At 35.6% G+C, this 230686-nt stretch carries 205 protein-coding genes, 6 tRNA genes, 2 pseudogenes and 1 riboswitch (2 of these 214 cut by a window edge); of the genes and pseudogenes, 61 read left to right on the top strand and 152 right to left on the bottom strand.

The genetic code is table 11. The features are described 5' to 3' along the window. Nucleotides 1-847, bottom strand: the 5' portion of a protein-coding gene (locus G6534_RS01630; RefSeq protein ID WP_182083069.1) for an FAD-dependent oxidoreductase. 506 nt of this gene lie to the left of the window's left edge; the window shows 847 of its 1353 coding nt (coding positions 1-847); its start codon is at nt 845-847; the stop codon falls past the left edge of the window. 205 nt (nt 848-1052) lie between these two features. Between G6534_RS01630 and G6534_RS01625 the strand changes: the two genes are divergently transcribed. Next, nucleotides 1053-1487, top strand: coding sequence for a GNAT family N-acetyltransferase (locus G6534_RS01625; RefSeq protein WP_059074138.1), 435 nt, complete (start codon nt 1053-1055; stop codon nt 1485-1487). Nucleotides 1488-1548: 61 nt separating this feature from the next. Further along, nucleotides 1549-2232: an EAL domain-containing protein gene (locus tag G6534_RS01620; protein WP_059074137.1), complete on the top strand. Its 684-nt coding sequence runs from the start codon at nt 1549-1551 to the stop codon at nt 2230-2232. Nucleotides 2233-2498: 266 nt separating this feature from the next. Here G6534_RS01620 and G6534_RS01615 read toward each other — a convergent pair whose 3' ends face one another. Continuing rightward, nucleotides 2499-3854 (bottom strand): FAD-dependent oxidoreductase, encoded by a 1356-nt coding sequence (locus tag G6534_RS01615; RefSeq protein ID WP_059074136.1) that lies wholly within the window; start codon nt 3852-3854, stop codon nt 2499-2501. Nucleotides 3855-4122: 268 nt separating this feature from the next. Here G6534_RS01615 and G6534_RS01610 point away from each other — a divergent pair, with 268 nt between their 5' ends. Continuing rightward, nucleotides 4123-5331, top strand: a complete 1209-nt coding sequence (locus G6534_RS01610; RefSeq protein ID WP_059074135.1) for a GGDEF domain-containing protein — start codon at nt 4123-4125, stop codon at nt 5329-5331. A 215-nt stretch (nt 5332-5546) separates the two neighbouring features. On the opposite strand, the gene G6534_RS01605 is transcribed toward G6534_RS01610, so the two are convergent. The 5 genes from G6534_RS01605 to G6534_RS01585 form a co-directional block, all read right to left on the bottom strand. Further along, entirely contained in the window at nt 5547-6194 is a 648-nt protein-coding gene (locus tag G6534_RS01605; protein ID WP_059074134.1) for a DUF6198 family protein, read from the bottom strand. A gap of 111 nt (nt 6195-6305) precedes the next feature. Further along, complete coding sequence (locus G6534_RS01600) at nt 6306-7769, bottom strand: multicopper oxidase family protein (RefSeq protein ID WP_182083068.1); 1464 nt, start codon at nt 7767-7769, stop codon at nt 6306-6308. 14 nt (nt 7770-7783) lie between these two features. Next, on the bottom strand, nt 7784-7954 hold the full coding sequence (locus G6534_RS01595; protein WP_162897941.1) for a nitroreductase family protein: 171 nt from the start codon (nt 7952-7954) through the stop codon (nt 7784-7786). Between the two features lie 79 nt (nt 7955-8033). Further along, nucleotides 8034-8663 carry a DUF421 domain-containing protein gene (locus tag G6534_RS01590; protein ID WP_059074132.1) on the bottom strand — a complete coding sequence of 210 codons (630 nt, stop codon included), beginning with the start codon at nt 8661-8663 and terminating at the stop codon, nt 8034-8036. An 8-nt stretch (nt 8664-8671) separates the two neighbouring features. Beyond that, nucleotides 8672-9121, bottom strand: coding sequence for a DUF3290 family protein (locus G6534_RS01585; RefSeq protein WP_059074131.1), 450 nt, complete (start codon nt 9119-9121; stop codon nt 8672-8674). Between the two features lie 171 nt (nt 9122-9292). Here G6534_RS01585 and G6534_RS01580 point away from each other — a divergent pair, with 171 nt between their 5' ends. From G6534_RS01580 to G6534_RS01565, 4 genes are all read left to right on the top strand, one after another. Next, nucleotides 9293-9679, top strand: a complete 387-nt coding sequence (locus G6534_RS01580) for a MarR family transcriptional regulator (RefSeq protein WP_182083067.1) — start codon at nt 9293-9295, stop codon at nt 9677-9679. Nucleotides 9680-9737: 58 nt separating this feature from the next. After that, on the top strand, nt 9738-10907 hold the full coding sequence (locus tag G6534_RS01575; protein WP_182083066.1) for an MFS transporter: 1170 nt from the start codon (nt 9738-9740) through the stop codon (nt 10905-10907). 122 nt (nt 10908-11029) lie between these two features. Continuing rightward, on the top strand, nt 11030-12862 hold the full coding sequence (locus G6534_RS12150; RefSeq protein ID WP_182083065.1) for an SLAP domain-containing protein: 1833 nt from the start codon (nt 11030-11032) through the stop codon (nt 12860-12862). Nucleotides 12863-13041: 179 nt separating this feature from the next. After that, complete coding sequence (locus G6534_RS01565) at nt 13042-14295, top strand: ISL3 family transposase (RefSeq protein ID WP_182083037.1); 1254 nt, start codon at nt 13042-13044, stop codon at nt 14293-14295. An 83-nt stretch (nt 14296-14378) separates the two neighbouring features. Here G6534_RS01565 and G6534_RS01560 read toward each other — a convergent pair whose 3' ends face one another. The 5 genes from G6534_RS01560 to G6534_RS01540 form a co-directional block, all read right to left on the bottom strand. Next, nucleotides 14379-15521 (bottom strand): glycosyltransferase family protein, encoded by a 1143-nt coding sequence (locus G6534_RS01560; RefSeq protein WP_059074126.1) that lies wholly within the window; start codon nt 15519-15521, stop codon nt 14379-14381. 81 nt (nt 15522-15602) lie between these two features. After that, nucleotides 15603-16106 carry an acyl-CoA thioesterase gene (locus tag G6534_RS01555; protein ID WP_059074125.1) on the bottom strand — a complete coding sequence of 168 codons (504 nt, stop codon included), beginning with the start codon at nt 16104-16106 and terminating at the stop codon, nt 15603-15605. Nucleotides 16107-16191: 85 nt separating this feature from the next. Next, nucleotides 16192-16265, bottom strand: a tRNA-Arg gene (locus tag G6534_RS01550). A gap of 46 nt (nt 16266-16311) precedes the next feature. Further along, a complete protein-coding gene (locus G6534_RS01545) occupies nt 16312-17544 on the bottom strand; it encodes a DEAD/DEAH box helicase (protein ID WP_059074124.1) in 1233 nt (410 codons plus the stop codon). Between the two features lies 1 nt (nt 17545). After that, a complete protein-coding gene (locus G6534_RS01540) occupies nt 17546-18541 on the bottom strand; it encodes a Gfo/Idh/MocA family protein (protein WP_182083064.1) in 996 nt (331 codons plus the stop codon). A 125-nt stretch (nt 18542-18666) separates the two neighbouring features. Between G6534_RS01540 and G6534_RS01535 the strand changes: the two genes are divergently transcribed. After that, nucleotides 18667-20004, top strand: coding sequence for an APC family permease (locus G6534_RS01535; RefSeq protein ID WP_059074123.1), 1338 nt, complete (start codon nt 18667-18669; stop codon nt 20002-20004). 47 nt (nt 20005-20051) lie between these two features. Here G6534_RS01535 and G6534_RS01530 read toward each other — a convergent pair whose 3' ends face one another. Beyond that, nucleotides 20052-21923, bottom strand: coding sequence for an SLAP domain-containing protein (locus G6534_RS01530; RefSeq protein WP_059074122.1), 1872 nt, complete (start codon nt 21921-21923; stop codon nt 20052-20054). 223 nt (nt 21924-22146) lie between these two features. On the opposite strand from G6534_RS01530, the gene G6534_RS01525 reads away from it, so the two are divergent. Beyond that, nucleotides 22147-23466 carry a PTS transporter subunit EIIC gene (locus tag G6534_RS01525; RefSeq protein WP_059074121.1) on the top strand — a complete coding sequence of 440 codons (1320 nt, stop codon included), beginning with the start codon at nt 22147-22149 and terminating at the stop codon, nt 23464-23466. Continuing rightward, nucleotides 23466-24335: an alpha/beta hydrolase gene (locus G6534_RS01520; RefSeq protein WP_182083063.1), complete on the top strand. Its 870-nt coding sequence runs from the start codon at nt 23466-23468 to the stop codon at nt 24333-24335. Before G6534_RS01525 ends, G6534_RS01520 begins: the two co-directional genes overlap by 1 nt. Here the strand turns inward: G6534_RS01520 and G6534_RS01515 are convergent, their stop codons facing one another. The 10 genes from G6534_RS01515 to G6534_RS01470 all read right to left on the bottom strand — a co-directional run bounded on the left by G6534_RS01515 (nt 24336) and on the right by G6534_RS01470 (nt 36979). Continuing rightward, entirely contained in the window at nt 24336-24524 is a 189-nt protein-coding gene (locus G6534_RS01515) for a hypothetical protein (RefSeq protein ID WP_059074120.1), read from the bottom strand. It lies immediately after the preceding gene. A 142-nt stretch (nt 24525-24666) separates the two neighbouring features. Next, a complete protein-coding gene (gene rlmD / locus G6534_RS01510) occupies nt 24667-26025 on the bottom strand; it encodes a 23S rRNA (uracil(1939)-C(5))-methyltransferase RlmD (RefSeq protein WP_182083062.1) in 1359 nt (452 codons plus the stop codon). Nucleotides 26026-26399: 374 nt separating this feature from the next. Then, complete coding sequence (locus tag G6534_RS01505) at nt 26400-27407, bottom strand: diacylglycerol kinase (protein ID WP_182083061.1); 1008 nt, start codon at nt 27405-27407, stop codon at nt 26400-26402. Between the two features lie 12 nt (nt 27408-27419). Then, entirely contained in the window at nt 27420-28850 is a 1431-nt protein-coding gene (gene gatB / locus G6534_RS01500; protein WP_059074117.1) for an Asp-tRNA(Asn)/Glu-tRNA(Gln) amidotransferase subunit GatB, read from the bottom strand. Then, nucleotides 28850-30307 carry an Asp-tRNA(Asn)/Glu-tRNA(Gln) amidotransferase subunit GatA gene (gene gatA / locus G6534_RS01495; RefSeq protein ID WP_059074116.1) on the bottom strand — a complete coding sequence of 486 codons (1458 nt, stop codon included), beginning with the start codon at nt 30305-30307 and terminating at the stop codon, nt 28850-28852. Before gatA ends, gatB begins: the two co-directional genes overlap by 1 nt. Beyond that, nucleotides 30307-30606 (bottom strand): Asp-tRNA(Asn)/Glu-tRNA(Gln) amidotransferase subunit GatC, encoded by a 300-nt coding sequence (gene gatC / locus G6534_RS01490; protein ID WP_057812970.1) that lies wholly within the window; start codon nt 30604-30606, stop codon nt 30307-30309. The genes gatA and gatC overlap by 1 nt, the downstream gene beginning before the upstream one ends. Before the next feature lie 14 nt (nt 30607-30620). Further along, nucleotides 30621-31754 (bottom strand): CamS family sex pheromone protein, encoded by a 1134-nt coding sequence (locus G6534_RS01485; protein ID WP_059074115.1) that lies wholly within the window; start codon nt 31752-31754, stop codon nt 30621-30623. Nucleotides 31755-31764: 10 nt separating this feature from the next. Beyond that, the gene (gene ligA / locus G6534_RS01480) at nt 31765-33780 is read right to left on the bottom strand and encodes an NAD-dependent DNA ligase LigA (protein WP_182083060.1); all 2016 of its coding nucleotides are present in this window, start codon (nt 33778-33780) and stop codon (nt 31765-31767) included. A gap of 11 nt (nt 33781-33791) precedes the next feature. Then, nucleotides 33792-36020 (bottom strand): DNA helicase PcrA, encoded by a 2229-nt coding sequence (gene pcrA / locus G6534_RS01475; protein WP_182083260.1) that lies wholly within the window; start codon nt 36018-36020, stop codon nt 33792-33794. 119 nt (nt 36021-36139) lie between these two features. After that, nucleotides 36140-36979 (bottom strand): MerR family transcriptional regulator, encoded by an 840-nt coding sequence (locus G6534_RS01470; RefSeq protein WP_059074114.1) that lies wholly within the window; start codon nt 36977-36979, stop codon nt 36140-36142. A 72-nt stretch (nt 36980-37051) separates the two neighbouring features. Between G6534_RS01470 and G6534_RS01465 the strand changes: the two genes are divergently transcribed. Beyond that, on the top strand, nt 37052-37900 hold the full coding sequence (locus G6534_RS01465) for an arginase family protein (RefSeq protein ID WP_182083059.1): 849 nt from the start codon (nt 37052-37054) through the stop codon (nt 37898-37900). Between the two features lie 54 nt (nt 37901-37954). Here the strand turns inward: G6534_RS01465 and purB are convergent, their stop codons facing one another. From purB to rbsD, 8 genes are all read right to left on the bottom strand, one after another. Continuing rightward, nucleotides 37955-39250 carry an adenylosuccinate lyase gene (purB, locus tag G6534_RS01460; protein WP_059074112.1) on the bottom strand — a complete coding sequence of 432 codons (1296 nt, stop codon included), beginning with the start codon at nt 39248-39250 and terminating at the stop codon, nt 37955-37957. 3 nt (nt 39251-39253) lie between these two features. Then, nucleotides 39254-40384 carry an ATP-grasp domain-containing protein gene (locus G6534_RS01455; protein WP_059074111.1) on the bottom strand — a complete coding sequence of 377 codons (1131 nt, stop codon included), beginning with the start codon at nt 40382-40384 and terminating at the stop codon, nt 39254-39256. An 18-nt stretch (nt 40385-40402) separates the two neighbouring features. After that, entirely contained in the window at nt 40403-40984 is a 582-nt protein-coding gene (locus tag G6534_RS01450) for a xanthine phosphoribosyltransferase (protein WP_059074110.1), read from the bottom strand. 51 nt (nt 40985-41035) lie between these two features. Continuing rightward, nucleotides 41036-41683, bottom strand: a complete 648-nt coding sequence (locus G6534_RS01445; protein WP_059074109.1) for a glycoside hydrolase family 73 protein — start codon at nt 41681-41683, stop codon at nt 41036-41038. 77 nt (nt 41684-41760) lie between these two features. After that, nucleotides 41761-42972 carry an MFS transporter gene (locus tag G6534_RS01440; RefSeq protein WP_182083058.1) on the bottom strand — a complete coding sequence of 404 codons (1212 nt, stop codon included), beginning with the start codon at nt 42970-42972 and terminating at the stop codon, nt 41761-41763. Nucleotides 42973-43117: 145 nt separating this feature from the next. After that, nucleotides 43118-43318 carry a cold-shock protein gene (locus G6534_RS01435; protein WP_057812991.1) on the bottom strand — a complete coding sequence of 67 codons (201 nt, stop codon included), beginning with the start codon at nt 43316-43318 and terminating at the stop codon, nt 43118-43120. Nucleotides 43319-43504: 186 nt separating this feature from the next. Beyond that, nucleotides 43505-44413 carry a ribokinase gene (gene rbsK / locus G6534_RS01430; RefSeq protein WP_059074108.1) on the bottom strand — a complete coding sequence of 303 codons (909 nt, stop codon included), beginning with the start codon at nt 44411-44413 and terminating at the stop codon, nt 43505-43507. A gap of 12 nt (nt 44414-44425) precedes the next feature. Then, entirely contained in the window at nt 44426-44821 is a 396-nt protein-coding gene (gene rbsD / locus G6534_RS01425; protein WP_059074107.1) for a D-ribose pyranase, read from the bottom strand. Between the two features lie 168 nt (nt 44822-44989). On the opposite strand from rbsD, the gene G6534_RS01420 reads away from it, so the two are divergent. Beyond that, on the top strand, nt 44990-46390 hold the full coding sequence (locus G6534_RS01420; RefSeq protein WP_182083057.1) for a cation-translocating P-type ATPase: 1401 nt from the start codon (nt 44990-44992) through the stop codon (nt 46388-46390). A gap of 47 nt (nt 46391-46437) precedes the next feature. On the opposite strand, the gene G6534_RS01415 is transcribed toward G6534_RS01420, so the two are convergent. The 15 genes from G6534_RS01415 to G6534_RS01345 form a co-directional block, all read right to left on the bottom strand. Then, nucleotides 46438-48987 carry a MucBP domain-containing protein gene (locus G6534_RS01415; protein WP_059074105.1) on the bottom strand — a complete coding sequence of 850 codons (2550 nt, stop codon included), beginning with the start codon at nt 48985-48987 and terminating at the stop codon, nt 46438-46440. A gap of 200 nt (nt 48988-49187) precedes the next feature. Further along, nucleotides 49188-51848, bottom strand: coding sequence for an SLAP domain-containing protein (locus G6534_RS01410; RefSeq protein ID WP_059074104.1), 2661 nt, complete (start codon nt 51846-51848; stop codon nt 49188-49190). 216 nt (nt 51849-52064) lie between these two features. After that, nucleotides 52065-54605, bottom strand: a complete 2541-nt coding sequence (locus G6534_RS01405) for a MucBP domain-containing protein (RefSeq protein WP_182083056.1) — start codon at nt 54603-54605, stop codon at nt 52065-52067. A 438-nt stretch (nt 54606-55043) separates the two neighbouring features. Further along, a complete protein-coding gene (locus G6534_RS01400; RefSeq protein ID WP_182083055.1) occupies nt 55044-55556 on the bottom strand; it encodes an SLAP domain-containing protein in 513 nt (170 codons plus the stop codon). A 355-nt stretch (nt 55557-55911) separates the two neighbouring features. Then, a complete protein-coding gene (locus G6534_RS01395) occupies nt 55912-56412 on the bottom strand; it encodes an SLAP domain-containing protein (RefSeq protein WP_059074101.1) in 501 nt (166 codons plus the stop codon). A 130-nt stretch (nt 56413-56542) separates the two neighbouring features. Further along, nucleotides 56543-57382 (bottom strand): helix-turn-helix domain-containing protein, encoded by an 840-nt coding sequence (locus G6534_RS01390; RefSeq protein WP_059074100.1) that lies wholly within the window; start codon nt 57380-57382, stop codon nt 56543-56545. A 219-nt stretch (nt 57383-57601) separates the two neighbouring features. Further along, a tRNA-Leu gene (locus G6534_RS01385) sits at nt 57602-57687 on the bottom strand. Nucleotides 57688-57723: 36 nt separating this feature from the next. Continuing rightward, a complete protein-coding gene (locus G6534_RS01380; protein WP_059074099.1) occupies nt 57724-58188 on the bottom strand; it encodes a SprT family protein in 465 nt (154 codons plus the stop codon). Between the two features lies 1 nt (nt 58189). Beyond that, nucleotides 58190-58624, bottom strand: a complete 435-nt coding sequence (locus G6534_RS01375) for a hypothetical protein (protein ID WP_059074098.1) — start codon at nt 58622-58624, stop codon at nt 58190-58192. 5 nt (nt 58625-58629) lie between these two features. Further along, nucleotides 58630-59610 (bottom strand): glycosyltransferase family 2 protein, encoded by a 981-nt coding sequence (locus tag G6534_RS01370; protein WP_182083054.1) that lies wholly within the window; start codon nt 59608-59610, stop codon nt 58630-58632. Next, nucleotides 59603-61054: a hypothetical protein gene (locus G6534_RS01365; RefSeq protein ID WP_059074097.1), complete on the bottom strand. Its 1452-nt coding sequence runs from the start codon at nt 61052-61054 to the stop codon at nt 59603-59605. Before G6534_RS01365 ends, G6534_RS01370 begins: the two co-directional genes overlap by 8 nt. Before the next feature lie 8 nt (nt 61055-61062). After that, the gene (locus G6534_RS01360; RefSeq protein WP_152999968.1) at nt 61063-62253 is read right to left on the bottom strand and encodes an aminotransferase class I/II-fold pyridoxal phosphate-dependent enzyme; all 1191 of its coding nucleotides are present in this window, start codon (nt 62251-62253) and stop codon (nt 61063-61065) included. A gap of 175 nt (nt 62254-62428) precedes the next feature. Further along, nucleotides 62429-63247 (bottom strand): ammonia-dependent NAD(+) synthetase, encoded by an 819-nt coding sequence (gene nadE, locus G6534_RS01355; protein WP_059074096.1) that lies wholly within the window; start codon nt 63245-63247, stop codon nt 62429-62431. A gap of 2 nt (nt 63248-63249) precedes the next feature. After that, entirely contained in the window at nt 63250-64725 is a 1476-nt protein-coding gene (locus G6534_RS01350; protein WP_029606580.1) for a nicotinate phosphoribosyltransferase, read from the bottom strand. Between the two features lie 39 nt (nt 64726-64764). Further along, nucleotides 64765-65841 (bottom strand): glycosyltransferase, encoded by a 1077-nt coding sequence (locus tag G6534_RS01345; RefSeq protein ID WP_059074095.1) that lies wholly within the window; start codon nt 65839-65841, stop codon nt 64765-64767. A 58-nt stretch (nt 65842-65899) separates the two neighbouring features. Between G6534_RS01345 and G6534_RS01340 the strand changes: the two genes are divergently transcribed. Then, nucleotides 65900-66628 carry a WecB/TagA/CpsF family glycosyltransferase gene (locus G6534_RS01340; protein WP_059074094.1) on the top strand — a complete coding sequence of 243 codons (729 nt, stop codon included), beginning with the start codon at nt 65900-65902 and terminating at the stop codon, nt 66626-66628. 468 nt (nt 66629-67096) lie between these two features. Here G6534_RS01340 and G6534_RS01335 read toward each other — a convergent pair whose 3' ends face one another. Continuing rightward, complete coding sequence (locus G6534_RS01335) at nt 67097-68491, bottom strand: O-antigen ligase family protein (RefSeq protein ID WP_059074093.1); 1395 nt, start codon at nt 68489-68491, stop codon at nt 67097-67099. A gap of 79 nt (nt 68492-68570) precedes the next feature. Then, a complete protein-coding gene (locus G6534_RS01330) occupies nt 68571-69272 on the bottom strand; it encodes a GntR family transcriptional regulator (protein WP_059074092.1) in 702 nt (233 codons plus the stop codon). Between the two features lie 222 nt (nt 69273-69494). On the opposite strand from G6534_RS01330, the gene pnuC reads away from it, so the two are divergent. Continuing rightward, nucleotides 69495-70286, top strand: a complete 792-nt coding sequence (pnuC, locus tag G6534_RS01325; RefSeq protein ID WP_059074091.1) for a nicotinamide riboside transporter PnuC — start codon at nt 69495-69497, stop codon at nt 70284-70286. A 147-nt stretch (nt 70287-70433) separates the two neighbouring features. Here the strand turns inward: pnuC and G6534_RS01320 are convergent. The 13 genes from G6534_RS01320 to G6534_RS01260 all read right to left on the bottom strand — a co-directional run bounded on the left by G6534_RS01320 (nt 70434) and on the right by G6534_RS01260 (nt 86921). Continuing rightward, a tRNA-Gln gene (locus G6534_RS01320) sits at nt 70434-70505 on the bottom strand. A gap of 5 nt (nt 70506-70510) precedes the next feature. Continuing rightward, nucleotides 70511-70593 (bottom strand) — tRNA-Tyr (locus tag G6534_RS01315). 111 nt (nt 70594-70704) lie between these two features. Continuing rightward, nucleotides 70705-72291, bottom strand: a complete 1587-nt coding sequence (locus G6534_RS01310) for an SLAP domain-containing protein (RefSeq protein ID WP_182083053.1) — start codon at nt 72289-72291, stop codon at nt 70705-70707. A gap of 79 nt (nt 72292-72370) precedes the next feature. Continuing rightward, nucleotides 72371-72517 carry a hypothetical protein gene (locus G6534_RS01305; RefSeq protein WP_182083052.1) on the bottom strand — a complete coding sequence of 49 codons (147 nt, stop codon included), beginning with the start codon at nt 72515-72517 and terminating at the stop codon, nt 72371-72373. A 129-nt stretch (nt 72518-72646) separates the two neighbouring features. Beyond that, nucleotides 72647-74122, bottom strand: coding sequence for a peptide MFS transporter (locus tag G6534_RS01300; RefSeq protein WP_059074087.1), 1476 nt, complete (start codon nt 74120-74122; stop codon nt 72647-72649). 143 nt (nt 74123-74265) lie between these two features. Continuing rightward, the gene (gene glpK / locus G6534_RS01295; RefSeq protein WP_182083051.1) at nt 74266-75771 is read right to left on the bottom strand and encodes a glycerol kinase GlpK; all 1506 of its coding nucleotides are present in this window, start codon (nt 75769-75771) and stop codon (nt 74266-74268) included. Between the two features lie 336 nt (nt 75772-76107). Further along, a complete protein-coding gene (gene glpK, locus G6534_RS01290) occupies nt 76108-77616 on the bottom strand; it encodes a glycerol kinase GlpK (protein WP_059075235.1) in 1509 nt (502 codons plus the stop codon). A gap of 110 nt (nt 77617-77726) precedes the next feature. Then, nucleotides 77727-80267 (bottom strand): YfhO family protein, encoded by a 2541-nt coding sequence (locus G6534_RS01285; protein WP_059075234.1) that lies wholly within the window; start codon nt 80265-80267, stop codon nt 77727-77729. Between the two features lie 413 nt (nt 80268-80680). After that, a complete protein-coding gene (locus G6534_RS01280; RefSeq protein ID WP_182083050.1) occupies nt 80681-81025 on the bottom strand; it encodes a hypothetical protein in 345 nt (114 codons plus the stop codon). 107 nt (nt 81026-81132) lie between these two features. Next, nucleotides 81133-82473 carry an FAD-dependent oxidoreductase gene (locus G6534_RS01275; protein ID WP_059075232.1) on the bottom strand — a complete coding sequence of 447 codons (1341 nt, stop codon included), beginning with the start codon at nt 82471-82473 and terminating at the stop codon, nt 81133-81135. Nucleotides 82474-84009: 1536 nt separating this feature from the next. Next, nucleotides 84010-85275 carry an NAD(P)H-dependent oxidoreductase gene (locus G6534_RS01270; RefSeq protein WP_059075219.1) on the bottom strand — a complete coding sequence of 422 codons (1266 nt, stop codon included), beginning with the start codon at nt 85273-85275 and terminating at the stop codon, nt 84010-84012. 10 nt (nt 85276-85285) lie between these two features. Further along, on the bottom strand, nt 85286-85894 hold the full coding sequence (locus G6534_RS01265; protein ID WP_059075224.1) for an NADPH-dependent FMN reductase: 609 nt from the start codon (nt 85892-85894) through the stop codon (nt 85286-85288). Between the two features lie 97 nt (nt 85895-85991). Next, a complete protein-coding gene (locus tag G6534_RS01260; protein WP_059075220.1) occupies nt 85992-86921 on the bottom strand; it encodes an FAD:protein FMN transferase in 930 nt (309 codons plus the stop codon). A gap of 153 nt (nt 86922-87074) precedes the next feature. On the opposite strand from G6534_RS01260, the gene G6534_RS01255 reads away from it, so the two are divergent. Next, nucleotides 87075-88892 (top strand): FAD-binding protein, encoded by a 1818-nt coding sequence (locus G6534_RS01255; protein ID WP_059075225.1) that lies wholly within the window; start codon nt 87075-87077, stop codon nt 88890-88892. Nucleotides 88893-88991: 99 nt separating this feature from the next. On the opposite strand, the gene G6534_RS01250 is transcribed toward G6534_RS01255, so the two are convergent. The 4 genes from G6534_RS01250 to G6534_RS01235 all read right to left on the bottom strand — a co-directional run bounded on the left by G6534_RS01250 (nt 88992) and on the right by G6534_RS01235 (nt 92385). Next, nucleotides 88992-89064 (bottom strand) — tRNA-Thr (locus tag G6534_RS01250). A gap of 77 nt (nt 89065-89141) precedes the next feature. Continuing rightward, nucleotides 89142-89214, bottom strand: a tRNA-Asn gene (locus G6534_RS01245). Nucleotides 89215-89278: 64 nt separating this feature from the next. Continuing rightward, nucleotides 89279-90568 (bottom strand): serine--tRNA ligase, encoded by a 1290-nt coding sequence (serS, locus tag G6534_RS01240; protein ID WP_182083049.1) that lies wholly within the window; start codon nt 90566-90568, stop codon nt 89279-89281. A gap of 368 nt (nt 90569-90936) precedes the next feature. Beyond that, nucleotides 90937-92385, bottom strand: a complete 1449-nt coding sequence (locus G6534_RS01235; RefSeq protein ID WP_059075222.1) for an amino acid permease — start codon at nt 92383-92385, stop codon at nt 90937-90939. A 176-nt stretch (nt 92386-92561) separates the two neighbouring features. Continuing rightward, nucleotides 92562-92737: riboswitch (Lysine riboswitch) on the bottom strand. Nucleotides 92738-92828: 91 nt separating this feature from the next. Here G6534_RS01235 and G6534_RS01230 point away from each other — a divergent pair. Continuing rightward, nucleotides 92829-94346: a helix-turn-helix domain-containing protein gene (locus G6534_RS01230; protein WP_182083048.1), complete on the top strand. Its 1518-nt coding sequence runs from the start codon at nt 92829-92831 to the stop codon at nt 94344-94346. Nucleotides 94347-94618: 272 nt separating this feature from the next. Here G6534_RS01230 and G6534_RS01225 read toward each other — a convergent pair whose 3' ends face one another. Then, nucleotides 94619-96877: a hypothetical protein gene (locus G6534_RS01225; RefSeq protein WP_182083047.1), complete on the bottom strand. Its 2259-nt coding sequence runs from the start codon at nt 96875-96877 to the stop codon at nt 94619-94621. Nucleotides 96878-97284: 407 nt separating this feature from the next. On the opposite strand from G6534_RS01225, the gene G6534_RS01220 reads away from it, so the two are divergent. After that, entirely contained in the window at nt 97285-98538 is a 1254-nt protein-coding gene (locus tag G6534_RS01220; RefSeq protein ID WP_182083037.1) for an ISL3 family transposase, read from the top strand. Nucleotides 98539-98654: 116 nt separating this feature from the next. On the opposite strand, the gene G6534_RS01215 is transcribed toward G6534_RS01220, so the two are convergent. The 4 genes from G6534_RS01215 to G6534_RS01200 form a co-directional block, all read right to left on the bottom strand. After that, nucleotides 98655-99770 carry a DUF916 domain-containing protein gene (locus G6534_RS01215; protein WP_059075074.1) on the bottom strand — a complete coding sequence of 372 codons (1116 nt, stop codon included), beginning with the start codon at nt 99768-99770 and terminating at the stop codon, nt 98655-98657. Nucleotides 99771-99774: 4 nt separating this feature from the next. After that, nucleotides 99775-100755 carry a WxL protein host-binding domain-containing protein gene (locus tag G6534_RS01210; RefSeq protein WP_182083046.1) on the bottom strand — a complete coding sequence of 327 codons (981 nt, stop codon included), beginning with the start codon at nt 100753-100755 and terminating at the stop codon, nt 99775-99777. 88 nt (nt 100756-100843) lie between these two features. Beyond that, nucleotides 100844-101869, bottom strand: coding sequence for a DUF3324 domain-containing protein (locus G6534_RS01205; protein ID WP_182083045.1), 1026 nt, complete (start codon nt 101867-101869; stop codon nt 100844-100846). 114 nt (nt 101870-101983) lie between these two features. Then, nucleotides 101984-102496 carry a GNAT family N-acetyltransferase gene (locus G6534_RS01200; protein ID WP_059075070.1) on the bottom strand — a complete coding sequence of 171 codons (513 nt, stop codon included), beginning with the start codon at nt 102494-102496 and terminating at the stop codon, nt 101984-101986. Nucleotides 102497-102589: 93 nt separating this feature from the next. Here G6534_RS01200 and tpx point away from each other — a divergent pair, with 93 nt between their 5' ends. Then, nucleotides 102590-103087: a thiol peroxidase gene (tpx, locus tag G6534_RS01195; RefSeq protein WP_059075069.1), complete on the top strand. Its 498-nt coding sequence runs from the start codon at nt 102590-102592 to the stop codon at nt 103085-103087. A 43-nt stretch (nt 103088-103130) separates the two neighbouring features. On the opposite strand, the gene G6534_RS01190 is transcribed toward tpx, so the two are convergent. Further along, a complete protein-coding gene (locus G6534_RS01190) occupies nt 103131-103892 on the bottom strand; it encodes an NAD(P)H-dependent oxidoreductase (protein ID WP_059075068.1) in 762 nt (253 codons plus the stop codon). 112 nt (nt 103893-104004) lie between these two features. Between G6534_RS01190 and G6534_RS01185 the strand changes: the two genes are divergently transcribed. Together G6534_RS01185 and G6534_RS01180 are read left to right on the top strand one after the other, a co-directional pair. Beyond that, entirely contained in the window at nt 104005-104646 is a 642-nt protein-coding gene (locus G6534_RS01185) for an SDR family oxidoreductase (RefSeq protein ID WP_059075067.1), read from the top strand. 181 nt (nt 104647-104827) lie between these two features. Beyond that, complete coding sequence (locus tag G6534_RS01180) at nt 104828-106165, top strand: NCS2 family permease (RefSeq protein ID WP_119318066.1); 1338 nt, start codon at nt 104828-104830, stop codon at nt 106163-106165. A gap of 46 nt (nt 106166-106211) precedes the next feature. On the opposite strand, the gene G6534_RS01175 is transcribed toward G6534_RS01180, so the two are convergent. Next, nucleotides 106212-106538 carry a type II toxin-antitoxin system RelE family toxin gene (locus G6534_RS01175; RefSeq protein WP_059075066.1) on the bottom strand — a complete coding sequence of 109 codons (327 nt, stop codon included), beginning with the start codon at nt 106536-106538 and terminating at the stop codon, nt 106212-106214. A gap of 9 nt (nt 106539-106547) precedes the next feature. Beyond that, entirely contained in the window at nt 106548-106922 is a 375-nt protein-coding gene (locus tag G6534_RS01170) for a type II toxin-antitoxin system Phd/YefM family antitoxin (protein ID WP_059075065.1), read from the bottom strand. A gap of 153 nt (nt 106923-107075) precedes the next feature. Between G6534_RS01170 and G6534_RS01165 the strand changes: the two genes are divergently transcribed. Beyond that, on the top strand, nt 107076-107234 hold the full coding sequence (locus G6534_RS01165; protein ID WP_161936670.1) for a hypothetical protein: 159 nt from the start codon (nt 107076-107078) through the stop codon (nt 107232-107234). A gap of 461 nt (nt 107235-107695) precedes the next feature. Here the strand turns inward: G6534_RS01165 and G6534_RS01160 are convergent, their stop codons facing one another. From G6534_RS01160 to G6534_RS01150, 3 genes are read right to left on the bottom strand one after another with little or no spacing between them, the layout of a single operon-like run. Further along, entirely contained in the window at nt 107696-108562 is an 867-nt protein-coding gene (locus G6534_RS01160) for a shikimate dehydrogenase (RefSeq protein ID WP_059075064.1), read from the bottom strand. A gap of 12 nt (nt 108563-108574) precedes the next feature. After that, complete coding sequence (locus tag G6534_RS01155) at nt 108575-109414, bottom strand: SDR family NAD(P)-dependent oxidoreductase (protein ID WP_059075063.1); 840 nt, start codon at nt 109412-109414, stop codon at nt 108575-108577. 15 nt (nt 109415-109429) lie between these two features. Continuing rightward, a complete protein-coding gene (locus tag G6534_RS01150) occupies nt 109430-110275 on the bottom strand; it encodes a sugar phosphate isomerase/epimerase family protein (protein ID WP_059075062.1) in 846 nt (281 codons plus the stop codon). Between the two features lie 134 nt (nt 110276-110409). Between G6534_RS01150 and G6534_RS12345 the strand changes: the two are divergent. The 3 genes and pseudogenes from G6534_RS12345 (at nt 110410) to G6534_RS01135 (ending at nt 112749) form a co-directional block, all read left to right on the top strand. Further along, nucleotides 110410-111315, top strand: a pseudogene (locus G6534_RS12345) (LysR family transcriptional regulator). Between the two features lie 358 nt (nt 111316-111673). After that, nucleotides 111674-112306: a helix-turn-helix domain-containing protein gene (locus G6534_RS01140; RefSeq protein WP_059075060.1), complete on the top strand. Its 633-nt coding sequence runs from the start codon at nt 111674-111676 to the stop codon at nt 112304-112306. A gap of 179 nt (nt 112307-112485) precedes the next feature. After that, entirely contained in the window at nt 112486-112749 is a 264-nt protein-coding gene (locus tag G6534_RS01135) for a bacteriocin immunity protein (protein ID WP_059075059.1), read from the top strand. Nucleotides 112750-112802: 53 nt separating this feature from the next. Here the strand turns inward: G6534_RS01135 and G6534_RS01130 are convergent, their stop codons facing one another. Further along, the gene (locus tag G6534_RS01130; protein WP_182083044.1) at nt 112803-114722 is read right to left on the bottom strand and encodes a heavy metal translocating P-type ATPase; all 1920 of its coding nucleotides are present in this window, start codon (nt 114720-114722) and stop codon (nt 112803-112805) included. Nucleotides 114723-114844: 122 nt separating this feature from the next. Here G6534_RS01130 and G6534_RS01125 point away from each other — a divergent pair, with 122 nt between their 5' ends. Beyond that, nucleotides 114845-115204, top strand: coding sequence for an ArsR/SmtB family transcription factor (locus G6534_RS01125; RefSeq protein ID WP_057814167.1), 360 nt, complete (start codon nt 114845-114847; stop codon nt 115202-115204). Between the two features lie 103 nt (nt 115205-115307). Here G6534_RS01125 and abc-f read toward each other — a convergent pair whose 3' ends face one another. From abc-f to G6534_RS01020, 21 genes are all read right to left on the bottom strand, one after another. After that, the gene (gene abc-f, locus G6534_RS01120; RefSeq protein WP_059075058.1) at nt 115308-116780 is read right to left on the bottom strand and encodes a ribosomal protection-like ABC-F family protein; all 1473 of its coding nucleotides are present in this window, start codon (nt 116778-116780) and stop codon (nt 115308-115310) included. 321 nt (nt 116781-117101) lie between these two features. Further along, nucleotides 117102-117479, bottom strand: coding sequence for a hypothetical protein (locus G6534_RS01115; RefSeq protein ID WP_182083043.1), 378 nt, complete (start codon nt 117477-117479; stop codon nt 117102-117104). Next, nucleotides 117472-117792, bottom strand: a complete 321-nt coding sequence (locus tag G6534_RS01110) for a hypothetical protein (protein ID WP_059075056.1) — start codon at nt 117790-117792, stop codon at nt 117472-117474. The genes G6534_RS01115 and G6534_RS01110 overlap by 8 nt, the downstream gene beginning before the upstream one ends. Continuing rightward, entirely contained in the window at nt 117785-119083 is a 1299-nt protein-coding gene (locus G6534_RS01105) for a Y-family DNA polymerase (RefSeq protein ID WP_059075055.1), read from the bottom strand. Before G6534_RS01105 ends, G6534_RS01110 begins: the two co-directional genes overlap by 8 nt. 95 nt (nt 119084-119178) lie before the next feature. Continuing rightward, the gene (locus G6534_RS01100; protein ID WP_059075054.1) at nt 119179-120279 is read right to left on the bottom strand and encodes an acyltransferase; all 1101 of its coding nucleotides are present in this window, start codon (nt 120277-120279) and stop codon (nt 119179-119181) included. Between the two features lie 86 nt (nt 120280-120365). Next, nucleotides 120366-121346: an LCP family protein gene (locus tag G6534_RS01095; protein ID WP_059075053.1), complete on the bottom strand. Its 981-nt coding sequence runs from the start codon at nt 121344-121346 to the stop codon at nt 120366-120368. A gap of 178 nt (nt 121347-121524) precedes the next feature. Next, nucleotides 121525-122415 (bottom strand): glycosyltransferase family 2 protein, encoded by an 891-nt coding sequence (locus tag G6534_RS01090; protein WP_182083042.1) that lies wholly within the window; start codon nt 122413-122415, stop codon nt 121525-121527. Between the two features lie 60 nt (nt 122416-122475). After that, the gene (locus tag G6534_RS01085) at nt 122476-123897 is read right to left on the bottom strand and encodes a flippase (protein ID WP_182083259.1); all 1422 of its coding nucleotides are present in this window, start codon (nt 123895-123897) and stop codon (nt 122476-122478) included. Next, nucleotides 123825-124817: a hypothetical protein gene (locus G6534_RS01080; RefSeq protein ID WP_182083041.1), complete on the bottom strand. Its 993-nt coding sequence runs from the start codon at nt 124815-124817 to the stop codon at nt 123825-123827. The genes G6534_RS01085 and G6534_RS01080 overlap by 73 nt, the downstream gene beginning before the upstream one ends. A 44-nt stretch (nt 124818-124861) precedes the next feature. Beyond that, nucleotides 124862-125344, bottom strand: a complete 483-nt coding sequence (gene pssE / locus G6534_RS01075; protein WP_182083040.1) for a PssE/Cps14G family polysaccharide biosynthesis glycosyltransferase — start codon at nt 125342-125344, stop codon at nt 124862-124864. Then, nucleotides 125344-125793, bottom strand: a complete 450-nt coding sequence (gene pssD / locus G6534_RS01070; protein WP_182083039.1) for a PssD/Cps14F family polysaccharide biosynthesis glycosyltransferase — start codon at nt 125791-125793, stop codon at nt 125344-125346. The genes pssE and pssD overlap by 1 nt, the downstream gene beginning before the upstream one ends. A gap of 11 nt (nt 125794-125804) precedes the next feature. Next, nucleotides 125805-126473, bottom strand: coding sequence for a sugar transferase (locus G6534_RS01065; RefSeq protein WP_059075181.1), 669 nt, complete (start codon nt 126471-126473; stop codon nt 125805-125807). A gap of 31 nt (nt 126474-126504) precedes the next feature. Beyond that, on the bottom strand, nt 126505-127290 hold the full coding sequence (locus G6534_RS01060) for a tyrosine-protein phosphatase (protein WP_059075182.1): 786 nt from the start codon (nt 127288-127290) through the stop codon (nt 126505-126507). Beyond that, nucleotides 127287-128036 (bottom strand): CpsD/CapB family tyrosine-protein kinase, encoded by a 750-nt coding sequence (locus G6534_RS01055; protein WP_059075189.1) that lies wholly within the window; start codon nt 128034-128036, stop codon nt 127287-127289. The genes G6534_RS01060 and G6534_RS01055 overlap by 4 nt, the downstream gene beginning before the upstream one ends. 6 nt (nt 128037-128042) lie before the next feature. Further along, nucleotides 128043-128819 (bottom strand): YveK family protein, encoded by a 777-nt coding sequence (locus G6534_RS01050; RefSeq protein ID WP_059075183.1) that lies wholly within the window; start codon nt 128817-128819, stop codon nt 128043-128045. Nucleotides 128820-129110: 291 nt separating this feature from the next. Beyond that, complete coding sequence (locus tag G6534_RS01045) at nt 129111-129620, bottom strand: PadR family transcriptional regulator (protein WP_059075184.1); 510 nt, start codon at nt 129618-129620, stop codon at nt 129111-129113. Nucleotides 129621-129671: 51 nt separating this feature from the next. Then, a complete protein-coding gene (locus G6534_RS01040) occupies nt 129672-130208 on the bottom strand; it encodes a phenolic acid decarboxylase (RefSeq protein WP_182083038.1) in 537 nt (178 codons plus the stop codon). 159 nt (nt 130209-130367) lie between these two features. After that, nucleotides 130368-131189, bottom strand: a complete 822-nt coding sequence (locus G6534_RS01035) for an SPFH domain-containing protein (RefSeq protein WP_057814322.1) — start codon at nt 131187-131189, stop codon at nt 130368-130370. 10 nt (nt 131190-131199) lie between these two features. Beyond that, entirely contained in the window at nt 131200-131532 is a 333-nt protein-coding gene (locus G6534_RS01030) for a HicB domain-containing protein (protein ID WP_010020902.1), read from the bottom strand. A gap of 73 nt (nt 131533-131605) precedes the next feature. Beyond that, nucleotides 131606-132415, bottom strand: coding sequence for a glycosyltransferase family 8 protein (locus G6534_RS01025; protein ID WP_059075186.1), 810 nt, complete (start codon nt 132413-132415; stop codon nt 131606-131608). A gap of 262 nt (nt 132416-132677) precedes the next feature. Continuing rightward, complete coding sequence (locus tag G6534_RS01020; RefSeq protein ID WP_059075187.1) at nt 132678-133652, bottom strand: DUF3644 domain-containing protein; 975 nt, start codon at nt 133650-133652, stop codon at nt 132678-132680. Between the two features lie 164 nt (nt 133653-133816). Between G6534_RS01020 and G6534_RS01015 the strand changes: the two genes are divergently transcribed. Beyond that, nucleotides 133817-134227, top strand: coding sequence for a peptide deformylase (locus tag G6534_RS01015; RefSeq protein WP_059075188.1), 411 nt, complete (start codon nt 133817-133819; stop codon nt 134225-134227). A gap of 117 nt (nt 134228-134344) precedes the next feature. Here the strand turns inward: G6534_RS01015 and G6534_RS01010 are convergent, their stop codons facing one another. Continuing rightward, on the bottom strand, nt 134345-135598 hold the full coding sequence (locus G6534_RS01010; RefSeq protein ID WP_182083037.1) for an ISL3 family transposase: 1254 nt from the start codon (nt 135596-135598) through the stop codon (nt 134345-134347). Nucleotides 135599-135764: 166 nt separating this feature from the next. On the opposite strand from G6534_RS01010, the gene G6534_RS01005 reads away from it, so the two are divergent. Both G6534_RS01005 and G6534_RS01000 read left to right on the top strand, forming a co-directional pair. Beyond that, a complete protein-coding gene (locus G6534_RS01005; protein ID WP_182083036.1) occupies nt 135765-136256 on the top strand; it encodes a helix-turn-helix domain-containing protein in 492 nt (163 codons plus the stop codon). Then, on the top strand, nt 136199-137122 hold the full coding sequence (locus G6534_RS01000) for an IS3 family transposase (protein ID WP_182083258.1): 924 nt from the start codon (nt 136199-136201) through the stop codon (nt 137120-137122). The genes G6534_RS01005 and G6534_RS01000 overlap by 58 nt, the downstream gene beginning before the upstream one ends. Nucleotides 137123-137172: 50 nt before the next feature. Here G6534_RS01000 and G6534_RS12145 read toward each other — a convergent pair whose 3' ends face one another. From G6534_RS12145 to G6534_RS00985, 3 genes are all read right to left on the bottom strand, one after another. Continuing rightward, nucleotides 137173-138654: an SLAP domain-containing protein gene (locus tag G6534_RS12145; protein ID WP_238788906.1), complete on the bottom strand. Its 1482-nt coding sequence runs from the start codon at nt 138652-138654 to the stop codon at nt 137173-137175. 191 nt (nt 138655-138845) lie between these two features. Next, complete coding sequence (locus G6534_RS00990) at nt 138846-140501, bottom strand: Nramp family divalent metal transporter (RefSeq protein WP_059075211.1); 1656 nt, start codon at nt 140499-140501, stop codon at nt 138846-138848. 38 nt (nt 140502-140539) lie between these two features. Continuing rightward, nucleotides 140540-140980 (bottom strand): universal stress protein, encoded by a 441-nt coding sequence (locus tag G6534_RS00985; RefSeq protein WP_059075212.1) that lies wholly within the window; start codon nt 140978-140980, stop codon nt 140540-140542. A gap of 414 nt (nt 140981-141394) precedes the next feature. On the opposite strand from G6534_RS00985, the gene G6534_RS00980 reads away from it, so the two are divergent. After that, complete coding sequence (locus G6534_RS00980) at nt 141395-141544, top strand: hypothetical protein (protein WP_161936678.1); 150 nt, start codon at nt 141395-141397, stop codon at nt 141542-141544. Between the two features lie 67 nt (nt 141545-141611). Further along, on the top strand, nt 141612-142283 hold the full coding sequence (locus G6534_RS00975; RefSeq protein ID WP_059075213.1) for a metal-dependent transcriptional regulator: 672 nt from the start codon (nt 141612-141614) through the stop codon (nt 142281-142283). A 268-nt stretch (nt 142284-142551) separates the two neighbouring features. Here the strand turns inward: G6534_RS00975 and G6534_RS00970 are convergent, their stop codons facing one another. After that, complete coding sequence (locus G6534_RS00970; protein WP_059075214.1) at nt 142552-142977, bottom strand: MarR family winged helix-turn-helix transcriptional regulator; 426 nt, start codon at nt 142975-142977, stop codon at nt 142552-142554. Between the two features lie 104 nt (nt 142978-143081). On the opposite strand from G6534_RS00970, the gene alsS reads away from it, so the two are divergent. Beyond that, a complete protein-coding gene (gene alsS / locus G6534_RS00965; protein WP_059075215.1) occupies nt 143082-144761 on the top strand; it encodes an acetolactate synthase AlsS in 1680 nt (559 codons plus the stop codon). A 17-nt stretch (nt 144762-144778) separates the two neighbouring features. Then, a complete protein-coding gene (budA, locus tag G6534_RS00960) occupies nt 144779-145486 on the top strand; it encodes an acetolactate decarboxylase (RefSeq protein ID WP_059075216.1) in 708 nt (235 codons plus the stop codon). Between the two features lie 445 nt (nt 145487-145931). Here budA and G6534_RS00955 read toward each other — a convergent pair whose 3' ends face one another. From G6534_RS00955 to G6534_RS00945, 3 genes are all read right to left on the bottom strand, one after another. After that, nucleotides 145932-146804: a DMT family transporter gene (locus G6534_RS00955; protein ID WP_182083035.1), complete on the bottom strand. Its 873-nt coding sequence runs from the start codon at nt 146802-146804 to the stop codon at nt 145932-145934. A 156-nt stretch (nt 146805-146960) separates the two neighbouring features. After that, nucleotides 146961-147734: a DNA-processing protein DprA gene (locus G6534_RS00950; protein WP_153000028.1), complete on the bottom strand. Its 774-nt coding sequence runs from the start codon at nt 147732-147734 to the stop codon at nt 146961-146963. A 91-nt stretch (nt 147735-147825) separates the two neighbouring features. Then, complete coding sequence (locus G6534_RS00945; protein WP_059074915.1) at nt 147826-148746, bottom strand: DMT family transporter; 921 nt, start codon at nt 148744-148746, stop codon at nt 147826-147828. Between the two features lie 247 nt (nt 148747-148993). Between G6534_RS00945 and G6534_RS00940 the strand changes: the two genes are divergently transcribed. After that, entirely contained in the window at nt 148994-149950 is a 957-nt protein-coding gene (locus G6534_RS00940; RefSeq protein ID WP_059074914.1) for a LacI family DNA-binding transcriptional regulator, read from the top strand. Nucleotides 149951-150030: 80 nt separating this feature from the next. Next, complete coding sequence (locus G6534_RS00935; RefSeq protein WP_182083034.1) at nt 150031-151431, top strand: 6-phospho-beta-glucosidase; 1401 nt, start codon at nt 150031-150033, stop codon at nt 151429-151431. A 173-nt stretch (nt 151432-151604) separates the two neighbouring features. Here G6534_RS00935 and G6534_RS00930 read toward each other — a convergent pair whose 3' ends face one another. Both G6534_RS00930 and G6534_RS00925 read right to left on the bottom strand, forming a co-directional pair. Next, nucleotides 151605-152429 (bottom strand): alpha/beta hydrolase, encoded by an 825-nt coding sequence (locus G6534_RS00930; RefSeq protein WP_182083033.1) that lies wholly within the window; start codon nt 152427-152429, stop codon nt 151605-151607. A gap of 18 nt (nt 152430-152447) precedes the next feature. Continuing rightward, nucleotides 152448-154412, bottom strand: a complete 1965-nt coding sequence (locus G6534_RS00925) for a PTS sugar transporter subunit IIABC (RefSeq protein WP_420826953.1) — start codon at nt 154410-154412, stop codon at nt 152448-152450. A 250-nt stretch (nt 154413-154662) separates the two neighbouring features. Between G6534_RS00925 and G6534_RS00920 the strand changes: the two genes are divergently transcribed. The 4 genes from G6534_RS00920 to G6534_RS00905 all read left to right on the top strand — a co-directional run bounded on the left by G6534_RS00920 (nt 154663) and on the right by G6534_RS00905 (nt 158073). Beyond that, on the top strand, nt 154663-155490 hold the full coding sequence (locus G6534_RS00920) for an EAL domain-containing protein (RefSeq protein ID WP_182083031.1): 828 nt from the start codon (nt 154663-154665) through the stop codon (nt 155488-155490). Further along, entirely contained in the window at nt 155477-155974 is a 498-nt protein-coding gene (locus G6534_RS00915; RefSeq protein WP_182083030.1) for a hypothetical protein, read from the top strand. Before G6534_RS00920 ends, G6534_RS00915 begins: the two co-directional genes overlap by 14 nt. A 9-nt stretch (nt 155975-155983) precedes the next feature. Further along, nucleotides 155984-157312: a glycosyltransferase family 2 protein gene (locus G6534_RS00910; protein WP_182083029.1), complete on the top strand. Its 1329-nt coding sequence runs from the start codon at nt 155984-155986 to the stop codon at nt 157310-157312. 71 nt (nt 157313-157383) lie between these two features. Beyond that, complete coding sequence (locus G6534_RS00905) at nt 157384-158073, top strand: M57 family metalloprotease (RefSeq protein ID WP_182083028.1); 690 nt, start codon at nt 157384-157386, stop codon at nt 158071-158073. 26 nt (nt 158074-158099) lie between these two features. On the opposite strand, the gene G6534_RS00900 is transcribed toward G6534_RS00905, so the two are convergent. Next, nucleotides 158100-158654, bottom strand: a complete 555-nt coding sequence (locus tag G6534_RS00900) for a TetR/AcrR family transcriptional regulator (RefSeq protein ID WP_182083027.1) — start codon at nt 158652-158654, stop codon at nt 158100-158102. Between the two features lie 149 nt (nt 158655-158803). Here G6534_RS00900 and G6534_RS00895 point away from each other — a divergent pair, with 149 nt between their 5' ends. After that, on the top strand, nt 158804-159544 hold the full coding sequence (locus G6534_RS00895) for a sulfite exporter TauE/SafE family protein (protein ID WP_182083026.1): 741 nt from the start codon (nt 158804-158806) through the stop codon (nt 159542-159544). 32 nt (nt 159545-159576) lie between these two features. Here G6534_RS00895 and G6534_RS00890 read toward each other — a convergent pair whose 3' ends face one another. The 3 genes from G6534_RS00890 to G6534_RS00880 all read right to left on the bottom strand — a co-directional run bounded on the left by G6534_RS00890 (nt 159577) and on the right by G6534_RS00880 (nt 163766). Next, nucleotides 159577-161322 (bottom strand): DUF262 domain-containing protein, encoded by a 1746-nt coding sequence (locus tag G6534_RS00890; RefSeq protein WP_182083025.1) that lies wholly within the window; start codon nt 161320-161322, stop codon nt 159577-159579. A 167-nt stretch (nt 161323-161489) separates the two neighbouring features. After that, a complete protein-coding gene (locus G6534_RS00885) occupies nt 161490-162971 on the bottom strand; it encodes an MFS transporter (RefSeq protein ID WP_182083024.1) in 1482 nt (493 codons plus the stop codon). 150 nt (nt 162972-163121) lie between these two features. Next, complete coding sequence (locus tag G6534_RS00880; RefSeq protein ID WP_059074904.1) at nt 163122-163766, bottom strand: CatA-like O-acetyltransferase; 645 nt, start codon at nt 163764-163766, stop codon at nt 163122-163124. A 255-nt stretch (nt 163767-164021) separates the two neighbouring features. Here G6534_RS00880 and G6534_RS00875 point away from each other — a divergent pair, with 255 nt between their 5' ends. Beyond that, on the top strand, nt 164022-166463 hold the full coding sequence (locus tag G6534_RS00875) for an L-type lectin family protein (RefSeq protein ID WP_182083023.1): 2442 nt from the start codon (nt 164022-164024) through the stop codon (nt 166461-166463). Between the two features lie 81 nt (nt 166464-166544). Beyond that, nucleotides 166545-167027 carry a GNAT family N-acetyltransferase gene (locus G6534_RS00870; RefSeq protein WP_182083022.1) on the top strand — a complete coding sequence of 161 codons (483 nt, stop codon included), beginning with the start codon at nt 166545-166547 and terminating at the stop codon, nt 167025-167027. Between the two features lie 13 nt (nt 167028-167040). Here the strand turns inward: G6534_RS00870 and G6534_RS00865 are convergent, their stop codons facing one another. Beyond that, nucleotides 167041-167985 carry a LysR family transcriptional regulator gene (locus tag G6534_RS00865; RefSeq protein ID WP_182083021.1) on the bottom strand — a complete coding sequence of 315 codons (945 nt, stop codon included), beginning with the start codon at nt 167983-167985 and terminating at the stop codon, nt 167041-167043. A gap of 139 nt (nt 167986-168124) precedes the next feature. Between G6534_RS00865 and metE the strand changes: the two genes are divergently transcribed. Together metE and metF are read left to right on the top strand one after the other, a co-directional pair. Next, nucleotides 168125-170386, top strand: a complete 2262-nt coding sequence (metE, locus tag G6534_RS00860) for a 5-methyltetrahydropteroyltriglutamate--homocysteine S-methyltransferase (RefSeq protein WP_182083020.1) — start codon at nt 168125-168127, stop codon at nt 170384-170386. Further along, the gene (gene metF, locus G6534_RS00855; RefSeq protein ID WP_182083019.1) at nt 170373-171239 is read left to right on the top strand and encodes a methylenetetrahydrofolate reductase [NAD(P)H]; all 867 of its coding nucleotides are present in this window, start codon (nt 170373-170375) and stop codon (nt 171237-171239) included. Before metE ends, metF begins: the two co-directional genes overlap by 14 nt. A gap of 189 nt (nt 171240-171428) precedes the next feature. Here the strand turns inward: metF and G6534_RS00850 are convergent, their stop codons facing one another. Further along, nucleotides 171429-171896, bottom strand: a complete 468-nt coding sequence (locus G6534_RS00850) for a glutathione peroxidase (protein WP_059074899.1) — start codon at nt 171894-171896, stop codon at nt 171429-171431. 134 nt (nt 171897-172030) lie between these two features. Here G6534_RS00850 and G6534_RS00845 point away from each other — a divergent pair, with 134 nt between their 5' ends. Then, nucleotides 172031-172168 (top strand): hypothetical protein, encoded by a 138-nt coding sequence (locus G6534_RS00845; RefSeq protein ID WP_161936667.1) that lies wholly within the window; start codon nt 172031-172033, stop codon nt 172166-172168. A gap of 246 nt (nt 172169-172414) precedes the next feature. Here the strand turns inward: G6534_RS00845 and G6534_RS00840 are convergent, their stop codons facing one another. The 7 genes from G6534_RS00840 to G6534_RS00810 all read right to left on the bottom strand — a co-directional run bounded on the left by G6534_RS00840 (nt 172415) and on the right by G6534_RS00810 (nt 181043). Continuing rightward, nucleotides 172415-172618, bottom strand: coding sequence for a type II toxin-antitoxin system HicA family toxin (locus G6534_RS00840; protein WP_010020946.1), 204 nt, complete (start codon nt 172616-172618; stop codon nt 172415-172417). A 62-nt stretch (nt 172619-172680) separates the two neighbouring features. Beyond that, nucleotides 172681-173538 (bottom strand): GGDEF domain-containing protein, encoded by an 858-nt coding sequence (locus G6534_RS00835; RefSeq protein ID WP_182083018.1) that lies wholly within the window; start codon nt 173536-173538, stop codon nt 172681-172683. Next, nucleotides 173525-175651 (bottom strand): cellulose biosynthesis cyclic di-GMP-binding regulatory protein BcsB, encoded by a 2127-nt coding sequence (locus tag G6534_RS00830; protein WP_420826952.1) that lies wholly within the window; start codon nt 175649-175651, stop codon nt 173525-173527. Before G6534_RS00830 ends, G6534_RS00835 begins: the two co-directional genes overlap by 14 nt. Continuing rightward, complete coding sequence (locus G6534_RS00825) at nt 175596-176825, bottom strand: glycosyltransferase family 2 protein (RefSeq protein ID WP_182083255.1); 1230 nt, start codon at nt 176823-176825, stop codon at nt 175596-175598. The genes G6534_RS00830 and G6534_RS00825 overlap by 56 nt, the downstream gene beginning before the upstream one ends. 44 nt (nt 176826-176869) lie before the next feature. Then, a complete protein-coding gene (locus G6534_RS00820; protein WP_182083017.1) occupies nt 176870-178429 on the bottom strand; it encodes a hypothetical protein in 1560 nt (519 codons plus the stop codon). After that, nucleotides 178422-179906, bottom strand: coding sequence for a glycan biosynthesis hexose transferase WsfD (gene wsfD / locus G6534_RS00815; RefSeq protein ID WP_182083016.1), 1485 nt, complete (start codon nt 179904-179906; stop codon nt 178422-178424). The genes G6534_RS00820 and wsfD overlap by 8 nt, the downstream gene beginning before the upstream one ends. An 18-nt stretch (nt 179907-179924) precedes the next feature. Next, nucleotides 179925-181043: a glycoside hydrolase family protein gene (locus G6534_RS00810; RefSeq protein WP_182083015.1), complete on the bottom strand. Its 1119-nt coding sequence runs from the start codon at nt 181041-181043 to the stop codon at nt 179925-179927. A 314-nt stretch (nt 181044-181357) separates the two neighbouring features. Between G6534_RS00810 and G6534_RS00805 the strand changes: the two genes are divergently transcribed. The 4 genes and pseudogenes from G6534_RS00805 to G6534_RS00790 all read left to right on the top strand — a co-directional run bounded on the left by G6534_RS00805 (nt 181358) and on the right by G6534_RS00790 (nt 184406). Beyond that, on the top strand, nt 181358-182089 hold the full coding sequence (locus tag G6534_RS00805; protein ID WP_182083014.1) for a Firmicu-CTERM sorting domain-containing protein: 732 nt from the start codon (nt 181358-181360) through the stop codon (nt 182087-182089). Then, on the top strand, nt 182086-182706 hold the full coding sequence (gene xrtG, locus G6534_RS00800) for an exosortase family protein XrtG (protein WP_182083013.1): 621 nt from the start codon (nt 182086-182088) through the stop codon (nt 182704-182706). Before G6534_RS00805 ends, xrtG begins: the two co-directional genes overlap by 4 nt. A 2-nt stretch (nt 182707-182708) precedes the next feature. After that, nucleotides 182709-184115 carry a TIGR03111 family XrtG-associated glycosyltransferase gene (locus G6534_RS00795; protein WP_182083012.1) on the top strand — a complete coding sequence of 469 codons (1407 nt, stop codon included), beginning with the start codon at nt 182709-182711 and terminating at the stop codon, nt 184113-184115. Then, nucleotides 184039-184406, top strand: a pseudogene (locus G6534_RS00790) (6-carboxytetrahydropterin synthase). The gene G6534_RS00795 and the pseudogene G6534_RS00790 overlap by 77 nt, the downstream one beginning before the upstream one ends. A gap of 138 nt (nt 184407-184544) precedes the next feature. On the opposite strand, the gene G6534_RS00785 reads toward G6534_RS00790, so the two are convergent. The 15 genes from G6534_RS00785 to G6534_RS00715 all read right to left on the bottom strand — a co-directional run bounded on the left by G6534_RS00785 (nt 184545) and on the right by G6534_RS00715 (nt 200401). After that, nucleotides 184545-184937: a type II toxin-antitoxin system HicB family antitoxin gene (locus tag G6534_RS00785; protein ID WP_182083011.1), complete on the bottom strand. Its 393-nt coding sequence runs from the start codon at nt 184935-184937 to the stop codon at nt 184545-184547. A gap of 23 nt (nt 184938-184960) precedes the next feature. Continuing rightward, a complete protein-coding gene (locus tag G6534_RS00780) occupies nt 184961-185149 on the bottom strand; it encodes a type II toxin-antitoxin system HicA family toxin (protein WP_182083010.1) in 189 nt (62 codons plus the stop codon). A 158-nt stretch (nt 185150-185307) separates the two neighbouring features. Next, entirely contained in the window at nt 185308-185997 is a 690-nt protein-coding gene (locus G6534_RS00775) for a 2,3-diphosphoglycerate-dependent phosphoglycerate mutase (protein WP_059074891.1), read from the bottom strand. 150 nt (nt 185998-186147) lie between these two features. Then, nucleotides 186148-187608 carry a hypothetical protein gene (locus G6534_RS00770; protein WP_182083009.1) on the bottom strand — a complete coding sequence of 487 codons (1461 nt, stop codon included), beginning with the start codon at nt 187606-187608 and terminating at the stop codon, nt 186148-186150. A gap of 73 nt (nt 187609-187681) precedes the next feature. Further along, entirely contained in the window at nt 187682-188731 is a 1050-nt protein-coding gene (locus G6534_RS00765) for an AI-2E family transporter (RefSeq protein ID WP_182083008.1), read from the bottom strand. A 10-nt stretch (nt 188732-188741) separates the two neighbouring features. Then, nucleotides 188742-189545 carry a YdcF family protein gene (locus G6534_RS00760; protein WP_182083007.1) on the bottom strand — a complete coding sequence of 268 codons (804 nt, stop codon included), beginning with the start codon at nt 189543-189545 and terminating at the stop codon, nt 188742-188744. 14 nt (nt 189546-189559) lie between these two features. Then, nucleotides 189560-190984: a hypothetical protein gene (locus G6534_RS00755; protein ID WP_182083006.1), complete on the bottom strand. Its 1425-nt coding sequence runs from the start codon at nt 190982-190984 to the stop codon at nt 189560-189562. 118 nt (nt 190985-191102) lie between these two features. After that, the gene (locus G6534_RS00750) at nt 191103-192062 is read right to left on the bottom strand and encodes a peptidoglycan recognition protein family protein (protein WP_182083005.1); all 960 of its coding nucleotides are present in this window, start codon (nt 192060-192062) and stop codon (nt 191103-191105) included. Between the two features lie 104 nt (nt 192063-192166). Further along, nucleotides 192167-192661 carry a sigma-70 family RNA polymerase sigma factor gene (locus G6534_RS00745; RefSeq protein WP_182083004.1) on the bottom strand — a complete coding sequence of 165 codons (495 nt, stop codon included), beginning with the start codon at nt 192659-192661 and terminating at the stop codon, nt 192167-192169. A gap of 272 nt (nt 192662-192933) precedes the next feature. Then, the gene (locus G6534_RS00740) at nt 192934-193701 is read right to left on the bottom strand and encodes a hypothetical protein (RefSeq protein ID WP_182083003.1); all 768 of its coding nucleotides are present in this window, start codon (nt 193699-193701) and stop codon (nt 192934-192936) included. Between the two features lie 122 nt (nt 193702-193823). Next, the gene (locus G6534_RS00735) at nt 193824-195380 is read right to left on the bottom strand and encodes a teichoic acid glycosyl transferase (protein ID WP_182083002.1); all 1557 of its coding nucleotides are present in this window, start codon (nt 195378-195380) and stop codon (nt 193824-193826) included. Nucleotides 195381-195485: 105 nt separating this feature from the next. After that, the gene (locus G6534_RS00730) at nt 195486-197213 is read right to left on the bottom strand and encodes a glycoside hydrolase family 73 protein (RefSeq protein WP_182083001.1); all 1728 of its coding nucleotides are present in this window, start codon (nt 197211-197213) and stop codon (nt 195486-195488) included. Between the two features lie 127 nt (nt 197214-197340). Further along, nucleotides 197341-197580 (bottom strand): hypothetical protein, encoded by a 240-nt coding sequence (locus G6534_RS00725; RefSeq protein ID WP_010020969.1) that lies wholly within the window; start codon nt 197578-197580, stop codon nt 197341-197343. A 303-nt stretch (nt 197581-197883) separates the two neighbouring features. Beyond that, nucleotides 197884-199215: a DUF6056 family protein gene (locus tag G6534_RS00720; protein WP_182083000.1), complete on the bottom strand. Its 1332-nt coding sequence runs from the start codon at nt 199213-199215 to the stop codon at nt 197884-197886. 166 nt (nt 199216-199381) lie between these two features. Further along, nucleotides 199382-200401, bottom strand: coding sequence for an acyltransferase (locus tag G6534_RS00715; RefSeq protein WP_182082999.1), 1020 nt, complete (start codon nt 200399-200401; stop codon nt 199382-199384). 116 nt (nt 200402-200517) lie between these two features. On the opposite strand from G6534_RS00715, the gene G6534_RS00710 reads away from it, so the two are divergent. The 3 genes from G6534_RS00710 to G6534_RS00700 are packed head-to-tail and all read left to right on the top strand — an operon-like array spanning nt 200518 to nt 203670. Beyond that, a complete protein-coding gene (locus G6534_RS00710) occupies nt 200518-202236 on the top strand; it encodes a glycosyltransferase family protein (RefSeq protein ID WP_182082998.1) in 1719 nt (572 codons plus the stop codon). Between the two features lie 55 nt (nt 202237-202291). After that, entirely contained in the window at nt 202292-202822 is a 531-nt protein-coding gene (locus G6534_RS00705; protein ID WP_182082699.1) for a helix-turn-helix domain-containing protein, read from the top strand. Beyond that, nucleotides 202819-203670, top strand: a complete 852-nt coding sequence (locus G6534_RS00700) for an IS3 family transposase (RefSeq protein ID WP_182083254.1) — start codon at nt 202819-202821, stop codon at nt 203668-203670. Before G6534_RS00705 ends, G6534_RS00700 begins: the two co-directional genes overlap by 4 nt. Before the next feature lie 57 nt (nt 203671-203727). Here the strand turns inward: G6534_RS00700 and G6534_RS00695 are convergent, their stop codons facing one another. The 5 genes from G6534_RS00695 to G6534_RS00675 form a co-directional block, all read right to left on the bottom strand. Beyond that, nucleotides 203728-205101, bottom strand: coding sequence for a DUF3329 domain-containing protein (locus G6534_RS00695; RefSeq protein ID WP_182082997.1), 1374 nt, complete (start codon nt 205099-205101; stop codon nt 203728-203730). Nucleotides 205102-205193: 92 nt separating this feature from the next. Then, entirely contained in the window at nt 205194-206153 is a 960-nt protein-coding gene (locus G6534_RS00690; RefSeq protein ID WP_182082996.1) for an ABC transporter substrate-binding protein, read from the bottom strand. 158 nt (nt 206154-206311) lie between these two features. After that, nucleotides 206312-207781, bottom strand: a complete 1470-nt coding sequence (locus G6534_RS00685; protein ID WP_182082995.1) for a hypothetical protein — start codon at nt 207779-207781, stop codon at nt 206312-206314. Nucleotides 207782-208149: 368 nt separating this feature from the next. Then, nucleotides 208150-208362: a DUF2922 domain-containing protein gene (locus G6534_RS00680; RefSeq protein WP_059074369.1), complete on the bottom strand. Its 213-nt coding sequence runs from the start codon at nt 208360-208362 to the stop codon at nt 208150-208152. A 31-nt stretch (nt 208363-208393) separates the two neighbouring features. Then, the gene (locus tag G6534_RS00675) at nt 208394-208600 is read right to left on the bottom strand and encodes a hypothetical protein (RefSeq protein ID WP_010020987.1); all 207 of its coding nucleotides are present in this window, start codon (nt 208598-208600) and stop codon (nt 208394-208396) included. A 159-nt stretch (nt 208601-208759) separates the two neighbouring features. Between G6534_RS00675 and G6534_RS00670 the strand changes: the two genes are divergently transcribed. The 5 genes from G6534_RS00670 (at nt 208760) to G6534_RS00650 (ending at nt 211960) form a co-directional block, all read left to right on the top strand. Beyond that, nucleotides 208760-209650, top strand: coding sequence for a hypothetical protein (locus G6534_RS00670; RefSeq protein WP_182082994.1), 891 nt, complete (start codon nt 208760-208762; stop codon nt 209648-209650). Between the two features lie 141 nt (nt 209651-209791). Next, nucleotides 209792-210244, top strand: a complete 453-nt coding sequence (locus tag G6534_RS00665) for a hypothetical protein (RefSeq protein WP_182082993.1) — start codon at nt 209792-209794, stop codon at nt 210242-210244. Between the two features lie 112 nt (nt 210245-210356). Further along, on the top strand, nt 210357-211166 hold the full coding sequence (locus G6534_RS00660; RefSeq protein WP_182082992.1) for an SLAP domain-containing protein: 810 nt from the start codon (nt 210357-210359) through the stop codon (nt 211164-211166). A 252-nt stretch (nt 211167-211418) separates the two neighbouring features. Continuing rightward, nucleotides 211419-211790 carry a hypothetical protein gene (locus G6534_RS00655; protein ID WP_059074365.1) on the top strand — a complete coding sequence of 124 codons (372 nt, stop codon included), beginning with the start codon at nt 211419-211421 and terminating at the stop codon, nt 211788-211790. Continuing rightward, nucleotides 211790-211960: a hypothetical protein gene (locus G6534_RS00650; protein WP_182082991.1), complete on the top strand. Its 171-nt coding sequence runs from the start codon at nt 211790-211792 to the stop codon at nt 211958-211960. The genes G6534_RS00655 and G6534_RS00650 overlap by 1 nt, the downstream gene beginning before the upstream one ends. A gap of 124 nt (nt 211961-212084) precedes the next feature. Here G6534_RS00650 and G6534_RS00645 read toward each other — a convergent pair whose 3' ends face one another. The 5 genes from G6534_RS00645 to G6534_RS00625 form a co-directional block, all read right to left on the bottom strand. Then, entirely contained in the window at nt 212085-212333 is a 249-nt protein-coding gene (locus G6534_RS00645) for a P8 family protein (RefSeq protein WP_119318724.1), read from the bottom strand. Between the two features lie 343 nt (nt 212334-212676). Beyond that, nucleotides 212677-213990 carry a hypothetical protein gene (locus G6534_RS00640; protein WP_182082990.1) on the bottom strand — a complete coding sequence of 438 codons (1314 nt, stop codon included), beginning with the start codon at nt 213988-213990 and terminating at the stop codon, nt 212677-212679. A 137-nt stretch (nt 213991-214127) separates the two neighbouring features. Next, nucleotides 214128-215180, bottom strand: coding sequence for a hypothetical protein (locus G6534_RS00635; RefSeq protein ID WP_182082989.1), 1053 nt, complete (start codon nt 215178-215180; stop codon nt 214128-214130). Between the two features lie 133 nt (nt 215181-215313). Further along, complete coding sequence (locus tag G6534_RS00630) at nt 215314-216765, bottom strand: APC family permease (protein ID WP_057813485.1); 1452 nt, start codon at nt 216763-216765, stop codon at nt 215314-215316. Between the two features lie 18 nt (nt 216766-216783). Next, a complete protein-coding gene (locus tag G6534_RS00625; protein WP_119318722.1) occupies nt 216784-218148 on the bottom strand; it encodes an aspartate aminotransferase family protein in 1365 nt (454 codons plus the stop codon). A gap of 226 nt (nt 218149-218374) precedes the next feature. Between G6534_RS00625 and G6534_RS00620 the strand changes: the two genes are divergently transcribed. Then, nucleotides 218375-218581 carry a hypothetical protein gene (locus tag G6534_RS00620; protein ID WP_137610119.1) on the top strand — a complete coding sequence of 69 codons (207 nt, stop codon included), beginning with the start codon at nt 218375-218377 and terminating at the stop codon, nt 218579-218581. 84 nt (nt 218582-218665) lie between these two features. Here G6534_RS00620 and G6534_RS00615 read toward each other — a convergent pair whose 3' ends face one another. Continuing rightward, complete coding sequence (locus G6534_RS00615) at nt 218666-219835, bottom strand: RNA-guided endonuclease TnpB family protein (protein WP_059074362.1); 1170 nt, start codon at nt 219833-219835, stop codon at nt 218666-218668. Between the two features lie 364 nt (nt 219836-220199). Here G6534_RS00615 and G6534_RS00610 point away from each other — a divergent pair, with 364 nt between their 5' ends. Then, complete coding sequence (locus G6534_RS00610; protein WP_182082988.1) at nt 220200-225614, top strand: SLAP domain-containing protein; 5415 nt, start codon at nt 220200-220202, stop codon at nt 225612-225614. Nucleotides 225615-226038: 424 nt separating this feature from the next. Next, nucleotides 226039-226464: a hypothetical protein gene (locus G6534_RS00605; protein WP_059074360.1), complete on the top strand. Its 426-nt coding sequence runs from the start codon at nt 226039-226041 to the stop codon at nt 226462-226464. A gap of 38 nt (nt 226465-226502) precedes the next feature. Here the strand turns inward: G6534_RS00605 and G6534_RS00600 are convergent, their stop codons facing one another. The 4 genes from G6534_RS00600 to G6534_RS00585 all read right to left on the bottom strand — a co-directional run bounded on the left by G6534_RS00600 (nt 226503) and on the right by G6534_RS00585 (nt 229238). After that, on the bottom strand, nt 226503-226616 hold the full coding sequence (locus G6534_RS00600) for an AbrB family transcriptional regulator (RefSeq protein ID WP_152999979.1): 114 nt from the start codon (nt 226614-226616) through the stop codon (nt 226503-226505). Between the two features lie 111 nt (nt 226617-226727). Beyond that, complete coding sequence (locus tag G6534_RS00595; protein ID WP_161936650.1) at nt 226728-227003, bottom strand: type II toxin-antitoxin system RelE/ParE family toxin; 276 nt, start codon at nt 227001-227003, stop codon at nt 226728-226730. A 34-nt stretch (nt 227004-227037) separates the two neighbouring features. Next, nucleotides 227038-227280, bottom strand: coding sequence for a type II toxin-antitoxin system prevent-host-death family antitoxin (locus G6534_RS00590; RefSeq protein WP_059074358.1), 243 nt, complete (start codon nt 227278-227280; stop codon nt 227038-227040). A gap of 233 nt (nt 227281-227513) precedes the next feature. Further along, a complete protein-coding gene (locus G6534_RS00585; RefSeq protein ID WP_059074357.1) occupies nt 227514-229238 on the bottom strand; it encodes a pyruvate oxidase in 1725 nt (574 codons plus the stop codon). Nucleotides 229239-229434: 196 nt separating this feature from the next. On the opposite strand from G6534_RS00585, the gene G6534_RS00580 reads away from it, so the two are divergent. After that, a complete protein-coding gene (locus G6534_RS00580) occupies nt 229435-229956 on the top strand; it encodes a DUF308 domain-containing protein (protein ID WP_059074356.1) in 522 nt (173 codons plus the stop codon). Here G6534_RS00580 and G6534_RS00575 read toward each other — a convergent pair. Further along, nucleotides 229953-230321 (bottom strand): hotdog family protein, encoded by a 369-nt coding sequence (locus tag G6534_RS00575; protein WP_059074355.1) that lies wholly within the window; start codon nt 230319-230321, stop codon nt 229953-229955. The two genes, G6534_RS00580 and G6534_RS00575, sit on opposite strands and share 4 nt — an antisense overlap. 108 nt (nt 230322-230429) lie before the next feature. Here G6534_RS00575 and G6534_RS00570 point away from each other — a divergent pair, with 108 nt between their 5' ends. Then, nucleotides 230430-230686, top strand: the 5' end (the start) of a protein-coding gene (locus G6534_RS00570; protein WP_059074354.1) for an AMP-binding protein. The gene runs 1201 nt beyond the window's last position; 257 of the gene's 1458 nt are visible here — the first part of the coding sequence; it begins with the start codon at nt 230430-230432; its stop codon lies off the right edge, out of view.

The following is a 230686-nucleotide window of genomic DNA, read 5'->3' as shown; positions in this document are numbered from 1 at the left end:
CTACACAGGAATCTCCACCCGCATAAATATCAGGATTTGATGTTTGCATGTAATCATTAATAATGATAGCACCGTAGCCATCCATTTGAACTTGTCCACGCAACAAATCAGTGTTGGCAAAGAATCCAGTACAAACAATTACTAAATCAGCTTTATAATCATGGCCAGCTTTAGTCTTAATAGTTAATTGTTCGCCATCTTCAATTTCAGATACCCTTTCACCAAGATGAACTTTCACATCATGTTCTTTTAATTTATCAATGATTTCTTGTGACAAACCATCATCTACGTAATTATTTAAAATCTGATCACGTGATTGAATCAAAGATACCTCGTGAACTGTGTTAGCATAACTTTCAGCTAATTCAACCCCAACATATCCAGCACCAACGATCGCAATGCTTGGATAATTTAATGCTGATTCATAAATTTTCTTAGCTTGAGCATAACTCTTACACAATAGAACTCTTTGATTATCCATTCCCTTGATTGGCGGTACACCAACTTCAGAACCAGTTGTCATGATCAACTTATCATAAGTATCTTCAAAAATTTCCTGAGTTTGTAAATCTTGAACAACAATTTTTTTATTTTTTGAATCAATTTTCAAGACGTTGTGCTTCATATGAACTTCAGCACCGTAACCTTCAAGTGTGGTAGGATCCGCATAAAACATATCCTCAAGACGGTTAACGATTCTTCCTAAATACAAAGCAATCCCACAAGATAGAAAGGCAATGTTATCATCGCGTTCATAGACCGTTACCTTAGTCTCCGGATGCTTTGTTAATATTTGTTCAACTGCAGCTGTTCCAGCATGTGTACATCCGACAACAATAACTTTCATTCGTCGGTTCCTCCTCTACTGTACATTTGTATACTCATTCCATTCTTTTAAGCATAACACAATATATATGTAAATTATATCAAGCATAAAATTATTCGCTTTTTTAAAAATTGTATTTTTTTATATCAAAAATAGAACAAAAATCGAGCAGTATTTGTAATATAATTATCTTGTGTTGACTTTTTTATTTAGGGAGCTGAATAAGATGCATCAAATAAAATATACAAATGATATAAACTCTGAAATTTATCATGATAGTTTAAAAATTAGAACAACGGTCTTTGTAAAAGAACAAAATGTTCCTGAAAATATCGAAATTGATAAATTGGAAGATCATTGTACTCATTTTGTTCTGTACGATGATCAAACCCCAATGGCAACTGCTAGATTTTTCGTAACCACAGACAACGGAATTCACATTCAACGTGTAGCGGTCTTAAAAGAATATCGCCAAAAGCATCTTGGTTCAGAATTGTTAAAATATATTTTCGATTTTGCTAAAAAGCATGATTATCAGTATGTTATTCTAGGTGCACAGGATCACGCCCAAATGTTTTATACTAAACTAGGTTTTAAAGTCGTTGGCGAACAATACAAAGAAGCCGGCATCTTGCATCATGACATGAAACTAGACTTGTAGTACCATTACCATAGATTTAACATGACTTTGGGAATTAGAAGATTGTCAAAAGGAGTTTGTTATGTACAGATTTTTTATTCAGCCTCAGCTTGACAAATTTAATAACTCTTTAATAGGTTATGAGTTATTGATGAAGAAAAAGACTGAGCAAGGATGGAGACCGCCCCATAACTTTTCGGATATCCCCTCACACACGATGGCCTCAGTCTTAATTGCAACAACTAAATTATTATCACTCAAAATTGGTTCTGTCTCGGTTAATATCAATCGTAATCAATTGATGGATCCAGAAGTTCGCACAGCTATTATAGAAGCGCAAAGGATTTTACGTCCCTTACGATTAGTCGTTGAACTGACTGAGGACGCCCCTGACCAAAATTGGCCCAATTCACAATTAATTCCCTTAATAAAAGACTTCATTGATTATGGTATGGATTTTTCTCTAGATGATTGTGGGACTGGTGTTAATCAACTAGAAAACATCAAAGAATTAGTTCCATTGGCTTCCGAGATCAAATTTGCCATTCAAAATTTTGGAGAAAAATTACGAGACCCTGATATTGAAAAAAAGGTCATCTTTTGGCGTGATTTTAGTAAAGAACACAATTTGCGTTTTATTCTAGAAGGTATTGAAGACGATCACGATGATCAATTAGCCGATTCTTTGGAAATTGACTTAAGACAAGGATATTATTATGGCAAACCTCGTTTGCTTAAACTAGAACCAAACGACGATAAATTTTAAACGAAAACAAATAAGCATCTATTCAGATAATGGCAGCCGTTGATCGACTATATCTGAATAGGTGCTATTTTTTAGCTTGAATCACTTGAAATAAACAATAAATGCCGTTTTCCAGTCGGGGGTGGCAGCTTTAAGACTGTTCCCGGTTCTGGAATTGGCTTAAAGTTGCGCCCAGTACGTTCCAGCGTCCACAAAGCAGAATGGACGACGACATCTAACAGTAACCTAACTTAAGAACCAAAACTATCTTGAAGAAATTCCCTTTTTTAGTTTGTTTTAGCTTCTCTTTCTTTAGCTACTGCTTCTTGTGCAACCAAATTTAAATAATTAAACGGATTATCATAATTTGGCTGGAACAACATGTCCATGTATGCTAAATCATCAATTGTGTTTTTATTTTGGATGCAGACCGACAAAGTATTAGCCGATTGAGCCACTTCGTGTTTGCTGAAGAACTGTGCACCTAAAATCAAATGGTTATCTTTGTTGTAAACTAATCTAACTGTCAACATCTCAGTCGTTGGCATGTATTTGGGACGATAGTAATCGTGATAAATTACCGTATCAGCATTAATATTACTATGTAAAGCATGCCGTAATGTCAAACCGGTTGAAGCAATCGTATAACCGAATAATTCCATAGCAGATGTAGCTTGAGTACCCATATATTTTTTAGTATTGCCAAAGACATTGGTTCCTGCCAAAGCACCCTGACGAATAGCATTAGTAGCTAGTGGCATATAAGCATGTTTACCAGTCGGATTAAAAATTACTGTACAAGCATCCCCAGCCGCATAAATATCAGGATCAGATGTTTGCGTATATTCGTTGATAATAATGGCCCCATGGCGATCCATATCGACTTGACCTCGTAACAATTCCGTATTGGCGACGAAACCTGTGCAGACGATTACAAGATCTGCTTTATGATCATCTTTGGTAGTTTCGATTACAACATTATCATCTTCATCTCTAGTAAAACCTGTTACTCGTTCGTTCAAATAAATATTTACTTCATGTTCTTTTAGCAAGTTAATAACATTTTGTGACATATCTTTGTCCAAATAATTATTTAAAACTTGATCACGTGATTGAATCAACGAAACATCATGATCAGTATTAGCATAACTTTCCGCTAGTTCTACACCGATATAGCCACCACCAACGATGGCAATGTGCTTATACTTTTTGGCAGTTTCATAAATTGCTTCTGCCTGTGCATAACTCTTACACATTAAAATTCTTGTATCAGAAATTCCCATGATTGGTGGCACCGCAACAGTTGATCCGGTGGTCATAATCAATTTATCATAAGTGTCGTTGATAATTTGATGGGTCTTCATATCTTCGCACATGATAGTTTTATTCTTTGAATCTATTTTTAAAACATCATGCTTCATATAAACTTTAGCCCCGAGTTTTTCCAAATCTTTAGGATCTGCGTAGAACATGTCTTCAAGATGCTTTACTTTATGCCCTAAATAAAGTGCAATCCCACAAGATAGAAATGAAATATTATCGTCTCTTTCGTAAACTGTAACTTTCGTTCCAGGGTGTTCTGCCAGAATTTGTTCCACAGCAGCAGTCCCCGCATGAGTACAACCTATAACTACTACTTTCATTGCTAATCCCTCATTTTATATAAAATATATATTCAATAATCTGAATTTAAAACATAATTTTGTAATTATCTATTTATATTATAATAACTCATTTTATCCATAAATGTTTAAATATCTTTTTTACTAATTAATTTTTTGGTAAAATAATAATTTAAATTTACCTTATACATCTCATGAATTATCTCGTATAATGTAGAGTATGTGATAAAAAAAACATGCTAAATATCAAAATTAGTCATGCTTAAAAATTTTAAATTGAGGGGTAATCGTGCCAAACATTATCTTAGAACGTATTATGAATAATTATCTGAATATCAATTCAGCAATTATCACGCTTGTTACGATTGGATTAATTACAATAATCACAATTGTGGCTTACTCACTCGAACGAAGAATCAGCAATTCTTCTCCACTTTATCAAAGATTAATTGCTCATTTAACTGAGGGATTCGTCTTAGCAATTAGCATGATACTTTTGCAACAAATTTTCCACATTTTGAACAGTGGTTCAATCAATAATGGTTGGTTATATGCCAATGCACAATTGACAATCTTGTTATATTGTATGTATTTGATCAGAAATCAAATCACTTTATGGATAAATATCTTAATGCCCTTTGTCTATTACAATTCAATGAATATTGAACGTTTGGAAAATAAAGACTTACCATTTTTTATCGCATCGTATATTTTCCTAGTAGCTATAGTCATTTTCATTTATCTACAAACGGAAAAGCTTCAAAATTCAGAATGGAAATACTTATTCTTACAGACACTCTTTGGTTTATCTTGGTGGGTCTTGTTATGGGTCGACCACAGCTTTCCAATTTATGAAATTGCCAATATGTTAATTGTCTTCTTGATCTACATGTCGATTATCCGATTTTGTGCTAAAAAGGTTCAAGAAACAATGCTAACCTACAACGATTTACAAGTACAAGTCAATTATGACGAACTGACAGGAATTAGAAATCGAGCCAATTTAGATAAAACTGCTCAAGAAATTTATCAAACTTATCATAGTGAAAAAGTTCCTTTAACAGTAACGATGTTCGATATCGACCATTCTAAAGAATTTAACGATCAATATGGACACTCTACAGGCGATGAAGTACTTAAGCACGTTGCTCATACGATGGAACGTGAAATGTTTTTGACAGACACTAAAGGCCAACTATTCCGCTTTGGTGGTGAGGAATTCATTATCATCTTCCGTGGCAAAACACCTGAGCAGTGCACCCCTATTGTTAAAGATTTACGTGATTCTTTAGTCAATACACCGCTATTTTTAAAAGGACAAAAGCTAAATGTCAGTATCTCATTTGGTATTTCACAATTAAAGAATACCGACTCAAGTTTTGATGATCTATTCAATCGTGTCGACAAATATTTGTACGAATCCAAAAATTCTGGTCGTAATCGTTTGACGGTTGAAGGTCAGACAATAGACTTCGATGAGAAAAAAATAGAACCATAAATAATTAAAAGGACCCGTCAAACTGTAATTTTGAATTACATTCGACGGGTCCTTTTTTATACAAATATTTTTATTAAATCCCCACTTAAGCCAAAAAAAATAGTGAGAAATTAATCTCACCGTCGGGAAGGAATCAGTTGTTTTTAAATCTGGTAGTCCCTATTAGTCATAGTAAACCATGTGAGCTACTATCGCAAGACAATTGAACAATTTTTCTAAAATGAATAGTGATGCTTTAATGAAGGAACGACAATTTTATCTGAAATACCAATGATGACACCTTGGAAAAACATTGCCAGAATAGTCCCGATTCCTACTGACAAAATATTGCCTGTCAAAACGAAACAAATAATCATAATCACAACTGGTGGCGTATAGCTTAGCAACTGGCCCCAACCAGCTGATCCATGTAAATATTTGAAACGTAATAAGTAAGCTAACTCATCATTTGGATGTTGAATCAAATTGCATCTTTGATAAATTGAAGTTCCGATTGAAACACCAATCAATCCTAAAATATTAATCAATAGTCTGATTATAAATGGAAGCTGACTCATATTTAAAGGATTTAAAACATTAGAAAAAATTCCCACTAAATAGCTAAAAGGAAATGAGAATAATAAATTGGAAATAAAAATATGACTGTCAAATTTTCTCAACAAAATTTGATTAGCAATCGTGACGATAACGGCATAAACAAACAAGGTCGTTCCATACGGCGAATGCAAAAATGACGAAATATTGACCGCTGAAGACATCCAAACGGCACTGCCCATATTGCTGTCAATCATTACCGCGTTCGAAAAAGCATCTAAAACAATCGCAAATATCAAATATCCTAAACGAACTTTAAATTTACCCACTTAACTGTCCTTCTTCTTAAAAGAGGCAATACCAACAAATGTTAGTATTGCCTCTTTTTATTGACAAACTTTACTAGTCGAGTTTAGAGCTAGTCAAAAAAATTGTCAATTTTACTTATTTTTTGGATGATTCATTTCATCCATACTAATTAAGTGATATTTGTGTTCATGATTTGGATCGTATGCTTCAATTTGAGCCATCATACCAGTATCTTCATGTTCTAGAATGTGGCAGTGATACATGTAAACACCGAATTTAGTGAATTGAACAGCAATTCTAACTGTTTCACCGGCATTGACACCAACAGTATCCTTCCAACCATGCTCATTAGGATAAGGTTCTTTACCATTACGGCTAAGAACTAAGAATTGGCAACCATGCATGTGGAATGGGTGAATCATACCGCCATCCATATCATTGGTATTAACAACATCCCAAAGGACAGTATCGCCAACTTTTTGTTTACGATCAATTCTTTGCATATCAAAGAGTTTTCCATCCAAACGAACTTGATCGTCCATCCCTGACATAACAGTTCTTGTTACAGGAAGTCCTGGTGTAACCTTTGGTGCATCGATAGTTGTTAAGTGTTCTGGTAACTTCGTATCATCTTTGGCAAATTCACCAATCTTAAATTTCATAATTGGCATATCATCTGTCATCAAAGTAACGACATCGTCTGGCTTTTTATCACCAAAATCAACGATAACTTCAGCACGTTCAGCACAAGTCAACATCAATTTAGTGAACTTAACTGGTTCAGGCAAAGTACCACCATCAGAAGCGATTTGAGTAAACTCATGGTTATCATCAAAATGCAATCTCCATTCACGACGATCAGAGCCATTTAACATTCTTAAACGAACTCTTTGAGTTGTGACATTGAAGACGCCATTGATAGTGCCGTTAACTAAGGCATATTTACCTAAAGTACCATCAACATCGTAATCAGCTTTGTAATCTAGTTGATTATCGTGATAACTTCTATCTTGCAAAATAACTGGAATATCATCGACACCATAATTTCTTGGGAATGGAAGTTTAGCTTCTTCATCATCTGTTACAACTACTGCTGCAGCCAATCCGTTCCAAACCTGACGAGCTGTATTTGGACATGGATGTGGATGGAGCCAATCTGTTTGAGCTGGTTGATCCAAAGTAAAGTCAATATCACGACTGCCATCTGGATAAACTGGAGCGTGTGGTCCACCATCAACAACTGGTCCAGTAACATTTAAACCATGCCAGTGGAAAGTAGTAACTTCTGACAATTTATTAACGAGGTGAATGTGATAGTGTACACCTTGTTTAAAGATAATTGTTTGACCAAGCAATGAAGCGTTGTAACCCCAAGTCTTAGTCTTCTTACCAGGAAGGATCTGTGTTTCTCCCTCTTGAGCTGTAATTGTGTAGTAGACGTCATTTCCATCTACCTTATCCGGCTTGATGACTGCAGGAATGTTCAATGGTTGATCTTTTACATCAGCCTTTTCTAGTGGAATATACCCACCGTCGTGCAAGTCAAAAATTGGTTCATCAAAAAAGTAATCATTGTAAACTTTTGAATCTGACATTTATAATCGCCACCCTATTTAGTCTTTGATCGAAACGTGCAAATACAATTTACTAAAGCCTCTACAAACATGCCGATTGCCATCATATACATCGCAATCATATTTTTATCAGCGAAAACAAAGTACAACAATATCGCATAAAAAATTAGCATGAACACAGAGAATGCCTTAGAACCACTTGCCATGTTATCACCACCAAAATTTATTACAGTTCTATTCTAATACAGTTATACGCTTAATAAAAATCGTTTCGGAGTACCTAACTTAATATTTATAAACTACTAATTGGCCATCAATATAATTAGCCATATAAATATCAGAGGGTTCCAAGTCACGCTTTTCTAATTCTTTTTCAATCCATTCGTTGTCTTTGCCAATAGCTTCCAATTCATCGTGATCAATTTGACCATCCAAAATCACCGGATATTTGAGATTATCTTCATTTTTCATAATGATCGTTAATTGACCATTACGTTCAAAGACAGCCCGTTTAACATTTCTAATATCCATAATCCCAGCTTGACGCAATTTAAAAGATAAATCATTAGCTGACAATCCATTTTTCAGAGCTAAATTGACATCAATCTTGCCATTTTTCACAATAACTTTAGGATCACCTTGAATGACCTTTCTAAACAAATTATTGTGATTAGTTAAGAATTTGGCCACGAAGACTACCAAAGTCCAAATCAACAAGACTAATGTAAATTGTAAAATCGTAATACTGGAATTGTAAATCATACCACCAACGATTCCACCTAAAACATAGTTTTGAAGTTGGTCGATTGCACTAGTTGGCGCAATATTACCACGACCAAATAAGTTGATCTGCAAAACCATGAATAGAAATCCAATAATAAATTTAAGAGTTAAATCACCATATTGTAAGACCATTGTTTCACCTATTTCTTAATCAGATTTATTTTTTGTGAGCTAATGATGCTAGTTTTCGTTAATGTGTAGCTACTCAAGTTATTGTCAAAACTGACCCGATAAATATTTTTGCCCGCTTTGATCAGCATGCCTTCAGTCAAACTAGAATTATTTGAATAAAGTTTCTTTTTAGAAACCTTCTTTTCTTTGGCAACTGATGTCATCAAATCTAATGTTTGACTAGTCTTGTTACTAATATCCAACTGTTGCTCGTAATTGTTGTAATTGATACCTATAAATAAGAAAATACCAAATGCAAAAATGATTAATAAATCACGATATTTATTATCAGAGCGGTTTCTAAAATACAAAAAAGCAGTTACAAAAATTGCTACAGCCAAGATAATAATTCCTATAATAAATAGGAAATTCGGTTCATTGTTGTGATCAACCAAATATTGATACGAATAAAAATTCATCTTTATCCCCTCGTCTACTTTTATACGATTAGTATAGCAAATTGCCCAATCATGGCGAATATTCTTTGCTTGCACAAGCAATAAAATTGTTGCATAATACTAAATCGTTAATATTTTTTATTGGAGGTGATTATTATCAATCAACCATCAAATGTTTGCACTTGGTTGAATATGAAACATTTTGAAAATGACATTCAGACCAAGCTTGAAAAAATCTTGATTAAGTATGATTTATCACCTGCAGAATTTAGTTTCTTACATTACCTTTACGATCAATATGACTCTAAAGCTAGCTTGTTAGAAATTAAAGACTCCTTACATCTCAGTTCAGCTGCCGTTTCCAGAATGGCCGTTAGACTGGAAAATAAGCCTTGTAAGCCTATCATTCGTTATCACAGTAATGAAAATCAAAAAGAAGTTTGCTTACAAATTACCCAATCAGGGATCAATCATTTTAAAGAAACTGCTAAAATCGTCGACGAAGCTCTACAAGAATCCTTTGCTAGTAAGGATTTTTCTGAACTACGCGATATGATTTTGGCTACTAACTTACATTAAGAATCCTTTGCGATTCTTTTTTCTTTGCCCAAATATAAATGAAAGTTCGGTTAACATTATGCATAATTACAAATTCCAAACTGCCATGCTCGTCTTATTATCATTCGTACTTGGCAACAACGAATTCTTAGTCATGGGAGTTCTCTCCAATATTTCTAAAACTTATCACGTATCCATCGCAAACGTTGGTTTACTAATTACCGCCTACGGATTGATTTACGCCATCAGTACACCAATCATAACGTCATTATTAGGTAATTTTAATCGCTACTACACACTTTTGGGGCTGACCGTTATTTTCATTACCGGTAATACTTTAAGTGGTTTTGCGACTACCTACACTGTTCTGATAATTTCTCGAGTTATCTCAGCTATGGTCGCTGGTGCCATCATTTCCCTTTCAATGACCTTTTCCAGCGTGATTGCACCACGTTCTAAACAAGGTAGTGTTGTATCCTGGATTTTCTCTGGCTTTAGTATTGCTTCAGTCTTCGGAGTGCCCTTTAGTACGGCCATCAGTGCTGTTTTTGACTGGCGAATGACCTTTTTTATTATCTCCATCGTCAGCGTTATAACGCTTATCTTGTTGATGTTATCTTTGCCAAAAGACTTGGAAAAAATCAACAGTCCGCTTAAGCGCCAATTAGATTTAATTAAAGATTCTAGAATTTACGTCGGATTCTTTCTACCATTCTTTGCCATTGCCGCTATTTACGTAATTTATACTTATTTACAACCATTGTACGGAACTTTAGGTTTCTCAGTTGGTAGTTTGAGTATCTTCTTAGCCGTTTACGGTTTTGCATCATTAGCTAGTAATCAATTATCCGGCCGAATTTCTGAACATGGCGGTTTGAAATTCATGCCTAAAGTTTATGGTGCCGAAATCTTTATCTTATTAGCTTTACCATTCTTGATACACTACAAATACTTTGGCTTGATTAACTTAATTGTGATTGGTGTCGTCATGTACTTAATCAACGCACCTATTCAGATTCATTTCTTAAATATTGCTGAGGAGTCTTATCCTCAAGCAGTTGCTTTAGCCTCATCGTTGAATCCAATTACTTCTAATTTAGGAATATCATTAGGCTCAGCTTTTGGGTCAATCATCGTTGGTAACGTTGGATTAAATAATGTCGGCTTCGGAGCAGTCTTATTTGCCATTGGCGCATTACTAGTAAACTTACAATTGAATCGAATTATCGAAAATTCAGCTATTAAATAATTAAGCAGGTATACTAAGCCTGTTTTTTTTAAACAAATTTTCCTCAATGTAACAAAACGACAAGAGATGTCGTCTTGATTTGATATATTTTTCTTGTAAACAACCACATGGAGGGATTAGATATGAAGAAACATTATGGACCAATTGTTTTAGGGATTATTGCACTAACACTCGCTGCACCAGTAAGTAACGCTACTACGGTTTTGGCTGATGAAACGGCTGAATCGGAAAATCAAAACCAAGATTCATTAACGAAAACGTTTGACGTAAAAACTTATGATATTGAATCAAAGGAAGTTGGAAGTATTTCTGTAACACACACTTTTAAGGAAACTGGCGTTGCTGAAGACGTAGAATTAACTCTTCCAGCAAATTATTTTATTGTTAATCCAAAAAACGATACTGAATCAACAAATGATTACCACGTATCATTCACGCTTAATGAAAATGGTACTGTAACAATAGATTCTACTAAGGTTAACGGCAAAGGACAATTACCAATAGTCGATACTACTGGCGATAAAAGTCCAGAAAATGTAAAAAATGCCCTTGACGAATTCATCCCTGATTATGATGAATTCAAAAGTTCAGTTCCAATTGATTCATTAAACGGTTCAACAACAACTACTAAAAACATTCAAAAATTCATCACTGAAACTAATGAAAAGCTTGATAACGCAGAAATTAAATCTATTAAAGAAATAAATGAATTAAAAACTCAAATGAATCAATTACAACAAGACTATCAAAATAAAATTTTACTAAATGATATTACAGTCTCAGTTAAATCATCCAACGATACAACTTCTACTACAACTATTACAGACGTACCTACCGAATCAGGCAGTTCTACTTCTGATATTGATATAAGTAAAGGTAGTCTTACTGGATTATCTGGTACCATCAATATATCCGCTGATGGTAAAGTGACCTCAAATAGTGATTTGACTATCGATAGTGAAAAAACAACAATCAAAGCAGCACAATCAGAAGTTGAAGCACTAAAATCTGATTTAACAATTGAAAAAAATAGTCATAAATTTTTTTTAGGTCCTAACAAGATTTTAGAAGATGCTTATGAAACTTATGCAGAAAAATTAGATGAACTAACAAATAAAGTGACTCTCGATAAAACTTCAGAAGAAATAAAAGCAATAAGAACCGATCTCAACAATTTAAAAAATGAATATACAACTAATATTAATATGATCAAAAATGATGGCACCGGATCTATTAGTACCTTCTCATTTTTGAAAATAAAAAATGGAAGTATCACTGAAATCAATCCGCCTAAAGGATTTATAACATTAAACTTTGATAAAAATAAAAAAATAGAAAAAGCTTTTATTTCTGACCGTGATGGTAATCAAATAAAAACAAACGATAAATTTACACTTTGGGCTGGCGATATTGAATATGGTGAAAATGGTCAAGTTATAATTCCAGAGGACGCTATAACTACAACAAACTCTAGTTCATCTTCTAACAATTCTGATACACAAAATCATAACAACAACAAACCAGAAACAGAAAAACCAACAACAAAACCAACTCACACCAAATCAATCTCTAACCACCAAACTACTTTCTACGCACTACCAAACACAATCGCAACTTTATTCGATGAAAATGGTAATGCATTAAAGAACCGTGCTCTAGGTGGAGATTCATCATGGCATGCCGATAAATTAATGAACCTCGATGGTGTAAATTACTTACGTGTGGCTACTAACGAATGGGCTAAATTAGCTGATGGACTAGAAGTTACACCACTCAACCAAAATGTCTTCACAAAGAATGATGCTAGATTATACCAAGCCAATGGTCAAAAAGTTACTAACCGTGCTTTAGCTAAGAACACAGCTTGGAGAACTGACAAATCAGCAACTATCAATGGTCAAACAATGTACCGTGTAGCTACTAACGAATGGGTCAGCGCTAACGATTTAATCTAATCTCTTATATCAAAAAGACCAGAAATCATATGACTTCTGGTCTTTTTATTGGTTCTAAACTTTCTGGTATTGATGAACAATCAATACCAGTTTTTTTATACTCTTTGAAATAAAAAAAGAACATCACTGTTCTCGTGTTAAGATTTAAGCGACCAAACCAAATCAAACAGGAGTGAACAATGATGTCCCAAGACAATTCTATACTATGTGCACTAGACATAAAAGACAATAATATAAAAAATGTTTCAGTAAAGGATGCCAAGATAAAAAAACGTGGCGTTATAAAACACATTAAAATAGTGAATGCTGAACTATCTTATTCTTTATATAGGTGCCCTCAATGTGGAATGAATACACTAGTTAAAAATGGTAAAAGAACCACTAATGCAAGATTAGCTAGCTTTAATGGTATCGAGTACCACCTAGTACTAAGAAAGCAACGATTCCTGTGTAGGAACTGTGGAAGCACCTGCGGTGCCCACAGTGATCTATTGATAAAAAATCATACTATGACCAAACAGATTAAGAATAGAATCTTTTCCATGGCTAAAGAATCATTTACTCTGTCATCAATAGCTAAAGTCATCGGTATTTCAGCCAATACTGTAAGTAGGATTTTATATAGTAATACCAAAATTCCTAATAGATGTGCGCATTTGCCAGAAAATCTTTGTTTTGATGAGTTTAGATCCGTAAAAAATATTTTTACATTTATCGCCATCGATGCGGATACGCATCGATTGGTCGAATTGATACATGACAGACTGTCTAAAACAATAACTGAACACTTTATAAATAATTACAGCTTATCGGAACGACAAGCTGTAAAAACCGTATCAATCGACTTAAATGCCAACTATCAATTAGTCGTTCATCGTATATTCCCCAATGCTCGCATTGTCGTAGATAGGTTTCATATAGTTCAACTTTGTAGTAGAGCCTTGGATCAAGTACGTATCAATTCTTTAAAAAAATTGCCTGATAAAAAATCTCGTATATATAAAGCAATGAAATCTGATTGGCGTCTATATCATCTTCCAGAGGAAGATGTAGACGATACTCATATAAAATTTATTGTCGGCATAAATGAATTTACGACTATTCAAAATGTCATCGATATAGCTACTGATGAAATACCAATTTTCAAGGAAGCTTATGGTACTTATCAGAGTATTCAAAGATCAATAAGATATCATGACATAAATCTACTTCAGGAAACTACTTCTGGATATAAAAGAAATGGAACTGCAATGGATACAGCCATTACAACGTTACGAAAAAACATAGATTATGTGAAAAATAGTTGCTTATTGCCATATTCCAATGGCCCTCTAGAGGGCACCATTGGAAAGATAAAGAAACTAAAAAGAAATTCTTATGGCTTTAGAAATCTTGAACACTTTATTAAAAGAATAAGACTGATTTGTGCATAGAAAAAGAGCATCCTTGATGAGGATGCTCAATGAGCTCAAAATCATTCATCAATACGATTTGACAAAGAGCCTTTTTATTTTACTTAAATATTTTCAATTATTTTTACAAAATCATTTAATGTGTGCGTCCATTGGATTGTCTGCAAGAACTGTTGAGTTTTATCATTATTTTCTTTCAAATAATTTACATGCTCCTTAACAGTCATAAACAAATCAACTAAAGCTTTTTCATCCATGGCAACACTGAAAGAAAATTCATTAGGAATAAAATACTTTCCGGTTCCTTCTTTGAAATCAATAAATGGCAAACCAGTACTCATCATTTCGAATGGTACTAATGAAAAGTTTGTCATTGAAGGCGCAATACCAAAATCGCATTTTCTATACAAATCGTTCATTTCAGCTTTACTTAATTTACCTAAGTTCTCACCATTAATAAACTTCTTATCTTTAGTCGAACCAAAATAATGGATTCTTAATCGAATACCATCTTTTTCTTCCAATAATCGTTCAGTATTTTTCAATACCATCTGTAAATTGATGGGAGCACGTCTAGGACTGTCCCACTTAGTATAAACAGCTAAATCAAACGTTTTCTTGCTCTCATATTTATCAAAATTTCGTTTTTTAAATGGATAATTGGCCAAATCAACTGGGAATGTTATTTGATCAATTTTACCGTGATTAGGACAATTTTCTTCAATCATCTTGGCACACCAAGGTCCTAAAGAAATCATGTGCAAGCCTAAATTATACGATTTTTTAGCCAATTGATAACGATCACCATAAGGATAAAAGTATGGTTCATAATCTTGAACAAAATACATTTTATAACCAGGCTTATTTTTAATTACGTAAGCAGATTCCCATAAAGTGGCAAACCATATATCTGATTGATGAGTATCCAAATGTTCATAACTCAAGCAAGTACCTTGATAGTTTTCATAATTAGCTTCAGCGTTACGCTCCATCTCTTCTTGTGATTGTGGAACGTAACTCAAGTAATAAACCTCATAACCCTTTTGACTCAACAAAGTACCTAAATGTAACATCGTCGTCTGTCCACCGTCAAATTCAATTATTCCGGTTGTTACAAACGTTATCGAATGGTAAACCGATTTTTTGTTTTGAATAGCTGGCTCATCATTAAAATACTTCAAAATTGAATCATAATTATGAATATCACCCTGACTGACATCTTGTAATTTAGATTTTTGTTGCTTCAACTAATCGCCTCTCCTTAATTTGTTATATATATAATTATATACCAAACTGGAATATTACAAGATTTCTAACTCAGGAAAAGCTTATTGCCAAGGAAATTTCAGACTGATATTTTGATTAAATTTCTCTTGTTCTAACAATTTCTTTAGACGCTGTGATTGACGTTCTTGATAGCCACTGCAAACGTATTCCGCCTCATCATTATCAGGTACGATATTTGGTAAAACGATATTCTTGTCCGTTACGACAAAAGTTGAAAAACAAGTCAATCCAAGAAATCTCTTCCCTGTCTTCAAATGTTCACCAATTATTTTAGTGAAAACTTCGATTGAGCGACTACCAACACCAGATACGTAAGATTCTGTACACATCGAATCTTGCAAACCGAATGGCAAAATAAAATTAACTTGATCAATTGATGCTGTAACGGTCTCGATTCTGGCAATTCGTGATGCCGCAATCGATGAGTTGTCGTCAATCGTCATCAAAGTCTTACCACCAAAGACAGTATTGTGTTCATTTAAATCAGATGAAAAGACACGATGATTGCTAATTGATAAAGTATCGCTACATTTTAAGTTTTGCATGGTTTCCTCCTTAATTTATAAAAATAGAGCCACAATGTTTACCCAACATTTATGACTCTATTTTTGTTCACTTATCACTTGATAATGATCCCTCCCGGGATCGAACCGGGGACCTACTGCTTAGGAGGCAGTTGCTCTATCCAACTGGGCCAAGGGACCATAAACACACTTTTTATTTTAACGCAAAAAGTGTGTAGATTCTAACTTAGTTTGATTCTTCATTTTTATGAAATTTACGTTTACCTTTATTCTTTTGATCACGCAAACGTTTCTTAGGTTTTGAAACATTTTTTGATTTATTTTTAGCGTTATAGCGCTTCTTTTTATCAAAAGTTGGCTGCTTAGTAAGCTTGCCCTCATGGTCAATGTAGACTTTTTTAAGCGTTACATCAACGATGTCTTGTAAGTTTCTCATATCATGACTGTTACCAAAAGTAATCACATTACCGCTCTTACCCATTCTTCCAGTACGACCAGCACGGTGAACATACTCACTATTATCACGAGGAATCATGTAGTTGACGATCGTATTAACATCATCAATATCCATTCCACGAGCGGCCACATCAGTCGTCAATAACAAGTTAACGCGCTTGTTAGAGAACAATTGGATAGCCGTCTTTCTTTGTTGTGAGGACATCTTGCTATCTAACGTTACGAAATTAGTCTTGTCATGATTCATATCACTGATAGCTTTGTGCAATGAACGAGAATTATTAAAGAAGACAATTCCTAAGAATTTCTTATCATGAGCTAATTCACGTAACATCGCATTTTTGATAAATTCACTGTTAGCATCAACAAAATAATGCTTGATTCCAGCTGTATAACTAGTGTCATTTCTTTGATCAATAACTAAGAAATCTTGACCAAACCACTTGTGCATGTCTTGGAAAATATCGTTGCCAGTAGCCGAGAAGAAAGTCATTTGTACATCAGCTGGCATTTGTGAAATAGTTTTTCTAACACTTTCTAGCTTGCTTTCGTTCAACATTTCATCAGCTTCATCGACGATAACTGTATTTAAATTACCGAGTTTAACTTTTCTGGTCTCAGTTAATTCATTCAAACGACCTAAAGTAGCGACGATAATTTCTGGTTTTTCCTTCAATTTCTTCAATTGACGAGTAGGATTGGCTCCACCAGTCAAAGCTTGGACTTTACAGTCAACTAATTTAGCTAATGGTTGGATGACATCTCTAACTTGCATAGCTAATTCTTGTGAAGGTTCCAAGATCAACACTTGCAAACCATCCTTTGGCACGAGTGTCTCAATCATTGGCATAACGAATCCTAATGTTTTACCAGATCCAGTTGGTGCCATGGCGACTAAATCCTTACCTTCTTTAAAAGGCATGTAGACTGCATCTTGAATCTTCGTCAAAGTTTCAAAATGATTTTGCTTAAAATAAGCTTGATATAATTTTGGTATTTCCAATTTAGTTTTCCTCATCTGCTTCAAAAACAAGTCCTGCGCTTGTTCTTGCTTGTTCTAGAACTCTGTTTACTATTCTAGCGTATCCTAACAGTTTATCATAAGTAGCCGTATCTTTTTCCAACATAATTCTAGCAAATTCTCTTGCTTCAGAATCCATAGGATTTTGACTCTTAACAGTTGGTATATCGGTAACGTTCTTATTGTCGTCAGCCCAGTCAAGATGATGGATATCTCCACCGTTATCTAAGACTAAGGTATCACGTCCAAAGTAAATTTCGGATGACATGTAAGAATTCTTCGTCTTACCGATAATAATATTGACGTCAAAGTTTGGATATTTCAAAGTCAAACTACCGCTGCCATCGATACCTGAACTGAGAAATTCAGCACTATATTCGACTTTTTCTGGTTGACCAAATAAGACAACCGCATCATAAATCGTGTAAACTCCTAAATCATATAAAGCGCCACCTGAGAATTTAGTTGTAAAAATATTAGGGTTCTTACCCGCTAAATAGGCGTCATAACGACTCGAATATTTCATATATGAAAATGTAGCTCCACTGAGTTCATCACGATGTTTATTGACGATTTCTTCAATCTTCTTAAAAATTGGTTCGTGAATGTGTCTAGCAGCTTCAAATATATAAACACCCTTTTCTTGAGCCAGCTTTTCCAAAACACTGAACTCTTGAATGTTAGAAGTACTTGGTTTTTCCACAATCACGTTCTTATTATTTTCGATAGCTAACTTGGCCTGACTGAAGTGCAAAGCATTTGGAGATGCAATGTAAACTGTATCAAAATCTTTCTTGAAAAAGTCATTCAAGTCAGTACTCATATCGATGTTTTGCTTTTTTAAATCAGCAACGAAACTCTGAGCCTTCTCAATTGTTCTTGAGTAAACGTGTGTTAACTCGAAAGTCTTCGTCTCATCCACTGCCTTAATAAATTGTTCTGTGATCCAATTTGTTCCTATTATTCCTAAACTAATCATAAAATCACCTCTAAGTTCAATTTTACTTATATGTAAGCGTAATTACCATAAAAAAAGTTTCGTAGTATTAACAATATGGTATATAATTTTATTTTAACCATTTGAGGGGAGTACATTTTTCACTTATGAACGACGAAACAGATAAATTTAGCCTCAAGAGGGATCTAGGTTTCTTTCCAGCATTATCTACCGTTATGGGTTTGGTTATCGGTGGTGGAGTTTTCTTCAAGATTTCTAGCGTTACAACGGCTACTGGCTCTTCTAGTTTGACGATATTAGTCTGGCTATTAGCTGGTTTCATTACGATCAACGCTGGTTTGACAGTTGCGGAACTTGCCTCCGCGTTACCCGTTGCTGGTGGTATTTATAAATATATTGAATATATCTATGGTAAAGTTCCAGCATTTCTTTTAGCTTGGGCTCAATCAGTTATTTACTATCCTGCAGGGATTTCCGCATTATCGATTATCTTTGCAACACAAGTTATGAATCTTTTGAATCTTCCTAGCAGTTGGCAAATTCCAATCGCTATTATATTGGCAATTTTCTTATACTTAGTTAATTTGTTAGGTGCCAAAGTTGGTGGAAGTATTCAATCAATTTCTTTAATTGCCAAATTAGTTCCAATTGCTTTGATTATCATTGTTGGTTTATTTACACCATCAACGCATGCAGTTTCACTTTTTCCAATCAATTCAGGAACGCACGCTAACTTCTGGTCATCATTAGGTGGTGGACTGTTAGCAACAATGTTTGCCTTTGACGGTTGGATGAACGTTGGTAACTTGGCCGGTGAAATGAAGCGTCCAGAAAAAGACTTATCCAGATCAATTATCGTTGGTTTATTCTTAATTACATTAATCTACGTTTCAATCAGCTTTGTCTTTATCAAATTCTTACCTTTCCATCTCATCCCTGGAAACCAAAATGCGGCTTCTGAAGCTGCTATTAGAATTTTCGGTGATATCGGTGGAAAAATCGTTACAATTGGTATTTTAATTTCTGTCTTTGGTTCTGTTAATGGCTACACTATGACAGGCCCACGTGTTAGTTATGTTTTGGGAACTGATGATGAAATCGTCTTTCCAAAGTTCTTTGGTAAATTGACTAAAAACTCTCGTGTACCAGCAAATGCAGGCTTGATTCAAACTATTATTGCTATTGCGATGATTTTCATGGGTAGTTTTGATTATTTGACCGATATGTTAGTTTTCGTGATGTGGATTTTCTCAATGATGATGTTCATTGGAGTATTCATTTTACGTCGCAACGAACCAGAATTGGAACGTCCTTACAAGATTAATTTCTATCCGATTCCGCCATTGATTGCCTTAGCTGGTGGAGCTTACATCATTATCTCTACTTTGATTAGACAACCAGGATTAGCCTTCATGGGAATTGGAATTACTTTGTTAGGTTTACCAGTCTATTACATTCACTATTTCAACAAGAAGCGAGCTTAATCCAAAAATACGCCAGTATTGTCAAATCGACAATGCTAGCGTATTTTTTAGTTACCAATATTTATATCATCTTTTCTAACAAATTCATTGGTCGAAACACGATAATAAGGAGTACTATCACGTTCTAAATAAGCAATACGATCAACCTTCCAACTACTATTAGCAGCTAAAGCTCGATTAGTTATATTATTAAATTCATTATTTTTCATATAAACCAAATTCTGTTTTGTTTTTACAACCGTATCTAAAGGTTGGTAAACATATACATTTTGGTCTTTAACCCACTTGTTTGTAGCTACTCGATAGTATTTTTCTCCATTTATCGTAACCATTTCATCACTTTGCCAATCAGAAAAAGCACTTAATGCTTGATCAGTTACCTTAGAAATATTGGTACCACTAATCTTATACAGTGATACATAGCCTTTACAAATTGCAGTTGATACTAGTTGATTCTTCTTAGTAATAGTTGGTTCAACTTTATGCACTGAAGAACTTGAATGAGATGGAATACTTGGTTCTGGTTTAGTTGGAGTTGATGATGAACCAGAATCATCAGTTCCCTTTACATAATCATATAAACTTTTTTCATCATTGACATTTCCATCAGGATCTTTCAAAGTTATCTTTCCAGATTCATCAATAGATGCTGTGACAGAACCCTTTTTATAACCATCAACAACTGGAACATCAACTTTAATATCTTTAGACGGAATATCTCCTTCAACACGAACTATTTTATCACCTAAGTTTGTATGCAATAGCACATCTTGTGAACTGGTTTTAGGATTATCTTTCCTTTGGTAATAATAATCTAATGTGACGTAACCATTAGAATACATTCCAAAGAGACGATTTTGACTATATATCTTTGTCAGAAACGTATCACTGTCAATATTCCCATAATCATAAATCTTATTATCTTTTAAAGAAAGACGATCAGCAACATCCTTTTCGGAAATAACACCACCCAATGTGAAGTCCTTAATATAGTATCCCGCATATGTATCATAGAGTTCAGCATCTTTAGGAATTTCATTTGAACTTTCATTGTATCCAGTAAAAGTCGTAGCATTTGATGGCACCGTATATTTTCTAGATGAATAAACAATATCATTCAAATAAATTGTCCGGTAAAAACCTACATTAGGTATTGAAAGATGGATATTCCGATAAAAAATATAATTATGTGGATTATTCTTATCATCACTCGTCGAAAGACTAAGATTACTCCCGTCTAAATTAATTGGACTGCCCTTATACAGGTTATAATCCCCACTATATGCATCATAATTTAAATTTGAAAATTTTTCTGGCTTCTCTGGAACATCAATCGTAAATTTATTATTTTCCAACGTCCCAGTTGCCGTAGCTGTTCCAATTAAATCATCATTATTACTGGCATAATAGTAAAAGCCCATAGATATTTTGGAAAATTGAACGGGCATTATGGATTCAGAGTTTCCCGTTTTACTAAACGAAAAAATTTCATTATCTTTATCAGTTAAATATAATTGCTTCTTTTCACTATCCCATTTTAAATAATATGAATTTGTAGGAAAAACTTCAGATCCATCTGAAAGTTTATAATGTCCATCGACAGGCTCATAAGATCCATTTGAATACAACTTATCCATTGACACTTCTTGACCATCAGCAAGATTATCTTTTTGATATGGTCTTAATTCACATTCTATTCGTTCATTTTGTATAACCTTGCCCTTATAAGATATATTTAAATATAACTTAGCTGGAATTTGTCCACTATCATCATTAGTTACTGTCCCAACCTCTGGTTCATCTGCGCTATTAATATCAGCAGATACTGTTCTTGTAGAACCTAAAACAAAAACTAAACTAACTGACAACAAAACTATCAACCAGATATAAAAAGACCTATGAAAAAATTTTTCTCTCATTTTCACCCCTCCAATATGAAAGCCTGTTATTCATGTCAATAGTAAGCTTAATTTTTTATTTTTTCTATATTTAAATAATTTAAATTATATATTTTCATTAAAAATAATATTAAACTTATTATTCAATATTCCAATTATTTAAATGTTCTTTATAATGGCAGCTTTTTTTGTTTGAGGTTATACTTTTCTTGGAACCACAAATGAAATAAATTGAGGCCTTTTCATGAAAGTTCAATTTAATAATAAATTCGAAGAAAAATTAATTCATTTAACTTTAAAGATTCAAAAATTACTGTTGTATCGAATAATTCAACGGACTTTATTATTGATTTTTCCGTTCGCCTTATTCGGTAGTTTTATCAAAATAATTCAAACCATTGTCTTGGGAAAAGAAGGCTTTTTAACTGATGTTTTTCCTACGATTGGCAATGATTTTATTTATCGACAATTGGAAAATATCGCATCCGGCTTATACAACATGTCACTCGGTTGGGTGTCGGTAATTGCAGTCTTTGGAGCCGCTAAATATAGTGCCAAATATTTCAATCGTGATGATCAATTGGCTGGTATTACTGGTGTCAGTTCCTTTCTGATCGTCGATTACTCATATTCAAAAATTCAACCAATCTCTTTTCATCCTCAAATCTTAGGAATGAAGGGACTACTCTTCGCAATCCTTTGGGGTATTTTTATTGGATGGTTATTCAAGAAATGCAGTAAGCAAATCCCTGATACTCAACCTAATAACAACGTCTTAGAAAGAACTTTTATTTCATTGAAACCAATCATTTTTTCACTATTGATTGCAATGCTGTTTAGTACTTTCATCAATATCACTTATTATTCAGAAGCTCCCGGCAACTTTATCAATTCACTTGCTTCTGAATATACTTCTAACAATGACTGGGCTCAATTGTTCAAAACATTGATCTTTTCAATCTACACTTTGATCATGTCTTTCTTCGGTTGGTCCGGAACTTATTCAGCTCTTGGCGTTGAGAAAATGGACGTCCTCTCAACTGTCAATTTGAACTATGCCCTAGAAAAACACACTGCTTGGAACGCTCCTAATCCTTTCACAAGTTCCACCCTTTATCATGCTTTTGCTACTTTTGGTGGAACCGGCTCAATTTTAGGCTTGATTATCGCTATCTTAATTGTTTCTAAAGACAAAGATTTTCAAACAGTTGCTCGTTGGGCTATGATCCCTAGCATCTTTAATATTGGCAGTGGCGTTATGACAGGAATCCCTGTCTTGTTCAATATTATCTTCTTGATTCCATTTATCTTGGCACCAATTGCTAACATGTTAATGGCAGCTATTGCCATAGCTCTGCATTTAATGCCACCTAGCGTCTATCCTGTGCCCATTGGAACTCCGGGACCACTAATTGCCTTCATTGGTACAAACGGCAGCTGGAGGGCTTTAATGTTCTCTATTTTAGCCGTAATTATTTCAACATGGATTTATATCCCCTTTGTCAAAATGGCTGCTAAGGTCAAAATATTGGATAATCTAGGTCTTGAAGAAGGTGTTAAATAATGCGCCGTGAATTCAGAAAAAATAGAAATATTAAATATCTTATCTTTTTGATCTTAATTTTTATCATGTTAGGTGTGCCCTCTTACATTTGGACGAGAAAAAATGTCACCACTTTGGCGGGACGGTACAATTCACCAATGTCACCAATCATTATGATTCCCGGCTCTAGTGCTACAGCCAATCGCTTCGATGATTTGGTCAAGACAATCAACAATCAATATGGCGAACATCATTCTCTTTTAAAGATGACCGTTCACACAGATGGCAAGATCACCTACACAGGCAAGGTTCGAGCAAATGATAATCAGCCATTCATCGTCGTTGGTTTTGAAAATAACAACGATGGCTATTCCAATATCAAGAAACAAGCTGCTTGGTTTAATATTGCTTTTAACAAGCTTAAACAGAGATACCGTTTCAATACCTTTAATGCCTTTGGACATTCTAACGGTGGCTTAATTTGGACTTATTTCTTTGAAGATTATTTCGATGATTCCTCAATCAGTGTCAACCATATGCTGACAGTCGGAACTCCTTATAACTTTGAAGAAAAGAACACTGCCAACCGGACTCAAATGCTCCACGAATTGATTAAAAATCGAGATAAAATTCCAACAGATCTAACTTATTATTCAATCGCTGGAACTCAATTGTACACTGACGATGGAATCGTTCCACTAGGCAGTGTCGATGCTGGTAAGTACATTTACGAAGGTCACATCAAGCGCTATACCTTAATTACCTTAACCGGTTCAAAAGCCCAACACTCCGATATGATCGATAGCGAACAATTCATCAATATCTTCCATCAGTACGTGGTCGGTAACGGTATGAATCAGACGCCAAATAAAAAAGTGCCCAAACCCTGATTAGAAACCAATCAAAGTTTTGACACCCCAAATCAACAATACGGCCGCAAAAATTAAACTAAATATCAAAGCAATCAAGGACAAAATAACTGGACTCGATTGCTTTTTTATATTGTCGAAATACTGTTTGGAAACAAAGATTTGCCATATTGCTATTAAAATTGCCCCAATCGCAAAAATTATTTTCATCACATTACCTTATTTCTTCATATTGTCTTTTGCATTTATTTTATCCAATTTACATTGAATATTCTTGTTTTTTGATTTATTAATAAATGGTATACAAAAAATTCCTTCAAAAAAATAAATTTTCGAAGGAATTTTTTAATAATTATTTCAATTTAAGTTGAGTAACACTTTCAATATGGTTCGTCATTGGGAACATATCAACTGGTGTCACATCGCCAATTTCATAAGTATCGCTTAACAATGACAAATCACGAGCCAAAGTGGCTGGGTTACAACTGATATAAACGATTTTTTCTGGTTTGATATTCTTCAATGAATCAATCAAAGAACTAGCCAAACCTTTACGTGGAGGATCGACCATCAAAACATCGACTGAGATATCATTCTTAGCCCATTCATCCAACACGTCTTCGGTCTTACCAACAACGAAGTCAGCGTTTGTAATGTTGTTAAGTTTAGCATTTTGGTCAGCATCTTTAACAGCATCTTCGATAACTTCAATACCAGTAACGTGTTTAGCCTTGTCAGCTAGTGACAAACCGATCGTACCGATACCAGAATAAGCATCGACAACATTTTCTTTACCTGTAAGTTCAGCCTTGTCGATAGCCATTTGATACAAGTTTTGAGTTTGAACAGGGTTAACTTGGTAGAAAGAACGTGGTGAGATTCGATAAGTGTGTCCTAAAATCTTGTCATCAATGTACTTCTTACCACCGAGTAAAGTCATCTTTTGACCAAAAATCACGTTAGTGTTTTTTGAATTAACATTTAAGAACAATGACTTAACTTCTGGATTATCCAAAATCTCTTTAGTGATGTCTTTGTAATGAGAAATATCTGGTGTACGAGAAACTAAGACAACCATCATTTCACCAGTAAAGTAAGCACGACGTACCATGATAGTTCTGATTTGACCCTTTTGGTTCTTTTCATCGTAGCCACGAACATTGTATTTACGCAAAATATCACGCACACGCAAGATTTCAGCATCAATCTTAGGGTCTTGAATCAAGAAGTTTTCCATTGGTACTAAATCATGTGAGCGACGACGATAAAAACCAGTTGTCAATTTACCATTAACTTGGCGTACGGGCACTTGGGCCTTGTTACGGTAATTGAATGGTGATTCCATTCCAACAGTTTTGTTAACGACGACATCCTTCAATCCAATCTTATCAAAGTCAGTTACGACTTGGTTGCGTTTAAATTCAAGTTGCTTGTCGTACTTCAAATGACTCAAAGGAGCAATTCCAGTTTGAGCATAAACGGCATCGATATCATGAACACGATCTGGAGATTCCTTCAAGACTTTCAAAGTTCTCGCAAAACCGAAGTTTTTATTCACACGAGTAATAACCGCTTTAACCGTTTCATTTGGCAAAGCATTATCAACAAAGAGTGTAAAGTCGTCAACCTTAGCAACACCTTTACCTTCGTATGACAAATCCTCAATATTCAATTCTATTTCTTGGTTCTTTTTTAAATTTGGTTTTTCCATTTTTCACCTATACATAGAAAAAAGAAGTGTCCAAAAATGAGATTCTTTCTTAACCTTAGTTAGTTGAAGTATTCCCGTCCTCCATAGCGAAGAAAATTTGGCTGGAACGATGTGGGCACGACTTGGAGCCTTTGCTAAGCCCAAATTCGGGCAAAGTCTTCAAGCTCGACCTTTCACTAGGCAATAAATTGCCAAGAGAAATTTCACATCTGAGCCAATTTTCTTCGCTATTCCGGACTAGATAGTTGTTCTATTCTTTATCTTCCAATTATTTGATATAAAAGAAACGAAACGTTATCTAGTCGGTGTGACAGCGATTTAAATACTAACCTAACTAAGAAAGAATCAATATGATCCACTTCTAAATTCTTTTTTTATTTATCTTCTTTTTCATCATCATCAAGATTTTTTTCTTCTTCGATGATTTTTTCACCAGCATCTTTTTCACTAAGAGTTGATGTATCAATTGCTTTGAGCGGAATAGAATCCACATCCGCATAAATTTTCAAATGATTATGCAAATTAGTGAACACCATTGGCGCATCCCCACCATATTCACCATCAAGATTAACCATCAGACGATTGCCATCATTGGCGTGAACTGAAATTTTCTTCGTCTTAGTATAAATAACCTTTGGATTGTAAACGTGGCGACCACCATTAAGAACTAACGCAATCAAATGAACTAGATCACGTAAATTAGTTTCTTTAACGATGATCAATGAGAACGTTCCGTCACCAATTACTGAGTCAGGGGCAATTTGTTCCATCCCACCGATTGAATTAGTCAATCCAATCAAAAACATCGTTGCTTTACCATCAAATACGCCATCATCGTATTCAATGTGCATATCAACTGGACTAACTCGTGGTAGTAATTCAGCACCTTTAACAAGATAAGCCAAGTATCCCAAAATTGATTTATAAGCTGAAGGAACCTCATAAGTCAATTCGGTCATCGACCCACCACCAGCAATATTGATAAAGTACTTTTCACCAGCTTGACCAATGTCGACTGGCAATTTTTGTCCTTTAAGAATAATTTTAGCTGCTTCAACTACATCATCACGGGGAATCTTCAAAGCTCTGGCGTAATCATTAGTTGTTCCGGCCGGAATAATTGCTAATTCTGGACGTTTGTCTAAATCAGCAATTCCGTTAACAACTTCATTGATCGTACCATCCCCACCAGCAGCAACTATTAACTCAAAACCCTCTTTAGCTACTCGTCTGGCTTCATTTTGAGCTGAGTTTTTTTTCGGTGTCGTTCGATAGGCACTAGCCTCATAACCAGCTTTTTCAATAATATTCAAAATGTCTCCAACATTACTGTTCATGGTCTCATGACCCGAAGTTGGATTATATATCAGTCTAGCACGCATATCTTTCCCTCACTAACGACTATTTAACTCTGCCATCAAAATCTTGTTAACGACTTTAGGGTTAGCTTGTCCGTGTGTTTGTTTCATGATTTGACCAACCAAGTAACCAACAGCACGATCTTTACCGTTCTTAAAGTCATCGATTGATTGTTGATTGTTATCCAAGACTTCCAAAATCATTGGTTTCAAGACAGCAGGATCAGATTCTTGAACAAGACCCTTAGACTTAACCCATTCTTCTGGTTCTGTTCCATTACTGATTGTTTCCTTGAAGACTTTCTTAGCAATCTTAGAAGAAATTGTTCCATCAGAAATCAAATTGATCATCTTAGCTAAGTGTTCTGGTGTCAACTTAGTATCTAACAAACCAACTTTCTTTTCATTCAAGTAACCATTAACTTCACCCATCAACCAGTTAGAAACTAGCTTTGGATTAGCTTTGTAAGAAACGGCTTCGTCAAAGAAGTCAGACATTTCCTTAGTATCCGTCAAAACGCCAGCATCATATTCAGGAATACCTAGTTCATTGATGTAACGAACACGTCTTTTGGCAGCTGATTCTGGCAAGTTAGCTTTGATTTCAGCAATCCAGTCAGGTGAAATATCGTAATCTGGCAAGTCAGGTTCTGGGAAGTAACGGTAATCATCAGCACCGGACTTAACACGCATTAGGAATGTTTCGCCAGTCTTTTCATCAAAACGTCTAGTTTCTTGACCGATGTGTCCACCTTGTTTCAAGATATTAGCTTGACGCTTTTCCTCATAAGCTAGACCCAACTTAACGTGGTTGAATGAGTTCAAGTTCTTCAATTCGACTTTTGTACCATAAGTATCTGAGCCGACTGGGCGAATTGAAATATTAGTATCAACACGCATTGAACCTTCTTCCATCTTAACATCAGATGCACCAGTAAACTGGATAATCTTACGAAGGTTTTCTAGATATTGATAAGCTTCTTCAGGAGAATGCATATCAGGCTTTGAAACAATTTCAATTAAAGGAGTACCCTGACGGTTCAAATCAACGTATGAGTAACCGTTGTTACCGTGGGTATTCTTACCAGCATCTTCTTCGACGTGAAGTTCTTCAACACCGATTTTCTTCTTTTGTCCATCAACTTCGATTTCAACATAACCATCATGACCCAATGGCTTGTCTTGTTGAGTAATTTGGTAAGCCTTTGGATTATCTGGGTAGAAGTAGTTCTTACGGTCAAAGTGTGTATGGCGTTCGATTTCAGCATTTAAAGCCAAAGCCACCATAATACCTAGACGATAACCATTTTTATTTACAGTTGGTAATGTTCCTGGAAAACCAAAGTCAATCACATTGGTATTAACGTTAGATTCAGCACCATAAGCAACTGGTGAAGGACTGTACATCTTGGACTTAGTCTTTAGTTCAACGTGAACTTCTAGTCCGATAGTTGTTTCAAAATTCATTAGTCTTCCCCCTTAAGTGCAGTTGGTATTTGTTCATAGAATTTATTTTCTTCTTGCAAAGCATAGGCTGCATTGAAGACATCTTGTTCAGCAAATGGCTTACCAATAATTTGTAGACCAACTGGCATACCGTCAGCTAAACCTGCAGGTACTGAAGCAGCAGGCAATCCAGCCAAGTTAGCAGGAATAGTCAAAATATCATTCATGTACATTGCCAATGGATCGTCAACTTTTTCACCAATCTTGAAAGCAGGTGTAGTTGTTGATGGTCCCATAATTAAATCGTAGTCTTTTAAGACATCTGTCATTTCATTGATAAAGATAGTTCTTACTTGTGCAGCTTTCTTGAAGTAAGCATCGTAAGCACCAGCAGATAAAGCAAAAGTACCAAGCATGATACGACGTTTTACTTCATCACCGAATCCTTCAGATCTTGAGTTTACAAACAAGTCTTTGATGTTCTTAACATCCTTAGCACGGTAACCATATCTAACACCATCATATCTTTGAAGGTTAGATGAAGCTTCACTGGAAGCTAGAATGTAATAAACTTCAACGGCATGCTTCAATGATGGCAAGCTAACTTCTTCAACAGTAGCTCCCATCTTCTTGTAAGCATCTAGTGCTTTATTAACATTGTCCAAGACATCTGGATGTGTTCCTTCATGATAGAACTCTTTAGGAACAGCAATCTTAACGCCTGTCATATCTTTGTTCAAGTTAGCGCGATAGTCGGGAACTTCTTTTTCTGAGCTAGTTGAATCATGATCATCATGACCAGCAATTACAGAAAGAACTTCAGCTGAATCTTCAACACGTTTTGACATTACACCAACTTGGTCAAGACTTGAAGCAAAGGCAATAACGCCCCAACGAGAAACACGACCGTATGTTGGTTTGATACCAAAGATTCCATTAAAGGCAGCAGGTTGTCTGATTGAACCACCAGTATCTGTACCCAAAGCGGCTACCACGTCACCACTTGCAACAGCAGCAGCAGAACCACCTGAAGAACCACCAGGAACACGACTAAAGTCCCAAGGATTCTTAGTTGTTCCAAAGTGTGATGTTTCAGTAGATGAACCCATAGCAAATTCATCAAGGTTAGTCTTACCAATATCAATTGCACCAGCATTTTCTAGTTTTTCTAGAACTGTAGCACTGTAAACTGGCATAAAGTTGTACAAGATCTTACTTGCAGCAGTAGTCTTGATGCCATTTGTGACGATATTATCCTTGATAGCGATTGGAATACCACTTAAACGTCCGTTGATTCCTTTTTCGTCAATCTTTTTAGCATCATCAACAGCCTTATCGTTAACGGTGATAAAGGCATTTAGTTTGTCTTCTTTAGCATTGATATCATCTAAAGTTTGTTGTGTTAAATCTTGGGCAGTCAACTCTTTGTCAGCAAGTTTTTGGTGCAATGAATTGATTGTTTCCTTCATGTAATCCACTATTCGTCGTCCTCCTTGTCAACAATTGTTGGTACCTTGATAAGGTTGTTATCAGTTTCAGGAACATTCTCAAGCATTTGTTCTCTAGTTTGAGTATGAATCCCCTTATCTTCACGGAAGACTGTACTTGTGTCACCCATATTGTATGTAGGTTCAATTCCAGTTGTATCAACGCTTGATAGTTTACTTTCCATGTTGACGATCTTATCTAATTGATCGACAAAACTATCAACTTCGTCAGGTTGGAATTTCAAATTAGCCAATGTGGCAACGTGTAAAATTTCATCTTTTGAAATCATAAGTTTCTCCTTTTTTAATCTGCATCATAAACATGTGAATAGAACTTACCATTAGTTCTAGTTACAACGGCTTGTTGCTCGTCAACTGTTTGAATATTAATATCCAAATCAGCTCCAGATGGTAAGTATTTAGTTGCACTCTGTTGAACGAATTGAGTAAAGCTAGTAATTTGAGCTAAACCATCAAATTGGGTATTGATCGTAACATCCAATGATTTGAGGTCTGTGCCATCGTAATGAGCCTGAGCTGTAACACCAGAAAGATTAGGGAAGTAATCTTGGATGTGTGTCTTAAAGTTAGAAAAGGCGTCAGAATCACTACTGCTAATTGCAGTATCACCATTAACAACTGGCAACATTTGGCTCTTGTATTCCAAATCTTTAAAGCTACCTAATTCGCCACTCTTACTGAAGGAATATTGGAAATAATTTCCTCCAACTAAAGTATCCTCAGGGGCTACTGAATATAATCCCACAACAATAGGAATATTACCCACTTTATCTTCTTTACGCAAGCGTTGAACTATTTCTTTGGCAATTCGTTGACCTTGTTCTTTTTGTTCTGCTTCCGTAATAGTGGTCTTGTAAGTAGCACCATATTGCTTCTTTTGGTAGTAATCGATCTTGTTCATCGCAACCCCGATTGAAATACCAGCCAATTTATATTTACCATCTTGCTTTTGAAGATAATCTTCTTCGAGCAATTGTTGTAAATACATTGGTGTTCGCTTAGTAGGAGCAGTTGAACCATTAGAAGCTGGATTCAATCCAGTTGGATTCTTCTTGCTTTTACGAGCTAACCATTTATTAACGGTACTGGCAGAAAGTACTTGACCTTCTTGGAAAACATATGAATTAGTTGAGAATTGCTTTTTGGACAATTTCATCAAACCACTTTCAAAGCTTCTACTGTTGAACTGATTACTATTATCAGCCGCTGTTAAGCCTGAAATTGGACTAGTTTTGTACTTTCCATTACTTAATAAAACATCGTAACTACTTGAATCAGACGAGGATGTTGTCTGAACTGTACTCTTCGAAGAATCACCGCCACCTGATGAAAGGGTGGAATCTTGTAGATTACCACAGGCAGCTAGAAAAATCGAACACATCAATAGTAACGTTGTAGTTTTTAAGAATTTTTTCAAATCTGTTCTCCTACTCTTCATCATCCAAATATTCAGATAATGTTGTTTCATCAATAATTTGCGTTCCCAATTGTTGAGCCTTAGTCAATTTACTACCGGCTTTTTCACCAGCAATCAAAATATCAGTTTTCTTAGTAACTGAGCTAGTGACCTTGGCGCCTAAATTTTCAAGCTTTTCAGACAATTGTGAACGTTTATAATTTTGCAAAGTTCCGGTTATAACAATTATTTTATCAGTAAAATGGCTATTTGTTTCATTAGAATTTGAACTACCGATAAAATTCATGTTAATACTTACTGATTTTAGTTCATTTATCAATTTTTTAACATCATCATTGGCAAAATAAGTCACAATACTGTCAGCAATAATTTCACCCATCGTATTAACTTCTAGAATTTCTTCCTTAGAAGCTGACATTAAATTGTCCAAACTACCAAAATTCTCAGCCAAAATTCGGCCGGCTTTGGCACCAACGTGTCTGATTCCGAGACCAAAGATCAATCGTTCTACAGAATTACTCTTGGAATTATCAATTGCCATCAACAAGTTGTTAATTGATTTCTCTTTGAAACCATCCAATGTGGCTAAATCATCAGCCGTCAATTTGTAAATATCAGCGACATCTTTGACTAATTCTTTTGTGTAGAGTTGTTCGATAATCTTAGGTCCTAAACCATCAATATTCATCGCATTTCGAGAAGCAAAGTGCGTCAATTGTTCTTTGACTTGAGCCGGACATTTAGGATTGATGCAGCGCAATGCTACTTCATCTTCCAAGTGGATCAATTCGGACCCACAATAAGGACAATTGGTTGGAATAACTGCTGGAACTGAATCAGCTGGACGTTTCTTCAAAACTACTTGTGAAACCTCAGGTATGATATCACCTGCTTTGTGCAAAAGTACAGTATCGCCGATGCGAACATCTTTTTGACGAATCATATCTTCATTATGCAAAGTTGCTCTTGAAACAGTTGTTCCTGCTAATTGCACCGGATCCATCACTGCTGTAGGTGTCAAAACCCCCGTTCGACCAATCGTCCAAGTAATATCACGGACAACTGTTTCCGATTGTTCTGGTGGAAATTTATAAGCAATTTCCCAACGTGGCACTTTGACGGTATTTCCAAGTTGTTGTTGTAAAGCTAAATCGTCAACTTTCAAAACAACCCCATCGATACCGTAATCTAAGTCGTCACGAACTTCACCATAATGTTCGATAAAGTTTTGCACACCTTTTAAACCGGTCGTTACTTGAGCAGTGGGATTAACGTTAAATCCTAATTCTTTTAATGTTTCCAAAGCCTGATGTTGCGTTGTAACGTTCATACCATCAAAAGTTACGATCGTATACATGAACGTATCGAGCTTTCTAGAAGCAGTGATCTTAGGATCTAATTGGCGCAAACTACCGGCGGCCGCATTTCTAGGGTTAGCAAAAACTTGTTGACCTTCATTTTCACGTTCTTGATTTAAACGCAAAAATTCTTTTTTCGACATGAAACATTCGCCACGAACTTCAATTGAAAGTGGACGACTGAGCTTTTGCGGGATATCTTTGATAGTTTTGACATTTTCTGTCACATTTTCGCCGATTGTTCCGTTACCACGGGTTGAACCTTGAACTAAGATACCATTTTCATAAATTAATGACAGTGATAAACCATCAATTTTTAATTCAACATTATAATCAACTTCATGTCCAACATTTTTTTCAATTCGGTCATTAAATTCCGCCAATTCTTCTTCAGAAAAGACATCTCCCATTGAAAGCATTGGAATATCATGAATTACTTTATTGAAATCGGGTAAAGTCACATCACCAACTTGTTGCGAAGGTGAATCTGGAGTTACTAATTCCGGATACATTTGTTCTATTTCTAATAAACGATTGTATAACTTATCGTAGACGTTATCTTCTACGACCGGCGCATCTTTAGTGTAATAAGCATCACGCCAACTATTGAGTTGGGGACGGATTTTGTCTAATTCTTGACTAGCTTGTTCTTTAGTTAAATCAGCCATGCTTTCACCTCTTAGTCAGTAACTTTTTTAATTGGAGCATATTCTGCTAATAGACGTTTAACGCCTTCACTCTTGAATGCCACATCCAATTCAGCATTATTGCCAGAACCATTGACTTTAACGACGGTTCCTTGGCCCCACTTCTTATGTTCAACTTTATCGCCAACATTCCAAGTGAGTTTTTCAGCACCTGAAGCTCCTTTAGATTTCAAAGTTGGTGATTGATAAGTTGGAGTTGTGGCCATACGACGACGGTTCTTGCTGAATGGATATTTCTCTTTCTTAGCACCAGCAAGATTGCCAGCAACTGGATTAACTGGTTCAATGGCATCTTCTTGAATTTCATTAACAAATCTTGAAGTTGGATTACTTTGAACACGACCATATAACATTCGACTAATAGCATTAGTGATGTATAAGCGTTTTTCAGCACGAGTAATTCCCACATAAGCTAAGCGACGTTCTTCTTCTAGATCGTCTTCTTTCAACAATGAACGTCCTAATGGGAAAATTCCTTCTTCCATACCAACCAAGAAGACGACTGGAAATTCCAACCCTTTAGCAGCATGCAAAGTCATCAAAGTTACTTCTTGTTGATCTTCTTCAACCTCATCTTGATCACTGACCAATGATAGTTCAGTTAAGAAAGTCGTCAAACGAGTCTCATCAACGTCAACATCTGGTTCATAACTTTGGTCAAATTGAGTTGTAACTGTCAAAAGTTCTTCGATATTTTCTACTCGAGCTTGAGATTCGAGATTGTTTTGTTTCTTCAATTCTTCAACGTAACCCGAATCTTCTAATAAATGATCCATCAAAACTGTCATTGATTGGTCTTCAGACAATTTAGTCAGGTTATCAATTACTTTGGCAAATTCACCAATTGTTTTACGAGGTTTAGCTGCTAGTGGCGACAATTCAATATTTTCAGCCGCTTCTAACAATGACCAATTGTGCTCATCAGCGAAAGTTTGCAATTTTTCAATCGTACCTGGTCCAATTCCACGTTTAGGACTGTTGATAACACGTTGAAAACTCATTGAATCATCGTGATTAGCAATCAAACGTAAATATGCCAAGATATCTTTGATTTCTTTACGGTCATAGAACTTATGTCCGCCAATAATCTTGTAAGGAATATTAGCCTTCATAAGCTTATCTTCAAAGTTACGTGATTGAGCATTAGTTCTGTACAAAACGGCAAAATCACCGTAATTATAGCCTTGTAACAATAAATCTTTGATCTGGTCAATTACGTACAAAGCTTCGTCAGTATCACTTTGACCACGATAAAATTTGATCTTGTCCCCTTCAGAGTTATCAGTCCACAATTCCTTAGGCTTACGATTGGAGTTATTGTTGATAACCTCGTTAGCGGCCTTCAAAATGACCTTAGTTGAACGATAATTTTGTTCCAATTTAATCGTTGTAGCTTCTGGATAGTCTTTTTCAAAGTTCATAATGTTTTGGATGTTAGCACCACGCCAACCGTAAATACTCTGGTCAGCATCACCAACTACACAAACATTACGATATTTTGCACCCAATTGTTTTACTAATTTGTATTGAGCCTCATTAGTATCCTGATATTCATCAACGTGAATGTATTGGAATTTTTCTTGATACTTCTCTAGTACATCAGGATTTTGGTCAAATAGTTCACTCGTTTGCATGATCAAATCGTCAAAATCAAGTGAGTTGTTGCGGTCCATTTCCTTAGCATAAGCATCATAAACTGTCGCAACTGTTTGTTCATAAGGAGTTGCAGCAACCTTAGCGTATTCAGCTGGGGTTTGTAATTCATTCTTAGCATTACTGATAGTTCCTAAAAGAGCTCTAGGATCATAACGCTTAGGATCAAGATTCATCTTCACCAAGATTTGTTTCATCAAAGTTCTTTGTTCACTAGGGTCAGCAATCGTAAATGTCTTAGGCTTCCCCATCTTGTCGATATCTCTTCTTAAAATTCTTACACAAAGAGAGTGGAAAGTTGAAACCCAAACGTCGCCTGCTGATTCATTGAGTAATTTACCAATTCTTTCCTTCATTTCCTTAGCGGCCTTGTTAGTAAAAGTAATAGCTAGGACGTGCCAAGGCATGACATTTTTTTCTTCAATCAAATAGGCCACACGATGAGTCAAAACACGTGTCTTACCTGAACCGGCACCCGCCATGATCAAAAGTGGTCCTTCTGTTGCCTTAACTGCTTTTTGTTGTTCTGGGTTAAGACCTGTTAGCATTGTATTGTCCAATTTATAACTCCCTCAAATCTTTGTGTAAAAAAATTAGTTGTACTTAAAAATAGCTGTTTATATTGTAGCAAATTTTTATCTTCAGAGCTAAAAACCATACTTAAACATTAATGATAGTTTTTAGGTATTTTAACCCTTAACTCTGTCAAAAAATTTTGTTCATTCTCATAGTGATACTCATCAACTATTGATACTTCATAAACTTCTGTTGGAATGGTACCAAATTTATGTAGGAACGCCGAGAACAATTTTTGATAATACGACAAATATTTAGTTCTATCCCAAAGAAAAGATATGCATAAATATTGTCCAGAAAGCATGTATGTCAATAATTCTTCAGCTTCGTCAATTCTTGATGAAAAAACTCTTGTAAAAATACTATCGTATTCAATTTCAGTTAAATCATTATACTCTTTTAATGGATATGAAAAACCATATTGTAAGTTAGCCATCGTCTTATTTTGTAATAATATATTTTCTAATCGACTCACTTCTGCATCGGGATGGCTGAGTGGGGTTATTTTAGTTATCGGCTTTATTTGAATTATTAATTCTTGCGGAATAGCTCTTTGATAAACAATTTCCTGAGAAAATTTTTGAATTTCGTTTAATTGTTGAAACTGTAATTGCTGACCTCGAATTAATTCTTTAGTTCTTTGTAAGTTTTGAATTTTATTTTCGATCTCTAACTCCTGTTGATTCCAAAATTCAACTAAACGCTCACTGTCTAAAGTTAAAACTTGCTTGATTTCTTTGAGCGATGATCCTGTATGTTGTAGATATTTAATGATATTAATTCTAAAAACTTGGTTAATATCATAATATCGATAGCCATTTTTTGTATCTCTTATAGCTGGTTTGATTAAATCTATTTTGTCATAGTATCTCAAAGTTTGAATACTAACATTACAAATATTCGCCATCTTACCAATTGATAATTTTTCCATTTTACACCTTGACCCTATTCTAACTATAGACTTTATCATAGATTGCATTAAAGAAAAAAGCGAGGTCATACAATGAACAAAACTATTAGACTAACTGTTCCTGATTGGCAAGCTGGTAATAATCCACTTTATTATTTAGGATCACAATTATTAACTGCCTTAGTACCAAATAATCCTAATCAAAAAATTTTTACAGTTCCAATCACAGCTCCTAATGAAGATAATACTAATTTAACAAGGGAAAACGGGGTTACTGCCCAATCAATTGTTAAGAAAAATTTGCAAGAAACTATGAAGATCTTAAATAACGAACAACCTGACAAAGTAATTACCTTAGGTGGTAATTGTTTAGTATCACAAGCTCCATTTGACTACTTACATAATAAATATCAAGGTCATGTCGGTATCCTTTGGATTGATGCTCACCCAGACATATCAACACCAAAGATTTTTCCTAATGAACATGCTATGGTCTTAGGAAATTTGATTCACCAAGGAGATAAAGAATTAGAAAAATTAGTTGAACACCCCTTCTCCCCTAAAGAAATCATGTACGTTGGCTTACAAAAACCCACCGCTGATGAAAACAAGATTTTACCTGATTTAGGAATCAACTATCAAACTCAAAATAAAATTGATTTTGATAAAATTCAAACTTGGATTAACGAAAATAATTTTACAAAGGTTTTAATTCATTTGGATCTAGATGCTTTAGATCCAAAATTATTCCATGAGCAATATTTTGATCAACCTGGCGTTACTAGTTATAACGTTTCACATGGGACACTGAATCCCAATGAAATAATGAAATTGTTAAATGATTTGTCTGATAAAACAGTCGGTTTAACAATTGCAGAGTATTTACCTTGGAGCGCCTTACAACTTAAAGAAATAATGCAAAGCAGTAAAATATTTGATTAATTAAAAAATAATAATCCACATTAACCAAAATAAGGTTAATGTGGATTATTATTTTTATTCTAAACCAACACGCTTAAAGATTTCATCAACATTTCTCAAATGCCAGTGATAATCAAAAGCATCATCAAGATCAGCATCAGAAAGTTTGTCAGTCACACGTGTATCATTTTCAAGCATCGTTCTGAAGTCTTTCTTTTCATCCCAAGCTTTGGCAGTCATTGGCTGAACAATGTCATAAGCTTGTTCACGAGAATAACCAGCTTCAACTAACTTCAACAAGACACGTTGTGAGTAAATCAAACCGTGAGTGATGTTCATATCTTCAATCATCTTATCTGGAAAGACTGTTAGATCTTTTGTGATCTTAGTAAATCTTCTCAAAATGTAATCTAACAATTCAGTTGTATCAGGAATGATGACACGTTCAGCTGAAGAATGTGAAATATCACGTTCATGCCACAATGGCACATCTTCTAGGGCTGTAAAGGCATGTCCTCTGATTACTCGAGCTAAACCTGTAACATTTTCTGAACCGATTGGGTTACGTTTGTGTGGCATAGCACTTGAACCTTTTTGTCCAGCAGCAAAGAATTCTTCAGCTTCCCTAACTTCAGTTCTTTGCAAATGACGAACTTCTAGAGCAAAACGTTCAATTGATGTGGCAATCAAAGCCATTGTTTGGATGTATTCAGCGTGAAGATCTCTTGGAAGAACTTGAGTTGAGATTTCTTGAGCACGAATACCCAATTTATCACAAACAAATTTTTCAACACTAGTTGGCACATTAGCGTAACTACCAACCGCACCACTGATTTTACCTGCTTCAACACCTTTAGCTGCATGGTCGAATCTTTCGATATCACGTTTGATTTCTGAGTACCAGTTAGCTAATACCAAACCAAAAGTAGTAGGTTCAGCGTGAACGCCGTGAGTACGACCAATCATTGGTGTATCTTTGTACTTCAAAGCTTTTTGTTTAACTACTTCGAGAAATTCATTCAAATCTTCACGAATAATATCATTAGCTTGTTTCATCAAGTAACCATAGGCTGTATCAACAACATCAGTTGAAGTTAAGCCGAAGTGGACCCATTTTCTTTCTGGTCCTAAGTAACGTGAAACATCTCTAGTAAAAGCAACTACGTCATGCTTAGTTTGCTTTTCGATTTCAGCAATTTCTGAAACATCAAACTTAGCATTTTGAGCAATCAACTTTGCATCTTCAGCAGGAATTTCTCCTAGTTTGCTCCAACCTTCTACAGCTGCGATTTCTACTTCGAGCCAAGCTTGAAATCTATTTTGGTCCGTCCAAATTGGTTTCATTTGTTTAGTTACATATCTATCAATCATGAATTATTCTACTCTCCAAATATTAGTTGTTAAGATATCATTCTTTAATTCTTCGACATCGTCAGAAAAAATTGAAATATAACCGACATCCCTATCGGCTTGATTCTTAGCTTTAAAACCTGTGTAATAGTTAAATTTCCATTGTGCTTTTTCCTGAAGTAGATCCAAACTCTGTGGCAAGTTACCTTCAATAATCTTTAAGGTAGCCGCATTGACCATTGGAAAAATTTCAGGAATGGGCCAATCACAAATCGCTCTGATATGTAATTCAAATTGAGAAATGCCCGTTGCTTCTTGATAAACATTAGCCGAATAATTGATTCCTGGGAAAATTCGTTTGACGTACAAAACCCCGGATTGAGATAGGATGAAACCTATGCCAAAGACTCCCACGTAATCAACATTTTCAGCCACCATTAAGGCAACTCTTTGCATTTCTGCTTCCACATCGGGATTATTCTTCTTGTAAATGAAAGAACTCATCAAATGCGTACCATCATATATTTCTCGAATCATCGGAAAAGTATGGATTTTTTTATCTTTACTCTTGCTTACCATAATTGAATACTCAGCTTTGGTATCGATCCAAGCTTCCAAAATGTAAGTCCCATCTTGGAGTAGTTTTTGTACTTGCTCAACATCTTCAGCGTTGTACAAAATATGGCGTTTTAAGATAGTTTGATTCTTTTGAATCGGTTTTAATGCACATGGAAAACCAATTTCCTCGACGGCTTTTTTTATATCATTGACCGTAACGATTGAAAAGAACGGTGGAACGTTAATATTCAAATCGTTTAAAAAGGTTCTTTCGATATACCGATCTTGGGCAATGCCTAACAAATCAGCTCCTTGAACCACATTGAAGTCTTCTGACAATTTTTTCAAAAGCGTACTGTCGAAATTCTCATCCATGTACAAAAGAAGGTCACTTCTACGGCCCAATTCACTTAGATTTTCAAGGTTCTCTAAAGTTCCAACCAAAAAACTGTCCGCAGCTTGTGTCGCAATATCTTTTTCCTCAGCCGTTAAAAGCATAGTCCTAAAGCCCATTCTCTTAGCTTCCAATTCAAATATATAAGTTTCACTGCCGCCGCCAATTATTCCTAAAGTCTTACCGGGCGCAATAAAAGTCATAATTCCACCTTCCTATTACTAATCCTCTTCGTCTTGGAAGACTACTTGACCATTTTCAAAAGCCTTGATACGTGCCAATGAATAAATTGGAATTCCTGATTTATCAATCATTTGTCTTCCCTTTTGGAAGGACTTTTCAATCACAATACCAATTCCAGCCAAAGTTGCGCCGGCATCTTCAATGATCGTATCCAATCCATTAACAGCTTGTCCATTAGCCAAAAAATCATCGATAATCAAAACAGTATCGTCCTTTGACAAATAACGTTTATCGATACTGATGTGATTAGAAGTCTTCTTAGTAAATGAATAAACTTCTGACGTATACAAGTCATCAGTTAAAGTAACTGATTTGTGCTTTCTAGCAAAAACAACTGGTACCTCAAACTTCAATCCAGTCATAACTGCGGGTGCGATACCTGAAGATTCCACTGTCAAAATCTTATTGATACCAGCATCTTTAAAATGGTTGTAAAATTCTTCACCCATTTTTTCCATTAACATTGGGTCAACTTGATGGTTTAAAAAACTATCAACTTTAAGCACATCTTTGCCTAAAACTCGACCATCTTTTCTGATTCTTTCTTCTAGTTCCTTCATTACGTTCTCCCCTATTTAATAGAATAATTAGAGTCTATCATACTTTGATTTTTACTTGATACCTTGATCGTATTTTTTTAGATTATATTTCTGTATAATCCGAATAATTTTACTTGTGTAACCAGGATCAGTCGCATATCCATCAGTTTGCAAAGCAACTGCCGCATCAATATAATTCTTCGATTGGATGACTTGCTTATATTGCTGCGAATTCCACGAGGTACCGTTCACTAATAATTTTGTATGATCTTTCATCGACTCACGAAAATCCGAATAAACTCGAAAACGTCCGTTGATAGTTATCCATTGACCGTTAGTATATTCTTTCGTCTGCAAAACCTTAGTATTATTAGGATCTTCACCCTTAATACCAAAATAATTATTGTACTGACTAGCTAACGTACTAGTACCCCAATCACTTTCCAAAATCGCCTGAGCAATTGTAATACTAGGTAAAACACCATATTCTTGACCTAATTCAACCGCATATGGAGCGACTTTTTTAACGAAAGAATTGTGTTCTTGTTGGACCATTTCAACCTTTGTTTCGTTTTGATGATGGACATATCCTCTGTATCCAAAAAAGCTGATTACAAAAACAGCGACGATGGCTAACAAAATAAAAGTTGTATTATTATTTTTTCTGCTTCGTTTGCGCCGATAACTCTTGTGCGCTGTATATCTTCTCTTTTGTGGCAATTGATCTATCCCTTTTAAGTTTATTAACTCTAATTATAGCCGATAACTTTGAACTTTTTATGATTTGAAAAAGAATTTTAAAAATGTCTTAGACTATCGAGTTTTAAGCCTTGCCATTTTGTATACACGATCCACAATATCAAAGCTACAACTTCTAAAATAGCGCAGAACAAGAAGATACTTTTATAACCTAATCCTGTGGCAATCACAGCCGCAAGCATTGGACCAAAAACATTCCCAAACGACTGTGCGGATTGATTATAACTGAAAATCCGTCCAAATATTTGTTTCGGTACATTTTGTACAGTTAGAACCTGAATCGATGGGATTAAAGCTGCATCAGAAATCCCCAAAATAAATCTCAAAGCAACTAATTCCCAAACATTTTGTACCCAACTAGTCAAAACTAAACTAACGATAGCTAAGAGCAAAAAAAGTATCATACTTTTTAAAGCCCCCATCTTATCAATCAGAGAACCGACAATTCCAGCCATTAAAATTGTTGCCAAACCTGGAGCAGCTGACACGATACCAGTGATGAGAACCAGATTAGAGCTGTTAGAATCAAGCTCTCGGACTAATAAACTAATCATCGGTATAATTGCATTAGTCGTCGCTTGAATGGCTAAGAGCGAGTAAAACAAGGCTAAAAAGAATGGCCAACCAATTTTCTTCATTAAAGGTAGAACCGGCTGTAACTTTTCTTTCGTAATTGGTACAAAATTTTCTTCAACACCGAATAACGTTGTTAAAAAAACCAATCCCATTAAAAAACTCGTTAAAAAGAACGCCCCTCGATAGCCAACTGCTGTTGCTAAAAAACTACCTAGCAAAGGACCTATCAAGGTTCCTGTGATACTGCCAGTTACCAATTTGCTCATTACTCGACCTTGCATGCCCTGTAGTGCAGAAACTGACATCAAAGCATTAGCATTATTGATATACCCTGAGAAAGCTCCTTGTAATGCTCGAAAGAATAATAAAAACCACACATTCGGCGACAAACCAATCATAAAAATCGTTATCGTCATTACCCCAGAGGCCCTGAGACACATCAATTTTCGACCTTTTAGATCAGCTAATCGCCCCCAGAGTGGTGAAACGAAAGCCTTCATTAAATAAGTCAGAGAAAAAGCCGCTGCTCCTAAAAAATTCAGTTGCGTTTGAGTAAAATCACCTAACGTATCAATAAATAAGACAACAAAAGGCAATGTCATCGCATTGCCCATATCAGTAATAAAACTACCAAACCATAAAATTTTAAAATTCTTTTGCCAAGCTTTTTGCATATCGACCCCCACAATGTTGAGTCTTAAGCATAAACTACTAATGTTTAGTTACTGTAAAGTTTATGTAAATTATCGTAGGAGGCAAAAAAAAGAGCATTAAAAAAAGCCAACTCATACGAGTTGACTTTTGCTCAAAGTTTATTAATTAGTCCTTAACAACGTTTGAAGCTTGTGGGCCACGATCTGAATCTTCGATATCGAAAGTTACAGATTGACCTTCTTCAAGTGTCTTGTAACCGTCACCTTGGATTGCTGAGAAGTGAACAAATACGTCACTACCATCTTCGCGTGTAATAAAACCATAGCCTTTTTCTGCGTTAAACCATTTAACTGTTCCGTGTTCCATCAGACTATTCCTCCTGATAACTAAATATTTTTTGTGCATTATTTCGTGGTACATCATGGAAGAAAGTCTAAAATACGAAACATTCAAACCATTCGAACCATTCACCATTCAAAAATACAACTATTATATTAACATGTTTGACCAATTATTACAATGAACTTAGAGTAAAGTTTCGTTTACAAATACTTAAATTTCAACATCTTTGACATAAGGAATTGAATTCTGAGCACCTTGAGTTTGAACTGTAATAGAAGATGCTTTACTAGCAAATTTCATCGCTTCCTCGATATTACTTAAATCTGGATCTAACTTAGAAGCTAGATATCCGATAAATGTATCACCGGCAGCTGTTGTATCAACAGTGTTAACTTTATAGGCATTAACGAAACCACTCTTTTCAGATTGTGAATAAAATGATCCATTAGCACCGACGGTTATTATAACATTCTTTACACCCATTGCGTGCATTTTTTTTGCAGCCTGAGCCATTGAAGGTTCATCAACAACTTCAATTCCTGTGATTGCCTGAGCTTCTGTTTCGTTAGGAACAATGATATCAGTGAGTTTCAACAACTCTTCGGGAATATTTTGTTTAGCTGGAGCAGGATTTAAAATAGTTAAAACATTATTTTCTTTAGCAATTTTAAAAGCTTCCGTTGATGCTTCAAGTGGTGTTTCAAACTCAGTAATCAAGCAATCAGCTGATTTGATTGTTTCAGAAGCATTTCTAATATCTTCGACTGTAATTGTCTGGTTAGCTCCACCGTAAATTAAAATACTATTTTGACCATTGTCATCTAATAAAATATAAGCTTTACCAGTACCTGCTACATTATCTTCAGTAACATTTTGGATATTTAAACCATCCGACTTAAAAGTATCAATCATAAAATCAGCCGCATGATCTTTTCCAATCTTAGCGATAAATGATGTCTCTGCCCCTGCACGAACGGCCGCAATCGCTTGATTAGCACCTTTTCCACCGCCAGCAATGGAACGACCGTGCATTGCCATTGTTTCACCAGGTAAAGGTAAACGAGCAATATTTAAAATAGTATCTATATTAATTGAACCTAATACAACAATTTTCTTCATATTAAAACCTCTCTAAAAGACAACTCCACTTTCAAGTAAGATATTTGAATATGGTGTTTCCTCTCCTGTTCGAATGAACGCTTTAGTGTCGCTCAAGTCTTTCTTCATTTCTTCATGAGGAATAAACTCAATTGGTGTATCGCCGATAGCTTTTTTCACAGCAGCCAATTGTTCTGGATTTTGAACTTTGATTTCTTCGGCCAAATAAACTTTTTGTACCTCTAATTCACTCAAGACATTTTCTAGGACTTGCATGAAACTAGGTAAGCCTGCTTCAACTGCCAAATCGATTTTTTCAGTATCTGCTGGAACTGGCATCCCGGCATCACCAATTCCAATCGTGTCAAAATGGCCCATTTGAGCGATGACACGTGAAATATTAGAGTTGATTACTCTTGTTTTTTTCATGAAATTTTCACCTTTTCTGTAATCGTTTGCAAAATTAATCTTAACATGCACAATTATCTACGTAAATATTTTATCAATATGACATATCTAGTAGCAAGTATAGATTTTTTGTTGCTAGAAAACCGAAATGAATATATCCTAGTAAAAGATACTTCGAGAGGACACACTATGACAAGAACAGCTAAACTAAGTTTTTATTTCATCATTTTCATTATCTTCGGTCTGATTGGCCTGTGGATGCCACTACTTGGCGATGACTTGCATTGGGGTACTTACTTCGGTAGCAACTATTTCCCTCAAGGCATCTTCCTAAAATACGATGGACGTTATTTAGGAGATTTACTAGTTATTTCTATTACTAAGATCAAGCCACTGTCATTTATCGCTTATGGAACTTTCATGACTTTGATCGTCTTTTTAGTTCAAAAAATCAGAGATCAGATCAAAACACCTAAATCTTTAGGATTAGTTTCTTCATCTTTAATGACAATTGCCATCTTAATAACTCCAAAAGTTATTTTTAAACAAATTCTAGGTTGGCACGCAGGATTTGCCAACTATGTACCATCAGTTGTTTTTCCATTATTCATGCTTTACTTAGTCTTAAAAAATTACGACAAAGAGATTCATTATTATCGAACCGTAGTTATTTTAATTTTTCTAGCTTCAATTATGGCTCAATTTTTTGCCGAACATGTAACGCTTTTAAACTGTTTTAATAGTGTTTTAGTTTGGATTTTCTTGAGAAAACACTTTGGAACTGAATTCAAAAAAATCCTCAATTGGATTCTTTTAGGAAATATTATCGGTGCCTTTTTCATGTTTATCAACGGTGCCTACTTAAAGATTTTATTTGGAAAAGATTCTTATCGTTCAGTTTCTGGTTCAGCCAATTCTGACACGATGTTCAACTATTTAAAAACGCAATTTACACCCAAAACTCTGATTACTGTTGGAATTCTACTATTATTATTCAGTATCATCGTTATCTTGTATTCTTACAAAATGAGAAACATCAAATTAAGAATCGCTAACCTTTTTCTACTAGTATCCGGGTTCGTTGTTATTGCACCATTTTTGGTCGTTTCACCTTTTGGTTCCAGATGTATGTTTGCAACTTATGCGCTCTTCTCTACTATAGTAGTAATCAATATTGATTTACTGACTGATGCTTATGAGAAGTACATTTTCCCAGTCTTTGCCTTGATTGCTTTAGTATTGGGTGCACGAATGGATTTAATTGCCAGAAATTATGGTAAAACCTTTGATATGCAAATTGAATATTCAGAATACCAAAATACTATTGATAGTAAGAATCAGTACTATTTGCAATATCAGGATACTCACTATATTTGGCTAACAACTCTGATTCAAGATGATCCTAATTTTGCCGAGCTATATGTCAAAAACAATAATAGAAATAAAATTCCTATCAACTATTACGATTGGGTCGATGTTCAAGATCAACTTCAGAATAAGCATTTTGCCAATCGCGACGATTATATGAAAGCTTTCAACAAAGGTATTTTAGAGAAAGTTAAATTAATTCAACAAAAACAACAAAAGTAATAACAAAAAAGCCTCTACATCAATTTGTAGAGGTTATTTTGTTGCCCTTATTTAACTTGAACCACATCTAAAGTATCGGCTGGAATCCATTCATCGGTGGCGACACGATACATTTTGACGTTATCGATTTTGGCATAACTATCAGTTCTCCAACTAGTTTTAGTTGGTAAACTTTTATCTAGGTCTGGACCTTGTGAATCGTAAAGTTCAGCAGGTTTTGTAAGGTTAACGTCCGTTTTGGCATTAATTGGAATATATGGAACACCGCTATCGACTGAGACAAATTCATTGGTTGCTACTTGATAAAAGTCGTTATCGTCGATTGAAACGATTCTGTTGAATTTCCAACCGGTATTTGGTCCCAATTCTCTAGTTAATAATTGGCCATCGCTATTAATCAAATTAGCAACTTCATTGTAGATTCTGACGTAACCTAATTTATCAGTTTCTACAATATCAAAATCATCAGCACAAACCCATTTGTTACCGATTTGGTAATATTCTTGACCATTGATCATCGCAGTGGCTGAAATCGTAATTTCACTACCATTTACTACAAGGTCTTTGCCAGTTTCAGCACCAGTTAAGTCATGCAATGAAACTGTCCCGACGACTTTTGGAATAATGGTAATTGGTGTAGCTAATGTATTTACCGTTGTAGGATTTACTTCATCATTACTTGCACTAACAGGTACCGGATTTTCCTTATAGCTTAATTTGATAACTTGTGGTGCTTGTTCATATTTACCTTGCAAACTAGTAGTTGGGCTCAATAAGGTATAACCGTTTAGACTAGCTTCTTTAGTTAAATCAAAACTATCGCCGATCAAATTGCCATTGACTGTTTTAGTTAGAGGAACACCATTTGACATGATTGGATTGCCATTTTGATCAACATATTCGATAGTAACGTTAGGATGATCTTGCCAAATTAATGGTTGAGAATGCATGGTTGCAGTAAGAAGTGGACTATAAAATCCTTGCGGTTTATTTTCATCAGGTGAAAGGAATGGATAGCCGTATATTAACATATTGAGACTTGTATCGGGATTATCAAGTTCATATGTGTTATTGCCCAAACTTTTAACTGGATAGAATGTTGGATCAGGAACATTGTAAGTCCTGAAGTCATTAGGGTTCTCGAACTCAAGTCCGTAATCATTATAGATAGGATCAGCTTTGAAAATAAGTGGTTGCCCCTTGACACCATATACTGGAGTTGGATCATATTTCATACCATTTGTTTCAAATGTTGCCACCGTATAATTATCAGTCAAAATATCTTTGAGGGGAGAATAATCATCAATCGTAGAATTCATAAAATAAATATCCCCCAAGAAACCTCTTACACCTTGAGGTGATTCTTTCTTTGAGTTTTGTTCAATCCATGGTGCAACTGTCTTTAGCTCATCGTTAGTCAATCCATTAAATGGCTCATCTCCACTCAGTGATAGTTGATTATCAATACTATTAGTAGGAGTTATAACTTCATTAAGCATATCGTGACATATTGCCATTGTTAGTTTTGGAATCTGACTAATATTTATTTCTTTCATAGTCCCGTCACTATAATTACCAAATAAATTCAATTCGGATAATTTCAAGCCATAAAGTGGGGCCAAACTTGGATTAGCTTTGGCATCCGAGGCTAAAGTTCCTGTAAAGCTAACAATATTATTAGGCAATAGCTGTAGATATTGCATCCCATCTAAGCTTTCAATTGGTGTAACATCTTTTGATGACATTTCACCTTTTCCAAGTCCGTTAGAAATCACTGTACCATCGATATTCAAAATTGCCCCTTTAAAATTCTTAATATCACCGACAGTAATATTATCAGTGGACTTTAAACCCAAGCCTTGTTTTACTAGGCCAGCCAAATATGAATCAGCAAACTTAACTACTGTTGTATCAGTTAAGTTATCAGGTAAAGCATATGAATTAGTATCATTAGTAATATTGGTTTGACCTACGACTGGTTTATCTGGTATGGCTAAATTAGAATATATATCAGTTTTGTCGTCCAAATATATTCCTTTCATTGAAGCATTCGAAAGATCAATACTAACGCCATTCATATCCTGGACAACAGTTTCATTCGAATCATTATCTGTTGCGGTTGAACTTGTATTTGTACTGCTATTGTCAGAATTTGTATTTGTTGCAGTTTGATCTGTCGTAGAACTCGCATTTACATCATTAGTTGAGGATTCTGAAGTTGAATTAGTGGCTACTGCAGTAGAACTCTGATTCAATGAATTACCTTTCAACGAACTATCAGATGAATCATTCGACGAATTATCGTTTGTACTAGTTGTAGCTGTCGAATCTCCCTGACTTTTGGCAGTACTATTTGAAGGATCATTTACTGATGATACAGCTGTTTGTCCCTTAGTTGTATCATCATCAGTGGCTACATTAGTTTTGGTAGCTGTTGGCACTACCTTTGTTGCTGGAGCTAACGTAGTTGTTTGATTGTTAGTTATTTGATTATTAGTCGTTGTATCAGCCTTAACTGTTTGTCCTGACAAAACCGTTAGTACTAATGCCGAAACGATTGTGGCACCCAAATATACACATTTTTTATTCGTTAACATATATCATTACTCTTTTCTTAATTCCCTTATTCATAATCGATATTAATGTGCATTTTTGAAGCGTTCCAATAAAAGGTCGTCATAATTTATTAAAAAAATTATCCTATATTTAAAACACATACTCTCTCTAGAGCCCATTCTTTTCCATACAATATGTAATAACAAAACAACCTCCACAATTTAATGTAGAGGTTATTTCTTTAAGCTAAAACATATTCATTTGTAGCAACCCGATAATATTCTCGACCATTGATAGTAGCAAGTTGATCGGTCTTCCAAGATGTTCCAGGTGCTAGAGTTTTACCAATCAATTTACCTGTATGATCATAGAGTGGAATTTCTCCTTTAGTTGTATAAGTAGAAGAGATTGGTTGATAAGTTGTCAATGAACTGGCTGGAATCCATTCATCAGTGGCGACACGATACATCTTTTCACCGTTGATTGTGGCATAGCTGTCAGTTCTCCAACTAGTATTAGCTGGCAAAGTTGTTCCGATGCTTTCGCCTTTAGAATTATAAATTGGTGTCGAACTAGTAATTCCAACTGAAGTAGTTTCTGGCACTGCTGTATATGGAATACCACTCTTTACAGGTACAAATTCATTTGTAGCTACTTGATAGTAATCATTACCGTCAATTTTTACTATCTTACTGTATTTCCAACCGGAACTTGGGGATACGACTCTACCGATTTCTTTACCAGAACTATCAACTAGGTCAACAGTATTGTTAAAGGTTCTGACTGTACCAGGTTTAGAAAATTCAGCGTCAGTAAATGAACTGGCTTCGACCCATTGACCATAACCTACTTGATAGAATTTTTGACCATTAATAGTTGTCGTTGCTTTGACTCCTAAGCTAGCTAAGAGTTCATTTTCTCCTGTTTGAGGGCCCGACAAAGAGTTAACTGTTATAGGAATTCTTGATTGTACTTCATCATCAGAAGTTGGCGGAGTTGTTGGTGCTGATGGAGTTGTCGTTGAACCAGAACCAGTTGTTCCAGTATAAGTTGACTTAGGAATGGCTTTGTATGTCAAAGTTATTGTTTGTGGATCTTGCGTATATTTACCTTGTAATGTTGGTGTTGGAGTCTCCAAAGTATATCCATCAACTGCAGTATCGCCACTCAAATCAAAACTGTCACCAATCGTTGTTCCAGTAACAGTTTTAGTTAATGGTTGTCCGTTGGCATTCAAAATTGGTGTCCCATCACTATTAGTATATTTGATCTCAACACTAGGACCAGTTTGCCATACGACTGGTTGAGCATGAATCATATTGTTAATCCATTGAGTAGTGCCATATTGTTTGACTAGTACCCCACCAAGATTGTAAGTAGGATTATATTTAGGATCAAACCCAGAATCACCGTAAACTAATTCATCATAAGAACTAGTTGGATTTTGAATTACATAAGTGTCATTTCCTTTAGCAGTCAAATCACCATAGGCTGGACTAGCAGTATTCATAGTGAAGCCATAGTTTGAAGAAACATCCTCGCCATCAAGTCCTTTGACTGGTGTTGAAGTAAATTGCATTGGTTGACCGACGACACCATAAACGGTAGTTGGATCGTAGACACCACCAGTAGTATTGATACTGAAGTGAGTATTTCTATTGATGCCACCTAATGGTGAAAAATCACTGATAGTGTTGCCATTCATAACTAAGCTACCACCAGTTGAATCGTTAGAAAATTGAATAACCCAAGGTGCCAAAGTCTTCAACTCATCATTAGTAATACCATTGAATCCATCATCCCCGGCAAAATAAGCACTGCCAATTGGTGTTTCCAATTTAGCGATTTGGCTGACATTGATTTCCTTCTTGGAGTTGTCGCTATAGTTACCAATCAATTCCAATTGGTTGAGTTTGATACCATACATAGGTTCCAAACTTGGATTGGCATTGGCATCTGAACCCAATCTACCAGTAAAACTAATTGTATCGTGTGGCAATAATTGCAAATATTGCATCCCATCCAAACTTTCAATAGGAACGTAATCAGCTTGAGCTACATAACTAGTACCAGTAGTCTTAGCTAAATATTGACCTTCATCCAATGTCAAAGTAACGGTCAATGGTTGATAATTCTTGATATCTCCGACTGTAATCGGATCAGTAGACTTCAATCCTAAGGCTTGTCTTACCATCCCAGCCAAAGTAGCATCTGAAAAATCAACTACTGTACTATCAGTCAAATTGGCTGGTAACTTATAACCGCCAGTATCAGCCGTAACGTTAGTTTGACCGCCAGGTAATGCTGTTGGAACGCTTACTGGCAAACTTGAAGCTGGTAAAGTTGCTCCTGCAGTACTACCAGAAGCACTAGAACTTGTCGTACTTGTACCTGTAGTAGTTGTTGAAGAAGTTCCAGTTGTTGAACTCGTTGTAGGATTTGTTGTCGAAGTTGTTGGTGTACTTGTAGTAGTTGTACTTGGTGTGGTAGTCGTGCCACTAGTTGTGCTAGTTGAAGCAGTCGTACCAGTCGTATTTGTTGTTGAAACAGACGATGTTGAAGTCGTTGGCGTTGTTGTTGGTGCGGTTGTGGCAGTAGACGTTGTTGCCGGAGTAGTAGTTGAACTAGATGTTGTTGGCGTTTCACTTGTCGTACCTGAAGTTGTTGAACCTGAAGTTGTTGAACCTGTCGTTGAACCCATTGTTGAAGTCGTCGGTGCAGTTGTCACACTAGTCGTTACTGTTGGCGATACCGTTTCTGTCGTAGCAGTCGTTGGCGTGGTCGTCGAACTAGTAGAAGTACTTGTTGTTGCAGCATCTACCGTTTGTCCTGATAAAGACGTTAATACTAACGCTGAAATAATAGTCGTTCCTAATTTCATACATTTCTTATTAGTTAACATATCAATCACTCTTTTCCTAATCCTCAAAATCGATATTAGAACGTTATTTTTATATATACCAATATAAAGTTGGTACAAAAGATTAAATTATTAATAGCTATTTGCAAAAGCCTTACAGCCATCTGAATTTTCTAATCAAAAATGTATACCATTCGTAAAAAAAGAACTCATAATCAATACTATTTCTAGCACTGACCATGAGCTCTTCTTTTTTATTTAAATAACATCACTAGCTGGAACCCATTCATCAGTAGCGACACGATACATCTTGACACCATTGATCATGGCATAGCCGTCTGTATACCAACTGGATCCACTTGATAATCCACGTCCTAAACTCTTACCTTGAGAATCATAAAGCGTTGCTCTAGTTTGAGTTTTTACCGTTGCTTTAGTTGAAACAAATTCAACCCCACTTTGAACGGGTAAGAATTCATCAGTAGCTACTTGATAATATTGGGCACCATTGATAGTTACGATCTTGCTATACTTCCATTCTGTATTAGGCATTAATTTCTCTGAGACTGGCTGACCATAAGAATTTACCAGATCAGTTGAACTATCAAAGGTTCTGACCACACCGCTAGTTGGTGAAGCAACATTATTGTAGTCACTAGCTAAAACCCATTGGTTATTTCCAACTAAATAGAACAATTGTCCATTAATATGAGTAGTTGCATGAACCCCCATATCAATCAATTGTTCATCGGTTGGAGAATCAGCCGACAAATCTTTAACTTGAATAGAAACTCTATCAGGTGATGTTGGCGTTGTGGTTGTAGTTGATGTAGTTGGTTGCGTTGTTGATGAAGTAGTTGATGAGCTTGAAGTACCAGATGCATAAGTTTGTGAACTGGCAGCTTGATAAGTCAAATCAATAGTTTGAGGATTTTGAGTATAATTCCCCTTCAACAAACTCGTTGGACTAGTCAAAGTGTATCCCGTTATTTGGCTATCGTTAGTCAAATCATATGGATCACCGATTAAATTCCCTTCAATAGTCTTAGTCATTGGAGTCCCATCAGCATTTAAAACTGGTTGTCCAGCGGGATCCATGTAATCAATTGTAACAGTGGGATGTGCTTGCCAAATTAATGGTTGATCTTCCATTGTTACGGTTTCAAAAAGTGTTGTCCCTTTAGTTTCATAAGTTAAAGAATCTGGCGTATAATCAGCAAAACCAATTTGACCATAATCTAATTCCTTTGCGTTTGGATCGGCATCAGTCAAAGTGTAACTGTCGTTTCCATTATTAGTCAGATTATCATCTTTCAAATCAGTTGTTGGCACTGAACTAGAATAATGATAACTATTTGCTATATCTTTTCCATCTAAGTCTAAAACCTTAGGTGCCGTGAATGTGATTGGTTGTCCTGTTACCGCATAAATTGGTGTTGAATCATTAATTGTATTTGATACCGCAATAACAGATACACTTTGACCAGATTCGACTCCTTGCAATGGCGTAAAGTCTGAAATACTTGAATAGCCTAATTCAATTGTGTGATAACTTTGACCATTATTAGCGAATTTAACAATAGTTGGAGCAACTTGAGCCAATTCTTGATTGTTCAAGCCACCAGTTGGTGATGTAGTTGAACCACCGCTCAATTCAAATAACGTTGCGTTGGCAAGATCAAGACCAGCGATTTGGCTGACATCAATCTCTTTAGCATCTGGATCACTAAAGTTACCATCAAGCGTGAGTTCACTAAAATTAATACCATCCAATGGTCTCAAATCGGTATTAGCATTAGCATCTGAAGCCAATTTAGCTTGAAAAATAACACTCGTTTTAGTTGGTAATAATTGCAAATATTGCATCCCATCAAGACTTTCAACAGGTGTATCTTGTTGATCAGTCATTGAAGCTCCAGGCGTTGGACCTGAACCATTAGCTGGATGATCCATCTCGTAGCCAGTCATCATAATTCCAAGTGTTGGATTGACGTATCCCTTAATATCGCCAACTGTAATCGGATCACTAGTAGGAATATTCAAAGCTGATTTAACAGCAGCACCTAACAAAGGGTCAGCAAAGTTTACTACCGTACTATCGGTAACATTGCTAGGAATTGCATATGGATCAGTCCCAGTAGCCGGTGTAGTAGTTGTTGTTGAAGTACCAGTTGTGCCCGTCCCCGTGGTTGTCGTAGTACTTGTTGGATTTGTCGTTGGTGTTGTAGTCCCTGTTGTGGTTGAACCAGTAGTTGAACTACTGCTTGGAATAGTTATTGTACTTGTTGTAATAGTGGATGTCGTTGGCGCCGTGGTAGTGGTGCTTGCAGAACTTGTACTTGGACTTGTAGTACTCGTTGATGTTGTTGGTGCTGTACTGCTGCTAGTCGTCGTGGTAGTTGGACTTGTCGTTGAAATTCCACTAGTTGTTGTAGATGGTGCCGTTGTTCCATTGGTCGTGGTAGTTGTAGTCGGACTTGTTGTCGTCGTTGATGTTGTTGGAGTAGTAGCTGCACTTGTGGTTGAACTACTGCTTGTCATCGTACTTGTAGAAGCAGTAGTTGTTGAATTGTTACCAGTCGACGAACTAGTTGATGAAGTTACTGGACTAGTGGCACTTGGACTTGATGAACTAGTCGCTGTAGTTGAACTAGTTGTCGTATCGCTTGTAGTAGCAGCCTTAGCCGTTTGCGATGTCGTGACTCCTCCTAAAATCAATGCTGAAAATAATGTAACTCCTAAATATACACATTTCTTATTCAATAACACATCAATCACGCTTCTTTCTTCAGCGCTCATACTAAATAATTCGAACTAATTTTCCAGAATAATAATTTTGCTTATTTTTTTATAATTTCAAGAATCCTACTATCCCAAGCATTTTGAGCTTTTAGCTGTATACTATTCGTAAAAAGTGAATATTTACAAAAAAAGCCATGATATTTATATTATCTTGTTCATTTGTCGGGAAAAATTCATTAAGTGAATTGATAATATTACTTTAATAAAGTTTTATTCCACTTTTGGAAAAAACCTCTTACAAAAATTGAATCAAAATTAGGAGCAAGTGATAGTACTATATTATTTGTAATAAGGAAAGACCTCATATATATCGTTAAGACAATTCAAGTACATTTGGCAGTGTACACGAAATTGATATGTATACAAAAAAAGGATGTCCATGGTCGGCATACCACGAACATCCAAATTAATAATTCACACACAGTTATAAAAAAATTAAATAGTAGCCTTGAAAGTTTGTTCAACTACATCGTACATGGCAACGTATTGATCAGGAGCAACACGTAAGAAAGGCATACCGTTAGACGTATTGATAACAGTATCTGTAGCCCATTTGGTTCCAGATGCTAAAGATACGTCGCTTTTTTGTACTAAATTATGATCGTAAACATTAACAGCTTTATCTTTGCCGTCGAGTGATTGAACTTTGATAACCATTCGACGGTTTTTGTATGCAAAACTATCTTTTGAGCTTAAAAATTGGTTAGGTGCAACTTGGAAATAGTCAGTTCCGTTAATATTTTGAGTCTTAGCAACTTGCCAAGTACTATCCTTTTGAAGAGCAACATCAGTAGCATTTCCATTTTGATCATAAACAGGTGCTTCTTCGCTACTTACTTGAGCAAAGTTTCCCTTACTTACTGATTGGGCATTAACATCAGTAGTTGTTGCTAGAGAACCCCCAACACCTAAAAGTGCACACACTAAAAATAATAAAGATTTTTTCATTTTCCTTGACCTCACTATAATTCAAATAATTTAACCCTCTGTGCACTTATTTTTTTGGCAGAAAAAAAGCGCACACAAAATTGGTTTTATGTAATACAATAAAAAAATTAATATTTCACACAGTCAGCTATATAACATTGGCATAATTATAAGCAACTTTATAGTACAAGGTTTGGATGACTATTACAAGAAATATCGTTCAAAAATCCTTATTTTTTTTATCAAATTTTCAATATATCGTATATCATAAAAATAAGAAAACGTTATAATCGTTGATAATATTGACTTCTGTAGACCTATATGTCATGAAAATAAAAAAAGACTATCTTAATCAAGATAATCTTTTTTTGGTTATTTATAGTTTTGCTGAAAATTCTTGTTGCATGACATACCACATGCCCACATATTCGTCTGTCGCTACTCGTACAAATGGCATTCCATCAGGTGTGAAAATCACTCTATCCGAATACCAAGAAGTACCTGGTGCTAATGCTACATCCGATAATTGAACAAAGTTGTGATCATACAAAGGTACATCTCCATCAGTTGATGAAACCTTGATAACCTCCGGTCTATTGCTATAAGTATAGCTATCTTTGGAGCTTAAATACTCATCAGTAGCTATTTGGTAATAGTCCGTATTTTTAATACTGATTGTTTTCCCAAGATACCATGTACTATTCTTTGGAACTTTTCTCCCAAGATTATCTCCATTGGAATTGTATAGATCTGCTGAAGATGAATCTACATCTACAAAATTTCCGCTATTAACGGATTCAGCCTTGACACTAGTCGGTGAAAATGAAAAACCTAAGCCAAGTAAAATTGTTAAAAACATTACTACGAGCTTTTTCATTTTTTATACTTCCTTAGTCTCCTTAGACTAACTAAACTGTAATATGTTTAAACAAATATTACAATAATTGAGCTTACACATATATTTATAAAAAAAATCACCAGACTAAATAATCTGATGATTTTTAAATTTATTTATGATCTATCTTTTTCAACAAATCGTTATTTTCATTAACCTTAGCTAAATAATAAGCCAAGTTATTGAAAGTTTCATAATCTGCTTTTTTGTTCTTATCATTTTTAATTGATAAGGCAGCAAAGTAATTTAATTCATCCAAGAAATATGAAACATGTTTTTCATTTGCAAATTTTAAACCACGTTGACTGAAGTCAAATGATGTTTGATAAGATTGCATTTTGGCAAAAGAACCAGCTAATGTCTTGCAAATAAAGAGGATTTCCAATTCATTGGCATTTTTGAGTTCGACATCCTCATCACAAGCATTAGAAATCATTTGGAAATAGTATTGTGCGCGGTCATCATGTCCTTGGCCTAAATAATCTAGTCCTTTGAACAAATAAGCTAACAAAGTATAAATATCATCATTAGCTGATTTAGTATACTGTAAAACTTTATCAAGAGTGAACAATGAGGCATCAAAGTTACCCTTCCAATAATCCAACACACCAGTAATCAATTCGTATTGCTTCATGTCGTTATCGCTCAATTTTCCCTCGAGTGAAGACAACTTTTCCGCTACATCTGAAGTATCTCTCAATAATGTATCTTTCTCTAATACATCCAAGGCACTATCCTCTTTGGCAGAAGCTTTACTTGAAAAATCACTAAAAACATCGTTTAATGTTAAATCTAATTTCAAGCAAATCTTAATAAGGATATTGACCGTGGGTGCGATATTATGTTTCTCAATTTTGCTAATTGTATTCTGAGTACAAATATCATCAGCTAACTCAATTTGAGTTAAGTTCATTTCTCGTCTTTTATTGTAAATAATTGATCCAAGAAACAATGGCAACACACTCCTATCTATCGTTATGACATTTATCAATAATACTATACCACCGGATAAAAAAATATATATAGTTATCATAAATAAATAATCCATTATTAATATATATTTTTATGAATATTTGCATATGCACAAAAAAACTTGTGCTCAATTTCCAGTATTATCAACCATTGTAAAAAAAAAGCAGTCGAACAAATTAATGTCCAACTACTCTAGTGATGCGGGTAAGAAGATTCGAACTTCCACGGAGATAATTCTCCACAAGATCCTTAGTCTTGCGCGTCTGCCAATTCCGCCATACCCGCATGCACGTTCTACTATACACATAAATAAAAAAATTATCAAGACGAAATAGTAATATCTTTGATATATTTTAGTTTTCCATGACATTTTCCGCAGACATATTTTCGAGCATTTATCTTTTTTACACGACGATAAATATGATGACAATTATTACATTCATAAATGTGATAGTTTTTTCTATGAACGGTGCTCTTAATTGGAGAAAAACGACTACCGCCAACTTGTTGCAAAAGAATTTTAAAAGTTCGATCCTTATGCTGTGCTGGCAATCCATCATTGTACAAATGATAGTGGCATAATTCATGTTTTATGACACCGATTAATTCTGCCCGACCAAAATCCCGATATATTTTAGGATTAATATCAATATTTTTATCTCGTAAATGAAAACGACCACCAGTGGTTTTTAACCGACTATTGAAATACGCTTGATGAATAAAAGGTTTCCCAAAATATTCTTGGGAAACCTTTTTTACTAATGCAGTTAATTCTAAATCATTCATCTTAAGCTAAGTTAGTCAACTTTTGAATCAATTTAGAAAATTTATCCATGTACTCATCTTGCTTCTTTTCTGCTTCATCAAACTTGTGACGGTCGATTTTTTTATTGTCACCGATACTTTCAGTCATATCAGCACAGCCAGCAACATAATTCTTGAAAGCTGAAACCAAATTAATGTGTGTTCCCATCAATCTAGCTGGTGCCTTACCCTTTTCCAATTTTGCTAAAGTTGTTTGATAATTCTTTGTACCAGTAGCGAAATCTTTTTGAATCTTTGTATATTCTACATCGTCTAATTTATCAACTTTGCTACGGTCTAATGCATCACGTAATTTTTCAAATTCTGGATTAAGTTTGTCTTGTTCATCTTGAATTGATTGAACAGTACTGTTAATTAAATTGCCATATTGCATAGCTTTCTTTTGTGCGGCATTCATAGTAATTACCTCTTGTTTTCTTTTTGTGTTTTTTCGGTATAAATATCTTTTTCAATAGTAAATCTAGGACGTTGTTTAACTTCACTAAAAATTTTTCCAACGTATTCACCGATTACACTAATACTAATTAATTGTACACCACCAAGTGCCCAAATAGATATCATTAGTGAAGACCAGCCATCAACAACATTACCATTGATTTTTTGAATAAAACTATAAATCAATAAAATCAAACTGATTAAAACGATAAAAAATCCTAAGCCCATAATCATCTTTATAGGAACAATTGAAAACGAAGTGATTCCGTCCATCGCAAATTTAATCATCTTGCGTAATGGATACTTAGATTCACCAGCAAATCTTTCTTTACGAGCATAGTAAACTTTGGCAGATTTGAAACCTACTAAAGGTACGATCCCACGTAAAAACAAATTTCTTTCACGATAACTCAACAAAACTTGGCACGCTCTTTGGCTCATCAAACGATAATCCGCAGAATCAGGAACTAAATGAACTCCCAAAAAGCCCATGAATTTGTAGAACATCTCAGCTGTATTACGCTTAAAAGCCGTATCAGTATCACGATTATTTCTAACGCCATAAACTACTTCTGCACCATCGAGATATTCATCGACCATTTTAGGAATCGCATTAACATCATCTTGTAAATCAGCATCTATCGTTATAACGGCATCTGAATCTTTAGAGGCACGAGTTACTCCGGCCAACAAAGCTCCCTGATGACCAAAATTACGGCTCAATTTAACACCAGAAACTAATTTAGATTCTTTAGAGAAATTATCAATCATACTCCAAGTCTTATCTTTACTACCATCGTCGACGTAAACAATTTTACTGTTGGCAGAAATCTTACGTGACTCAATCAAGCCATTAACAATTGCTGATAATTCTTTTGTCGTTTCTGGCAAAACTTCTTCTTCGTTGTAGCAAGGGACTACAATACTTAATTTGAATAAATCAGACATTCATTTTCCCCCATTTTAATTTAAACCAATCGTAAATCCAATATAGGCCAATCCCGCCTAAGATTGCGATAACAGGTAGAAACTCTAGTCGATACCTACCTTGTACTTCAATTAATAATTGTACAACGGCGTACGCCATTAGTGGTAACAATAATATAAATATCTCTTTGTGAGTGTTTTTCAATAATTTGATTGAACCAAACCATGACAAGATTATCAAGACTAGTGAGCCTAAATAGCCCAATAATTTGATAAAGTTACTTGTCTTCAATGAATGTCTAGTTTCAATACCGGTAAAGTCAATGGTGATTGCACGTTCTGCCCACAATTTAGAATTTTTATTCCATAATAGTTTAAGCCAACCATGAGTAGAGTTGAGATTATCAATATTTTCACGAATAACTTGATGTTCTTTGGCACTCATTTTAGCCCGGCTATCTTTGAGGTTGAAACGGTCAACCATTTTTTGATCATAAGCACCGTTAGAGTTAGCATCCAAACCGACTACAAATTTCCACTCAGAATCTCGATTAGTTAATCCATAAGAATTGAGCCCCGAATTTCTAATTGCTAAACTAGCTCCAGAAAAAATCACTTGATAAATTAACAAAGTTATTACTACTTTGACAATTTTTGACCAATTGAGTCGATCATTATCGATCAATAAATAAATCAAGGCATAAACAACGATACCCGCTATAACGACTGGACCAATCGGCCGAATGATACTACCAACGCCGAGAGTCAAACCAGCCAGTGCATAAGACCAATAACTGCCTTTTAGAATCAAGTAAAACGTCACTAAGAATAATAACATCCCTAGATACTGATTATCAGCTTGACTATTTAAAGCAAACCAGTCCAAGTCAATCATCAAAATAAAGACGGATAGACGGGCTAACTTAACTTTTTTTGTAATTTTAATGGCTAACAAGTAGACCATAAAAAGAATCAAAATTTGGTACAAAACATTTAACAATTGAATTGCTATTACGTGATGTCCAAAGATTTTGACCACCGTCATAACGTAGACTAAAAAGCCCGTTTGGTAGGCCCATTTAGCAAAATAATCGTTATCGTAACTAAAAATCTTCTCACCATTTAAAGCTTTCGGAGCTGTTCGCCAAAAAGCCTTAAAGTCACTGACCTGTGTCTGCGGAACCAGCTTCAACCAAATTAAAGCAACAATTGCGAAGACTAGTAAAAGACTAATTAAGATCAAACGATTGAGATTTTTATCATCATCCCGAATTCGATAGAGCAAATAACCCACTCCACCGACAAAAATAATTGCACAAAGAAAAACCAGTATCGCTAATACTGGTTCTATTTTTAAATAATTTAATGTATAAAATTGCCCAGCTTGAATCAAAACGACTGACGTAAAGATCACTAAGCAGACAATAACTAATTTGCTAATAATATTTTGAAATTTATTCAGCATGATACCCCTTATGCTTGATGAATTAATTTACTGTGTTTCTTCACAAAATCACCAAGTTTATCTAAACAAGCATTGATACTGTCCATACTTGCAGCGTAGCTCAAACGTAAATGGCCTTCACCACCGATACCAAAGAAACTACCTGGTAAAATTGCCAAATGTTCTTCCTCTAGTAATTCGTTGGCAAATTTGACATCGTCTTGCTCAAGACCTTCTGGAATCTTAATGAATAAGTAGAAAGCACCATCGGGATCAGGACAATCAAAGCCTAATTCTTTTAGACCCTTATGCAAAATATCACGGCGAGCTTGGTATTCTTTACGCATTGGAATTGGGTCGTCATAACCATTCTTATAAGCCTCTAAGGCAGCGTATTGTGTGATAGAAGTTATCGAAGTTGTAGCCAATTCGTGAATCTTATTGATTTGAGCAATCACTTCAGCAGGTCCGCAAACGACACCAAAACGCCAACCAGTCATGGCATGCGATTTAGATAAACCATTCAACAAAATTGTTTGTTCTGGCAAAATTGTTCCGAATGATACATGCTTAAAATTATAAGTCAATTCACTATAAATTTCGTCACTAACGACAAAAACATCATGCTTTTTTAAAACTTCGGCCAAAGCTTCCAACTCAGCTTTTGTATAACTAACACCAGTTGGATTGCTTGGGTAATTCAATAATAAAATTTTAATTCTAGGATTAGTTCTTAAAACCTCAGCTAACATTTCTGGAGTCATCTTGAAACCAGTCTTTGAAGTATCTAAATAGACTGGAGACGCCCCATTAAAATTAGCATCTGGACCATAGATTGTAAATGAAGGCGATGGAAGCAAAACTTCATCCCCAGTTTGCAAAATAGCATTAAAAACTGAGAAAACACCTTCTGTAACACCAGCGGTAGCCAAAATTTGGCTCTCTGGATCATAATTCAAATCGTACTTGTCATGTAGATAAGTAGCTACTGCATGTAAAAGCTCATGGTCTCCTTCGGGAACTGTGTAATGAGTTTTATTCTCATCGATTGCTGCAATAGCAGCTTTTTTAATATGATCAGGAGTTGGAAAGTTAGGTTCACCAACGGTCATATTAACAGCTCCGGGTATACTCTTAGCTTTGGCATTAAACTTAAAGATATCTTGTTGTTTAATTGCCACAACTGACGGTTTCATAAGGGAGATTAAATCACTTTTCACTGTTAAACACCTCTTCTTAAAGATTACCCTTTAATTCTAACATATGATTTTCATTAGACAGAACTGATTGAGACATTAGTTTGCCATTGTCTATCAATGAGTTAAGCGCATTCATTTAAATAACCAATTCGATAAAAAAGCCCAACCAATTTCAAAAATTGGCTGGACTAATTAATTACACATCAAAAACTGTATAAGGTAGACGACGTTTGTGAGCTGTCTTCTTATACCAATTTTCAATAATTTCAGCGTGCTTAGGATCAATATCTTTACCTTCAAGATAATCATCAATATCTTTATAAGAAACTCCTAAAGCTTTTTCATCAGGAAGACTTGGACGGTCTTCTTCCAAATCAGCAGTTGGAATTTTTTCGTAAAGGTTCTTTGGAGCATCCAATTTCTCCAACATTGCTTTACCTTGGCGTTTGTCAAGGCGGAATAACGGCGTTACATCGGCAGCACCATCACCATATTTAGTATAAAAACCAGTGATATTTTCAGCCGCATGATCAGTTCCAACAACGACACCCTTGTTATCCCCAGCAATTGCATATTGAGCAATCATTCTCGTTCTAGCTTTGATATTACCCTTGTTAAAGTCAGAAATAGTTAAACCATTATCTTCAACGGCTTTTACCATTGCATCAACACTGTCTTTGATATTTACACGGACAACCTTGTCAGCCTGCATCCATTCGATAGCTTGCATGGCATCTGATTCATCAGCTTGTTCTCCGTAAGGCAAACGAACGGCAATGAATTGATAATCGTTATCGCCTGTTTCTTGACGAAGTTCTGTCATAGCAATTTCTGATAATTTACCAGCTAATGTGGAATCTTGTCCACCAGAAATACCCAACACTAAAGTTTTCAAAAAACTGTGTTGTTTTAAGTAAGTCTTCAAAAAATCAACTGAACGTCTAATTTCGGCTTCAGGATCAATTTCTGGTTTAGCATGTTCAAATTCAATAATTTCTTTTTGCAATGGTCTCATTTTTAGTCACCTAATCTAATATTGTTTACATCATTTCTAATCTTCTCAATATACTTCATCTTATGACTGTATAGTTTTGAAGATAAGTCGACTGGATAGACTTGTGGGTTCAAGATACGTTTGTATTCATCCCAAAGTGAATCTAAGTTGGCTGCACAGTAGTCTTTGATTTCTTTAACGGTTGGCAAGTCATAGACTAATTTTCCATTAACGAAAATATCATGTAGCAATGGCTTAGCTTGGAAATCTTCAACTGTTTTATTGATATATGTGTATTGTGGATGGAACATATAAAGTGAATTGTGCTCACGAGGATCTTCATTCCAGAAAGTTACGTAATCCCCTTCTGATTTGTCGTTCTTCTCGTTATTAGTAATGCGCCAAACTTGTTTCTTACCTGGTGTAGAAATCTTAGCCGCATTGCTAGAAAGTTTCAAAGTATCCATCATGTTACCTTTGGCATCTTCAATACTTACTAACTTGTAGACAGCACCTAAAGCTGGTTGGTCAAAGGCTGTAATAACCTTAGTACCGATACCCCAGACGTCAATTTTGGCATCTTGCATCTTCAAGTTCAAAACAGTCTTTTCATCCAAATCGTTAGAAGCATAAATCTTAGCATTAGGAAAACCAGCTTCATCAAGTTGTTTTCTAACACGTTTGGAAATATAAGCCATATCACCGGAATCGATTCGAACGCCTAAGAAATTGATCTTGTCACCCATTTCACGAGCAACTTTGATAGCACTAGGCACACCACTCTTCAAAGTATCGTAAGTATCAACTAAGAAAACACAATTCTTGTGAGTTGTAGCATAAGCTTTGAAAGCATCATATTCGTTACGGTAAGTTTGTACCAAAGCATGGGCATGTGTTCCAGAAATTGGAATACCAAATAATTTACCAGCTAAAACGTTACTTGTAGCATCAAAACCAGCAATGTATGCAGCACGTGTTCCCCAAATAGCAGCATCGACTTCTTGCGCGCGACGAGAACCGAATTCCATAACGGGATCATCACCACAGACAGTCTTGATACGAGCGGCTTTAGTAGCAATAAGCGTTTGGAAATTAACCATATTCAAAACGGCAGTTTCAATCAATTGACATTGTGCTAGTGGTCCTTCAACTTGAAAAATTGGTTCTTCATTGAAAACCAAGTCCCCTTCCAAAGCTGAACGCACTGTACAACTAAATTGCATATCTTTTAACCAGCGTAAAAATTCTTCATCATATTCCCCATATTCACGCAAGTAATCGATATCTGAATCTGAAAAACTTAAGTTCTTAAGATAATTAACCACATGTTCTAGACCTGCAAAGACAGCAAAGCCATTATCGAAAGGCAATTTACGGAAATAAACTTCGAAAACAGCCCGACGATTGTGCAGCCCCTTCTTCCAGTACGTATACATCATATTGAGTTCATAATAATCAGTATGCAAAGTTAAATCTTCATTTTGAAATTGAGTCATCATATCTCCCTTAATAATTTGATTATCAAAATTTATTTTACATTAATTGGCATCCAAAGTCGCTTGATAGCCGTCATTTACTTTTTGAGCTAATTTTTCAATAGAATAATTGTCACGAACTTCTTGATAAAGAGCTAAACCTTTTTGATCCAAGTTGCCATCTTTCCAAAAAGCATGTGCATCATTTAAAGCACTGATCAATTCTTGCTCATTGTCAGATTCAACTAACCAACCAGTCTCATCATTGATAACCTTGTCAGTTGCCCCAACGTTTGTTGCAATAACAGGCTTTCCATAGGCAGCCGATTCTAGATAAACTGTTGGCAAACTTTCTGATTTTGAAGTCAAAACAGATACATCGCATTCTTGATAGTAATCGCCAGTATTTTCTCTAAAACCAACGAATTCGACTTTATCTTTGATTCCTAGTTTCTTAACTAGTTCCCGTAAGTCATCCATCAGTGGACCATCACCAACTAAAGTTAAACGATAGTTAAATTTGACCTTGCTCAAGGCTTCTAATAACAAGCGATGATTCTTGACATCAACTAAACGTGCCACTTCCAGAAGACTAAAAGTTGCTTGACGATTGAATCGAGGATTGATTCCAGAAAAATCAATAGCATTGAAAACTTCAAAAGTTCTTTCATCAGGAATTTTCAATGATTCAAAATAATCTACTAGATCAGGATTCATATAGAAAAGTGAATCTGCGCGTTTTAAAGCGTGGAGATTTAATTTGAGCATAACTGACCCTTTGAGTCCTGAAAAGTCGATACGGGGGTCAGAATGGACTGTAATGACCCATTTAGCATTGATTCTCTTTCGGATTAAGGAAACAATGTAATTTGCTCGTGGACCATGGGTATGCACGATATCGAAATTATTATTATTGATATATTTAATTAATGGTTTCAAAATAGACAAGTCAAAACGTTGCTTTTGCTCAATCACAGACACGCTCAAACCATTTTCCTTGGCCATTTTTGAAACGGGACCTCTTTGAAAGGTCAATAAAGTACTTTCAACACCAATTTGTTTTTGGCCTTTCATTAAGTTGATAATATAAGTTCTTGCTCCACCGTCTTCATTACCGGCATTAATATGTAAAACGCGCATTTTGACACCTCTCAAATTAATCTTTCTCGTGTATAATAATACATTAAAGGAGAACGCCATGCACAAAAATAGAGTAAATATTTTAGGTACAGAATTTGACAACTTTACCGCTAAACAATTCCACAAATATTTGGATGACGATTTAGACCTTAAAGCTAACAGATTCATCGTAACACCTAATCCTGAAATTGTTTTATCAGCCAGAAAAGATAGCAATTTTTCAAAAATCATCAACAACGCTGATTATGTCATCCCTGACGGTATCGGAATCATTAAGGGGGCTAAGAGTCTAGGCACTCCTCTCCATGAAAGAATCACTGGTTTTGATACTTTAGAATACTTAATTTCAGCTGTTAATCGCAAACAATTAAAACTTTATATGGTAGGCGCTAAACCAGAAGTTATTGAAGCCAGCGCCAAAAAAATTAAAAAACAATATCCTCAAGTTAACTTAGTTGGCTATCACGACGGATATTTCAAAGACGACGCACCAATCGTTGAAGAAATCGCTGCTAAGAAACCCAACGTTGTTCTAGTAGCTTTAGGATCACCAAAACAAGAATTCTTCATCAACAAGTACCGTGATCAAGCAGATGCTGTCTGGATCGGTGTCGGTGGTAGTTTCGATGTTTTCTCAGAAACTAAGAAGCGTGCCCCTAAAGTTTTCCAAAAGCTTAATCTTGAATGGTTCTACCGCTTGATAACTGAACCAACTAGAATTGGCCGTATGATGGCAATTCCTAAGTATATGAATATGATTAATAAAGAGAAGAAAAACAAGAAATAACGAAATTTTTTTCAATTAGTATTAAATTGCCGTCGTCCGTTCGGCACTGGAAAACGCTGGGACGCTGCCGACTAGATAGTGATTTCTATCTTTATATAAATAACTTCAGAAAATTAATAGAAGATATTATTGGAATTGCAGTATATTGCTGCATTTCTGGTAATATCTTCTTTTTTTGGTATAAAGAAATATGGATGTTACTCAAAAAGTATGTGTCTAATTCTTTTCAAATAGATATTGAAATCTAGTCGGGAGCAAAATCCCTGTGATGGCTCAGCCGCCAGATTCTTGTTAGTGCTTTAGCACTTACAAGAAGGCCTAGTTTTGAGATTTTGCGTCTTTGGGGCCATGCAAAAGCTCAAAATAGTGCCGGCAGCGTTCCAGCCAATCACAGGGCTTTTGCGGACGACGGCATACTTCACACAAAAAAATCCCGTTAGAAAATCTAATTTCTAACAGGATTTTTTATTATTCTTCTACATCAATTGTATAAGGATCTTCACCAGATCTTAAAAAGATTCGTGCATTCAACATTGCATAACTCAAAATGGTAACGAAATAAATACTTACTGAAGGTGCTTCAATAACATGTCCCGTCATCAAAGCCATTCCGAATCCTAAAGCAACACTGGAAACTAGCATTGCCCACTTAAATGACCACATGTACTTGAATTTTCTAAGGAAAACTCCAATTAGGTAAATCAAGCAATAAGCTAGTGGTGCTAAGTAAACGATAGTTCCGATAAAACCAAATTGGAAGAAGATATCGACGTAATCCATTTCAACCAACTTAGCTTTCTTTTCACTCTTGAAGTTAGTAGCGTAACCCATTCCAAAAGCCTTTTGTGCAGGCGTTGCTTTGGAGAAGTTATCAGCCGCATTTTCAAAGTAAACTGTCCGACCACTGAATAAGTAAGAAACGGTCTTATTAGTTTCAACGTACTTCTTTTGATCTTTAGTGATACCTTTTTTTGTCTTAGCTTGTTTCTTCTTGTACTTAATCATATCACTGTGCAATTCAGCTGTTCTAGAAACGGCCATTGCTGGATAGGCGGCAAAAATTCCACCTAGCGTTATAACTAGCATAACGATGATTCCAGCCATGTATTTGCGACGACCGCTGTCTTGGAAGAATTGAATCACTGCTGCCAAGATAGCCATGCAAATACCAAACACGATAGCTAATAAAGAACCCTTTGTTCCAATTAACAGTGCTGAGTAAATTGCGATAACAATCGTTAGCCAATAGTAAATTTTTGACCAAGTATTAATTTTCTTAAGTGCATACCAAACCATAATTGGGAAAGAGATTGAAACGATTGCACTCAATTCGTTGGCTGCGAAGAACCAACCGCTCTCTCCTAATTTGTAGTATGAGTATGAACTGAAACTAGTATTAGTGAAGTGAGCCACAATCATGATGATACTGATAATGTTGACCGCAATAAAGACTACCTTTGGGAAAAAGCGATTGATGATTCGATCCTCAGCTAATTCTTCAAAAGCGTAAAAATATCCGAGCAACATAATTGGATAATACAAACTCTTTGCTAAAGTCGTAATTTCCAAAGATGGAATAAATAGAGTTTTAGTTTTGTAATTGATTGCCAAACTAATAGCTGACACTACTGCTAATAATACGAAGTAACCAATTATTCGAAACCCGTGTTTATTATCTCGATTCAAAATCAAGAACAATAATATGTAGAATACCGTTATCGCCATGACGACCATTCTGATCAATACCCCGAAGGTAATATTGATGTTAAAACGCATCATCGTACCAGTAACGGCATCTAATACTGGTTGAAAGATAATGTACAGCATCAAAAAGATACTATACTTTTTTATAAAGCTTTGCATAAGTGACTCCCAGTTTAAAAATTTAAAACATGTGTAGGTTATATCTTACCTTAAATCTAATTCTAAAGAAATTGATTATCTATCTTTCTAGATAAAATTCAAAACGATCTCCAGCGTATTGTGAACGAACGTATTCAAATGGTCTACCATCATCCAAAGTTGTTACTTGGCGAACACGTAAGATTGCTGAACCACGCTTAACGTTCAAGAAATTAGCGATTTTTTCTGAAGCTAAAATAGCAGAAACAGTTTGCGTAGCGTTACCTAATTTTAACCCAGCTTTGTCCTCAAGTGCTTTATAAAGTGAAGACGTTATGTCTTTTTTATTCAAACTGTTGACGATATTTATCGGTATAGTCGCAACTTCAAAACAAATTGGTTGTTGATCGGCGTAACGAATTCTTTCCATTCGTAAAATTTGGTCGCCATCTTTTAATTTTAATTTTTCTAATTCACTGATTGATGGATCAGCCACATGATAAGAAACAGTCTTACTTGAAGGCTTCTTTCCTTGGCTTTCAGTGATTTCGGTAAAACTAGTCGTTCCTGACATCTTTTCTTGAACCTTGCTACTAGCAACATAAGTTCCTGATCCAACTTGTCGTTGCAAAATTCCCTCATCGACTAAAGTTTGGATTGCTTGGCGAAGTGTCATCCGACTGACATCAAAGTCTTGTGAAAGCTGTCTTTCTGACGGGATACGTTCCCCAACAGCCCACTTGCCAGATTCGATTTCTTTTCTAATTTCATTGTGAATTTGTATATATACTGGTACCTTCATTTATTTGGCACTCCCTTTAAGCATTACTTCTGTTAATTATACAGTATTTTTGTAAAAAATTAAGAATTGGTCTAAAAACAATTATAACAAATACAATAATAGGTCTATATCAATTGACATAAAAAACTAATCAGTATATTCTAAAACGCAAGTGACTACACGATCTAACAGCGTTGCTTCCGATACGGCTGTCTAAAAACAAACAAGGAGATTTTTTATCACATGGATAATTATTCCAATAATTCAAATAGTAGTTTCACTGAACGTTTTTCTGCTGCTTTAAGAGATTTGCCAAATGCACTTGGACAGGTGTTCAACTTGCAACGAAATGTGCATGAATTAAGAACCCTCAAGAAAACGACTAAGATCATGATGGCTATTATGCTTTTAGCAACTTGGGCTTCATTTATCTTGGGAAAAGATTTTGGATTTTCAGGTTGGATCGGTGTCATCACTGGTACTTCCGTTGTCTTGAATCTAATCTTAGTTGACCAAGGTCGTTTGACTAATTATAGTTGGGGCGTCTTAGGTTGTGTCGTTTGGCTAATCATTGCCATTAACAACCGTTTAATTGGCGATATCGCTTCGCAGTCGTTTTATTTAATTATGCAATTCGTAGGTCTTTCAGTTTGGCATCGTGAGATCACCCAAGCTGACCAAGAAGAAGTAAATTCTCGCAAATTAACTTGGCGTGAAGGAATCTTCTGGTTCTTGGCGACCTTTATTATTTATTTCATTGTTTTATTCTTCAGTAAACATTTGAATGGCGTCCAAGTTTACTTAGATGCTACTCTTTTGCCATTAGGAATTGTTGGACAAGTTCTAATGACTTATGGTTATCGTTCCCAGTGGATTGCCTGGATCACTCTTGATGTCATTAATGTTGTCATCTGGTTCAACCAATTGCAAGTAGTTAGCCCTGCTTCCACTTCGATGTTCGTTCTACAAATAATTATGTTGGCTAATGCCATTTATGGCGCCTATCTTTGGTTTAAACCTAGAGACCAACAATAATATTTGAAACATTTAATATAACCGTCAAAAAGCAATTATCCATCGTGTAGTCACTTAAGCATCGACAATCGTCGGTGTTTTTTCTTTGTGGAATAAAAAAAGCCGTCAAACAAGTTTATTCTTGTTGACGACTAACTGGTAAATAAATTGGGTTAGCTGGATTCGAACCAGCGCATGACGGGATCAAAACCCGTTGCCTTACCGCTTGGCTATAACCCAATGAATGGAGGGGAGTGGATTCGAACCACCGAACCCGAAGGAGCGGATTTACAGTCCGCCGCGTTTAGCCAGACTTCGCTACCCCTCCATGTGTTTACCACATGTCTTTATCCGACTTAATTATATTACCGAAAATAACAGACCATTTCAAGAGTTTTTTGCAAAAAAAGATGAATCATTTTCAGATTCATCTTTTTAACTACCTTATAACGTCGACATTATCGGCTTTTACGAACTCATTTGTCGCTACACGATAATAATCTTCATTATTAATTTTAATTACTTTATCAATTTTCCAATCAGTTTTGACAGCTAAAGCACGATTGGTTACTGTATCGCCGTGAGAATTATCTAGCGAGATATAGTCAGCTCCATCGTGAGTTCTAACTACTGAATCTTTATCCTTGTATAGGTAAATATCAGAAGCTTTGACGAATTCATTAGTTGCTACACGGTAGTACTTCTCGCCTTTAATAGTCATGTACTCGTCGGTTTGCCAATTTGAGTTTGGTGAAAGAGCAACAGTTTTACTTAGGTTACCATCTTCATCATAAATGTCGGCAGAATCTTGATCTGGGTATGTGGTTAAGGTTTGAAGTTTGTGTGTGAATTTGGAAGTTACTGTTGGTGCGGACGGATTTTTAGTGTAGTAAATTGTGTAATTATTTTCCATTCTATTCCCATTTTGAATAACCGCAAAAGATTTTTCACTTTTTGACACGTCTAACACATATGCACCAATCTTATTAGGATCCCCATTAAATGTCTTTAATTTTATTTTGACCGTATTAGGATTTGCCGTATATCCGGAAATACTTGGAGCCTGAATTGTTATGGTTTGCCCTACATAAGAAAAAACACTCTTTTTAATTGTTAATGCTCCCATAAAAAGCTTTTCTCCCGAAAAATCAGAAGCAAGCATAGAACTATAATCTCCTGAAGGTTCAGAATCCTCTAAGTCATCACTATTTAACGTAACACTTTTATTAGAATACAATCCGAAAGTAAAAAAGGTCTCACTCATATTTTTTTCACTTACTTTCAAATTCCAAGTACTAACATCTGTTCCACCCTGTGGATATTCTGCTTGATTTTCTTTTTCATCATTTGGGTTTATCCATGAATCCACATCAAGACCTGAATCCTTGGAAAAATCCAAACCAGAAATCTTAATTTGATACAATCGATTAGTTTTATAAAATATATTTTTTATATTGTCATTCGAATTCGTAAATTTGCTTATATCTACCTCATGCAAACGAAAATCATCATTAAACATCTTTGAAAGATTTAACTCTTTTTCCTGATTAGGCTCAAAACTACTTAAGTCTATATTAAGAAGAAAATTATCTTCTGCAAACATCCCTTCAAAACTATCAACTTTAGACACATCCAACTTATTAAGCCCACCAATTTCAGTTACATTCGTCATATTTGCAAATAAATAACTAGAATTACTTGGAAGTAGTAATTTACTATTATTATCAGAATTAATTACAACCTTTTTAATTTGTTCATAATATTGAGACCACGGAACTGTGAGATCTCCCTTTTCATTATCAGATATTTCAGTACCATTTAAATAAAGCACATCATCTTTAATCGACCAAGAGGCATTATCTCCCCATTTTTGTTCATCGACATTAAGAGATTCACTCTGTTCACCTGTCGTGGTACCAGTAGAATTTTGATCAGAATCGTCAGCCAAAACATTCAACTGCCCCATACCGAAAATTCCAATAAAAACAGCTAAACTATAAATTAAAGTTTTAACTAATTTCTTCATAAAATCACCCCTTCTATGATTGTTAGCCTTTTCATTTGGATTATTATAGCCCCAAATAGAAGTATTTTTATATCAAAAATCAAAAAGTTGCTACCCGACTTACGCTCAAGGTAACAACTTTTTGATCATTATTAATCTGTACAGCTTTGGTAGTTTGGGCAATTCCCAAGACTATTGCTAGTGCTGCGATGAAACTAAGAATCAACAGCTCGATTTTCTTCCTCATGAACACTCGCTCCTCTACAAATGTTTATATCAATATTGTAAACGATTTCATAAAGAATTTTAAATATTTTTTCGTCAGAAAACAAAAAAGCCATAACCGAAGTTATGACTTAGTTTAATATACGATTTTTTAGTTAACACCGGCCATCAATTTCTTGATCTTAGGTACAAACATAATCAAGATAACTGCGGCAACTAATGTAACGATACCAGTTACACCGAAGAACATCATTTCATTTTGTGGGTTTCCTGGTTCGAATAACTTAACTAATTGAGCATTGGCAGCTTGTCCAGCTGAATCAGCTAGGAACCACATACTCATCATTTGACCTCTGAAGGCCTTAGGAGCAAGTTTTGTTGTGGCTGACAAACCAACTGGAGAAATCAACATTTCACCAATTTCAATGATACCCCAACTTAGAACTAGCCATAGTGGACTAACTTTGCCACCGGGAGCTAAGCCAATCAAAGGAATAATCAAAACAAAGTATGAAATGGCTGTAGCAACTAACCCCATCCAGAACTTAGATGGTGATGATGGTTGACGTTTAGCCAATTTAATCCATAACCATGCAAAGAATGGTGTATAGATAATGATGAAGAATGGGTTAAGCATTTGGAATTGTGGAGCTGACAAATGCAAACCAGCAAAGTTTAATTGAGTTTGTTCAGCAGCGAAAAGTGCCAAAACAACAGAGCCTTGTTCTTCAATTGCCCAGAAAATTGCAGCAGCGATGAACAATGGAATATAAGCAAATACACGTGATCTTTCGATCTTTGTAACCTTTTTACTTGTTAGCATCATTACGAAGTAACCAACAGGCAAAGCGATACCCAAGATACTCAAGATAGTAATAAAGTTGTCAACTGTGAAAGCATTCATAATCATCATAATTACAACAATAACAACAAGTGCAATTACACCAATGATGACACGTTTGTAGAATTTACTACGTTCAGCATCAGTAATTGGATCTGGTGCTTGTAAACTTTCTTTAGGAAGGTACTTACGACCATCCCACCAGTAAACTACTAATCCTAAGAACATACCAATAGCAGCTAATGAGAAACCAGCATGGAAATTAAAGTGATTCCACATCGTTGTAACGGCTTGTGGAGCAACAAGTGAACCCAAGTTGATACCCATAACGTAAATACTGAAACCAGAATCACGTCTTGGATCTCCTTCGGTATACAATCCACCAACCATTTCAGATACGTTTGGCTTCAATAAACCAGTACCAATAACAATAAGTCCAATTGATACAAACAAACCAGTTTCGCCCATTGGGAGTGACAATACGATATGACCAAACATGATCAAGACACCACCCCAGAAGACAGTTCTTCTAGGTCCCAAAAGTCTATCACTGATAAATCCACCAAGCACACTAGACATATAAACTAGTGAACCGTAGATAGACATGACAGATGCTGCAGTGGTACGGTCCATACCAAGTCCGCCCTTTGTTACAGCATAGTACATGTAGAATAGCAAAATGGCACGCATACCATAGTAACTGAATCTTTCCCAAAATTCAGTTAGGAATAATGTACGTAACCCTATCGGTTGACCGAAAAATCCTCGGTCTTTCTTTTCGTCCATTAAAAAATTCTCCTCACATTACACAAATAATACATTAATATTAAACTTACAAATCAAAAGTGTCAAAGCATTTTTTAATAAACAGTTCTCAAAGCCTTATATATAGGCAAAAAAAAATAAGAGCCTTTTAATATAGGTTCTTATTATTTAGCGTTATGTTTGAAGGCCATTGTTGCTTTAACAGCCTCTTTCCAGCCATCATAAAGATCATTTCTAAGAGATTCTTTCATTTTTGGTTGATACATCTTACCAGTTTGATAGTTCTTCTTAATATCGTCGATATCTTTCCAGAAACCAATTCCTAAACCAGCCATAAAAGCAACTCCTAATGAAGTGGTTTCCAATTCTGATGAACGCTGGAGAGAAATCCCTAAAATATCAGCTTGAAATTGCATCAAGTAATCATTGGCAGATGCTGCTCCGTCGACTTTTAAGACTTCAATTGGCATCTTAGCATCAGAACTCATCGTTTCAATGATATCTTTCGTTTGATATGCAATCGCCTGCAACGTCGCTTTGACCAAGTCCTTATCAGTTGTGCCACGAGTAATTCCAAACATCGTACCGTGTGCTTGGTTATCCCAATAAGGTGCACCCAAACCGGCAAAAGCTGGAACGACATAAACTTCATCATGATCGGTTGAATCTTTTGCATAATCTGAAGTTTGCGGAGTATTGTTGATCAAACGCATATCATCACGCAACCACTGTAACGCCGCTCCAGCCACGAATACACTACCTTCTAAGGCATACTTGATTTCACCGTTGATACCGTAAGCAATCGTCGTTAACAAATTATTATCGGATAAAGCTGGTTTGTCACCGGTATTCATGACCGCAAAAGCACCAGTTCCGTAAGTATTTTTGACCATTCCCTTTTCAAAGGCCATTTGACCAAAGAGTGAGGCTTGTTGAGAACCAGTCATCCCAGAAATTGGAATTTCCGAACCATAAAATTGATAATTTTTAGTTATTCCAAATACTTCTGAATTCGATTTAACTTCTGGCAACATAGCTTTAGGAATATTAAAGAGCTTTAATAAATCTTCATCCCATTGCAAAGTATTGATATTGAACAACATCGTCCGACTAGCATTGGCATAATCGGTCATAAAGCTGGCCCCATCAGTCAACTTCCATAACAACCACGTATTAATAGTTCCAAAGAGCAATTCACCTTTTTCAGCACGCTCCTGAGCACCTTCAACGTGATTGAGAATCCAACGAATTTTAGTAGCTGAGAAATAAGGGCTGATAATCAAACCAGTCTTTTTATGAATTTCATCTTTGAAACCAGCCTTGATCATGTCATTAGCCAAGTGAACAGTTTGTCGACTTTGCCAAACGATGGCATTATAAATTGGCAAACCAGTCTCTTTATCCCAAACAACAGTTGTCTCTCTTTGACTAGCAATCCCAATTGCTTTGATCTGATCGGGTTTAATACCTGAATCAATCAGAGCAGTAGCGATAGTAGTTTGTACAGCATTCCAAATCAGATTGGGATCATGTTCGACCCAACCAGGATTCGGTAAAATTTGTTGAATTGGGTGTCTGGCAACAGCTACCTTTTTACCACTGTGGTCAAAAATAATAGCCCGAGCCGTCGTTGTCCCTTCATCAATTGCTAAAATGTATTCTTTTTCCATTGTTAACTCCTAAATACGAAAAAAGGCGTCTCCGCCTTTATGATTCTTAAATAAACTAAGGTTAACATTAATCTTTCGTCACTACCGACTAAATCATATTTCTTACTCCTTATTTCAAGAAATAAAAAATAGAATTACTATCTAGTCCGGAATAGCAAAGAAAATTGGCTCAGTAGTGAAATTATTCTAAGCAACTTGTTGCTTAGAATAAGGCCGAGTTTTGAGATTTTGCGCACTTGGTTTATGCAAAAGCTCAAAATCGTGCCCACTACGTTCCAGCCAAATTTTCTTTGCTATGGAGGACGGAATACTACATTAACTAAAGTTCAGAATTTTTTACTTTGTCGCCTTATGTTTGAACTTTCTTGTTGCACTAACTGCTTCTTTCCAACCTTCATAAAGATAATCAGTACGTTTAACATCCATTTCTGGTTCAAAAGTAGCACCTGTTGCATATTGTTTCTTAATATCTTCTAGACTATCCCAATACCCTACTGCTAGTCCAGCTAAAAATGCAGCTCCCAAAGCAGTAGTTTCCAAATCTTTGGCACGTTGAACGGGCGTTTGTAAAATATCAGCTTGGAACTGCATCAAATAACGATTATTTGCAGCACCACCGTCAACTTTAAGGGTTGGAATATCGATACCGGTATCACGTTTCATCGTTTCAATAACATCACGACTTTGGTAAGCCAACGATTGCAAAGTGGCTTTGATGAAATCATTTTTTGTCGTTCCTCTAGTCAAACCGAACACTGCACCACGAGCATCAGCATCCCAATAAGGTGCACCCAAGCCAGTGAAAGCTGGTACGACGTAAACTTCATCATCATCTTGAGAATTCAAAGCGGCTTCTTCTGATTCTGGGGCTGAATCAACCAAATGCATTGCATCACGCAACCATTGAATGGCTGAACCAGCTACGAAAATACTACCCTCTAGCGCATAATAAACTTTACCATTAATACCATAACCAATCGTTGTTAACAAATTATTATCTGATAACTGAGGCTTCTCACCGGTATTCATCACGATAAAGGCACCAGTTCCATAAGTATTCTTGACCATCCCTGGTTCAAAGGCCATTTGGCCAAACAATGCTGACTGTTGATCACCAATCATTCCAGCAATTGGAACTTCTGAACCATAGAAATGATAACCTTTTGTCTTAGCGTAAACTTCTGAATTGGGGCGAACTTCTGGCAACATGGCCTTAGGAATATTCAATACTTTTAGAATATCATCGTCCCACTTGAGGTCGTGAATATTGTATAACATCGTCCGACTGGCATTCGAGTAGTCTGTTACATGGGCAGCTCCACCAGACAATTTCCAAAGAATCCATGTGTCGATTGTTCCAAAGAGCAATTCACCTTTTTCAGCACGTTCTTGAGCTCCGTCAACATGATCTAGAATCCAACGAATCTTTGTAGCTGAGAAATATGGGTCAATCAACAACCCAGTTTTTTCATGAATCATATCCTCATAGCCATCTTTTTCCAACTTAGCGGCAATATCTGAAGTTTGTCGACTTTGCCAAACAATAGCGTTGTAAATTGGCAAACCTGTTTTCTTATCCCAAATAATGGTAGTTTCACGTTGATTGGTAATTCCAATACCTTTGATTTGTCTAGGCTTGATGCCAGATTCAATAAAAACATTGGCAATTGTCGATTGAACGGCATTCCAAATTTCATTAGCATCGTGCTCGACCCAGCCAGGTTGTGGAAAATGTTGCGTAAATTCACGTTGGGCATCGGCAATTTTCGTCCCAGCTTTATCAAAAATTATTGCCCGAGTACTAGTGGTTCCTTCATCGATTGCCATAACATATTCACTTGACATTATTTCACCTCATTTATTAATGTAAACGCTTCATACCAAAATATTATAACATCTCCAGAATAATGCAAATAATTCTAGCTATTTTTCTAATATTTTGTTTTACAAGTCATTTAATTATATTTTTTAGTTCTATAATTTAATAATTCAAAACTGATAAACAAAATAACTGACACAACTGAAACTATCCAACCAATTTTAAGCCCTGGTACTTGATAGTTCAATTCAACTTTATGTTGTCCCTTGTCTAAATCAATCGCCATTAAGTTATCGACCACTTGATGAAGTTTGACTTTCTGACCATCGACTGTGGCACTCCAACCATCATCGTAAGGAATACTGAACAACATTGGCCCTGCTTTTTCGACATTGATGGTTCCACGAACAGTATCGTGATTCAGGTCAGAACTGATTTTCAAGGAATTATCTTGGAATTTATACAAGGACTTTAAGAATTTCGGTTGATCCAATGATTGGAAGTATTCAGGATTCAAATCAAATATCTTCTTCGTCAAAATCTTTACTTGAACTTTTTGATTCTTCTTAAAATGCCCCAAACGCAATGTAGCTGCCTTATAAACATTCATATTACTAGTTTTGACACGCTTGCCATCAACATAAATCTTAGTTTTGTCGTAATTTAACGGCGTTTTATAAAAGTACAATGGACCACTAGCACGAGTAGTCATTTGATACGTATAGAGCGTTTTACCTTCAGTCGTCGTCTGTTGCATGCTATTGAGTGTAGCATTTTTTAAATATTCGGTACTATTGCCATTCAAAGCCTGCCATAAACGATCCTGGTTATCCAAAGCGTGACCATTTTTCATCTTGTATCCATAGACATCTTTATTGACCATGAAACCTAATGATGGTGCATTATAATTTTCTTCGACGTAATAATGATTATCCCACTGACGGACTCGATAATAAACGCCCAGCAAGGCATTGGTCAAATTTGTCCCACCAAAATAACTGATACGGCGAACATTGATACTGTAGTAGCCCAAGTTATTCATCATTTCCAGAGTCTTTTGATTCAAAGTGGAGCTATACAGACTTAACCCGTTGATGTTGAACAAAATCGGATCATTATAATTGTTGTATTTTTCCGGAAAGGCCTTATTCAAACCAGATTTGGAGACAATTATTCGATGTCCCAAATGACTTCTTGCCTTCACATCAGCTAGGATATTATTTTCTTTCTTAAATTCCTCTCGATAAACTAATTGATTACCTAATCCCGCAGTACTGATAACCGAATTAAAATTAGCCACAATTTCAAACATCATTATCAGCATCAACAAGCCGAAGAACTTTTTATTACTATTAAGAACTAGCAAAATCACACCGGAGATAATGATACAAATAATACTTAGCCAGAAGAAATAACCATTGTAATTATTATCTGGAATTGCAAAACCAAGTCGCTCAATAATCTTTGGCAACAGCCATTCCGTCGAATAGCCAATGCAGAGTAAAATCCCTGCTACACAAGTGGATTTAATAATTGTCGACTTATCTTTGAAAACACCAGCCTCAAAAGCTTTATAGGCAATAAAAATACATACGAATGAAAAAATAAAGCTATTTCTAAATGGGAAACCAGCTGGATTTTGAAACATATGCCAAACAGTATTGAATGTTGTCACAAACATGCTGATCAGCAAAATCCCTAACAAGAATGTAGAATTTTGTTTATCTTTATTATTAACTCGAGGACTAAAGAAGTATGCCAACAACAAAATTAGAATTGTCGAGGTCATAAAAACTGACGGGCCGTGTTCTAATCGCTGTTCAAAAGTATTCCCACCGATTCCTAATTCCGTCAAAGCTTCCAAACCAAAGCGAGCCGATGGCAAATAATTCATAACATTAAAGGAAGTCTTACCCGTTTTCATCATGCCGACCAAGGTTGGTAATAAGACGACTGCTGAACTCAAACCAGCCAAAACTGAAGTGATCAAATAATTTCTAATAATCTTCCACTTATTATTTTGACGGAAGAGATTATTCTCAAATCCTGTATAAATAAAGAAACATAATGAAAAAATACAAAGCATATATCCTAAGTAATAGTTGAAGATAATGGCCAATAAAATTGAACAATAATATAGAAGATATTTTTGCTCTTTTATGACCCGCATAACGCCTATCGCTACCAAAGGTAACATTATTAAGGCATCCAGCCACATCAAATCATAAAAGTATGACGCTACGAATCCACAAAAACTATAAGCTAGAGTAAAAATATAATTGGTAAATTTAATCTTTTGTGAGTATTCTTTCAAGAAGTAAGCCATTGCCACGCCCATTGAAGAAATCTTCAGCATGATAATAATATTTGCCGCTGCCGGAATCCCCATTGGACTAAAAAAGACCAATAACAAATTAAAGGGTGACAATAAATAATAGCTCATAACAGGAAAGAAATTATCCCCTAGTGACTGACTGAACAAGTAAAAATGCAGATTACCAGATGTTAACTGACGCCGCAATTCAGTTAAAAAAGTCAGATATTGCGTTCCCAAGTCACTACTCAAGAAATTGTTACTACCAAAAGGCACTAATTTAAAATACGCAAAAATAACCGAAATAATAACGAAATTAAGAAAAAACGCTCCAAGATAATACCGGACATGACGTTTAAGCATATTTGTATCTCCTTACTAACTATCCAAATAATATGGGATAAACCGAATAATTGCAAAAAAGATGCCAAACAAAAAAGGCTTGCTTGCGCAAGCCTGTCATCATATTATTTTTCATAATGTCTACCTCTTGATTTAACGTAATTTAAGTTTTGTTTTGAATGTGTGTGAATGGTTTTTAATTCTTGTATTTTTGTATTTTTGAGTAATGTGATTCTAGTTTAAAAATTTCTTACCATTGTAATTTCTGATCATCTTAGTACAAACAGTTGCTAAGACGGAAACACCAGTAAGCACGAGCAAAGGATGTTTTTTCATAAAATTCACCTCGTTTTTGTATAGCCATATTTGACTATGTATACATAGTACCGAGATATTATGAAAAAGTTTGTACTAAAATTTGAATTATTTGTGAATTAATTAATAGATGGTCGGTGCTTCTCTATATTGATGCGAAACTCTTCTATTACATCTTGGCTGATTTCTGGTATGTCACTTAATTTTCCCAACAGCCACTGTCCCAAGATAAAATATTGTCCTTCTTCTAAAGTAAATTTCTGGGCATAAACGTACTGAATTGCCTGTTCATACTTTTGATGCATCAACAATTCAGTTATATCACGATGGATTTTGTCACTTTGACCTTGTTGCTGCTCAAACACTACTTCAGTTTTTTCGCCGTCTTTTTTTCCGACCATATAACCAAAGCCTTCCGCAAACGACTTAATTTGACGCATGATGAAATCACTATCTTCAGCCATAACATTCCCTCCACTTTACCCACAGTATAGGAAGAAATAATTTTTTTAGCCACAAAAATACCCGAATAACACATTTAATTTGTGATATTCGGGTATTCATAAATTAATTATTTATCAGCTTTTTCTACAGCAGCTCCAGCTAAGGCACTGACGTAGTTAACTGGTTTGTCGAAGTTAGGTTGGAACAAGAAGTCAACCATGGACAACTCATCGATCGTAACTTTCTTTTGAATTGCTAATGACAAGAGGTTAGCTGATTGCGATACATCATACATGCTTGTCAAAGCACCACCGAGAATTTCTCTTGTTTCTGGATCCCATACGAGGTTCATCAAAACAGGAGTAGTTGTCAACATGAACTCTGGACGATAGTTGTCTTCTAGAGATACACTATCAACTTTCTTACCTAGAACTTCAGCGTGTTCTTTAGTCAAACCACTGGCAGCATAAGTTCTGCCGAATAGTTCAACCGCTGAACTAGCTTGTGTTCCCATATAAGCTTCAGTATCTTTTTCGATATTCTTACCAACCAAGATACCTTGACGAACTGAATTAGTTGCCAAAGGAATATATTGGTTGTCGCCTGTTGGATTGTAGTGAACAGATGCTGCATCACCAGCTGAGAAGACGTCTTCTTTACTTGTGTGCATGTATTTATCCACAATCAAAGCACCGTTTGGCAAAGTTTCAAATTCGTCAGCGAACATCTTTGTATTAGGACGGAAGCCAACACACATAACAGCAATATCAGCTTCATAAGTATTTTTATCAGTTTTTACAATTACACTATGATCTGTTTCTTCAAATGACTGAACTTTTTCGCCCATGCCAAGTTTTACACCATTGTCGAGATAATCTTTTTCGGCAACAGCAGACATGTTAGGGTCAAGGTTCTTACCTAAAACGTGTGGTAAAGCATCAATCAAAGTAGTTTCTTTACCAAGAGTTGCATAACCTTCAGCTAGTTCAGCACCGATGTAACCAGCACCAATAACGATAGCACTCTTGATGTCTTTAGCATTTTCTTTCAATTCATTGGCATTAGTCCAATTCTTGCAAAGCATTACGCGGCTTGAATCAATACCTGGAATTGGAGGGATAACTGGAGCTGAGCCAGTAGTAATGACCAACTTATCATAATCTTGCTCGAAAGTTTCCCCACTAACTAGATTTTTAACGGCTAATTTCTTATTATCGAAGTCAATATTTGTAACATCATGTTGCATGTGCATGTGTGCACCAAGTTCTGTCAAAGCTTCGGGACTAGCATAAAACATCTTGTTAGGATCTGAAACACGGTCACTTACCCAAAGTGCGATTCCACATGATAGGAAAGAAAGATTATCATTTCTTTCAAAAACGGAAACTTCCCAATCTGGATGTTCCTTCAAAATATTCATTGCTGAAAAAGTTCCTGCATGTGTACAACCTACGATACTTACCTTCATAATAATTACCACCTTTTACGATTTAATATCATTATAGTTAATATTTTAACATGATTAAAGCGTTTACATACTATATTAAAAAATATATATAGAATATAAATAAATCTAATTAAAAGTATAAACCACCTCACTTACGCCCCATAAAACGTCAAAGTGTCGTTTAAATCCTCTCAAAACGAAAAAATAAACTTAACATTATAATCACATAAATTGAAGTATTTGTGAAACTAAAAACAAATAATTATTTTTTTCTAAAATGAATTTAATTGTTTAAACATATGTGTTATATTATAACCGTGAAAGAGATAGAGATATGATCAATGCAATTCCTTCCTTTTTTAACTCTAAAGGTTGCGATACATCCTCATATCGTAACCGAATAGCTTACTCGCATTCAGGATAAAGTTGCCCCCCTCAATCAACTTTATCCTCCCCTCAAATGCGTTATCCCATTACAATAATTTACTTTGAATGCTTTCATTAATTAATTACAAATCCCTCTCTATTTGACAAATATGGAAACCTCATAAGCATTCATACCTTTATCTCTGACACTACTGGTAATGCCGTTACACATTAGGTGTAACAAAAAAACAAGCCCGTCCCCCCAGATGAGCTGTTTTTTTTTGCTCTTTTTTTCTAATAGATCATACAAGAATTTTTATGGGTAATTCATTATATCAAAAAAATGGTCTATACATCGTGAAAAAATCCACAATGAATTAAATATAATAACATGTTATTTACATATTTATTTATCCAAAATCAAAAAATTATTTTTTCTAAAAATGAATGTACATGTTTAAACATATATGCTATATTATTAACTGTGAAAGGGGCAAAGATATGAAATGCAATTCTTCTTTTTTAACCAAAGAAGGTTGCGATACATCCTCATATCGTAGCCATAAAACTCATTCGCATTCAGAACAAGTTGCCCCCCTCAATCAACTTGTTCTCCCCCTCAAATGCGTTTCCCATTACAATAATTTACTTTGAATGCTTTCATTAATTAATTACAAATCCCTCTCTATTTGACAAATATGGAACCCTCACAAGCATTCATAACTTTGTCCCTGACACTACTGGTAATGCAGAAAAAACAAGCCCGTCCCCCCAAGACGAGCTGTTTTTTTTGCGTTTTTTATTCGAATGACAATTCTTGATTTATTCTATTAGATTTTGTTTAAACATTACGAAGACGGATATATTGAACATATGTGGTTAAACATATTAGGTCTGTTTTGTGATAAACTGCCGTCGTCCGCAAAAGCCCTGTGATTGGCTGGAACGCTGCCGACACAACTTGGAGCCTTTGCTAAGCCCAAGTTCGGGCAAAGTCTTCAAGATTGGTCTTATTCTAAGCAACAAGTTGCTTAGAATAATTTGGCGGCTGAGCCATCACAGGGCTTTTGCTACCGACTAGATTCCATATACTTAATTTTATCGTAATTATTTCATGCGCCAATACAAAAATCCCGTTAGATTGTAAACAAATTACATTCTAACGGGATTTTTATTAACAATATTCAATATCTAATTTTTAGAAGCACTAGATGTAGCGTCTACTTCTACTTCAGGTTTAACAGCAGGTTCTTCAGCTGATTCTGAAGCGCCAGAGTTTGCATCAACTGCTGATTTACTTTCATCTTTCGAAGCACCAGATGTAGCATCCAACTTAGCGTTTGGATCTGGGACTAGTTTTTGACCAGTTTGTTGTAAGTATTGGTCAACGATTGGTTTGATATCAACAGCCCATTCGTTAACACCTTTGTAATTGTCATTTTCATCATGCATTGCTTTGTAATAGTGCATTACGTGATGATTTTCGTCACCACCAGGTACTGGCATTGAAACTAAATCAGTCTTACCACTTCTCAAGTCATAGATAACTTGTTTAACGTGTTTCATAACGCGTTCGATATTAGGGTGAACCTTATCTAAAGCATCTCCGACTTGAGCAGGAACACGTTTAGCTAACATATCTTCAGCTTTGCCAACTTTGTTGTAATAAATAAATTGATTATTTTCATCAACGTAAGTCAATTCAACTGGCATAGTCTTTAAGAAGTAGTTCAATTGATCAACTGTCAACAAACCACTGTCTAATTTGACATAAGTGCCACCTTCAACGGCATTGACTTTCTTAGCAGCTTTGTCCAACCAGTCATCGTCGTTCATGTCGATACCTTGAATAGTTGTGTCAGTTCCTTTTTTAGCAGAAAGGTCTTCGTCTTGATAGCCGTTTGATTGACTAATCAAGTTGATAACTTTGGCAAATTTGATAAAGTTTTGCAAAGTAGTTTGTAAGAAATCAACTGTTCTTTGATCCTTCAAGTCACCATTTTCGTCAAAAGCAGTTTTAACGTCACCTAGCAAAAATTCATTACCAGGCAAGACAACCGCATTAACACCAGGTGCTTCAAGAATTTGTCTCAAATGTAATTGGGCACGTGATGACCCTTGAGTATGGTATGAAGCTCCGACAATCATAACGGGTTTGCCGTCGAAAGGATGTACTTCATAAGATAGCCATTCGATAACGTTCTTCAAGGCTGCAGGAACAGTGTGATTGTGTTCAGGAGTAGCAATGATAACACCATCAGCAGCTGAAATTTTCTTGCAAAGATTTTGAATAACGGGGCTATTTGTTTGGTCATCATCTTGGTTGAACATTGGTACTTCATTGATATCCAAGACATCGACGTCGATTAGTCCTGTAAAATGTTTGGCGATAAAGTTTAATAATGTACGATTATATGATTGATCAGCGATTGATCCAGCAATTCCAACTAATTTCATACTATCCCTCCTAGTCTTTGTCCCATGAGAATGTAGCAGCTTTTTGCTTTGTAGCGTCTTCTGCATTATTCAATTGTTTTGAAATATTAACGAATTGAAGAAAGTCTTGGAAGAGACCGTCTAATTCTTTAACAACATCTTTATCCTTCAAATTGCCCTCATCATCAAAGGCTTGTAATGAATGTGCCAAAAGGAACTCTGAACTAGGCATAATTCTAGCTTTTAATTCTGGCGAATCAAGGATTTGACGTAATTGAGCTTGGGCACGTGATGACCCAAGAGATCCATAAGAAGCACCGGTAATCATAACGGGCTTGTCGACAAATGGATGGATTCCATATGATAGCCAAGCTAAGGCACTCGACAAAACAGCCGTTACAGAGTGATCGTATTCAGGAGTAGCAATAATGACACCGTCAGCATCCTCAATTTTCTTAGCGATGTCTTTGGCCAATTGTGGCACATACTTATCTGCACTCTTCTTAAAGATTGGCAAATCCTTGATTTCAACTAATTCAATTTCAGCGTAATCTTGGAAATGTCTCTTCATATACTTCAATAATTCACGGTTGGTTGATTTTTGGGAATTTGATCCCACAATAGCGATAAATTTATTCATCATTAATCATCCCACTTCTATTTTATTGTCATGTTAATTGTAAAATGTTTCACTAGGTAAAGCAATATAATTATGTGATTGTTTTCATATAGTATAGTTATATTTTCTTAAAAATATCTTTCAATCCGCTAGTAACAAAGGTCTCTAAGTCCTTCGTAATAAAGACAGCTTCAATTCCCTTTTGTGCTTCAATCAAAGCCATACCACGTTTTATACCTTGATAAAAGCCAATCGTTGACCAAATTTCACCGTCAATCGACTTGTCACTAATAATTGTCACACTAGCAAGGTTATTTTTGATTGGATAGCCAGTTTTTGAATCAAACATGTGGTGATATTCATGACCATCAATTACTAACTTGCGTTCATAAATACCAGACGTACCAATTGATTTTTCAGGAATATGCACGACACCTAAGGAGACATCTCGCGGCTTAATGGGATTTTGAATACCGATATTCCATAACTTGTCCTCATGCAAACTGTCGCCGACTAACAAAACATTACCACCCAAATCAATAATTCCCGTCTGAACACCACGTTTTTGCCAAAGCTTTTTGATCTCGTCAGCAATATAACCTTTGGCAATACCACCAAGGTCGATCTCCATACCTTTTTCTTGCAAAAATACGCTCATATTGGCGTCGTCGAGGATTATTTTTTCAGGGTCGATAATTTGTAAGCGTTGCTTGATATCTTTGTCACAAGGCTTGTTGGCACCCTTAAAACCAATTTTCCACAATTTGACTAAAGGTCCGATTGCTACATTAAAGCCTAGATGTTTGCGACTGACTAAAACAGCTCGTTTGATTAAATCATACGTATCTTCTGGCACCTGAACTGGCTTGATACCGGCATTGTGATTGATCGACATGACTTCTGACTCGTTACGATTGACGGTCAACTTATCTTCAAAGTTTTGAATCAACTTGTAACCAGCCTCTAAATCAGCCACACCACTAGGTTCTGCCACTGACAAGTTGATCACTGTTCCCAATGCATAATAGCTCTTGTTAATTAGCCCCATTGAACTTTCCTCAATTCATAAAAAAATAATTTACGATAGTGAACACCCTCTATCATAGTCTTTTGTGTCGTTTACGACAAAGGTAAGTTATTCACAATATCCATAAATAGAGTTATATTAATCCTAACATTTAGAGGAATTGGAGTGAATGAAATGTTTGAGGATTCAAAATTAAATTGGAACGCAACTTATGACGTTATCGTTTTAGGATTCGGTGGTGCTGGTGCCAGTGCTGCTAGATTTGCGGCTGACAACAACGCCAAAGTTTTGATTACTGACTCAGCTCCAGAGGGTCATGAGGGTGGCAATACTCGCTATGCTGGTCAAGTTATTTCATCAGGTGACAATTTAGATGATTTACGTAAATATTACGAAGATTTAGCTTTCCCATTGTCATATGACAAGGATTTGATGGAAACTTTCGTCAAAGGACTCTATGACATCCCTAATTACCTAGAAAATTATCTCGGTGTTAAACCATTTATCATGGGCAAACACCCAGAATCACCAGTATCTAAGGCTTTGCACTTTATGGCTCACGAATACCCAGAATTCCGTGGTCAAGCTACTCACGAATTAGTCGCTGTCCATGAAGGTGTCGCTGACTCTGCTCTTTGGAAAAATCTCCGTCAACAAGTTTTAGACCGTGCTGACAAAATTGATGTCTTGTATCAAACACCCGCTAAACACTTGATTCAAGATCCAGCAACAAAGGCTATCGTTGGTGTTCAAATCGAACGTAATGGCAAACTTTTGAATGTCAAAGCCAACAATGGTGTCGTCATGGCTACCGGTGGTTTTGAAAACAATCCTGAAATGGTCGAAAATTACCTCGGCGAAACTAGTCTAAATCCTATCGGTTCCCTTTATAACAAAGGTATCGGTGTCACAATGGCTAGTGAAGTCGGTGCTAAACTTTATAACATGAACAATTATGAATCTTATGGCATTTTCCATGGACTAACTCCTAAGCCAGCTAAAGGTCAACGTTCACAATTCTTGCCATTCGACTGGCCTGCATTCCACCAAGGCAGTTTGATTGTTGTCGGTGATGATGGAACTCGTTACTTCGATGAAAATGAAATCCACCGTCACGGACACATCCAAGATCACGGCAATTGGAGAGTTCCTTTAGCTCAACGTCATCCTTATGTTGTCTTTGATCAAAAGAAGTACGACGAATTAAAGAATGATAAAAACGCTCCTTATCCAGAATTCTTAGAGTCAGTCGTTAAAGCTGATGATTTGAACAGTTTAGCTGAAGTAATGAACGTTGATGCTGACAAGTTGGCAAGCACTATCAAAGACTTCAACCACTTTGCAGAAATCAAACGTGACTATGCCTTTGACCGTGATGCTGATACTTTGACAGCCTTCGATGATGGTCCTTACTACTGTTTAGCTATGGTTCAAGGATTATTGAATACTCAAGGTGGTCCCGTTCACAATTCCAACGCAGAAGTTGTTGATGTAAACGATGAAATCATCCCTCACCTATACGCTTGTGGTGAATTAGGAAGTTTGATGGGACGTCAATACAACGGTGGTAGTAACCTTGCTGAAAACTTGATTTTTGGTAAGATTGCCGGTGAAAATGCTGCTAAAGAAAAAGACGTTGAGTCAGTTAAAGTCGACGCTAATACCTCAGCTAGTGTTCACGAAGAGGGCTTAGGATCTGATGTTGGCGAAGAACACTATGAAACTAACGACAACCAATACATCGGTAAATCAACTGCCGGTATGGGAAATGAAATCGTCGTTCGTGTCACTGCCAATAGCAAAGACGACATTCAAGATATCGAAGTTTTGAAACAAAGTGAATCTGACGATTACGGTCTCAAAGCTGTTAAGGAATTGCCAAAAGAAATCGTAGAAAAGAATTCGGTCGATGTTGATACAATTTCTGGTGCTTCTGCTTCAAGTAAAGCTATTAAAGAAGCCGTTTCTGATGCTTTGAAACAAATTAAATAAAACTCTTTTAGGAGTGCAATTGCACTCCTATTTTTTTGCACTAAAAAAGGACACCGCTAAACGATGCCCTTCATGGGAGGTATTTCCTAAAATTATCAATGCCGTCTGCAGGATTTGAACCTGTGACCGCCGGTTTACGATACCGATGCTCTACCAACTGAGCTAAGACGGCTTAAAAAAAATACACCTAATTCCAATGAACTAGATGTAATATATTGAGACACCTAGGTATTTCCTAAGTATTTATAACTCCGGATGTCAGACTCGAACTGACGACACCCTGATTAACAGTCAGATGCTCTACCAACTGAGCTAATCCGGAATAATTCAATAGCTCTTTAACAGAACTATTAAATCTTATCAATTTATAAGCCTCAGGTCAATAACTATTTGGCATTTTCTTTAGTAATTTTTGTAACTCCACCCATATATGGCACTAAAACGTCTGGAATTGTTACAGAACCGTCTTCATTTTGGTAGTTTTCCAAAATAGCGGCAACTGTACGACCAGCAGCAAGTCCTGAACCATTCAATGTGTGAGCTAGTTTTGTCTTACCATTTTCGTCACGATATCTGATGTGAGCACGACGAGCTTGGAAGTCTAGACAGTTTGAACAACTTGAAACTTCACGGTACTTGTCTTGAGCAGGCATCCAAACTTCAAGATCATAAGTCTTAGCAGAACTGAAACTTGCATCCCCACTTGAAAGAACGATTACGTGGTATGGAAGTCCTAATTGTTTTAGGATATTTTCAGCATTAGCAGTCAATTTTTCTAGTTCGTTGTATGATTCTTCAGGTTTTGTAACCTTAACCATTTCAACCTTGTTAAATTGGTGCATACGGATCAATCCACGAGTATCACGACCGGCAGAACCTGCTTCAGAACGGAAACAAGGTGTCAAAGCTGTAACATATTTTGGCAAATCTTTTTCGTCCAAAATCTTGTCAGCAAAGTAGTTTGTCAAAGGAACTTCGGCTGTAGGAATCAAAGTCAATGGGTTTTCATCAACCATAACTGTGTAGACATCTTCGGTAAACTTAGGGAATTGACTAGTACCAAACATGGCGTTGTTGTTAACCAAGTATGGAGGGATTACTTCTGTATAGCCTTCTTTTTGGTGTTGATCCAACATGAAGTTGTAAACAGCACGTTCAAGTCTAGCACCCATACCAATGTAGTAAACAAAACGTGAACCTGAAACTTTAGTAGCTTGTTCGAAGTCTAAAATTCCCAGTTCTTCACCGATATCCCAGTGGTGTCTTGGTTTGAAGTTTTCTTTAGGAACGGCACCGACTTTTCTGATTTCAACGTTAGTACTTTCATCAGGACCAACGGGAACAGAATCATCAGGGATGTTGGGTAGACGAACTAAGATGTAGTTCATCTTGTTTTGTGTTTCTTCAAGGTCAGCATCGATCTTCTTGATATCGCCACCGACTTTTTTCATAGCAGCGATTTCGTCACTAGCGTCTTCTTTGTTGCGTTTCTTGTTAGCAATTCCTTGAGAAACCTTGTTTCTTTCTTCCTTCAAAGTTTCTGTCTTAACTAACAACTCACGACGTTTTTCATCGTATGAAAGTAATTCGTCGATTTCTTCACTTGTAACGCCACGTGAAGCTAATTTGTTTTTGATCCATTCAGGATCTTTTCTGATTAGCTTAATGTCTAACATAAATTCATCCTCCATTATTTGTGAACTTGCACGATTAGCCTAGGTAACTGTTTCCTGCAATATAGCGGAAACGAGCTACACAAGGGCTAATCGTCCTTGTTCCGCTCTCTAATATAAAAAAAGGTCGAAACATCCCAATAAAGGGACGAATCGACCATTCGCGGTACCACCCAGTTTCAGAGTATAACAATACCCTGCACTTTCAGATTTTATCGGATCAACCCGAACGGAATTACCCGTTGCCAGAATGCTGGAATAAAACCTTGACGATTTTCACCGACCATCGTCTCTCTGAAAGGTTTGTGAGTAGGCACTCTCTTAGCTTTATATTCATTGTTAATCATAATTTAAAATGTTATAAATATCAACTAGTAATGACCACCATTTTTAGTAGCTTCGACATCGATATCTTCTAGCTTCAAGAACTTCGTCTTATGCTTGATCTTGTAGTAAGCCCAACACATGAACAAAATAATCAAACCACTATAACTGATCAAGAGACGACCAATATTGAAATCAACCATCGAACGCACATCTTGTCCAATAATAATAATGATACCTAGGATGATAGCTAGAATTGGTCCAAATGGGAACCACTTAGCCTTATACTTCAAGTCATCTAGACTGTAGCCCTTGAATAAGTATGCTTTTCTGAAACGATAATGAGAAAAGGCAATCCCAATCCAAGCGATAAATCCGGTCAAACCACTGGCTGCAACCAAGAGTTCATAGAAGGAATCTCCATACAAACTAGTGAATAAGGCTGCCCCACCAACTAAAGCAGTTAGTAGAAGTGAGAAGACTGGTACACCACGACCATTAGTTTTTTCAAAGACCTTTGGTGCCATATTATTTTTACTCATTGACCAGAGCATTCGACTGGCAGCGTATAGTCCAGAATTAGCAGCGGAAATTACTGAAGTTAAAATAACAGCGTTCATAACTCCGGCAGCTAGTGGAATACCAACTTTCTTGAAGACAATCGTAAAGGGACTGATAGCAATATCGCCAGCGTCTGATCCCAAAAGATTTGGACTAGTATAAGGAATCAAAGCACCAATAATGGCGATAGACAAAATGTAAAACAATAAAATTCTCCAAAAGACTTGTTTGATAGCCTTTGGGATACTCTTTTCAGGAGTTGCTGATTCACCAGCTGTGATACCGATCAACTCAGTACCTTGGAAGGAGAACCCGGCAACAACGAATACACTTAGAATCGCCGGAACGCCTCCAACGAAAGGTGCTTTTTTATATGTATAATTTGTCAACCCAACAAAGTTTTCATTTCCTAAAATTCCTAATATACTTAAGACACCAACAATCAAGAAAATGATAACAGCAGTAACCTTGACTGATGATAACCAGTATTCAGTTTCACCAAACGAACTTACCGAAATAAAGTTAATTACCAAGAGCACGATCATGAAAGTTAAACTGATCTTCCACGAGGTCCAACTTGGGAACCAATATTTTACAACTATAGAGATTGTGGATAAATCGACCGCCAAAGTAATCGCCCAGTTGAACCAATAATTCCAACCTAACGCAAAACCAAAAGCAGGATCGATAAATTTTGTAGCATATGTCGCAAATGAGCCGGAAACTGGCATGTAAGTTGCCATTTCTCCCAAACTAGTCATTAAGAAGTAAACCATAATACCAATAGCCACATAAGCTATCAAGGCACCTCCAGGACCAGCTGTTGAAATTGAGGAACCGCTTGCCACAAACAAACCAGTTCCAATTGACCCACCAAGTGCGATCATCGACAAATGACGGGTCTTCAACGACCTATTCACATCATTATTTTCCATCTTTCATTCCCCTTTTTGGATATAAAAAAAATCCTTATTATCAGAGGAACTACCGACAATAAGGATTATAATTATCCCATTAATCAATAGCTCAACGAATTAGAGAGTGTCTCCGTTTGCCGGCAATATTGCGGAAACGAGTTACAAACGGCAGGCTGCTGTGCTTTTGCCCAGAACCTAAACGCCGTTCTCCACTCTCTTAATCGACAGTCCACCACCTATTAAGCAGTAGCCCAATCAAATTACCAAGTAGGGATAATTGATTTCGGCAAACTTTCCTTTCATATCTTTTCAAAGTACCCTATCCATACTCCAAAATACTAATAATAAAGATTGCACCTCTATCTGATTACAAAACATTATAAATAAATGTTAAGATAGTAGCAAGTAGTGTTTCATTTATTATTAAATTATTTTAATTAAACGTTACCGGGGGAAGACAAATGTTGGAGCAAATTTTCTTAGTTAAGCAAGACGTAGAAAAATACAAAATGCTAACTGTTATAAAATCTTTACCTCCTCGTGAAGTAAACCTAAGCAACATTAGTAATCGACTACAATTCACCTACCAAAAAACATATAATATTTTTCAAGCATTACTGGAAGATTTAGCTGACGTCGCTCCCGACATTGACCCTAGCGATACGAAAATCGAGTCAATCGACTTCAGAAAAGTTTCCATTGATACTTACCGACTATTTTTGGTAAAAAACTCAGTCGTTTTCCAAGCCTTCAATTATGGTTTGACTAATGCCAATCCGTCATTTGAGAGTTTCAGTGACGAACACTTTACGAGTAAGTCCACTTTAAATCGTCGAATGTCTAAATTCAGAGCTTTTCTCAAAAACTTCGGTCTCAAGATTTCCAACTCGACACTTGAGATCAAAGGTAATGAGAAAAATATCCGTTGGATGGCATACTATGTTTATTGGTACACATATCACGGGCAAGAATGGCCATTTAGTTTGATTCAAGAAAATTCTATCGATCAAATTATCGGTCGGACTGATATTACCTTCGATAATCCAATCGTTCATTTCCAATTAAAATATTTTCTAGCAATTTCTAGAATTCGTTTGATCAAACGTCACTATATCGACGAACTACCATATTATAGCGATGTTTTTGGCACTCAAAGTCTAGGCGAAGATATTTTGACACAAGAAGATTATCCTATCGTGCCAGTAGTTGCTTTAGATAATGAAAACAAATTGATCAATCTCTTCAGAAGAACCGCCTTCCAACCTAGCGATACTTCATTTGAGCAACCAATCAATGCCAACGCTAGAATCAATCCGAAGTTCTATGCACTCGTTTATCACTTTATAGATTTCTTAAAGGAACATTACCACGATGATATGTCGGTCTACCATAACCAAAAGACTTTGAAACACATCATGACTTACGTAACACGTGACATCGTTTTCTACTACATTATGGCACCTTATTCCTTAATGCATTTGGATTCGATGTATCCTAATGAAGATAGTGAGAAGAACTTTACTGACTTGTATAAAGATGTCTACACCTTCTTCTCTAACGTCGACCAAAATGAATTCCCTGGAATCTACAACGCTGCAGAATTGATTTCTAAAGACTTATATCAAGTTTTGCCTAGTTATATCTCCACTATCCGTGCTGAAGATATTATCAAAGTCAAAGTCTTGATTGATCCTGGTAACCAAACCGCCGAAGTTGTTTTGAGAAATATCCGGACTTTGGACTTCGTTGAGATCGTTCCTAGCAATGTTTTCGATGATGTCGATGTGTTGATCACTTCAATGGATGTGTTGCCTTTGGATATCGAACGCAAGAAGTATCCTGAGAATTTGAAAGTTATTCCTTGGGATATTTCTTCAACGCGTCCTGATTATATTTGGTTGTTGATTCAATTGAATCAGGTTTACGTTAAGAAAATCAAGAATAAACAAGATGAAGAAAAGAAGAAAAAGGCATTGTAGTATTGGTGTTATATTGCCGTCGTCCGCAAAAGCCCTGTGATTGGCTGGAACGCTGCCGACACAACTTGGAGCCTTTGCTAAGCCCAAGTTCGGGCAAAGTCTTCAAGATTGGTCTTATTCTAAGCAACAAGTTGCTAAGAATAATTTGGCGGCTGAGCCATCACAGGGCTTTTGCTACCGACTAGATAGTTGTTTTATTTCTTAATTACGATAAAAAATCAAAATAGCTCTATAAGGATGCAATTTACATTCTTATAGAGCTATTATTTTGCCTAATTTGCAATTGAATTGACTAAGGTCCAATTTAGAGTTCCTTGATATTTGCCTGCTGGTGATACTTGGTCTTGGTTTGGTTCTAGTAACAAGCCAGTATTTTTCGTCCAACCAGCTGATAGATCACTAATAGTCTTATCTTGGTATGAGGTCAAGTCTTGAGCTATCAATTCATCAGAACTAGTCAATGGTTCAGTGGTTGCTTGATTCTTTTTATAAACCAAATCACCGTTAAACTTTTTACCATCCATTGATAATCCGGTTGATGAAACATCTAGCTTCCAAGGAGATCTGAGACTTGTGACGGTCAAATCGAAATCATTTTTTCTGGCAATGTATTTCTTAGTTGTCTGATAATTAATATCTTGAAAATCTAGATTTTTTGAAACAGTCAATTTCAAAATTTTATCAGGGACTTTGTTGCCTTCAATTTTGAATTGCGGAGTACTTGTTGTTTCAATCGCATTATCACCTTTGAACGTAGCTGGTGCTGGTGAAACCGTAATTTCTTGACCAGTTGAATTAGTGGCAGTGCCGTTTAAAACGATGTCAGCACTCGTGTAGCCAGTACTTGCATCGATTGTTCCGAGGTCTTTTGTCAAAGTGTAACTCAAAGTACTATTGGTCATCCCTTTAGCATCAGAAATTGTGATTGGTGCACTACTATTGCCATTGGCGTCTTTATAAGTGATCGTAGCTGAACGATATGTAACGTCAGTTGGCAAATTCAAATCAGAGACGATATTTTGCCAATTTTCACGTGAAGTATCATCCCATTTCAAGTTGTAATCAAAGCTCAAATTATCACCATTATTGACGGTATTGTCGGTTGAATCGTCAGTGATAGTTTTGTTCAAATCGTTATCAGTCAATGAAGATGTTACTTTGGCGGTGGCTAAAGCAGGAATTGATTCAAAGACTGCCAACTTGCTGTAATTGGCTTTTTCATTATTGGCACCGGTCAAGCCCCAATAAACGTGTCCATCGGTTGGATTACCAAGTTCACTAGGATCAACCGGAATAGTTTCCTTAACTTCGTCATAATATTCACTCTGACCTGTATTAGCAGTTCCGTCAGGATATTTGTCATTGTAGTCATAACTAATCGTAGCCGGATTGCCATTTTCAGCTGGATTCCAAGTAAAGGTCAAATGATGCCAATAAATTGGATTACCATTTTCATCGTCACCGTCAATCAAGTGAGTCTGAGTTGGTGCTGCTTGATAAGTTGACAAAGCCTTACCTTTATTGGAAACACCTGTGATATAAGCCCACAAGCTACCATTTCCAATCGTTGAAAGGCTGGCCTTTAGTTGATCATCGTTACGAATATTGTTTAAATCCAATGACTTGTATGAAACTGAATTGCCAGGATAAGTCAAATTGATCAAACCATAAGAACTACCCGTATTACCTAATTTTAATGAAGGAATATAATTGTCAAAATCAACATTCAACAAATCATTATAGGCTGGAAAAGTAGCAGGTGGAGTGTCTGTACCTTTAGGTGTATCAAAACTATTCAATGTGTAGTACAAATATTTCTTTCCACCGGTATGTATGACATTATCGTAATCTATTGAAGATTCACCAATTTGAATAGGCTGTTGAAGCTTACTCCCCATCAAATTGTTATCTTCTGTTTTGAAGTTCAAAGCAATACTGTTACCAACTGCAGTCTGAGCGGCCTGTTCCGGGGTATTAGTAGTAGCGCCAGAACTAGAGTCCTTACTCCAACTCCAATTACCCAAAAGATTAGTCCCAATATCTTTCAATTTAGCTGTATCGGCTCCCATCGAACCTAGAGATTGCATCCCAGCTCCCATGGCAGAGGTTCCACGCGAATCATTTTGCAAAACTAACGACATCCCTTCGCCATTGCTCAAAGGATCGGTATCTTCTCCAGAACCAAAATAAAGCCAAACTGAAACGGTTTGTTTCTTATTTATATCAATATAATTGTCGCTACCACTACCGATTTTTGACCAAGCAGCACCTACACTTTTTTCGTCACCACTCTTAGCCATATCCAAAACACGACCATTATGCTTATCAGATGAATCGCTAGAATTATTGTAAATGGTGGCCGAATTAGTTTGATACGAATAATTGTCATCTTCAGTAGATGTCTTCTCAAAATTGCCAACATCAAAATACTTCGAAATATCCAAACCAACCGGCGCATTGTTAATAGCATCGCTGTCGGTGTCCGCAAAAACCACTTGAGCAGTAAACGGCATGAGAACAATAAATGTCAATAATAAAGCCGATAGAACAGCCAATCCATTTTTGTTATTGAACGTAACACGTCACTCCTTCAATTATCTCTATTATTATGATAGTTCATAATTAAAGTGTTGAACGTTAATAAATAATAAAATTATTTTTGATTATTGAATTATTTTGTTAAAACTTATCTAAAATTTCATGCATGGAAATAGTCTCTTGATTATCAAGTCTCCTCTTTTATATGGACATTGTGGTATGTAAGTCGTGAATGTTCAGCTCTTATGTATTAAATATTACGCAAAAAAATGGTTCTAAACTTTCTGGTATTGATGAACAATCAATACCAGTTTTTTTATACTCTTTGAAATAAAAAAAGAACATCACTGTTCTCGTGTTAAGATTTAAGCGACCAAACCAAATCAAACAGGAGTGAACAATGATGTCCCAAGACAATTCTATACTATGTGCACTAGACATAAAAGACAATAATATAAAAAATGTTTCAGTAAAGGATGCCAAGATAAAAAAACGTGGCGTTATAAAACACATTAAAATAGTGAATGCTGAACTATCTTATTCTTTATATAGGTGCCCTCAATGTGGAATGAATACACTAGTTAAAAATGGTAAAAGAACCACTAATGCAAGATTAGCTAGCTTTAATGGTATCGAGTACCACCTAGTACTAAGAAAGCAACGATTCCTGTGTAGGAACTGTGGAAGCACCTGCGGTGCCCACAGTGATCTATTGATAAAAAATCATACTATGACCAAACAGATTAAGAATAGAATCTTTTCCATGGCTAAAGAATCATTTACTCTGTCATCAATAGCTAAAGTCATCGGTATTTCAGCCAATACTGTAAGTAGGATTTTATATAGTAATACCAAAATTCCTAATAGATGTGCGCATTTGCCAGAAAATCTTTGTTTTGATGAGTTTAGATCCGTAAAAAATATTTTTACATTTATCGCCATCGATGCGGATACGCATCGATTGGTCGAATTGATACATGACAGACTGTCTAAAACAATAACTGAACACTTTATAAATAATTACAGCTTATCGGAACGACAAGCTGTAAAAACCGTATCAATCGACTTAAATGCCAACTATCAATTAGTCGTTCATCGTATATTCCCCAATGCTCGCATTGTCGTAGATAGGTTTCATATAGTTCAACTTTGTAGTAGAGCCTTGGATCAAGTACGTATCAATTCTTTAAAAAAATTGCCTGATAAAAAATCTCGTATATATAAAGCAATGAAATCTGATTGGCGTCTATATCATCTTCCAGAGGAAGATGTAGACGATACTCATATAAAATTTATTGTCGGCATAAATGAATTTACGACTATTCAAAATGTCATCGATATAGCTACTGATGAAATACCAATTTTCAAGGAAGCTTATGGTACTTATCAGAGTATTCAAAGATCAATAAGATATCATGACATAAATCTACTTCAGGAAACTACTTCTGGATATAAAAGAAATGGAACTGCAATGGATACAGCCATTACAACGTTACGAAAAAACATAGATTATGTGAAAAATAGTTGCTTATTGCCATATTCCAATGGCCCTCTAGAGGGCACCATTGGAAAGATAAAGAAACTAAAAAGAAATTCTTATGGCTTTAGAAATCTTGAACACTTTATTAAAAGAATAAGACTGATTTGTGCATAGAAAAAGAGCATCCTTGATGAGGATGCTCAATGAGCTCAAAATCATTCATCAATACGATTTGACAAAGAGCCAAAAAAATCGTCTTACCAATCAAAATTAGTAAGACGATTTTATCTTTATTTCTTATGACGTTCTGAGCGAGTACTACCTGATCTTGAATCTTTTGACTTGTCAGGTTTCTTAGTACTTCTCATATTGAGTTTGCCACGACCTTTAGTTGGACCATTGCCCTTATTACGTTGTGAGTAGTAGAGATACATCCAAACTACGACGGCAATCAAGACAATAATTCCAATGATGATACCAATCCATTGTTTGTTGTTGGATTCTTGTTTTGGTGAAGCAGCATCATTGACGTTATCAACTTGACGTTGTTTGACAGTGATATTGTAATCAAACGACTTTTCAAAACCAGAATCGTTCTTTAATGTGATGTGTGCTTTGTAAGTTCCCGCGTCCAATTTCTTCACTGGAATAAAGTAGTTGAATTGCGAATTAGGAGCGATTTGCAGGTTATCTGCACTATAGTTGGTCTTCTTACTACCATTAGTAATTTCTGCCTTCAGGGACACTTTATTGATGTTTATCGGTGCTGTATTGTCCAAGGTGTAGGCAATTCCTGTCGATCCGGCTACAGCTTTTGGTGCAGCGGAAGTCAAATGCATATCAGGCATGACACCATCATCTTTGGAGCGCAAAACTACCCCTTTGACGTAGCGAACTTGATTCTTAATATTGATGTTTTTAGACTTCGTTGGACTAACAGAAGCTGTCGTCGTAACACCACCCAAAATAATCCCAGAATATTCAGAATCGGGTGACTTTACTTTGAACTCGACCGTCTTATTTTCACCAGTAGCCAAGTGGACAGTTTGTTTACGTTTGCCTTCGACTAGGGATGTCAAAGATGGCAATTTTGACTTGTACAATTGAGCGTTGTACTTATCATAGCCAATCACACCAGAGTCCGCCGTATAAGCATTATTGACTTCAGCCGTGACTGTGATTGATTTACTACCAGTATTAGCAATCAAAACTTTCAAAGTCTGATCTTTTTTAGGTTCAACTTTGAGATCAAAGAAAGACTCATCTTTGTTAGTTTGATTGTCTGGCAAAATCGCCTGAATCGCATAGGACTTATCAGGCGCAGCTTTGACTGTTGTCGCGAAAGGTAAAAATGTCGCAATTAATAGTAATAATGTGGAAAAAAAGACAATTATTCGTTTCTTCATACTTTTAACTCCTACCTGAATGCCATATTGCCCAGAAAATTAGGAAAATCAACGATACTAAGACGCAGACGATTAAGATGTAAGTCGTTGTCTTATTGTAAATCAGACCCTTACAACGCTTGTTAATGTCGTTAGCCTGATCTTGGGTGATGGTATAAGTTTTGTGGAACGTCCAAGTAGCCTTCCCACTTCGAGCCGCACCTTTGACGACGTACTTCCCCGCTTGAATTGGAGTCGTATTTTGGTCAAAGTCAACTGGAATACGAGAATTTGGGGCTACTTTAGGATATGTGAGATCCGCTGACATAGTTTTTGGACCTAGGTTGAATCTATCAAGCCAACTCTTGCGTTTGACTGTTACGTGGACGATGACTTTTTTCATCATCCCTGGTTCTTTATTTTGGAGGTTTACTATTATATGAGGTTTCTTATTAATTACATCTAAAGATAGATTATGTAATGATAATATTCCCCCAACAGGTTTATTATCATCAGTTATCCATACGGGTACATCCGCAGTTCCTGACACAGCACTATCTAATGAACGGATACTAAAACCTCCAAGAACCAAGCCATTAATTTTTTTTGAAGGTAACTTAACTTTAAATTTTAAATCTTTTGTTTTATTCGGAGCTAATGTTACCTTCTGAGATTTAGTCATATCTGAAAAAGCATACTTTAATCCATACTGACCCGCTTTTACATCATCAGTATAAACTATTTTTCCATCCATTGAAGTCGTGGCATTAGTAGGCACAACTTTCAAATGCAATCTTCTAATGCCAAAATTCGACAGTGAAATTTCCAAAGTTCTTTCTGAATTTGAATCACCAATAATTTGGAAACGATCAGTAACATCCGAATCTCCAATTAAAGGAGTAACGGTTAAGCCATCAATATCAGCTTTTACATAATTATCAAACGAAAAGAAGGACACTAGTGAAAGAAATATTCCAAAAACTAAACATACTACTTTTTTATTCATAATAACCTCTAATTAAAAGCTCTGTATGCTTCTATGATACTAAAAAAGCCGTTCCAATTGTTGGAACAGCTTAATATTTATTTATTAATTAACGACGACGTCTTCTAGTTGTATTTCCAGAATTATTGTTGTTATCTTTATTATTATTTCTCTTACCTAAATAGACTCCTAAGCCCAAAATAATTGCTAGAGCTAGAACACCTAGCAAGATCCATAGCCATAGATAATTAGGTTTAATTCCTGCTAATTTGTTGTATTTAGCAGCATCGTTGTTTGTGATTGTGAAGTCTTTATTGATTACCCAACTCTTGATTCCACCTGCTGTTTTATACGTTAATTTCAAGTGATAATTACCAGCCTGGAGTCTCTTTTTTCCCCAAGAAATTGAATAATTATAAGTAGATGTAGGAGCTAAATTTTGATTATTCTTAACTTCAGTAATTTTGAATTTCTTATCACTTTTACTTGTTACAACTGCCTTTGAACTTAATTGACCAGCATACGCATTATTTGCATTGTGAACTTTTGCAGTCACACCAGCATTTGGTCCCTTTGCAGAACTAACTGTATTTGGTCTGACCGACATAACTGAATATTTAGGTTCTTGATTTTCCTTACCATTTTGATGTATTTGAATAGGTATAGAATAACTAAACTTATTCTTTAATAAAGTACCATTTGATGAAACAGTTTCTTTTGCTTTTTCTTTATAAGGACTGACATTAAATCCTCCCATTATATACCCATTAAAAGATTTCTTAGGTATAACAATGTTTGCAGTTAATGTAGCAGTCTTGCCAGCTGGAACACTTGCATATGATAAAACAAAAGTTTCGGATCCGGTGCTATCTCCGGTATTATCACTATTCAAAACAACGTTGGCATTAGTACCGCCGCCACCTAGAAGTCCAGAAGTGTCATCTGACTTACTGGCGACAACCGCTACCGGTGCTGACCTGTCAGCGCCACCTCCTGTCGTGCTGTTAGATTCGGCAATTACATGTGTAAGACCAAATCCTCCAATCACACCCAACAATATAACGGCAATTGCGAAGAAACCGACTACTCGCTTTTTGACATTGAGACTTTTTCTAGTTCTCATTCTTTTTTTCATATAAAAAACCTCTTCATCAAAAGTCTGTCTGTTTTCTCCTTACGCTTTGTATAGTACCATCTGTCTACCTCATAACTAGTCCGAAATTATTAAGAATTTCTTACAAGAAATGAATCATTTCTTCAAAAGGTAGTATTTAACCAGATTCGACTGCATTGCATATGGAAGCGCTTGATTGACTTCATAAATGTATTTAAATCCCAATAATTCCAATAATTTTTGTGGTGCTTGATTATCTTTTTCACTTGATGCCCAAATCTCAGTCAAATTCAACTCGTTAAATCCATAATCGATTAACAGCTGAACTGACTCTTTGGCGAAACCTTGATTGCGAAACTTCCTATTAATTACGAATCCTATTTCTCGTGTTAGTAGCAAATCGTTACTTGCGCCACGTTTGTTCATTTCGATTATTCCGACCATCTGATCAGTATCTTTTTGAGCAATGACGAAAGCGCCATCCCTTCTTTGATACATCTCCAACAAATTGTGGGCAAAATTTTCATCAGCTGTATATTCCAATCCAGCTAAATCATGATTAGTTTTGTCCTGTACCAATTTAAAGAATTCAGGAAAATCTTCTTTTTGAAAATCTCGAATAATTATTTTCTTTCCTATTAAGTTCATCGCTATATTCCTTGTCTTCTCAGTCTAATTTCTAGGTTTTTGATTCATGGTCATTTATAATAAATTTAGTTCGAATAGAAAGGTGTGATTTGTATGGATTTAGATTTTAAGGGAGAAACGATTACTACTTATGGTGATCCTTTGACTGTAGGTGAAAAGTTCCCTGATTTTACTGTTCTAAATAAAGATAACAATGAGGTCAAGTTGAGCAGTTTCTTAGACAAGCCTCTACTTATCAGTGTTGTTCCAAATATCAATACTAGTGTCTGCAGCGTGCAAACTAAGCATTTCAATGAAGAAATTGATGGACATTCAGAAATCAACTTTGTGACTATTTCAACTAACACTCCGGAAGAACAATCTCACTGGTGTGCTGCTGAAGGGGTTAAGAACATGGTCATGCTATCTGATATCGACCATGACTTCGGTAAGAAATCAAAGATTTGGATCAGAGATCGTAATATTTTAGCTCGTTCCGTTTGGGTCGTTGATAAGAATGGTGAAATTATCTATTCCGAAATCGTACCTGTTCAAACTGATGAACCTAGTTATGATAAGGTCCTCGGTCAACTAAATGAATTAGTAAAGTAAAAAATTAAGGTAGCCGTTTGACTGCCTTTTTTTAATGCCTAAATTAACGCCGACGATGCTTTACAAAAGTTACAAAATGCAAGATACAAGCCAACAAGACGAAGAAAATCACTGTAAAACTGACGTAGTTCAACCAGAAGTTACTGCCGATCCAGCTCTTTAGTGGCACTTGAATCCCCATTGTAATTAATGCCATTACCGCAATCATGAAGAATAATTGAATATATCTTTTCACAGTTGAATCATCCTTTCTCTTTTTGACAGATATCTTTTTCGCATATTTGTGACACAATTCTTTCTTATTATTAGGAATTTCTTTCATCCCAAAAGTATTTGGCAAAACTATCTCGCCGACTTTGATCACGCCAGCAGCTGACATCACTCGATCAATCGTCTTGAAACTTTCGTCAGTGACACCGGTTAAAAAGTTTTCCAAAGTCGAGACGTAACAAGAACTGATACTCAAATAATGCTTATTCTTGAATTGTCCCGGGATCGTATCACCATTTTCCTTGAAATAAACTAGTTTTGGTCGCATACAATCGAAGAAATTCTTCAAGACACCGGATAATTCACGAAAATAAGTTGGTGCCGCAAAGACCCAGACATCGCTATCCATCAATTTTTGCGATAATTCATCCAAAACAGCATTTTTTTCATGATATTTATGCGGAGTTATTTCGTAATTTTCTAAATAGATGGTTTCAGTTTCGACACCAGGATCAACATTATCCAAGACTTCAGCTAGCATTTTAGCATTGAGTCCATGTTCCTGGTGCGAGGCTAATATTCCTAATATCTTCATATATACCCTCCCCTTTTTATTAATTTTAGTATAGACACATATAAGATACAAAAGACTAGCATTATCAAAAAATTGTTGCTACAGTATGGTTAACTAAGGAGGTTTTGAATTTATGAAAGTTCTTATCATTGGTGCTCACGGAAAAGTCGGACACCTATTAATTGGAGAATTACAATCAAGAAACATCGATTTTGTTGCTGGATTGCGTAGTCAAGAACAGATCAAGGCCTACAATGAAAACAACATTGAAACACAATACATTGATTTGACTGCATCTTTAGACGAAATCAGCACATCTATTGAAGAAAGTGGTGCCGATGTCATCGTCTTCTCTGCCGGTGCTGGTGGTGCAAGTGATGCATTAACTATGGAAATCGATCTTGACGGTGCTATTAAAACAATGATGGTTGCCGAAGCAAGTGATATCAAGCGTTATATCATGGTCAGCTCAATGTTCAGTGACAACCGCGAGAAGTGGGACGCTACTGGCATTAGACCTTACATGACCGCTAAACATTACGCTGATGACCATTTGCGTGGTACAAGTCTAGATTACACGATCATCCATCCTGGTGCTTTAACTGATGATGACGGTACGGGCAAGATTCAATTGTTAGGTCCAAATGAATCCGGTTCGATTCCTCGTGCTGACGTTGCTAAAGCTCTAGCTTTGATTATTGAAAATCCCGCTACAATCAAGAAAGAATATACTTTTGCTAGTGGTGACACACCAGCTGAGGAAGTTTTTAGATAGTTTGTCTTTTAGAGAGGTATTTTACAATTTTGTTTGTGAGATACTTTTTTATTGGCTTGAATAAATATAAATCCGAACAATATTTGATATAATTTTATTATTAATCGTCTTTTAGTTGTAATTTCTCATAATATCTGTAATACTTATGAAGTAAACTATAAAACCTTAGGGGGTTAATATCATGGAATCAGATCCAAGTCTCAGTTTCATGGAAAAACTATTTCACCTTAAAGAGGCTAATACAACTGTTCGTCGTGAAGTGTTAGCTGGATTAACAACGTTCGTTTCAATGGCTTATATTTTATTCGTCAACCCACAAGTTTTAGGGACAGCGGGTATGGATAAAGGTGCCGTCTTCACTGCTACTGCTCTTTCCGCAATCTTAGGTTCCGTCTTGATGGCTCTACTTGCCAACTATCCAATCGCCATCGCTCCAGGTTTGGGTGACAATGCCTTCTTTACTTATTCAGTAGTTCTCGCTATGGGTATTCCTTGGCAAACAGCTATGGCCGGAGTATTCATGTCGAGTATTTTATTCTTATTGATCTCTGTATTAAAATTACGTGAATTAGTCATCGATTCTATTCCGCATGACTTAAAATTAGCTATGGCTGCTGGTATCGGTTTGTTCATCGCCTTCGTTGGTCTACAAGGTGGTGGCTTAGTCACAGCAAGTAAATCTACTTTGGTAGAAATGGGTTCTTTGACTGTTCCTACAACTTGGTTAACTATCTTCGGACTAGTCGCAACTGGTTTGTTGATGGCCAAAAAAGTTCCTGGTTCAATTTTCATCGGTATGGTTTTAACAACTATCGTCGGTTTAATTACAAAATTAATTCCACTTCCAAAACAAATCATCTCAACTATTCCTAGTATGAAACCAACCTTTGGTGTCGGGGTTGCTCACATGCCAGATCTAGCTAACCCACAACTTTGGGCGGTCGTCTTAGTCTTCTTATTGGTAGCATTCTTCGATACTGCCGGTACTTTGATTGGTTTGGCTGAACAAGCTGGCTTCATGAAAGACAACAAAATGCCTCGTATTGGTAAAGCTTTGATGGCTGACTCTATTTCAATGCTTGGTGGTGCTGTCATGGGTACTACTCCAACTGCCGCCTTCGTTGAATCTTCTGCTGGTATCGCCGTTGGTGGTCGTACTGGTCTAACTGCTCTAGTTGTCAGCGTGATGTTTGCTATCTCAATGTTCTTCTCGCCACTCTTGTCCATCGTAACTACTAACGTTACTGCACCAGTTTTGATCATCGTTGGTATTTTGATGGCTCAATCAATGAAACAAATCGATTGGACTAAATTTGAAATTGCCATGCCAGCCTTTCTAACAATCGTTGGTATGCCTTTGACTTATAACATCTCTTACGGTTTCGCCTTTGGTATCTTGTTCTACCCTCTAACAATGTGGGCTGCTGGCCGCCGTAAGGAAGTTACACCTATTATGTATATCTTGTTCTTTGTCTTTATCTTGTTGCTTTATATTATTAATATTTTGCCTGGGAAGTAAAAAAATGGCCTTGCTAGAATGTACGTTTATTCTAACAAGGCTATTTTTATTTCTGAAACCTATGTATATTAATACGTTTACCCGCATTAATATATACTTTACTATCTTCTCTATACCCAATTGCTACTATTTCAATGACATTTATTCTATTATCTTCTTGCATAAAGATAATTCGTAATCCCGTTTTTTTATTTTTTAGTTTTCTACAATTATGAAGGTTTCCATGAAGAGGTTGACCAGCTAACATTCCTTCTTTTTGAATTCTCTTTAAACCTTTCAATACAAAGATTCTTTGATCACCATCTAATTTTTTGAATTCCTTAGCGGCTTTAGGATAAAATACCAATTCATACAAATCTGTAGAATCATTCATGTTAAGTGGCTACTCCCATCCATCTTCATCATCTATTTTAATGTTCTTTAACCCATCTCCTAATACCTCATCTTCACTAATCATTTTTGTATGATTGTTTAAATGATCTTTTATTCTTTTTTCAGATTCGATATTCATTTTCTCATCTAGTAATTTTTCATATGCTTTATCAAGTTTTTCTCGTAATATTCTATTTTCTTTTATTAAATCATCGTAGTGCTTTAAAGAAAGTAGAACTCCTTCTGGCTTATTTCTATTAAATACAAATATGCCTTCATTAGTATTATTAGACTGATCAAAAAGTTTTTGGGGAGATTTTTTTAAATCGGAAATGCTAGTAATTGACTTTCCTAAAAAATCTGTTGTTGTTTTAGAAACTACCATTCAAGTCACTCCTTTTCGCGTCTATTATATATCGTTTAAAAGCTATTTAAAAGTCTTTTAACAGTCTTCTTACTTTTTTAGTCTAAAACTTTCTTTCACTCCGGAAACGTGTTATTTTTAATGTACTAACTTGGTGCGAAAGGTAGTGTAATCATGTCAGTCAAAGTTAAAGCAATCAATGGCGAGCAAGTAATAACCATTCCTAGTACCATCCATCCAATGGCAACAGAATATGATATGTATCAAGGTTACGACGGAACAATCGTCTGCCTTCCTAAAAATAATGACAACAAAAAATCCGAAGCTGAATAATTTTGGCTTCGGATCTTTATTTGATTGATAAAATTAATTCTTTTGGATATAATACCTTTGTAAACGAAAAGAAGCCATGGGAGTTGCGGTCCCATGACTTCAAACATCAGATGGAATAGATTTTTGTGGTAGCTAACCTTCTCGGTTAGCTTTTTTGATTGTCGCGATACCGTTTGCAAAATGCTCGAAAGCAATTGCAAAGATATACGCTACAAAAGCGGTTTGCACCACACACACTCCAAACTTTTCCGATTGACATAGCAGATACCTCCATCTTCTGGAATAAACGAGGGGTACTGCTCTACTCAACATTCTGACTAAGCCAACTTGGGAGCTACCCAAGAGTGCATGACTATACAGTTAGTATATTTAATTTCTGATAGATTTCCTAATTTATATATTTATACAAAAAACTGACTCCATAATATTTGTGGAATCAGTTTTTTTCAATTACTTTTGAGCTAATTTTTTTCATAAGCTTGATACTCCGCAGTTGGCATATCTTTACCCGTGAATAATTTATAAGCAGCAGCTCCTTGCCACAACAACATCCCTTTACCTGGTGCTGTGGTACAACCGATACTTTCTGCGTCAGTAATCAGTTTAGTCTTCAAAGGATTGTAAACTGTATCCGCTACGACTAAATCGGGACGTAAGAACGACTTATCGACTAGGGATTTTCCGTCTAAGGGTTTCATCCCAACTATTGTCGCATTGACTAAAATATCAGCTCGAGCAATTTCTGCTTTCAATTTGTTTTGATCAGCTAAATCGCAAACTTGAACTTTGACCTCAGGTTTAGCTTGTTGAATCTTTTGCTTAGTTTGCTCAGCACGTTGGTAAAATTCATCTTTTTTATTGAAGATAGTAATTTCTGCTGCTCCATCTAAAGCTGATTGAACTTCAATGGCTGTAGCTGCTCCACCAGAACCGAGGACGACTAATTTCTTATTGGCAATGTCGACACCATGCTCTTTCAAATTACGCACAAAACCGATTCCATCAGTAATGTGGCCGGTTAATTTGCCATTATCATTCACAATAACGTTAACAGCTCCGATAATTTTAGCAGCTGGCGATAACTCATCGACTAAACTAGCAGCAACAGTTTTGCAAGGCATGGTAACGTTACTGCCACGAACTTTGAATAACTTCAACGCATCAATAGCTCTAGGCATGTCCTCTTTTTTCACGTCAAAAGCCAAATAGGCATAATCCAAGCCTTGTTTCTTAAAACTGTAATTAAACATAGCTGGAGAACCTGAATGACCAACTGGCGAACCTAACAAAGTGAATAAACCAGTAGTTCCTGAAATATGTCTTTCCATAATGATATCCCCCTATTTCTTAGCAGGTTGATGATGATCGATAGCGTATTGACGACGACCACCTGGCTTTGGAATTTGATCTGACATCATGATTCCGATACCACCATCGACAGTTACTTCACCACCGTTAGTGTAATCAGAACGGTCACTACTCATAAATAGAACGGTATTGGCAATATCATCTAGGGTTCCGATACGACGACTAGCAACTAACTTCTTACGACCATCTTCGACTTTAGGATCACTGTAGAAGTTGGCTGACAAAGGAGTTTTAACCAAACATGGGAGAACACAATTACTACGAACACCGAATTGACCCCATTCAGCAGCCATTTGTTTGGACATCATATCAACGGCAGCTTTAGTTGTACTGTAAGCACCACTGTAAGTTTCTGGTGAATGTGATGCGACAGTTGAAATGTGAACTAAAGTACCATGCTTTTGTTTGATCATGACTTTTCCAAAACGCTGTGACATCAAGAAGTAACCGGTGATATTGACGTTTAGAGCTGTCTTCCATTCATCCAGACGCAAGTCCTCAAGTGGTGAAAATCTCAAAATAGCAGCTGTATTAACTAACACATCAACACGACCAAATTTATCAACGACGGCTTTTACGGCTGCATCGACTTGTTCTTCATTAGTTGTGTCACAAGTTACTGGCAAAGTTTCGACATGATACTTGTCAGTTAATTCTTGTGCATACTTCTCAATCTTATCTTTAAGCAAATCGACTAAAACAATTTTTGAACCTTGCTTAGCAAATTCCTCACAAAATTTCGTACCCATGCCACCAACGGCACCAGTAATAACAACAACTTTATCGTTTAAACCTAACCAACTATCACTCATTTTTCTGCCCCCAAATCACTTATTCTCTTGCAAAATTTCTGGCCAAGCTGCTTGCAAAACCTTCACGGTATTCTTGTAAGTATAATCAGCCACGAAGTCGATTCCTTTAGCCATATAATTATCAGAAATGACTTCCACACCGATAACTTTAGGATCAACACCAGCATTCTTGATCATTTTGACAAAGCCGACAGTATCCAATTCACCAGTTCCCGGAGCCAAACGATCATGCATTGATTCATCACGTAAAACCGATTTAACGTAAGGTCTAGCGTAGGCATCATCTAATTGAATCGAAATAACTTTCTTAGCTTGTTCCTTCGTCAACATATCATAAGATTGATTACTTCTGACCCAGTGCCACATATCCAATAGCATATAAACGTTGTCGCAGTTAGCTTTTTGGATAATCTTCCAAGTTTTATCAAAATTAGTTAAACCACTGTATGGCATTGGTTCCAAAGCGATGATCAAATCACCCGCACGACTGGCCAATGCTTGTAATTTTTTGGCCGTGTAATCAACTGAATAATTTTCCAACAAGCCAGTGTTGATATGCTTAACGCCAAACAATTTGCACATATGGAAACACATTTGTTCTTTATATTTTTGTTCATATGACCGTGGCTCTTCACACCATTGGACGATGTATTCAACCTCGGTGCATCTGAGATGATATTTCGCCAACATGTCCAAAATATCTTGATCAGATAAACCTTCATTTAAGGCATCGACATAAGTTTCAGCTCGCAAACCAATCCCATCATAACCGGCTTGACTGGCAGCTTTACAACGATCCTCGAAGCTACATTTATCACCCAAAGTCCAAGAACTGATGGTAATTGGATGTTCCTTCGTCATAAAAATTCCCCCTTATTGCTCTATAACTTCAATGTAATCGTTTCATTTGGAGGCGTCCAATAGCTTTTATACTTGATGATTCATAGCTAAAAGTTATCGGTTTTGGTATATTGACTATAGAGAGAAGGGGTTAGATGAACTTAGATCATTTAAGATATTTCGTAGCCTTATCAAGAACGCAAAATTACACCCAGACTGCTAAAACTTTGCATATTACCTAACCGAGTTTGACCAAAGCCATCCATTCATTGGAAAAAGAACTCAATTTAGAACTCTTTAGTCATCAAGGACGTAATGTAACTTTAACCCCAGCTGGTCGTGTTTTTGCCAATAGCGTTGAATCGACATTGAATTCACTGGATAAAAGCATCGCTACTGCTAAGAGTTTCAACAAGCAGAAAACAATTATCCGCCTAGCTTCATTACGAACGCTCAGTATCAAGTGGGTTCCCGATATGGCGCAGAATTTTTTGCATAGCAGCGACAACCAAACTATCGATTTCCAATTCAACACCGACACCGGTTTATCCCCGGATATCTTGAATGGTTTGCGTGATAAAAAATACGACGTGGCCTTCTGTTCCAAAATGGACAATTATCCCGATTTGGATTTCTTCCCAGTCGCCGAACAGACAATGGTTTGCATTACCCCAGTCAATCATCCCTTAGCTAATCATTCCAGCATTGATTTGGCTGAAACTTTGAATTATCCGCAAGTTACTTTTGCTAAAAATAGTGGTCTGTATCCAATTATCAAGAAATTATTTGATGACTGCGGTGGTCAACCAATCAGCGCTTACGCAGTTGAAGAAGATCAGGCCATTGCTGGACTAGTAGCGAATAATTTTGGTATTGCTATCGTTCCTAATATGTCGATTTTGCAGACTTTGCCAGTTAAGATTATTCCTATTTCTTATCCTAATTGGCAACGTATACTCTATATGGCAACTTTAAAACAAGTTGAGAATCAACCGGCTATTAAGAGTTTTACTGATTTTGTTAAATCACGTAGTAAACAGCTTTCTGTTAATAATATTTAAGTATTTGGATTGATTGATAAGTCTAAAAAAAATTGTATATAATACCTTTGCAAACAAAAAGAAGCCATGGGAATTGCGGTCCCATGACTTCAACATCAGATGGAATAGATTTTTGTGGTAGCTAACCTTTGTGGTTAGCTTTTTTGATTGTCGTGATACCGTTCGCAAAATGCTCGAAAGCAATTACAAAGATATACACTTTTATTAAAAGATGATAGAAACTCTATGATTTCGGTCATAGGATGGATAATCGTCTTTTTTATTTTTTGCATTTTTTTATTGCTGAAACAACTTATCTTTCATATGCTTACTCTGTGTATTACTCTTTTGTAATTCAATGTAAGGAGAAACCTTTACTATGAAATTATCAGAAAAAATTAAGCGATGCCGAAAGAATCAAAAAATGACTCAGCAACAATTTGGTGATCGGCTACATGTTTCACGAAAAACTGTTTCGGGTTGGGAAAACGACCGGAGCTTTCCAGATATTTCAACACTGATTGAGATAAGTGATTTGTTTGATATTTCTTTGGATTACCTTTTAAAAGATAGTAATACTACTATTGATTATTATCAGACAAGTATCGCAAAGAGCAATCTTCAAAAGTGGAAGGATTTATTTATCTATATTTTTTTAATGGTCTTCACTGTACTTGGCTATTTTCAATTTTTAGGATTATTCAAACTCCCATATCACATAACATCTTTGGGATTAATTACTTGTTTGTTATATTACCTGTTTGATTATCCCTATTGGAGAAAGAGAAATTCATCCAAAACAAAGGCACTCTTGGTAATTATGCTTGTTAGCTTGGTAATTTTAAACGAATTTATGTTTATTCTCATGGTTCACATTAATAGTAAATTTAGTATTTATCGAATATCGGGTTTCTTCTTTGGTTCTACTATTTTAAATTTTCTTTTATGTATTTCTGTTTATTTAATATTTTTTCGAGTAATTGATACGATTAACAAAAGAATGAACAGATAATCGTTATAACGACTGTCTGTTCATTCTTTTCACTGTGCTATATATTCATGTCCTATCTACTAAGACATTCTTTGCTTAGATGAATAGCTTGTCCCTCTTATTGTGTGACCCTATATTGAAATCGTTAGGTGGATTTTGAACGGCCTAATAATACGCATAAAATGTTGGGAGAGCTACTAATGACTAAGGGACATTTGATAGAAGAAATAAAAAATACTGAACAAAATATTGTGATTTCTGGAAATATCATTTTAAAGGAAACACTTGATCATTCAATAGATCAATTAAATAAAGGAGTCTCTGACGATCTAGTTGTGACAAACTTAAATTCATTTATTTGTAACTATATTTTGAAGAACAAGTTTCAAGCACCAATGCCTTTGTTACAGCTATCCGAGTTTTTAGATAAGTACTATACATCAGACTATCCAACAATTTTTTAGAATTTAAAGAAATAAAAACTGATTCCGCAATGAAGTGGAATCAATTTTTTATCTTACTTATCGAAATTTATTAATTGTAGACGAATGGCATTCAATACGGCAATCAAAGTAACACCAACGTCGGCAAAAACAGCTTGCCACATGTCCACCATACCCAAAGCTCCCATTAATAAGAAGAGAACCTTAATTATTAATGCAAAGGAGATATTTTGGATGACGATTTGACGGGTGCGTTTGGCAATTTTCATTGCTCTAGCGACTTTGGATGGTTCATCGCCCATGATGACAATATCTGCAGCTTCAACGGCCGCATCTGATCCTAATCCGCCCATGGCAAAACCGATGTCGGCTGTTGCTAGGACTGGCGTATCATTGATCCCATCACCAACGAAAGCTACTTTATGATTTGTTTGGTGGGACTTCTTCAACAGTTTATTAACGATTGAAACCTTATTTTCTGGTAATAAATTAGTATAAACTCCACTCATCTTGAGCTTCTTAGCAATCGAGTGGCCGACTTTTTCATTATCCCCTGTCAACATGACCGTTTGCTTGATACCACGGTTGTGCAACAATTGAATGGCTTTTTGAGCATCAGTCTTGAGTTCGTCCGCAATCACGATGTGACCCCAGAACTTTTTACCGACTGCCACATAGACGATTGTTCCAATATCAGTTGATTCAACAAAATTGATACCAGATTCACGCATTGATTTGGCATTACCGACAATAACTTTTTGATCATCAACAACCGCAGTCAAACCATGTCCTGCAGATTCAGTGGCGTTTTCGATTGGTAAAACCTTACCTGTATAAGCGCTTTGAATCGAACTAGCGATAGGATGAGTTGAATTCTTCTCAACACTGGCAGCCATTTGTAACAATTGATCTTTAGTGATATCAGTAACTGGAGCAACTTTAACTACGGCAAATTTTCCACGAGTTAAAGTTCCAGTTTTGTCAAAAGCGACGGTATCAACTTTGTTCAAGGCTTCTAGGTAATTACTGCCTTTGACCAAGATTCCTTGCTTAGATGCGGCACCGATTCCGCCGAAGAAGCTCAATGGCACTGAGATAACCAAGGCACATGGACAAGAAATTACTAGGAAAATCAACGAACGGTAAATCCAAGTATTCCAAGCTCCCTGCATAACTAGTGGTGGAATCACAGCCAACATGACAGCCAAAGCCACAACGATTGGTGTGTAGACCTTGGCAAATTTAGTAATGAATTTCTCGGCACCGGCCTTTTTACTGCTGGCGTTTTGTACTAAATCCAAAATCTTAGCAACGGTCGAGTCACTGTAAAATTTAGTAACTTTAATTTGTAGCGTTCCATTCTGGTTGATTGATCCACTCAAGGCCGTGTCACCAACTTGAATATTTTGAGGCATCGATTCCCCGGTTAAAGCTGACGTATCAACTGATGAGCTACCCAAAACGACTGTTCCATCCAAAGGGATTTTTTCTCCAGGACGAACGACAATAATTTGTCCGATTTGAACCGTCTTAGGGTCGACTTTTTTCATTTTATTATCGATTTTTAACATCGCAAAATTAGGTTTAACTTCTAATAGTGCAGAAATTGACTTTTTGGAACGATTGACAGCAATATCTTCGAAAACATTTCCCAATTCGTAAAACAACATGACGGCAATCGCTTCGGGATACTCTCCCAAAATGATGGCACCGATCGTGGCGATACTCATCAGGAAGTTTTCGTCAAAAATTTCACCGTGGAAAATATTGCGAATGGCTTTATAAACAATCCGACTACCGATGACTAAGTACGCGGCGACCAATAAAATAGCATTAATCGGACTCGTTACGAGCGAACTTGAGCCTAATAGTAGTAAGATAAAAGATATTAACAAACGAATAATGGTAAACTTAGTTTCTTTGCTAAACTCATTTTTTATTCGTTTGGCTTTATTTTTTGCTTTGTAATCAGCTTGGACATCGTATGATTTCATCGAGTTATCCTCCTTGAAAAGGTTTACATGTTCATTTGAATATATGAGCAATCATTCATATATAAATTATAATATAATAGGTTCTAATGAATTTCAACCTATTGCAATCAAGAGGACAACTTATGCCAGAACAAAATTTTGAAGTAGAGCACCAAAATGCGCTCCATAATTTAAAACAAAATATCCCTAATGACGACGATCTCGAAGCGATGGTCAACATTTTCAAAGCCTTCGGTGACATGACGAGAGTAAAAATAATTCTTGCCTTGGCTGAAACACCATTAAGCGTTGGTGAGATTGCGGATACCCTTGATATGAGCCAATCTTCCATCTCACATCAATTGAGTATTTTAAAGCAGCTCAATCTTGTTTCTAACGCAAGACGTGGACGTAACATCCATTATCGTTTGAGTGATCAGCATATTATTACTATTTTTAAACAGACTAAAGAACATATTATTGAGGATGAAAACGATTTTTAAGCCACTATTTTTTAGTGGCTTTTTTCTTTGGGCAAAAATTGGCAGTTTTTTATAAAAAAGCGAGATGATAATCCAAATTTTGGAATATATCATCTCGTTTTCTTTAGTCCCTATTATTTTTTAATTTCAATTTTTGATTCTCGATTTCGTAAATTTTTGTTGCCGTAGATTCAACAAAATAACGATCATGGGAAGTAAAAATTACTAATCCTGGATAATCTTTTATCAATTTTTGCAAGGCCGTAATAGTTGGCAAATCTATAAAACTTGTCGGCTCGTCAAGAATTAAAACATTGGCAGGACGTAAGAATACTAATGCCAAAGCAACCTTGGTAGCCTCGCCACCACTTAAATTATTTACAGATTCCGTAATTTGCTCAGGCTTAAAGCCCAAATTGTGCAAAACGCTGCGAATAATTTTTTCTGAAAAATCACTTTTCTTCTCAATAAATTTTAATAGATTACTCGTATCATCTAAATTATAATCATGCTGAGAATATTTTGAGAATTGCACTTTGGGCGATAATACGATGCCCTCTCCTTGAGAAAATATATGATTCAACAAAGTTGTCTTCCCAATTCCATTATCACCAACAATTGCAATTTTTTCTTCGTTTTTAAATTGAAAGTTAGCATTCTTTAATAAAGAATTTTGACCAGCTTTCAAATCTAGGTCAACTCCCATAATTGGAAATTGGTTGTGCAATTCTAAGCTTTTTGGTAGAGAAAAATGGATGGTCTTAGCTTCGATTGGAGAGTGCACTTCTTTTAATCGAGATAACTTGCCTTCAATGACCTTAGCCGTTTTTTGGACATTCTTCTGAATCGTATCTTTTTGTTTGGAAGAAGATAGTCGATCAGGTCGTATATTTCTTTTTTTGCGCTCTGCTGAAACCTTGGACATTCTTGTTGCTTGTCTCTTCTTTTTTATTAAAGACTGTTCTAACTTTTGTTTCTCTCGTTGATAATTTTCAGATTCATGCTTTTTTCGGACAATATCAGCTTTTTTCAAAGCTAAATAATCAGTATAGTTTCCAACATATTCAGTGACCATTCCATCTGCCACTTCCCAGATTTTAGTAGCAAGCTTGTCCAAAAAATAACGATCATGCGAAACAAATATCAAAGTTCCATAGTAGTATTTTAATTCTTCAATCAACAAATCTATACTTTTTTCATCTAAATGTGTCGTTGGCTCATCCAGTATCAATCCTGATTGATAATTAGATAGTGCTTGAGTTAAACGATATTTGGAAGCTTCCCCACCACTCCACTCATTCTCATTACTTTTAGGAATATGAAAACGAGAAAGCAATTCTCCATCTAAAGTGTCAGTAATCTGCTTACTTTCTTCGAATTGCTTATAATATGTGAAATCTATTTCTCTTTGAATATTTCCTTTCTCAGCATTAAGTTCTCCACTTATTAATTTGAGTAACGAAGTTTTTCCAACCCCATTTTTACCAATAATACCGATTCGTTCATTTTCATAAACACTTAATTTGGGAATAGTAAGAATATCTTGTCCACCCAAAGTTAATTCAAGATTTAAAATATTTATTACTAATGTATCCATAAATTAATCCACTCCTTTTGGAGCTGATGAACACAAAAAAAGAACAGCCCATGACTGTCCTTGATAATTCTAATTAGTTTATAAAAGAGTATAGACTACACCCCTGGAAATTATCATAGTTCATCAGACTTTTTAAATATTTATTCAATTATTGATTTAAAAAGTTTAGACGTAATTTCATGGATGCTGTCATAATATACCCTCTCTTTGTATTTTTTATGAATATATCACATATTTTTCAAATCTACAAGTGGTGTCTTCAGGCAAAGCTCGAAACTTATTACTTGAATCAAAACAATTCTACTAAAATCAAAATTATAGTTACGCTACCATGGCGACATTTCTTACTTCACTTAGATGGAACTTCTTGCCATTGTCTAGATAGAACAGGTCTTCATCGTAACCCTGTATTTCTCCAGTTAAATCATCTTTGATATTGTCATTTAGGTCAAAGACATTTAACTGTACTTTAACAATTTGATTGTAGGTATACGACTGCATTAAGAACTTAGTTATTTCTGTGAGTTCTTGTTGTGGTCGTAATTTATTTTGGTGGGACGATTTCTTGGCTTGTTTTTTCAAAGCGGCAGTATGATCTGATAAATAAAAACCTTGCCACTTGATTTTGCCACGGTCGTGGTAGTAATTATCGAAAAAAGTTTGGACCATTTCAGGGTCTGCTTGGTATTTACTATTCATCGTAATGTTTCCTTTTCTGAATTAATTCTTGTTTTATGGGCCACTTCTGACCGGTGAAACCATCATACATAAAGGATAAATGGATATTTTTTTGAATTTCATTAATAATTTTTTCTAAATATGATAAATTATATTGTTCTATCGTATGAAGTGGGATAGAACGGACTCTTTGGCCCTTTGGTTGGATGTTGATGAAGAAATTATACGTTTTGTCATATTGATCATTGACCACTTGCAGCCAATATCTTGTTTGGTAGCAACGAGTAAAATATTGTTCGATTCGTTCTAAGATTAGTCTTAAATCATCATTCATAGGCATTGCCGCCATTGTGGCCGCCAACTAGACTGGAGCGATTGATGGCCGTACCACCTTTTAATAAACTGTTGGCGTAAACGATAGACTTGAAACCGTAACGAGCTCTGATTTGGTCGATGACGGCTAACTTATCTTCATTGGCACATTGAGTTTGAATTGGAGTGAAGAAGTCTAATTGTTGTGCTACTTTGGTGACTAGTTTGGACGAATAAACTGCCAAGTTCCTGACCGGTTGTCCTTGCCAATAATTCTCGAACATGTAAATCAGAGCCTGGTTGATTTCCCAATCCTTATCAGTCACATCAATATTTCGAGCTACACTGAAGCCACCACGTTCACTGTCATCCCCAGAATATGAATAAGTCACGGTCAAAGAAATACATCCGGCTTGTTTGTGATGATGGCGCAATCGAGAAGCAACTTGTTGACCCATTTCCTTGATAACCGTCTCTATCTCCGCTTGGTTAAAGTAATCTCTAGGCAAAACTTGTGAATTGCCAATACTATGATTCTTAGGTCTGAGATTATCAGACAAATTTGTTCGATCAATCCCCCAACTAATCGCAAATAACTGCTCGCCAATCAGCCCTAATTCCTGCTTTAAGTAAAAAGGATTTGTGTTGGCTAATTCATACATGTTGTGGATTCCAAGGCGATTAAGGCGCTTTTTAGTCCGTTTAGCGATACTCCAGACATCGGTTAATTCACTGATTGTCCAGATTTTCTCCGGAACGGTTTGATAATGGATTTCAGCGATTAACTCAGGATTGTGCTTGGCATAAATATCCAGAGCAATTTTGGCTTGCAAAGGATTATCACCAATTCCAACTGTAGTGTACAATCCTAGTTCCTTTCTAACCTTGATTTGAATCAAACGAGCCACCTGCTTAGGAGAGTCGCCGAACAGCTTCCAAGAATGTGTCATATCAATAATCGATTCATCAATCGAATAAGGCCAAACATCTTTTTCTGCTGCAAATTCACGAAAAATATTGTTAATTTGAAGATTGCGTTTAATGTAGAGATTCATTCGAGGTGGAACAACGATCAAACGTGGATCCTGGGGCAAATCACGTTGACGGGAAACATTAGCTTTCAGATGAAAAATCTTCTTTGCCATTGGAGAAGTCGCCAAAATCAAGCCACTACCTGCATTATCAGCCTCACTCATCACCACCAACAACTCCTTGAGCGGATTCAAACCACGTAAAGTCGCCTCAACACTAGCGTAAAAAGATTTGTTATCAATCAGAAAGTAAACTCCGTGGGGTTCCTTGCGATAATCCATTGTCCACACCTCTTTTTGTTTATATTTTTATTATACGAACATATGTTCTTTTTTGCAAATAAAAATAGACTTCTGATTTAGAAGTCCATTTACATTCATAGTATAGAATCAAACCAATTCCATATTTTTAAATTAGAAATACGATTTATAATCTTTTTATTTAATTTTCCAAATATACCTCTTAGAATCATAGATATTAAGAAACAAACAGCAAAAATACCTATGGAAGATATTACACCATATATCAAAACTATAGGTGAATTTTCAAACCTATATCCACGAACAATATCATTATAAATCCAACCGCTAATTAGAAGATTAGCATGAAGTAAATAAGTCGCAAAAGCAGTAGAAGATACAAGATTTATTTTTTTGCTATAGAAATATGGCATTTTTATAAATAAAATGAATACACATATCGAGGAAAACAATTGTAAGGGACTAAAACCTTTAATAAAAAAGTCGTACACATTATTTTTATTTGCCAGTAAAGAAACATTTTGTTTGAGATAATCAAGCATAAATACTGACGCCATAGATATAGCCAATGAGGTTATAAGAGACAGACAAATAGTTTTATTTGTAATTTTAAGAAAATCATTTCTATATTTTCCAATATAAGCTCCACAACAATAGACAACTAACAACCAAACCACATCATCCCCATTATTTGATCCACTTAAAGATGGATTATGAAATAATGTATTAAATATAGAGAAGAACAATATCAGTATTGCCAACAATCTTCTAAATTCTTTTTTATTCAAATTTAGTAATAATTTATTTACGAATGGTGATAATAAGTACATCAAAAGATATGCTGTTACAAACCAGCTAAGATATCCCGATGAAGATAAAAATATTGTTTTAATTATATCCTTATATGTTATTGATCCAATATTCATAAAAATCGCAAATATTAAAACCAACACCATATAAAAATAAGACGTATACCAAACATTAAAAAAAGATTTTCTTCTAAATTTAGAAGAAATCAGAAAATACCCACTGATCAATACAAATAAATTTACACCTAATTTACCGCCTATCCAAAAGGAATGAATAAAAGATATTAATATTAAATTACTTTTATCAGAAAAATTCCAACTTGTAGAAACAGCAAAATGGCCTAGAATAATCAAAAACATACTTAATATTCTCACTAGCTCTATAGCCGAATTTCTTTTCGTATCCAAAAATGCTTTCCCCCCATTAATAACTAATATTTATAATAGTCATAAAAAAAGGGCAATCCCATCATAGGAATCAGCCCTAAAAAATATTAGTAATTAGCATTTGATGTAACGACGTATTCGATGTTACCTGTTGTAGCTTTTTCCAAGCCTAGGTTATCACGAATTGAGTCTGTAACACGTTGCAATTCTGAGTTCTTAACAGTTTCCATGCTTTGACCATTAACTTCAGCAGCTGTTCCCTTTAGAGAATCATCTGTTGTTGTCTTACCAACGGAACTGTAGTTCTTAGCCAATGTTGTCATTTGGTCAAATGTCAAATCAGTTTGAACTTGATCAGTAACAGAGTCAATCAAATCTTGGTTGAACAATGTTGAAATTGACTTACTTTGGCTAACTAAGCTAGTAAGAACTTGTCTTTGACGACCTTGACGAGTTGTGTCGTCGTTGGCATGTGAACGAACGTAAGCCATAGCTTTGTTTCCATTCATGTGTGTCTTTACACCCTTAGTGAATGTGTAGCCACCGAATGAGAAACTAGTTTCTGGTGTTACGTCAACACCTCCAACTTCGTTAATAGCTTTGCTCATACCACCCATATTTACAAGTGCGTAGAAGTCAACAGGAACGTTCAATAGTTTTTCAACTGTTGTAATAGCTGTTCTTGTACCATTAACTGAGTAAGCTGAACTGATTGTTGCAGCTTTATCATTGTTTGAACCATTGATCTTCTTAACAGCGATATCACGTGGAATACTTGTGATAGTTGATTTTTGAGTATCAGGGTTCAAAGTTAGTATCATCATACTATTTGTATTACCCTGGTAATTCTTAACTGAACTATCAGTATCAATACCCATTAATAAAATTGAAATAGGTTTCTTATTCTTTAGTTCAGAATTAACATCACGTTGCTTGATAATACCTGAAGGTGCAAACGAACTGTTAACAGCACTTTTCACACTACGATAGCGAGTTACCCCAAATGCTGCCCCACCTAAGATAAATAGCAAGACGAACCACATACTAAGAATTCTCAAAGTATGCTTTTTTCTTCTATTGTTATGCATATATTTCCCCTCCTATAAGATTTGGTCAATTTTTTTACAATCGACTATACCTTATATTTTAACTCTATTTTTGTTAATTTGAATGGCAATTCCTAAATTACTGAAATTAAATATTATCCCACACTTCATTTCAATTAATAAATATTTTTCATTTAATTAATGAAATATCGTAATGTAATTACTTAGAAATATATTGTATTTTAGGATTAAAGAAAAAACCTTTTGAAATACCTTTAATAACCGCACTGATTCTAAGAATTTTGTGATCCTTACCATGAACAATAATTGAAAAAATTAACGCAAATTCACTAAGAAATCTTCGAAAAACTCTTTTTTTAGATGCATACTTTTTATCAATATAAATCAAATTTCTAAACATATAAGTATATCTTGGTATTCTGTCTAAAGAATCATTTAATATAGTTATATTACTTAAATTCTTTGCTGTATAATGTAAAACTTTACTCTTTACAACAAAGTAACAAGGATATTTTGAAGATATTCTTGTTGTATATTCAGTATCATCCCCCCATATAAATAATTCCGCAGTAGGAATACCCAGACCATTAATAACATTACGAGGCAAAAGTACAGATACAAAAGTTGCAGTATTAACCCGTATAAGATTATTTTCCACTTCCTCACCCCAATCTTTCGCTATTTGAGGACGATTGGTAATGGATCCATCTTTCCATCTTACATTACTACATAGGAAACCAAAATCTTTCTTTAATATTCTAGAACTCTTAAGTAGTTCGTCTAGAGCATCCTTATCTGGAAAAGTATCATCATCCATTATCCATATAAAATCATCATTAGTGTATTTAAATGCAATTTCAACACCCTTACTAAATCCTTTGGCGCCACCGTAATTTTTTTCCATATTTTTTATAATCAATTTCTCATTATCTAACCCATTCAAATAATCGCTAGTACCATCTGTACTCTTGTTATTTATAATGACGATATGACTTATTTCTACATTCTGATTTAAAACACTATCCAAACATATCTTTAAAAGTTTCAATCTATTGTAAGTTACAATAACCGCACAAACACTATTTTCCAATAAATAATACCCCAATCTAATTTGCTTAATTGTTATTTCATTTAATTTAAATAAAATTAATTATTTTTTCATGAAATTCCTCAATTTATTTAAAATATCAGCTTTAAATATAATCAATAAAAAAATATATATAAAAATTCCTAACAACACTTCTATAACTAAATCTAACCAATTCATTTTTAAAATCCTATCTAGAGAATAAATCACAACATACATCACTAGTCCAGATATAACATATTTCGAGGTATCTTTGAACAACATTTTATATTTAACTTGATTACGAATAACAACCAATTGATATAATGTTACTGTCAATTCTGACAGTACTGTTGCATAGGAAGCTCCCATTGCCCCCCATAAAAAAATAAGAGGTACATTTATAACTAAATTTACTAAGGCTCCAATGATAACTGAAATAGTATATTGCTTTGTTTGATTTGTTGGTAATAAATACTGTGTTCCAATAACATTACTCCATGCAATTAATATTATTACAATGGACTCAATTACCATTATAGGAATAACTTCACTAAATTTAGCCGTAAAAAATAAGGGGACAAATTTAGAAGACACTGCCATTAAGCCAAACATCATCGGTATAGCAATAGTACTAACAAAGGAAAAGCTATTATACAAATATTCCTTGGTCTTTGCATGATTCCCCTTAGCAAAAGCATTGGCCACATGAGGTAACATAACAGTTCCAGTTGCGGTAACAATTGCCAGTACCATTTTAATTATTTTGTCAGATTGATCAAAATATCCTGATGACTGAACAGAAATCATCGCACCCAACATTGTTTTATTCAAAACAAGATATACTTGTGTAGCAATTTGAGGAACGAACAAAACCAAAGATGGAATTAAATGTCTCCAAATATTTAATGAAGTAATTTTGGGCATTTTCACATACTTATGAAGACTGGGAAATAAAGTCAAATTTCCTATTAACAATGATAACGATAAAATAAGAATATAAGCTGTTAAATCATCATATGATTTAACAAATATAAAGATACTGATTAATGTAATAATTTTAACAATTAAATTTCTTATGACAGTTACGGCAAAGTTTTCAATGCCCATAAAAAACCAAGAAATATCAAATGCAGCTGCAATAATTGAAACCGACTGTGCCAAATAGTAAGTTTTATACTCGTTGACTATTAACAAAAATACTTGAAAAGCCAAAAGGGATATGCATACAGTGATGATTCTCATAAAAAAAACTTCATAAAAAGTCTTACTTAATTCCTTAGAATCATCTCTTACAAATGCAATTTGTCTATTGCCATATAAATTAACTCCAATACTTCCAAAAAGTATAAAATATTGAATAACAGAATTTGTATATGAATTAATCCCTACTCCTGTAGGACCCAAGACACGAGCTAAATATGGAGTAGTTATTAATGGAACGAGTAATATAAAAATTTGATACGATGCATTATAAAGGTAATTTTTAATAACCTTGTAGAAAATATTTTTTTAAAAAACCTATGTAATAGCGGTGCAAAAATTGATAAAAGTAAAATCAAGAAAGATCCTTTTCCAAATGATAAAAGTATTGCAATTAGTAATAAAACCTTTGATATATTTTTAACCAATATATCACTAGTCCAGTCAAATAATGTCACAAACAAATACATTCCAACCAATAAATATCCCAAGCTAACAGGTTCATAGTACAATGACCCCATTCTATTAACTGAAAATCCAATTATATCTGAATAAAATCTATCATCCAACGATACTGCCGACAATACATCAAGTGAAGCACTTTTGGCGGCATAGACCTCATTTACACCAATCATTTTGTATAGAGGAAAACCACCAATCAATAAAATTATTCCAATTACCAATATAAATATACTTAAAATGACAATTTTGGACACAAAATAGTGTATTGAAAATTCCTTCAGCATTATTTTTTTTGATACATAGTATACAATATAAAAAAACACAAGATTTCTAAGATTAGCAAAAATAGAATTAAAAGTTCCTCGACCTATAAAAAGTGAAAATGCAATAAATATAAGCAATAAAATAAAGTAAAGCATACTTCGTTCATACTCAATATTTTTGAGTCCACTTCCTAAAAAAATACCAACAACAAAAAAAAGTGGGACTTGTGTCAAATAACTTAACCCTGTTGCGTTAGAGGCAAGATGGGCTCCCACACCAATAATAAAATTTTGAAAAACAAGGATTAATATTATCGAATATAAAATCAATTCCCTCCTAATTCTTAAAGTACTAATATAATAACCTGACACTATCGCAAAAAATAATGCTATCCAAAACAAGCCTGACATAGCTGAATAAAAAAAACTAACAAATAACATTAAAAGGCTAATTATATACTTAATAGGAATTCCCGAATTCCATCGACTACTTATCAATAATAGAGGCCTCCATCAAATCAAATATTTCTTAAAAATATAACTTACATTAAACTCCGGATTTGCTTTTTGAATTCTAGAATAAATTTGTCATTATTAGACTTGAAAGCAATATTATCAGAATCAGTTTTACTTAGTACTTTCTCTAAATCATCAATATCATCAATAAGTACTATATTATATCCCTTGTTTTTAACTTCATTTGCAAAAAATAATTGATGATCATTCACATGCTCATCATATTTTTTTTGTCTTGGAACTACTATTGTTCTTTTACCCAATGAAAGAGACTTCATGAAAGTAGATGGGCCACCATGACATATAACAGTAGATGAATTATCCATATAATAATTCATCTCTTCAAATGACAAAAACTTACTCCATTTACAGTATTTAGGTTCATATGTCGAATAACCAGTTTGAATAAATACATCATCTTGTATTAGATTATCCTTAACCATTTCATCCACTTTTTTTACCAGACGATTAAATGGTTGCTCATGTGTTCCCACAGTAACAAAGATCATCAGAATATCCCTCCCAAATTAATAGCTTTAGGATAGACCTTCTTCATTTCTTCCCATTGAACCACAAACAAATCAGTTATAGGATAAACTAATTTCCCTGTTAAAGTTGGCTTATCCATTCGATCAAATACCTCAATATAAACTGTCTTTGCTCCAAATAGTTTCCCCACGTAAAAAAATGGAACGGCAACAGCTGCACCGGATGAAATAATCAAATCAGGCTTCTCTTTTTTTAAAACCTTAAAAGCAAGAAAAGTATTTTTTACTAAGTTTTTGATATTTCTATTGGTTGGGTAATAACAATTGTATTTCTTTTCACCTTTCAAAAGACTATTAGCATCTTTTTTATCGAAAGTAACCCAAAACCTATCTTCATTAATCCAAAATTTCTTTAATAAATATAAATGGGTCAAGTGTCCACCACTAGACCCAACTAAACAAACTTTCATATTGTCTCCTCTTAATATGCTGCATTAGGATGTACAAATACACCAACCGTCTTAAACAACACGTACATATCAAACCAAAACCCACGATGATCAATATACTTCAAATCCAACTCAACCATTTCATGGAATCCCACATCATTACGACCACTGATTTGCCATAATCCTGTACAACCAGGTTTCACAGCTAATCTCAACTTATCATATTCCGTATATTCCTTAACTTCACGTGGCAAAGGTGGTCTTGGTCCAACTAAACTCATATTGCCTAGCAAAACATTAACCAGTTGCGGAAGTTCATCGATACTATATTTACGAATGAACTCGCCTACTTTAGTAACACGTGGATCTTCTTTCATCTTAAACATGGCGCCCTCAATTTCATTTTCATCAAGCAATTCTTTCAAATGCTTATCGGCGTCAACGACCATCGATCGAAATTTATACATCTTGAATGGTTCTTGTTTTTTGCCCAAACGAATCTGTGAATAAAACACCGGCCCTTTTGGATCCTCAATTTTAATAGCAATGGCAACTATCAAGAACAATGGTGATAAAAGCACTAGACCTATAAAGCTTGCAACAAAGTCAAAAATACGTTTTATCCCTTTATAAAGATAGCGTCTTTCTTGATATTCAAAGTTTATGGCAACATTTTTACCTTCATCATTGAAATATTCCAATGCTTCTCCCCCTCAACATATATTATTTATCCTAAAATAACCAAAATCTCTTTTTCTTCTTAAACATTTCAGAAATCTTCTGACTGTCCATATCTGCCACATCATCCCCATTGATGATATTCTTGGCATTCTCATTGAACAGTTCAGCTTTCTCCTGTCCTTCTTCTTTTGCCAACTTATCAAAGGCTTCTTTCATCAAGAACCTTCTCCCCTTAAAGTTATGAGCATCAGAAGCAAAGGTATAACCGAGATTGGCTTTGACCATTTTTTCTGTTAAACGTTGGACCTTTGAACCAAAGACACCAACGTAGCTGCTGGCTGTCAATTGAGTCAAGCAGCCCATTTTTACAAATTCATATAATTTATCTGGATCTTTTTGAAATCCCGCGTTTCGTTCTGGATGGGCCAATACTGGCGTGATACCGCGAGTGATTACGTCAAACAGCATGTCAGTCGTATACTCTGGCACACTATCATGAGGTAACTCTAGCAATAGGTAACGACGTGTTTCATCCATAAATAATACGTCACCGATTGCGATTGCTCTGGTTAAATCTCCATTCAGATGTACTTCTTGCCCCGGAAAGACTTTTAGAGGTATGTGATTTATTTCCAAAGCGTTTTGAAAATAAGCCGTTTGACTAACAACATCTTGACTGTGATTGGTATAAGTTCCATCCATATGATGCGGTGTTAATAAAATATGACTGATTCCTTGACTCACAGCTACTTTCGCCAAATCTAGCGACATTTGTAAGTCTTTAGATCCATCATCAACTCCTGGCAAAATATGGCAATGCAAATCAATTAGTTTCATTTTTTATCAGCTCCGTAATAGCCGCCATAGTGACCACCATAATAGCCACCGTAGTAGCCGGTACTCTCTCTTATGACACGATTCATCACAAATCCTAAGATATTAGCGTGAACAGTTTCTAGTGCTTGTTGTGCATGAGCAACACCGGATTTTTCAGCGATTCCTTGAGGAACTACCAAAACAACCCCGTCGACCTTTGTAGCAAGTACTTGAGCATCAGTAACCGAGTTAGCTGGTGGTGCATCAAGTATCAACAAGTCGAATTTGTCAGCTAAACGAACTAGTAAATCCTTTGTTCGCATACTACCGAGTAGTTCTGACGGATTAGGTGGAATTGGTCCACTAGTAATAACGTACAAGTTATCGACCATCGTCTTTTGAACGACATCTTCTAATTCAGCGTTACCCAATAGGTAGTTTGACAAACCAAACTTATTGCTGAGGTTAAAAGTCTTGTGCATGGTTGGACGACGTAAATCGGCATCGATCAAGATGACTTTGTCACCTTGTTTTGCCCAAGTAACCGCCACATTGTTACTAACTGTTGATTTACCTTCTGATGGTGCTGAAGAAGTGAACAAAATCGACTTCAATTTCTTATCAACTGATGAGAATTGAATGTTTGTTCTAATCGTCTTGAATTGTTCTGACACGGTACTTGTAGGGTCATCATAACTAATCAAGCCAACACCGTGTTTCAAACTGTAATTGTCTAGTTTTTTTCTCTTACTCTTAAATAATTTCATCTTCACCTAGACCCTTCTGTGACTTTCTGAATTATTGCCACGAGTAGTTTTTGCACGATTTCTTCTAGTTTCAGCAGTCTTTTCAATATCTTTTTGGTCAATTTCATTAACTATCCCTAAACTAGTTAATCCTAAATCACCAGTCAAAAAGTCTTCTGTTGTAACTGTCTTATCCGTAATTTCACGAATAAAGGCTAAGGCAATTCCCAGTAGTAGTCCTAAGACGATTCCTGCTAAGAGGTTCAAAGTCTTTTTTGGACTGACAGGCTTATGATTGACAGCCGCATCAGATACGATTGAGACGTTATTGATACTCATGATCTTAACGACTTTCTTCTTGAAAACCCTAGCTGTATAGTTAGCAATCGCTGCCGCTGTTCCTGGATCTTCTGACTTAGCTGTCACTGAGAATACTTGTGAGTTTTGAGAATTGCTGATAGATAAGGAATCTTTCAAAGCACTGATTGAACCAGGATAGCCTGGATATTGCTTAATTTCCTTATTAACGCTCTTCAAAACAGTTGGACTAGTAATGATGTCCTTATAAGTACTGATCATCTGCACATCAGCTTGAACTTGTTGGAATTGTGCCCCTTGCATGTCCGCTGAAAGTTTACGATTGACCAAAATCTCAGTCGTTGCACTGTACTTAGGCGTCATAACGAAGAAAGTTACGAATACCGAAGCCATGAAAACAACGATAGTAGTTCCTAAAATTGCACGAAAATGTTTACGCAATATGCCCCAAATTTGTAGCATACTAATAGTTTGTTCTGATCCCACTATATCCTCCGAAAAATGTAAAAAAATCCTTCACACCATATATATCAAGATATATATTTTAAATTTTGTACCTATTTTCTGTTATATAAAAAGTATAGTCTTCTTGGCAATTCCTAACAATGGTAGTTTGGAATTTTATTTTATAAAGGAAAATATTAGAAATCATAAAAATATTAACAACTGCAATAGGCAACATACTAATTATTCCATACATTCCTTATTTAAACATAAATTCCTGTACTAAACAGCAAAATTTTATAAAAAAAGCCCATCAATCATTTGATGAACTCTTTATAATCTATTTTTTAACCATTCGATATGATTTTTCTCACGTTCGATAGCACGCGTCAAAATCAAATAATGACCAAAATTTGCTTTAATTTTTTCTTTATCAGTGAAAACCTTACTCAAACGGCCCTGCAAGTACTCATACTTATCTTGTTTGAGTTTTAATTCTTGTTCCAGCAATTTTTTTAACAACGGATCAGTTGAATCATTTATAAAATATAGTTTTAATGAAAACATTTCTTCATTGCCATCGAGTGGTTCTTGCATCCAATTACGCAATACTTCATGACCTGTCGTTGTCAACATATAATAGGTAGCTTTACCCTCTTCTTCATCCTTGACCCAATTGTCTTCTTTCATCCTAGCAAGTTCTGGATAAATCTGACTGTGCGAGGCATGCCAAAAATCGCCAACTTCATGTTTGAACTCTTGGCTGATTTGGTATCCCGATAATTTCTTCTTATTGTTAATCAATCCTAATAATACGTATGGTAAAATTCGTTTCTTCGGCATAATTTTCTCCACAAAAAAATGATATACAGCTTTGTATATCATTTTAACACGCTATTTGTTGATACGACGGTAGTTTTCGTCAAAGTATTTACCATTTCTAATGTCATCTGGCAAACCTTTGTAAGGTGCTTCACTGATAACATCTTCGTTATTTTGTCCAGCATCGCCCATGTATGTGATGTTAGCAAATTCGGGAACGACCATCTTAGGATATGTTTCGTACTTTTCACGTGATTCTTCCATTAAGTCGATGTGTTCATTTTGGTAAGTAACTGTAATTTCTGGATGTTCTTGAACCCACTTAGGGAAGAAAATTGTTCCGTGAAGTTTCTTTTCGTTAGGCATGAAGTCCAAAGCAACGTCTGTACCAGTAGGTTCTGTCCAAGAAATCTTGTAGATACCTTCTGTAAGCATTACGATGTCAGCTTCTTGATCAGTTACCCAACGGCCGCCAACCATACCGCCATGGATACGGTAGTCAACAGTGTGGTCGTTTTTAGCGTACCATTCGTATTCCCAACCGTTATCGTAAGTATAAATGAAATGTGTTCCTAAAAAGTCTTCTAAAGTTTTAAATGTTTTTGTCATGTTTAAAGTTCTCCTTGTTTCTCGTATGTCGTTATCGACAGTTAATAGTATATGTCGTTATTGACATATAGTCAAGGATTTGTTTTGAATATGATTGCAAAAAAATAGCCTAGGGCTCGTGAGCTACCTAGACTTGATTCTATGCTTATATAATAATTATTACTTATCATTAGCCATCTGATTCATAACTTGTGCTGTCACAGGAATATCAGAATACTTTCCAATCTCATCTTTACTCATCACAACAGTATTAGTTGGTGATTTAGCCAATTCGGAAAAGGCTTGAATTTGTTGCGCTGTGAAGTATTTATTATCAACTGAAGCCAACATATCATTCAATTTCTTAATCTCATAGGCTTTGGCATCGGCTCTAGCAATCGTGGCAGCAGCTTCAGCTTTAGCAGTCGAAACCGTGGCGTCATTTTTAGCTTTAGTTTCAATCTCTATACTTCTAGCTTCACCATTAGCCTTGGCAATTGCGGCGGTCTTTTCACGGTCAGCTCTGATTTGTTTCTCCATTGATTCGGTGATGGATGCGGAAGGCTTCAACTCATCAATATTGACACGATCGACTTTGATTCCATAAGTATTGGTCAAATCTCCAATCGCATTAGCCAAGTCGGCGTTGATTTTTGAAGTGGAACCTAGAGCTTCATTTAAGTCGATCTTACCAATGATATCACGCAAGTGACCACGGACTAATTGGATCATCGACTCAACTGAATTGCTATTCTCATATTCGAACTTTCTAGCATCAGTCACGTGATAATTCAAAGTTACGTTAGTCTGCACTTCAGCATTATCTTTAGTAATAACTGAATAACCTTGCAAAGCCAACGGAATCATTGCCAAATCGACGATTCTGACTTTTTGAAAGATAGGAATGTAAAAATTCAACCCCGCTCTAACTTCTCGACTGTACTTCCCTAATGTTTCCACCAAACCAACATGATTTTGACGGACTACTTTTAACCCAAACATATATTTTCGCCTACTTTTCTGATTTTAATTCTTGAATTGTTAAAATATTGCCATTTGCTTTGATAACTTGATAACTCTTTTTACTATTAACGGAATCATTTGCCAACAAATCATAGCGATAGTAAATACCTTTGACCTCGATCAAGTCGTTTGCCATATTGATCTTGTCGCCCCCAACGACCGATCCTACTATTTGGCGCTGCTCGAGGTTGTTAGTTGGTACTGCTTCACTAAGTTTGGTGACAATATAGTTATTCACACTGCGATTTTCACGGTTAGCATCTTCCGTGATCCGTTCGTATAAATCTTTATCTAATCGCAATGCAATCATTTTATCTGCCATATTTTTATTATATATCATCTTAATATCAATGTGATATCACAATGATATTGACATAGTGTAAAAAAAGCCGAACCTAAATCGATTCAGCTTTGTGTTGATAATGCTTATATAATCCTGAATAACGCTCTTTGTAATCTGGTTTCCAAGGTTTATCCCGACCGCAGAAATGCAAGATTACCGTATGATCGATTACCCAGTCGATATCCCACTCACCATTACTCTTGGCAAAATACAGTGGATTCATTCTGGCATCGTAATTGTAAATCTCGTCCGGTATCATCATAATATTTTGTCCGTACAAGCCATTAAGAATATCTTGATCAGGTAAAAGTAACGTCCGTCCCATTTTATTAATGTAATCAAAAATATCTTGAGCTTTGACATTTTTGCGAATAGCTTCTAAATCCATCAACATGATCCCTGAATTGTAGTAGCTTTCTGTTTCATAATTTCCTAGTCTTAATTTGTTCAAGTTATCGGTCACATCTAAAGAAACGTGGCTAGCAGCCGCATACCAGTAATCTTTCAAATCTAAGTTATACAGTGGCTTCAAATCATTGATCACCAAAATATCAACATCCAAATAAAGGATTCTTTTGATATTTTTAGGCAAATACTTGTAAGCCAACAACCGATAATAAATCGTCTTCGGATAGCGGTCAGTCGTCGGTGCTTGGTCGAATTGGTCGTCTTTGATAATGACTGGATGATAGTGCATCCCTAGCTTTTGGCAAAATTGCTTGATCCTGTCAGTTGCTTGTAGTTTCTTATCTTGAATCACGTAAACCGAATACTTATCAATAGTAGAATTTTGTTTGATTGAGTACAAAGTCGTCATTAATTGTTGCGTCACGTTGTCATCAATCGCAAATAATAAATTCATACTTCCCCTCCTGTGCAATCCTAGTTATTTCCATTATACTAATAACTAAAGTTTGAAAGTACAAAAATGGGCCTTATTGCTTGAGACCTATAACATACAATCCATCATATTTTCTTGACAAAAATCACAATGCGTGCGTTATTTACAAATAACGAAAATATTGTTATATTTTATGTACTTAAGATAACTTGTGAAGGAATAACGCTGGGTCCCATAATGGGGTAGGTACTTAAAGGTACTGAGAATTCCTATGTGCCTGAGGTTATCTTTTTTTATTTGGCTTTTTTAAACTTTCAACAAAATTCTTAGGATCTTTTTTTATTTCATCCATAATAAAATCTATAAATTGTTGAGAGTATGTAAAATTATGCTGTTTGCCAATGATATGTTCATATGAATATTGGGGCATTCTTTTAATATCATAAAAATCTATGATTAGGCTAAGTACATACTGGTTAAATCCAGGAGTGTAGTTTAGTTTTAAATTTTGTTTATTTAGACGCTCGTTAACGGCAGTAATTACACTATTGTATGAATATTTATGAGTATCGGATGGATCTTTTAGTTCTTTGATGAAAGCAACTTTATTGTCGGAAGTTTTGTCAACCTTAACTGTGAAATCGGCATCTGATTTTTTCTTAGTTATAAATAATTGTTGTTTAATATTTATAGAAAATTTATCAGAGTTATACTCCTTACTCAAAACGTCTATCTCATTGGCTTGTTTAATTAATCTTTCGGCAATTTCCGCAGGATATTTAAGCTTTATTTCTTCATTTGATAGTGGTTCATATCTTGCTGAGATTGTAAGAAAATTTTGTGGTATATGTTTAGTTATATCAACGTCGTGAAATTTTTGAATTTCATTTACAAAATTAATAGTGCAAGCTTGAAATAACGGTGCATATTTCACTTCATAGTCTTCAGTTATAAAGTGTGTACTCGTATTTCTTAATTCAATTATTTTTTCCAGATTTAATCTAATACGAGTGTTCTTATCTGAATATATTTTTTTAATAACTTCACCTAGGCTTAACGTTCTATTAGGCATATCTTTAAAATAAATGCTTTCATCTCTATTTAATAGTTCTGCTTTTAACATTAACTCCCAGGCATTACAAATAAAAAAGCTGAATCCTTCTATTCTATACTTAATAGTTGGCTTATTATAAATTTCTATCCCCATGATAAAGGCCTCAACGCTCTTATCAACTAATCTCTTTTTAGTATTTTCCATTGGTTAATCACTCCATATCTATGTTGTATGTGTTGGATAACTCAGTAACTAGTACTAGTATAGTATAGAAATTTACACGTTACTTCAATAACATTGGGGTGAAGTCTATTTTCATACTTTCAATCTTTAACCTAATAATTATCAAACGAGATAGAGGCACACAAATGATAAAACCAATTAACCACGATACGACTTTTTTAGCTCAAAAAGCTGAACTAGCGACCAAGGCTGATCAAAACGTCGTGACTGACTTACTAGATACCCTAAAAGCTAACTCCAAAGATTGTGTCGGCATGGCAGCTAACATGATTGGTGTCAACAAGCGTATCATCGTCTTTTCCATGGGTATGATGAATGTTCCGATGATCAATCCAACTATTATTAGTAAATCCGGCAAATATGAGACTGAGGAAGGTTGCCTTTCATTAGTTGGGCAACGTAAGACTAGCCGTTATAATAGGATAAAAGTTAAATATTTGGATAGCAACTTCCAAACTCATACCCAGGAATTCAGTGATTTTGTAGCTCAGATTATTCAACATGAAATTGATCATTGTGATGGGATTTTGATATAACAAAAAGGCGACTTCATTCAAAAGTTGAACTGAACCCCATAAGTTGGGCTCTTTGTCAAATCGTATTGATGAATGATTTTGAGCTCATTGAGCATCCTCATCAAGGATGCTCTTTTTCTATGCACAAATCAGTCTTATTCTTTTAATAAAGTGTTCAAGATTTCTAAAGCCATAAGAATTTCTTTTTAGTTTCTTTATCTTTCCAATGGTGCCCTCTAGAGGGCCATTGGAATATGGCAATAAGCAACTATTTTTCACATAATCTATGTTTTTTCGTAACGTTGTAATGGCTGTATCCATTGCAGTTCCATTTCTTTTATATCCAGAAGTAGTTTCCTGAAGTAGATTTATGTCATGATATCTTATTGATCTTTGAATACTCTGATAAGTACCATAAGCTTCCTTGAAAATTGGTATTTCATCAGTAGCTATATCGATGACATTTTGAATAGTCGTAAATTCATTTATGCCGACAATAAATTTTATATGAGTATCGTCTACATCTTCCTCTGGAAGATGATATAGACGCCAATCAGATTTCATTGCTTTATATATACGAGATTTTTTATCAGGCAATTTTTTTAAAGAATTGATACGTACTTGATCCAAGGCTCTACTACAAAGTTGAACTATATGAAACCTATCTACGACAATGCGAGCATTGGGGAATATACGATGAACGACTAATTGATAGTTGGCATTTAAGTCGATTGATACGGTTTTTACAGCTTGTCGTTCCGATAAGCTGTAATTATTTATAAAGTGTTCAGTTATTGTTTTAGACAGTCTGTCATGTATCAATTCGACCAATCGATGCGTATCCGCATCGATGGCGATAAATGTAAAAATATTTTTTACGGATCTAAACTCATCAAAACAAAGATTTTCTGGCAAATGCGCACATCTATTAGGAATTTTGGTATTACTATATAAAATCCTACTTACAGTATTGGCTGAAATACCGATGACTTTAGCTATTGATGACAGAGTAAATGATTCTTTAGCCATGGAAAAGATTCTATTCTTAATCTGTTTGGTCATAGTATGATTTTTTATCAATAGATCACTGTGGGCACCGCAGGTGCTTCCACAGTTCCTACACAGGAATCGTTGCTTTCTTAGTACTAGGTGGTACTCGATACCATTAAAGCTAGCTAATCTTGCATTAGTGGTTCTTTTACCATTTTTAACTAGTGTATTCATTCCACATTGAGGGCACCTATATAAAGAATAAGATAGTTCAGCATTCACTATTTTAATGTGTTTTATAACGCCACGTTTTTTTATCTTGGCATCCTTTACTGAAACATTTTTTATATTATTGTCTTTTATGTCTAGTGCACATAGTATAGAATTGTCTTGGGACATCATTGTTCACTCCTGTTTGATTTGGTTTGGTCGCTTAAATCTTAACACGAGAACAGTGATGTTCTTTTTTTATTTCAAAGAGTATAAAAAAACTGGTATTGATTGTTCATCAATACCAGAAAGTTTAGAACCATAAGTTGGAGTAATCCAAACTTATGAGGTTCTTTTTATGTTTTCAAAAGAAATTAAAATTAAGGTAGTTCTTGATTATCTTTCAGGTAAAAGCTACACGTCTATCACTAGAAAGTACGGTATCAAAGGCTCCGCAACTATTTATCATTGGGTACGTTTGTTCAAAGAATTTGGAGTTGAAGGGCTCACCAACAATTACTCAAAGACTTTCTATGATTATTCGTTTAAAATCAAAGTAATAACTTGGCGAGTCGATCATAGAGCATCATATCCAGTAACTGCTAAAAGATATAAGATCCGTAATCCTACGACAATCTGGCAATGGGAACGAGATCTTGAATCGGGTCGCCTAAAACCAAATGATAGGCGGTCTGGGAAAATGACTGATAAAAAACCACGTACGGCAGAAGAACTTAAACATTTAGAAGAAGAGAATCGTCGGCTTAAGATACGGGTAGCTTACTTGGAAAAATTGCATGCCTTAACTCAGAAGAAGAAAAACTCTCAAATCAAGAAAAAGCACAAATAATAAATGAGTTAAGGCAAGAATTCAACGAACCCTTGGCAATCATATTAGAAGTCGTAAACATGTCCAGTAGTAGTTACCATTATTCACAGAGCCATTCTTACAAGTCATATCCAGAAGAGCTAGTGTCTGAAATCAAATCAATTCGTACAGAGTATAAAGACTATGGATATCGCAGTGTAACAATGGAACTTCATAACCGTGGGATCAAGGCCAATCATAAATTAGTTCTTAAAATAATGAACAAACACGGACTCCTTTGTCATGCCTTTGATAGAAAAACTAGAAAATATAATTCTTATAAAGGAAATGTTGGCAAAAGAGCCAAGAACAAACTAAACAGAAGGTTTATTACCGATAGACCCTTTCAGAAGATCACTACCGATGTTACTGAACTTCGCTGGGGTAATGGGACCACATCAGAAAGAGCATATTTTACGGCATTCATGGATATGTACAGTGATGAGGTCATCAGTTGGAATATAAGTCTTCATCCTAACGTCGAATTCGTTACAGATACATTGGATGCGTTGATTGAGAGATTACCAGAACTGCCTTACCGAATGACGATACATTCTGATCAAGGATTTCAGTATCAAAACTATGAATATGTATCTAGACTAAAGAAAAATCGCATCATCCAAAGCATGAGTCGCAAAGCGACATGCCTGGATAATGCGATAATGGAAAGTTTCTTTCACATTTTAAAAGTAGGTACTGTACATAACAATGAATATAGCTCCTATGAACATTTGAAAGAAGAGATATCCAAATATATCTACTACTACAACAATAAACGAATAAAAGCAAAATTGGCCGGAAAGACCCCGATAGAATATCGAAATCTTTCCGACCAACTTATTGCTTAAAATAAACTCCAATTAATGGGGTTCACTTCAAGTCGTCTTTTTGTTTGAAATTATTTGATATCGTTAGCTGCTACCCATTCGTTAGTAGAAACACGATACATCTTTTGTCCATTGATTGTTGCTACTCGATCAGTGTACCAAGCAGTATTTTTAGCTAAAGCACGGTTCTTAACGATTTCTCCAGTAGCTGTATATAGTTGTGCTTGATTCTTAGTCTTAACTGTTTCATTAATACTTGTGACTTCTAGACCATCGTCTAGTTTAGCCCATTCATTTGTAGCTACACGAATATAACGAACACCATTCAATGTCATTAGCTTGTCGCCAACCCATGATGAATCTTTACCTAAGGCACGGTTCTTAATCAAGTTTCCACCATCAGTATACAATTGAACATTTTTTGTAGTAGAAGTTACAAAAACAGTACGGTGTTCAACGACAGTCTTTTCGTCAGCAGGTTTTTCTTCTGGCTTAGTTGTGTTGTCTTTATCAGTATTTGTATTGTTGTTATTACTACTATTGTGGTGGTTATTGTTTGTATTAGTAGATGGCTTTGAAGGTTTATCAGGATTTGATGGAGTATCAGTTCCTGGGTTGTCTTTGCCTGAATCAGTCTCTGGTGTGTATGTTGTACCATCTGGATTAGGGAAAACTTCTGGAGAATCTGGCAAAAGAATAACTTTATCTATGTAGTTTTTAACTGCATTCTCTTTCTTTGCTGCTATTTCACTTACCGTTGCATCATCAGCATCTGTTTGCATCCATTTTAAATCTGCTGGTATACTTTGTACTGCTTTTTGTACATCAGGATTAGACTGATCTTTTCGATCAAGAGAATCACGTTGGAATGCTAAGTATCCGTACATTTCTGCTTGTACATATTTACTATTTGGAGTAGTACTAATTGCATCCGCAGAAACTTCTGTTGTTTCTCCATTACTATTAGTTAATTCCGCTTTAGAAATTTCATCAGCTTCATCAAATGAAATAGAAAGCTTACTTCCATCGCTCATAAGAATATTTTGGACACCCGACTTAAATTCAAAATATTCTGGCATATCACCACGTCCACCCGTATTTCCCATTTGATATGGAACGTTTTTAGCCGTCAAATCTCCACCTTTTGTTTTTACGGTTAAGTCATTGCCGGTAATATCGTCTAAATACATATTCAAAACGTTTATATTTGCTTTTCCTTTACTTAAAGATTCTCCATCAGTAATCTCAGTACCTTCAACCTTTTTAACTAACTCTTTAAAATGTTCAGATACTTCTGATGTACCATTAAGTGAATCAGCTTCTGCCTTCAACATTGCTAAATCTGCTTTATAATTATTAAAAGCTTCATCAAAAGTACCATATGTTGACTTAGCAGTCTCTTTTTCAGTATCAGTATCTTTTGTTTCATCAGTCTTACCGGCAACTTCTGTCTTATCCTCAGTAGCCAAAACTGTTGTTGCATCCCCGACTTGTGTACCAACAGCTAATGCTGCGAGTCCAAGTACAATTGGGCCATAGTAAAATTTCTTCATAATAATCCCCTTATAAAAATATTTTCCGAACACTAATAATTTTATCATTTTAAAGGATTTAATAAATATTTTTATTATTCAATAATTTTTTCAACATTTTGAACTTCGACAATTCCTGATCAGATGATATTAAGATAAAAATCCAAACAAAAAAGACGACTGATTAAAGTCGTCTTTTTGTTTACAAATTTTTATCTTTGTTCTGAATTTCTTTCAGCAGTAGCTTCTTTATCGAATTCTTCTTCAGAACCGGCTGCAGCTGATAATTTGGCTAGATGTTCATAAGTTGATGTAACATCTTCTTTTGCCAAAACGTTCTTAAGTCTTTCGTTACCTTTGTGCATGTCGACAATTGTCCAAACTAACAATGCTAGAACAGCAGCGATTAATACATAAGCAATGATATTAGCTTGCATTGTTTGTGCACCAGTTAATTTATCACCATAGAAGGCTTGGATTTGACCTGGTAAACCGTAAAGGTTCAAGAATGTCAAAGCAATAACTGATAACCAACCGAATCCTTTGATCCAAGTTGAGTTCTTGAATTTGTTACCCATTTCTGTAGCACTATCTGTCATTAATAGTAGTGGCAACATTGAGAATGGAAGTGCGAAAGCCAAGAAGACTTGTGAGTTATTCATCAATGTATTCAAAGCTTCGTGCTCATCAATTGCACTCTTACCACTTGTTAACATAACACAGATAAGAACAGGGATAACTGAGATCAAACGTGTAACCAAACGACGTAACCATAGAGGCATTCTCATGTGAACGAAACCTTCCATGATAACTTGTCCAGTTAAAGTACCAGTAATAGTTGAGTTTTGACCTGAAGCAAGCAAAGCAACAGCGAACAATGTTGAAAGTACACCTGACTTAGCAACGGCAATCAAAACACCATTACTCAAAGTTGATGTATCTGATAGAGCTTGGTACAAACCGAAGAATGATGGATCTTTAACAGCACCACTCTTGAATACGGCAACACCCATGATAAGTAGTAAAGCATTAACGAAGAAAGCAGCTGTTAATTGAATATTTGAATCCCAAGCTGAGAAACGAACATTTTGAGCAACTGACTTTTCATCAGCGTGGTTAACTTTTCTAGTTTGTGAAATAGCTGAGTGTAGGTACAAATTGTGAGGCATAACAGTAGCACCAATGATACCTAAAGCACCTGTTAATGGTGTTTGGCCACCGATTGATGGACTTGGTGAGAATGTCTTACCTGTTGGGATCAAACCGGCAAATACGCCACCCCAATCAGGATTTGATAAAGCAACTTGATAAACGAAAACGAATAAAATAACAAGAATTAAACATACAACGATAGCTTCGATTTTTCTGAAACCAATCTTTGTTAATAATAGCAATACCAAAACATCACCAACAGTGATAAATACGGCAATTACTAATGGAATATTAAATAGTAAGTACAAAGCGATGGCACCACCGATAACTTCGGCAATATCAGTCGCCATAATAGCTAACTCGGTTAGAATCCATAAAACGATTCCCAGTGATCTACTAGTTCTAGCACGAATGGCTTGCGCTAGATCCATCTTACTCACAATTCCTAGTTTAGCAGCCATATATTGCAGTAACATGGCAATTAAACTAGACATTAGAATAACTGACATTAATAGGTATTGGAAATTTTGACCACCGGTAATTGATGTTGACCAGTTACCTGGATCCATGTATCCAACAGCAACTAGTGCCCCTGGACCTGAGTATGCGAACAAAGTTTTGAAAAAGCCCTTGTCTCTTGGTACATCGACGGTTCCGTTAATCTCTTGTAGAGATGGACCGTTTGCGTATTCGATTAATTTATGCTTTTCAGCCATGATTAATCTCCCCTTATTATGATTTCTTTATAAATGTACTAGCGAATGATCATCACAGAAATTGGTGAATATTTCGCCATATATGCAGCTTGAGAACCGAAATACTTTCTGATTCCCTTTTTGGAAAGTGACCCTATAACTAAAAGATCTGCATCACACGAAGGAATAACATCCTTAACGATTGTTTCACCAGGATCTCCTTCAGCTACCATGAGTTCAACATTCTTAACTCCAGCATCCAAAGCAACCTTGCGATATTCCTGCATGTGCTCTTCTAACTCTTTACGCTCACCGTGAACGTAGTCTTTCGTGAGTGCTTGGTAAACATTCATATCACTATCTTCCAAAATAGAAGTAATGATCAACGTTGAGCCGTCCTTGATGCAACGGTGCATCGCATATCTAAATGCTAATTGGGCATCGGGTGAATCATCGACACCAACCAAAACACGTTCAAAAGTGTTGTTTTGATTCGACATTGGTTTGTCCTCCAATACATTTTCTAAAAACAAGCAGTCCTGCTCGTCTTTCCAAAATCCATTCTACCCCAATTTAATTCGTTGTAAACTATTTTTTAAGGTTACCTAATAAAAAATATCTAAAATGTAATATTTTCAAAATATTTCAGAAAACGGTTACCGCCAACTGTAGCAAGGGATTAAAAGACTATTATGAGGTATATCAAGAAAATTTTACCCCCTACTTAACTATTTTGTTCAAAACAATTATGTTATATTAAAGTCGTTCGGGATAGGATTTATAGTAATTTTATATTGTTTTAATAAAAAATCTATATACATATAGTATAGTTAGGACTTTTTTTCGAAATTTGTAATAATATTATTAGGTCAAGCTAACTATTTGTTATGGTAAATATTTTATAGGGGGTTAATATGAAATATCCAACTCAAATCCAAGATCAAACAAATATCAACTACCAGAAGTATCAAGCACATAGTTGGATTACTTCTGAATTGTTGATTGGTATGTACTCAAGGGTTTTTACCAATTTATTATTAGCTGACAATCAAATATTTAAATAAAGTTATATCGTTATTTTTTTCCGAATTATTTGTAACATCCCAAATTAAAAAAAGTGGTGAACGAATTGTGAATGATTTAAATTTTTTACGATTAATATTCGAATTAGGTGGAAGCTTTCAAAATGTTAATAATATCGATCTCGCTGTTAAAGCCAATGTCAGCAAGGCTTCTATTTCCGATCGTACGCAGCATTTATCAAAGTTAGGTTTAGTTAAATATACTAAATACTATGGAACTAAGTTGACGAAAAAGGGTTTGAACACCGTTATCCCTTTAATTCAACAACACAGCCTCTTAGAAATCTGGTTGTTAGACAAGCTGAACATTCCTTTAGGCCAAGTTTATGAGAAAGCCAGTCAATTGTGTGAAAATCCTGATCCTTTAGTGATCGATCGACTAAATATTTATCTGGACTATCCAAAAACTTGCCCACATGGGAATATTATTCCTATTAACTGTCCTATTCCGGAATTTTCTGATTCTTCCTTATTATCTAAACAAGTTACTTCTGATAGATATTGGAAAATTATTAATTTTGCGGAAGACAATTACCTCTTCCAAATTCTTAGTAACATCGACATCCAACTAGGCGACCAGATTCAAATCTTAAATATCAATGACTACGATCATTCAATGGTAGTTTTGAATTTACGCAATAATATCAAGCAAATTTTACCCAAGAATATCACTAAGATGATTCGGGTCGACAAAGTTACCGCAATGGAAAAGAGCGTTTGAAGACACATGATTTTTACAATCACGCGTTGTCAAACGCTCTTTTTTTAGTTTTATAATTTTTTTAAATAAATGAGATAGTTCTAGAAATCACTATCTAGTCGGGAGTGAGAGCCCTGAAAAATGCTCAGCCGCCAGATTTACGTTAGCGATTTATCGCTTACGTAAAGACCAAGCTTGGAAACAACACGCCTTTGGTCCATGTGTTGGTTTCAAGTTGTGTCGGCAGCGTTCCAGCATTTTTCAGGGCCGAACGGACGACGGTATACTACTACTCTATTGGGTCAATAATAGTAGAAACTACAGCTTCAATGGAAGAAACTAGTGGACTGTCGGGAGTGATTCCTGATTTAGCAAAACGATCTTCCCACCATTGACTACGAATGTGTTGAACTGTATCAACTACCTTGTTGCCAGTTTCGGTCAAATTCAAAATCTTTGTCTTACCTGCTCCATTCGACTTAGTTAAATAGTTGAGTTTTTCCATCTTATTGATTTCTCTAGTGGCTAAACCTTTGTCGATAACTAAAGATCTGGCAACTTGATTTTGACTAATATTTTCATAGTCGCTAACGGCTAACAAAATACAAGCGGCAGTTGGATTCAAGTTGATTTGATTGAATTTTTCCCTCGTATCCTTGTAATATTGTCTGTGTAAGATAGAAATATCTTGTGCTAAATATCCAATGTTTTTCATTTGCTTTCACTCCACTGAAAAGTTTTCTGTGTTGACAAATCAACACGAATGTTTTAATTTTTATCTATAATGATAATAGAAATTAGAAAAAGAGGCTAGATATAATGACAAAACAACCTAATGGTGCTCAAGCTTTGATTCAAAGTATGATCAACCAAAACGTTAAATATATTTTTGGATTGCCTGGGGCCAAGATTGACCAACTATTCGAGAATCTCGAACATAACGATAATCCCCAAACTCCTAAACTAATCATCACCCGTCACGAACAAAATGCGGCTTTCATGGCTGCTGGTATCGGACGTTTGACTGGTAAACCTGGTGTTGTCGCTACTACTTCTGGACCTGGTGTTTCTAACTTGGCTACGGGATTGATCACGGCAACTGCTGAAGGAGATCCTGTCGTTGCCTTAGGTGGTCAAGTTCCACGAAACGATATTGCTAGATTAACGCACCAAAGTATCTCAAGTAAAGAGCTTTTGTCCGCAGCTACTAAGGATAGTGTCGAAGTCCAAGATGCCAACAATCTTTCGGAGTCTTTTGCAAACGCTTACCAAACAGCTGCTGCACCTAAAGCTGGGGCTACTTTCATGTCCATCCCTCAAGATGTCTTGAATGATGAAGTTACTCGCAATACTATCAAGAGTCTTTCCCCCGTTGAACAAGGTGGAGCTGACCAAGATACTGTTAATGAAATTATTGAAAAAATCAAAAATGCTAAATTGCCAGTAATCTTAGCCGGTATGCGTTCTTCTACTAATGAAGTAACTCATAAGATCCACAAATTTTTACACAAATTCTCAATTCCCGTCGTTGAAACTTTCCAAGGGGCTGGAGTTATCTCACGTGACCTAGAAAAGAACTACTACGGACGTGTTGGCTTGTTCAGAAACCAAATCGGTGACACTATTTTGAAGGAAAGCGACTTGATTATCGCTGTCGGCTACGATCCTATTGAATATGAAGCTCGTAATTGGAACGTTGGTCGCACAGGCGAAATCATTAATCTCGACAGTATCGCACCTGAAATTACTAATGATTACCAACCAGATCTAGTTGTCCAAGCTGATATTGCTAAAACTTTGGACGAAATCAGTGAACAATTACCTGATGATATTGATTTAGGTGAAAAAATGCATCAACATCTGGCCGATCAACAAGAGAAATTTACTAAAAAGGATGCTATCCCTGAAAATCATTCCGATAAAAATGGTATTCACCCTCTTGCTATCATTCATGCTTTACAAAACCAAGTTAATGATGACACGACCGTAACAGTTGATGTTGGTAGCTTGTACATTTGGATGGCCCGTCATTTCAGAAGTTACAAGCCAAGACACTTGCTATTCAGTAATGGTATGCAAACACTTGGAGTTGCTCTTCCTTGGGCGATTGCCGCAGCTTTGGAACGTCCTGAACAACCTATCGTATCCGTTGCTGGTGATGGTGGCTTCCTTTTCTCAGGACAAGAATTAGAAACAGCCGTCCGTTTAAATCTCAACATCGTGCAACTAGTTTGGGACGACGGATATTACGATATGGTTCGTTTCCAAGAAATTGCCAAATACGGTCACGATTCTGGAGTCAAATTAGGATCAGTTGATTTCGTCAAATACGCTGAAAGCTTCGGTGCTACTGGTATGCGTGTCGAGAGAACCGAAGATCTTGAACCAATGTTAGCCAAAGCTTTCGCTACAAAGGGACCAGTCGTTTTGCACATCCCTGTAGACTACTCTGACAACATCAAACTAGCTTCCAAGTTGGTTGACGACGTCTTGAATTAAAAATACGAGGTACTATTATGTCAAAAACACATACACTTTATCAACATGGTACATTAGCTTTATTAGTTCCTGGCTTATTAGATGGTACGATTACGATGAAAGAACTACTTGAACACGGCGATACTGGTATCGGTACTGGTGAAGGACTTGATGGCGAATTGATTATTTTGGACGGCGTTCCTTATCAGGTTGACCATAACGGCAATGTTAATGTTGTCGAAGATGACTTTACCCTACCATTCGCTAACAGCCATTTCGCTGAATACAAACGTTTGACTGATGTCGAAGAATTATCACAAGCTGAATTGGACAAAAAAATCGGTGCTATGACGAGTGCAAACACCTTTTATTCTATTAAAGTCCACGGTACTTTCACTAATATCAAAACTCGTGCCGTTAAGAAATCCCACAAGCCTTACGCTACTTTGGGAAAAACAGCTGAAGATCAAAGTATTTTCCTACGTGAATCAGTTGAAGGAACACTGTTGAGCTACTACTCCCCTCAAATCTTTGATGGTGCAGCAGTTGGCGGTTTCCATCACCATTTCTTATCCGATGCTCATGACTTTGGTGGTCACGTTCTAGGATTTGGTGGTGCTACTGGTAATGTTGAAATTCAGCAATTTGATACGTTGGAACAACACTTGCCAATTCATAATAAAGATTTTATGAACTATGATTTCTCTGATTGGGATATCTTAGGAGAAATTCATAACGCTGAATGATATTAAAAGAGTTTGGGACAAAAGTCCTAAATATCAAAAAAACGAGATGACAAATTCCGATAATTGGAATTATCATCTCGTTTTTATTTTTGAATTAGAAATTATGCCTTGTTCTCAGCACTATTATCAAGTGAGAGATATTGAACTTAGATTTAAATCATCCCTATGTATATAGGGAACACAATAGTTCTCGAACTAAAGAAGCTGTTCATCTAGAATCACCCCTATGTATATAGGGAACACACTAAGAAAAGATTGATATATCAACATTTCAAAATTAGAATATCACTTATTTTTATCAACTTAAAGAAAAAACTCTCTTTTTATTCTAAGCAACTGTAATTTTAAAATTATAATAATCAACAAGATTTTCATTAAAAAAATCAGTTTATTAGTTTGACCTTATTCATTTCAATATTGGATAGTAATTTTGGACAATCATCAATCACTCTGCAAATCTAATCGACACAAAGACACTGCCCAAAATTAAAACCGATCCAACAACAAAACCAATCGTAATGCCTTCACCTAATAACAACCAGCCTAACAAAGTTCCAACAATTGGCTGCAATAAATAAAACAATCCCGAAACACTAGTGCTGACCATCGTTAAGCCTTTGTTCCACATCACAAAAGCTGCTGCCGTTGAGATAGCTCCCACGTAAAACAGACAGAGCATGACTTTAGGATTGAAGAAATTGATTGAAGTGAAGTCAGCCACATCGTTAATAACGAACGGTGTCAAACACAATAAGGCTATTGTTGCTGAAATAATTGTAATTTGAAGTGCTGAATAATTAGGGAATTTCTGAATCATAACCGACATCAACGACCAAGTCAAAGCGGACACAATCAAGAAAAATACTCCGGTCAAGATGTGTTTGCCACTTAAATGGATGCCAACAATCATAATTACGCCTAAAGTTGCCATAATCAACGACATGATTTTGACTTTAGTTAACTTCTCCTTTAATAGTAACCAAGCAAAAATCACCATAAATGTCGGAGTTGAAGAAGTCACGACTGCACCCGTTTGAGCGCTAGAAAACCAAGTTCCAGTCTCCTGTGCCACTAGAGAAACTGCATAGCCAGTCAGTCCGATGGGAATGAACCACTTCAAGTCCTTTACATGAAAATTCCGCTTTTCTTTTTTGATGATTGAAAAACCAACCAAAAAGACTATCGCCACAGCATAGCGTAACCAAACTAATTGCAACGGATGAACTTGACTAACGATGACCTTGACTGCTACGAAAGTTCCACCCCAGATACAGGCTGCTACACTTAGTAGAATTGAACCAACTAACTTATTATTCATAATGCTACTTTCCTTTTTTCACTGGATTTCTCTCACGAATCTCAGTGGGAATTTCTTAAAATATCCTCAAGGAAACCTTTACTAAAATCAGATTATAGCATTTTATTTTGGCAATAGTTCATTTTCAATATTACAGTTATAAGACATTTTGTAAGTTTAATTATTTATTTGATTTTTAAGTATTATTACTTCCCTTTTTTGCTTTCGAGCATACTTAATAGTGATGTTTGTCCCACTGTTTTCATTGGTTTCTAAGACAATGACTTTATCACTCAAGCCACTCTGCCACTGATCTCTTTCAGCTAATCGAAACGGAGCCACTTTAGTCATCGGTGGATAAGTTGTTAATAACAATCCGCCACTTTCGATGATTTCTTGAGCCAATTCGATATTTTCTGACGGGTAAATTTTTTGAGCTAAACCGTGTGCCAGAACAGCAATCGTTTGACCATTATTTTGTAAACAAGTTTTGTGAGCAACTGTATCACATCCCAATGCTAAACCAGCCACGATGACATGATCTCTTGATACTAAATATTTAGTCAGTCTCTGCCCTTGCTTGATAGTGGTCGCTTGTGGTTCCCTAGTCCCAATAACAGCAGTCAATTTAGGGCGATTTAACAAGCTCTGATCACCTTTGGCATAAATTATAGGTGGGAAATTATCCAAATTTAATAAGCGTTGTGGATATGTTGCATCTTGATAATTAATAATAGTTACTCCTAATTCTTGAGCTAAATCCCACTGCTCTTGAGCCTTTTTCTCGTATTCATCCCACAATTGTTTAGAGATTCGTTTTGGAAAAGTTTTCCCGTTGTTACTAAGTACTGTCACTGGATCAACTCCGGTTGCTAAAAAATTCAGCACTGTAATCGGTCCAACGTAGGATATTTGCAATAAAATTAAGATCAACCTTGTTAATGGTGGCATAAATTTATCCTTTCTTGATACTTCTAAAAATAAATTACGCACTAAAAAAGGCAAATCCAAAAGGATTTGCCTAATATTTGATATTCAATTATTAAATGCTGTTCCCGGCACTGGCAAGTTGTGTTTCCTCGTCAGAAGAACCATCGTATTTAACCGATATCCAGACACTGGCTAAAATCAATGCTGAACCGATAACGAAGCCGACTGAAATTTGTTCGCCAAGCAATAACCAACCTAAGAATGAACCAACGATTGGTTGAATCAAGTAGAACAAACCAGATGAACCGGCACTAACGATTTGTAATCCGCGATTCCACATTACATATGCCACGGCTGTCGAAACTGCACCGATGTAAAGTAAACTCCAAATTACCTTTGGATCTAAGAAATTAATACTTGTAAGTGATGACATATCACTCAAAATAAATGGTGTCAGAGCAACTACCGCTACTACAGTTGACATAATAGTAATTTGTAAAGAACTGTACGTCTTTACTTTCTTGACCAAGACAGACATCAAGGCCCAAGCGATTGAGTCGAGAACTAGGAGCAAGACTCCTAAGATAACATTTGTTCCAGACATCTTTAATCCGACAATCATAACTACCCCTAAGATAGCGATGATAACGGAGAAAATCTTAACTTTGTCTAATTTTTCTTTCAGTATCAACCAACCGAAGATGATCATAAATGCTGGAATAGTTGATGTGATGACTGAACCAGTTTGGGCATTAGACAACCCGGTACCCATTTCCTGGGCAACTAGAGAAATCGTATTTCCGATTATCCCAATCCAAAAAATTAATTTTAAATCAGGCCAATTGATATGCCATTTCTCTCTCTTCATGATTGAATAACCAATCAAGAATACTAAGGCGATTAAGTACTCCAACCAAACTAGTTGAATTGGATGTACCTCATCGACAATAATTTTTACAACTACGAACATTGCTCCCCAAATAATTGAAGCAATAGTTAAAAAGACGGATCCGAGAATCCTTTTGGACTTCATGAGTAATATTTCCCTTCGCTTTGATTTCATTTGAATTCATTGCTACGCTATTCTCTCGAATAACCGAAATATTACTGCTGTCAATTAACGATAAATATTCACCTTCCTTATGGTTAACGACATCAGTATAACAATGAGAAATAATAAAACAACCACTCTGACGGAGTAAACGTTTTCAATGTATGATTTACTCAAAAAGTCCATTATTATTTAAGTAATAACAAAAATATTAGAAAGGAGTTATCAAATGACAACTATTTATGATTTGGCTAAAAAAACCGGTATTTCAAAATCGACTATCTCACGCGTTGTCAGCGGCAATGGATATGTCAGCGAAGAAAAAAGAAAGATTATTTTGAACGCCATGCATGAACTAAATTACATCCCTAATCAGGTTGCCAAAAACTTACGACAAAAACACACTAAGACAATTGGCTTTTTAGTCAGTGACTACTTCCCTCTAGTAGGAGATTTTATTAATTCATTTACCAAAATTGCTGCCAAGTATGGTTATAACGTCAACGTTTATTTCACTCAAAATGCTAAAAATGAATTGAAAACTTTGAGTCTCTTAACTACACGAGCCTTAGATGCTGTCTTTATTTTGACTAGGATCAATTCTTGGGACACTATCAGTTCATACGCTGACTTCGGTCCTATTTCAACTTGGCAACGAGTTGAACACGAGCACATTTATTCTAATTACATCGATCACTACCCTATCTATACTGATGTTTTAAAACATCTAGATAATCTAGGATATAAAAATGTGGGGCATGTTTTATCCAGTTTACGTAACGCCAATACGCGGGCTCGAGTTAAAGCTATCGATGACTTTAAATTAAAACATCCCGACAGCAATCAAGATTATCAGATTTTTTATCACGGACAACACGGTGCTGGTATCGATGCTGCTAACAAGTGGTTGCACGCCAAAAAGCGTCCTGAAGCCATGGTCTTCTTCGCCGATTTTGTAGCAGCCGAATTCATAACGACGCTACGAAAACACCACATTAAAGTTCCCGAAGATTGTTTAGTAGTTGGTAGTGATAATAGTGAAATTGCCAAATTAATGAACATGCCAACGATTGATTTGTGTTTTAGAAACCAAGCTCACAATGCATTTATTTACCTTTACAATGAATTAAATGATCAACAACTCCCTTTTGAAAAGCAAACTCCAAAATTGGTCGATGCTGACTAAAAAAAGTGCTTGCTATGGGATTAATCCCACAATGTATGCTCTAATTGTAGAAAAATTCATATCAATTGGAGGAAGAAAACATGTCACGTAACGCACTCAAAATGGTCACTATTGGTGGAGGTTCCAGCTACACTCCCGAGTTAATCGAAGGTTATATCAAACGTCAAGATCAATTACCTATCAAAGAAATTTGGCTAGTTGATATTCCTGAAGGTGAAAAAAAACTCAACATCGTCGGCAACATGGCTAAAAGAATGGTCAAAGCTGCCGGTCTCGATTGGGAAGTTCATCTAACCTTGGATCGTCGTGAAGCCTTAAAAGATGCTGATTTTGTTTCGACCCAATTTAGAGTGGGACTATTAGAAGCCCGTGTCAAAGACGAAAGAATCCCTGGTAGCTACGGCTTACTAGGTCAAGAGACTAACGGTGCCGGAGGAATCTTCAAAGCCTTTCGTACTGTTCCAGTAATTCTAGATATCGTTAAGGATATGAAAGATCTTTGTCCAAATGCTTGGTTGATCAACTTCACTAACCCTAGTGGAATGATCACCGAAGCCATTCAACAATATGGTAAATGGGACAAAGTCATCGGTCTTTGTAACGTTCCCGTAATGGCTATGATGAATGAACCAGCTACAATTGGTAAGGAATTAAAAGACTTAACTTACAAATTTGCCGGAATCGATCACTTCCACTGGCACAGAGTCTGGGATAACTCTGGTAAAGAAGTAACGATGGATATTATCAACAAAATGTATGACGGTTCAGAAACTGGTCTACCTAAGAATATCTTCGATGTGAAGTTCTTCCGCGAGCAACTCAACCAAATGAAGATGATTCCTTGTGGTTACCACCGCTATTACTATCGTCAAACAGAAATGCTCAACCACAGTCTCGAAGAATTCAATCAAAATAAGACTCGTGCTCAAGAAGTTATGCGTATCGAACATGAATTGTTCACTCTTTATCAAGATTCAAATCTCGACCATAAGCCAAAACAATTAGCTGAACGTGGTGGTGCTCATTATTCTGATGCCGCCTGTGAAGCTATTGCCTCAATTTATGGTGACAAAAAAACTCATATGGTTGTTTCTACTTTGAACCATGGTGCCTTACCAGATTTACCATCTGATCATACAGTAGAAGTTTCTTCAATCATCACTGCTTCTGGCGCTTTGCCATTGACATTTGGTCACTTTCAACCTGCCGAAAGTGGCTGGATTCAATTGATGAAGAATATGGAACTAGTTATCGACCAAGCCGCTGTAACTGGTGATTATGGTCTAGCTCTACAAGCCTTTATTATGAATCCATTGATTCCAAGCGGCCAAGCAGCCAAAGATTTATTAGATGAAATGCTCGTTGCTAACAAGAAATATTTGCCACAATTTGCTGACAAAATCAAAGAACTTGAAGACCAAGGCGTAACCGTCCACGACCAAGTTGCCGCCACAATTGACGAACACATCGGACAAATTTAGAAAAAGTCTTGACCTGGGACCCATCCCACATCTTATTATATAGTCGTACCGAAGAAGAACCACTGAACCTTAGTCAAAAGACGGGCTATCGTGGTTATAAGAAGATACCTCATTTATTTGTTTGTTACTAAGCAAAAATCCCAACTCTCATCAATTTGAGAATTGGGATTTTTTTATCCGAGTAATTTCATCATTTGAAGCCAATTTAAAGCTAATTCGATCCATTTAGAAGTCCAGGCATTTAAGTACTTATCTTTACCCGGTTTTTGTGTGACATATGTACCAAAGACTAGCCCGTGAATGCCTGAGCCAAACATGTGATATTCGGCTTCCAAACCTAGTTGAGTCATTCTTTCAACATAAGTCAATGAGTTGATGACATTAACTAATTCATCCGTTCTCGTCTGCCAAACAAAAGCTGGTTTAGAATTTTCGTTTAACAAATCCTGAGCCTTCCAAAAAGTTGGATCAGTACTTATCTCGTGTAAAACCTTGTCATCATCAGGAAAACTTCCTTTAATGGTCAAATCAATTGCTGGATAACCTAAGATCACTCCAGCATGTTCGCCAGTTAAATGATCAATTTGATATTTTTGACGAAGTTTTGGATCAGTTCCAATTCCGTTATAACTCGCCACTAGGTTTCCACCAGCTGAAAAGCCAACTAAAATAATACGTTTCTTATCAATATGTCGTGAAGTCGGTTGTTTGTTGATCCAATCAATCGTTTTCGCCAATTCTTGTAACGCTGTTGGATAAACCGTTTCTTGATCAATCAACTTGTACTCTAAGACTACAGCGTGCATTCCAAAAGAATTGAAACGTAACGCTACTGGTTCTTCTTCACGAGCCGAATGAAAGGTGAATCCTCCACCCGGACAAATTACTACGATTGGATAATCGACTGTTTGATTGAAATCTTCTACTTGGTCAAGCCAATAACTCTTAACGGTAAAATCATGATTGGAGACTTCAAGATTATATTTCTTTGCTTCCATATCTTATAATCTCCCTTGCTATGCCACTTCGACGTTTTCTACGTTCATTGGGTCATTTCTTTTTGCTAGCATTTTATCAGTATAGCCAAATAGATAGACAAGTACAACGGAAATTAGCAATGTTGCGTAGTGTGATATTAAATAACCATAGAAATTGCTGCCAATACCGACTCCTGGCGTGATAAAAGCTGGGAATCCAATCAAAGCTCCTGACAAAGCATAATTGTCAACTTTCAAGAATCCTGTCAAAGCTCCACCAATAGCACTGGCGATACTTGCAACAACAAAAACTCGTTTATATTTTAAGTTAACACCATAAAGTGCTGGTTCCGTAACGCCACAAAAGGCTGAAATAGCTGCTGCTAAAGACATTTCCTTTAATTTCTTATTCTTAGTCTTCAAGAAAACTGCTAGAACGGCACCACCTTGAGCAACCATCGTTATGGAAAGAATCGAATTGATATAACTGTGACCATTAGTGGCAATATCGTTGATAACAATTGGAATCAGACCCCAGTGAAGTCCAAAGATGACCATTGTTTGATAAAGTCCACCTAAAATAAAACCAGATAACGCTGGACTGAAGTTGTAAATTGAAACTAAACCGGCAGATAAACCTTTACTAATTACGGTAACGATTGGTCCCACTCCAATAAAGATAATCAAACTCAAAATCAAAGCTTCCAAAATTGGTACGAAGACACTTCTTAAATAAGTTGGAATTATTTTTTTCAAGAACTTTTCAACGTATTTGCCCAACCAAGCTGCCACAATAATTGGAAAAACTGAAGAAACATACGATACTAATGTTGTCGGTATGCCTAAAAAGTTAGTGCTGGCCGTACTGGCTTTACCAGCTAGAGTAACAATTTGCGGATAGATCAAAATTCCACCGACAATTCCTAATACGATTGGATCAGAACCTAATTTCTTAGCTGCCGTAAATCCTAAAACAACTGGTAAGAAATAAAATGTTGCATCCCCAACCGCATTTAAAATTACATAAGTACCACTAGTTGTTGATAAAATCTTAAAACCTGTTAGAGCTGCTAAAATCCCTTTCAAAATACCTGAACCTGCTAGAATACCAATAATTGGAATCATTGAAGCAGTCAAAACACCAATAAAATTACTTATTCCAAGTTTAATATTAGGCCAAATTCCATGGACTTTTTTAGCATCTTTCGTTGTTTGGGCCACAGCTTCAGCAGTAGCAGCATCGTTAGTAAAACCTGGACCAATCTGCTTAATAACAGCATCATAAACATCAACCACAGCTTGACCAATGACGACTTGATATTGTCCGCCCGCTTTAGTTACTGTGATGACACCATCAAGGTTTTCAATAACTGCTGTATTAGCTTTTGTATCATCCTTCAAATAAAAACGCAATCTAGTAATACAGTGAATTAAGCTATCGATGTTCTCTACCCCACCAACATTTTTGATAATTTCTGTGGCTAATTGATCATATTTATTACCTGATTTAATGGTAGTTGGCTCTTCAGTTTCTTTAACATTAATTACCGCGATGATTTGACCACCCTTTACATTGGATGTTCCCGTAATCATTAAATTATTTAAAATATCATTACTATTAGTTATTGCTAAAATCACCGTGGTATTTTTTCCAGCATCTTGAATCATCTTTAGATTCATTTTCACAACTGGTTGGCCACTAGTTACGGTATCACCTTGTTTAATTGAAACTTCAAAAGGTGCTCCCTTCAATTCCACAGTGTCGATACCCAAATGTACTAAGACATCTACTCCATCATTTGTCTTGATACCAAAGGCATGCTTAGTATTCGAAACCAAAGTTACAGTTCCTGATACTGGTGCGACGATATCTGAAGAATCAGGCTCAATTGCAAATCCTTGTCCCATTAGTCCTTGTGAAAAGACTGGATCAGGTACCTTTGACAGCGTTAAAAGTTTCCCACTGGCTGGTGCTGTGATAGAAATCAGTGCTTGCTTATCCATAACGTTCATCCCTTTTTTGAAATAACTGCTTTGTTTACGCTTACATTATATGTTCAAACATGTTGCCAGTCAATATTTATTCGAACAAATTTTCATTTAAACGTTTTTCCTGATAATGGCCATTAAATAATTACCATTAAATATTAGTTTCAATTAAAATATCAAGTATTTTTTTACAATAAATGAATGCAATATTTACTATCATCATGGTTTATAATTAGATTTATAAAACTACATGTAGGTGTATATAATGAGCTTTTTACAATTTGAATTAACCTTACTATGGCTAGTTATCGCGACAATTTTTGTCTTCGGTATAACAATAGCCATTTTTTATTGGCGGTCTCGAAAAACCAACAATAATTATCTAGAAAATAAAAATTTTCATTTGCGCTACTTTATTCAACGACAAGTTGACTATCATGACAAAACCGTTGGTTATGAATGCCTCTTACGTCAACAACAACCAGACAACTCTTGGACTTTGCCCAAAAAGTTGGATTCTTTACCATTACAACGAGTAGTTTTTTTATTAGAGGACACCTTCAAGGCTTTACCAACTGAACCTTACGTTTTATCGATCAATCTAGAATACAATCAAATCATCAGTCGTGACTTTCAATACTTTGTTCGTTGGGCTATCTCAAAAATCGAACCGATGAAGTTATCAATTGAGTTCTCACCGGGAAACATCAAAAAGTTTCACAAGAAACATCTCTTCGAGAAGCGTATTCGTGAAGCTAGAAATTACAATATGCAATTCAGTATCGACAACGTTGGCTCAGAAATGGCCAATTTAAAAGCAATTGAGTGGATGCTACCTTTTGTCGATAATATCAAATGTTCAATGCGGAGTTTCCGTAAAGATGACCCAAGTGTTTGGCTTGATCTCAATCTACAATCTTGGAATCGTATTTCCAAAGAACATGATATTAATTTGATTTTGATGGGAATTGAAAACGAAAAAGACGAAGCTTTGGCTGAACAACTAAACATTCCCACTCGTCAAGGTTATCTCTTTGGTCATCCCGTAAATCCTATCAAATCTAAACAGGAAGAGGAAAATGAAAAAAGATAAGCAACAACTTTATACTGATAAATTTTTTGAATCAGGTCATTGGCTATTAAAGATTCGCCAAGTGCTGATTGCCATTATTGGTTGGTTAGCAGTTATCATTCCAATCGTTATAACGGTACTAGCTTTTTGGGCTAGCTTTGATCCACGAGTACCACATTTATGGTCTTACCACGAAGGAATTTATGAAATCAAGTTTATTGGCGTTATTTTGATTTTTGCTTGGGTCATGACTCTAATCTTTTCTATCAGTATGACTATCATTCAAAATCGCAAGCGTGATCGAATTGTTGAACAGTGGCCAACTTTTAATCCTATCAATCAAAAGGAACGTAAGAAAACCATCGATGATTTTATTGATAAACGTTTTGGACCTAAAGAATTTCGTGAACATGTCAAAAACTATACCGTCAAACCAGAACAAAATTTAGAGACTCATCAAATCCAAGAACTTTATGCCAAAAAAGATCTCGATGACGTCGATTAAGGGGATTTTATGAAAAATATATTTATCGACCATATTGCCGGTTCTACTACACTGGGTACAGTCATCAATATTTGCTTGTTGATTCTTTGCTTATATCCCATTATTGGTTCATTTTTCTGGTTCAGTGGTGCGCTATGCTATCGCTTCTTGAAGAAAAACAAATACGATGATAACTGGGAAGAAATCCCACCTAATAAGCAACCGATGATCACCATTATGATACCAGCTCACAACGAAGAAGTGGTCATAGAAGAAACCATTACTTACCTATTTAATAACTTAAATTACCAAAACTTCGAAGTCTTAGTTACTAACGACGGCTCAACTGACAAAACTCAAGAAATTCTCGAACGATTGCAACTGACTTACCCTCGATTGAGAGTCATCAATATTGTAAAAAATAAGGGTAAAGCACATGCCTTCAATATCGGTATGCATTTTGCTAAAGGCGAATACATTTTAAGCAACGACGCTGATACGATTCCCGAACCAGATGCATTGATGAAATACATGAACTTCTTTATTCACAATCGTGATATGAACACTTCTGCTGTCACTGCTAATATGGATGTACAAAATCGCAGTACGATGCTTGGTAAATCACAAACGGTCGAATTTTCTAGTATTGTTGGTACCATCAAACGTAGTCAAACTTCTATCAATGACTCAATGTATGCCTACAGTGGTGCTAATACTTTATATAAAAAAGATTTTTTGATTGACGTTGGTGGCTTTCGACAAGATAGAGCGACTGAAGATATTAGCATTGCTTGGGATCACCAAACGATTGGTGCGGTACCAAGATTTGCTCCTAATATCGTCTTTCACATGAATGTACCAGAATCCATTCCCCAACTATACAAGCAGCGTAAACGTTGGGCTCAAGGTGGTACTGAAGTTTGGTTAACTAATTTGAAGAAATTTCTTTTTCATCCCATCAAACGTCGCTATCAAATGTCGATGTTTATTGACTCAACGCTTTCAATTATTTGGTCGTTTTTCTTCGTCATTACCTCCGTTATATTCATCATAACGATGCTTTGGCTTCTACTTCATGGAGATTTTGAACGAGTCTTCCACGCTTTTGTAATTTCATTTATCTTTGTTACTTTTGAATTAATTGCTGGTTGTTTCCAATTATTTACCGCTCTGTTGCTCGATCACCACGGTGTCAAACTTAAATATGCCTTCTTTGCTCCTTTATACATGTTATTTTATTGGATAATTAATCCAATTACCGTTGTGATGACTTTCATCCCCGCTGTTAAAACAATTCTAGGATTTGGTTCGGGTACTTGGACTAGTCCCAAACGTAGTTCTTTACAGGACAATAAGTAAGCTAATAGTGGACTTTTGATAGTTAAAAAACTATTATAAGAAGACACAGAACCAATTTTTAAGGAGAAACAATGAGTAAAAATTCATGGATTGCTTGGTTGATTGTTTTAGCTGGTATATTTGCTGTCGTTCAAATCAAGCCCCAGATTGTTCCACAAGTCAAAAGTGAGCTGCAATCGGCGAACAATCAAATTCAACCATACGTTTATTTAATTAAAGCTAACATTGAAAAAAAGCTATCTGGTCAAAGGGAAACTACTACTGAAAAGCAAGTTGGCAAAGCTACCACTCCTACTGAAGAACCACTTCAGGGTATGACAACTTCTAAGACTTACTATTATCACTTCAAAGACAACGTTCCTCAATCAGCACGCCAAGTATTTGAGTACGCTGTTGAGCAATATAACAAAACTGGTATCGTCAACTTGATTCCTGGTAAAGCTGATTCTGATCAAAATAGTGTGACTTTCTTCATTTATCACAAGAAGATTGAAAACGTCATGTCTAGCTCAGTTGAATTAGGAAACGGTGGTCCTTCTGCCTTACAATTAAATGACTACGCCATCAATACTAGTCGGGCCGGATTGAATTTGACTTACCCAACTCTATCAGTCAAAAAATCCGTTGCTATGCATGAATTAGGTCACGCTTTGGGCTTAGCTCATAGTTCTTATACTAATTCAGTTATGTATCCAGTTGATCAAGGTGTTTATCAATTATCCGAGGCCGATTTAAATGGACTAAAAAGTATTTATAAATAGCAAAACCACCCATTTGGGTGGTTTTTTTAGTAGTTTTCTAAAACGATATTCAACATTTGATCAAAACTATCTCGATGAGAAATCAACTTATTGTTGAAACGACCATTACCAACATGAATGATTTCACCGTCAATTAAATTACGTAACATTCTGGCTAATACTAACTGCTTCTTTTCATCTGATTCAATAGGATCCAACAATTTCAACATAATTCCATGAACCATCAAAGAATTTTTATCTAATTCTTCATCATTAATTTTTCCTGAAGGAATACTTAAAATTTGTTGAGTAACTGGATATTTACTCAAAGCATATTGCACGCTGACATTACAGAAGGCTTTTACAGCTTGTTTACCGGACAATCCTAGTAAATCCACTTGCAACCTTGTAGCTAAATCCTGATAAAATGCTATGGCGACTGCAACCTTTACGGCTAATACATCAGGATAATAGTTGTAAATTGCTTGTGATCTAGTCCCTAATCTTTTACTTAAATTAGTAAAGGTTAAATTCTCCTGATCATTGATCAAATCGATTGCTGTAACAATTATTTTTTCTTTAGACAGAGTTCTTGATGTCAAAAATTGACCCTCCCACTTGAAATTTACACTTTGTAATTATATATTACTAATTGTAATGCTATTTTACATATTGATTACTTAAATATAAGTTTAACTACAAATACATTTACAAACAAGTAATAGATTATTCAAAAGGAGGATTCTACTATATGTCTTTTATTCTTCTAGTTATTTTAGGTATCGTCATTGGGACTATCGTTATAGCGCTGGGTGGTGGTGGAGCTGCCTTTTATCTAGGTGTCTTAACTGCTTTCTTTAATTTAGCCCCCGCCTCTGCAGCCGCCACATCTATCGTCACTGCCTTACCATCGCTAGTAATTGGAACTATCATTTATATCAAACAAGGACGAGTTAATTTCCATTATGGAAACCAGATGTTAATATCTGCCCTTCCTGCAGTTATTGTCGGGGCTTTGGTTGCGCCATTTATTCCTCAATTAATCTATACTTGGCTGATTGCTATTATTTTAACTGCATTAGGAATTCAAATAATTATTAAACAAAGAAGTACATCTACCAAAAACAAGACCCACGGAAAATTTGCAGCAGCAATGTACGGTGTTCTCAGTGGTTTAATGGTTGGAATCGCTGGCTTAAGTGGTGGCGGCCCAATTCTAGCTGGGTTACTAATTCTAGGATTAGACACTTTCAATGCCACTGCTACTTCTTCATACGTTTTAGTGGGAATGAGTTTCTTAGGTTCCATCATGCATATGACTAATGGAAGTATTTATTGGCAAGCCGGCATTCCTCTAATAATCGGTGCTATCGTTGGAGCTTTCATTGCACCACTGTTAGTCAATAAATTAGCTAAAAGTAAACGAGCTTATTTGGTCCAATACTTTATTGCTATTTTACTGATCTTCATGGGGATTAAAACTCTCTTCTAAAAAAGCCTGTAGATTTCTCTACAGACCATGAATTACCAAATTACTGTTGCATCATCAGCAAAGTTCTTTTGGCGTTTAACAATATTTTCTTTTGACCACTTGCCTGAGTTCAATACTTGAGCAAGTTTTTTATTTCCTAGAAGTTTTGATTTAGCCAATTTATCAGCTAATTCGGCCTCATTTTTGAAATCATTTTTACTCAAACCTTTTTCAATCAAGACCCAATTACCAACGAATTCTCGATGATCACCGAGTTCTGGATCTAAACTAATTTGAACTAGACGATAGTCATCATCATTGAAGACGCTGCTATAATAACCGTCTTCGAAGTCCCCATATTCGGTTCCATATAGTTCTGACAAGAGGTAGACCAACGTCCACTTTTTTGCGCCACGTTGACCACCAGACTTTTTCAATACTGTAAAACTAGCCTTGGTAGCTTCTGAAGATGGCAAAAGCTTCTTATTGAGCTCTAGATTGATATCTTCAATATTCTTCAATTCCAAATTCCAAATCTTGCGGGCAATATCCGAAAAACCAGTCTCTAATTTATTTGTACCATCATTAATAATAGTACGATGACGAATGAATACAGAAGTTATCTTCGTAATTACTTTCAACATTCCGTCTTCACTGTAATTGTTGTAATACATCGCCATAACGATTGGATAATACAATTTAACGTTCAAACGATTTAGAATATCGATACCTTGAATCACTTGTTTGTTTTCAAAAAAATCATAATGAGCTTTAGGACTAGTTGGTGATTCCAAAACAGTGTACAAATCAACTAATTTATCCAAATCATCCAAGAAAGTCCGTGCTTCATTGAGGTTATTGACCTCCGCACTAACTTCTCGATAAAGCTTTGATTCAGGTACGATACGTTTCTTCGAAGCCCAATAAGTTCTGATAAAACGAGTGATACGATTGCTGTTATTGTCTAATTTTTCAGTTAACTTATTCCATTTTTCATTACCTTCTTGAATATCCTCACCCATCAAAGACATCAAATGATTTTTAATAATATCGGACGCCATCAAATCTTTACCACGACTATTCAAAGTCTCAAAAATAGTGAAAGCATCCTTTCTACTTGGAGCAGAAATCATAACAATATAAAAATTGCTGAAAAATGAATCAAAAATCAATTGTAACTTGGAAATTCTTTCATTTAATTGCTTATACTGTTTCAAATAAGAATTGATCCACTGAGTAATGTCCTTATAAGCGTGTTGCATATTCTTTTTAGGTTCAGAATTAGTCTTTTCATCACGAACTTTGATATCAGAATGTGTCAAAGCAAAGAAAAATGTTTGGACATTTTGTTCTTTATTTTTAGAGTTTTGTTGGACCATTAAGGATGATTCCTCACCATTCATACCACGAATAGTCTTGTTTACCTCACGCTTGATATCACGTAAAGAATCACCAAGTTCCAAGTTTGATTCATCTTGAGAACCTTTAAAGTTATCAGCATACATTTTTTGAGCAATATCACGAATGGCTGCCATAAAAATAGTACTAGTCGTCAAACGTTGTTGTCCGTCGATTATTTCTTGACTACCAGATTCATTTTTATATGTTACGATTTGACCAAAAAAGTGACTATTTCTTTTATCTTCTACTAGGTCTAATAAATCTTCCCAAAAATCAACAATTTCACTATTTTGCCAAGCATAGTTTCTTTGATAAAGCGGCACCATAAAATTGTTATTTTGAAACAATTCCCCAATTCTAAATCTTGATGGTATTGGTATATCAACTAATGTACTCATAATAATTACTTTCCCCTTAGATATTTGATTTATAAAAAGCTACATATATTTACTATAACGATAAACAAATTACCGATCAATATTATTATTGAATAAAGGATTATTTCTGTGATTTATGATACCGAACCTACAAAAAAAGCAATCTCACCTCAACAGTGAGATTGCTTTTAATTTACTTTAACTTGATGTTTCTTAATAGCTTCTCTTCTAAATAAGTAGCCTAAAATGATAATAACTAAAATAATCAAAATAAGTGCTGTCAGCATAATATTATGAATTCCGTGGAAGAAAATATTTTTCATTTCAGGAATATAAGCTTTAGGCAATTCTTTAGCAACCGCAGCGTTACTCAACTTATTCATCATAGCCATCGTTATGTGACCGCTACTCTCTTTGACACCCTTAATTAGAGCAAGGTTCAAGATAACACCATAAATCGATGACATGAAGGTTTGACTCAAAATTCTAACTAAGTAAGCAAATGAAGTTGAAATAGGAACATCTCGACTTTCGACATCAAATTGTACGGCAATCAACAAGGCATTGAAACAAATTCCGACACCAAAACCTTCGAACACACCCATGATCAATAAGAATGTATAACTAGCGGTTTGACTAGCCCAGTACAATCCAGCAAAGGAAATGAAGAATAAAGCTGTCCCAATAGCTATAATTGCATAACGACTCATTTTTCTTTGAATCAATGGCTCTAATTCTGATCCGATAAAATTAGCAATTGCCCCAGGAATCTGTGTCATTCCTCCAATTAAGGCGCTCAAGCCCATAATTCCTTGAGCCCACATTGGAATGTAGATATTAAAAGCCACAAATGATCCCCACAGTAGAGCAAACAAAATCAAATCAATTACTAGCTTTTCATTTTTGAATAAACGATTAGGAACAATTGGATCCTCGACTTTATTTTCAACGCGTGACATCCAATAAATCAATAACGCTCCGATAACGATGAATGCTAATACGGCATAAATAGAAGAAACTCCTAGCAATTGAATTCCTATCAAAAATGATGTTAAACCTAATACCATTAAAATAGCACCACGGTAATCGACTTTGGCTTGATTCAATTGCTCTTTGATCTTGAAGAAGATAGATACGATTGTGATTGATAACAAAGCTAAAGGCAAATTAATGTAGAAGACCCAGTGCCAACTAAATGTATCAACAATCCAACCACCAATCAAAGGCCCAACAATCGAGGTTCCACTGAATCCGGCTGAAGCAATTCCGATAACTTGGGAACGACGTTTGATGTTTTTAAATATCTGCGAATAAATGATGAAAGGAATCGTGTTCATTCCTCCAGCGCCAATCCCCATGACACATCTAGCGGTAATAAACCAAATAATATTGGGAGCTAATCCTTGAAACAAAGCTCCAATCATGAAAACTATTGTTGCAGTAATATAGGCGACTTTATTACCCTTCTTTTCGCCAAATTTACTCCATAACGGTGTTGAAACGGCCATCCCTAATAGGAAAATAGCAACGATCCAACCCATATATTGAATCCCATGCAAATCACTGATAATGGCTGGCAAAGCGGTATTAATAATCGTTGCATCTAGTCCCGCCATCATATTGGATAAAACTAATGCAAAAGTAACTAATATTTTGCGATTCCTACTCATACCCCTACTTCTTTCCTATAATAATTTCAAAAAATAAAAAATAAGACCCACACAATGTGCAATGTCTTACTCTTTAGTAACTTTCATTTACTGAAAAAGCTTCTCTGCTTTTCAATTATAGGCTTATCACCTTAATCAGACAAACATCAATTACAATTCATCAACATTATTCAAAATATCTTGTAATTTAATAAAGAATTGTGAAGCATGATAGCCATCACAAACAGCATGATGAATTTGGAAAGTGACTGGCAACTTGATTTCATCGCCAGTTCTTTCGAATCTCCCTGCTGTTACAGTTGGTAGTAAATAATTATCCTTATTACTGCTATTAAGATTAAATCCAGTGTAATTAACCCAGGGAATCATCGAAATATTGACTACATTTTTTGGAACAGGTTGTTTAGGGAACAATTTACCAGTACCACGGTACTTCTTAACATCACTCAAATAGTCACGATCAAATTCCGCAAATGTATAAGCATCTGGTGTGTCGATATGAGAGGACAATTCTGTTCGACTATCAAAAATCGAATAAAATGGCACACTACTGTCGTAATAACCTAATTCGCCTTGTTCATTGAAATCCATGCGATAAAGATAGTTTGAATTAATTACTCTGACAATTGAATAAATAAATAATGGATAAAAGTCATAGTTATTATCTTTAGCAAATTTAACCGCCTTAGTGATGGAAACGTTGCTAGTCATGTTATAAGTAGTTTTTTGTTCAATAAAATGGTTGAACACTTCTTTGCGAGTCCAAGTATCTAAATCAATTTTCGTGAATTCCATAAATTTTTCCTCCAAACATATTCTTACCTTTATGATACAACTTTTAGGTATTTTTATTGGATTGGTATAATTGGATTTTTATTTCTGAAAATGAAAAACTATCAATTTATAACTCAATAATTCCTTGATTTCTTATAATTATTTCCTAATTACCAAATATCGATAGAAAAACATATATTTTTTGAAAATATTTTGATATATAACCCGATATAATATTACTTATAGAGCAAATATTTGAGGGAGGAGTTTTTTATTATGAAACTAAATCAAATTTTCAAAAGTCTAATCATTGCTACGGCCCTTTTTACAATCTTACCAGCAACGAATATTAATGCAGCTTTGACTAATGATACTGATTTATCAGTTTTAAACAACGCTCCCAACGGTATTGGTATCAGTAATTACATGTCGAATGCTAAACCTAATGTCTACGACTCAAAAGATATTTACGATACTAACTCTGCTCAAATCGTTGATCACTCAGGTAATAACTCCGCTAGTGGAAATGTTATTGCTCTAGCAAGTGGTAAAAACACTTACGGTTCGATGTGGTCGACCGATAAATCTTTTGATATCAAAAAAGAACAAACCATTTCTGCTTGGCTTTACTTTGGTAGTGGTGACGGATCTTCTGATGTTAATAGTGAAGGAATCACCTTCGTCCTTCAAAATGATTCTAATGGAATCTCCGCTTTGGGTGCGGGTCTAGAAGGTATCGGTGTTTACGGTTATGATGCTTCCAGAGTTGAGCTTATTGGTGGTACAGGTGCTAAACAAGATTACATTAAAAATACGGCTATTCAAAACAGTGTTGCTTTGGAATTCGATACTGATAAAAATAATTTCTATAATTCTAGTAATAAGCCACTTAATAATAATGGCGTAAGTTTTCCATCTGCCTATCGCTATTTCACTTTAAATGGTTTTGATACCCAATTTGGTACTTCAACTTCTAATCTAACGGCACTTGGCTTTCCAGATACTGCTCGTTATGGTTCTGGTGGTACATATGGTCACATTGCTTTAACTTATCCTGGATTGGCTGATAGTTATCAATCAGGTGATATTTCCGGTTATAGCAATTTTCTTCCTTTCAAAACAGGTTTTGGATTAGTTCATATCAGTCCTCAAGCTAATTATTTGATTGATGCTTACGATGAGGATAATAATCCTGTCTATTGGCATCATGTAACGATCAAATGGACACCTGCTGCAGAAGGCAGTAACGATGCGACATTGACTTATTATTTCAATGATAAGAATTTAGATTATTCTGACAATACTGCAACCAAAGGTGATTACAAACCTACTACTGACACTATTAAAGTCGATACTTCTAAGTTAAATACGACCGATGGCAAAGTCCGCTGGGGCTTTACTGCTGCTAACGGACCATCAGACTCAGTTGCCAGTAAATTAGTAGCTCTTGATTCAATCCCTGATTTACTTTACGCTGATGCCGATGCCTCGATAACTGATACAACCTTGAACAAAACTATCAACGCTGATTCTACTGACAAAACTGTCGCTAATGGTGATAAGTTAGCTCTTAACTATCAATTAAACTATCTTCAAGGTAACGTCAATTGGGAAGATATTGCTGCTAAAATTAAAATCCCCGATCACGTGACTTTGACACCCGATAGTGATGGAAATGTGGCTTATATCACCTACGCCGACGGTACTAAGGAAGCTATTAGTCAAAGTGAATTAACCGATCAAACTTTACAACATACTTTGGCTAAAACTCTTGGCAACAAAACTGGTTCTGCCGGAACAACGGCCAAAATCACTATTTCAGCTACAGCTAATAATGACACTACTAGTGATATAAACGTCGACAAAGCAGTTGCCACATTCACTGGTTCTAACCAAATTTCTTCCACTAATAGTCCTGAATTTACTATTCTAGCTCCTAAACAATATACGTTTAATTTATCAAATGATAATTCTAATATTGACTTACTTTATAAGTCCGATAACGCTACTCTAAATCTAGAAAATACCCTGACTTATAGTGACAACCATAGCTTCGGTGATGATACGGCTACTACTAATGTCATTTACCAAATTACTGCTGAAAGTAAAACGTATAACGTTGGTGCAACGGCTTCTGGAAATAGCTTTAAACAAACAATTGATCTCAAGTCCTTAATAAACGACGATGATTTCTGGAATCTCTTTACCCTCAACTCCACACAAAAAGTCACCGTTAAGGCAATTGACCAGGCTAATGGATTAATTTCCAACACCGTTACGTATAATGTAACGACTAAACCCAATAAGATGCTTAGTCTTGAGGTTTCCAAATCATTACAATTTCAAGATGTTAATTATGGTGATACAACACAATATTTATCCAGAAAAAACAACTTTGATTTAAGCGTAACTAGTTTAAGATCTCCTTGGCAATTGACCGTTACAACCAATGGTCTATATTCAAACGGTGAAACATTAAACGACAATTTAGCTTTGGTCTATCGTCAGTATAACGATGATGATTTCACTACGCTGAGTGATGAGCCAACTGTTATCGATCAAGAAGACACTTCTCATGATACTAACGTTACCGAAAACATTGCTGATGAATGGACAAAAAACACTGGACTACTTTTAAAGCAACTCAATGTTTCTCCAGCCGGGCAGTATACCGGAACTTTGACTTGGAACGTTGCTGAATCACTTCCTAATGAGTAAAAGAAGTTCACTTGCATAATCTTGCAGGTGAACTTTTTTGTGCTATTATATGAAATTAATTACCATAAAGAAGGTGCTTGTATGAAAATTCGTCCAATTCAAGCCAGTGATAATCAGGCTATTAAGCATATTTTACAAGCAGATCTAAAAGCTGCTCACTTAGACATTCCCGGTACAGCTTACTTTGACAAAAATCTCGATACTCTTAGTCAATTTTATGAAAAAGCTCGGCGTGATTATTTCGTTGTCGTTGACGATTTTCAAGAAGTAGTTGGTGGCGCTGGATTTGCTGAATTTGACCTTGAGAAAAATATTGCTGAATTGCAAAAACTCTACCTATCTAAAGCTGCCCAAGGTCACCACCTGAGTTATCAATTAATTTCTTTAGTCGAACAGGCTGCTAAAAAAGCTGGCTACGATAAATTATATCTAGAGACTCATCACAATTTAAAAGCAGCCATACACGTCTATCACAAAGCTGGCTTTACCAAATTAGCTGGACCAATTGAAGAGAGTTTGCATAGCGGCGCTATGGATGGCTTTTTTATTAAATCGCTAAATTAAAACAGACCACACCTCAATTTGTGTGATCTGTTTTTTCATCTATAATATCAAAGCCATAACCTTTAATATGTTCTTTCAACATCTCTAAATAATTTTTAGCAATCGGACTGAGCTCCAATTGGTTGTGTTTTAACCAACCTAACGTCATTGAATCATCGACATCTAAAGGAATTGCTACAATCTTGTCATCATTCAATTTATTGCTGATGATTCCAGAACTGATTGTATAGCCGTTCAATCCGACCATCAAATTAAAAATCGTAGCTCGATCACTGACTTTAATATTTTTCTTACGATCCAAAGTACTCAAGATTTCTTCTGAAAAATAAAACGAATTATTGTCGCCCTGCTCATAAGATAAATAAGGATAATCTGCTAAATCAGCCAAAGTTACTCTTTTCTTTTTTGTCAAAGGATTTTGCCGACCAACGAAGACGTGTGGCGAAGCTTTGAATAACGGTGTGAACTCTAGGTCATATTCTTTAAACAACTTTTCTAATACGCGTCTATTGAAGTTATTCAAATACAAAATTCCAATTTCACTCTTGAAACTCGACAAGTCAGTCAAAATATTTTCCGTTTCAGTTTCACGCAAAGTAAATTGATACTCATCTGCCGAGACGGTTTTAATCAACTCTACAAAGGCATGGACAACAAAGGCGTAATGTTGAGCTGACACCGAAAAGGCTTGTTTACGAACCGGGCTCTTTTCATAACGACCTTTCAATAATTGAACTTGATCCAAAACCTGTCGAGCATAAATCATGAATTCTCGCCCATCATCGGTCAAAGTCACACCCAATTTACTGCGCAATAAAATTTGAATCCCCATTTCCGATTCTAATTCTTTAATAGCGTTGGAAAGACTAGGCTGGGTCAAATAAAGCTGCTTTGCGGCTTCATTGAAAGAGCCCGTTTTGACAATTGTTTCTAGATATTCCAGTTGTTGAATTCTCATCAGCTTACTCCAGTTTTTGTTTTATTATAGTCCAACTTATAGTTTTAAACTATAACCCATCATTATTATTATCAGTTATTCAATATCCTCTTTCGATGGTAGATTAATAGTCAATAACTACCACAAAGGGGACTTATTTATGACAACATCAATTATTGGTTTTCCACGCATTGGTGAAAACCGTGAACTAAAATTCAACACTGAAAAATACTGGCGCAATGAAATTTCTGAAACAGAATTGTTAGATTTTGCCAAAGGATTACGTCTTAAGCATTGGCAATTGATCAAACAAGCCGGTATTGATGACATTCCTAGTAATGATTTTTCATTTTTCGATACAACTTTAGACACTGCCTACCTATTTAATATCATCCCAGACGCTGCCAAAAAACTGGACTTATCAAACCTCGATTGTTACTTCGCATTGGCTCGCGGTTATCAAGGAGAAAAAGGTGACTTAAAGGCTCTTCCCATGAAGAAATGGTACAACACTAACTACCACTATTTAGTACCACAATTCACCAAAACGACCAACATCAAATTAAATGACAATAAAATCTTCAACGAATATCAAGAAGCTAAAGATGCAGGTATTCAAACACGTCCTGTCATCGTCGGTCCCTTCACACTTTTGAGTTTGAGCGAATTTCATGACGCGACACCTACAGATTTTGTCGATCAATTAGTCACTGCTTATCAAGAAGTCTTTGAAAAATTATCCAATCAAGGTGCTCAATGGATTCAATTAGATGAACCAGAATTAGTCAAAGATGTCACAGGTGATAAGAAGACTTTGTTCGAGAATATTTATCAAAAGCTCTTGCAAAATAAAGCTAACCTCAAAATCTTAGTCCAAACCTACTTTGGTGATGTGCGTGATGTTTATCAAGATTTGATCAACTTAAATATTGAAGGTATCGGCTTAGACTTTCACGAAGGACGAAAAACGGCTCAACTAGTTCAAAGTGGCTTTCCAGATGACAAAATTCTTTTTGCTGGAGTTGTTAACGGTAAAAATATCTGGCGCAATCACTATCAAAAGACTATCGATTTGATCAACAGTTTACCTGTTAAAAACCTGGTTATTTCAACTTCTTGTTCACTACTCCACGTACCCTTCACAATTGAAAATGAAACTTTTGATCCAGAAATTAAGCAACATTTCGCTTTTGCTAAAGAAAAATTATCTGAGTTAGCTGACTTGCAAGCAATCCTCGATGGCAACACCGATTTAATTGCCAAAAATCAACAATTGTTTGATCAACAACGTGTTCAACCTAACGAATCAGTTAAAAAACGTGTTGATAGTTTGACCGCTGATTCATTCGTCAGACATCCTAACCTTCAAGAAAGAGCTGCCATCCAAAAACAAGAATTCCAACTTCCACTTTTACCAACGACAACCATCGGATCTTTTCCTCAAACTAAAGCTGTCAAAAAAATCCGTGCCCAGTTCAGACATAAAGAAATTTCTCAAGCAGAATATGACGAATTCATCGCTAATCACATCAAAGAATGGCTAGACTGGCAAGAAGAAATCGGCATCGATGTCCTAGTTCATGGTGAATTTGAACGTAACGACATGGTGGAATACTTCGGTCAAAACCTCGATGGCTACTTATTTAGTAAAAATGGTTGGGTACAATCATACGGAACTCGTGGCGTTAAACCACCAATTATTTGGGGTGACGTGGCTAGAAATAAACCTATCACTGTTAAGTGGTCTAAATTTGCCCAAAGTCAGACTGACAAAATCGTTAAAGGTATGTTGACTGGACCTGTTACAATTTTGAACTGGTCTTTCCCTCGTGAAGATATTTCTGTCAAAGAATCAACTATCCAAATTGCTTTGGCTATCCAGGATGAGGTACTAGATCTCGAGAAAAATGGCATCAAGATTATCCAAATCGACGAAGCTGCTTTAAGAGAAAAATTACCACTTCGTAAAACCGACTGGTATTCTGAATATCTCGATTGGGCTATTCCCGCTTTCCGACTAGTTCACAGCAAGGTTCAACCAACGACACAAATTCACACTCACATGTGCTATTCCGAATTTACTGATATTATTCCAGCCATTCAAAATATGGATGCTGATGTCATTTCATTTGAGGCTTCCCGTTCCAATTTGGAAATCCTCGATGCACTCCAAAAAGAAAACTTTCAACTTCAAGTCGGACCTGGGGTTTACGATATCCACTCACCACGTATTCCATCAGTTGAAGAAATCAAAACTACTATCCACAAAATTTTACAAAAGGTCCCCCAAGAAAAGGTTTGGATCAATCCCGACTGTGGACTAAAAACTCGTGGTATTAAAGAGGCCAAAGCCAGTGTTGAAAATCTCACAACTGCTGCTAAGGAAGTTAGAGAGGAGTTGTTGATAAATGACAGAAACTAATCCTACTTTATCATTTGAAGTCTTCCCTCCTAATTCTCAAGTTGGTGTGGACAATTTGACCGACACTTTGGATCAATTAAAGGGACTGAATCCTAGTTTTATCAGTGTTACTGCTAGCAATCACAAATTAAATTACGAAGAAACAACTATCAATCTCGCCAAATATGTCAAAGACAATTTACATTGCCACACAATGGTCCACATGCCTGCTGCCTATGTCACTAAAACAGAGGTTAGATCAATCTTGAACCGTCTAGAAAAAATGAACATCCACCAAGTTTTAGCTTTGCGTGGCGATATTGTCGAAGGTTACGTTCCTGAAAAAGACTTCAAATATGCTAGCGATTTAACTCAGTTCATCAAACAAGAAAAACCTGATTTCACAGTTTCTGGAGCTTGCTACCCTGAAGTTCATCCTGATTCCAAAAATAGAATCGATGATATCAAACATCTCAAGAACAAAGTCGACTCCGGATGTGATCAATTAATCACTCAATTATTTTATGACAACGAACAGTTCTATCGTTTTCAAGAAGAATGTGCCATTGCCGATATCAACGTCCCTATCTTGGCGGGAATCATGCCCATCGTTAATCGTAAACAGGCCCTCCATGTCATCGAAAACTGTGCTGCCAGATTACCTAAGAAATTTATCAATATTTTGGACAAATACAAAGATAATCCCGTTTCTTTAAAAGAAGCTGGCATCGCTTATGCAGTTGATCAGATTGTTGACTTAGTAACAAATGACGTCTCCGGTGTTCACTTATATACGATGAACAAAGCTGACACTGCTAAACATATTTTTAAAAACACGGCATCCTTATTTCATCTCGACGGTGTTGCCGAATAAAAAAAGTTTCTCACAATTAAGTGGGAAACTTTTTCTGTTTTAATAGACACCACAAGTAAAAGAAAAAGGCAATTTTAGCCCACTAAAAAACCCGGAACGATCGCACTCGTTTCGGGTTTTGGTGTTTTTATGTGCCTACCTTTATGGGCAAGCAAAGTATAACATGGAATAATTTCTAAAACAATTAATTTACTGCAAAGCTGAAATGATTGCTTCTTCCATTTTTTCTGGTTTGGTTACTGGTGCATATCTCTCAATTAACTGACCATTTTTATCAATCAAAAACTTAGTAAAGTTCCATTTGATGCGACCATGTCCAGATTCATTTTTCAAATAAGTGAACAGTGGATCCTCATCACTACCATTGACCATAATTTTCTTAGTCATCGGAAAAGTCACACCATAATGCATCTGACAATAATCGCTCGTAGCCTTGTCGTCATCTAATTCTTGATGAAATTGATTACTTGGCAAACCTAAAACTTCAAAACCTTGGTCGTGATACTTTTGATAAAGTTCCTCGATACCCTTTAGTTGAGGTGCTAGGCCACATTTACTGGCGGTATTGACTATTAAAAGAACTTTACCTTGATAATCATTAAAATCAATTGTAAAACCATTCATTTCTGTTTCTTTAAACTTATAAATTGGTGCCATTTATTTCACCCTCTTTTATACATTATGTCGTAATCTGGAAGCGGAAACAATGATTTTGTTTATGCCTTTTGCTTTCTTTTCCATAGTAGATTGTGGATAATAGACAATTAGATTATAAAAAGAAGGTATATTTTTTGAGTAAAGAAGAATTTGATGTTTCTAAACTGAGTTCCAAAGCTCAAGCTAAACTAGAAGAAGTTAGAAAGCAACAAAATTTTAAGACGCTTGAGGAAGCTGCTAGCTACATGTTAGATTTCACAAAACGAAAATAAGCCCAGTCAATTGCATACAAAACTATCAACCCTAGTAAAAGCAACCAACCGTTGATATCCTTGGGCATAATTTGAAATGTCACTAAAGCAAAGTATAATACTCCCAAGATTGCTAACTCGTAGACAAATAAAAGATTAAGTTTCTTCATTTTTAACTCCTAAATCAAGATTAGTCTATTATACAAAAAATAAAGACCATGTAATAAACAATTTGTTATTAACTAACTGCTTATTACATAGTCTTTTTTAGATATCAGTAACTTTGATACCCGCTTGTTTCAATATTTTACTTTCAATACCATGTTCCAATTCCTTATCATGATGGATTGGGACCGGCAAAGTCACATTCGTCTCTGGATTATACATCTTCAAGTGTGATCCATTCTGCGACTTCTTAACAAAACCATGTTGTCGTAATATCTTAACGATTTTTTGGGGTTTCATTGCCATAAAATATACCCCCTCTCGGTATCTATTATGACACATGCATTGTTTGCAATACAAATGAATAGCTATACGTCATATTGAGTTTCATGAATACCAGCATTCATCAAATCATATGGCGTCTTCATCGATTCTGAATCCCATGAAGCAATCCCGACTACCATAGAAATCGCCATGGTTGAGAGAGAATCGTTTGATTTAACTTTTTTCTCAAAGCCATCTTTAATACGACTAGTGGCAATTTCTGCGCCTTTAGAATCAGTATACAAAAGGATTGCCCAAGTAGGATCGTCATTATTTAATAAATAAGTAATATCATTAGTTCTAGTTTTTTCTTTGATTGCATTAGTGGTCAATTTCAAAAGTAATTTCATTTGATTAGGGCTCATCATACGTTTTAAATCATTGAAATAACGAATTTTGATAATCGCCGTAGTTACCGGAATATCAAATCTCCGGTTAGTTTCAGCAAATACAGCAATATCTTCAATATACGCTACCGTCGTCCGCAAATTCGTCTGTTCATCAAATGCGCCACGTTCAATCAAAGCTGTTCTCAATTCTCCGTTAGATTTTTGTAGAGCAATTTGATTTTTAGTCATAGTATATAGAGCTAAAGATAAAAGTATTGGTACTATCATCCAAAAACTCAATTGCCAAGGAATCCTTTTGACTTGCACCACATATTGATAAGTCATAATGATAGCCTGAATTCCAATAAAGATAATATTAGATATCAAACTTGGTAAAACACCAAAAAAATATGTAATCATCAATAAAAGAATCGTACAAAATAGATAAATGACATTTAACAATAGATTACCTGAAAGGGACATTAATACCGCGGTTATACTAAAAAGCGAAACGAAAATCAATAATCCTACATCTTGTAATAAAGATTTCTTTTCATCATTATTGCTTTCCATCTTTGTTGCCTCCATTCAATCGTGCTTGCTTCCTTAACGTCAAAATGACTGCCATGCCAATCAACAAAATGACGATAAGTGCTAATCCCAAATAAAGGATCAATTGCGAATTTTTACTGAAGGTTCTTTTAGTTTCTAAGGATTTATCTATCGCCTTGTTCTTCTTAAAGCGATAACTATAATGCGCATTATTCATATCTACGACAATTGCGTCACCTGAAAATTGTTGAACATTCTTCTGAAAATTAATTTGTGAGGTGGCTACGTACGTATCAAAGCTATTAACTCCGGTTACTACCAACATTCCTCTTCTGTCATTGTATGGTGAACGTATCAATTGAGCCGTTCCAATTTGCTTTCCGTAATCCTTTTCGATGCTTAATTTCTCATTAGAAACAATTCGATCAAAGTTATTTGAATACTTAAAGTATAAATTTGGATTCAACTCTTTAATCATTGGATTATTATTTGGAGTACCTAAGACAATCACATTACTATTCTTTAAAACACTCTTGCTTGGAATCTTGTCATAAAACTTAATAGTTCCCGTATTACTTTTGGCAAAATTACCAATCAAATTGAAAATATTTGTCAAAGATTTGAAGTCATTTTCATCTAATTTCTTAGGAGTTATCACCGCAATATCGTTATAAGTTTCATCTGAAATAAACATCGTTGGATAATTAGTAAATAATAAATCATTACTTCGTTCCGATTTCACCAAAACTTTTGAATCAGAATTTACTGAAGCCCAAGGCGTATCAGCATTATCAGATGTATCTTGATCTTTCATTTCCAAATCAAAAGCCACTCGAACGGTAAAACTGTTACCTAATGATAATCCCTTTGGAAACTTTAAAGTCAATGTATCATTGTTAACATTAGCTTTAGTCAATTTTTTACTGCCAATAATTGTATTGTTTACATATACTGTTACTAAAGAACGATTAAAATTCAAATTATTACTATAATTAAAATGCAATTTAATTTGAGAACCATCAGCGTTAGATTCATCATTTGGTATTTGAACTAAATAACTAGTTTCTCTATGTCCAGCGCCTTGAATTTGATCTGACTCAGTAGTTAAAAAATGCCTACCATTGTTATCTTGCAAAGAAGACGTATAAGTATCCGTTGAGTTCCCAACGTATTCTGAAGACTTATCAGTTTCCTTCATTAATTCTTCGTTTGCAACAAAACGAGCCGCTTTTTTTAATAGAGACCCGGATTTTGCCGTCACAATCAAGTAATACTTATGGTCCGTATAGTAGGTCTTTATCAAGGCTTGTTTTTTCAAACTGTTAGGATCAATCTGCTTTTTTAAATCCTTTGGTAAATTATCATATTGGGCAATCACCATCATATAGTTGTTCTCATTAGCCTTTGTATTCTTAGCTTGAAGAACCGGAATTTGGTCATTTTCAGTTGTAATGATTCTAGATTCACCTGATAAAGCAATCATACTAGCGGTCAATTCGGTAGTGGTAGGATTATTAGCCGTTATAACTTTTGATCTTTGATAAGCTATTGTATCTTGACCAGAAAAATGCGCATAAAATGACCTTACCGTATTCTCAGCTTCTTTGAGCTGATATTCGAAATTAACATTAGAACCATTTCCGATAGTTAACCAATTTGCCGGTGTCTGTTGTAATTTATAATTATTTTTGTCTGCTTTATTTAATATTTGACCGCTTATAGTCAATTTATTGCTGCCACTTAATAGATCCAGTGGGACATTGATTTTTTCCGTTTGGAAACCTGTTTTATCACCTGGACGAAATGAATAAAATTTCACTCCATTCAAAGACACTGTTATATCCGATGTCTGAATATTAGCTAATTGGGAAATTTGATAGTTAAAATTGAAAGTAAGTTTTTTAACATCCCAATAATCCATTTCAGTAAAATACATATTTGCTTCCACGGACTTTCCCGAAAGACTAGTCGTACTATTTTGAAATTGCTGTGTATAAGTCTGATTATCTGCGGCTTTTACATTGATTGGCTCAGATGACACCAATAATAACAAGAATATTAATCCAATACTTACTAAACTATTTATAACGTTTCGTTTTATACCATTTTGCTTGCTTATGAAATACTTGTTCACGAATATACCCCACCATTCCGTATGCAGCAACTGCCAGCCACATTTGACTATAAACTAAATACATAAAGATAATTAACAATAGATTGCTAAAGGTCAGTTCACCACGTTCTGTGGTTATTGTCACGAAAGTACTGATTACAAACATCAAAACTGCAAAGAGCCATAAATAATTACTAAATCCTTGTAAATCTGAATGAACTATTCCTGCTACCGATAAAACAAAGACTGAATCAGATAAAACTAATGATGTCATCAACAGAAAATAAATCGTTAAAAAATAAAGTAAGTCAAATCTGATTGGTCGACCCTTCTTTTGAAATAACAGCTTAGCATTCTTAATGATGACATAAATATTTCCTTTGACCCAGCGCGTACGTTGATGAAACCAAACATCTAACGTTTGGGGCTCTTGTTCCCAAGTAACTGCTCGAGGTTGAAACTTGATTTGGTAGCCCATTTGATAAACCCGAAAACTTATTTCCGTGTCTTCAGCTAAAGCTTTTACGTCCCATTTACCAACTTTTTCCAAGACTGATCTTCTAATAACATAGTTAGTCCCTGGTATCGTGCATAAATGGAATAATTGTTGTCTCCCGGCTTGTGCCATCCATTGAAAAGACAACGTTTCAATATTAATAAAACGCGTCAAAAGTGTAGCATTTTTATTTCTAGTTCTAAACTTACCGATAACAGCGGCAAGTTTATCATTGCTGAGAAGTTCGGCCACCAAAATCCTCAAAGCACCATGTTCAGGAGTATTGTCAGCATCATAAATTGAAATCAAACTACCTTTAGCACTCTCTAATCCAATATTTAAAGCATTGGATTTTCCTTTACCACCATTGGTTTTATCAGTATTAATTACCTTCAGACGATGGTAGCCAAACTGCTCTTGTAATCCGTTTAATAATTCAGCTGAATTATCACTTGAATTATCATTAATTACAATAATTTCATACCTATCTTCTGGATAATCAAAACTTAGCAATGATAAAACTGTTTTGACGATAACTATCCCCTCATTGTGAGCTGGAACTAAGATAGATACAAATGGTGGATTCTTTGGAAGCTGCGGATCAGATTTAGAAACGTGTCTCAAATACCATGTATATCCAGCAACTGTTAAGATAAGATTTACTACTAAAGTTCCCCAGATAGAAATTACAGCAATCATTAAAAAGAAATCTAATATCGTGATATCCAACACCCCCATTGTTGTTATCTTCTAAATCGATTCCAATATATTTTTTGTCCAATATAAATAAAAATTAATAGCACAATCATAATTACAACGAAAAAAATAGCCAAAATATTACCTTCAACCCTGAAAAAGTTACTAAAAAGAGACGTTGGCTTTCCATCTGAAAATTGTTTATCTAAATCTGAATTAGCGGAATGAATATCTTCTATTTTTCCATTAACTATATATTGTCCATGATTGTACTGTAATGATGTTGTTTCTGTATTTAGTTCCGACTTAAATCCGTCATCAATTGGATTATACCAATTTAAATTTAACTCCTCAATTTCACTTTCAACATGTTCCAGTTGTTTTTGACTATAAGGCATAGACACAGTCAAAGCTGTTGGAACATTGAACAAAGTATCACCATTCTTTTTGACATTATTCAATGACGAAGCGGACATCCCAAAGAACGTTTGCTTGGCAATATGGGCATCATCGTCTTCACTAACATAGGTCACTTTTTTACCATTCGGTAATAATAACCAATGATCAGCAAAATCTAATGAATTTTGGCGTAAAATTTTGTCTTGATTCCAAAATCCTTCCGAACTAATGCCAACGGGAAAGACCTGCTTTCTGGCCAAACTAACAATATAAGTTAAAAAATTCTTATTAATAATCTGCCCCTGTGTATCTATTCCCGAACTGACAGTAGGCGTTTGTAAAAATATGATTCCACCCCGATTTTCAACATTTCTCAATACGGATGTAAATCTATCAAATGCCTTCATTTCCGTATTTTCACTGACGGAAGTCATACTGATGGCAAATGGTATTTCTTTCTTGTAACAAAACAAGCTCAACTTATCTAATGTAGCTAAATTAGTATATGGAGAAACGTTAGTAATAGTTAATAATGGTCGGTACTGTCCACTACGATTGAATAATTGGGCAATCATCTTTGTTTGAATCATTAAACTCAAACCTTGATTAGAGAAAAATGGCAGATATCCCTGTTTTCCGTTGATATAGCCAAAGGGATATTTTTTTTGATTTTGTTGCTGACTAGATAATACTCCAATCTGTTGTGATGAATCACCAGTTTTTGTAATAACCGTAATGCTTTCTTTAAATGGCAAGGTTTCTCGATCTTTTTTGTCTGATAAAATCAATTGCTGTTGATAAATCTTCTGAACTTGGACACCTAACTGATTAATTTCTGTTTGAGTCAGATTTTCTCCGATATGCAATTTAATACCCGAAAATTCATCCCTGTCTTTTAAATAATCTTGATTAATCAGACCTACTTGACGCCAATTAATCATTGTAATTACACCCATATATTTTTTATCATTTAACGTACCCTTCTGGTATTTTTGCTGCTGTAAAGTTTTCACTCGCAAATTCATACTAGTTAAACTCCGTTGCAAGGCACTGATATTGACTTTATCGTTTTTAACATCGTTTTGAGAATCATAAACTAACAGTACTCGATTATCATTAGTTGCAGCATCTACTCTTTGAGGAAATATGATAATTGACAAAAGGGCTATGACTATCAAAAAAACAAAACTAAACTTCTTTTTAAACATCAGCCTTATCCCCTTTTGTATTCCACAAAGTGTGATTTATCAAATCTGATACAAAGATTAACAGCGCCATATTCAAGCTGATTGGAATCAAAAATAAATGTTTTGCCAAATCTGCATCCCCATCACCGACGATGGATACAATTGGAACAAAAACCACTATCGTCATTAATCCCAAAATCAAAAAGAATCTCAATATTCCCATGTAGCGATCTGACTTAAAGTCCAAATACAGCCCTACACTATAAACAGCTATGAAACCAACTGCTAATAAGCAGTCAAATGCATATTTTCCTGGAAAAAAAGCTCCAACCAAAGAGCTATACAGAGTGAAATATTTAACTTGTTCCCTTGGTTTATGGCCCGAATTACGGACAAAATCTCCAACAGCCCGAGGTTGAACTGCTGTAATGTCTTTAGCCGCCAAATCTAATAAATTGTTGAATTGTTTTAAATTAGTCGCGTAATATTTGATAATCCAAGCAAAACCCGTTTTTTCCATTAAATGCTTTTTAACATAAGGACTACTTGGATCTAATGTTGCATAATCTTTAGAATAATAGTTTTCATTTCTCATCAAAGCGAACTGACCATCGACCCCACCTCGTTCAATTTTCTTGGTAGGATCTCCAGTTTCTAGTAACGTTCCATGTGAAAAGGTCTGGAACGTATTGGCACCAACAATTTCTGAACCGATTGACTTATAAATACCAATCCCTGCCATTAAAACAATCACTATTCCCAAAGCCGTAGCTAATCTCTTAGCTTTAAAATGTGGCAAAAACATGACACCTAATGCAACTACACTGAAACTCAAAGCTAATGGCGCATTCTGTTGTTTATTAGTGATCAACAGGACAGTTGAAACGAAAAATACCGTAATCATAGGCCATCTTTTAGCATAAACATTTCGAGCCAAAGAAATAATCGAGGCGCAAATATAAAGCATTAAAACAAACATCCCCGGCTCAGCGAAAAACGAATTAAAGTACAAGGTATATGCTGAATCAGCAAATATAAATACTATTAGTAGAGATAAAAAATAATTTCTGATTTTTCTAAAGGGATGTACAAAAGCATTCGTTAACAGATAAATACCACCCAAGTAGAATAAGTAATAAATTAAACCCATGAATTGAATCGTAAAAATAGTCTTGCTATAAAATAATTTATTTAAAAATAATGCTAATTGAATGAAGATAGTCTGTGATGATAAAACAGAAATATTGTTTTCATTGAAATACTGCATTATGCCAAATTTAGGAATCACATAATCACTATACTGGCTATAACTCGTCGGCAAGCGGTAAATACCGTTACTTAGAATCGACCGATAGAAATCTCCATTATCAGCTAACCCATGAATTGGTGGTACAAACAAAATAAAACCACTGATCAAAGCAGCTAAAATAGTAGCTAGTAAAGCAGGAGAAATCCATTTAGAAAATTTATTAAAGACACTTTCAAAGAAATTCTTCATACTCTTCTGCACCCCCTACTAATAATTTGCTGCTAATAATGTAGTTAAATTATTATATGAATAAGCTTCATTTTGACGTTCGATCCCAATACCGCCATAGATATCCGAATCCTTATCTAATACTTGATACTTCCAAACTAATTTCATCGCTCTTTTGTACATCTTTTCATCATGTTCATTGGCAAAAACCATCGCTGCAACTGCATAACTACCGGCCGAATGGGAACGACTGACAATGCTGCCATTAATTGAATATATGTTGTACAAAGTATTATTTTTGATTTGTCGTTTTAACCAATTCAATGAAACTTTTTTGAGTTTGCCAACCTGTGATAAATGCAAGAAAGTTTCCATGACTTCCGAAGTATTCAGATCATCATTGCTATATGTCTTACTTTGCCAATTGTAATTTGATGCGTACAACGGAAAAGCATCACCCAAATAGCCATTTTGTACAACAGCTAATTGTTGACGATACATTTTACGATTTTGCTTATTATTCTCAAAATACTTCAAAACCGGAAAATCATAATACGCTAAAGCACTCTCACTACTCTGCTTCTTAGTGTCGGTATCATAGAAACTAGCGATTTTCCCTCTACTCATAGTATTTTTCTTTAACATGGCAAAACGAGTAGCAGCTTCCTTTTGATATTTTTTATTGCCAGTTTTTTCGCTGTACATTTGTAAAGCCTTGATTATTCTCAAATCATCCAAAGTAGCATTAACCGGAAATTTCTTATGCTTACTAGGGATATAGCGATAACTAAATTGTGTCTTTAAATCAAATGTCTTTTTCGTTGCAGCATAAAATTGTCTAAATTCTTTGTACCTTCGGTTATAAACTAAATATTCCAACCACATACCAGATGATTCCGACAATAATTCATGACCGCGCGCATTATTCTCCTTAAACGATTGCTGCTTGGAATTAGTGTAAAGACCTGACTTAGTTAACATTTTCTTTTCGATAAAATCTCTTAATTTATTCGTTTCAATAGAATAATTGCCATAGTCAGTCCTTTGAATAAAATTGCTCTTGTCAGCTGGAATTTTTACATCAATTTCTTCTTTAGCGCATCCTACGAGTAATAAGGAAATTACAAAGATGAATACTAAATGCATTTTTCTCTTCAAAGTTTATCCCCCATTTGAGCACTTTGATCTATGCCACTCATTATAATTGTTTTTGCACTTTCTTTCTCTGCTTTAATGCAACTAAATTAGTCTTCTTCATCAAAAATCATGTTTTTATATCGTCATTTGAACAAATAACGATTATACTGTGTCAAATATAACTTTTAATGTCATATTTGAACTATTTTTTGAACAAAAAATTAAATAAAACAATTATAAAAACTGTCATTATTTACTGGTTTCTAATCCTAAAAAGGAACTATAATGAAGGTGAGAATTAAAATATTTATATTCTATAAAAAGGAGGACCAGTTATGAAAAGATTCATCATTATTTTAATGAGTGCCTTATGTTTTTTTGCTAGTTTTGGAACAGTTGCCCAAGCTGCATCTGATAATTTAACACCCAATAATAATGAAAGTGGTGATTTGGGGATTACTATCGATGGAAACTTTGACGACTGGGCCGACAAAACTAAACAGCCAATGAAGTTCCCTTGGGATAATGATAATATCAAGTATGCTTCTATGTTGACTGATAATGATAACATTTATCTATACGTCATGATGCACCCTGTTTTATCTGGTGGTTATACTAACTTCCAACCATCTGGATATACTCTAAATGTTGGTGGAAAAACATTTAGTATTGATTTTAATGGCAATCAAACCGTTAAATTAGATGTTGGTGACAAAAAAGCTGTTGCTTTGGGAATTTACGATAATTCTACCGGATTATACGAAACTGTTAATGATTGTGTTTACGTTGCTAACCAATATATCAATCAAAAAATGGGCGATGGTAAAACTGTAAAAGGTACTGGCTATGTTTTTGAAGCTAAAATTCCATTCAAAGACCTCAAAGGAATTTCTAACACTTCGGGACAAAATATCAGCCTAGAAAATAATAGTCTTTGGTCAGGTAAGCTTCACGTAACCGGTGGTAGTACCGGACCAGTAGTTCTAGCAAGTACCGGATTCGTTATCGCTATAGCTGCTGTTTTGAAATACTCAGGATTTAATTTTAAGAAACGGAGATCAGCATGAGTATTTATTTAGTAATTGGTATCGTTGTTTGGATATACCTACTTTCCGTTTTAAAAAGAGCTCACGTTCCAGCATTCTTCTTTCTTATCGGAACTGGCGGGCTCTTTTTTATTCTAATCGGCTTCAGTGATCCTTATTGGGTCTGGTTTTTTACTCACTCAGTTATCAATGGTGTCAAATGGTTCGGAAATCTGACTAATATGAGTGAAGTCATGAATCGTTATGGTCTGATCAGTATCAACAATCCCACTCAACCACTGACGATGACGATTGATTACGAGTGTTCTGGGATTATTGAAACGATGGCTTACATCAGTATCGTCGTTTTCTTTCCTATCTTCAATCGTTATGAAAAGACCTTTTTCGGAATTTTTGGCATTCTCTGGATTTATTTAGCAAACGTGCTTCGATTAGCCTTAATTATCGTCATCGTTCACTTTGCTGGCGGTGGTGCCTTCTTTATCGGACACTCCATTATTGGAAGAATGGTCTTCTACATCTTAGTCATTGCTTTGTACTACAATGTCTTCACTTACTCGCAAATTTCTCACAGTCTTTATCAAAATTTCCGGAAACTCGTTACAGGAATAAAAAAACGTTTTAGCAAGGAGGGATAAAAATGAGTTATTGGTTAGACCTAACCTTGTTTAAAATGGGATTCTGGTTGACTTGGGCCTTGATTCCGATTCTAGTTGAAATCATCCCTTCCATTATTTCCAGTGTGCGCATTATGATCAGCAACCGCCATCCTAAAAAGATGATTATGCCTGCAAAAATGCCAATAATCTCCGTTTTAGTCCCCGTTCACAACTCTGAAGATACTTTGTTTGCCTGTATTCAATCGATTCACGATTCAACTTATCCAACTAAATTGATTCAAGTTATTTTGGCTGACAACAACAGTACTGACAACAGTTTTCAAGTTTTTGCCCACGCTCAAAATACTTTTTCTGACATGAATTTACGTTTGATCCACACCGCTCCGGGTAAAGCTCAAGCTCTAAATGCGGCGTTATATGGAGCCATCGGAACTTATATTATCAACATTGATAGTGATGGCGTACTTGAAAAAAATGCCTTGATGAATATGGTTTTACGTTTTGAAAATGATTATGAAGTCTCTGCTTTAACTGGTAGTATTTTACCCAGTCGTTTAATGCTAAAGAAAAATGGTTCGTTACTGCGTTATAACGAATACTTCGAATACGCCCAAGCCTTTCTTTCCGGTCGAGTAATGGAGTCTCATAAAAACCAACTATTCACGATGTCTGGGGCTTTTTCGGCTTTTCGTAAGGAAGCTGTGATGAAAAGTTTCTTGTATGATATCAACACAATTGGTGAAGACACCGATATGACTTTCCAAATTAGACAACGGATGAAGCGAAAAGTTGGACTCTGTGCTAATGCGTTCTTCTACATCGAACCTATCAAAGATTTATCCGAACTTTACACGCAGAGACAACGTTGGCAACGTGGTGAAGTCGAAGTCATTCAGGAATATGCTAATAATTTGGAGGTAAAAGAATTCTTTAAAAATTTCATGGTCAGACGACTATTGATCGACCACACCTTCCTATTTCCTCGAATGATTTGGCTTTGTGCCAGTGTCGTATTGCTATTTTTCCGCTACTCACCGATTATGATGGGGATGTCATATTTCATTATTTACCTACTATATATTTTTGTAGAAGTATTAAACTATATTTGTGTGCTTCAACTCTTGGAAGACTTTCCTAACGATCAAACCTTTTATCGGAAACAATGGTGGGTCACTCTTACTTTGCCATTTTATAATTTCATCTGTGCCGGCATCCGTTTGATTGGAGTTATCAATAGTATGACCACCAAATCCGGTTGGAACTCAGTACCTTTCAAAGAAGAATGGAATAAAGTAACTAATATTGTGAAAAATGACTTTCGAATGAAGGAGAAAAAAACTACTAATCATGATGAGATATCAATACCACACTTACAAAATCAAGTATTACGTCAACGCCAGTCACGCCATGCGCTGGGAAAACGGTGAAGGTCAGCAACACAACCACACGTGGGAGATTGTTTGCGAAATTCACAGTAAAAATGACCAAATGATTGTTTTTAATGATATCGAAAAAAGATCAAAGAAGTTTGCGATACTTTCGAAGGAAAATTCTTAAACAAACTCCCCGCTTTCCAATACGTTAATCCAACGACCGAAAACGTTACGATGTGGCTATTCAACTTGTTCACACCGCGCTTGGAAGAATTAAACGCCGAATTGGTCAGATTGGAAGTTGGTGAATCTCCTACTCGGTCTTATTGTATCAGTCTGTATTAACTCAAAAAGCTCCATTAGAATACTCGTACCCTTTGGGGATCGATATTCTAATGGAGCTTTTTTTATTGTAGATTGCGCATTTATGACGAATAACTATTGCTTTCATTTTTCAATCAATTGATATTAAAAATCGTATTTTTACATTTCCAATTTATTTTTCAAAGCTTCGGTCAAAACAGCAGAAAAGTTGATGTTCTTCTTCTTACCTAAAACTACCAAATACTCTGGTACAGTTACATTCTTGCGAACTGTCTTAGGATTATTGCGACGATACTCTTCCATATCAATATAAACGACTGTCTTAATATCATTAGCCTTAATTTTAATGTCTTCCAAGTCAGTAGGTTCAGGGTATTCTGTTTTATCATCAAGCATAATTCCAATTGCATCTTGAGCCATTAATAAGGCATCTTTTATATTATCGCCTTGAGTCCAAGTACCATTGTCAATATCAGGTATTTCTACACTATAACCTTGATCTTCCGGATGCAAAATTACTGGATAAACTAAAATATTTTTCTTTGCTGGCATTTCGTAACCTCCTATAATTGACATTATTTAAGACCTGCTTTCTTCAAGATAGCAATTTCGAGACCCTTTTTCATCTCTCTAACATGTATGGGAATAATAATGGTAACTTTAGTAAAAGGATTATACATTTTTAAATGTGAACCTTGTTGCGACTTTTCGATAAATCCATTCTGTTTTAAAAGTCTTACCATTTCTTTGGGTTTCATAGTCATAGGAAATTTTCCCTTCATAAATTATTATACACATCAATACTTATAATTCAATTACGATGCTTATAAATAAAATACGAAAATTCTAAGGATCACTTCTCACGGTCATAAAAAAAAGACCGCACACAATGTGCAGTCTTAATTTCAAACTAATTCAAAAATTAGTTAAGCTTTGTCTTGTTAACAACGTTCAACTTGTCATCCAAGTCATAAACAACTGGTTCACCAGTAGTCATTTCAACGTCCATGATGTCAGCATCAGAGATGTTTTCGATGTACTTAGTCAAAGCACGTAGTGAGTTACCATGGGCAGCGATGATTACGTTCTTGCCGTCTAATAGCTTAGGAGCAATTTCATCTTCCCAGAATGGAATTACACGTTCCAAAGTAACTTTAAGGTTTTCGCCACCAGGAATAATTCTTGGGTCAAGGTTTGCATAACGACGATCGTTAGCTGCTGAACCTTCATCAGTAGACTTCAATAGTGGAGGTAATGTATCGTATGAACGTCTCCAGATGTGAACTTGTTCATCACCGTATTTTTCAGCTGTTTCTTTCTTGTTAAGACCTTGAAGTGCGCCATAGTGACGTTCGTTAAGTCTCCATGTCTTTGTTTCAGGAATCCATAGTTGGTCACAGCCTTCAAGAGCATAGTGCAATGTCTTGATAGCACGTGTCAATACTGATGTGTAAGCTTGGTCAAATTGGATGCCAGATTCCTTAAGAAGTTTACCAGCATTTTGAGCTTGCTTTACACCTTCTTCACTAAGGTCAACATCAACCCAACCAGTAAATTGGTTTGATAAATTCCATTCACTTTGTCCGTGACGAATGAAAACTAATTTTGCCATTTATATGATCCTCTTTTCATTTCTTTAACAAAGTACATTTTACACGAATTTGGCAATAAAAAAAAGTTTCTTTATTAAGTTTGACTAAATTGCAAAATAAAATCCTCACTAGAATGTTTCAATACATTCCAATGAGGATTTTTGGTTTGATTATTCTTTATAAATAGGTGTATCTAATTCTTTTAAGGTAGTGATATCCAACTTATTCTTCGAATTCTTGTTCAAATAAGTATTAACTTGATCAGAACCAGCTAAGACAGCGTTGATCTTGTCCCTACCTTCAATCAAATCAGACACTTCTTGAGCATTTTCACTCTGTTTCATCACGATTGGAATTACTTCAAATCCGTAATCTCTGAGTTCCAATAATTTCTTATAATATTCAGAATTGATTGAAACAAAAATCGTTGAAGCATTTTGTTTCAAGGCTTGGTTCTTCAACCACCAGAAAATCAAATCTTCATCATTATCAAAGGTACTGATCAAGACATTGCCTTCACTGAATAGCTGAATATAAGGTTCCTCAGCTGTATAACTCTTAATCAAGACCAATGTTCCATTTTGACGATAAAAGTTCTCACGAACGACTTTATTGGTATTTCTGTGGTCATAAAATTGGGTAGCTGAGATTACTCCATTGACATCGAAAATATCCCGACTCAACAATTGCGTGCCGTTTTTGTAGTGACGAATAATTTGTAATTGGTGGTTGGCATTTCTAGAAACTTCCATGACCAACTTATCATCAGCATCCAAAATTTTATCGACTTTATCACTAACATGTTGAACACGGTAATCAGCATCGAACGGAATTTCAGCCGGCGTTACAGGTGTATTCATATTACGTCCCTGCAAGTCATTGTACATATTCAATAGATAAGCATTGCCATCAACAAAACCAGCATTTTGATAATTCATCCAAGCTTCATCAATTTGGTCGTTGTAAGTGACTGAAATTGCATTAGCGATTAAACCTTTGTCAGCCATGGTCATAGTCAATTGTTGCCACATATTAGTTGTGTCACTATCAGGATTGGCAGCTAAATCATCAGTGAAAATATAATAGTCACTATTGGCGTCTAAGTAAATCTCATTAGCCATTTCATCTGTTCCAAACCATTCCTTCAAAGAAGCATTGATTTGGTCGATTCTATCAGTAGCTTGCTTTCTCTCGTCTACTTGATCACTGCCGACATTTCTCAAAATATGGTTGCAATAACTACGATCAGTCAATAGTTGACTACGCAATTGTGACTTCAAATCAGCACTTTGATCCAAAGTATTTTGCAAATTTTGTTCAGTGTATTGCCACTCTTCACCGCTATCCATCCCCGGTTGTGGATTTCGGTTAGAGTCCATCTGTGGTTGTTGTTGCATTTGTGGTTGATTTTGACCAAAGAAATAATCGTTGCTACCAGGCTGTGCCGCTTGGCTTGGTTGGTTAAAATCATTGCCACCAAATTGGGTACCATTGTTCATCTGAGCATCATTATATTGATTTTGTGCTTGATCAAAATTATTTTGATCCGGTTGGGGATTTTGATATGAAGAATTGTTTAGATCAGAATAATTATCATCGTTTTCTTTCTTTTTTCTATCGAAAAATGACATAATTTAATCTCCCATCTACGTCAGTTGACTACATTTATCTCCATTATATATGACAAAACTAGCTTAATCTTAATTATAACGTTTTCTTTAACTTTATTCTGCGCTTTTTGGGACCACCGATTGAGTGCACACCCAAGATATCGAGGAAGAAGACAAAAATTGGGATTCCAACAATCAACCCCCAAGTACCAAGTAATTCCTCGGAAACAATCAAGACGATAAAGGTAAAGAAAATTGGTAAGTGCGTCATGCTGGACATAAATTGTGGATTCAAGAAGTACGTTTCTATCAAATGAATAACAATAATCATGATAACGATGTAAATAACGTAACGAATACCTCCGACCGAATAAGCCACGAAACTTAGTGGAACTAACGAAATAATCACTCCAGCCACGGGAATCAATGACAAAAGAAAGACCATGGCTGCTAAAGCAATAATTCCTGGCATCTTCATGAATAACAAGGTAATCGTCGTCAAAGCAGTATTTACGACTGCAATCATCAATTGAGCTTCTAGAACAACTCCAAAAGTATTAACGAATTTTTGACCATAATACTTTAGATCTGCAAAGACCCAACCGTATTTACTGTCTAAAAATTGTCGACCAAAAGCATTCATTTGTTCAACTTGACTCGTGTAGAAGAAACTGAGTAAGAACGATATTACAATATTAAAGCCAACCGCCCCAACACTACTAATATAGTTAACAACTGAAGTAACAGCGACTTTGATTTGATTATCCAAATTGATCTGTTGCAAATAATTATAAATAATATTCAAATAAGGGTTCGAACGAACATCCTCACTCTCATAAAATGACTGCAACGAAGTAAACATTTTGACCGTTTGACTAACCAACTGTGGCACATAATTAGCAATCACAAACACCAACAAAGCAATAATAATCAAATAAGTTGGTGCGATTATCCAAACTGGTTTTATTCTAGGAGCTTTTTTTTGAATCGTTCTAACTAATTGAACTGATAAAAAAGTAAAGATGAAAGTTAATAAAAACATACTCATCATACTTTTAAATAAATAGAATAAACCGATAACGACAACTAACAATATAAATCGTCGCAAACGTTTATTTTCAACAAACTTATCGTACAAACTCATATAACACACCTCAAATATACAAACTCAACGAATACAGCACATCTATTCCCACAACTATTGCAATTACGTACCGGTCGTACCACAACAAGGCCGTAAATTCACGAAACATCGCCGGCCACTTCAACATGCTCATCGTTTTAGCTGATGCATACTGAACTTTAAAGCCTAATCTCTTAGCCTGCAATTTCGTTCGAGGAAGATGATAGTCGCTTGTAACTATAGTAACCTTTGGGCGAGCCTCTTTGGACCAAAAACGATGAATTTCAATAGAAGAAAATTCTAGATTTTGAATCGTATTCATAGCTTTTTCTTCTAGAATAATGTGATCCTCTGAGATACCAGCATCCAACAAGTATTCCTTCATCATCTCAGCCTCAGTCTTATCCGAGAGACTATGTGGATTTTTGCCCCCACTGACAATTATTTGCGGTTTATTCGTCGATTCCTTAAAAATCTCAATCGTTTTATTCAGACGACTAGCTAAAATCGGCGGAATCCGTTCAGTCATGCACTTATTACCCATGACTAACAAAAAGTCGGCTTCTTGTTTCATATTAACCTTTTTCTGATCTTGATGCATTAGCCACATGTAAACTAGCATAATAAATAAAAAGAACAAATTTAAAGATGCAAGTCCGAATGTATAAGCGCCTAAAAATTTGTTCAACGAAATATTAGAAATTAAATAGAATACAAATATAACAGCAATCACAATGCCAATCCCCCAAATCGGCTGGCGACTGTAGACATACCTTATTTTGTAAATAATCATTGCTTCTACAATGGTTACAGCAAGTAGTATTAAAAAAGTCATTTTTCCTCCGCAGCTTAATTCAAGCTGAATTTCAATTTAGGCACGGTAAGTGGAAAATCTTTAACCATCGTCCAAGTAACAGTTGTCGAATCCTTGTCTGGTTGTTTTAACAAGAATAACTTATTATCTAATGAACCATAAATCAAAAATTTACCCTTAGTAGTTGTCACAGCTGGTCCATTTTCTGAATAAGCTGAAGGTGAAACCAAAAACATATATTGCATCAAGGGCTGCTTACTGCCACTGATACTAATCCCCTGGTAATCGCTCGGTTGTAAATTGGTACCATATTGGTCGCCAAAATTGACCCCGAGATTACCGATTTTTTTGTCATTATTATCTGAGATAGCCGCTGCTAACTGCATCAAATCAGCATTCGATGAAATTGGATTGGCCACATATTGATCATAATAATCTTTTGTCTGAGTAATTGAATCTTCCAAACTAGTTTGCGTTGAATCAGACTTCGTTAACAAATTGGCTTTGGTATTAGCTTGATTGTCACGCGTTCTGACGGTGAAATCACTCGAATACAAATACAATTGATTACTATCATTTTCAATGCGAATCTTAGCCCGATCAATCTGATTGCCAGTCGCTTTAGAGTTAACTTTTAGATTAACTTCTTTTGGCAACAAACGATTTTGATTTTGACCATGGTAGTAATAATCAATCGTTACAAGGTTCTTCGCTGTCAAATACATCTTGCCGTAAAGACTCTGAACATTCCCTGATTCGACCATCGTTGTCATAACTACTTTACTATCAGTCGTATCGGATAATTTTTGTGCTGAATGTTGGGTCAAAGTCATCTGATAAGTTCCATTTTGGTTGATTGTCAAATTACCATCAGTCCGGCGATAATCGATAATAGTTGAAAAATAAAAATTACCTATTAAATTATTGTCGGCACTCAAAGACTTAGTGTTTTGATTGACGTCGATGATATGGTTAGCCATCTGTTTATAGGAAATCGACTGGGATTTGTGCTTGGTAGATTTACTGATATTAGCCTTATCACGCTTGGTAATATAAGCAAATTTGTAATTCTCATTGCCCACTTGGACATAGTAGCCCTTCATATGCTTACCATAAATATTTTCGTGATAAGTCTTCACAAGTTTTACAACCAAATCCTGCTTGGCAGTTTTGAAAGTCATCGTCTTACCATCACGCCCTAAAACGTATTGTGGATTGTTGAAATGCGTATTGAAACGATTGATTCCAACTTTGCCATCAATATTCGTGATATCTTTGATTTCAGCTCGCTGATTTTTTAAAAATTTGATTGAAACTGTGTCATTTTCACCTTGGTCTTGGAACAAATACCAAGTCTTATTGGACGAAACGATCTTACTAGTTTCTTTTTTTTGACACCCAGTTAAAATTACGCAAAAAAGAAACATCACACTCAAAACAATATAAAATTTTTTTCCCATATCGATTAAGCCTTTCTCATACGACAATTATACAACATCAAACACCTTCTATTATTAAGTATGATATCAAAAAAAGACCCGCATTTCAGCGCGCCTTTTCGAATAGTTTTTTATAAAATTATTTTGTAACGTAACCTTGGTCGACCCATTCGTTAGTAGCAACACGACGATAAGTCAAACCTTGATAAGTCTTAGTTTGGTCTGTGTACCATGGAGTGTTGTTAGCTAGAGCACGGTTAGTGATTTTCTTAGTACTACCATCACTTTGGAAAGCTACCAATGGAACATATGAGCCTTGAGAATTATTTACAGTAATAACGTTTGATGAAGCAGTTCCACCATTGTTGACATTACTGTTGTTATTGTTAGAACTACCACTATTAGTATTACCCTTCAATTGGTTGTAATACTTGCCAACTAGATCATAGAATTGATCCATGCTGTAACCCCATTTAGCAAAGTAGCCAACAGGATCAGTGTGAGTTGTTTCGCCCCACTTCTTAGATACATCATTGTGTGACATAACTGTAACGCCTGGTGTAAATGGCAAGTTATATTGAACTAACTTGTAAGCTGTGTAATAAGCTTGGTTAGCAACTGACTTAGCGAATGAATAAGTAGTACTTACTTCACACAATTCAACTTGAACGAATTTGGCATTGGCTGTTGGACCAGCACCCCAAACGGCATAATCAGTATTCTTAATGTTTAAAATTTCGTTAGCGTCAACGAAGGCATGAACATAACTGTACATATTTGGCCATTCACGGTTGAAATATGTTGCTTCATTTCTAGCGGTTGCTCCAGGAGTAGCTGTTTCATGAATAACAACACCTTCAGGCTTACCAACACCATTTTCATAAGGTGTCCAGTAACTAAATGTACCTTCTTCGTTAGTAATTGAAACTGGAGTAATGTTGTTGTTTGTAATAAAGTCATTGATTGCTGAAGTTGCAGCTTGCGCTGTTTGAACTTGTGCCCCTAATTGTGGAACTACCTGTCCAACCGTTGTAAAACTGATACTTGCTAGTGCAACTGAAGTCGCAAGAGTAGTCATAAATTTCTTCTTTGATACCATAATAAATATTCCTTCCCACCGTTAATTTCCTTAACGTTATAAATTATAACAACTTTTTTCACAAATTTGATAAAAGTAATAAACCTGTAATCAGATAGTAAAATTCAATGTTCGCTCATATGTCGTAATTTTTTCAAAAGACTGTCACGTCGGTATCTTAAAGCTCTCGTAGTATGGTTATAACGTTTCGCCAATATTACTAACGGTACCCCCTCAATGAAATGTTTTTGCAATATATCATGGTCAATCTCCGTCAACTCGGAAAAGTCTACGAAATCCAACTTATTTTCAGATAAATCCTCAGGAACCCTTTGGAAATCAAACTCTTCAAGACTGTGGAAATCAAAATAACGTTTCTCCTGACGTAACATATCGATCAAACGCCACGTTAATTTCTGGAAAACAAATTTATGAAACTTCGTCATATCGCCGTTATCCTGCACGTATTGTTGATAAGTTTGAGCATAATTGATCATAGCTTCTTGGAAATAATCTTCATAGTCGACCCTAGTTGTATAAATGTGGGCTCTTTTCAAAGCACCGTGGATCAGACGTTGATTTTGTAGTGCATCTTTAAATCCTAATTCCATTTCATTCATTTGTGAGTTCTCCTATTTTTACTCACAAGGCCTTGTGTGGAATTAATATAACGAATCTGGATAAAGATTATTAGTTGCCAAAATGAAATCGAAATGCTGTTATATCAACGTTTGATGATTTAGTACGAAACAAAAACAGGATATTTTCGGGATTTGGTTAAGTATTTTGTCGACCTCAAAAAATATTTAAATTTGGATAAATATGTCGTCCTCCATACCAAAGAAAAAAGCATCCATTTAGAAGTTGATAATCTAAATGGATGCATTATTTTTTAATTAAGTCGCTTAATTCGTGATAAATTTTGGAAATATATTTTTAATATTTCATTCTTTTGTATTTCTTCAATCTCTAATCTATGCAACAGATACTTTTCAAACTCATCAATCATATTCGACAGATTCTGAAGCATAGCTCTCATCTTTTGGTGATCTTCACAATTACATCGTTCAAAGGATTCAAAATATCCCTTATCTTTTGGTGGGATAAGTTCACAGACGCCAAAGGCAAACATTCTTTTTGAAAAAAGAAATGACGCCTCATTCAATAATGCCACATCATGCATTCTCTGTTCAAAATTGCCTTTGGGAAAATCAACTTGTAATTCATTACCTTGAGTTGTTATTAAGTTTAACTTTTCATTCTTTACTCTTGCTTGACGAATAAGCAATGGTGCTATCCAATCTGTGTTTCCTTTTATGGCTCCACGCATTGGCATTAAAGTGAAATAAGCATTTACCAATGGTATAAAACTCTTAACACCAAGATAACTGGCTAGAAATTTAGCCAGAGTAAATCCCCAACCGTTAGTCTCACATACTCCATTCATTAATTGTCTAGAAGTCTTCTTAGTAACAATAATTCCTGCTTCTACATGAACAATTATCGAATTAAACCCTACTTTTCCATAGCTTGACACGTCATAAACTACAATGACATTCTTATCTATAACCAAATTCCCTTCTTGAGAACGTAAATAGAATCCGTGCTCTAATAAATATTCCTTTGAAATCCGGTTGTTTCCAAATGCTTGTTGAGTCATTTTTCGCTCCTAGATTTATAAATATTTACTCTAACATGAGTATGCCAAAAATATATCATGAACCACTTACTTCAAGATATAAAAATATGCAAAAAAATTCATTTTTTCGTAATACGTTTTTTCTACTTTTTTTCAAACAAAACATAGTAAGTATTAGGACTATTTGAAGCAACAGATCTGACCTTATAATTGTTAAGTAAAGCGTCATGCAAATGCGGATCAATTGAAGATTTAGTCTGTAACAACACGGTTTTGCGGTCATTAGTTGGTGGAGCTTGGATATTAATTATGACAAAATCGACAGCTTTTTGACGCATATTTCTTTCAAAAGACCAGTACATTTTAGGCAGTTGTTTGTAGTTCATATTCAATCTTTGCCAGAAAGGTGTCGTTGGTAAAATATCGGTAGCCAAGAAAAATCCTTCATCCAAATCATTGATCATCAGAAGTGATGGCTTTTTATATTCAGATTTCATGATTTTTGAAAATTGTTCTTGGGCCTGATGTGTCTCACCATTGAGTGAATGTTTCTCGCCGCTGACTACTAAATGATTCAAATTCGCATTGTTAACAAATGGCATGATGACTAAACTGGCTGCCAACAAAATCTTTACAGGTGCTAGTAATTTCTTATCAAAAACAGCAATTCTTAGTTTTTGCAATCTTAACAATCTAATCAAAGCAACTGCAAAAAATGGCATCCAAATCAAAGTATAGTAATCATCTAGCCAATGTTGTAAACAGACAAATAAAACAGCTCCGAAATACATTGCCACTTCAATCACAACGTGTTTCTTTTCAGAGATTGCCTTGAGCCAGCCACAAATTATGAAGATGAAGACGACGAAATGCGTTTTGATTTGCATCCCCATCAAGTACAACAAATACCAGACTTGACCGAGGAAACTTTGTTTGGTTTGCCGATACGAAGTTAAATTTTGAACGAAATAAATATTGATCAAATCTTTAAAGGCGTTGTGCAATCCAAAATAAATTGCCACGATAAATGCCGTCAACAAGAATCCTAATAGTGAGGCACCGATAATTTGGAGCAATTTTTTGAAATCTTTTTTGTAGAGCAGCTCCACAGCAACCCACAAGAAGAAAATGATGTATGATCCGGACAAGGAATATTTATTCCAAAAGATAAAACTCAAATTTAATCCCAACCAAAAATAAGTCTTCAGTGGAATATCAATAACTCGCTGACGATAATGATTCAAGACGTACAACAAGTACAAAACTGAAGTGAAGGCGAATTCTTCCGGCGCTCCACTCAAATTAAAGGAACTCGTACCAACTAAGGCCAATGGTCCCATAAAACCAGCATACTTAGGTGCAATGACATTTTGCTTCAAATCTTGAGCAATTCTTCTTGCTAAGTAATAAACAACACTCAAATTAACTAATTGTAAAAAGAATACACCCGAGAAACTGGTTTCTTTAATACTTGCACCCACGGCAAATAAAGCATACAACAATGGACCACGCTGATCGATAACATCACGATACGGTACTATTCCATGCAGCATCGACTTTCCCATTGTTAACATGGCATTACTGTCGACCCACGGATTAGTTTTGAAAACTGGTGAAGAACCGATTACAAAAAAGCCAATTATTATTAAAAATAATATTGGCAGTATCCATTCACGTATAAAAGTTTTGTTTAATCTCATTTTGTATGACCCACCCAAAATACTTTTTAACCTATTAATTATAGCAAAAACAAAAAACCATAGTATAAGCTTTTTGATTCAGCTTACACTATGATTCTTCATTTTTTAATCAGCGTTATAAATACAATATTTACCATTTACCCAACCGGCATTGACTTTGTACCAAGTTTGTCCATCAACGATTTGTTTGGATGTAACTCGCCAAGTAGTGCCGTCTGCTAAACGTGTTCCCGTGAACTTGTTGTTCGATGCGGGACTGTTATAAACGTTAACGCCATATCCTGGGATATAGTTGATTTTTACCATACCAGAAACTGAAGTTACGTAATTAGAACCTTTAACTTCAACGTCATTTGCACTGACCCACTGATCAGTCGCTACTCGATACCAGACTGAACCATCAGAGTGAACTGATTTTTGGTCAATCTTCCAGTCGGTCCCATTAGCTAGACTAACTGCCAAAGCATTGTGTTTATCATCATAAGCTCTAGCACTTGGTGTAGCTGTTACGTGGACGATATCGGGATATGAGGTGATTTGGTCGTCTTTGTAATCTTCATTTGGTTGTTGTGACTTCAAAGTTGCATCAGTAGCCAAAATATAAGCATCAGTTCCAACAAAGTAGAACGTATTGCCATCATCGTCAACTACATAAGCAGTAGTGATCCAACTGGATTGATATGGCAAAACCCGATCCGTGGCAGCTTTTTTATTAGCCGCACTATAAACAGTCGCACCACTATTCTTTACCACGATGGCAGTATCTGAAATCTTCACTTGTGGATTAGATTTTTCAGAATCCAATTGAACATCTTTGGCATTGACGTATTCATTGGCAGCTACTTGATAGTAAACTGTTCCATCAGCCGCAACGACTTTAGCAGAAACATGCCATTTCGTATCATAGCCTAAAGCACGATTAGCTGCGATTTGGTTGGGATTAGCATTGATATAAATTGTTGCAGATTTTTGATTCGTTACAGTAGCGGTATCGTCGATTGTAGTCTTGGTACCACTAACTGAATTATCATTAGTACCACCGGTACTAGCTTCGTTATCGTATTGTGTCAAATTATAGGTCTCGATTATTTTATTCAAAGTTGATGCATAAATTGGACTAGTTGCATAACGTCCTTGCAACCAAGCCGTTGCATCTTTGTAAGAAGAAGTATTTTCCTTCCAAGTACCCTTGTAGAAATCCTTAGCCCCACTGATACCATTTCTCAATAAAGCACCATTATCGGCAAAAGATTCCGTTGCACTAGGGTATTTTCTAAAATTGGCATAAATCGTGTAATAACCCTTGTCAGCACTCCATTCAGAAGTTGGAAAACTGACATATGAGCCATTGTAATCACCCTTAATACCAAAGTAATTGTTATATTGACTAGACAAAGTCGACGTTCCCCAAGCACTCTCAACAATCGCTTGTGCCATCATAACTGATGCATAGACATTGTATTGAGATCCTACTGCTTGAGCAACGGGACCAATTTTATCTAAAAAGGCCTGTTGTTGAGCCTTTGTTACTCCAGCACTAGTTGATGCTTGAGTAACAGCAGCTACTGCACTGGCTGGCAAAACACTATTAAAACCAGAATCTTCATTGGCTTCAATGGCGTCTGCTGCGTCTTCGTTGATTGGAGCCCCTTGCTGATCCAAAACACTGGCTACAGTAGGGTCTTTTTTGTCAGTCGTTGACTTGTGGTCTAAGTCATCCTGATTCCCATCATCATTAGAAAGTGCTGCTTTCACTGGAGAAGCATTCGATGATACGCCAACTGCCGCTAGAACACTAGCCAAAGCAGTAGAGGCAACCCATTTTTTGTTCATAGTGTCTCCCTCCACTCTAAAAATATACTAACAGTAGACTACTATTTAAACAGGTTGGCTTCAATAAAACCTTAAGAAATCAGGCAAATTTTAAACTTTTTCGTGCAAATTTAAATCTTTTGTAACATTATTCATCGGTATCAACGTAAGTAACGTATTCGGCTTCGATCCATTCGCCATCCTCAGCGATACGATAGAATACTTTGCCATCATCGCCGGTACCTTTAGCATCTGTGTACCAAGCTGATTCGCCTTTGACATATTTGTCTTGGAGCATTTTACGGTTCACTTCATAAGTATCAAACAAGAAAACCACGTAACGTGCATCTTGGTTGACCTTAACAATACCATGTACGTTTTCAAGCATTGCAAATTACCACCTTTTAAGTTAATACTGCTTTTATTATACATTAAATGAATGATTTGTTGGGATGGTTATTGTGGTTATTATGTTGACATCCCCAAAAGCCCTGTGATGGCTCAAGTACTTTTGTCTCCGACTAGATTCTGCATCCTATCATTATCATTTTATCAATATAAAAAGCCTAACTAGTCTGCTCTACGCCAACTAATTAGACTTACTTTCATCCATTAAGCTGTAATTTAATTCGTACGACTCTTCTATTATTTCTATATTTCTATTTTTCTACTTTTCTATTTTTCTACTTTTCTACTTACCTAAATAGTTCTTCCAATAGGTTGGATTCTGTTGATTCATTAAATCATTTGACCAAACGAATTGACGGTAAGGAACGTGCTTAGTTAACTCGACTTTACCATTATAAAATTGTGGATCAGATACTCGTTCTAGATTTACTTGACGGTTTTGATACAACATCGATTGATAACTTACCCCCATCGCAACTACGGCAATAACAATCGCCCAGTTGATCAATTTAATCTTTGAGAAAGCATCAATTACAAAACGCATCGCAATCAAGTACATGAAGACATAAGTCAAAAAGTAGCCACGACAATTAACCGGTGCCGATACGAATAACAATTGACCAACGATAATTCCGGTCATCAAGTAATAGAGCCACATTTTGGCATCAGTCTTATAAAAAGTGAAAATGCTGTAGCCGATAAAAATCACTAGCAACAAACTGACCAAAGTATCGGTCACTGAAATTGGCAAACTGATTGAATTATAGCCATACATATCGTTCTTCGGAATCGTACTTAAAACGGCATTAGCAATCGCATAGTAGAACAAGAACGCGGCTGAAATAATCGACATACTGATTTTTTTAACCATTGAGAAGTCTGATTTCAAAACTAAAGTCAAAATTGCTAACAAAATTGCGGCTAACAGAACAATATTAAAAGTAATCAACCAAAAATGTGTCACATTGGAGAACCAACTCCAAATAACTTTTGGATCAAAAGTGGTCCCTCGATAAGTACTTTTCCCACGATAACCGGGATGAGAGAACATGACGATAGCAGAAATGATTGTCCCTAACAAATAAGTGATATGGTACAGCTTAGTTTGCTTGCGGAAATACAAAATCACTAGAACAGCTAAACAAATTTGTCCTAATGTCAGTGCCTCAGTGAACAATCCCGCCGAATAACCTAAAACTAAGGTCAATAAAGCAAACATCCACGGCAAAATTTTCTTTTGACCATAGTCGACAATAACTAAATAACTCAATACTAAGGCCATCGGTGGCACATAATTGACGAAACCGGCATTCCAAGCCAGTACATTATTGATAAAAGCCCCTTGCAAAGTAAAAACAAAAGTTAATGACAATAACAACGCAGTAATACTTTTACCTGCTAATCTCCATATTGCCCACAATAACAACGTCCAAAATATCCCATAGCTCAAAGCTGCCAGTGGCAAACTATGCATTGTGAAAATTTCCAAAGTATTCCCAAAATAACGACCGTTGCTACTTCCTCCATAAATAGCCTGTGGTCCGTAAAACATATGACGAATCAAATAAGCTCCTTGTTCTCCACCCCAGAAATAATCATCTCCAGAAGGAATCATCAGAACTCGAAATAATCCAAAATACAAAAATGATATCAAAAACATGATTGGTGCAAAAAACTTTCCTCTAAAAAATTCCCCTATTTTCTTCAACATAGTTACCAGTATAAAACAACCTTATAATTCACGAAACAACAAAAAAACGCTTATCCCGAAAATAAGCGTTTTATAATAATATTTTCCTAATCAGAGGAATCTTGCTCAAAATAAATATCACAACTAGAGAAATCAACGATGTCAATAAGAAGTTAGTAAAGTAGGCACTAGTTCCAAACCATTGTTCAACTAAATTAATCACTAAACCGTGTATCAAGTACACTCCATACGTTAATGGCGCAAGAATCTCAATCAATTTACTGAACCAATGATGATACTTATTTTCAAACGAACGCAAAATAACGAAAATCAAACCGGCAATGAATGGTACTGAACCGATAGAAAAAATATTCAAAATCTTCCATAGACTTTTGTTATCAATCAAACCAATCTCAATATTTACCGTAAACAAAATTAAAATTAGTAGAATTCCCACAAGCCAATTAGTTTTACGATGTTTTTCTTGAGAGAGTTTATAACCTAGTAAGAAGTAGCCTAGATAACTTGAGAAAACAATTTTACTCATACTATAAGCTTTAAAATAAACTCTGATGTCAGAAGGTAAAACAGGAATAATTGCAGGAATAATCATCATGAAGAAAAACCACAAAATCAACAAGTAAGTTAATCCAGTACTACTTAAACTATCAACCATAGCTTTTAATAATGGTGACAGTAAGTATAGGGAAATTAGCGGATAAATAAACCAATAAGCAATAATTACCGGTTGATGATACATTGATAGAATTGATTGCATGAAACTGTGGTAAGTATAAGTTCCATCAATTTGTCGGGCAAAGTAAGCCGTGATAATCGACCAAATTATAAATGGTACTAAGATTTTCGGTAAACGGTGCTTGAACAAATAACGAATACTTCGAGTTTTAGGACTATTCAAGATTGTCGAGCCACTGATCATAAAGAATAACGGTACCGCTATTTCTGTGATAATTACTAATGAATGAGCAACGTTCCAATCGACTGAACCAACGCCGTGTTCCAACCTAGATGCGCAGGAATGAGCCAAAACAACTAGAAACATTGCTAAAACACGAATGAAGTCTATATAAACGATTCTTTTTCCTTTCACTTTCTTCCCCCCTCAATAAAAAATTGACAATTTGTATTTTTATTTGCATTTTCTTATATCATCAAAACAACAATTCTTAGTATAATTAACCTAATAATAATCAGAAAGGTTTAAATATGCAGTCTATCTTAAAGAACAAATATTTTAAAATAACCATTATTGCTATCATTACTTTAGGTATTTTTGCTATTGCCAGTTTTTTCTCTATCTATCAAACTGAATTTTATCATAATTCCATCTGGTCGTTCTTGGGACCTAGTGATAATAGATTCCATATGATGCGAATCGAAGGACTGTATCAGTCGATTCTTAGACACGATTATTTCCCAGTGATCAACATGTCTTTCATGGATGGATTCGGATACATCTCAAATATTTTCTATTCAGACTTTTTACTCTATCCAGTTGCTTTGATGAAATTATTAGGATATTCCACCGCTCAAGCAATTGCCTGTTATTATGTTATCTTAAACTTTTTAACCTTTGTTGTAGCATTTTTATGTTTTTACAAGGTTCAAAGAAAATACTGGAACAGCTTAGTTTTCAGTTTTGTCTATACGCTATCTAGTTACCGACTACATGATCTACTGTTCCGTCACGATCTCGGTGAAGTTGGCGCATTCTTATTCCTGCCAATTGCCATGCTAGGAATCTACGAAATTTTCTACAGTGAACGCAAACGAAATTGGCTCTTCTTGACTTTTGGGATGACGGGAATTATTTACTCCCATGCACTTTCACCAGTCTTAGTCGCCATTTTAATCGTTATTGTTGCTCTTTGCCAAATCCCAGAGTTAAAACTTCACCCTAAACGTCTGTTGTCCTTACTTTGGGCCACGATTTGTTCGGGATTGTTGAGTATCGGCTATTTCTTACCAATGCTAGAACAACTCAAACACACAACTTTCCAACTAACAAAAACTAAGAGCATTTTGGTCAAGGGTTCTGATAGCCTGCAAGATAGTTTCAATTGGAGTTTAAGTAACATCATCGATAAACCTAATATCGGATTAATCTTATTAATAGCTTCAGTAATTATTATCGTTTCAGCTCACAAGATTCAAAACAAAGCCGTCAGACATTTTTCAATTATCGGTGTCGCAACTTTTGTCTGTTCAACTTCGGTCTTCCCTTGGATTTTGTTAAACAAAACACCCTTCAAGATGATCCAATACACTTGGCGATTTGATATGATAACTACGCTTCTCTTGGCAATTTTTGTCGCTAGTGATCCATTAAATATCTTCAAAGTTAACACCATCAAAGGACTACTAATTGCCTTCGTTTTATTATTATCGATTTCTGCTGGTTATCGACTCATTCAAAGCTACTCAGCCGCCTTAATTCCTTATTCAGAGTACGATAAGATGCCACCTTACAGTATTGGCGGTGGTCAAGAATATTTGCCTGTAGGGACTAATACGGACACTTTGAAGATAACTAAGCATCAACCTAAGGTCACGTCTGGAAAAGCTAAAATTACTGATTTCAAACAAGCTGGCACTAAATTAACCTTCAATTTTAAGAACGCCAAAAACGCTGAAGTCAATCTACCAATCATCGGTTACTATGGCTTCCAGTCAAAGGATTCTACCGGACAAGTTTCTAAATTGACGATGGACAAACAACACAACAACTTAGCTAAAATCACCATCAATGGCAAAGGAAAAGTCGTTGTCAATTATTACGAAACTAAGATTCAAAAATCTGCTCGTCATTTCTCTGTTATTTCGTTAATTATAATGATATTAATCATGATTGCTTATCCATTCAGAAGCAAACTCAAACCACTATTACTCAAATTAAAACCTAAAAATGAAGAAAAGCCTATCTAATGAAGTGCTCTAAAATTGTTAGACATAATCTAACAACTTTAGGAGCACTTTTTTTATGACCAAATACTCTTCAGAATTTAAAGTAAAATTGGTAAATGAATATTTAGAAGGACAAATATCGATACTTAGTTTAGCTAAAAAATATGGGATACCGAGTAAATCCCCTATTTATAATTGGGTACACGAAGCCGAAGCTAATGGATTGAGCTCTTTAAAGAATAAAAGATCTCATAAAGAATATTCTCAAGACTTTAAGTTATCCGTGATAGAATATTATAAATTACACGAGATCAGTCGTCTTGATACCGCAATTCATTTTAAAATATCACCTAGTCAAGTTAGTTCTTGGATTTATATATATAATCATCATGGTGTTGTGGGATTGAGGCGGCGTCCCAGAGGGAGACGCCCGCTAATGGCGAAAAGAAAGAAAAAAACTCATTTAAGTTCTTCAAAAGAAGAAAAATATAAACAAGAAATACTTGATTTAAAGTCAAAATTACATGATACAGAAATGGATCGTGATATTTTAAAAGCACTAAAGGCCTTGAGAGAAAACAATCACAGCTCGAGAAAGCAAAAATAGTTGAATCGTTAACTAATAAATACAAACTTACTGAACTATTAAACAAAATAAATTTACCAAGATCTACATATTATGAACGTCTCAATAAAGTCAAAAAGCCAGATAAATATGCCCAATTGAAGGAATTCATCACACAGACTTATTATGATTCAAACTCAACCTACGGTTATCGTAGAATCTGGAAGCGATCCCTCAAGGCCGGATTTAAAAACTCTCCAGATACCGTACGTCGGTTAATGGGTAAATTAAATTTGAAAGTAACTATTTATTCGCGTCATACATCTGGTTATAGTTCCTTTAAAGGTAATATTGGAAAGAAAGCTCCCAATATCTTAAAACAAGAGTTTAAGGAAACAGAGCCATTAAAAGTACTACATACAGATGTGACTCAAGTACGCTTGCAAAAAGGAAAATGGGGCTATATTTCCGCTGTCTTGGACCAAGCCAGCGGAGAAATATTATCTTATTCAGTAAGTTCAAGTCCAAACGAATTAATGATTAAAGATACACTTGATAAATTGAAACAAAATATAGATCCATCATTAAATCCAATCCTCCATTCAGATCAGGGATGGCATTATCAATTAAAGTACTACAGAGACATATTAAAAGAAATGAATATTAAGCAAAGCATGTCTCGTAAAGGTAATTGTCACGATAATGCCCCTATCGAGAGCTTCTTTAATCTGCTCAAAAGAGAGTGCCTTTACAGGTATAACATTCTTGATTTAGATCAGTTAAAGCAATTAGTTGATGAATATATTACTTGGTATAACAATGACCGAATTTCTTTAAAAAGAAAAGGATTGTCTCCTGTTGAATACAGGGAACAATCCATGATTTCTTAAAACTTATAAAAATGTCTAACTTTTTTATTGCACTTCATAAATTTAGATAGACTTTTTTTATTTGAGATGATAACCATAGACCTTACCGATATCAAAGTACTTAGCCACCCAAAGATTCATCAATTGATCTGAAGGCTCGTCCAAAGTAAATGTCTGATAAGTCGCGTTGTAAGTACTCTTCGCAACTGGCAAGATTGGTACATGAACACTATTCTTACCCGCGTTTTTAGCAGTAAGAATCTTTTGGTACTGCAGCTTATTTACTTGATAACTCTGATTGATATCTTGATAAGCCGGTACATAACTTCTGACAAACAGGACTAATGTCAGAACCGATAAAATTGGTAAAACTAATTTAACATCGCTGAACAATGCATAAACAGGAATAAATAAGGCAATTCCTAAGAAGATGATTCCACCAAAGAACGTTCTCTGGGGAGCTTCTGGAGACAATGACATCGCATAAACGGCCGCAAAATGTCCAATCATGAAGAAAACTATCGACCAACAACTATCGATTGATAATCTCTTCAACACTATTCCGACAATTGTCAAAACAACCACTAATAAATAGAGCCATTTCCAATTATCAAAAGTTAAATTATAAATGTTTTCGAGATTCTTGTGGATAACTGGCCAAGTCCGACTCATCATGCCTCGTTTTTGAGAGCCTGGGGATAAGACCATGATCAAGAAACCTATCCCACCAAAAAAGACACTAGTTAATGTCACTAAACTGATTTTTCGAGTCTCTATAAAACGTTTGAGCATGAACAATAAGACAATCAAAATTGCGGCTGGACCCGAATTCTCATTACTAGCTCCAGCTAAGAAACCAATAATTGCCGCACCAATAAATGACTGTACATTAGGCTCTCGAACTTTCAAATTGTATATGATAAAGCCTAGGTAAATAATACTCATCCACAAGTAATTCCCTGCTCCTGAAACCCAAAGGACCGATTGTCCGAAGAACGGCAGATAAAACCAAGCAAAGGCAAAAATCAGTGGCAAAACAAAAGCTTGAGCTTTCTTATTAGACAATTTACTGGCAAATTTGTTCATCATCATAATTAAAACTACGAAAATCAAACTATTACAAATATCAAATGGAATCTTAGTATTAAATTGCATGAAAAATTGCACGATTGAATGCGCCACGAAACGCCCATTCCAAAGGAAATAATGATTCCACATCGAAGCTGGTATCAACAATGTGGAGATTTTTTGTTGATGAGCAATTTCAGTTGGCGATGACGTCTGATAGAAAAAATGATAGACGTAATCGTCGGCGATATATAAAGTCTTCAAATTCAAAATCAATACAAAAATGAAAATGGCCACAAGAATTATCAGTGACCACTTGTTACGTTTAAGTTTCAAATATAAGCTGTTCACTAAATTTCTGATAACAAAATACCACCCTTGCAAATATAACTTCTCTCAAAATTATAATTCATTGGGGTAAAAATTTGAAGATAACAAAAAAGACTAGATCTCATTGATCTAATCTTCTTAATTAACTATTTAACACCCTTAACTTTCAAAGTGTATTTGTTGTAACTGATCTTACCTTTAAAGAGCTTTTGTGACTTAGCATACTTGAAAGCCTTCTTGAAGTCAGATTTCTTAACTTTATGAACCTTCTTAAAAGTAACGCTCATATCAGTAATATACTTAGCACCTTTATCACTAATACCAAAGTCTCTCAAAGCAGCTTGAGCAGAACCATAGCCACCAACTTTGTTGATATTCTTAATTTCAGTATTAAGAACACTAACTAGAATTTGTGTTGAAGAAGCATTCTTCTTAGTAAAGTCCTTGTTAGCAATCAAAATTTGACCATTATCTTTACCAGTCTTTTGACGGTTCAAAACTTTAGCACCATTACCCTTGGCATTGCTGATGGAAGGATCTTCCAAAACGGCAGCGTCAATATCGCCAGACTTCAAAGAATCAACACGAGTACTATCAGCATCGATTTGCTTAACCTTAACGCTTGAGTACTTAACTTTGTTCTTCTTCAAAATACTCTTGAGATATTGTTTTGAACCAGACTTCTTGTCGATAGCAATCGTCTTGCCTTTGAGATTCTTAACCTTCTTGTACTTCTTGTTAGCAACTAAACCGTAGTAACCAGGCAAAGTACCAACAATCTTCCAAGTAGAATTCTTCTTAGCAAGGGATGCATAACTAACTAAATCAGTTGCGGCAACATTAACGTCACCATTAGTGATAGCATCGTTTAATTCCTTGTTAGAATCAAATGATTTCACATCAACATTAATATTATTACGACTAAAATCAGTAGCATCCTTAGCCATGACAGCAGGCATTGCGGCAGTATTCTTGATTGTTCCGATAGTAATTTTGTCATTACCAGCTGTAGCAGCTTGAGCAGTTAAACTCATGAATGGCAATGATCCAACAATCAAAAGGACAGTCGCAATCATGATAGCAATTTTCTTCAAATTACGTGACATAATAAACTCCCTTTTCTTATAAAAGTACACTAGTTCAGTGTAAACTTTTGTCATGCCAAAAACCATAATTCAATGGATTCTTATTAATTTTTTAGATAAAAAAGCATAAAAAAAAGGCTCGCCTAAGCGAGTCTTTTTAAATTTTTACTAACTAATGATTAGTAAGCAACGTAGTTTACACCACTACCTGCTTGTACCCATTCGCCAGTAGCAACGTGATATACAGTAACTCCAGCAGCGTTAGTTGCCTTCTTGTCTGTGTACCATGCTGAATCACCAGCTAATGCACGGTTTGAAACTGATTCACCGTTGTCATTGTATAGCATGTAGATGAATGATGAAGGACCATCAAGTGTAACTTTACCATTCAAAGCTTGTACGTCAGTGTATTCACCTTCGTCAGTTGTAGCTTTGTCTGAGAATGTTACATCGTTAGCGTCAATCCATTCGCCAGTAGCAACACGGTATTGTGTGTTACCGTTTTGGTCAACACGTTTTTGGTCAGTGATCCAAGCTGTGTTCTTTGCAAGAGCACGGTTTGTAATCTTGTCACCATTGTCATTTACAAGTGTGTAATATGGTGTATCAGCCTTTGTTGTAACAACACCTTTGTTTTCAGTTGTTGTCCATTCAGCTTCACTATCTGAAACGTTGATGGCACGTACAAATGTAATTGTATTACTACCAGTCTTTGTAGTAAAGTCTGAACCTTCTGAAGCATTCTTACCATTTACATAAATTGTATATGATGATGGGTTTTCTTGATATGCATTAATCAAACTATCAAGTGCTGAACCTTTTTGAGCTGTATATGTAACTCTTTGATAGTAAGTACCAGCAGTCTTAAATTCATTATTTTCAATATCAGGTTTACCTACAACACCAGTTGTAGCATTACCATTCATTGCAGCTGTAAATGTCTTGTAATATGTTGTGCCCAATTTAACATCTTGAGTTGCAACTGAATCACCATTTTGATCTGTAAGTGAAAGGTTTGCACCATTAACTAGTTGAGTAGCATCAACTGGTGAATTCTTTGCAACACTAACTGGAGTTGTAAATGTAGCATTCAATGAAGTAATTTCATTCTTGTCAGCTGTATTTACCTTAAATGTAGCAGCTTGCTTGTAACCAGTTTGTGAAGCAGTGTTGTCTTTGTAACTTAAGTAAACTGTAAATGTTACAGGTAAATAATTATTAAGTGATAATGCTGAATTCAAATCAGAAGCATTCTTTCCAAGAGCACTACCATCATATGTATTACCCTTAGCATCTTGTGCTACAACGTAAACATAAGCGTTACGTTGTAGCACAAGATCTGCCATCTTTGATGAATTATCTGTATTGATAATACCACCATGAGCATTCTTACTTTGGAAATCTTTCAATGTTTGTGCATTCTTTTCACCTAATGCCAAATCTGTATTAGATGATTGTGAAATGTTAACACTGTCACGATCAGCAAATTGATCACCAAAAGCAGTAACTTGGTTATCAAGAGTTTCTTTATCAACAACATCTGTAGTTGTTGATGCTGTATCAGCTTGTGAAACAACAGGTGCAGCAACTGGAGCAACAGCTAGAAGTGTAGCAGCAGCGATTCCTGCGTATTTAATAGATTTTTTCAATGTTAATCCTCCCCTGGACTACAAGAATTTATTATTTTAATTGTCGTGGGGCTATCCCACTGACAATCATTATATGAAACTCCGGCTTTATAATCAACTCGAAATTAAAAACTCCCCTGTTTTGTAACATTTCTGTATTAAATATCACAATTCTGTAATATTTAGGCAGATACCCGTACTAAGTTTGTAACTTTTTGATCAAAAGTAATCATAAAATTACAAAAATATTACAGACATTACGTCTACATGGAAACTCTTACTCTCTTGTCAACCTAAAAGAGCCTACTCTTATTCTAATCGAATTAAGTCGTAGGCTCAAGGTTTATCCCTTAAAAAGTTTAATAATTATGTCTAAATACTGAATAATTTTAGAATACTTTGGTTTCAGTGCGGTCAATATACTTGGCATCAAGAACTTCTTTGTAAAGTTCGACAGTATCCTTTTCAAAAAGCTTACTGGCACTGATTTTGTCCATCGCTTGGCGGACAGTGTTTTCATCGAGTCCAGATTTAACGTAATTTAGAACGAGATTGCGTTTCTTACCTTCAGATGTTTTGAATCTTAGTTGTAGTTTCTTCATATTAGTTTCTTCCCTTCATATTTAGGTGCGTTTAGTCAGCGCTTAGTTCGTCGTGCTTGATTACTTCTGATCCTAGATAGGCATCCCCGTTTGACAATAGTTGCAAACCTTCGGCAAACATCTTGATTTGTTCTCTAGTGGGTTCTTCGATGATGTTGTTGTAAGTAAAAAATTTGATTCCATTAGGATAATCTTTGTTTGCCATGATGATCTTGATTGATGTTCTTTTCCAACTCATTTTGAGTACCTTCTTCTTATTATTATTTGTAAGAACTTTTTGCCGGCTTAAGTAACTTACACATATAGTAACGATTGGAAGTATCCAAAACGGAAATTAATTTTGCTTTTTTTTGGAACATGGTATAATTTGCCCAGTTACTTATATGGAGGAATTAAAATGAAAAAAGCATTATTACTACTTACGACTGGATTTGCACTAGTCCTAGCTGGTTGTGGTAATTCTTCATCATCGTCATCAAACAGCACTAATAACAATGACAGTAAATACAAGACGGAAATGACTAAGGGGAATTCTGCAGTTGACAATGGCAAGTATGCTAAGGCATCTGATCACTTTGAAGCTGCTACTAAATTAAAGAAGACTGACAAAGCTTCCGCTTCTGAAAAACAAGCTGACAATCTAGTTAAGGCTAAGAGATTAATGAGTCAACGCAAGTTTTCTGATGCAAAGAAGGCTTTGAACAAGGTCATCGACCAAGACAATGGCAACAAGAAGATGACTTCTTACGCTAAGAAACTCAAGAAACAAGTTACTAAGATTCAAACAAACCGTAACAACTACAAGTTAGATATCAAGAATGCTAAGACTATGATCAAGGCTGGTAACGGCGACCAGGCTAAATCATTACTTGAACAAGTTACTAAGGCTAAAGGTATCAAAGGTAAGTATTATTCAGACCTTTATACTCAAGCTAAGACTTTGTTAGATTCAGTTCCCGAAACTACAACTAAGACTGACGACACTACAACTGATACTAATAGTAGTAGTGATGATTCAACTGCTAATACAGATACAACTACTTCATCATCATCTGATGACGACCAAAGCAACAATCCTGCTGCTAAGGGTGACTTCGATGTTGAAAAGCGTGAAGTTGGTGGTAAAGAAATCACTGATCAAGATATTGCTAATGCTAGACAACAATTGACTGACCAAGGTGTTAAGACTGTTGGTGCCTGGAGTGATAATGATATCATCCGTGCTATCAAGAATGCCCACGCCGATGGACGTACTACTATTCAACCTTCAGATGCTAAGGTTAGATAATTAGGTATTTAAAAACCATGACTTCTATTCTGAGGTCATGGTTTTTTGGTGTCATTAAAAAATATGATTTACAGATTTTTTTAAGTCATTTTAGAAATCCACGTTATAATACTTAGGTTAGATTTTTTTAAGGAGGGACTAATGACAACAAAACTACAAAAGTACAAGCATCGTGCGGTTTTGATTGGCTGTGTGATTATTTTGGCACTAGCCTTTCTCATCCCTCAAATGTATCGCAACGCCCACTCTGCCCCTTATTGTTACTCTTCAGGGACGCAGATCACTTTGCAAAATAAAAATACGCATAAATTAAATGATTATCAAAAACAACAATTTACGAAAATGGTCAAACTAGCGATTGATAAAAAAGACGGACCGTTTGACTGGTCCACTTATCAAACAGTTTCTCTAGAAGTCTATAAGATGAAGAAACCGTCTGTTTATGGAATTATTTATAAAATCAAGCCACGCTTTCATCAAGAAAACACCATCACTAATTCCGTCATCATTAAACTCTCCGACCGCGATTTGAAGACTTATCACAAATTTTCGATTCTAGGATATTCTTCTGATTTCTCAAATTATCTAAATTAATTTCTAAAGAAATAGTAACGTTTATCTTAACTGTTTTTAAAATAGGTTGTAAAAAACCGAATTGCATTATAGTTTTATCATGAACCGCGAAATAAATATAGGAGGTTAAACGATGAAAAAGAACACAGCTTTAATTGGTTCGGCGTTAGCTTTGTTAATTGCTCCAAGTGTCCTGTCTAATTTGTCACCTCAAACCGTAAAGGCATCAGTCCCTGATCAAGTTGATCTTGTGGGAACTGTCAACGGTAGCGGTGTTTTAGTTGATGACCAAGGACAAGCTATTACTAGTACTTTCTTGCCTAACAATAGTTCCTGGAAATTGGGCAGCACTAAATATTTGAATGGCGTACTTTATTATCAAGTTGCCACTAATGAATGGGTTGCTGCAAGTAGCTTAAATATTTCTCAGACTCAAGCTCAAGCACAGACGCAGACGACTACCCCATTTACTACTAGCGGACAAATTGCCACTGCTAAATGGAACAGTGCTGTTATCAACAGTCAAGGCACAAAAACTGGTGTAACTTTGCCAGCTGGTAGCACTTGGAATACTGGTACGACTATTATGATCAATGGTATTTCTTACGTCCAAATTGCGAGTGACGAATACGTTGCTGTCAGTGATGTTTCGATTAGTTCTGCTACTCAAAATCAAAATACTGACAACCAACAAGTCATCGGAACCGTTGTTAATGGTCCAGCCGATGTTTATGATACTTCGATGGATTCTTTCTCAAGTCGTCAATTGCAAGATGGCTCTTCTTGGAAAGTTAATCAGATGGTACAAAACAAGTATGGTCACACTTTCTATCAGGTTTCTAACAACGAATGGACACAAAGTACTAATATGCAATTAAACGATGCTGGTCAACAAAAAGACGTAACTAGCGAACCAGAATTTGCAACATCAGTTACACAATAATCAGGATTTGTTATATTTATATTTTTATATTTCACAATTTCTTCACATTTAGTGTTTAGTATAGTAATTGGTAAACAAGAATACTTGCATTTACTACAATGAGAAATTTAATAAACAAACTAATATAACCACCCTCCCTGATATTTATGAAGTCTCCTATTTTATAGGAGGCTTTTTTGTTTTATCCACATAATTTTCTTTTGGACTTCCAAAAATATCATTCTATAATTAATTTGATAAGGGGTGTGGGATATGACTGTAGAAAAAGATTTACATCAAATAACTAAAAAAATCGATGATTTCAACGACGAAACGAAGCTCAATTTGAAATTGCACGTTGAACACGAAGCTAGTACGCATCGCAAAGTTTTATTAAACGGTTTATTTTATGGCGCTATTCATGAAGGAATTCAAGCGATCGTTGATGAAAGAATGAACGAATTCACGAAGAACACCGATCTCAAGCCGCAAGAATTATACGTTTATTTGAAAGGACAGATCACTGCACATCCCACTTTGTCAAAACGTCAATTACACTATTTAGCATATGATCACTTAGAACATATCACTGACAATCGATTTCTTAAGAAAATCTACAAAACGATGAAAAAGAGGATGAGATAATGGGGAAGATCAATAATAAGCGCTTAACGAGAATTTTTACTAAATTTACTTCCAAACAAATAACTAATTTTGTTTCCAGCAAAGAGTTTAAGAAGCGTGTGATGGATTTCATCTTCAATGCAGTCGATGATGTAGTGACGATTGTTTATGATGAAGCGCATAAAAAATAAGGAAGATTTTAATAGAATCTTCCTTATTTTTATATTCATGTTATATATCATATTTTTCTAGAAAAATGCACAAAAAATCCTCTAGATTTCTTATCTCAGAATCTAGAGGAAAATTAAAGACTTATTATTTTTTAAGGTTTTTCTCGACCCAATCACGGACGTCAGCATCCTTCATATCAAGGAATGGTTTCTCCGCTTCTTCGGTCTTAACTGTGTCATGATTGTTGTTCTCCATGAAATAATCCCAGATTGCGTCACGAACAACTGTCTTATCATCGCTCCAGTCGAAAGCCTCACTCATCTTTAGGTTCAATACTTCTGGTTCTTTTGCAATGGCTGCATCAGCCATCTTTGATGGATCTACTTCTGCCATATTTCAACAACCTCCTTAGTTACAAGTTCATTATAGTGCTAATTCGAAAAAGTGACACACTAATTGCCCATATTTTTTTACTATTTATTTAATTGGCATAATTTTTATACTAATAAGAGTTGATACAACTTACTTTTATAAATAAATTGTACCTTTTATACAAATTGTACAACAAATTCAATTGAAATTTGAGTTTTCTTATGTCAAAGTACATGCTATAATACTTCTTGTATAAAATTATTCCCGGAGTTTTACTCCGTAGTCGCCAGTTTTCTCCTTACAAGACTCAACTGACGGCGCACTTAAAACCGCCTTGTGGAAATTGGCGGTTTTTTGTTTGCAATCATTTAAGTGTGACGAATTCATTTGTGGCTACTCGATAAGCTTTAACCGGATTTTGATAATTGCCCAAGTATGCGACACGATCAACATCCCAATCAGTATCTTTAGCTAAAGCACGGTTAGAAATTGCCTGATTCTTAGAATTGACTAAACTAGTTTGCTTGTTAGTTGCATAGACTTTGGCATTGGTCTCATAGACGTAAATATCGGAATTTTTGACCCACTCATCTGTTGCGACACGATAAAAACGAGTATTGCCAATCGTTATCATTTGGTCACTGAACCAGTCGGTATTACCAGCTAGGGCAACATTCTTCTCGGGGGCAAAACCTTTTCCCGTAAAAGAATAGAGTTGTGCCGTCTTCTCATCTGGATGTACAGCAATTGTTTGCTCCAAATAACCCTTGCCCATTTCAACTGGACTGCTACTATTACCATCGTTACTAGGGACTTTAACTGGAGGTTTAGCTTTCGTATATGTAACTTTTTCATCAGTTGTAATTGTTCCATCTTCGTTGACGGTAGCTTGGACGCTAGTTTTATCTGGAGTGTAGCCTTTGATGTTAGGAACGGGTACTGAAATCTTTTTGCCGATACCTCCTGTTTGGTTATCTACTTCTTGATTGCCCATGTTTGAAGGTATGATTACATTGGCGGTGATTGGATCGTTTATATCCACGTCTATGCCTGTGACACTAGTAATATTTTTATAATCATATTTAAATTTTACGGTAGATGAGCCTACTAGCCATCTATTTATCGCTACATAATAATATGTTGTTCCATCAGATGTAATTTTAATATCATTTGTAGATAAATTACCATCATCAGGGATATCTATATATTTCTTTTCATATGTATCATAGAATTTATTATTATCTCCAAAAACTAAACTATTATTATTTGGAGTTATTTTTGTCTCAATTGCAGTACCAATTTCTACAGTAACTGTTGGTACATTAGGATATTCTGTTTTGTCAGCATCCGTTACTGCAGTTACAGTCTCACCAACATTTCCCTTATAGGTATAATCAAAATACTTCTGATAATTATGTGAATAAACACTGATTTTCCCAGATATAGTCTTATCACTATTAACGGTAGGAATATCAACAGTTTTATATACTGGCTCTTTTGTTTCTACCGCCGTATCATCCTTCTTTGTAGTTTGATCATTGTTTTTTGCTGCACCTGTTTCATCTTTTACCACGATAGGTGCATTATCAGCCTTAACTATTGTCGAATTGTTAAGCAAAGTAACACTAGTCCCCACGACTAGCATTCCAACTAAGGTTGTGACGAATCGATTCCTCATAAAAATCACTCCTCAAAAAACCTTTTATTACCTTTATAATAGTCTTAAATTAAAATATTGATACTAAAAAGATGCAATAAATTTCCTTAATTCAAAACAAAAACGCCTCTCCATTTTGGATTGGCGTTTTTGTTTTATTAAAAGAATAAATCAATCCACTGCTTTATAGTGTTAGGAATGATATTTCTCTTCTTTGGATCAAAGGCAAAATCCAATACTTCATTAATGTCATGATTTTCCTCCACAATAGAATCATCATCCTTTTTAACAAAGCGTTTTATTTGAGCTGGCTTACCTTTACCTTCAACATGACCTCTTGTTGAAACTAACCAAACCTCTTCGCTAGTTGAATCCAATAGTGAAGTATACTTACTTGCCTCTAAAATATTATTACCATTCTTCACCTGAATGTAGATTTTTCTTGATTTAGTATAACTTCCATCTTTATTTTTAGAACCATCTAATAACACAAACTCATATGTTTCAGTACCTATTTTATTCGTGGAAGGCACTGTAACATAACCATATTTATCATATAGCCATAAAGCTATTAAATCTTCAGCTTCAGCGTATCCAATTAAATTAAACAAATAACTTCTATTATCGGGTGTCTTGATGTCTTCCTTTTTTATTGAGTTAGTACAAATAGCCGAAAAAGCACTCGTTACCGTATATTGGTTCCCTTTGACATCTATAACTTCATCATTATTATCCACTCGACTTAGTGCTGATCGATTTTGCGTATAAACAGACACTGATCCTGGAACTTCATCTTCTTTGCCAACCTTTATCCAATCAACTTTTAATTGAGCTGAACAATCATTTTCAGTAGCATCTTTACTTGCATCAAAAGAAAAGAGTTCTTCTGGAGTTCCTTTTACTTCGGCAACATAATACTCTCCATCTATTCTAGTCCAAATAAAATCTCCTTTATGAACATTATCAAGCAATTGATGAACTCCCTGATTCCCCCATTTATTATTCAAACCGCTTTTTTTGACTTCTTCTCTCCAAAACTCTTTATAATCATCAAGACTTTTTATCTTTTCTCTTCCAATAGCATCAGAAAATGACCAACCGCAAGAAACACATCCTTTATCATAAAAATATCTGTATGAATCTATTTTCTTTTCACCCCCGCCTTTACCTTTTGCTTTCCATGTTCTTTTTATTTCTTCTGTTTTTTTCATTTTATTCACCTCTAACATATAATCGTTTAAAAACTATTTTTGAGTCTTTTAATTCTATGTAAGCGCTTTATAAATGAAATTATATCACCTTACAAAAAAAGTGACCTCATATATTGAGATCACTTTAAATTTATTATTTATTTTTTTCAGCGTCATGCTTCTTGCCTAGAGTTGAATGGTGCATCCCGTAAGCAAAGTAGATAACTAATCCGATAGCGAACCAGATTCCAGCATAGAGTTTAGCTTGAATATCTAGTCCCCAGAAAATAATTAGTGAGCCGATAAATCCTAGAGCTGGTAGCACCGGATAAAATGGCACTTTGAAGTCGGGCATAGCGATGTCTTTTCCTTCACGTTTTCTCAATGGATAAATTCCCAATGATACGAACATGAACGCAATCAACGTCCCGGCTGAAATCAACTGAGCTAAGAAGGCGAACGGGCAAAAGGCACCGATTAAAATACCAACGATTGATAGAACTAATAGTGCATGATTAGGAAGATTCTTATCGTTCAACTTACCTAGCCAACTTGGTAACATTCCATCACGTCCGAATGAGTAAACTAGTCTTGAACCAGCCAACATCATTCCAATCAAAGCGGTGAACATTCCGATAACAGCAACGGCTTGGATGACACTGGCAACGATTGGATGACCAGCATGTCTTAGAGCCCAGCCAACAGGTTCGGCGTTATTAGCGTAATCAGAGTACTTGAACATTCCAACTAGAACTAAAGCAACAGCAACGAACAAAACAACGGCAATCAATAATGATCCTAGGATTCCTCGTGGCATTGTCTTACCGGGATTTTTAGCTTCGGCAGAGTTTGCGGCGATTGAATCAAATCCGATATATGATAGGAAGATCATTGAAACACCGGCGTAGATTCCTTGCCAACCACCAAAGGCAGTTCCGTCAGCGTTCAAGCGATATTTTGGTATAAATGGGAAGTAATTTTCCACATGAATGGCAGTTAAACCAACCACGATGAAAGTTAAAACAGCTAAAACTTTTAGTACAACTAAAATATTTTCAACTTTAGCAGCACCACCGGCACCACGAGAAATCAACCATGCGACCGCGGCGATAACGACAACAGCAACGATATCAACGACACCACCGTTATTACCAAAGGTATTGGCAATCGCATTCGGGAAGTGGATTCCTAATGGTTCCAACAGCCCTCGGAAGTTAGCGGACAACCCCGAACCAACGAAGGCTAAAGCGATGAAGTACTCGGCTAACAGGGCCCAACCAGCGACCCAACCGAAGAACTCACCGAACATAACATTGATCCACGAATACGCAGACCCTGCAAATGGCATTGCGGCAGCCATCTCCGCATAAGCAAAGGCAACCAACCCGGCAACGATAGCAGCCACGATAAATGAAAAGACCACTGATGGACCGGTATGTTGTGCGGCAACGACCCCTGGCAAAGTAAAGATTGATGTGGAAACAATCGTCCCGACACCCAAAGCCAAGAAATCCTTAACTGTTAAAACTCGAACTAAATGTGAATCTTTATCCTCATAAATACTCGGATCTTCTTTTAAGGTTAAACGTTTAAAAAAATCACTCATAAAATACACTCCTCTTGATTACCAACCAATTTTTTCGTTACTTGGAATAATTACTTGATTATTTTCTGCGGCCGCAAATGCATCATCCAACACATTCAACGCCTTATCCAACTCGTCGTGAGTGATGACCAAAGGTGGTTGAAATCTCAAAATGTTACCTTTCAGCGTAATCATAACAACTCCGTGTTGAAATGCATAATAAATAACTTTGTTGGCAAAATCAGGATCAGGAGTCTTTGTCTGACGGTCCTTAACTAATTCGATTCCTCCATCTAAACCATACATTCGTACATCGCCAATTTCTGGATAGTGCTTTTGCATTTCCAAAAATCTCTCTTCGGCGTATGCCCCTTCGACGTTGGATCTGTCCATCAACTGTTCTTCTTCCAAGACGTCCAAGGTTGCCATTGAAGCAGCACAACAGATTGGATTTCCAGCGGTAGTAAAGACGTGTGCTGGTGAATCAAGACTTTGCATGATTTCCTTTTTCCCAATCGTGGCACTCAAAGGCATCCCTGAAGCTAGTGACTTACCTACGGACATCAAGTCGGGTTCGATATCCTTAAATTGTTGATAGCTCCACATTTTACCCGTGCGACCCATTCCTTGATTGATCTCATCAACGGCAAACAAAATTCCATTTTGGTGACAAAAATCATAAACTAGTTGCATGAATTCTTCGGGAGCTTTTCTGATTCCCCCATCGCCTTGAATTGGTTCAATCAAGACACAGGCTACTTCATCAGCCGGTAGGAAGCTTTCAAAAGGCTGCTTAAATTCGTCGAAATATCTCAAAGCTACATCGTGTTCCGTTTCATTCTCATATCGTCGATATAAGTCTGGATACGGTACGTGCACTACCCCGGGAAGTAATGGACCCATCTTGCGAGCCATGTTCAAGCTAACTCCTGAAAGTGTCATTGAGCCGTAAGTTGAACCATGATATGAATCCATGAAGGAAACAATATAAGGACGACCGGTATAAGCTCTGGCAAATTTGATGATAGCGTCATTGGCTTCGGAACCAGAATTGGAAAAAGCCACTTGTTTCTCAGCTCCAGGAACTAATTTAGCTAGACGTTCGGCCAATTGTTGTCCAGGACGGTGATGAAAATAGGCAGGTGTGTAATGAATCAGTTTCTCGGCCTGCTCTTGGATTGCTTGCACGACTTTTTCATTCGTATGACCAACGTTAATGGCTGAAGCACTTGCCAACAAGTCGATATACTCATTTCCATCTGCATCGACTAAAGTTGCATCGTGTGCGGATTCGATGACGAGGTCATAATAATTGATTCGTGAAGATTTGGCGTAGTACTTATTCTCTTGCACAATCAATCGATGGTCCACCTCGTGATCATGATCTACTTTTTGCGTTGTCATAATGACACCCCCTATTAATTTTTATTGGTTGAAATATTGCTATTTTAATTGTTTTTTAATATACTTGCAAGATTTTTATTAAAGTTTTCTCTTACAGAATCAAGGAAAGACGTGTGATTACTGTAGTAGTAAGCTATACAGCCATTAAATTTTAATTAAAATATTTCTAATAAACAAGAATTTGCTAATAATTAATTTAGGCACTACTATGATGGCGGAGGCAGTAATGATGATTACAGAAGATAATGAATTGTTAGATTACTTGTCAAAATTTTACGGAATATCAATCGATGAATTAACTCAAAAGTATACGATGTCACAGTTGGAAGATGCTTATAATGAAATTGAGCATAAAACCAAATATCAAAAACATTTAGACAACAAAAAAGAATTCCCAACCAAGTATGTGATCAAGGAATTCAGTCCACTGTGAACTACATCGGCACTAAAGTACCGAGCTTCTAGGAACATTCCATACTTGCCAACTAGTATTTCAACCAGTCGGTAGAGGCTAGAACTATTTTACTAAGGCTTGTTCCAAGCCATTGTTTAATATGTTTTTACTTGCATTGATATCACGATCATGATGAATACCACAATTAGGACAATCCCATTTTCTAATATCCAACTCATGTTTACCATCATCGTAACCACAGTTAGAACAGATTTGACTAGTCTTGAATGGATTAACAATTAGAAGTCTCTTACCGTACCATTCACATTTGTATTCAAGCATCAATCTTAATGCTCTCCATGATTGATTAGCGATAGCACGTGATAGGTTATGATTGCCAAGAAGATTTTTGGTTTTCAAATCTTCAATAACAATCAAATCATTATTTTCAACTAATTCACGAGTTATCTTATGGAGATAATCTTTTCTTTGATTAGCTATCTTCTCGCTATACTTAGCTACCATAAGTTTAGCTCTCATATAGTTGGAATATTGTTCTAAAGGCTTTGGATCAATCAATCCAAATTTCTTTTTATACTGGATATCTTTTAGAGCTTGCGTACGTCGTCTAGCTAATCGTTTTTCCCAATAGTGTTTCTTTTTAGAAAGTTTCTTATCAAAACGGATAGTCTTATACTTACTTCCATCTGAACAGATTACTAGGTCAGAAACACCCATATCAAGACCGACAGACTTGCTTGTTTTTGGTAATTGAGCTATTTCTTCATCAACAGTTAAAATTGCATAGTATTTATTAGTTGATGATTTACGAATGGTAACGTATTTAATGACACTAGGGATTGATTTCTTGTTTTTATATTTCATTACACCGAGTTTAGGTAGTTTAATATAAAAATCATCAAGAATCTCAATATTATTATGGAAATATTTAGACTGGTAACTTTGCTTTGGAAATTTTTTACTTTTGAATCGTGGAAATTTGCGTTTCTTACTAAAAAAGCCTTTGTATGCTTCAAATAGATTTTTATCAGTTACTTGAAGACTGGAACTCTCCGCTTTCTTTAACCAAGTATTTTCTTTTTTGAAGACTGTCAAAATGTAGTTCAGGTCAAATACTTTCAGAGATTTCAAATCCGGATTACTTTCATGGCGTTTGATCATCATATCTAGCATATTGTTCCAAACAAAGCGATTAGCACCAAAGTTATATTCAATTAGTTCCTTTTGATAACCATCTGGATAGATACGTAATTTGAAACCTTTTAAAACCATATGAACTCCCTTCTGTAATTTGATACTGTAATTATATCAGAACGAGGGAACATATGTTTGTGAGGAGGCCTCAAATCGCTTAAATCATTGATTCATCACGGCAATAAATTACCGTGTTTTCTCAATTAACAATTTGCGAATTAACAATTTTTATAAAAACCAAGAAAGTATCGATATTATATCGATGCTTCTTTTTTTACTTATTTTTATTCATATTTTTATCATAAATATTTACATATACATATAGTACATATAACATATTATTTACCCGAAAATTGATACATGTCTAGACCAATAAACTATACTAAAGATGAAAAGAGAATTAAATCTAGGGAATCAAATTTATAGTATAGAAGGCTTATTTATGCGGTTTGAACAATTAAAACATGATCCTAACAGTGTTATGAGAAAGAAGCTCGTTAAATCCAAAAAGAATTGGATCGTCGTAGCAACTCTTTCATTAGCTGGCGGAATCTTTTTAATGGGGACCCCTAGTTTGAACGTCAAAGCTGATACAATACCAACTCAAATAAATGCTGCTAAATCCAGCACGACTACTCAGTCTCCAACCGACAGTTCGACAACAGCACAAACTAATACTGCCGTTCAGTCGACAATTGTCGATAACAATCAAGCTTCAACTGATGCTACTAATGAATCAAAAAGTACGGCTAACGTCGCTGAATCTCCTACAACTTCAGCAAGTACTTCAACTAATAATGACAATAAAACTGATTCGACCAATACGGTTGAAACTAATTTGGCTAAATCAAAAATTCAACTAGAAAGTCTTGGTGTTACACCAACTGAACTTAGCGCTGACACTAATACTGCCACAACTGCCAACACCAATATCGCTCAAGGTATCCAAGGTACAACGCCATGGTTCATTTCTGCAGATGGTAGCTTGCATTTAGGAGATAGTACTCAAACAACAGCTTTAGCAGATAATACCACTACTACAACTGACAAAGTTAGTGGTTCATCATCCACTGAAACAGCCACTACTCCTACAACAACTACAACCACGCCAACAGCCACTCCAAGCGATACAAGTTCAACTGATACAAACAGTGATACTAGCGCCGCTTCAACCACTACAAATACTGCATCTGACACTGATACATCTAATACTTCTCAAAAACAATCTAGCACCAATTCAGATACAGCACAAAATAGTAGTCTTGATAATTCCAATTCGACTACTTCTACTACCAATACAGCACCAACCACACCAGTCGCAACTTCACCATGGCAAAAGTATGCCAATAATATCAACAACATCACCTTTGATGGTAAAGTAACTGGTGCTGATGATATGAATCACATGTTTTCTGATTTATCTAATTTAACGACTATTAATAATATCAATCAATTAGATACTTCTTCTACAGAAAATGTCTCAGGTTTGTTTGCCAATGATACTAAATTAACGACTGTTACCGGAAGTAAAACTACTGATGAAGTTGTTGATCTTAGCGATTTAAATCTTACCAGCCTTAATGATACTAGCGACATGTTTCTAGATGATAGCTCGATTCAAGATATTACATTTCCAGAACGTGCATCTACAATTAAAAAAGGTGTCAATTTTAACTATATGTTTAAAAATGACATCAGTTTAAATGCTCTAGACGTATCAAATTGGCAATTCTCATATGCTAAAACAATGCTGGGAATGTTCCAAAATGATAAAAAGCTTAAGAACTTATCTATTTCTTCTTGGAATATGGATACTAATCCCGACACCGGTGATTCATCTAAAAACGAAGGGATGTTTGACGGTACGGATTTGCAATCTATTACTTTATCAAGTGCCGATACTTTCAAGAATTACACAGCTTTACCTTCTTCTAAATCAAATGGTTGGACTGATGGTAATGTTGCTTTTTCAGCTGAACCTAATAATAGTGATAATTACAATTACAATCTAAATTCAGTCAAAGGTAGTTTGAATCTATATCCTGCTACTTTCACTCCTAATTCAGAAAGTGATCCTACAGTTCCAAAATATACGGTAACTTTGACAGTTCCCACCAGCCTGGGGAATCAAACCTTTACACATACGGGGACTTTAAATAGTTCCTTCTCTGTAACGCCAAATACTTTTCCCGGCTATACACCAGATATCTCAACCGTTGTTGCCACGATAACTTCTACTACTCAAGCTACAACTAATTACTACATTAATTATGTCGGTAATCTAGTTAGCCAATGGACGGTAAATGGCGTCAACTCCCCAACCGGACAAACAATGACAGTTACTGGCACTACTAGCAGCACTGGTGATCCTGCTCGAATTGGTGATACTTTTTACATCAATCCTGATACCACTAATACTGGCTATACTGTTTCCAAAGTAGGTAGTGGTTTGATTTCTGCTGATGAGAATGGCAATCCCACTTATACGGTTTTAACACAACCTGAATATGTCGGAATCGACGTTCCAGAATCTTCAGCTCAATTTACAACAACGACTGGTGTAACTAAAAACGTCACAATTCCTGAAGGTCAATATGGTAATACATCAGCTACGATTGAAGTTCCTGATATTCCCGGTTATACATTATCAGCCGACAGTCCCAAGACCTTACAAGTAACTTATAACAAAGATGGCACTTCTTCAGTCGATACATCAAAAGTTACCTATATTCCTAATACTGTTCCTTCTTGGACAGTTGACAATCTAATCGGACCTGACAATACTAAAGTTTCAGCCTCAGGTACAACTAATATTGATAATACTACTGCTAAAATCGGTGATACTGTTTCAATTAGTCCTGATGTCAGTGGCACTGGCTATCAAGTTGAAAAACCTGGTACTGGTGTTATCACCGCAAACACTACAACTGGTGCTCCAGAAGTTGATATCAAAACTGAGCCAACTTATAAACCTATCACCATTAATGCATCTTCAGTCACCTTCAAAACAAAAACTGGTTCAGAAACAGTTGAAATTCCTGAAGGTCAATACGGTGATACAACGACTACGATTGATGTTCCTGACATCCCTGGTTATACATTATCAACTGACAGTCCTAAGACTTTACAAGTAACTTATAACAAAGATGGCACTTCTTCAGTCGATACATCAAAAGTTACTTACGTTCCTAATACCGTTACTTCTTGGACAGCTAGTGACGTAAAAGGTCCAGACGATACTACCATTTCGGTTTCAGGCACAACTAATAGTGACAATACCACGACTAAAGTTGGCGATACCGTTTCAATCGATCCTGATGTTAGTGGTACTGGTTATCAAGTATTAACTCCCGGTACTGGTACGATTATTATTGATCCTAAGACTGGAGAACCAACAATTAGAATTGATAAGCAGCCAACTTATGAACCTATCACAATTCCAAAATCTTCAGTTACTTTCACTACAACCACTGGTGTAACTAAAGATGTTGAAATTCCTGAAGGCAAATATGGCAATACAGCAACTACGATCACTGTTCCCGATATTCCTGGTTACACATTATCAGCTGACAGTCCTAAGACTTTACAAGTAACCTACAACAAAGATGGCTCATCTTCGGTTGACACATCAAAGGTTACTTATGTTCCTAATAAAGTGACTGCTTGGACAACTAATAACGTCAAAGGACCTGAAAATACGACTATTTCCGCTTCAGGCTCAACTAATAGTGACAACGCTACTGCTAAAATTGGTGACACTGTTTCTATTAATCCTGATGTCAGTGGTACTGGTTATCAGGTAGCAACTCCAGGTATCGGTACTATCAAAGCCAACACTACAACCGGTGCTCCAGAAATTGATATCACTACTCAACCAACTTATGAACCTATCATGATTCCAAAGTCTTCAGTTACTTTCACAGCTGCATCAGGTTCAACTAGCACAGTTTCTATTCCTGAAGGTAACTATGGAAATACAACGACTACGATTGAAGTTCCTGACATCCCTGGTTATACATTATCATCTGACAGTCCTAAAAATTTAAACGTAATTTACAACAAAGATGGCACTTCTTCAGTTGATATTTCTTCAGTCAAATATATTCCAAATACTGTTCCTTCTTGGACAGTTAGTGGTGTAGTTGGACCTGACAATACAACAGTCTCTGCCAGCGGTTCTACCAACAGTAATAATGTCACTGCCAAAATCGGTGATACCATTTCAATCGACCCTGATGTAACTGGTACCGGCTATCGAGTTCAGACACCTGGTATTGGTAAAATTTATGCCGATCCTAAGACTGGTCAACCAGAAATCAAAATTACTAATAACCCAATTTACATACCAATTCCCATTCCTAGTTCTACCCAAACCATAACCACTAAAGATGGCACGACGATTCAAATAACCACACCAACTGGTGACGTCACAATCAAGAATCAAACTGTCAATGTTCCAAAGATTCCTGGCTATACAGCTTCAGAGTCGACTTTACCAATTTCTTACAACAAAGATGGCAGCGTTACTGTTGATTCTTCGAATTTGACTTACACACCAAACAATGTTCCTAATTGGTCTACAACAGTGACTGATCCAACTGGAAAAACTATCCAAGTTTCAGGTACGAATGCTAAAGTCGGTCAAACAGTAACTTTGTCACCAAATATTCCAGGCTACGATACCATTCCCGGTATCGCGGTCATCAAAGCTAATTCTGATGGCTCAACGTTCTTAGACATTGCTAAGGCTCCAACATATTCACCTACCAAAGTTCCTACTTGGTCAACTAGTGTGAACGGTCCAACTGCTGATTCTCAAATTAAAATCAACGGTACCGACGTTCATTATGGTCAAACAATCATCCTTAACCCTAACACCGACAATTCAGGTTACACTGTCAACAAGCCTGGTAAAGGTGTGATTGCTATCGGCAAAGATGGTCACTTCTACGTTTCAGTAACGCAACAACCTAGCTATACTGCCAATCCAGTTAAAAATTGGCAAACGACTATTTCGCTACCAAATCACCAAACAATGCAGGTTTCTGGTAATACCAACTCTGACAATCAATCTGCTAAATTTGGCGACACGGTTACGATTAAACCTGAAGTACCTGGATACCAAGTAACTCCTGGAACTGGTATCATCGTCGCCGATAAAAATGGTCAACCAACTATTCAAATTATTACCGAACCCAAATTTACTAAAATCCCAAGTACAACTACTCAACCAACGGTTCAAAAAGCCGATTTGGATATCTCTACCTATCCTGATTCTAGCAATATCCCTATTTATCAATGGAACTACGACAATATGACCGTTTTAAAGAGTCAACAATTGGCACCTCAAACTGATTGGTTTACTGATCAAACAATTGTCGTTTCTGGAATCAAGTATTATCGTATCGCCACTAATGAATGGGTCAAAGCTAGTCAAGTTTATCCTTACCGAGACCTCGATACACAAATTAGAACTTATGATAAAACCACCAAAGTTCTTTATGAGTCTGCGGACCAAATAGTTGGTAATCGTGAAATTCAACCAAATTCGAGTTGGTACAGTGACCAAATTGCTTACTTTATCGACGGAGAAAAATACTATCGCATCGCTGACGATGAATTTGTTAAAGATTCTGATGCTTATGTTTATCAACCAACAAAGATGACCGTCAGAGTTAAAAATGACACACCAATTCAGAATCTCTACACGGCTAAAGGTGAATTAATTACTAATAGATCATTAGTAGCTGATTCAGATTGGTTCGTCGATAGTATCGTTTATATCAATGGCATTAAATACTATCGTGTGGCTACAGATGAATTTGTAAAAGCTTCTGATGTAGATACTGATCATTAATAGTTTAAAAAAACAACCGTATACGAAAAGGCTGAACTAATTAAAGTTCAGCCTTTTTTGGCTTTTAAGCCGTTAAATTCTGGAATGGTATTTCCTAATAATTCTCCATTCCCCTGAAAACGAAAAACTCCTCCGAGTAATATTCTACGTTTCATAAACACCCCGTCACTCATCGGAAAAAATCCATTCAATCGAGTAATATTCTACGTTTCAATAAACACCCCGTCACTCATCGGAAAAAATCCATTCAATCGAGTAATATTCTACGTTTTAATAAACACCCCGTCACTCATCGGAAAGATACTTACATTGTAAACATAGTATATATTCTAAGTCTTTTAAATGCAATATTTAGACGCTGTTTACGATTGTTCTATAATGATATACTTATTTCAACAAAATAATATTGGGGATTACTAAACTAATGAACAGTCCATTACGAAAAAGTCCAAAGATTAAGTTAGTTACACTATTACCTAAATATTTTCAAATAACTCAAGACAATGAAATGCTAGTAACAGATAAAAGTGCAAAAAGAGCTAATTTACTACTTGCTAGATTATCATTTCAATCAAGAAGATTATCTTTTGCCATCCCTTGGCGTTCAAATATTAAAAATGATGATTGGATAAAATCATACGTATATCTCTTACCGACTACATCTAAAACGAAAGATAACTATATTGCTTGCTTTGATTATAGAAAGATGTGTCCTATACCTAAATATGCAAAATCACTGTATCAACAATATTTAAGTGAGTATGATTTAAAAAATATTCCTTACGCTGTAAATATTGAAAAAGATCTTAACAAGTTAGATGTCTGGAATGACATTAAAAAGAACAACTGAAATGAGCATTTCAGTTGTTCTTTTTAAATATCTATTTTTCAATCATCTAACTCGATATCTTCTCCCCAATCAATTTCAGAGGTAGAAATACTGCCATACTTATTTTCTTGCTCGGCAACAATTTCCCAAAGACTCTTTTCCTTATCTTCCATCACAAACACCATCCTATTTAACATTATCCTACAAGAACGAGCGCAAGATTTCTCTCATTGGTGGTAACTCTGGCAAACTCTTCTTATCAAACACGTATTCCAAACTATATTTTAAATTAATTCCAAATTTGCTAAATAATCTGTTCTTCCATTTACTATTCTGAGAACATGTACTTCTTGATCATTTTCATAAACTCTATAGAACTGTAGGTAATCCTCACAAACAACAAATCTAAAATTATTTTCAAAACGTGTATACTTCTCCAGCTTTATTCCCATATTCGGATTTTCTTCTAATAAATCAATCTGATGATCCATCTTATCTAACAAACTATTAATATGCTTTTCACTATATCCATTAACTCTTAAATTCTGTTCTAACATCATATAGTCAAATTCATATCCCTTGGATATCTTAACCTTATACATTACGATTATGATTCTTTCTGAATTCTTTTAATGAGATGCCATCAAAGGATTTATCCTCACGAGTTAATTCCTTTATCAATCTCATTTCAGATTGCAGCTTATTCCATTCTTTTGAATCAATCAAAGTTCCTACCTCATTTCCATTTTTTGTGAAAATAATGGGGTGTCCTGGTTTTAACTCATTAAATATTTTTGTATAGTTTCTCAAAGATGAAAGTGGTTTTACTTCAGACATGTCATTAACCTCCTCTTAATCAATTTTAATATATAATAGCATTTGTGCTGCAAATTTACATCAGAAATACCATGACAAATATATTTCAATTAAGTTAATTGTCGGAATATTCCCATCATTAAAATGTGAGACAAAAAAACGGATCAATACCTACATTTAAAAAATACGTATTGATTCGTATATTATTATTCAATTTTATTTTTTCTTTCAGATTGAAGTATGCCAACATTATCCTACAAGAATGAACGCAAGATTTCTTTCATTGGTGGTAATTCTGGCAAACTCTTCTTATCAATCACGTGTCCCAAACCAAATTTAGCATAACCATGAGCTTCATCCATCATGATTTTACCTGGAAGTGGAGCTTCGTCAGTTACAGCCACATCCAACAAAACTGGCTTATCAGGACGACGATACTTCTTAATAGCATCTGCTAATTCTTCATCAGTTGTGATTCTTTCACCGATTCCACCACAAGCTTGTGCAACTTTGGCAAAATCAATTTCTGGTAGACTAATTCCGTAATTTTGTTGACCAGCAGATTGTTGTTCATATTCGATGAAAGCCAACAACTTGTTATTCAAGACGATATACAGCATTGGCAAATTATATCTGACCGCAGTAGCGAAATCTTGCATGACCATAGCTGTGGCACCATCGCCAGCTACCGCATAAACGGGACGATCTGGGAAGTCGTGTTTGGCAGCAATTGCTCCTGGTAAAGCACAGCCCATTGTTCCTAACCAAGCTGAAATCGTATACTTTTGACTAGATTTGGCAGTTAAGAATCTGGCTCCAAAAGCAGTTGAAGTTCCGACATCGATTGACCAGATAGTATCGCTAGGAGCATTTTTACTGAGATTGTGGAACATCAATGATGGCAAGACACCAGTGTGTTTCTTCGTATAAACATCGTGCATCCAGCTGTGCCATTGACCGATTTTAGCAACAGCTTCATCCAAAAATGGACGCTCTTTAACTGGCTCACCTAGTTCATTCAAACGACTAATAGCTTCTTTAGCATCAGCTTGAATGGCGATATTGACATGACGACGTTTGCCCAATCTGTCCGCATTAGTATCGATTTGGATGGCATCGACTTTCTTATTCAAATATGGTGCATAAGGATAATCAGTTCCCAGCATAATGACGAGGTCAGCTTTTTGCATCATCTCAAAGGCTGGCTTAGTCCCTAACTTACCTAATTGTCCCAAGTTATAAGGATGGTCATCATCAACTAATCCTTTGGCCGGCATAGTCAAAATAATCGGAATCTTATATTTTTCGATAAATTCTTTAGTTTCTTTCTTGGCATCTTTAATCCCGACACCTGCTAAAACGATAGGATTGGAATGAATCTTAATCATTTCGAGAGCCTTTTTGATTTGAGCATCGTCGACTTTGTAATTTTCCATTTGGAAATTATCGACGTTAGGTGTGAAATTATCTTTGATCATGTGATCAGGAATGTCATCAGGAATAGTCAAAACAGCGACACCTTTTTTGGCAATAGCAGTTCTGATAGCTTCATCCATAATTCTTGGTAATGATTGTGGGTCCATGATGATTTTGTTATAAACAGCCACATCATCGAACAAAACGTGCGTATCGACTTCTTGAAAGAAATCAGTATTGAGTAATTTAGATTGAACTTGACCTAAAATTGCTAAAACTGGAGCATGATCCATTTTGGCATCGTAAAGTCCATTTAGTAGATGGATTGCGCCAGGACCACCGATTGAAAGGCAGACTCCAAGTTTCCCAGTCAATTTAGCATGGGCAGCAGCTGACAAGGCAGCGACTTCTTCATGCAAAACATGTGTGAATTTAATTTTATCTTGGGCTCGATATAAGGCATCAATAGTTGTATCAACAGAATCCCCGGGTAAACCATAGATGTTATCGACACCCCACTTTGCTAAAACATCAACCATTTTATCAGATGCACGAACACTCATTATAAGTTCCTCCTAATATCTATTAACTCTAAATTACCACATTGGTTTCACAATTAAAGTAAAAAGCTCATTACCGTCAGATTAGTCTGTTTATAAATTTATCGATAGGCTTGTGAAATATATTTCTATGAACAATTCTATTTCAAAGCTTTTCTGTTATCATATATTTAGAGAGTTTTTTAGGGGGAGTATAAAAATGGTTAGACAGTTCCAACTTTATCGTTGGTTACGGTTTATTTTTTTGCTAGTGGCGGGAATTTTAATCGTCATTGCACCAATTAAAAGTTTTAATATTATCATTTACATCGTTTCTAGCTACATTGCCATTTATGGGATTCTATCTATTATTGATGGCTTAAGTATTCGTAAAACCACCGGTGAAAACAATATCGCCATTGGTTTGGGTGTTGGAGCGTTATTCCTGGCTTTGGGAGTTTTACTATTTGCTCGTTTTTTCGTACCATTAGTGCCACCAGTTTTAGGAATTATCTTGTTAGTCAACGGAATTAACCAATTTCGAGATTCTCATGAAATGACAAAAAGAGTTCAGATAACACCCTACTTGGACTATTTTTATTCAGCCCTATTAATGATTGCAGGAATCGTGTTTATTCTGAACCCTTCGAAAACTATTATTTTTATATATCAATTATTTGGCGTCAGCTTAATCGTCTTAGCCTTTTTTGAAATTATTAACTCCAGAATCTATCACAATTAGATCTGGATTTTTTTTAACGTTATTGTACTCAAACTATTACTGATGGCACTCTGGTCATAGTGGGTAGTAGCTTGCCAAGTTTGAACATTTTCGCCCACTCGAACAGAAATCGCTTCCACAACGAGTTTTCCCAGTTTAAGTGTGTTTAAATTATGTAAGGATACACCCAAGACGGCAGCGGAACTGCCATCTTCAACATTCAAGTTTGCTCCAATGCTTGCGGCGGTTTCGGACAGCATGGCATTGATCACACCGGTCTTATTATTTTCCATTTGTAAGTGTTCTTCGGTCAAATCCAGCTGTAGAACCACTTTATGTCTACCCTGTTCGACTACTTCTATACCTAAATCATCTAGCAAACCCATTTTATACCTCAATTTTTTTCAGAAATTAGTTAATTTTTATTGTTTTTATGTTTTACAATCAAATCATATATAAGCGTATCAAATTTTTAAAGGAAAAGAGGTCATATTTTGGAAAATTGGTTAGTTAAACGTGCCAAACTTGATCCTGATAAGATTGCTTTAATTTTAGAACACGCAGATTTCACTTTTGGCGAACTTAATTCAACTGTCCAAGCCTTTGCTGGCAAATTATATACTAGCGGTATTCGTAAAAATGACCCCGTAGCTTTATTTTCCGATAATTGTTTTAATGGCTACGTTGCCATTTTAGCACTTCAACAACTAGGGGCACGAACAATCTTCCTTGATACCGAATTACCGTTAGA

The sequence above is a fragment of the Companilactobacillus pabuli genome, from assembly GCF_014058425.1.
In the GTDB taxonomy this organism is placed as follows: Bacteria; Bacillota; Bacilli; order Lactobacillales; family Lactobacillaceae; genus Companilactobacillus; species Companilactobacillus pabuli.
This window is presented reverse-complemented; position numbering and strand designations above follow the sequence as displayed.

Excerpts from the sequence above, each read along its gene's own strand:
- G6534_RS01625 (WP_059074138.1), top strand. The coding sequence starts at position 1,053 with ATGCATCAAATAAAATATACAAATGATATAAACTCTGAAATTTATCAT.
- G6534_RS01620 (WP_059074137.1), top strand. The coding sequence starts at position 1,549 with ATGTACAGATTTTTTATTCAGCCTCAGCTTGACAAATTTAATAACTCT.
- G6534_RS01615 (WP_059074136.1), bottom strand. The coding sequence starts at position 3,854 with ATGAAAGTAGTAGTTATAGGTTGTACTCATGCGGGGACTGCTGCTGTG.
- G6534_RS01600 (WP_182083068.1), bottom strand. The coding sequence starts at position 7,769 with ATGTCAGATTCAAAAGTTTACAATGATTACTTTTTTGATGAACCAATT.
- G6534_RS01595 (WP_162897941.1), bottom strand. The coding sequence starts at position 7,954 with ATGGCAAGTGGTTCTAAGGCATTCTCTGTGTTCATGCTAATTTTTTAT.
- G6534_RS01590 (WP_059074132.1), bottom strand. The coding sequence starts at position 8,663 with ATGGTCTTACAATATGGTGATTTAACTCTTAAATTTATTATTGGATTT.
- G6534_RS01585 (WP_059074131.1), bottom strand. The coding sequence starts at position 9,121 with ATGAATTTTTATTCGTATCAATATTTGGTTGATCACAACAATGAACCG.
- G6534_RS01580 (WP_182083067.1), top strand. The coding sequence starts at position 9,293 with ATGAAACATTTTGAAAATGACATTCAGACCAAGCTTGAAAAAATCTTG.
- G6534_RS01575 (WP_182083066.1), top strand. The coding sequence starts at position 9,738 with ATGCATAATTACAAATTCCAAACTGCCATGCTCGTCTTATTATCATTC.
- G6534_RS12150 (WP_182083065.1), top strand. The coding sequence starts at position 11,030 with ATGAAGAAACATTATGGACCAATTGTTTTAGGGATTATTGCACTAACA.
- G6534_RS01565 (WP_182083037.1), top strand. The coding sequence starts at position 13,042 with ATGATGTCCCAAGACAATTCTATACTATGTGCACTAGACATAAAAGAC.
- G6534_RS01555 (WP_059074125.1), bottom strand. The coding sequence starts at position 16,106 with ATGCAAAACTTAAAATGTAGCGATACTTTATCAATTAGCAATCATCGT.
- G6534_RS01540 (WP_182083064.1), bottom strand. The coding sequence starts at position 18,541 with ATGATTAGTTTAGGAATAATAGGAACAAATTGGATCACAGAACAATTT.
- G6534_RS01535 (WP_059074123.1), top strand. The coding sequence starts at position 18,667 with ATGAACGACGAAACAGATAAATTTAGCCTCAAGAGGGATCTAGGTTTC.
- G6534_RS01530 (WP_059074122.1), bottom strand. The coding sequence starts at position 21,923 with ATGAGAGAAAAATTTTTTCATAGGTCTTTTTATATCTGGTTGATAGTT.
- G6534_RS01525 (WP_059074121.1), top strand. The coding sequence starts at position 22,147 with ATGAAAGTTCAATTTAATAATAAATTCGAAGAAAAATTAATTCATTTA.
- G6534_RS01520 (WP_182083063.1), top strand. The coding sequence starts at position 23,466 with ATGCGCCGTGAATTCAGAAAAAATAGAAATATTAAATATCTTATCTTT.
- G6534_RS01515 (WP_059074120.1), bottom strand. The coding sequence starts at position 24,524 with ATGAAAATAATTTTTGCGATTGGGGCAATTTTAATAGCAATATGGCAA.
- rlmD (WP_182083062.1), bottom strand. The coding sequence starts at position 26,025 with ATGGAAAAACCAAATTTAAAAAAGAACCAAGAAATAGAATTGAATATT.
- G6534_RS01505 (WP_182083061.1), bottom strand. The coding sequence starts at position 27,407 with ATGCGTGCTAGACTGATATATAATCCAACTTCGGGTCATGAGACCATG.
- gatB (WP_059074117.1), bottom strand. The coding sequence starts at position 28,850 with ATGAATTTTGAAACAACTATCGGACTAGAAGTTCACGTTGAACTAAAG.
- gatC (WP_057812970.1), bottom strand. The coding sequence starts at position 30,606 with ATGATTTCAAAAGATGAAATTTTACACGTTGCCACATTGGCTAATTTG.
- ligA (WP_182083060.1), bottom strand. The coding sequence starts at position 33,780 with ATGGCTGATTTAACTAAAGAACAAGCTAGTCAAGAATTAGACAAAATC.
- pcrA (WP_182083260.1), bottom strand. The coding sequence starts at position 36,020 with ATGCTAACAGGTCTTAACCCAGAACAACAAAAAGCAGTTAAGGCAACA.
- G6534_RS01470 (WP_059074114.1), bottom strand. The coding sequence starts at position 36,979 with ATGGAAAAATTATCAATTGGTAAGATGGCGAATATTTGTAATGTTAGT.
- G6534_RS01465 (WP_182083059.1), top strand. The coding sequence starts at position 37,052 with ATGAACAAAACTATTAGACTAACTGTTCCTGATTGGCAAGCTGGTAAT.
- purB (WP_059074112.1), bottom strand. The coding sequence starts at position 39,250 with ATGATTGATAGATATGTAACTAAACAAATGAAACCAATTTGGACGGAC.
- G6534_RS01455 (WP_059074111.1), bottom strand. The coding sequence starts at position 40,384 with ATGACTTTTATTGCGCCCGGTAAGACTTTAGGAATAATTGGCGGCGGC.
- G6534_RS01450 (WP_059074110.1), bottom strand. The coding sequence starts at position 40,984 with ATGAAGGAACTAGAAGAAAGAATCAGAAAAGATGGTCGAGTTTTAGGC.
- G6534_RS01440 (WP_182083058.1), bottom strand. The coding sequence starts at position 42,972 with ATGCAAAAAGCTTGGCAAAAGAATTTTAAAATTTTATGGTTTGGTAGT.
- G6534_RS01435 (WP_057812991.1), bottom strand. The coding sequence starts at position 43,318 with ATGGAACACGGAACAGTTAAATGGTTTAACGCAGAAAAAGGCTATGGT.
- rbsK (WP_059074108.1), bottom strand. The coding sequence starts at position 44,413 with ATGAAGAAAATTGTTGTATTAGGTTCAATTAATATAGATACTATTTTA.
- rbsD (WP_059074107.1), bottom strand. The coding sequence starts at position 44,821 with ATGAAAAAAACAAGAGTAATCAACTCTAATATTTCACGTGTCATCGCT.
- G6534_RS01420 (WP_182083057.1), top strand. The coding sequence starts at position 44,990 with ATGACAAGAACAGCTAAACTAAGTTTTTATTTCATCATTTTCATTATC.
- G6534_RS01415 (WP_059074105.1), bottom strand. The coding sequence starts at position 48,987 with ATGTTAACGAATAAAAAATGTGTATATTTGGGTGCCACAATCGTTTCG.
- G6534_RS01410 (WP_059074104.1), bottom strand. The coding sequence starts at position 51,848 with ATGTTAACTAATAAGAAATGTATGAAATTAGGAACGACTATTATTTCA.
- G6534_RS01405 (WP_182083056.1), bottom strand. The coding sequence starts at position 54,605 with ATGAGCGCTGAAGAAAGAAGCGTGATTGATGTGTTATTGAATAAGAAA.
- G6534_RS01400 (WP_182083055.1), bottom strand. The coding sequence starts at position 55,556 with ATGAAAAAATCTTTATTATTTTTAGTGTGTGCACTTTTAGGTGTTGGG.
- G6534_RS01395 (WP_059074101.1), bottom strand. The coding sequence starts at position 56,412 with ATGAAAAAGCTCGTAGTAATGTTTTTAACAATTTTACTTGGCTTAGGT.
- G6534_RS01380 (WP_059074099.1), bottom strand. The coding sequence starts at position 58,188 with ATGAATGATTTAGAATTAACTGCATTAGTAAAAAAGGTTTCCCAAGAA.
- G6534_RS01375 (WP_059074098.1), bottom strand. The coding sequence starts at position 58,624 with ATGAATGCCGCACAAAAGAAAGCTATGCAATATGGCAATTTAATTAAC.
- G6534_RS01370 (WP_182083054.1), bottom strand. The coding sequence starts at position 59,610 with ATGTCTGATTTATTCAAATTAAGTATTGTAGTCCCTTGCTACAACGAA.
- G6534_RS01365 (WP_059074097.1), bottom strand. The coding sequence starts at position 61,054 with ATGCTGAATAAATTTCAAAATATTATTAGCAAATTAGTTATTGTCTGC.
- nadE (WP_059074096.1), bottom strand. The coding sequence starts at position 63,247 with ATGAGACCATTGCAAAAAGAAATTATTGAATTTGAACATGCTAAACCA.
- G6534_RS01350 (WP_029606580.1), bottom strand. The coding sequence starts at position 64,725 with ATGATGACTCAATTTCAAAATGAAGATTTAACTTTGCATACTGATTAT.
- G6534_RS01345 (WP_059074095.1), bottom strand. The coding sequence starts at position 65,841 with ATGCGCGTTTTACATATTAATGCCGGTAATGAAGACGGTGGAGCAAGA.
- G6534_RS01340 (WP_059074094.1), top strand. The coding sequence starts at position 65,900 with ATGCACAAAAATAGAGTAAATATTTTAGGTACAGAATTTGACAACTTT.
- G6534_RS01335 (WP_059074093.1), bottom strand. The coding sequence starts at position 68,491 with ATGCAAAGCTTTATAAAAAAGTATAGTATCTTTTTGATGCTGTACATT.
- G6534_RS01330 (WP_059074092.1), bottom strand. The coding sequence starts at position 69,272 with ATGAAGGTACCAGTATATATACAAATTCACAATGAAATTAGAAAAGAA.
- pnuC (WP_059074091.1), top strand. The coding sequence starts at position 69,495 with ATGGATAATTATTCCAATAATTCAAATAGTAGTTTCACTGAACGTTTT.
- G6534_RS01310 (WP_182083053.1), bottom strand. The coding sequence starts at position 72,291 with ATGAAGAAATTAGTTAAAACTTTAATTTATAGTTTAGCTGTTTTTATT.
- G6534_RS01305 (WP_182083052.1), bottom strand. The coding sequence starts at position 72,517 with ATGAGGAAGAAAATCGAGCTGTTGATTCTTAGTTTCATCGCAGCACTA.
- G6534_RS01300 (WP_059074087.1), bottom strand. The coding sequence starts at position 74,122 with ATGGACGAAAAGAAAGACCGAGGATTTTTCGGTCAACCGATAGGGTTA.
- glpK (WP_182083051.1), bottom strand. The coding sequence starts at position 75,771 with ATGGAAAAAGAATACATTTTAGCAATTGATGAAGGGACAACGACGGCT.
- glpK (WP_059075235.1), bottom strand. The coding sequence starts at position 77,616 with ATGTCAAGTGAATATGTTATGGCAATCGATGAAGGAACCACTAGTACT.
- G6534_RS01285 (WP_059075234.1), bottom strand. The coding sequence starts at position 80,267 with ATGCTTAAACGTCATGTCCGGTATTATCTTGGAGCGTTTTTTCTTAAT.
- G6534_RS01280 (WP_182083050.1), bottom strand. The coding sequence starts at position 81,025 with ATGGCTGAAGATAGTGATTTCATCATGCGTCAAATTAAGTCGTTTGCG.
- G6534_RS01275 (WP_059075232.1), bottom strand. The coding sequence starts at position 82,473 with ATGAAGGTAAGTATCGTAGGTTGTACACATGCAGGAACTTTTTCAGCA.
- G6534_RS01270 (WP_059075219.1), bottom strand. The coding sequence starts at position 85,275 with ATGAAATTAGTTGGAATTGCTGGATCAATCGCTGATCAATCATATAAT.
- G6534_RS01265 (WP_059075224.1), bottom strand. The coding sequence starts at position 85,894 with ATGAATAAATTTATCGCTATTGTGGGATCAAATTCCCAAAAATCAACC.
- G6534_RS01260 (WP_059075220.1), bottom strand. The coding sequence starts at position 86,921 with ATGGGGCTAATTAACAAGAGCTATTATGCATTGGGAACAGTGATCAAC.
- G6534_RS01255 (WP_059075225.1), top strand. The coding sequence starts at position 87,075 with ATGTTTGAGGATTCAAAATTAAATTGGAACGCAACTTATGACGTTATC.
- serS (WP_182083049.1), bottom strand. The coding sequence starts at position 90,568 with ATGTTAGACATTAAGCTAATCAGAAAAGATCCTGAATGGATCAAAAAC.
- G6534_RS01235 (WP_059075222.1), bottom strand. The coding sequence starts at position 92,385 with ATGGAAAATAATGATGTGAATAGGTCGTTGAAGACCCGTCATTTGTCG.
- G6534_RS01230 (WP_182083048.1), top strand. The coding sequence starts at position 92,829 with ATGTTGGAGCAAATTTTCTTAGTTAAGCAAGACGTAGAAAAATACAAA.
- G6534_RS01220 (WP_182083037.1), top strand. The coding sequence starts at position 97,285 with ATGATGTCCCAAGACAATTCTATACTATGTGCACTAGACATAAAAGAC.
- G6534_RS01215 (WP_059075074.1), bottom strand. The coding sequence starts at position 99,770 with ATGAAGAAACGAATAATTGTCTTTTTTTCCACATTATTACTATTAATT.
- G6534_RS01210 (WP_182083046.1), bottom strand. The coding sequence starts at position 100,755 with ATGAATAAAAAAGTAGTATGTTTAGTTTTTGGAATATTTCTTTCACTA.
- G6534_RS01205 (WP_182083045.1), bottom strand. The coding sequence starts at position 101,869 with ATGAAAAAAAGAATGAGAACTAGAAAAAGTCTCAATGTCAAAAAGCGA.
- G6534_RS01200 (WP_059075070.1), bottom strand. The coding sequence starts at position 102,496 with ATGAACTTAATAGGAAAGAAAATAATTATTCGAGATTTTCAAAAAGAA.
- tpx (WP_059075069.1), top strand. The coding sequence starts at position 102,590 with ATGGATTTAGATTTTAAGGGAGAAACGATTACTACTTATGGTGATCCT.
- G6534_RS01190 (WP_059075068.1), bottom strand. The coding sequence starts at position 103,892 with ATGAAGATATTAGGAATATTAGCCTCGCACCAGGAACATGGACTCAAT.
- G6534_RS01185 (WP_059075067.1), top strand. The coding sequence starts at position 104,005 with ATGAAAGTTCTTATCATTGGTGCTCACGGAAAAGTCGGACACCTATTA.
- G6534_RS01180 (WP_119318066.1), top strand. The coding sequence starts at position 104,828 with ATGGAATCAGATCCAAGTCTCAGTTTCATGGAAAAACTATTTCACCTT.
- G6534_RS01175 (WP_059075066.1), bottom strand. The coding sequence starts at position 106,538 with ATGAATGATTCTACAGATTTGTATGAATTGGTATTTTATCCTAAAGCC.
- G6534_RS01170 (WP_059075065.1), bottom strand. The coding sequence starts at position 106,922 with ATGGTAGTTTCTAAAACAACAACAGATTTTTTAGGAAAGTCAATTACT.
- G6534_RS01165 (WP_161936670.1), top strand. The coding sequence starts at position 107,076 with ATGTCAGTCAAAGTTAAAGCAATCAATGGCGAGCAAGTAATAACCATT.
- G6534_RS01160 (WP_059075064.1), bottom strand. The coding sequence starts at position 108,562 with ATGGAAAGACATATTTCAGGAACTACTGGTTTATTCACTTTGTTAGGT.
- G6534_RS01155 (WP_059075063.1), bottom strand. The coding sequence starts at position 109,414 with ATGAGTGATAGTTGGTTAGGTTTAAACGATAAAGTTGTTGTTATTACT.
- G6534_RS01150 (WP_059075062.1), bottom strand. The coding sequence starts at position 110,275 with ATGACGAAGGAACATCCAATTACCATCAGTTCTTGGACTTTGGGTGAT.
- G6534_RS01140 (WP_059075060.1), top strand. The coding sequence starts at position 111,674 with ATGAAATTATCAGAAAAAATTAAGCGATGCCGAAAGAATCAAAAAATG.
- G6534_RS01135 (WP_059075059.1), top strand. The coding sequence starts at position 112,486 with ATGACTAAGGGACATTTGATAGAAGAAATAAAAAATACTGAACAAAAT.
- G6534_RS01130 (WP_182083044.1), bottom strand. The coding sequence starts at position 114,722 with ATGAAATCATACGATGTCCAAGCTGATTACAAAGCAAAAAATAAAGCC.
- G6534_RS01125 (WP_057814167.1), top strand. The coding sequence starts at position 114,845 with ATGCCAGAACAAAATTTTGAAGTAGAGCACCAAAATGCGCTCCATAAT.
- abc-f (WP_059075058.1), bottom strand. The coding sequence starts at position 116,780 with ATGGATACATTAGTAATAAATATTTTAAATCTTGAATTAACTTTGGGT.
- G6534_RS01115 (WP_182083043.1), bottom strand. The coding sequence starts at position 117,479 with ATGAATAGTAAATACCAAGCAGACCCTGAAATGGTCCAAACTTTTTTC.
- G6534_RS01110 (WP_059075056.1), bottom strand. The coding sequence starts at position 117,792 with ATGAATGATGATTTAAGACTAATCTTAGAACGAATCGAACAATATTTT.
- G6534_RS01105 (WP_059075055.1), bottom strand. The coding sequence starts at position 119,083 with ATGGATTATCGCAAGGAACCCCACGGAGTTTACTTTCTGATTGATAAC.
- G6534_RS01095 (WP_059075053.1), bottom strand. The coding sequence starts at position 121,346 with ATGCATAACAATAGAAGAAAAAAGCATACTTTGAGAATTCTTAGTATG.
- pssE (WP_182083040.1), bottom strand. The coding sequence starts at position 125,344 with ATGATCTTTGTTACTGTGGGAACACATGAGCAACCATTTAATCGTCTG.
- pssD (WP_182083039.1), bottom strand. The coding sequence starts at position 125,793 with ATGAAAGTTTGTTTAGTTGGGTCTAGTGGTGGACACTTGACCCATTTA.
- G6534_RS01060 (WP_059075182.1), bottom strand. The coding sequence starts at position 127,290 with ATGAAACTAATTGATTTGCATTGCCATATTTTGCCAGGAGTTGATGAT.
- G6534_RS01055 (WP_059075189.1), bottom strand. The coding sequence starts at position 128,036 with ATGAAATTATTTAAGAGTAAGAGAAAAAAACTAGACAATTACAGTTTG.
- G6534_RS01045 (WP_059075184.1), bottom strand. The coding sequence starts at position 129,620 with ATGCCGAAGAAACGAATTTTACCATACGTATTATTAGGATTGATTAAC.
- G6534_RS01040 (WP_182083038.1), bottom strand. The coding sequence starts at position 130,208 with ATGACAAAAACATTTAAAACTTTAGAAGACTTTTTAGGAACACATTTC.
- G6534_RS01035 (WP_057814322.1), bottom strand. The coding sequence starts at position 131,189 with ATGTTTGGGTTAAAAGTAGTCCGTCAAAATCATGTTGGTTTGGTGGAA.
- G6534_RS01030 (WP_010020902.1), bottom strand. The coding sequence starts at position 131,532 with ATGGCAGATAAAATGATTGCATTGCGATTAGATAAAGATTTATACGAA.
- G6534_RS01025 (WP_059075186.1), bottom strand. The coding sequence starts at position 132,415 with ATGAATTTATTATTTGCGATTGATGACAACGTGACGCAACAATTAATG.
- G6534_RS01020 (WP_059075187.1), bottom strand. The coding sequence starts at position 133,652 with ATGGAAAATACTAAAAAGAGATTAGTTGATAAGAGCGTTGAGGCCTTT.
- G6534_RS01015 (WP_059075188.1), top strand. The coding sequence starts at position 133,817 with ATGATAAAACCAATTAACCACGATACGACTTTTTTAGCTCAAAAAGCT.
- G6534_RS01010 (WP_182083037.1), bottom strand. The coding sequence starts at position 135,598 with ATGATGTCCCAAGACAATTCTATACTATGTGCACTAGACATAAAAGAC.
- G6534_RS01005 (WP_182083036.1), top strand. The coding sequence starts at position 135,765 with ATGTTTTCAAAAGAAATTAAAATTAAGGTAGTTCTTGATTATCTTTCA.
- G6534_RS12145 (WP_238788906.1), bottom strand. The coding sequence starts at position 138,654 with ATGAAGAAATTTTACTATGGCCCAATTGTACTTGGACTCGCAGCATTA.
- G6534_RS00990 (WP_059075211.1), bottom strand. The coding sequence starts at position 140,501 with ATGGCTGAAAAGCATAAATTAATCGAATACGCAAACGGTCCATCTCTA.
- G6534_RS00985 (WP_059075212.1), bottom strand. The coding sequence starts at position 140,980 with ATGTCGAATCAAAACAACACTTTTGAACGTGTTTTGGTTGGTGTCGAT.
- G6534_RS00980 (WP_161936678.1), top strand. The coding sequence starts at position 141,395 with ATGAAATATCCAACTCAAATCCAAGATCAAACAAATATCAACTACCAG.
- G6534_RS00970 (WP_059075214.1), bottom strand. The coding sequence starts at position 142,977 with ATGAAAAACATTGGATATTTAGCACAAGATATTTCTATCTTACACAGA.
- alsS (WP_059075215.1), top strand. The coding sequence starts at position 143,082 with ATGACAAAACAACCTAATGGTGCTCAAGCTTTGATTCAAAGTATGATC.
- budA (WP_059075216.1), top strand. The coding sequence starts at position 144,779 with ATGTCAAAAACACATACACTTTATCAACATGGTACATTAGCTTTATTA.
- G6534_RS00955 (WP_182083035.1), bottom strand. The coding sequence starts at position 146,804 with ATGAATAATAAGTTAGTTGGTTCAATTCTACTAAGTGTAGCAGCCTGT.
- G6534_RS00950 (WP_153000028.1), bottom strand. The coding sequence starts at position 147,734 with ATGCCACCATTAACAAGGTTGATCTTAATTTTATTGCAAATATCCTAC.
- G6534_RS00945 (WP_059074915.1), bottom strand. The coding sequence starts at position 148,746 with ATGAAGTCCAAAAGGATTCTCGGATCCGTCTTTTTAACTATTGCTTCA.
- G6534_RS00940 (WP_059074914.1), top strand. The coding sequence starts at position 148,994 with ATGACAACTATTTATGATTTGGCTAAAAAAACCGGTATTTCAAAATCG.
- G6534_RS00935 (WP_182083034.1), top strand. The coding sequence starts at position 150,031 with ATGTCACGTAACGCACTCAAAATGGTCACTATTGGTGGAGGTTCCAGC.
- G6534_RS00930 (WP_182083033.1), bottom strand. The coding sequence starts at position 152,429 with ATGGAAGCAAAGAAATATAATCTTGAAGTCTCCAATCATGATTTTACC.
- G6534_RS00925 (WP_420826953.1), bottom strand. The coding sequence starts at position 154,412 with ATGGATAAGCAAGCACTGATTTCTATCACAGCACCAGCCAGTGGGAAA.
- G6534_RS00920 (WP_182083031.1), top strand. The coding sequence starts at position 154,663 with ATGAGCTTTTTACAATTTGAATTAACCTTACTATGGCTAGTTATCGCG.
- G6534_RS00915 (WP_182083030.1), top strand. The coding sequence starts at position 155,477 with ATGAAAAAAGATAAGCAACAACTTTATACTGATAAATTTTTTGAATCA.
- G6534_RS00910 (WP_182083029.1), top strand. The coding sequence starts at position 155,984 with ATGAAAAATATATTTATCGACCATATTGCCGGTTCTACTACACTGGGT.
- G6534_RS00905 (WP_182083028.1), top strand. The coding sequence starts at position 157,384 with ATGAGTAAAAATTCATGGATTGCTTGGTTGATTGTTTTAGCTGGTATA.
- G6534_RS00895 (WP_182083026.1), top strand. The coding sequence starts at position 158,804 with ATGTCTTTTATTCTTCTAGTTATTTTAGGTATCGTCATTGGGACTATC.
- G6534_RS00890 (WP_182083025.1), bottom strand. The coding sequence starts at position 161,322 with ATGAGTACATTAGTTGATATACCAATACCATCAAGATTTAGAATTGGG.
- G6534_RS00885 (WP_182083024.1), bottom strand. The coding sequence starts at position 162,971 with ATGAGTAGGAATCGCAAAATATTAGTTACTTTTGCATTAGTTTTATCC.
- G6534_RS00880 (WP_059074904.1), bottom strand. The coding sequence starts at position 163,766 with ATGGAATTCACGAAAATTGATTTAGATACTTGGACTCGCAAAGAAGTG.
- G6534_RS00875 (WP_182083023.1), top strand. The coding sequence starts at position 164,022 with ATGAAACTAAATCAAATTTTCAAAAGTCTAATCATTGCTACGGCCCTT.
- G6534_RS00870 (WP_182083022.1), top strand. The coding sequence starts at position 166,545 with ATGAAAATTCGTCCAATTCAAGCCAGTGATAATCAGGCTATTAAGCAT.
- G6534_RS00865 (WP_182083021.1), bottom strand. The coding sequence starts at position 167,985 with ATGAGAATTCAACAACTGGAATATCTAGAAACAATTGTCAAAACGGGC.
- metE (WP_182083020.1), top strand. The coding sequence starts at position 168,125 with ATGACAACATCAATTATTGGTTTTCCACGCATTGGTGAAAACCGTGAA.
- metF (WP_182083019.1), top strand. The coding sequence starts at position 170,373 with ATGACAGAAACTAATCCTACTTTATCATTTGAAGTCTTCCCTCCTAAT.
- G6534_RS00850 (WP_059074899.1), bottom strand. The coding sequence starts at position 171,896 with ATGGCACCAATTTATAAGTTTAAAGAAACAGAAATGAATGGTTTTACA.
- G6534_RS00840 (WP_010020946.1), bottom strand. The coding sequence starts at position 172,618 with ATGGCAATGAAACCCCAAAAAATCGTTAAGATATTACGACAACATGGT.
- G6534_RS00835 (WP_182083018.1), bottom strand. The coding sequence starts at position 173,538 with ATGGAAAGCAATAATGATGAAAAGAAATCTTTATTACAAGATGTAGGA.
- G6534_RS00825 (WP_182083255.1), bottom strand. The coding sequence starts at position 176,825 with ATGATTGCTGTAATTTCTATCTGGGGAACTTTAGTAGTAAATCTTATC.
- G6534_RS00820 (WP_182083017.1), bottom strand. The coding sequence starts at position 178,429 with ATGTTTAAAAAGAAGTTTAGTTTTGTTTTTTTGATAGTCATAGCCCTT.
- wsfD (WP_182083016.1), bottom strand. The coding sequence starts at position 179,906 with ATGAAGAATTTCTTTGAAAGTGTCTTTAATAAATTTTCTAAATGGATT.
- G6534_RS00805 (WP_182083014.1), top strand. The coding sequence starts at position 181,358 with ATGAAAAGATTCATCATTATTTTAATGAGTGCCTTATGTTTTTTTGCT.
- xrtG (WP_182083013.1), top strand. The coding sequence starts at position 182,086 with ATGAGTATTTATTTAGTAATTGGTATCGTTGTTTGGATATACCTACTT.
- G6534_RS00795 (WP_182083012.1), top strand. The coding sequence starts at position 182,709 with ATGAGTTATTGGTTAGACCTAACCTTGTTTAAAATGGGATTCTGGTTG.
- G6534_RS00785 (WP_182083011.1), bottom strand. The coding sequence starts at position 184,937 with ATGCCAGCAAAGAAAAATATTTTAGTTTATCCAGTAATTTTGCATCCG.
- G6534_RS00780 (WP_182083010.1), bottom strand. The coding sequence starts at position 185,149 with ATGACTATGAAACCCAAAGAAATGGTAAGACTTTTAAAACAGAATGGA.
- G6534_RS00775 (WP_059074891.1), bottom strand. The coding sequence starts at position 185,997 with ATGGCAAAATTAGTTTTCATTCGTCACGGACAAAGTGAATGGAATTTA.
- G6534_RS00770 (WP_182083009.1), bottom strand. The coding sequence starts at position 187,608 with ATGTCATTTTTCGATAGAAAAAAGAAAGAAAACGATGATAATTATTCT.
- G6534_RS00765 (WP_182083008.1), bottom strand. The coding sequence starts at position 188,731 with ATGAGTTTGTACGATAAGTTTGTTGAAAATAAACGTTTGCGACGATTT.
- G6534_RS00760 (WP_182083007.1), bottom strand. The coding sequence starts at position 189,545 with ATGACTTTTTTAATACTACTTGCTGTAACCATTGTAGAAGCAATGATT.
- G6534_RS00755 (WP_182083006.1), bottom strand. The coding sequence starts at position 190,984 with ATGGGAAAAAAATTTTATATTGTTTTGAGTGTGATGTTTCTTTTTTGC.
- G6534_RS00750 (WP_182083005.1), bottom strand. The coding sequence starts at position 192,062 with ATGGTATCAAAGAAGAAATTTATGACTACTCTTGCGACTTCAGTTGCA.
- G6534_RS00745 (WP_182083004.1), bottom strand. The coding sequence starts at position 192,661 with ATGAATGAAATGGAATTAGGATTTAAAGATGCACTACAAAATCAACGT.
- G6534_RS00740 (WP_182083003.1), bottom strand. The coding sequence starts at position 193,701 with ATGACTCAACAAGCATTTGGAAACAACCGGATTTCAAAGGAATATTTA.
- G6534_RS00735 (WP_182083002.1), bottom strand. The coding sequence starts at position 195,380 with ATGAGATTAAACAAAACTTTTATACGTGAATGGATACTGCCAATATTA.
- G6534_RS00730 (WP_182083001.1), bottom strand. The coding sequence starts at position 197,213 with ATGAACAAAAAATGGGTTGCCTCTACTGCTTTGGCTAGTGTTCTAGCG.
- G6534_RS00725 (WP_010020969.1), bottom strand. The coding sequence starts at position 197,580 with ATGCTTGAAAACGTACATGGTATTGTTAAGGTCAACCAAGATGCACGT.
- G6534_RS00720 (WP_182083000.1), bottom strand. The coding sequence starts at position 199,215 with ATGATTCCTTCTGGAGATGATTATTTCTGGGGTGGAGAACAAGGAGCT.
- G6534_RS00710 (WP_182082998.1), top strand. The coding sequence starts at position 200,518 with ATGCAGTCTATCTTAAAGAACAAATATTTTAAAATAACCATTATTGCT.
- G6534_RS00705 (WP_182082699.1), top strand. The coding sequence starts at position 202,292 with ATGACCAAATACTCTTCAGAATTTAAAGTAAAATTGGTAAATGAATAT.
- G6534_RS00690 (WP_182082996.1), bottom strand. The coding sequence starts at position 206,153 with ATGTCACGTAATTTGAAGAAAATTGCTATCATGATTGCGACTGTCCTT.
- G6534_RS00680 (WP_059074369.1), bottom strand. The coding sequence starts at position 208,362 with ATGAAGAAACTACAACTAAGATTCAAAACATCTGAAGGTAAGAAACGC.
- G6534_RS00675 (WP_010020987.1), bottom strand. The coding sequence starts at position 208,600 with ATGAGTTGGAAAAGAACATCAATCAAGATCATCATGGCAAACAAAGAT.
- G6534_RS00670 (WP_182082994.1), top strand. The coding sequence starts at position 208,760 with ATGAAAAAAGCATTATTACTACTTACGACTGGATTTGCACTAGTCCTA.
- G6534_RS00665 (WP_182082993.1), top strand. The coding sequence starts at position 209,792 with ATGACAACAAAACTACAAAAGTACAAGCATCGTGCGGTTTTGATTGGC.
- G6534_RS00660 (WP_182082992.1), top strand. The coding sequence starts at position 210,357 with ATGAAAAAGAACACAGCTTTAATTGGTTCGGCGTTAGCTTTGTTAATT.
- G6534_RS00655 (WP_059074365.1), top strand. The coding sequence starts at position 211,419 with ATGACTGTAGAAAAAGATTTACATCAAATAACTAAAAAAATCGATGAT.
- G6534_RS00650 (WP_182082991.1), top strand. The coding sequence starts at position 211,790 with ATGGGGAAGATCAATAATAAGCGCTTAACGAGAATTTTTACTAAATTT.
- G6534_RS00645 (WP_119318724.1), bottom strand. The coding sequence starts at position 212,333 with ATGGCAGAAGTAGATCCATCAAAGATGGCTGATGCAGCCATTGCAAAA.
- G6534_RS00640 (WP_182082990.1), bottom strand. The coding sequence starts at position 213,990 with ATGAGGAATCGATTCGTCACAACCTTAGTTGGAATGCTAGTCGTGGGG.
- G6534_RS00635 (WP_182082989.1), bottom strand. The coding sequence starts at position 215,180 with ATGAAAAAAACAGAAGAAATAAAAAGAACATGGAAAGCAAAAGGTAAA.
- G6534_RS00630 (WP_057813485.1), bottom strand. The coding sequence starts at position 216,765 with ATGAGTGATTTTTTTAAACGTTTAACCTTAAAAGAAGATCCGAGTATT.
- G6534_RS00625 (WP_119318722.1), bottom strand. The coding sequence starts at position 218,148 with ATGACAACGCAAAAAGTAGATCATGATCACGAGGTGGACCATCGATTG.
- G6534_RS00620 (WP_137610119.1), top strand. The coding sequence starts at position 218,375 with ATGATGATTACAGAAGATAATGAATTGTTAGATTACTTGTCAAAATTT.
- G6534_RS00615 (WP_059074362.1), bottom strand. The coding sequence starts at position 219,835 with ATGGTTTTAAAAGGTTTCAAATTACGTATCTATCCAGATGGTTATCAA.
- G6534_RS00610 (WP_182082988.1), top strand. The coding sequence starts at position 220,200 with ATGCGGTTTGAACAATTAAAACATGATCCTAACAGTGTTATGAGAAAG.
- G6534_RS00605 (WP_059074360.1), top strand. The coding sequence starts at position 226,039 with ATGAACAGTCCATTACGAAAAAGTCCAAAGATTAAGTTAGTTACACTA.
- G6534_RS00600 (WP_152999979.1), bottom strand. The coding sequence starts at position 226,616 with ATGGAAGATAAGGAAAAGAGTCTTTGGGAAATTGTTGCCGAGCAAGAA.
- G6534_RS00595 (WP_161936650.1), bottom strand. The coding sequence starts at position 227,003 with ATGATGTTAGAACAGAATTTAAGAGTTAATGGATATAGTGAAAAGCAT.
- G6534_RS00590 (WP_059074358.1), bottom strand. The coding sequence starts at position 227,280 with ATGTCTGAAGTAAAACCACTTTCATCTTTGAGAAACTATACAAAAATA.
- G6534_RS00585 (WP_059074357.1), bottom strand. The coding sequence starts at position 229,238 with ATGAGTGTTCGTGCATCTGATAAAATGGTTGATGTTTTAGCAAAGTGG.
- G6534_RS00580 (WP_059074356.1), top strand. The coding sequence starts at position 229,435 with ATGGTTAGACAGTTCCAACTTTATCGTTGGTTACGGTTTATTTTTTTG.
- G6534_RS00575 (WP_059074355.1), bottom strand. The coding sequence starts at position 230,321 with ATGGGTTTGCTAGATGATTTAGGTATAGAAGTAGTCGAACAGGGTAGA.